Annotated in this window: 178 protein-coding genes and 2 pseudogenes (2 of these 180 running past the window's edge); 79 read left to right on the plus strand and 101 right to left on the minus strand. The window is 60.0% G+C overall.

Annotated elements, in window-relative coordinates:
• Together AC3WP7_RS12135 and AC3WP7_RS12140 are read right to left on the minus strand one after the other, a co-directional pair.
• Nucleotides 1–56, minus strand: the beginning of a protein-coding gene (locus AC3WP7_RS12135) for a hypothetical protein (RefSeq protein WP_071488240.1). Its footprint begins 226 nt before the window's first position; 56 of the gene's 282 nt are visible here — the first part of the coding sequence; the start codon lies at nucleotides 54–56; its stop codon lies beyond the left edge, outside the window.
• A 143-nt stretch (nucleotides 57–199) separates the two neighbouring features.
• On the minus strand, nucleotides 200–385 hold the full coding sequence (locus AC3WP7_RS12140; RefSeq protein WP_012724166.1) for a hypothetical protein: 186 nt from the start codon (nucleotides 383–385) through the stop codon (nucleotides 200–202).
• Between the two features lie 309 nt (nucleotides 386–694).
• Here AC3WP7_RS12140 and galU point away from each other — a divergent pair, with 309 nt between their 5' ends.
• Nucleotides 695–1,534, plus strand: coding sequence for a UTP--glucose-1-phosphate uridylyltransferase GalU (galU, locus tag AC3WP7_RS12145; RefSeq protein WP_003173830.1), 840 nt, complete (start codon nucleotides 695–697; stop codon nucleotides 1,532–1,534).
• A 105-nt stretch (nucleotides 1,535–1,639) separates the two neighbouring features.
• Nucleotides 1,640–2,998 (plus strand): glutathione-disulfide reductase, encoded by a 1,359-nt coding sequence (gene gorA, locus AC3WP7_RS12150; RefSeq protein ID WP_071488241.1) that lies wholly within the window; start codon nucleotides 1,640–1,642, stop codon nucleotides 2,996–2,998.
• A 6-nt stretch (nucleotides 2,999–3,004) separates the two neighbouring features.
• Here gorA and AC3WP7_RS12155 read toward each other — a convergent pair whose 3' ends face one another.
• A complete protein-coding gene (locus AC3WP7_RS12155; RefSeq protein WP_092243709.1) occupies nucleotides 3,005–4,006 on the minus strand; it encodes a DNA-binding protein in 1,002 nt (333 codons plus the stop codon).
• 171 nt (nucleotides 4,007–4,177) lie between these two features.
• Between AC3WP7_RS12155 and AC3WP7_RS12160 the strand changes: the two genes are divergently transcribed.
• The 3 genes from AC3WP7_RS12160 to ahpF all read left to right on the plus strand — a co-directional run bounded on the left by AC3WP7_RS12160 (nucleotide 4,178) and on the right by ahpF (nucleotide 7,511).
• Entirely contained in the window at nucleotides 4,178–5,110 is a 933-nt protein-coding gene (locus AC3WP7_RS12160) for a site-specific integrase (protein ID WP_093121030.1), read from the plus strand.
• Nucleotides 5,111–5,254: 144 nt separating this feature from the next.
• Entirely contained in the window at nucleotides 5,255–5,818 is a 564-nt protein-coding gene (ahpC, locus tag AC3WP7_RS12165; protein ID WP_010210361.1) for an alkyl hydroperoxide reductase subunit C, read from the plus strand.
• A 127-nt stretch (nucleotides 5,819–5,945) separates the two neighbouring features.
• Nucleotides 5,946–7,511, plus strand: coding sequence for an alkyl hydroperoxide reductase subunit F (gene ahpF / locus AC3WP7_RS12170; protein ID WP_102591978.1), 1,566 nt, complete (start codon nucleotides 5,946–5,948; stop codon nucleotides 7,509–7,511).
• A gap of 52 nt (nucleotides 7,512–7,563) precedes the next feature.
• Here ahpF and gloA read toward each other — a convergent pair whose 3' ends face one another.
• Nucleotides 7,564–8,085, minus strand: a complete 522-nt coding sequence (gene gloA / locus AC3WP7_RS12175) for a lactoylglutathione lyase (RefSeq protein ID WP_102591979.1) — start codon at nucleotides 8,083–8,085, stop codon at nucleotides 7,564–7,566.
• Between the two features lie 195 nt (nucleotides 8,086–8,280).
• On the opposite strand from gloA, the gene AC3WP7_RS12180 reads away from it, so the two are divergent.
• On the plus strand, nucleotides 8,281–8,817 hold the full coding sequence (locus AC3WP7_RS12180) for a DUF4946 domain-containing protein (RefSeq protein WP_092244413.1): 537 nt from the start codon (nucleotides 8,281–8,283) through the stop codon (nucleotides 8,815–8,817).
• Nucleotides 8,818–8,930: 113 nt separating this feature from the next.
• Here the strand turns inward: AC3WP7_RS12180 and AC3WP7_RS12185 are convergent, their stop codons facing one another.
• The 3 genes from AC3WP7_RS12185 to AC3WP7_RS12195 all read right to left on the minus strand — a co-directional run bounded on the left by AC3WP7_RS12185 (nucleotide 8,931) and on the right by AC3WP7_RS12195 (nucleotide 12,267).
• On the minus strand, nucleotides 8,931–9,293 hold the full coding sequence (locus tag AC3WP7_RS12185) for a histone-like nucleoid-structuring protein, MvaT/MvaU family (protein ID WP_071488246.1): 363 nt from the start codon (nucleotides 9,291–9,293) through the stop codon (nucleotides 8,931–8,933).
• A 198-nt stretch (nucleotides 9,294–9,491) separates the two neighbouring features.
• On the minus strand, nucleotides 9,492–11,033 hold the full coding sequence (locus tag AC3WP7_RS12190) for an EAL domain-containing protein (RefSeq protein WP_102591980.1): 1,542 nt from the start codon (nucleotides 11,031–11,033) through the stop codon (nucleotides 9,492–9,494).
• Nucleotides 11,034–11,379: 346 nt separating this feature from the next.
• Entirely contained in the window at nucleotides 11,380–12,267 is an 888-nt protein-coding gene (locus tag AC3WP7_RS12195) for a LysR family transcriptional regulator (RefSeq protein ID WP_102591981.1), read from the minus strand.
• Between the two features lie 78 nt (nucleotides 12,268–12,345).
• Here AC3WP7_RS12195 and AC3WP7_RS12200 point away from each other — a divergent pair, with 78 nt between their 5' ends.
• Both AC3WP7_RS12200 and hppD read left to right on the plus strand, forming a co-directional pair.
• Nucleotides 12,346–13,269, plus strand: coding sequence for a DMT family transporter (locus AC3WP7_RS12200; protein WP_102591982.1), 924 nt, complete (start codon nucleotides 12,346–12,348; stop codon nucleotides 13,267–13,269).
• A gap of 246 nt (nucleotides 13,270–13,515) precedes the next feature.
• On the plus strand, nucleotides 13,516–14,592 hold the full coding sequence (hppD, locus tag AC3WP7_RS12205; protein ID WP_058425843.1) for a 4-hydroxyphenylpyruvate dioxygenase: 1,077 nt from the start codon (nucleotides 13,516–13,518) through the stop codon (nucleotides 14,590–14,592).
• 57 nt (nucleotides 14,593–14,649) lie between these two features.
• On the opposite strand, the gene rarD is transcribed toward hppD, so the two are convergent.
• The 3 genes from rarD to AC3WP7_RS12220 form a co-directional block, all read right to left on the minus strand.
• Nucleotides 14,650–15,531 (minus strand): EamA family transporter RarD, encoded by an 882-nt coding sequence (rarD, locus tag AC3WP7_RS12210; protein WP_102592023.1) that lies wholly within the window; start codon nucleotides 15,529–15,531, stop codon nucleotides 14,650–14,652.
• A 275-nt stretch (nucleotides 15,532–15,806) separates the two neighbouring features.
• Complete coding sequence (locus tag AC3WP7_RS12215) at nucleotides 15,807–16,817, minus strand: aldo/keto reductase (protein WP_102591983.1); 1,011 nt, start codon at nucleotides 16,815–16,817, stop codon at nucleotides 15,807–15,809.
• 81 nt (nucleotides 16,818–16,898) lie between these two features.
• Nucleotides 16,899–17,801: a LysR family transcriptional regulator gene (locus AC3WP7_RS12220; RefSeq protein ID WP_092243692.1), complete on the minus strand. Its 903-nt coding sequence runs from the start codon at nucleotides 17,799–17,801 to the stop codon at nucleotides 16,899–16,901.
• A 100-nt stretch (nucleotides 17,802–17,901) separates the two neighbouring features.
• Here AC3WP7_RS12220 and AC3WP7_RS12225 point away from each other — a divergent pair, with 100 nt between their 5' ends.
• Entirely contained in the window at nucleotides 17,902–18,606 is a 705-nt protein-coding gene (locus tag AC3WP7_RS12225; protein WP_093513257.1) for an SDR family oxidoreductase, read from the plus strand.
• 285 nt (nucleotides 18,607–18,891) lie between these two features.
• Here the strand turns inward: AC3WP7_RS12225 and AC3WP7_RS12230 are convergent, their stop codons facing one another.
• Entirely contained in the window at nucleotides 18,892–20,202 is a 1,311-nt protein-coding gene (locus AC3WP7_RS12230; RefSeq protein WP_092243682.1) for an MFS transporter, read from the minus strand.
• Between the two features lie 160 nt (nucleotides 20,203–20,362).
• Here AC3WP7_RS12230 and AC3WP7_RS12235 point away from each other — a divergent pair, with 160 nt between their 5' ends.
• From AC3WP7_RS12235 to AC3WP7_RS12250, 4 genes are all read left to right on the plus strand, one after another.
• On the plus strand, nucleotides 20,363–21,469 hold the full coding sequence (locus AC3WP7_RS12235) for a sugar diacid recognition domain-containing protein (RefSeq protein ID WP_102591984.1): 1,107 nt from the start codon (nucleotides 20,363–20,365) through the stop codon (nucleotides 21,467–21,469).
• 91 nt (nucleotides 21,470–21,560) lie between these two features.
• Nucleotides 21,561–22,700, plus strand: a complete 1,140-nt coding sequence (locus AC3WP7_RS12240; RefSeq protein ID WP_102591985.1) for a glycerate kinase — start codon at nucleotides 21,561–21,563, stop codon at nucleotides 22,698–22,700.
• A gap of 53 nt (nucleotides 22,701–22,753) precedes the next feature.
• Nucleotides 22,754–23,818, plus strand: a complete 1,065-nt coding sequence (locus AC3WP7_RS12245; protein WP_093513255.1) for a DUF1176 domain-containing protein — start codon at nucleotides 22,754–22,756, stop codon at nucleotides 23,816–23,818.
• A 61-nt stretch (nucleotides 23,819–23,879) separates the two neighbouring features.
• On the plus strand, nucleotides 23,880–24,392 hold the full coding sequence (locus AC3WP7_RS12250; RefSeq protein ID WP_092243666.1) for a GNAT family N-acetyltransferase: 513 nt from the start codon (nucleotides 23,880–23,882) through the stop codon (nucleotides 24,390–24,392).
• Here the strand turns inward: AC3WP7_RS12250 and AC3WP7_RS12255 are convergent.
• The 3 genes from AC3WP7_RS12255 to ccoN all read right to left on the minus strand — a co-directional run bounded on the left by AC3WP7_RS12255 (nucleotide 24,389) and on the right by ccoN (nucleotide 26,810).
• The gene (locus AC3WP7_RS12255) at nucleotides 24,389–25,081 is read right to left on the minus strand and encodes an aspartate/glutamate racemase family protein (RefSeq protein WP_092243663.1); all 693 of its coding nucleotides are present in this window, start codon (nucleotides 25,079–25,081) and stop codon (nucleotides 24,389–24,391) included. The two genes, AC3WP7_RS12250 and AC3WP7_RS12255, sit on opposite strands and share 4 nt — an antisense overlap.
• Nucleotides 25,082–25,171: 90 nt before the next feature.
• Nucleotides 25,172–25,381: a cbb3-type cytochrome c oxidase subunit 3 gene (locus AC3WP7_RS12260; RefSeq protein WP_092243660.1), complete on the minus strand. Its 210-nt coding sequence runs from the start codon at nucleotides 25,379–25,381 to the stop codon at nucleotides 25,172–25,174.
• Between the two features lies 1 nt (nucleotide 25,382).
• The gene (ccoN, locus tag AC3WP7_RS12265; protein WP_102591986.1) at nucleotides 25,383–26,810 is read right to left on the minus strand and encodes a cytochrome-c oxidase, cbb3-type subunit I; all 1,428 of its coding nucleotides are present in this window, start codon (nucleotides 26,808–26,810) and stop codon (nucleotides 25,383–25,385) included.
• Between the two features lie 166 nt (nucleotides 26,811–26,976).
• Here ccoN and AC3WP7_RS12270 point away from each other — a divergent pair, with 166 nt between their 5' ends.
• Entirely contained in the window at nucleotides 26,977–27,471 is a 495-nt protein-coding gene (locus AC3WP7_RS12270; protein ID WP_071488281.1) for a hypothetical protein, read from the plus strand.
• Between the two features lie 90 nt (nucleotides 27,472–27,561).
• Complete coding sequence (locus tag AC3WP7_RS12275) at nucleotides 27,562–28,230, plus strand: DUF3313 domain-containing protein (RefSeq protein WP_071488282.1); 669 nt, start codon at nucleotides 27,562–27,564, stop codon at nucleotides 28,228–28,230.
• A gap of 60 nt (nucleotides 28,231–28,290) precedes the next feature.
• Here AC3WP7_RS12275 and AC3WP7_RS12280 read toward each other — a convergent pair whose 3' ends face one another.
• The 3 genes from AC3WP7_RS12280 to AC3WP7_RS12290 form a co-directional block, all read right to left on the minus strand.
• On the minus strand, nucleotides 28,291–29,691 hold the full coding sequence (locus AC3WP7_RS12280; RefSeq protein WP_092243651.1) for a DUF1254 domain-containing protein: 1,401 nt from the start codon (nucleotides 29,689–29,691) through the stop codon (nucleotides 28,291–28,293).
• Nucleotides 29,692–29,850: 159 nt separating this feature from the next.
• A complete protein-coding gene (locus AC3WP7_RS12285; RefSeq protein WP_092243648.1) occupies nucleotides 29,851–30,216 on the minus strand; it encodes a response regulator in 366 nt (121 codons plus the stop codon).
• 231 nt (nucleotides 30,217–30,447) lie between these two features.
• On the minus strand, nucleotides 30,448–34,278 hold the full coding sequence (locus AC3WP7_RS12290; RefSeq protein WP_102591987.1) for an Mcf1 protease effector domain-containing protein: 3,831 nt from the start codon (nucleotides 34,276–34,278) through the stop codon (nucleotides 30,448–30,450).
• Between the two features lie 269 nt (nucleotides 34,279–34,547).
• Here AC3WP7_RS12290 and AC3WP7_RS12295 point away from each other — a divergent pair, with 269 nt between their 5' ends.
• From AC3WP7_RS12295 to AC3WP7_RS12315, 5 genes are all read left to right on the plus strand, one after another.
• Entirely contained in the window at nucleotides 34,548–38,045 is a 3,498-nt protein-coding gene (locus AC3WP7_RS12295) for a response regulator (protein WP_102591988.1), read from the plus strand.
• Nucleotides 38,046–38,876, plus strand: a complete 831-nt coding sequence (locus tag AC3WP7_RS12300; protein ID WP_012724198.1) for a CheR family methyltransferase — start codon at nucleotides 38,046–38,048, stop codon at nucleotides 38,874–38,876. It abuts the gene before it with no gap.
• A complete protein-coding gene (locus AC3WP7_RS12305) occupies nucleotides 38,873–39,478 on the plus strand; it encodes a chemotaxis protein CheB (RefSeq protein ID WP_092243639.1) in 606 nt (201 codons plus the stop codon). Before AC3WP7_RS12300 ends, AC3WP7_RS12305 begins: the two co-directional genes overlap by 4 nt.
• Complete coding sequence (locus tag AC3WP7_RS12310) at nucleotides 39,472–40,665, plus strand: hybrid sensor histidine kinase/response regulator (protein WP_092243636.1); 1,194 nt, start codon at nucleotides 39,472–39,474, stop codon at nucleotides 40,663–40,665. The genes AC3WP7_RS12305 and AC3WP7_RS12310 overlap by 7 nt, the downstream gene beginning before the upstream one ends.
• Before the next feature lie 78 nt (nucleotides 40,666–40,743).
• Nucleotides 40,744–41,121 carry a response regulator gene (locus tag AC3WP7_RS12315; protein ID WP_092243633.1) on the plus strand — a complete coding sequence of 126 codons (378 nt, stop codon included), beginning with the start codon at nucleotides 40,744–40,746 and terminating at the stop codon, nucleotides 41,119–41,121.
• A 51-nt stretch (nucleotides 41,122–41,172) separates the two neighbouring features.
• Here AC3WP7_RS12315 and AC3WP7_RS12320 read toward each other — a convergent pair whose 3' ends face one another.
• From AC3WP7_RS12320 to AC3WP7_RS12340, 5 genes are all read right to left on the minus strand, one after another.
• The gene (locus tag AC3WP7_RS12320; protein WP_102591989.1) at nucleotides 41,173–45,849 is read right to left on the minus strand and encodes an Mcf1 protease effector domain-containing protein; all 4,677 of its coding nucleotides are present in this window, start codon (nucleotides 45,847–45,849) and stop codon (nucleotides 41,173–41,175) included.
• A gap of 163 nt (nucleotides 45,850–46,012) precedes the next feature.
• Complete coding sequence (locus AC3WP7_RS12325; protein WP_102591990.1) at nucleotides 46,013–47,683, minus strand: ATP-binding protein; 1,671 nt, start codon at nucleotides 47,681–47,683, stop codon at nucleotides 46,013–46,015.
• On the minus strand, nucleotides 47,680–49,185 hold the full coding sequence (locus tag AC3WP7_RS12330) for an ATPase domain-containing protein (RefSeq protein WP_092243624.1): 1,506 nt from the start codon (nucleotides 49,183–49,185) through the stop codon (nucleotides 47,680–47,682). Before AC3WP7_RS12330 ends, AC3WP7_RS12325 begins: the two co-directional genes overlap by 4 nt.
• A 106-nt stretch (nucleotides 49,186–49,291) precedes the next feature.
• Entirely contained in the window at nucleotides 49,292–50,350 is a 1,059-nt protein-coding gene (locus tag AC3WP7_RS12335; protein ID WP_092243621.1) for a tetratricopeptide repeat protein, read from the minus strand.
• A gap of 70 nt (nucleotides 50,351–50,420) precedes the next feature.
• Complete coding sequence (locus tag AC3WP7_RS12340; RefSeq protein WP_093513249.1) at nucleotides 50,421–51,314, minus strand: bestrophin family protein; 894 nt, start codon at nucleotides 51,312–51,314, stop codon at nucleotides 50,421–50,423.
• A gap of 201 nt (nucleotides 51,315–51,515) precedes the next feature.
• On the opposite strand from AC3WP7_RS12340, the gene AC3WP7_RS12345 reads away from it, so the two are divergent.
• Genes AC3WP7_RS12345 through AC3WP7_RS12360 form a run of 4 tightly spaced genes read left to right on the plus strand, consistent with a single transcriptional unit; the run spans nucleotide 51,516 to nucleotide 55,402 of the window.
• Complete coding sequence (locus tag AC3WP7_RS12345) at nucleotides 51,516–52,283, plus strand: SDR family NAD(P)-dependent oxidoreductase (RefSeq protein ID WP_071488294.1); 768 nt, start codon at nucleotides 51,516–51,518, stop codon at nucleotides 52,281–52,283.
• Between the two features lie 12 nt (nucleotides 52,284–52,295).
• Nucleotides 52,296–53,480: an acetyl-CoA C-acyltransferase gene (locus AC3WP7_RS12350; RefSeq protein ID WP_102591991.1), complete on the plus strand. Its 1,185-nt coding sequence runs from the start codon at nucleotides 52,296–52,298 to the stop codon at nucleotides 53,478–53,480.
• A gap of 9 nt (nucleotides 53,481–53,489) precedes the next feature.
• Nucleotides 53,490–54,617 (plus strand): acyl-CoA dehydrogenase, encoded by a 1,128-nt coding sequence (locus AC3WP7_RS12355; RefSeq protein WP_092243613.1) that lies wholly within the window; start codon nucleotides 53,490–53,492, stop codon nucleotides 54,615–54,617.
• An 11-nt stretch (nucleotides 54,618–54,628) separates the two neighbouring features.
• On the plus strand, nucleotides 54,629–55,402 hold the full coding sequence (locus AC3WP7_RS12360) for an enoyl-CoA hydratase (protein ID WP_102591992.1): 774 nt from the start codon (nucleotides 54,629–54,631) through the stop codon (nucleotides 55,400–55,402).
• A 138-nt stretch (nucleotides 55,403–55,540) separates the two neighbouring features.
• Here the strand turns inward: AC3WP7_RS12360 and AC3WP7_RS12365 are convergent, their stop codons facing one another.
• The 12 genes from AC3WP7_RS12365 to arnC all read right to left on the minus strand — a co-directional run bounded on the left by AC3WP7_RS12365 (nucleotide 55,541) and on the right by arnC (nucleotide 68,540).
• Nucleotides 55,541–56,692: an acyl-CoA dehydrogenase family protein gene (locus tag AC3WP7_RS12365; RefSeq protein ID WP_092243608.1), complete on the minus strand. Its 1,152-nt coding sequence runs from the start codon at nucleotides 56,690–56,692 to the stop codon at nucleotides 55,541–55,543.
• Between the two features lie 3 nt (nucleotides 56,693–56,695).
• A complete protein-coding gene (locus AC3WP7_RS12370) occupies nucleotides 56,696–57,799 on the minus strand; it encodes an enoyl-CoA hydratase/isomerase family protein (protein ID WP_102591993.1) in 1,104 nt (367 codons plus the stop codon).
• Nucleotides 57,800–57,940: 141 nt separating this feature from the next.
• Entirely contained in the window at nucleotides 57,941–58,651 is a 711-nt protein-coding gene (locus tag AC3WP7_RS12375; RefSeq protein WP_102591994.1) for an HPP family protein, read from the minus strand.
• Nucleotides 58,652–58,826: 175 nt separating this feature from the next.
• Nucleotides 58,827–59,060, minus strand: a complete 234-nt coding sequence (locus AC3WP7_RS12380) for a type VI secretion system contractile sheath small subunit (RefSeq protein WP_139212853.1) — start codon at nucleotides 59,058–59,060, stop codon at nucleotides 58,827–58,829.
• 168 nt (nucleotides 59,061–59,228) lie between these two features.
• Complete coding sequence (locus AC3WP7_RS12385; RefSeq protein ID WP_102591995.1) at nucleotides 59,229–60,851, minus strand: ArnT family glycosyltransferase; 1,623 nt, start codon at nucleotides 60,849–60,851, stop codon at nucleotides 59,229–59,231.
• A 3-nt stretch (nucleotides 60,852–60,854) separates the two neighbouring features.
• The gene (locus AC3WP7_RS12390; RefSeq protein WP_092243595.1) at nucleotides 60,855–62,234 is read right to left on the minus strand and encodes a UDP-glucose dehydrogenase family protein; all 1,380 of its coding nucleotides are present in this window, start codon (nucleotides 62,232–62,234) and stop codon (nucleotides 60,855–60,857) included.
• Nucleotides 62,231–62,644 carry a 4-amino-4-deoxy-L-arabinose-phosphoundecaprenol flippase subunit ArnF gene (gene arnF, locus AC3WP7_RS12395; RefSeq protein ID WP_102591996.1) on the minus strand — a complete coding sequence of 138 codons (414 nt, stop codon included), beginning with the start codon at nucleotides 62,642–62,644 and terminating at the stop codon, nucleotides 62,231–62,233. Before arnF ends, AC3WP7_RS12390 begins: the two co-directional genes overlap by 4 nt.
• The gene (arnE, locus tag AC3WP7_RS12400; protein ID WP_071488305.1) at nucleotides 62,641–62,988 is read right to left on the minus strand and encodes a 4-amino-4-deoxy-L-arabinose-phosphoundecaprenol flippase subunit ArnE; all 348 of its coding nucleotides are present in this window, start codon (nucleotides 62,986–62,988) and stop codon (nucleotides 62,641–62,643) included. The genes arnF and arnE overlap by 4 nt, the downstream gene beginning before the upstream one ends.
• Nucleotides 62,985–64,640 (minus strand): lipid IV(A) 4-amino-4-deoxy-L-arabinosyltransferase, encoded by a 1,656-nt coding sequence (gene arnT / locus AC3WP7_RS12405; protein WP_102591997.1) that lies wholly within the window; start codon nucleotides 64,638–64,640, stop codon nucleotides 62,985–62,987. The genes arnE and arnT overlap by 4 nt, the downstream gene beginning before the upstream one ends.
• Nucleotides 64,637–65,521: a 4-deoxy-4-formamido-L-arabinose-phosphoundecaprenol deformylase gene (arnD, locus tag AC3WP7_RS12410; RefSeq protein WP_102591998.1), complete on the minus strand. Its 885-nt coding sequence runs from the start codon at nucleotides 65,519–65,521 to the stop codon at nucleotides 64,637–64,639. Before arnD ends, arnT begins: the two co-directional genes overlap by 4 nt.
• Nucleotides 65,521–67,512, minus strand: a complete 1,992-nt coding sequence (arnA, locus tag AC3WP7_RS12415; protein ID WP_093530839.1) for a bifunctional UDP-4-amino-4-deoxy-L-arabinose formyltransferase/UDP-glucuronic acid oxidase ArnA — start codon at nucleotides 67,510–67,512, stop codon at nucleotides 65,521–65,523. The genes arnD and arnA overlap by 1 nt, the downstream gene beginning before the upstream one ends.
• Nucleotides 67,513–67,514: 2 nt before the next feature.
• Complete coding sequence (gene arnC / locus AC3WP7_RS12420) at nucleotides 67,515–68,540, minus strand: undecaprenyl-phosphate 4-deoxy-4-formamido-L-arabinose transferase (protein ID WP_092243579.1); 1,026 nt, start codon at nucleotides 68,538–68,540, stop codon at nucleotides 67,515–67,517.
• A 377-nt stretch (nucleotides 68,541–68,917) separates the two neighbouring features.
• Here arnC and AC3WP7_RS12425 point away from each other — a divergent pair, with 377 nt between their 5' ends.
• Entirely contained in the window at nucleotides 68,918–69,715 is a 798-nt protein-coding gene (locus AC3WP7_RS12425) for a M949_RS01915 family surface polysaccharide biosynthesis protein (RefSeq protein WP_071488310.1), read from the plus strand.
• A gap of 25 nt (nucleotides 69,716–69,740) precedes the next feature.
• On the opposite strand, the gene AC3WP7_RS12430 is transcribed toward AC3WP7_RS12425, so the two are convergent.
• The gene (locus AC3WP7_RS12430; protein WP_092243576.1) at nucleotides 69,741–70,238 is read right to left on the minus strand and encodes a hypothetical protein; all 498 of its coding nucleotides are present in this window, start codon (nucleotides 70,236–70,238) and stop codon (nucleotides 69,741–69,743) included.
• A gap of 284 nt (nucleotides 70,239–70,522) precedes the next feature.
• Here AC3WP7_RS12430 and AC3WP7_RS12435 point away from each other — a divergent pair, with 284 nt between their 5' ends.
• A complete protein-coding gene (locus tag AC3WP7_RS12435; protein ID WP_093530324.1) occupies nucleotides 70,523–71,437 on the plus strand; it encodes a site-specific integrase in 915 nt (304 codons plus the stop codon).
• Nucleotides 71,438–71,480: 43 nt separating this feature from the next.
• Here AC3WP7_RS12435 and AC3WP7_RS12440 read toward each other — a convergent pair whose 3' ends face one another.
• The gene (locus tag AC3WP7_RS12440; RefSeq protein ID WP_092243566.1) at nucleotides 71,481–72,338 is read right to left on the minus strand and encodes an SDR family oxidoreductase; all 858 of its coding nucleotides are present in this window, start codon (nucleotides 72,336–72,338) and stop codon (nucleotides 71,481–71,483) included.
• Between the two features lie 139 nt (nucleotides 72,339–72,477).
• Complete coding sequence (locus AC3WP7_RS12445; protein WP_092243563.1) at nucleotides 72,478–73,686, minus strand: multidrug effflux MFS transporter; 1,209 nt, start codon at nucleotides 73,684–73,686, stop codon at nucleotides 72,478–72,480.
• A 155-nt stretch (nucleotides 73,687–73,841) separates the two neighbouring features.
• Between AC3WP7_RS12445 and AC3WP7_RS12450 the strand changes: the two are divergent.
• Nucleotides 73,842–74,597, plus strand: a pseudogene (locus tag AC3WP7_RS12450) (MCP four helix bundle domain-containing protein); the annotation flags it as partial.
• Between the two features lie 132 nt (nucleotides 74,598–74,729).
• On the plus strand, nucleotides 74,730–75,455 hold the full coding sequence (locus AC3WP7_RS12455) for a methyl-accepting chemotaxis protein (protein ID WP_371917394.1): 726 nt from the start codon (nucleotides 74,730–74,732) through the stop codon (nucleotides 75,453–75,455).
• 60 nt (nucleotides 75,456–75,515) lie between these two features.
• Here the strand turns inward: AC3WP7_RS12455 and AC3WP7_RS12460 are convergent, their stop codons facing one another.
• Nucleotides 75,516–75,875: a winged helix-turn-helix transcriptional regulator gene (locus AC3WP7_RS12460; RefSeq protein WP_092243557.1), complete on the minus strand. Its 360-nt coding sequence runs from the start codon at nucleotides 75,873–75,875 to the stop codon at nucleotides 75,516–75,518.
• 101 nt (nucleotides 75,876–75,976) lie between these two features.
• On the opposite strand from AC3WP7_RS12460, the gene AC3WP7_RS12465 reads away from it, so the two are divergent.
• Nucleotides 75,977–76,726: an SDR family NAD(P)-dependent oxidoreductase gene (locus AC3WP7_RS12465; protein WP_093121001.1), complete on the plus strand. Its 750-nt coding sequence runs from the start codon at nucleotides 75,977–75,979 to the stop codon at nucleotides 76,724–76,726.
• Nucleotides 76,727–76,833: 107 nt separating this feature from the next.
• Here AC3WP7_RS12465 and AC3WP7_RS12470 read toward each other — a convergent pair whose 3' ends face one another.
• Nucleotides 76,834–77,448, minus strand: a complete 615-nt coding sequence (locus AC3WP7_RS12470; protein ID WP_093120995.1) for a dTMP kinase — start codon at nucleotides 77,446–77,448, stop codon at nucleotides 76,834–76,836.
• 204 nt (nucleotides 77,449–77,652) lie between these two features.
• Here AC3WP7_RS12470 and AC3WP7_RS12475 point away from each other — a divergent pair, with 204 nt between their 5' ends.
• The 3 genes from AC3WP7_RS12475 (at nucleotide 77,653) to AC3WP7_RS12485 (ending at nucleotide 85,333) form a co-directional block, all read left to right on the plus strand.
• Nucleotides 77,653–78,855 (plus strand): M48 family metalloprotease, encoded by a 1,203-nt coding sequence (locus AC3WP7_RS12475; protein WP_102591999.1) that lies wholly within the window; start codon nucleotides 77,653–77,655, stop codon nucleotides 78,853–78,855.
• Complete coding sequence (locus tag AC3WP7_RS12480) at nucleotides 78,843–84,281, plus strand: WGR domain-containing protein (protein WP_102592000.1); 5,439 nt, start codon at nucleotides 78,843–78,845, stop codon at nucleotides 84,279–84,281. Before AC3WP7_RS12475 ends, AC3WP7_RS12480 begins: the two co-directional genes overlap by 13 nt.
• A gap of 182 nt (nucleotides 84,282–84,463) precedes the next feature.
• On the plus strand, nucleotides 84,464–85,333 hold the full coding sequence (locus tag AC3WP7_RS12485; protein WP_071488322.1) for an isocitrate lyase/PEP mutase family protein: 870 nt from the start codon (nucleotides 84,464–84,466) through the stop codon (nucleotides 85,331–85,333).
• A gap of 43 nt (nucleotides 85,334–85,376) precedes the next feature.
• Here the strand turns inward: AC3WP7_RS12485 and AC3WP7_RS12490 are convergent, their stop codons facing one another.
• On the minus strand, nucleotides 85,377–88,376 hold the full coding sequence (locus AC3WP7_RS12490) for a type III effector HrpK domain-containing protein (RefSeq protein WP_102592001.1): 3,000 nt from the start codon (nucleotides 88,374–88,376) through the stop codon (nucleotides 85,377–85,379).
• Between the two features lie 492 nt (nucleotides 88,377–88,868).
• Here AC3WP7_RS12490 and AC3WP7_RS12495 point away from each other — a divergent pair, with 492 nt between their 5' ends.
• Entirely contained in the window at nucleotides 88,869–90,191 is a 1,323-nt protein-coding gene (locus AC3WP7_RS12495) for an OprD family porin (protein WP_092243535.1), read from the plus strand.
• A gap of 48 nt (nucleotides 90,192–90,239) precedes the next feature.
• Here AC3WP7_RS12495 and AC3WP7_RS12500 read toward each other — a convergent pair whose 3' ends face one another.
• Complete coding sequence (locus AC3WP7_RS12500; protein WP_092243530.1) at nucleotides 90,240–91,595, minus strand: methyl-accepting chemotaxis protein; 1,356 nt, start codon at nucleotides 91,593–91,595, stop codon at nucleotides 90,240–90,242.
• Between the two features lie 114 nt (nucleotides 91,596–91,709).
• A complete protein-coding gene (locus AC3WP7_RS12505) occupies nucleotides 91,710–92,198 on the minus strand; it encodes a winged helix-turn-helix transcriptional regulator (protein ID WP_071488326.1) in 489 nt (162 codons plus the stop codon).
• A 107-nt stretch (nucleotides 92,199–92,305) separates the two neighbouring features.
• Between AC3WP7_RS12505 and fabF the strand changes: the two genes are divergently transcribed.
• From fabF to AC3WP7_RS12520, 3 genes are all read left to right on the plus strand, one after another.
• A complete protein-coding gene (fabF, locus tag AC3WP7_RS12510; RefSeq protein WP_102592002.1) occupies nucleotides 92,306–93,574 on the plus strand; it encodes a beta-ketoacyl-ACP synthase II in 1,269 nt (422 codons plus the stop codon).
• A 64-nt stretch (nucleotides 93,575–93,638) separates the two neighbouring features.
• Nucleotides 93,639–94,019: a RidA family protein gene (locus tag AC3WP7_RS12515; protein WP_028616142.1), complete on the plus strand. Its 381-nt coding sequence runs from the start codon at nucleotides 93,639–93,641 to the stop codon at nucleotides 94,017–94,019.
• A gap of 70 nt (nucleotides 94,020–94,089) precedes the next feature.
• Nucleotides 94,090–96,069 (plus strand): peptidase U32 family protein, encoded by a 1,980-nt coding sequence (locus tag AC3WP7_RS12520; protein ID WP_092243520.1) that lies wholly within the window; start codon nucleotides 94,090–94,092, stop codon nucleotides 96,067–96,069.
• On the opposite strand, the gene AC3WP7_RS12525 is transcribed toward AC3WP7_RS12520, so the two are convergent.
• On the minus strand, nucleotides 96,047–96,949 hold the full coding sequence (locus AC3WP7_RS12525; protein WP_102592003.1) for a DMT family transporter: 903 nt from the start codon (nucleotides 96,947–96,949) through the stop codon (nucleotides 96,047–96,049). The two genes, AC3WP7_RS12520 and AC3WP7_RS12525, sit on opposite strands and share 23 nt — an antisense overlap.
• Nucleotides 96,950–97,058: 109 nt before the next feature.
• On the opposite strand from AC3WP7_RS12525, the gene AC3WP7_RS12530 reads away from it, so the two are divergent.
• Entirely contained in the window at nucleotides 97,059–97,499 is a 441-nt protein-coding gene (locus AC3WP7_RS12530; RefSeq protein ID WP_071488330.1) for an Lrp/AsnC family transcriptional regulator, read from the plus strand.
• Between the two features lie 179 nt (nucleotides 97,500–97,678).
• On the opposite strand, the gene AC3WP7_RS12535 is transcribed toward AC3WP7_RS12530, so the two are convergent.
• The 6 genes from AC3WP7_RS12535 to AC3WP7_RS12560 all read right to left on the minus strand — a co-directional run bounded on the left by AC3WP7_RS12535 (nucleotide 97,679) and on the right by AC3WP7_RS12560 (nucleotide 104,406).
• The gene (locus AC3WP7_RS12535) at nucleotides 97,679–98,137 is read right to left on the minus strand and encodes an REP-associated tyrosine transposase (RefSeq protein ID WP_092493085.1); all 459 of its coding nucleotides are present in this window, start codon (nucleotides 98,135–98,137) and stop codon (nucleotides 97,679–97,681) included.
• Between the two features lie 308 nt (nucleotides 98,138–98,445).
• On the minus strand, nucleotides 98,446–99,906 hold the full coding sequence (xylB, locus tag AC3WP7_RS12540) for a xylulokinase (RefSeq protein WP_092243516.1): 1,461 nt from the start codon (nucleotides 99,904–99,906) through the stop codon (nucleotides 98,446–98,448).
• Nucleotides 99,907–99,913: 7 nt separating this feature from the next.
• Nucleotides 99,914–100,915 (minus strand): LacI family DNA-binding transcriptional regulator, encoded by a 1,002-nt coding sequence (locus tag AC3WP7_RS12545; protein ID WP_093120985.1) that lies wholly within the window; start codon nucleotides 100,913–100,915, stop codon nucleotides 99,914–99,916.
• Between the two features lie 21 nt (nucleotides 100,916–100,936).
• Nucleotides 100,937–101,869 (minus strand): ABC transporter substrate-binding protein, encoded by a 933-nt coding sequence (locus AC3WP7_RS12550; protein WP_071488334.1) that lies wholly within the window; start codon nucleotides 101,867–101,869, stop codon nucleotides 100,937–100,939.
• A gap of 34 nt (nucleotides 101,870–101,903) precedes the next feature.
• A complete protein-coding gene (locus AC3WP7_RS12555; protein WP_025854715.1) occupies nucleotides 101,904–102,881 on the minus strand; it encodes an ABC transporter permease subunit in 978 nt (325 codons plus the stop codon).
• Nucleotides 102,874–104,406, minus strand: a complete 1,533-nt coding sequence (locus tag AC3WP7_RS12560) for a sugar ABC transporter ATP-binding protein (RefSeq protein ID WP_102592004.1) — start codon at nucleotides 104,404–104,406, stop codon at nucleotides 102,874–102,876. Before AC3WP7_RS12560 ends, AC3WP7_RS12555 begins: the two co-directional genes overlap by 8 nt.
• Nucleotides 104,407–104,729: 323 nt before the next feature.
• Here AC3WP7_RS12560 and AC3WP7_RS12565 point away from each other — a divergent pair, with 323 nt between their 5' ends.
• The 3 genes from AC3WP7_RS12565 to AC3WP7_RS12575 are packed head-to-tail and all read left to right on the plus strand — an operon-like array spanning nucleotide 104,730 to nucleotide 107,677.
• Nucleotides 104,730–106,070, plus strand: a complete 1,341-nt coding sequence (locus AC3WP7_RS12565; RefSeq protein ID WP_071488336.1) for a sensor histidine kinase — start codon at nucleotides 104,730–104,732, stop codon at nucleotides 106,068–106,070.
• Complete coding sequence (locus AC3WP7_RS12570) at nucleotides 106,055–106,438, plus strand: response regulator (RefSeq protein WP_071488337.1); 384 nt, start codon at nucleotides 106,055–106,057, stop codon at nucleotides 106,436–106,438. The genes AC3WP7_RS12565 and AC3WP7_RS12570 overlap by 16 nt, the downstream gene beginning before the upstream one ends.
• 9 nt (nucleotides 106,439–106,447) lie before the next feature.
• Nucleotides 106,448–107,677 carry an EAL domain-containing response regulator gene (locus AC3WP7_RS12575; protein WP_092243506.1) on the plus strand — a complete coding sequence of 410 codons (1,230 nt, stop codon included), beginning with the start codon at nucleotides 106,448–106,450 and terminating at the stop codon, nucleotides 107,675–107,677.
• Between the two features lie 232 nt (nucleotides 107,678–107,909).
• Here AC3WP7_RS12575 and AC3WP7_RS12580 read toward each other — a convergent pair whose 3' ends face one another.
• Nucleotides 107,910–108,908, minus strand: coding sequence for a M14 family metallopeptidase (locus AC3WP7_RS12580; RefSeq protein ID WP_102592005.1), 999 nt, complete (start codon nucleotides 108,906–108,908; stop codon nucleotides 107,910–107,912).
• A gap of 91 nt (nucleotides 108,909–108,999) precedes the next feature.
• Between AC3WP7_RS12580 and AC3WP7_RS12585 the strand changes: the two genes are divergently transcribed.
• Nucleotides 109,000–109,635 carry a TetR/AcrR family transcriptional regulator gene (locus AC3WP7_RS12585; protein WP_102592006.1) on the plus strand — a complete coding sequence of 212 codons (636 nt, stop codon included), beginning with the start codon at nucleotides 109,000–109,002 and terminating at the stop codon, nucleotides 109,633–109,635.
• A gap of 7 nt (nucleotides 109,636–109,642) precedes the next feature.
• Here AC3WP7_RS12585 and AC3WP7_RS12590 read toward each other — a convergent pair whose 3' ends face one another.
• Genes AC3WP7_RS12590 through AC3WP7_RS12605 form a run of 4 tightly spaced genes read right to left on the minus strand, consistent with a single transcriptional unit; the run spans nucleotide 109,643 to nucleotide 113,930 of the window.
• Nucleotides 109,643–110,341: an ABC transporter permease gene (locus AC3WP7_RS12590; protein ID WP_093120980.1), complete on the minus strand. Its 699-nt coding sequence runs from the start codon at nucleotides 110,339–110,341 to the stop codon at nucleotides 109,643–109,645.
• Between the two features lie 7 nt (nucleotides 110,342–110,348).
• Nucleotides 110,349–111,053, minus strand: a complete 705-nt coding sequence (locus AC3WP7_RS12595; protein ID WP_102592007.1) for an ABC transporter permease — start codon at nucleotides 111,051–111,053, stop codon at nucleotides 110,349–110,351.
• A gap of 2 nt (nucleotides 111,054–111,055) precedes the next feature.
• A complete protein-coding gene (locus AC3WP7_RS12600; RefSeq protein ID WP_172963333.1) occupies nucleotides 111,056–111,910 on the minus strand; it encodes a transporter substrate-binding domain-containing protein in 855 nt (284 codons plus the stop codon).
• Between the two features lie 25 nt (nucleotides 111,911–111,935).
• Nucleotides 111,936–113,930, minus strand: a complete 1,995-nt coding sequence (locus tag AC3WP7_RS12605; RefSeq protein ID WP_102592008.1) for an aminotransferase class I/II-fold pyridoxal phosphate-dependent enzyme — start codon at nucleotides 113,928–113,930, stop codon at nucleotides 111,936–111,938.
• Nucleotides 113,931–114,236: 306 nt separating this feature from the next.
• Between AC3WP7_RS12605 and AC3WP7_RS12610 the strand changes: the two genes are divergently transcribed.
• Both AC3WP7_RS12610 and AC3WP7_RS12615 read left to right on the plus strand, forming a co-directional pair.
• Nucleotides 114,237–115,163, plus strand: a complete 927-nt coding sequence (locus AC3WP7_RS12610) for a LysR family transcriptional regulator (protein WP_092243486.1) — start codon at nucleotides 114,237–114,239, stop codon at nucleotides 115,161–115,163.
• 58 nt (nucleotides 115,164–115,221) lie between these two features.
• Nucleotides 115,222–116,574: a cation:proton antiporter gene (locus AC3WP7_RS12615; protein WP_102592009.1), complete on the plus strand. Its 1,353-nt coding sequence runs from the start codon at nucleotides 115,222–115,224 to the stop codon at nucleotides 116,572–116,574.
• Here AC3WP7_RS12615 and AC3WP7_RS12620 read toward each other — a convergent pair.
• From AC3WP7_RS12620 to AC3WP7_RS12630, 3 genes are all read right to left on the minus strand, one after another.
• Nucleotides 116,565–116,699: a hypothetical protein gene (locus AC3WP7_RS12620; protein WP_010210499.1), complete on the minus strand. Its 135-nt coding sequence runs from the start codon at nucleotides 116,697–116,699 to the stop codon at nucleotides 116,565–116,567. The genes AC3WP7_RS12615 and AC3WP7_RS12620 overlap by 10 nt on opposite strands.
• Nucleotides 116,700–116,710: 11 nt before the next feature.
• A complete protein-coding gene (locus tag AC3WP7_RS12625; RefSeq protein WP_102592010.1) occupies nucleotides 116,711–116,923 on the minus strand; it encodes a hypothetical protein in 213 nt (70 codons plus the stop codon).
• Nucleotides 116,924–117,008: 85 nt separating this feature from the next.
• Entirely contained in the window at nucleotides 117,009–117,554 is a 546-nt protein-coding gene (locus AC3WP7_RS12630) for a hypothetical protein (protein ID WP_071488345.1), read from the minus strand.
• Between the two features lie 372 nt (nucleotides 117,555–117,926).
• On the opposite strand from AC3WP7_RS12630, the gene AC3WP7_RS12635 reads away from it, so the two are divergent.
• Both AC3WP7_RS12635 and AC3WP7_RS12640 read left to right on the plus strand, forming a co-directional pair.
• Entirely contained in the window at nucleotides 117,927–119,336 is a 1,410-nt protein-coding gene (locus AC3WP7_RS12635; RefSeq protein WP_102592011.1) for a circularly permuted type 2 ATP-grasp protein, read from the plus strand.
• 2 nt (nucleotides 119,337–119,338) lie between these two features.
• Entirely contained in the window at nucleotides 119,339–120,289 is a 951-nt protein-coding gene (locus AC3WP7_RS12640; RefSeq protein ID WP_012724311.1) for an alpha-E domain-containing protein, read from the plus strand.
• Between the two features lie 13 nt (nucleotides 120,290–120,302).
• Here AC3WP7_RS12640 and msrA read toward each other — a convergent pair whose 3' ends face one another.
• On the minus strand, nucleotides 120,303–120,998 hold the full coding sequence (gene msrA / locus AC3WP7_RS12645; protein ID WP_102592012.1) for a peptide-methionine (S)-S-oxide reductase MsrA: 696 nt from the start codon (nucleotides 120,996–120,998) through the stop codon (nucleotides 120,303–120,305).
• Nucleotides 120,999–121,013: 15 nt separating this feature from the next.
• Nucleotides 121,014–122,714 (minus strand): cytochrome c biogenesis protein DipZ, encoded by a 1,701-nt coding sequence (locus AC3WP7_RS12650; RefSeq protein ID WP_102592013.1) that lies wholly within the window; start codon nucleotides 122,712–122,714, stop codon nucleotides 121,014–121,016.
• Nucleotides 122,715–122,959: 245 nt separating this feature from the next.
• Here AC3WP7_RS12650 and AC3WP7_RS12655 point away from each other — a divergent pair, with 245 nt between their 5' ends.
• Both AC3WP7_RS12655 and AC3WP7_RS12660 read left to right on the plus strand, forming a co-directional pair.
• A complete protein-coding gene (locus tag AC3WP7_RS12655; protein WP_058425926.1) occupies nucleotides 122,960–123,670 on the plus strand; it encodes a response regulator transcription factor in 711 nt (236 codons plus the stop codon).
• Nucleotides 123,667–125,133 (plus strand): sensor histidine kinase, encoded by a 1,467-nt coding sequence (locus AC3WP7_RS12660; RefSeq protein WP_102592014.1) that lies wholly within the window; start codon nucleotides 123,667–123,669, stop codon nucleotides 125,131–125,133. The genes AC3WP7_RS12655 and AC3WP7_RS12660 overlap by 4 nt, the downstream gene beginning before the upstream one ends.
• 38 nt (nucleotides 125,134–125,171) lie before the next feature.
• Here the strand turns inward: AC3WP7_RS12660 and AC3WP7_RS12665 are convergent, their stop codons facing one another.
• Together AC3WP7_RS12665 and AC3WP7_RS12670 are read right to left on the minus strand one after the other, a co-directional pair.
• On the minus strand, nucleotides 125,172–127,427 hold the full coding sequence (locus AC3WP7_RS12665) for an ATP-dependent DNA helicase (RefSeq protein WP_093513226.1): 2,256 nt from the start codon (nucleotides 127,425–127,427) through the stop codon (nucleotides 125,172–125,174).
• The gene (locus tag AC3WP7_RS12670; RefSeq protein ID WP_102592015.1) at nucleotides 127,424–129,070 is read right to left on the minus strand and encodes a VRR-NUC domain-containing protein; all 1,647 of its coding nucleotides are present in this window, start codon (nucleotides 129,068–129,070) and stop codon (nucleotides 127,424–127,426) included. Before AC3WP7_RS12670 ends, AC3WP7_RS12665 begins: the two co-directional genes overlap by 4 nt.
• A 186-nt stretch (nucleotides 129,071–129,256) precedes the next feature.
• Here AC3WP7_RS12670 and AC3WP7_RS12675 point away from each other — a divergent pair, with 186 nt between their 5' ends.
• A complete protein-coding gene (locus AC3WP7_RS12675; RefSeq protein ID WP_071488353.1) occupies nucleotides 129,257–129,481 on the plus strand; it encodes a YgdI/YgdR family lipoprotein in 225 nt (74 codons plus the stop codon).
• A gap of 47 nt (nucleotides 129,482–129,528) precedes the next feature.
• On the opposite strand, the gene AC3WP7_RS12680 is transcribed toward AC3WP7_RS12675, so the two are convergent.
• The 11 genes from AC3WP7_RS12680 to AC3WP7_RS12730 all read right to left on the minus strand — a co-directional run bounded on the left by AC3WP7_RS12680 (nucleotide 129,529) and on the right by AC3WP7_RS12730 (nucleotide 146,685).
• A complete protein-coding gene (locus AC3WP7_RS12680) occupies nucleotides 129,529–129,693 on the minus strand; it encodes a hypothetical protein (RefSeq protein ID WP_165447925.1) in 165 nt (54 codons plus the stop codon).
• A 135-nt stretch (nucleotides 129,694–129,828) separates the two neighbouring features.
• Entirely contained in the window at nucleotides 129,829–131,259 is a 1,431-nt protein-coding gene (locus AC3WP7_RS12685; RefSeq protein WP_092243453.1) for a polyurethane esterase, read from the minus strand.
• Nucleotides 131,260–131,346: 87 nt separating this feature from the next.
• Nucleotides 131,347–134,457 (minus strand): autotransporter serine protease, encoded by a 3,111-nt coding sequence (locus AC3WP7_RS12690; protein ID WP_102592016.1) that lies wholly within the window; start codon nucleotides 134,455–134,457, stop codon nucleotides 131,347–131,349.
• Between the two features lie 43 nt (nucleotides 134,458–134,500).
• Nucleotides 134,501–137,458 carry an autotransporter serine peptidase EprS gene (eprS, locus tag AC3WP7_RS12695; protein ID WP_102592017.1) on the minus strand — a complete coding sequence of 986 codons (2,958 nt, stop codon included), beginning with the start codon at nucleotides 137,456–137,458 and terminating at the stop codon, nucleotides 134,501–134,503.
• 30 nt (nucleotides 137,459–137,488) lie between these two features.
• Complete coding sequence (locus AC3WP7_RS12700; protein ID WP_092243444.1) at nucleotides 137,489–138,823, minus strand: TolC family outer membrane protein; 1,335 nt, start codon at nucleotides 138,821–138,823, stop codon at nucleotides 137,489–137,491.
• 2 nt (nucleotides 138,824–138,825) lie between these two features.
• The gene (locus AC3WP7_RS12705) at nucleotides 138,826–140,139 is read right to left on the minus strand and encodes an HlyD family type I secretion periplasmic adaptor subunit (RefSeq protein WP_092243441.1); all 1,314 of its coding nucleotides are present in this window, start codon (nucleotides 140,137–140,139) and stop codon (nucleotides 138,826–138,828) included.
• Nucleotides 140,136–141,887, minus strand: coding sequence for a type I secretion system permease/ATPase (locus tag AC3WP7_RS12710; protein ID WP_102592018.1), 1,752 nt, complete (start codon nucleotides 141,885–141,887; stop codon nucleotides 140,136–140,138). The genes AC3WP7_RS12705 and AC3WP7_RS12710 overlap by 4 nt, the downstream gene beginning before the upstream one ends.
• Nucleotides 141,888–141,990: 103 nt before the next feature.
• Nucleotides 141,991–142,365: a protease inhibitor Inh/omp19 family protein gene (locus AC3WP7_RS12715; RefSeq protein WP_092243428.1), complete on the minus strand. Its 375-nt coding sequence runs from the start codon at nucleotides 142,363–142,365 to the stop codon at nucleotides 141,991–141,993.
• Nucleotides 142,366–142,408: 43 nt separating this feature from the next.
• A complete protein-coding gene (locus AC3WP7_RS12720; protein ID WP_071488361.1) occupies nucleotides 142,409–143,842 on the minus strand; it encodes a serralysin family metalloprotease in 1,434 nt (477 codons plus the stop codon).
• A 362-nt stretch (nucleotides 143,843–144,204) separates the two neighbouring features.
• Entirely contained in the window at nucleotides 144,205–145,311 is a 1,107-nt protein-coding gene (locus AC3WP7_RS12725) for a DmpA family aminopeptidase (protein ID WP_102592338.1), read from the minus strand.
• Between the two features lie 9 nt (nucleotides 145,312–145,320).
• Nucleotides 145,321–146,685, minus strand: coding sequence for an APC family permease (locus tag AC3WP7_RS12730; protein ID WP_102592339.1), 1,365 nt, complete (start codon nucleotides 146,683–146,685; stop codon nucleotides 145,321–145,323).
• A 201-nt stretch (nucleotides 146,686–146,886) separates the two neighbouring features.
• On the opposite strand from AC3WP7_RS12730, the gene AC3WP7_RS12735 reads away from it, so the two are divergent.
• Complete coding sequence (locus tag AC3WP7_RS12735; RefSeq protein ID WP_092243423.1) at nucleotides 146,887–147,672, plus strand: helix-turn-helix transcriptional regulator; 786 nt, start codon at nucleotides 146,887–146,889, stop codon at nucleotides 147,670–147,672.
• Nucleotides 147,673–147,751: 79 nt separating this feature from the next.
• Here AC3WP7_RS12735 and AC3WP7_RS12740 read toward each other — a convergent pair whose 3' ends face one another.
• The 6 genes from AC3WP7_RS12740 to AC3WP7_RS12765 form a co-directional block, all read right to left on the minus strand.
• Complete coding sequence (locus AC3WP7_RS12740; protein WP_102592340.1) at nucleotides 147,752–148,168, minus strand: hypothetical protein; 417 nt, start codon at nucleotides 148,166–148,168, stop codon at nucleotides 147,752–147,754.
• Nucleotides 148,169–148,403: 235 nt separating this feature from the next.
• Nucleotides 148,404–149,483 (minus strand): polyamine ABC transporter substrate-binding protein, encoded by a 1,080-nt coding sequence (locus tag AC3WP7_RS12745; RefSeq protein ID WP_092243420.1) that lies wholly within the window; start codon nucleotides 149,481–149,483, stop codon nucleotides 148,404–148,406.
• Between the two features lie 60 nt (nucleotides 149,484–149,543).
• Entirely contained in the window at nucleotides 149,544–149,885 is a 342-nt protein-coding gene (locus tag AC3WP7_RS12750) for a cupin domain-containing protein (protein WP_092243414.1), read from the minus strand.
• 26 nt (nucleotides 149,886–149,911) lie between these two features.
• Nucleotides 149,912–151,318, minus strand: coding sequence for an NAD(P)/FAD-dependent oxidoreductase (locus AC3WP7_RS12755; protein ID WP_102592341.1), 1,407 nt, complete (start codon nucleotides 151,316–151,318; stop codon nucleotides 149,912–149,914).
• A gap of 122 nt (nucleotides 151,319–151,440) precedes the next feature.
• Nucleotides 151,441–151,893, minus strand: a complete 453-nt coding sequence (locus AC3WP7_RS12760) for a hypothetical protein (RefSeq protein WP_071488368.1) — start codon at nucleotides 151,891–151,893, stop codon at nucleotides 151,441–151,443.
• An 86-nt stretch (nucleotides 151,894–151,979) separates the two neighbouring features.
• Nucleotides 151,980–152,819, minus strand: a complete 840-nt coding sequence (locus tag AC3WP7_RS12765) for a helix-turn-helix transcriptional regulator (RefSeq protein ID WP_256572940.1) — start codon at nucleotides 152,817–152,819, stop codon at nucleotides 151,980–151,982.
• Nucleotides 152,820–153,076: 257 nt separating this feature from the next.
• Between AC3WP7_RS12765 and AC3WP7_RS12770 the strand changes: the two genes are divergently transcribed.
• Entirely contained in the window at nucleotides 153,077–153,349 is a 273-nt protein-coding gene (locus tag AC3WP7_RS12770; RefSeq protein WP_058425948.1) for a DUF1652 domain-containing protein, read from the plus strand.
• Between the two features lie 76 nt (nucleotides 153,350–153,425).
• Here AC3WP7_RS12770 and AC3WP7_RS12775 read toward each other — a convergent pair whose 3' ends face one another.
• The gene (locus tag AC3WP7_RS12775) at nucleotides 153,426–155,873 is read right to left on the minus strand and encodes a UvrD-helicase domain-containing protein (protein ID WP_102592342.1); all 2,448 of its coding nucleotides are present in this window, start codon (nucleotides 155,871–155,873) and stop codon (nucleotides 153,426–153,428) included.
• Nucleotides 155,874–156,091: 218 nt separating this feature from the next.
• Between AC3WP7_RS12775 and AC3WP7_RS12780 the strand changes: the two genes are divergently transcribed.
• Nucleotides 156,092–156,787, plus strand: a complete 696-nt coding sequence (locus AC3WP7_RS12780) for a pirin family protein (RefSeq protein ID WP_102592385.1) — start codon at nucleotides 156,092–156,094, stop codon at nucleotides 156,785–156,787.
• A 114-nt stretch (nucleotides 156,788–156,901) separates the two neighbouring features.
• On the opposite strand, the gene pgm is transcribed toward AC3WP7_RS12780, so the two are convergent.
• From pgm to AC3WP7_RS12800, 4 genes are all read right to left on the minus strand, one after another.
• Entirely contained in the window at nucleotides 156,902–158,545 is a 1,644-nt protein-coding gene (gene pgm, locus AC3WP7_RS12785) for a phosphoglucomutase (alpha-D-glucose-1,6-bisphosphate-dependent) (RefSeq protein ID WP_102592343.1), read from the minus strand.
• Nucleotides 158,546–158,650: 105 nt separating this feature from the next.
• Nucleotides 158,651–160,057: an aminotransferase-like domain-containing protein gene (locus AC3WP7_RS12790; protein WP_092243394.1), complete on the minus strand. Its 1,407-nt coding sequence runs from the start codon at nucleotides 160,055–160,057 to the stop codon at nucleotides 158,651–158,653.
• Nucleotides 160,054–161,478 (minus strand): hypothetical protein, encoded by a 1,425-nt coding sequence (locus tag AC3WP7_RS12795; protein WP_102592344.1) that lies wholly within the window; start codon nucleotides 161,476–161,478, stop codon nucleotides 160,054–160,056. The genes AC3WP7_RS12790 and AC3WP7_RS12795 overlap by 4 nt, the downstream gene beginning before the upstream one ends.
• A gap of 704 nt (nucleotides 161,479–162,182) precedes the next feature.
• On the minus strand, nucleotides 162,183–163,205 hold the full coding sequence (locus AC3WP7_RS12800; RefSeq protein WP_102592345.1) for a zinc-dependent alcohol dehydrogenase family protein: 1,023 nt from the start codon (nucleotides 163,203–163,205) through the stop codon (nucleotides 162,183–162,185).
• Between the two features lie 247 nt (nucleotides 163,206–163,452).
• On the opposite strand from AC3WP7_RS12800, the gene AC3WP7_RS12805 reads away from it, so the two are divergent.
• Nucleotides 163,453–164,367 carry a LysR family transcriptional regulator gene (locus AC3WP7_RS12805; protein ID WP_010210548.1) on the plus strand — a complete coding sequence of 305 codons (915 nt, stop codon included), beginning with the start codon at nucleotides 163,453–163,455 and terminating at the stop codon, nucleotides 164,365–164,367.
• Between the two features lie 133 nt (nucleotides 164,368–164,500).
• Nucleotides 164,501–164,629, plus strand: coding sequence for a hypothetical protein (locus tag AC3WP7_RS12810; protein WP_256579942.1), 129 nt, complete (start codon nucleotides 164,501–164,503; stop codon nucleotides 164,627–164,629).
• Between the two features lie 78 nt (nucleotides 164,630–164,707).
• Here the strand turns inward: AC3WP7_RS12810 and AC3WP7_RS12815 are convergent.
• From AC3WP7_RS12815 to AC3WP7_RS12840, 6 genes and pseudogenes are all read right to left on the minus strand, one after another.
• Nucleotides 164,708–164,827, minus strand: a pseudogene (locus AC3WP7_RS12815) (IS5/IS1182 family transposase); the annotation flags it as partial.
• Nucleotides 164,828–164,913: 86 nt separating this feature from the next.
• Entirely contained in the window at nucleotides 164,914–165,246 is a 333-nt protein-coding gene (locus AC3WP7_RS12820; protein WP_146012699.1) for a hypothetical protein, read from the minus strand.
• Between the two features lie 74 nt (nucleotides 165,247–165,320).
• Entirely contained in the window at nucleotides 165,321–165,536 is a 216-nt protein-coding gene (locus AC3WP7_RS12825; protein WP_102592347.1) for a hypothetical protein, read from the minus strand.
• 114 nt (nucleotides 165,537–165,650) lie between these two features.
• A complete protein-coding gene (locus tag AC3WP7_RS12830; protein WP_102592348.1) occupies nucleotides 165,651–166,091 on the minus strand; it encodes a hypothetical protein in 441 nt (146 codons plus the stop codon).
• A gap of 321 nt (nucleotides 166,092–166,412) precedes the next feature.
• Nucleotides 166,413–168,371 carry a DUF262 domain-containing protein gene (locus tag AC3WP7_RS12835; RefSeq protein WP_102592349.1) on the minus strand — a complete coding sequence of 653 codons (1,959 nt, stop codon included), beginning with the start codon at nucleotides 168,369–168,371 and terminating at the stop codon, nucleotides 166,413–166,415.
• Nucleotides 168,371–169,843 carry a DUF262 domain-containing protein gene (locus tag AC3WP7_RS12840; protein WP_102592350.1) on the minus strand — a complete coding sequence of 491 codons (1,473 nt, stop codon included), beginning with the start codon at nucleotides 169,841–169,843 and terminating at the stop codon, nucleotides 168,371–168,373. Before AC3WP7_RS12840 ends, AC3WP7_RS12835 begins: the two co-directional genes overlap by 1 nt.
• 1,106 nt (nucleotides 169,844–170,949) lie before the next feature.
• Between AC3WP7_RS12840 and AC3WP7_RS12845 the strand changes: the two genes are divergently transcribed.
• The 7 genes from AC3WP7_RS12845 (at nucleotide 170,950) to AC3WP7_RS12875 (ending at nucleotide 180,603) form a co-directional block, all read left to right on the plus strand.
• Nucleotides 170,950–171,957 carry a dynamin family protein gene (locus AC3WP7_RS12845; RefSeq protein WP_102592351.1) on the plus strand — a complete coding sequence of 336 codons (1,008 nt, stop codon included), beginning with the start codon at nucleotides 170,950–170,952 and terminating at the stop codon, nucleotides 171,955–171,957.
• Nucleotides 171,954–174,212, plus strand: coding sequence for a dynamin family protein (locus tag AC3WP7_RS12850; protein ID WP_102592352.1), 2,259 nt, complete (start codon nucleotides 171,954–171,956; stop codon nucleotides 174,210–174,212). Before AC3WP7_RS12845 ends, AC3WP7_RS12850 begins: the two co-directional genes overlap by 4 nt.
• Before the next feature lie 11 nt (nucleotides 174,213–174,223).
• On the plus strand, nucleotides 174,224–175,153 hold the full coding sequence (locus tag AC3WP7_RS12855; protein WP_256579939.1) for a hypothetical protein: 930 nt from the start codon (nucleotides 174,224–174,226) through the stop codon (nucleotides 175,151–175,153).
• 4 nt (nucleotides 175,154–175,157) lie between these two features.
• Complete coding sequence (locus tag AC3WP7_RS12860) at nucleotides 175,158–178,421, plus strand: ATP-binding protein (protein WP_102592353.1); 3,264 nt, start codon at nucleotides 175,158–175,160, stop codon at nucleotides 178,419–178,421.
• Nucleotides 178,418–179,005: an HNH/ENDO VII family nuclease gene (locus tag AC3WP7_RS12865; protein WP_102592354.1), complete on the plus strand. Its 588-nt coding sequence runs from the start codon at nucleotides 178,418–178,420 to the stop codon at nucleotides 179,003–179,005. The genes AC3WP7_RS12860 and AC3WP7_RS12865 overlap by 4 nt, the downstream gene beginning before the upstream one ends.
• A gap of 12 nt (nucleotides 179,006–179,017) precedes the next feature.
• Nucleotides 179,018–179,425, plus strand: a complete 408-nt coding sequence (locus tag AC3WP7_RS12870; protein WP_102592355.1) for an SMI1/KNR4 family protein — start codon at nucleotides 179,018–179,020, stop codon at nucleotides 179,423–179,425.
• A 161-nt stretch (nucleotides 179,426–179,586) separates the two neighbouring features.
• The gene (locus tag AC3WP7_RS12875) at nucleotides 179,587–180,603 is read left to right on the plus strand and encodes a helix-turn-helix transcriptional regulator (RefSeq protein WP_102592387.1); all 1,017 of its coding nucleotides are present in this window, start codon (nucleotides 179,587–179,589) and stop codon (nucleotides 180,601–180,603) included.
• A gap of 180 nt (nucleotides 180,604–180,783) precedes the next feature.
• Here the strand turns inward: AC3WP7_RS12875 and AC3WP7_RS12880 are convergent, their stop codons facing one another.
• On the minus strand, nucleotides 180,784–181,314 hold the full coding sequence (locus AC3WP7_RS12880) for a hypothetical protein (RefSeq protein WP_146012697.1): 531 nt from the start codon (nucleotides 181,312–181,314) through the stop codon (nucleotides 180,784–180,786).
• 741 nt (nucleotides 181,315–182,055) lie between these two features.
• Between AC3WP7_RS12880 and AC3WP7_RS12885 the strand changes: the two genes are divergently transcribed.
• The 6 genes from AC3WP7_RS12885 (at nucleotide 182,056) to AC3WP7_RS12910 (ending at nucleotide 193,659) form a co-directional block, all read left to right on the plus strand.
• Nucleotides 182,056–184,674, plus strand: a complete 2,619-nt coding sequence (locus tag AC3WP7_RS12885) for a PD-(D/E)XK nuclease family protein (RefSeq protein ID WP_102592357.1) — start codon at nucleotides 182,056–182,058, stop codon at nucleotides 184,672–184,674.
• Nucleotides 184,671–187,847 carry a UvrD-helicase domain-containing protein gene (locus tag AC3WP7_RS12890; protein WP_158243788.1) on the plus strand — a complete coding sequence of 1,059 codons (3,177 nt, stop codon included), beginning with the start codon at nucleotides 184,671–184,673 and terminating at the stop codon, nucleotides 187,845–187,847. Before AC3WP7_RS12885 ends, AC3WP7_RS12890 begins: the two co-directional genes overlap by 4 nt.
• 54 nt (nucleotides 187,848–187,901) lie before the next feature.
• Nucleotides 187,902–189,113, plus strand: coding sequence for a phospholipase D family protein (locus tag AC3WP7_RS12895; protein WP_102592359.1), 1,212 nt, complete (start codon nucleotides 187,902–187,904; stop codon nucleotides 189,111–189,113).
• A gap of 359 nt (nucleotides 189,114–189,472) precedes the next feature.
• Complete coding sequence (locus AC3WP7_RS12900) at nucleotides 189,473–190,702, plus strand: ABC-three component system protein (protein WP_102592360.1); 1,230 nt, start codon at nucleotides 189,473–189,475, stop codon at nucleotides 190,700–190,702.
• Nucleotides 190,692–191,357 carry an ABC-three component system middle component 1 gene (locus AC3WP7_RS12905; RefSeq protein ID WP_102592361.1) on the plus strand — a complete coding sequence of 222 codons (666 nt, stop codon included), beginning with the start codon at nucleotides 190,692–190,694 and terminating at the stop codon, nucleotides 191,355–191,357. The genes AC3WP7_RS12900 and AC3WP7_RS12905 overlap by 11 nt, the downstream gene beginning before the upstream one ends.
• On the plus strand, nucleotides 191,332–193,659 hold the full coding sequence (locus AC3WP7_RS12910; RefSeq protein ID WP_102592362.1) for an AAA family ATPase: 2,328 nt from the start codon (nucleotides 191,332–191,334) through the stop codon (nucleotides 193,657–193,659). Before AC3WP7_RS12905 ends, AC3WP7_RS12910 begins: the two co-directional genes overlap by 26 nt.
• A 201-nt stretch (nucleotides 193,660–193,860) precedes the next feature.
• On the opposite strand, the gene AC3WP7_RS12915 is transcribed toward AC3WP7_RS12910, so the two are convergent.
• Genes AC3WP7_RS12915 through AC3WP7_RS12930 form a run of 4 tightly spaced genes read right to left on the minus strand, consistent with a single transcriptional unit; the run spans nucleotide 193,861 to nucleotide 201,426 of the window.
• Nucleotides 193,861–194,907, minus strand: coding sequence for a Wadjet anti-phage system protein JetD domain-containing protein (locus tag AC3WP7_RS12915; RefSeq protein ID WP_146012696.1), 1,047 nt, complete (start codon nucleotides 194,905–194,907; stop codon nucleotides 193,861–193,863).
• Nucleotides 194,907–199,232 carry a coiled-coil domain-containing protein gene (locus AC3WP7_RS12920; protein WP_256579940.1) on the minus strand — a complete coding sequence of 1,442 codons (4,326 nt, stop codon included), beginning with the start codon at nucleotides 199,230–199,232 and terminating at the stop codon, nucleotides 194,907–194,909. Before AC3WP7_RS12920 ends, AC3WP7_RS12915 begins: the two co-directional genes overlap by 1 nt.
• A 7-nt stretch (nucleotides 199,233–199,239) precedes the next feature.
• Nucleotides 199,240–199,950: a DUF6063 family protein gene (locus tag AC3WP7_RS12925; RefSeq protein ID WP_102592363.1), complete on the minus strand. Its 711-nt coding sequence runs from the start codon at nucleotides 199,948–199,950 to the stop codon at nucleotides 199,240–199,242.
• Nucleotides 199,951–199,959: 9 nt separating this feature from the next.
• A complete protein-coding gene (locus AC3WP7_RS12930; protein ID WP_172963332.1) occupies nucleotides 199,960–201,426 on the minus strand; it encodes a hypothetical protein in 1,467 nt (488 codons plus the stop codon).
• A 127-nt stretch (nucleotides 201,427–201,553) separates the two neighbouring features.
• Here AC3WP7_RS12930 and AC3WP7_RS12935 point away from each other — a divergent pair, with 127 nt between their 5' ends.
• Nucleotides 201,554–202,438, plus strand: coding sequence for a BrxR family transcriptional regulator (locus AC3WP7_RS12935; protein WP_492561379.1), 885 nt, complete (start codon nucleotides 201,554–201,556; stop codon nucleotides 202,436–202,438).
• Between the two features lie 1,225 nt (nucleotides 202,439–203,663).
• Here the strand turns inward: AC3WP7_RS12935 and AC3WP7_RS12940 are convergent.
• On the minus strand, nucleotides 203,664–204,422 hold the full coding sequence (locus AC3WP7_RS12940; RefSeq protein ID WP_093120958.1) for an SDR family oxidoreductase: 759 nt from the start codon (nucleotides 204,420–204,422) through the stop codon (nucleotides 203,664–203,666).
• 222 nt (nucleotides 204,423–204,644) lie between these two features.
• Between AC3WP7_RS12940 and AC3WP7_RS12945 the strand changes: the two genes are divergently transcribed.
• Complete coding sequence (locus AC3WP7_RS12945; protein ID WP_102592364.1) at nucleotides 204,645–206,102, plus strand: MFS transporter; 1,458 nt, start codon at nucleotides 204,645–204,647, stop codon at nucleotides 206,100–206,102.
• 1 nt (nucleotide 206,103) lies between these two features.
• Here AC3WP7_RS12945 and AC3WP7_RS12950 read toward each other — a convergent pair whose 3' ends face one another.
• Nucleotides 206,104–206,964 (minus strand): LysR family transcriptional regulator, encoded by an 861-nt coding sequence (locus AC3WP7_RS12950; protein WP_092250113.1) that lies wholly within the window; start codon nucleotides 206,962–206,964, stop codon nucleotides 206,104–206,106.
• A gap of 184 nt (nucleotides 206,965–207,148) precedes the next feature.
• Nucleotides 207,149–207,607 carry a hypothetical protein gene (locus AC3WP7_RS12955; RefSeq protein ID WP_175538839.1) on the minus strand — a complete coding sequence of 153 codons (459 nt, stop codon included), beginning with the start codon at nucleotides 207,605–207,607 and terminating at the stop codon, nucleotides 207,149–207,151.
• Between the two features lie 148 nt (nucleotides 207,608–207,755).
• On the opposite strand from AC3WP7_RS12955, the gene AC3WP7_RS12960 reads away from it, so the two are divergent.
• Nucleotides 207,756–208,172 (plus strand): VOC family protein, encoded by a 417-nt coding sequence (locus AC3WP7_RS12960; protein ID WP_093530252.1) that lies wholly within the window; start codon nucleotides 207,756–207,758, stop codon nucleotides 208,170–208,172.
• 125 nt (nucleotides 208,173–208,297) lie between these two features.
• On the opposite strand, the gene AC3WP7_RS12965 is transcribed toward AC3WP7_RS12960, so the two are convergent.
• Nucleotides 208,298–208,759 (minus strand): anti-virulence regulator CigR family protein, encoded by a 462-nt coding sequence (locus tag AC3WP7_RS12965; protein WP_093120954.1) that lies wholly within the window; start codon nucleotides 208,757–208,759, stop codon nucleotides 208,298–208,300.
• A 238-nt stretch (nucleotides 208,760–208,997) separates the two neighbouring features.
• Here AC3WP7_RS12965 and AC3WP7_RS12970 point away from each other — a divergent pair, with 238 nt between their 5' ends.
• The 8 genes from AC3WP7_RS12970 (at nucleotide 208,998) to AC3WP7_RS13005 (ending at nucleotide 222,675) form a co-directional block, all read left to right on the plus strand.
• Complete coding sequence (locus tag AC3WP7_RS12970; RefSeq protein WP_102592365.1) at nucleotides 208,998–211,418, plus strand: TonB-dependent receptor plug domain-containing protein; 2,421 nt, start codon at nucleotides 208,998–209,000, stop codon at nucleotides 211,416–211,418.
• A 44-nt stretch (nucleotides 211,419–211,462) separates the two neighbouring features.
• The gene (locus AC3WP7_RS12975) at nucleotides 211,463–213,073 is read left to right on the plus strand and encodes an ABC transporter substrate-binding protein (protein ID WP_172963334.1); all 1,611 of its coding nucleotides are present in this window, start codon (nucleotides 211,463–211,465) and stop codon (nucleotides 213,071–213,073) included.
• Complete coding sequence (locus AC3WP7_RS12980) at nucleotides 213,070–214,020, plus strand: ABC transporter permease (protein WP_093120951.1); 951 nt, start codon at nucleotides 213,070–213,072, stop codon at nucleotides 214,018–214,020. Before AC3WP7_RS12975 ends, AC3WP7_RS12980 begins: the two co-directional genes overlap by 4 nt.
• Before the next feature lie 3 nt (nucleotides 214,021–214,023).
• Nucleotides 214,024–214,923, plus strand: coding sequence for an ABC transporter permease (locus tag AC3WP7_RS12985; RefSeq protein ID WP_093513208.1), 900 nt, complete (start codon nucleotides 214,024–214,026; stop codon nucleotides 214,921–214,923).
• Complete coding sequence (locus AC3WP7_RS12990; RefSeq protein ID WP_102592367.1) at nucleotides 214,920–216,533, plus strand: dipeptide ABC transporter ATP-binding protein; 1,614 nt, start codon at nucleotides 214,920–214,922, stop codon at nucleotides 216,531–216,533. Before AC3WP7_RS12985 ends, AC3WP7_RS12990 begins: the two co-directional genes overlap by 4 nt.
• 293 nt (nucleotides 216,534–216,826) lie before the next feature.
• The gene (gene mexE / locus AC3WP7_RS12995) at nucleotides 216,827–218,068 is read left to right on the plus strand and encodes a multidrug efflux RND transporter periplasmic adaptor subunit MexE (RefSeq protein WP_071488457.1); all 1,242 of its coding nucleotides are present in this window, start codon (nucleotides 216,827–216,829) and stop codon (nucleotides 218,066–218,068) included.
• A gap of 15 nt (nucleotides 218,069–218,083) precedes the next feature.
• Nucleotides 218,084–221,263: an efflux RND transporter permease subunit gene (locus AC3WP7_RS13000; protein ID WP_071488416.1), complete on the plus strand. Its 3,180-nt coding sequence runs from the start codon at nucleotides 218,084–218,086 to the stop codon at nucleotides 221,261–221,263.
• The gene (locus AC3WP7_RS13005; RefSeq protein WP_102592368.1) at nucleotides 221,260–222,675 is read left to right on the plus strand and encodes an efflux transporter outer membrane subunit; all 1,416 of its coding nucleotides are present in this window, start codon (nucleotides 221,260–221,262) and stop codon (nucleotides 222,673–222,675) included. The genes AC3WP7_RS13000 and AC3WP7_RS13005 overlap by 4 nt, the downstream gene beginning before the upstream one ends.
• A 102-nt stretch (nucleotides 222,676–222,777) precedes the next feature.
• On the opposite strand, the gene AC3WP7_RS13010 is transcribed toward AC3WP7_RS13005, so the two are convergent.
• The 3 genes from AC3WP7_RS13010 to AC3WP7_RS13020 all read right to left on the minus strand — a co-directional run bounded on the left by AC3WP7_RS13010 (nucleotide 222,778) and on the right by AC3WP7_RS13020 (nucleotide 229,247).
• On the minus strand, nucleotides 222,778–223,458 hold the full coding sequence (locus tag AC3WP7_RS13010) for a Fic family protein (protein ID WP_139216880.1): 681 nt from the start codon (nucleotides 223,456–223,458) through the stop codon (nucleotides 222,778–222,780).
• Nucleotides 223,459–223,493: 35 nt separating this feature from the next.
• Nucleotides 223,494–228,071 carry a hypothetical protein gene (locus AC3WP7_RS13015; RefSeq protein ID WP_158243789.1) on the minus strand — a complete coding sequence of 1,526 codons (4,578 nt, stop codon included), beginning with the start codon at nucleotides 228,069–228,071 and terminating at the stop codon, nucleotides 223,494–223,496.
• A 159-nt stretch (nucleotides 228,072–228,230) separates the two neighbouring features.
• Complete coding sequence (locus tag AC3WP7_RS13020; protein WP_102592370.1) at nucleotides 228,231–229,247, minus strand: AraC family transcriptional regulator; 1,017 nt, start codon at nucleotides 229,245–229,247, stop codon at nucleotides 228,231–228,233.
• 167 nt (nucleotides 229,248–229,414) lie between these two features.
• Between AC3WP7_RS13020 and efeU the strand changes: the two genes are divergently transcribed.
• Nucleotides 229,415–230,260, plus strand: a complete 846-nt coding sequence (efeU, locus tag AC3WP7_RS13025) for an iron uptake transporter permease EfeU (protein WP_092250147.1) — start codon at nucleotides 229,415–229,417, stop codon at nucleotides 230,258–230,260.
• 10 nt (nucleotides 230,261–230,270) lie between these two features.
• A protein-coding gene (gene efeO, locus AC3WP7_RS13030; RefSeq protein WP_102592371.1) for an iron uptake system protein EfeO crosses the window boundary here: on the plus strand, nucleotides 230,271–230,686 show its 5' portion. Its footprint extends 787 nt past the window's final position; the window shows 416 of its 1,203 coding nt (coding positions 1–416); it begins with the start codon at nucleotides 230,271–230,273; its stop codon lies off the right edge, out of view.

Raw genomic sequence — 230,686 nt, forward strand, 5'->3', positions numbered from 1 at the left:
GTGGTGGTGCATCCGGCGAGCGCCAGTCCTGCAGTCAGTGCCAGAATCTTGTTCATGTAGGTTCATCATCGAGGGTGTTGGAGGGCACGCTGACACTGTCGTGGGGCGTTTTGGCGAGATTATAGCGAACTGCCATCTACGTACAGACAAACACAAAAAAGCCCCGTTCACCGGGGCCTTCTGCACAGGGCGTTGACGTTTACTTGCCCTTGGGCCGTTTGCTCGAAGCGTGGCCTGCTTCATCCACAAACACTTCGGCTACGGCAATAGCCTGGCTTTCGCTGGCAAATGCGCCGGCGACGCTGTCGCCGTGGAAGTTGATCAGGTGCCAACCGTCTGCTCGCTTGGTGATCAGGTAGCCGTTCACGCCTTTTGGTTCTGACATCTATCAAGTATCTCGTGGTCTGGTTCAAGGGCCTAATGATAGCGCCAAATGTCGCGGGCACGCGCAAGTTATTCTAGGTCAGTGTTACCGCTGTAAAAGCATGCTAAAAAGGTCACAGCCCTTGGAAATACCCCGTGCAGGCTCATTTGGCCGTGCCGATGCAGATGCGCTTCGTAAGATACGCGGAACTTACGCCGAGATTTTTTCTCTATGATGACATCGCAACGCCAGCAGGACCCATTGTAAGGTGACTGCGGCCTGATTAGACTGCGCCGAATTCCGTACGCACAGCCCTTTGTAAGGACCCATATGATCAAGAAATGCTTGTTCCCAGCAGCCGGTTACGGCACTCGCTTCTTGCCAGCGACCAAGGCCATGCCCAAAGAGATGCTGCCGGTGGTGAACAAGCCACTGATTCAGTACGGCGTCGAAGAGGCACTGGATGCCGGCCTGAACGAAATCTCTATCGTGACCGGCCGTGGTAAGCGCGCGCTGGAAGACCACTTCGACATCAGCTACGAGCTGGAAAACCAGATCAAGGGCACCGACAAGGAAAAATACCTGGTCGGCATCCGCAAACTGCTGGACGAATGCTCGTTCTCCTACACCCGTCAGACTCAGATGAAAGGTCTCGGCCACGCCATCCTGACCGGCCGCCCGTTGATCGGTGACGAACCGTTCGCCGTGGTCCTGGCGGATGACCTGTGTGTGAACCTGGAAGGCGATGGCGTACTGACCCAGATGGTCAAGCTGTATCAAAAGTACCGTTGCACTATCGTTGCAGTGATGGAAGTGAACCCCACCGAAACCAACAAGTACGGCGTTATTGCCGGTGACGACATTGGCGATGGCCTGATCCGCGTGCGTGACATGGTCGAGAAACCAGCGCCGGAAGACGCACCTTCCAACCTGGCGATCATCGGTCGTTACATCCTGACTCCGGACATCTTCAAGCTGATCGAGGAAACCGAGCCAGGCAAGGGTGGCGAGATCCAGATCACCGATGCCCTGCTCAAGCAGGCCAAAGACGGTTGCGTGATTGCCTACAAATTCAAGGGCCAGCGTTTCGACTGCGGTGGCGCCGAGGGCTACATCGAAGCGACCAACTTCTGCTACGAGCATTTCTACAAGACTGGCAAGGCTTACTGATTCACGGTGTAGGCAGCCTGTTCCAAAAAAGCCACCTTCGGGTGGCTTTTTCGTTTTTCAGCCCCATGTAAGTCGGTATGCTGATGTCCTGCCGAGGAGAGTGAAATGGCCTACGATTTTGACCTGTATGTAATTGGCGCCGGTTCCGGCGGTGTGCGTGCGGCACGTTTTGCCGCAGGCTTTGGTGCCAAGGTGGCCGTGGCGGAAAGCCGCTACCTGGGCGGCACCTGTGTCAACGTCGGTTGCGTGCCGAAAAAACTGTTGGTGTACGGCGCTCATTTTGCCGAGGATTTCGAGCAGGCCAGCGGTTTTGGCTGGTCGTTGGGCGAGGCGAATTTTGATTGGGCCACCTTGATCGCCAACAAGGACCGCGAGATCAATCGCCTCAATGGCATCTATCGCAACCTGCTGGTCAACAGCGGCGTAACCCTGCATGAAGGGCATGCGCGCCTGGTGGATCCGCATCAGGTCGAAATCAATGGCCAGCGCTTTACCGCCAGGCACATTCTGATCGCAACGGGTGGTTGGCCGCAGATTCCGGAGATTCCTGGGCGCGAACACGCCATTGGCTCCAATGAAGCGTTTTTCCTCAAGGAATTGCCCAAGCGTGTGCTGGTGGTCGGCGGTGGTTACATCGCTGTCGAGTTTGCCGGTATTTTCCACGGCCTGGGCGCCCAGACCTCGTTGCTGTACCGCGGCGACCTGTTCCTGCGCGGCTTCGACGGTTCGGTACGCACGCACTTGAAGGAAGAGCTGACCAAGCGCGGCCTGGACCTGCAATTCAATGCCGATATCGAGCGCATCGACAAACAGGCCGATGGCAGCCTCAAGGCTACGCTGAAAGACGGCCGGGTGCTGGAAGCTGATTGCGTGTTCTACGCCACGGGGCGGCGCCCGATGCTGGATAACCTGGGCTTGGAGAACACCGGCGTCAAACTCGACAAGCGTGGTTTCGTTGAGGTGGATGACCTGTACCAGACCGCCGAGTCCTCGATCCTGGCCATCGGCGATGTGATCGGTCGTGTGCAATTGACGCCGGTTGCCCTGGCCGAAGGCATGGCCGTGGCGCGTCGCCTGTTCAAGCCTGAGCAGTATCGTGCGGTGGATTACAAGATGATCCCGACGGCGGTATTCAGCCTGCCGAACATTGGCACCGTGGGGCTCTGCGAAGAAGAGGCGAGGGAGAAGGGCCACAAGGTGCAGGTCTTCGAAAGCCGTTTCCGGCCGATGAAGCTGACCCTCACCGAGTGCCAGGAAAAGACCTTGATGAAGCTGGTGGTCGACGCCGACACCGACAAAGTGCTGGGTTGCCACATGGTCGGCCCGGATGCGGGTGAAATCGTGCAGGGCCTGGCGATCGCGCTCAAGGCAGGCGCGACCAAGCAGCACTTCGATGAAACCATCGGCGTGCACCCGACGGCGGCGGAAGAGTTCGTCACCATGCGCACGCCCGTAGCGGGCTGATCAAGCCTAGGGCGTTGCCTCTGGCGCCGCTGCAACGGCGGCGGCCAGGCGCAGCGCCTCGACACTGGCCTGGGCCTTGATCAGCTCCAGTTCCAGGGTTTTATTGGCTTGCTGCTGTTCGCCCAGCGCTTCCTGGCGTGACTGGTTCTCCACCGCTGCTACTCGCAGGCGCTCCTGCAACAGGGTGCGTTCGCTGTCAATCAGGCTCACCTGTTCAGTCAGCTTGAGCAGCCGGGCCTGATCCTTGCGGGATTGCTCTTGCAGTGCAGTCAATTCCCTCGCCGTTACCCGGTGCTCGATCAACAGACGCTCGTTGTCGCGATGCAGTTGGGTGATTTCATCCTGGCGCACCATGGCGCTCTGTTGGGCCTGGCGCAGTTCTGCCTGTACCTGTTGCAACTGGCCTTCATGGCGGCGCTGTTCCTGTTCGCGCTGCTCTTTTATGGCATTGCGGTAATGCTCCAGGGCGTCCCGGGCATGCAGATGCTTTTCTTCCAGCGAGCGAATCTGCTCGTCCTTGTCGCTGATCCTTAGCTCGTAATCACTGCACGCCTGGCTCAGCCCGGCGTTGCGGGTTTGCTCGGTCTGCAGGCTGGTGCTGGCGGTTTGCAGGGCTGCGCTTTCTTCTGCCAGGGCGGCCGCCTGGATATCGAACCGCTGCTGGAGTTGGTCATGGGCCTCCTGAAGGGCTTGCACCTGGGCGAGCAGGGCGGCCTTCTGCTGTTCGAACTGCGCCAGGGCCAGGTCGATTGGCTCTTGGGCTTTCTCTTTCAGGCGCTGGGCCAGTCGCGCCACCAGTTCGCCAAGCTCGTCGTCGATCGGCGCTTGGGTGATGGTGGTGCGCGTTTCGCTTTCATCCAGCTCTTTCAAATAACGATGAATGGTGGTTTTCGAGCCCGTATTGCCCATCTCGATACGTACTGCGTCGATGCTGGGGTTCTCGCCGCGGGCGAGGATTGCCAAGCGGGCTGTTTGAACTACTGCTTTGTTGATGCCGCCGCGAGCCATGGGGTCTCCGTCGATTTCGTAGTGTGGTACGTGGTATGTATATACGTACCATATCATAAACAAAAAAGTTGTTGTGACTCATCGTTTAACAGATGGGATATTGGCGTATTATCCCGTATCATGCGTGTTTGATTCGCGAAAGTCCCCGCCAGTAGTACAAATAGGCTTCCCATGAGCGATCTGGATCGTTACCTCAACGCCGCCACCCGCGATAACACGCGGCGCAGTTATCGCGCGGCCATCGAGCACTTCGAAGTGAGTTGGGGCGGGTTCCTGCCGGCAACCAGCGACAGCGTGGCGCGCTATCTGGTCGCATACGCAGGTGTGCTGGCAGTCAACACGCTGAAGCTGCGGTTGTCGGCACTGGCGCAGTGGCATGCCAGCCAGGGGTTTCCTGACCCGACCAAGGCGCCCGTGGTGCGCAAGGTACTCAAGGGCATTCGTGCTGTGCACCCGGCGCAGGAGAAGCAAGCCGAACCGTTGCAGCTCAAGCATCTGGAACAAGTGGTTGCTTCTCTTGACGCTGAAGCGATAGAGGCGGCGCAGGCACAGGACCAGCCCCGGTTGCTGCGTGCCAAGCGTGATACTGCGTTGATCCTGCTGGGCTTCTGGCGTGGCTTTCGCAGCGATGAGTTGTGTCGCCTTTCCATCGAGCATGTGCAAGCCACGCCTGGAGCGGGGATCAGCCTCTATCTACCCCGCAGCAAAAGCGACCGCGACAACCTCGGCAAGACCTATCACACCCCGGCACTGTTGCGGCTGTGTCCGGTGCAGGCCTATAGCGAGTGGCTCAGTGCCGCGGCTTTGGTACGTGGCCCGGTGTTTCGCGGTATTGATCGCTGGGGCAACCTGGGGGAAGAGGGCTTGCACCCCAACAGTGTGATCCCGCTGCTGCGCCAGGCCCTGGAGCGCGCCGGCATTCCCGCCGAGCACTACACCAGCCACTCGCTGCGCCGGGGTTTTGCCACCTGGGCTCATCGCAGCGGCTGGGATTTGAAGTCGTTGATGAGTTACGTCGGCTGGAGCGACATGAAATCCGCCATGCGCTATGTTGAAGCCACGCCCTTTCTCGGCATGACCCTGGCGACCCGACCGCTGCTTTGAGATTTCTTCTATTAATACAGTCACCTGATAGGGAAAACCAATCGTCAGCATCAGGTTTGCCAATGAGCCATCGGCGTAGAGAGTGGGTAGGATTCACCTCATCAACTTGCTAAGCCCTTCTACAAACCTGACGGAGAGTCAACGATGCCTATCATCAACAGCCAAGTAAAACCGTTCAAAGCTACCGCCTACAAAAACGGCAACTTCGTAGATGTGTCCGACGCTGACCTGAAAGGCAAGTGGTCCGTTGTGTTCTTCTACCCAGCCGACTTCACCTTCGTTTGCCCAACCGAGCTGGAAGACCTGGCTGACAACTATGCCGAGTTCCAGAAACTGGGCGTCGAGATCTACAGCGTTTCCACCGACACCCACTTTGCCCACGCTGCCTGGCACAACACTTCGCCAGCCATTGGCAAGATCCAGTACACCATGATCGGCGACCCGACCCTGACCATCTCTCGCAACTTCGACGTGCTGATCGAAGAAGCAGGCCTGGCAGACCGCGGTACTTTCGTGATCAACCCGGAAGGTCAGATCAAGATCGTTGAACTGAACGACGGTGGCGTTGGCCGTGATGCTTCCGAACTGCTGCGTAAAATCAAGGCCGCTCAGTACGTTGCTGCCCACCCAGGCGAAGTGTGCCCAGCCAAGTGGAAAGAAGGCGAGGCTACCCTGGCTCCGTCCCTGGACCTGGTCGGCAAGATCTAAGTCTGTGAAGTCTCAAGGGCGGGAATCCGCACTTAAGTAAGCTGCATCCGCCCCCAAAACGCCCGGGCGAGATTCGCTCGGGCGTTTTTTTGTCTGCAATAAACCGAATGAACAGGAAATCGCCCGTATGTTGGACGCCAATCTTAAAGCTCAGTTGAAGTCATACCTGGAACGGGTCACCCAGCCGATCGAGATCGTCGCCTCCCTCGACGACGGCGCGAAATCCCAGGAAATGCTTGCCCTTTTGCAGGACGTGGTCAGCCTCACCACGCTGATTACCCTGAAAACCGATGGCAATGATGCGCGTAAGCCGTCGTTCTCCATCAACCGCCCGGGTGCCGAGATCAGCCTGCGTTTTGCCGGCATCCCCATGGGCCATGAATTCACTTCGCTGGTGCTGGCCCTGCTGCAAGTCGGTGGCCACCCGTCGAAGGCCAGTGTCGAAGTGATCGAACAGATCCGCGCCCTCAAAGGCGAGTTCAGCTTCGAGACTTACTTCTCGCTGTCCTGCCAGAACTGCCCGGACGTAGTCCAGGCGTTGAACCTGATGGCCGTGCTCAACCCTAACATCCGCCACGTCGCCATCGACGGCGCACTGTTCCAGGCTGAGGTGGACGAGCGCCAGGTAATGGCAGTGCCCAGTGTGTACCTTAATGGTGTGAACTTCGGCCAGGGTCGCATGGGCCTGGAAGAGATCCTCGCCAAGCTCGACACCAGCGGCATCGAAAAAACCGCCGAGAAAATCAGCGCCAAAGAGGCCTTCGATGTACTCGTCGTCGGCGGCGGTCCTGCCGGTTCATCGGCTGCGATCTACGCCGCACGCAAAGGTATTCGCACCGGCGTCGCCGCCGAGCGTTTCGGCGGGCAAGTGCTGGACACCATGTCCATCGAGAACTTCATTTCGGTACAGGAAACCGAAGGCCCGAAATTGGCCAGCGCCCTGGAAGCCCACGTGCGCCAGTACGACGTGGACATCATGAACCTGCAGCGCGCCAGTGCCTTGATTCCGGCGAAAAACGCCGGTGACCTGCACGAAATTCGCTTCGAAAGCGGTGCTACTCTCAAATCCAAGACCGTGATCCTGGCGACCGGCGCCCGCTGGAGAGAAATGGGTGTCCCGGGCGAGCAGGAATACAAGGCCAAGGGTGTGTGCTTCTGCCCGCACTGTGACGGTCCGTTATTCAAGGGCAAGCGTGTAGCGGTGATCGGCGGCGGCAACTCCGGCGTGGAAGCGGCCATCGATCTGGCCGGTATCGTCAGCCACGTGACCTTGCTCGAGTTCGACAGCAAGTTGCGCGCCGACGCCGTGTTGCAGCGCAAGCTCTACAGCTTGCCGAACGTCGATGTGATCACCAGCGCGCTCACCAGCGAAGTGAAAGGCGATGGCCAGAAAGTTACCGGTCTGGCGTACAAGGACCGTGACAGCGGCGAGTTCAAGACCATCGACCTGGAAGGGATCTTTGTGCAAATCGGCCTGCTGCCCAACACCGACTGGCTCAAGGGCACCGTGGAACTGACGCCGCGTGGCGAGATCATCGTCGATGCGCGTGGCGAGACGTCACTGCCGGGCGTATTCGCTGCCGGTGATGTCACCACAGTGCCGTACAAGCAGATCGTGATTGCGGTGGGCGAGGGCGCCAAGGCTTCCCTCAGTGCGTTCGATCATCTGATCCGGACTTCTGCCCCGGCGTAAGGAAGGCCGCGCAAATGAAAAAACCCCATGAGCGATCATGGGGTTTTTTTCGTTACAGCGGCGCCGGCTGGATAATTTCGACCCAATACCCATCCGGGTCCTTGATGAAGGCCAGGCTCTTCATGCGACCGTCGGTCAGGCGCTTCTGGAAATCGCAGCCCAAAGCTTCGAAGCGCTCGCAGGCAGCGACGATATCCGGCACCGAGATACAGATATGGCCAAAACCACGTGGGTCGGTATTGCCGTTGTGATAGGCGAAGTCAGCGTCGTTTTCGGTGCCGTGGTTGTGGGTCAGTTCCAGGATGCCTGGAATCGACTTCATCCACTGGGTGCGCTCGGCAGCGTCGGCCGGAATCTGTGATTTATCGACCAGAGCGAGGAAGTACAGGCTGAATTCGGCTTCCGGGAAGTCGCGTTTTTCAACCAGGGAAAAGCCCAAGACACGGGTGTAGAAGTCCAGCGACTTGGTGATGTCCTTGACCCGCAGCATGGTGTGGTTGAACACGAAATTGGCGGTGGCGGTGTCAGGTTGGGCAGTGACGCCCGGGCAAGTGTTCAGTTCGTGCAGGCTCATGGGCCCTCCAGAAAAAATGGGGCAAACGCGGCTCTGAAATGTGAGCGGTTCCTTGGCTTGCGGCTGGCATCCGTGCAGCCGGGCCATGATACGCAAGGCTCGGTCCGGTCGCCAGATGAAAAAGCCACGCAGGCCTTGCGGCCTGTGGAGGCTGGGGCTCAAACTTTGGCCATTGAACCTTGGGTGTTTTTGGTAATGACTGAATTTCGTAAACCGCTGTTGGGCATGCTGTGCGTGTGGTTGGGCAGTTCCTGCGTAGTGGCCGCCGAGCCCGAAATTCATTGGCCTGGTGGGTGGCAGGTCGAGGAAGTCGTCGCGGATGAACAGGCACCTGTAAAACCCCAAGCAGTATCACGCCAGCGGGCAATCAAGAATGATGAAAACGGTACGACCCTGATGGTCATGGAGTTGACCGGGACACCGATTGAAGTTGGCCACAAGGTTAATCTTCAAGGCGTACTGCTGGAGATGCGCAAATCCATCCAGAAGGATTTTGCCCAGGGCGGTTATCAAAGCGTGTGCAGCAAGATGCGCCCTTCAACATTGAGCCGTCTTGAAGCGCTGGAAACTACTTGCGTGATAACCGAGAACGGGCGGCACGTGCTCTCGCAAACATTGGTGGGCGCGGTTGATACCGATAAGGCGTATGTTTTTTCATACGCAGGTCGGGCCGATGCGTATGAAGCAAGCAAGGAGGAAGTCAGTTCGGTACGCGATAGCCTGAAACTTTAAGTGCGTGAGGCATGTCGCTTTTGAACAAAGTGAAATGTTATTTAAGTTCGATTTCGAACCTTATAAGATAAAAAAGCCCCGCGTCAGCGGGGCTCTTTATAAATCCGGTACGATCAGCCGCGAAGCCAGGAATCTACAGTGGCAGGGCCGTACTGTTCTTTCCAGGCCTTGAGGCCACGGTGGTTACCGCCTTTGGTTTCGATCAGTTCACCGGTGTGCGGGTTCTGGTAAACCTTGACCACTCGCGCACGGCGCTGTTTGGGTGCGGCAGCAGCGGCGCTGGACTTGCCCGGGTTTGGATCAAGGATGGAAATGATGTCGCGCAGGCCTTTGCCATAGCTCTTCATCAGGGCTTGAAGCTTTTCTTCGAATTCGATTTCTTTCTTCAGGCCAGCATCGTTCTTCAGGGATTCCAGCTGGGCAAGCTGCTCTTGAAGGGCTTTTTCTGCTGCGCGAAATTCGGCGAGTCTGGACAAAATCTGTACTCCAATAGTGTAGTTGGCTGATATCAACTGCAGACAAAGCTATAAGCCAAGCGCTTTAAGGCGACCCAGGAAAGAAGTCGTCTCGCGAGTTCTGCACAGGCAGGAAAAATTGTAGTAGTTAATGCGCCACGAGTAAATCATGTCTTTTCTCCAGACCCAACTATTTCAGTACAGGTAGTGCATGGCTATTCAATGACGCGCCAGCGATTTAATAAATTCATCACAGGGTAAAGGCTTTCCAAACAGGTAGCCTTGCAGGAAGTCCACCCCTTGAGCGGCCAGGTAATCACACTGTTCGCGCGTCTCCACACCTTCTGCAACAATGCCCAAGTCGAGCTTGCCCGACAGCTCTATGATGCTGTCCAGAATATGCCCCGATAGTGCATCTGCACCGATCATGGCGACAAAACTCTGGTCAATCTTCAAGTAGTCCACATTGAAGTTGCGTAAATAGCCCAGGCTGGAATGGCCGGTGCCAAAATCGTCAATGGCAATCATCACCCCCAATTGATGCAAGGCGTCGAACAAGCGGCGGGTAATCTCGGTGGGTTCGATCAACTCGCGTTCGGTCAACTCCAGCACCAGAGTCACCTGGCCTACGGGAAAGGCGGCGAGAAACTCACGGCAGTCCTCCACCAGTGCCAGGTCCTGGCAGTGGCGTGCAGTGATGTTCACACCAATATGGAATCCCGGGCTGAAACGCGTGGCATGGGGCGCCAGTTGCGCGGCGGTCTGGCGCAGGAGAGCACGAGTCATCGGCACGATCAGGCCCGAATGCTCGGCCAGGGGGATAAACAGATCGGGTCGCACCAGCCCTTCCTTAGGGTGTTGCCAGCGCATCAGTACCTCGCAGCCTGCCCATTCACGGGTATCACCGCGCACCACGGGCTGGAAGTACGGAATGAATTCGTTGGCGGCCAATGCCCGATACAGTTCATGGGTGGGGGCCGAAGAGCGTTTTTGCAGCCAATGCGCCAGCGCCCCAGCCAGCAGGCCAAAGAACACCAGCAGGCTGAACAACGCCGGGTATCGAGCCTGCATGTAGCGCCAGACTTCGCCAGCCGGCATGCCTGCGTCGACGCTGTAGTGATAACGCGAGGATGCAAGATGGTGGTGCGCCACGGCAAATACCGGCACCGCGGTGTCATGCACTTTTCCATCGGCCCCCAGCCAATGGGGCCCGACTTGCAGTACCAGGTCGGCGTAACGACTGATCAGGCGCAAGGCGTTGGTCAGGTGGTAGCCGTCGATCGACGCAAATGCGGCCTTGTCACCCTCGACCAGCCGGTACACCAGCAGAGCGGTATCCGGCGTCACCGGGTTGCCATCCATCAACCACAACTTGCCGTCTACATAATCATCCGGATTGACCGGCGACGCGTATTGGTCGCCAAACAACGAGCTGCAGTAGATGTTTCTCTGCCAGGACAAGGTGGTCGCCCGCACGAATGGACGGCGCGTGACCTGCTCGCGCAATGCCAGCTGCGCGCCGTTATCACAGGGTTGACCTGCCAGTGGCAGCAACGCCTGGGCGGCGAGGGCGGTGTTATCGAGCATCAAGTCGAATTGGCGCACAGCTTCCTGCGCGGTCTGGGCGGTGCTTTGTTCAAGGGTGCGTTCGGCCTGCCAATGGAGGATCGCCACGCCCAATGCAACGGGCACCATGGCGCAAAATACGCTGATCAGGTTACGGGTGGCACGGCTGCGCGGGCCTTGGACGGTCAAGGGCATGGGGTAAAAGCCTGGTACGAGGTGAGAGAGGCGTCAGTACGGCGGGTCGGACATGACTCGATGATAGTTGCAGTCGCCGCAATAAGCTCGGGATACCTACCCGTTCGGTCAGTAGGCAGTCTTGCGGGCGTTATCTGGGACTGCTACTGGCAGTGCTGCTGCACGGTGGACCGGCGACGGTAGATGCCGGTGTGATCATCAACGGCACGCGCCATATCTACTGATCGCCCCACGGTCCGCCACCCGCCTGTCCTTCGACGCGATCCTGAAGTTGCCGTCCGGCGCTGCCAGCCTGCGCTTCAGTACCGTGGATGACAACGGCGCGCTGCGCCATCATCGCCAGCCGCTATAGCGGTGTGACATGCCCATAGTCCAGGCCTTGTGCCACGCGAATAAACGCCAGGGTGGCGGGTGACGCCTGGCGGCGGTCCAGCACCGCCAGTCCAATCGAACGGGTAATGGCCGGTGCCAGTGGGCGTGCCACATAACGCGGGTCTGGCGTAACCGGCAGGGAACCCTGGGCCACCACGCTGACGCCATCGCCACGGCTCACCGCTTCCAGCGTGCTGAGCAACTGCGCGCAACGGTAACGCACCTTCGGGGTCAACCGGGCATCGGCGAACAGGCGCGAGACCAGCTCCGACGAGCCGGCCTCGGTCAGGATGAAGGGCGCCTCGCAGAGATCTCCAAGGCGCAGGGCAGGGTGTGCGACCAGGGGGTGGTTGGCCGGCAACAGCGCGACCATCTGATCGGTGAACAGCGCGAAGGTGTCGAATCGCTCTTGCTCCAGCACCACGAAACCCACGTCGATGCGCCGCTCATCCAGCCATTGGATGACCTGGCGGTCCGGGCCTTCATCGACATGCACCTCAATGTCGGGGTAGGCCTGGCGAAACGGCCAAAGGATCTGCGGCAACAGCCGATTGGACGACGTTGGCCCGAAGGAGCCGATGCGCAGCGTGCCGCGCTTCAAGCCCCGGGCATCGGCGGCCTCCTGTTCAAGGGTGCCGGCCAGGCCGAGCATGGCGCGGGCGCGCAGCAGCAATTGTTCGCCAATGTCGGTCAACGCCACATGGGCTTGATGACGACGGAACAGCTCCACCCCCAGTTCCTGCTCCAGGCCCTTGATGGCATGGGACACCGCCGATTGGCTGATACCCAGGCGGTTGGCCGCATGGGTAAAGCCTTGCAGCTCAGCGACCAGGGAGAAAATTTCAAGTTGGGTCAGGGTCATGAGTATTTACTCATTTTACGATGATCAAGTATCAGGCAAACACTAGGCTAACTCGTTCAGCACCAGAGCAATACCACCATGAAACCTTCCACCGATTGTTTGACCTACTTGAAGCTCGCTGCCGTCTCCATGATCTGGGGCGGCACCTTCGTCGCCGGGCGCTACCTGTCCGGTGCCATCGACCCGCTGCTGGCGGCCAGCCTGCGTTTTCTGCTGGCCAGCGTCGCGCTGTTGCTGTTCATGGCGTTTGCGCGCATTCCCCTGGCCCGTCCAAACCTGGCGCAGTTGGGGCGACTGGCATTGCTGGGATTTTTCGGCATCTTTTTCTACAACCTGTGCTTCTTCTACGGCTTGCAGTACATCGGCGCCTCGCGGGCATCGCTGATCGTCGCCTTGAACCCAGCGGTGATTGGCCTGACATCCTGGCTGTTATTCAAGGAACGCCTGGGGCTTGGCAAGGCACTGGGGATCGGGTTGTGCCTGGCGGGCGCGGCGGTTGTCATCATCAACCGCGACCCACTGGGGCTGCAGGGTGCGACCAACGCCTGGCGCGGCGATCTGCTGATCGCCGGCTGCGTGGCGGGGTGGGGCGTCTATTCGCTGGGCGCACGCGCGCTTAACCAGCGCCTGGGGCCCTTGCAGACCGTCACCTGGTCGGTGTTGCTGGGAACGCTGATGCTTACGCTCATCACGCTGTTGAGCGGGCGACTGACTCTGGTTGCGCTCAGTGCTATCCACCTGCCGCAGTTGTACAGCCTGCTCTACCTCGGGGTACTGGGCTCGGCCCTGGCGTATATCGGCTATTACGATGGCATCCGGCGTATTGGCGCGACCCGCAGTGGTGTATTCATCGCGCTCAATCCGCTGACGGCGGTGATCTGTGGCGCCGTGCTGCTGGACGAGCCTTTCACCCTGCCCATGCTGATGGGCGGTGCGATCATCCTGGCGGGCATCTACCTGTGCAATAAACCCCTTGCACGGGTGCGGGTAATGGGGATTTGATAAGAGTACGGACAAACGCAGTTACGCTGTGTAGAATCGATTTACGCATACAAGAATATGGACTTGTGCTCACGCAAGCCTAAGCCGTCAGAGACCGATGACATCATGAAGCTACTCGGCTCCCCCCTCATCTTTGGTGACTTCCTCGCCCGCAGTGTGCGAGGTCTTTCCTGTGCGCCGCCCGTGCTCCCCATCCTTGCTGGCAATTGAAACCTTCAAAACACAAGAATGATGAGGCGCCAAATCATGGCAGATCTATACGAAAACCCAATGGGCCTGATGGGCTTTGAATTCATCGAATTCGCGTCGCCGACGCCAGGCACCCTGGAGCCGATCTTCGAGATCATGGGCTTCACCAAGGTCGCGACCCACCGTTCCAAGAACGTGCACCTGTATCGCCAGGGCGAGATCAACCTGATCCTCAACAACGAACCCAACAGCATCGCTTCCTACTTCGCTGCCGAACACGGCCCGTCGGTGTGCGGCATGGCGTTCCGCGTCAAGGACTCGCAAAAAGCCTACAACCGCGCGCTGGAACTGGGCGCCCAGCCGATCCACATCGAAACCGGCCCGATGGAGCTGAACCTGCCAGCCATCAAGGGTATCGGCGGCGCGCCGCTGTACCTGATCGACCGTTTCGGCGAAGGCAGCTCGATCTACGACATCGACTTCGTCTACCTCGAAGGCGTGGAGCGCAACCCGGTGGGTGCGGGACTGAAGGTCATCGACCATCTGACCCACAACGTGTATCGCGGCCGCATGGTTTACTGGGCGAACTTCTACGAGAAGCTGTTCAACTTCCGTGAAGCGCGTTACTTCGATATCAAGGGCGAGTACACCGGCCTGACGTCCAAGGCCATGAGCGCGCCGGATGGCATGATCCGCATCCCGCTGAACGAAGAGTCGTCCAAGGGCGCCGGCCAGATCGAAGAGTTCCTGATGCAGTTCAACGGCGAGGGCATCCAGCACGTGGCGTTCCTCACCGACGACCTGGTCAAGACCTGGGACGCGTTGAAGAAGATCGGCATGCGCTTTATGACAGCGCCGCCGGACACCTACTACGAAATGCTCGAAGGCCGCTTGCCGAACCATGGCGAGCCGGTGGATCAACTGCAGGCACGCGGCATTCTGCTGGACGGTTCCTCGGTTGAAGGCGACAAGCGCCTGCTGCTGCAGATCTTCTCGGAAACCTTGATGGGGCCGGTGTTCTTCGAGTTCATCCAGCGCAAGGGCGATGATGGGTTTGGCGAGGGTAACTTCAAGGCGCTGTTCGAGTCGATCGAACGCGACCAGGTGCGTCGTGGGGTGTTGACCACCGACTAACGCACACGAAAAAGCCCGGCCATGGGTAACCTGGCCGGGCTTTTTGCTGTCTGCCGATCAGGCTTTACGCTGGCGTACCAAGTGCTTGAACCCTTCAAACACCAGCACCATCACCGCCAGCCAGATCGGGATGTAGGTCAACCATTCGCCGCCCTTGATCCCTTCACCCAGGATCAACGCCACTCCCAGCAGTAGCACTGGCTCAACGTAGCTGAGCAGCCCGAACAGGCTGAACGCCAGCAGGCGGCTGGCGATGATGTAGCTCACCAGTGCTGACGCGCTGATCAGGCCCAGCGTCGGAATCAGCGCGTATAGCTTGGGGTGCGCATCCAGCACCGCAAAGCCTTGCTCGCCGCTTTGCACAAACCACCAGGCCACCGGCAGCATCAACGCCATGTCCAGCCAGAGCCCACCCAAATGGTCGGTCTTGAGGTACTTGCGCACGATGAAATAGACCGGGTAGCCGATGATCACCACCAGCGTGGCCCAGGAAAAACCACCGGCCTGGTACAGCTCGTTGAGCACCCCAAGGCCGGCGAAACAGACGGCGATCTGTTGTAAGTACGACAGCTGTTCGCCCCACACCAGGCGGCCGGTCAGGACCATGGTCAGCGGCAACAGGAAGTACCCCACCGACACATCCAGGCTGCGTCCATTCAGCGGTGCCCACATGAATAACCACAACTGCACGCCCAGCAAAGCCGAAGACACCAGCACGCCCGCGATCAAGGCAGGTCGGGCCGCCAACATCCGCAGCAGCTCCCACACCCGTCGCCATTCGCCGCTGACGATCATGAACACCGTCATGCACGGCACGGTGAGCAACATGCGCCAGCCGAAAATTTCCAGGCCGCTCAAAGGCGTGAGCAGTGACGTGAAGTAATACATCACGCCAAACAACACCGAGGCCAAGACCGATAACACGACACCTTTAGACACGCTGTCCTCGCGAAAAACCATTGATACGAAAAGAGGGGAAATTTCAGGAGGGGATTATGGTGCTTTTAGCAGGAGAGGGGTGCGCTGTTTTGGGGCGTTTTTCAGCAAATTTTCGCGTTAGTCCGCTGCGGGGGCGGGCTAACTGTGGCGAGCGGGCTTGCCCCGCGTTGGGTTGCGTAGCAGCCCCAAAAAAACTGGGAGCGCTGCGCACTCCAACGCGGGGCAAGCCCGCTCGCCACAATACTGTGTTCTGCTCAGTAACAGGGCTACCGGGCTTAAGCTCGCGCCACGCGCCCCGACACAAAATGCCCGACGTCATTGAACCCTGGCGTCGACGAATGCCCCGGCGTCACCAGCGAATCGATGAACGCTTCATCCTCGATCGTGATCTTCACGTCCAACGCCTCGAGGTAGGCATCCCATTGCGCTTCGGTGCGCGGCCCGACAATCGCCGAGCTCACCGCCGAATTGTTCAATACCCAGGCAATCGCAAACTCCACGATCCCCACACCACGCCCTTGGGTGTACTGCTGGATCTGCTGGGCGATGCGCAGCGATTCCACGCGCCATTCGGTTTCCAGGATGCGCTTGTCCTGGCGCGCCGCACGGCTGCCGGCCTCGGGGGTGACGTCCGGCGCGTATTTGCCACTGAGCACGCCACGGGCCAATGGGCTGTAAGGCACCACACCCAGGCCATAGGCGGCTGCGGCAGTGAGCTGCTCGACTTCGGCCTGGCGGTTGACGATGTTGTACAGCGGCTGGCTGATGATCGGCTTGTCGACACCCAGGCGTTCGGCCACGCGAATCACCTCGGCAATGCGCCAGCCGCGATAGTTCGACAGGCCCCAGTAGCGGATCTTGCCCTGGCGGATCAGGTCGCCGATCGCCGATACCGTCACTTCCAGCGGGGTGTTGTGGTCTTCGCGGTGCAGGTAGTAGATGTCCAGGTAATCGGTATCGAGCCGGGTCAGGCTGGCTTCCAGTGCGTTGAAAATACGTTTGCGGCTCAAGCCGCTGCGGTTGGGCAAACCGTCCACCGGGCCGATGCCAACCTTGGACGCCACCACCCAGTCCTGGCGATTGCGCACGATGGCTTCGCCGACGATTTCCTCGGAACGTCCGCCGGTGTAGACGTCCGCCGTGTCGATAAAATTGATGCCCTGGTCCCAGGCCTTGTCGATGATGCGCAGCGAGTCCTCGGTGTTGGTCTGTTCGCCAAACATCATGGTGCCCAGGGTCAAGGCGCTGACCTTCAACCCGGACTGGCCCAATGTGCGGTAAATCATGGAAAACTCCTCAAGGCAGGGAAACGTGCCCAATGCAATACCAGACTCGGCCGCTCTGGGACAAGCCCTGCACGCGTTTCTTCATGGACTCAGCAGCACCTGACAACGCTGCTGCAGGAAACGGTGCAGCACCTTCACCCGTTCCGACACCTGCAGCCGGTGCGGGCACATCAGGTTGAAGGGCGTCGGTTCGCCCTGCCAGTCAGGCAGCAACGGCACCAGCCGACCGGCCTTGATGTCCTGGGCAATATCCAGGTTGGCCTTGTAGGCGATGCCGTGACCGGCCAATGCCCAGCGCCGCACGATTTCGCCGTCATCGCTCAAGTAGTCCCCCGACACTTCGACCTCCTGCAACACCGCGCCCTGGCGGAAATACCAGGTATTGTTGGCACGGCCCCGACGCATGTAGCGCAGCGTGTTGTGTTGTGCCAGGTCGGCCGGAGTCCGGGGCGTGCCGTGACGCGCCAGGTAATCCGGGCTGGCGCAGGGGATGCGGTGGTGGTCGGGCACCACTGGCAGTGCCACTAGGCTGGAGTCCCGGGGGACACCAAAGCGCAGGGCAATGTCCACGGTGTCGCGGAACAGGTCGGCATTGCTGTCGTTGAGCAGCAATTGCAGGCGGATATTCGGGTGTTCGAGCTTGAACGCATCCAGCCAGCCCAGCAGCACATTGCGCCCGAAGTCCGAGGGCGCCGCCAGTTGCAGCAAACCGCTGAGGCTCTGGCCCTGCTGCTTGATCGCCTGTTCGCCCTCGGACAGTGCCTCCAGTGCGACGCGCACGCTCTCCAGGTAGCGCCGACCTTCTTCGGTCAAGCGCATGCTGCGGGTCGAGCGCGCCAGCAGGCGAATGCCCAGGCGGGTTTCCAGGCGCTTGAGGGCGATACTGGCGGCGGCCGGGGTCAAGCCGAGCCCGCGGGCGGCGGCAGACAGGCTGCCGGTGTCGGCGGTGCGCACGAAGACTTCAAGGTCGAGGGTTGAGCTCATTTGTAAAAATCCTTTAAAGATCTTGTCGTTTTACCGGGATTTTTCGTCGATTGCCAAGCTGGGAAGATGAACCCTCACTTTCTCAATCAGGAATTTCCCCATGACTTCTTCCCTCAACGGCAAAACCGTCATCGTGATTGGCGGCAGCAGCGGAATCGGCGCAGCCGTGGCCAAGGCCGCCGCTGCGCGCGGGGCGCAGGTGGTGTTGGCCGGGCGGCGCTTGGTCAGCGGCGTGGTAAACGGCCTGCGCAGCGAACCGGTGGACGTCACCGATGCAGGGTCTTTGCAACAATTGTTCGAACGCGTGGGGCGGTTCGACCACCTGGTCTACACCTCAGGGCCAACCGTGCGTGCCAAGACCTTGATCGAAACCGATCTGACCGAGGCTCAGGACAACTTCAACGTGAAACTCTGGGGCTCGTTACGGGCGATCCAACTGGCGCTGCCATTCCTGGATAAGCACGGCAGCATCAGCCTGACCTCTGGGCAACTGGGACGTAAATTGGCGCCGGGCCAGTTCATCAAGACCGGGATCAACGCCGCCACCGAAGCTCTGGGCAAACAGTTGGCCAAAGAACTGGCCCCGCGTCGGGTCAATGTGATCAGCCCAGGCGTGATTGATACGCCAGCGTATGGGGGGTTGTCTGAAGAACAACGTCTGGCGATGTTCGCCAAGGTGGGAGAGGGGGTGCCGGTAGGGCGAGTGGGACAGGCTGAAGAAGTAGCACAGGTCTATGTGTTGGCGATGGAGAATGGGTTTATGACCGGTGCTGTGATCGATATCGACGGCGGCGGTACGCTGTAGCTTGTTGAGAAAGGTGATTGAACGAAATTGTCCGGCAGACCACATAGCCCATGAGGGCTGCTCGAGCCGAGCAGCCCTTCACGTTCATTTTCTGGAGAGAGCCCATGTCAACAGTGAATCACCCCACACCGTTCCCAGGGGCCAACGCCCTCATCGAGTCGATTATCGGCACGATTCAAGGCCGGCAACCCACCGAACAAAGACCACTGACGGATGACCAGAAGCGAGTGCTGGAGGGGAAACCCGTAGCACCCGATTCGAAAATCACTTATTGACGCAGGCCGCTTAGCCCTTAAGGGTACGCGTCATCCGCAACGCCAACACGCTGCCGGCGACAATCACCGCCGCCAGCAGGTACAGCGCCACATCCGTGGACCCGGTGGCATCCTTCACAAAACCCACGATATACGGGCTGAGGAAGCCGGCCATCTGGCCCATGGAATTGATCAACGCCAGGCCGCCTGCCGCCGCGCCCGCACTGAGCATGGCGGTGGGCACCGGCCAGAACATTGGCAGGCCGGTGAGGGCGCCCATGGTGGCGATGGTCAGGCCAAGGATCGCAATCGCCGGCGTGGTGGCGAAGTTCACCGCGATTACCAGGCCGATTGCGCCCATCAGCATCGGCACCACCAAGTGCCAGCGACGCTCCTTGCGCAAGTCGGCGGAACGGCCCACCAGCAGCATGAATACCGCCGCCAGCAGGTAGGGGATAGCACTGAGCCAGCCGATCACCAGGTTATCGCTGAACCCCAGGTTCTTGATGATCGACGGCAGCCAGAAGTTGATGGCGTACACGCCGCTCTGGATGCAGAAGTAGATCAGGCCGAACGCCCAGATCGCCGGGTTCTTGAACACTTCGGCCAGCGAATCGGTGGTGGTTTTCGGCTTATTGGCCAGGTCAGTCGCCTGGTCGGCTTCCAGCACCGCGCGTTCGTGGGGCTTGAGCCACTTGGCGTTGGCGAAACTGTCGCTGAGCAGGAAGTAGGCAAGGGCGCCCAGAATCACGGTCGGGATGCCTTGCAGCAGGAACATCCACTGCCAGCCTGCAAGGCCACCCTGGCCGGCAGCGAAGTGGTTGAGGATCCAGCCGGAGAACGGGCTGCCGAGCAAACCGGACACCGGAATGGCCGACATGAACAACGCCATGATCCGCCCACGGCGGAACGTCGGGAACCACTGCGAGAGGTACAGCACCACACCGGGGAAGAAGCCCGCTTCAGCGGCACCGGTGAACAGGCGCAGGGTGTAGAAGTGCGTCGGTGTGGTGACGAACAGCAGGCAGGTGGACAGCGTGCCCCAGACGATCATCATCAACGCAATCCAGCGGCGCGGACCGAACCTGGTCAACGCCAGGTTGCTCGGCACCCCGCACAGCACGTAGCCGATAAAGAAGATCCCGGCCCCGAGGCCGTACACGGTTTCGCTGAATTTCAACGCGTCGAGCATCTGCAGCTTGGCAAAGCCGACGTTTACCCGGTCCAGGTAGTTGAACAGATAGCAGATGAAAATGAAGGGGATCAGGCGCAGGGTAATGCGCTTGTAGATGGCGTTTTTATCGTCATCGGTGGCCAGTGTGGCTGCGGCGCTCTGTGACATGGGAGTCTCTCTTTATTATGATTTTTCGCGATGCGAGGGTAACGTTGATCGCCTGAAGAGTCTCGGCCCTCTGGCGGGCCGCTGTCTTTGTGCTTGCGCACAGCGAACCCTGCTTTGCGCTGTGCCGATGAACAATCATCCTTTCAAGGAACTTAGCCGCATGTTCGAGCTGGATCATGACCTGGCGCAGGATATCGTCGATCGGACCATGGCGATCCTGCCTCACAACGTCAATGTCATGGACAGCCAGGGCCTGATTCTCGGCAGCGGCGAACCCGAGCGTATCAATACCCGCCATGAGGGCGCGCAACTGGTGCTCGCCAATGGCCGAGTGGTGGAAATCGACGGCCAGACCGCCAAGCACCTCAAGGGCGTGCAGCCGGGTATCAACCTGCCGCTGCTGCACGACGGCCGCCTGATCGGCGTGCTGGGCATCACCGGCGAACCGGAAGGCCTGCGTACCTACGCCGAACTGGTGCGCATGACCGCCGAAATGCTGGTGAGCCATCGCCACCAGCAGGCCGAACAACAATGGCGGCGCCAGCGTTGCGATGACCTGCTGGCCCTGCTGCTGGCGGAAACCGGCGACTCGCCACGCCTGGTGGACGAAGCCCAGCAACTGGGGCTCAAGCCGCAGATGGCGCGCACCCCTTATCTGTTTGAACTCGGCGCGGGGCAATCGGCAGAGGCGTTGGGTAGCTGGCTGACCTCGCGTTATCCGGACAGCTGGTGTGTCAGCTCGGCGCAGTATTCATTGTTGTGGTGCCGGCCAGCCGCGGTGCCGGTCGACAACCCGCGCCTGCTGGAAAAACTCGACGGCCTCGGCTGGCATGTCCTGCGTGTCGCCGTGGGCGGGCAAGCGGATGGGCTGGCGGGGCTGCGTCGCTGCTATCGGCGTGTCGGTGATTTACTCGCCTACGGTCGCGATGTGTTGCCGCAGTCACGCTTGCTGACGCTCAACCGCTATCGCCTGCCGGTAATGCTCTGGCGCCATCGCAACGACGACGCCCTCGACGAACTGCTCAATCCGCTGCGCAAAGTGCTGGCCAAGGACGGCAATGGCCAACTACTGGCCACGCTGCGCAGCTGGTGCGAACACGACGGGCAAAGCCAGGCCTGCGCCGACGCCCTGGGTATTCACCGCAACAGCCTGCGTTATCGCATGGAGCGGATTGCCGAACTCAGTGGCGTCGACCCGTTGACCCTGGACGGCATGCTCGCCCTTTACCTGGGCGTACAACTGCTGCCCCAGACTTTGTCGGAATGAACAACAAAGCGCCGCCGCACTTGTGCATCGGACCGGCGTCAGCGGCGGTGGCAACTGGCAGCATGGGCGTCATAAAAACCGGAGAAAGCCCATGAAAATCATCATCGCCCCCGACTCGTTCAAGGACAGCCTCAGTGCCGAAGGCGTCGCCCAGGCTATTGCCGAAGGGCTGGCACAGGTGTGGCCCGATGCCGAGTTGGTCCAATGCCCAATGGCGGACGGTGGTGAAGGCACAGTGGATGCGGTGCTCGCGGCGTGCAACGGCCAATTGCGCCACCACGTCGTGCGTGGCCCGCTTGACAGCGCAGTTGAAGCACACTGGGGCTGGTTGGCCGACAGCCACACCGCGATCATCGAAATGGCCGAGGCCAGCGGCCTGCAGTTGGTACCGCCGGGCCAGCGCGACGCATGCACCACCACCACCCATGGCACTGGCGAACTGATCCGTGCGGCACTGGATGCCGGCGCTGAGCGCATCATCCTGGCGATTGGCGGCAGTGCCACCAACGATGGCGGTGCCGGCGCGATGCAGGCGCTCGGTGTGCAGCTGTTCGACGCCGACGACCAACCGCTGCCACCCGGTGGCCTGGCCCTGGCGCGCCTGGCGCGGATCAGCCTGGAACACCTCGACCCACGCCTGGCGCAGGTACGCTTTGAAATCGCCGCGGACGTGAACAATCCGCTGTGCGGCCCCCACGGCGCCTCGGCGATTTTCGGCCCGCAAAAAGGCGCGAATCCCGAGCAAGTCCAACAACTCGACGCCGCCCTTGGCCGCTTCGCCGATCACTGCGCCAACGTGCTATCCAAGGATGTACGCGATGAACCCGGCAGCGGCGCCGCAGGTGGCTTGGGCTTTGCGGCCAAGGCCTTTCTCGGCGCGCAGTTCCGCGCTGGCGTAGAGGTAGTGGCCGAACTGGTCGGCCTGGACGCCGCCGTACGCGGCGCCGACCTGGTGATCACCGGCGAAGGCCGTTTCGACGCCCAGACCCTGCGCGGCAAAACCCCGTTCGGCGTGGCGCGCATCGCCCGGCAGCACAAGGTGCCCGTTATCGTGATCGCCGGCACCTTGGGCGATGGCTACGAGCAGATGTATGCCCATGGCGTGGATGCGGCATTTGCCTTGCCCTCAGGACCGATGACTTTGGAACAGGCCTGCGCTGAGGCGCCGCGCCTGCTCAGTGAGCGGGCAGCCGATGTTGCGCGGCTGTGGCGCACCGCAGGCAAGCACTGACGGACAGGCCCGAACATGGGACAATCCGCGCCTTTTCGACACGGAGAGTCCCCATGCTGCGCCCCGCCTTCCTGGTCCTGTTACTCACTGGCGCCACCCCCCCGGTCTTCGCCCAACCACCCTCCGAAACCGTACCGCTGCTGCGTGAGATCAAGCAGTGGGTGGTCGGTTGCGACAACCTGCGCAATTGTCATGCCCTCAGCGCGCCCAGCGGCGTGGATGAAGAGGACTACAGCTCGTTGACGTTGCACATCTGGCATCAGGCCGGCCCGCAAGGGTATCCGCGTTTGCGCTTCGATCATCGAGGTCAGGACGTTGACCTTTCCACTTTGACGCTGGACGGCCAGCCCCTGGGCCTGGAGCTGACGCGGGAATTGCACGTTGAGCTGGATGACCAGGGCGGTGATCCCGAGGTGCAGTCGTATGGGGTGATTGATGGCGCAGGGACGCGGCGCTGGTTGCAGCGTCTGCGCAATGGCCAGCGCCTGCAGTTGCCAGGCGAGGGCGCCGCGCACGTATCGCTGAGCGGGTTGAGTGCTTCGCTGCTGTTGATGGATGCAGTACAGGGACGCGTGGACAACGTGACGGCCCTGGCTCGACCTGGCAAGGGCGCGCCCAGCGAGGTGCCACCACGGGCGCCAACGCCGATATTGCGCAAGTTTACGCCAGCGCCGCCGTTGACCGCGCAGGAGCAGGCCGGGTTGGTGGCGGCTGCATTGCAGGCCGTCACGCCGGAAGAGGGTGAAGCCGAGGCAAAAGCCGGTGCCCTGACGGCACGCCAGGCAATGACCGTGACACGTTATGACTGTGCGGCCTACAACTGCGAGTTCAATGTCAGCAGCCGTGAGCGGCAGGCGCCCTACACCGAGACGCTGATGGACCTGCAGCCGCTGCCTCTGGAAGACGCCGCGCTGCAAGGCTCGGTCGGCTATGACGAGGCTTCCGGCACACTGAGTTACTTCTACAAGCAGCGTGGCATCGGTGATTGCGGCGGCGGGGCCTCCTGGGTGTTCGACGGCAAGCGCTTCCAGCTCAGCGAGTTCCACCGGATGCCGCGTTGCACCGGGGTCGGTTACGGTGACTGGCCGTCGCTGTGGTCAACCGTGCCAGCCCCCTAGCCACCGGCTCAATGTCGCCCCTACACTGGCCGGCCACGTGTCTTTCAAAGGATGAAACACCATGCACACGCCTGAACCCCCTATCGTGATCCAGCGCTTCACCGAGGCCCACCTTGAAGGCGTCGCTGCGCTCTACAACGAACCGGCCGTGTGCCGTCAGGTGCTGCAAATGCCTTTCCAGTCAGTCGAGATGTGGCGCAAACGCCTGGTGATGGACAACGAGCGGCGGCTGCAACTGGTGGCGTTGCATGGCGGTGAGGTGGTCGGCCAGCTGGGCCTGGAACAGTACCTGCGCGTGCGCCAGGCCCATGTCGGTTCGTTCGGCATGGGCGTGGCAACGGCGTGGCAGGGCAAGGGCGTCGGTTCGCGGCTGCTGACGGCCGCGCTGGACGTGGCCGACAACTGGATGAACCTGCACCGCGTGGAACTCACGGTGTACGCCGACAACGAAGCGGCGCAGCGGCTGTACCGCAAGTTCGGCTTTGCTGTCGAAGGCGTATTGCGTGATTACGCCCTGCGTGACGGCCAGTTTGTCGACACCGTGAGCATGGCGCGCCTGCGCCAGTCGGTTTAATCCTGCAAAGCAAACGCCACCGCAGCCTGCGCATGCAGCTCGGTGGTGTCCAGTAATGGCAGGTCGCTGTGTTCAGGCTTGATCAGCAAACCGATTTCCGTGCAACCGAGGATGATCGCCTGGGCGCCACGTGCAGCCAGCGACTCGATGACACCTTGGTAGACTTTGCGTGACGCCTCGCTGATCACGCCGACGCATAATTCTTCATAGATGATCCGGTGCACGGCCTGACGCTCGTCGGCCTCCGGCACCAGCACGGTCAGCCCCTGGGCGGCCAGGCGCGACTTGAGGAAATCCTGTTCCATGGTAAACGCCGTACCGAGCAGGCCGACCGTCAGTGTGCCGGCCTCAACGGCAGCCGCACCCGCCGCATCGGCGATGTGCAGGAAGGGGATCGACACTGCCGCCTCGATACGTGGCGCCACCAAATGCATGGTGTTGGTACACAGCACCACACAGTCGGCGCCGCCGGCTTGCAGACGGCGCGCGGCGTCTTCGAGGATCAGCGCGGTGTCATCCCAGCGCCCGGCATGTTGCGCCTGCTCCACCGGGCCGAAGTCCACGCTGTACATCAACAGTTGTGCCGAGCGCAGCGGGCCGAGCTGGTCGCGCACGCGTTGGTTGATGATGCGGTAGTACTCGGCGCTGGACTCCCAGCTCATGCCGCCGATAAGGCCGATGGTGCGCATGCGATGCTCCTGGCAAGGAAAGTCGCTTCACCTTACCCATCGGCCATTGATTAGTCATACGCAGTTGCCCGCGAAATGACCGGTGCAGTTTCACATGTCCAGGCTGGTCCAGCCGGGCCTGGCCTCATCCAGTGCCACTGCGTGCACCCGCTTGCCGGTCGCCAACTCCACACGCCGCGCCACTTGCGGGTCATCGGCAAAGGGCATCAGGCTGGCGTCGTCCAGGCTCTTGTCCGATTGACCGCGCAAGCAATACTCCACCGCGCCATACAGGCATACCACCATCAACAGGCCCCACATTTCAGGCGATCCGCGCATCAAGCTGCGCCATTTGCAGATTCGCGACACGCACGGTGCGCCAGGTGTTGTAGGTCATCAGCAGCATGCCGGTGAGAAAGAACACACCACCGACAAAACGCACCACAAACCCCGGGTGGCTGGCCTGCAAGGCCTCGACAAATGAATAGGTGAGGGTGCCGTCATCGTTGACCGCACGCCACATCAAGCCCTGGGTGATGCCGTTGACCCACATCGACGCGATGTAGAGCACGGTGCCGATGGTGGCCAGCCAGAAGTGCAGGTTGATCAACCCCACGCTGTGCATCTGCTCGCGGCCGAACACTTTGGGGATCATGTGGTACAGCGAGCCGAAGGTGATCATCGCCACCCAGCCCAGGGCCCCGGCGTGTACGTGGCCGATGGTCCAGTCGGTGTAGTGGGAGAGGGCGTTGACGGTCTTGATCGCCATCATCGGGCCTTCGAATGTCGACATGCCGTAGAACGCCAGGGACAGCACCAGAAAGCGCAGGATCGGGTCGGTGCGCAACTGATGCCAGGCGCCGGACAAGGTCATCATGCCGTTGATCATGCCGCCCCAGCTAGGCGCCAGCAGGATCAGCGACATGGCCATGCCCAGCGACTGCGCCCAGTCGGGCAGGGCGGTGTAGTGCAAATGGTGCGGACCGGCCCAGATATACAGGGTGATCAACGCCCAGAAGTGCACGATGGACAAGCGATAAGAGTACACCGGGCGCCCGACTTGTTTCGGCACGAAGTAATACATCATCCCCAGGAAACCTGTGGTCAGGAAAAACCCTACGGCGTTATGCCCGTACCACCATTGCACCATGGCATCGGTCGCCCCGGAATACACCGGATAGGACTTGAACCAATCCACCGGGATCGCCAGGTGGTTGACCACATGCAGCATGGCGATCACCAGTATGAACGCGCCGAAGAACCAGTTGCCCACGTAGATGTGCCGGGTTTGGCGTCGCACCACAGTGGTGAAAAACACTATGGCATACGCCACCCAGACCACCGCCATCCACACCGCGCCGGAGAATTCGATCTCGGCGTATTCCTTGGTGGTGGTGTAACCCAGCGGCAGGCTGACCAGCATGATCACGATCACCGACTGCCAACCCCAAAAGGTAAACGCCGCCAGGCGGTCGGAAAACAGCCGTACCTGGCAGGTACGCTGTACCGCGTAATAGCTGGCGGCGAACTGCGCGCTGCCGGCAAAACCGAAAATCACCAGGCTGGTGTGCAGGGGGCGTAGGCGGCCAAAGGTGGTCCATGGCAAATCCAGGTTCATCTGCGGCCAGACCAGTTGCGAGGCGATCCACACGCCCATGGCCATGCCCACCACGCCCCAGGCGATAGTGGCGATAACGAATTGACGGACGACTTTATAGTTATAGGCCTGTCCGATTGTTGCGCTGTTCATGCTCAGTCCTCCCACGGTTCCAAGTGGCGGCACTGTAGGAAGCATGGGTAAAACAAAACAGGCTCAGAAAAACCTCATTGTTGCGGATCAGTTTTTAGCCGTACGTCGAATGGCTGCATCTGCCATGATCAGGCTTCGCAACCAGGCTCACCCAAGGAACGCCGCAATGGATGATGTACAGCAACTGGGCGAGATGCTTCGTCATTACGCCGACAGCGAAGCGCACAAGAAGCAACAGTTCGACGTGCAGTCGGCCCGTTGGGCGCAGAAGCTCGATGAGCTGTTCGGGCAGATCGAGCAGTGGCTTGAGCCGGTGAAGACGGTGGGGTTGCTTGAAGTCCACCGTGAAGCTTACGTAGCCAGCGGCCCGAGCGTGCCAATGGAGACCTCGACATTCAAGACCGAGAAACTGACCGTGCAGATCACCGGCAAACCGGTGGAGTTCGTGCCGGATGTAATGGGCGCGGGCGGCTTGATCTCCGTGTCGGTCATGGGCCTGACCGCGGCACGCCACGGCAGTGTGTCGCTGGTGTTGCCCGCGGATAAGAACGACTGGTTGTGGAAGAAAACCAATGGCCTCAAAGATCCGGACACCTTTGGTTTCGACGCCAACTTCCTGGCCTCGCAGTTGCAAAGCCTGATCCCCCGCGAACGCAGCTGAAACGTCGAATGATGGGAACAGGGTTATTTTGCCAGGATTGGCTATACCTACAGCTCAGTGTTCCAACGTCGACCGCCAGGGAGTTCAGACATGACACTTAGGCATTTGCTCTGCACGTTGTGCATCGCTTCGCTCGGGCTGGCGGGGTGTGCCAGCAAGATCACCGCGCCGGATGAGTATTCCGGCTTTCTCTCGGACTACAGCCGGCTCAAGGAAGCCAAGTCTCCATCGGGGGCCGAGGTGATGCGCTGGGTCGATCCCGAGCTGGATCTGAGCCGCTATCACGCGGTGTACGTCGAACCGACCCAGTTCTACCCTAAGCCCCAGGCCACCGCGAAAATTCCGCTAACCACCCTCAACGGCATCAATACCTACTACAACCAGGCACTCAAGCGTGAGCTGGAAAAATCCCTGCCCCTGGCCAATGCGCCAGGTCCAGGCGTGATCGTGGTGCGCGCAGCAATCACCGCCGTGAGCAGCAAGACCGAAGGCCTCAAACCCTATGAGTACATTCCGGTGGCCTTCGTCGTGGCGGCGGTAAGCACCGGCACCGGGATCCGTGATCAGGAAACCACCCTGGGCACCGAGGCGCAGTTCCTCGATGGTGCCAATGGCAAGGTGCTCGCCCAGGTGGTGCGCAAAGGCACTGGCAAGCCGCTGTCCAACGATTCGCAGGTGATGAAGGCCGATGACGTGAAAAGCGTGATTGACGGCTGGGCGTCGGACCTGCATCAGTCGTACGTGAAACTTACCCGCTAGAACGTGCGAGAAGGTGAGGGCTGCGGTGCCCTCACCCTTGTTGCGACCGGGCGCGTGACGTTACTTGAGCGGCGTCAACGGCGGCAGCTTCCATTGGCCGTTACCCACCTCAGGCTTGGGCAGGTAAATGCGCAATACCGCATAGAACGGACCGGGTGGTGCCGGCAACCAGTTGCTTTGCTCGGCTTTCGGCGGCTCGTGGTGCTGCAGGGCCAGTGTCAGGCCGCCATCGGCGTCACGCTTGAGGGTGGGCAGCATTCGCGAATTGATCAGGTAGCGCTTCTTGTGGTTGGGCACCAAAAGCTTGGTCTTGGCGTCGTACATGGTCAGCGACCAGAACGCATCGGCCGGCGGCAGTTGGTCCTTGGCAAAGTGCACGGTGTAGCTGTGTCGTGCGCCGTTGGCAGGCTTGCCTTCGCTGTCGACGAAGTAGCTCATGTAGACGGCTTCGTCGGCGGAGTTGCCGAAAATGCCCAGGTTGGCGCCAGCATAGCGGTACAGGTAATTGTTGTTCAGGTGGTCGCGGCTGCCGAACAGATCACCGCTGGTGACCTGGTGAGTGTCCACTTTGTCTTTCTTGAACGCGGCAAATTCGGCATGGGCGTCGGCAATGCCTTCATCCAGAGCCTTGCGCTGTTCGACGGTCAACTCCTTGACCTTGAACGGCGCGCCCGGGGCAATTCCGATCTTGGCAAACCGGGCCAGCAGGTCTTTTTCGCTGTCCTGCGGGGCTGCGAAGGCCAGCATGAAGTTCAGGTAGCGAAACAGTTGCGGGCCTTCGGTCATGGTCGCCGTGGGCTTTGGCCATTCGACCTTGGGCGCCTTGGCTGGCGCGGGTTGTTTCACGTAGCTGCTCAGTGGCTGCACTTTGTAGCCGGCCTGGATCTGCTTGACCTTGCCCAGGTCTTTTTCATCAAACAACTGCGTCCGGTACAGGGCGTAGGCGATATTGCTTTCGCTGTAGATCACGCGGTCGACATTCACCGGCTGCTGACCCTTCCAGTCGGGGCCGGCGATCATGTAGTGGCCGCCGTTGTTACCGGTACTGCGGGTGCCCAGGTAAGCGAAGTTCTGCGTATAAAGATCGATCAACTGCACCGAGTAGTAGCGATCGTCTTCGATCTTGGGCAGGGTCAGCACCAGTGGTTCGCGGCGCAGGTCCATCCAGACGAACGAGTAGGGCGTGTCGGCGTTGGGCGTGACGAAGGCCGTGTCCTTGGGCGTGAACACCTGCGCGGTATTGCCGATCTGGTTGAACGGCGCCTTGAAGTTGGCACCGCCCTTGTCAACGGCCTGGGTATAGAGCGTCTTGTACATGTCCACCACCGGAAACCCATACAGATAGGCTTCCTTGGCAATGGCCCGGGCTTCGGCCGGGGTTGCCGTGAAGTCGGCCCAGGCGCCGGTACTCATGAGTATCGAGAGGCTCGCCAACAGCAGGCGCGTCGGTTTTCCAATCATGTTGTTGCGTCCTTCCTGAGTGCAGGTTGCAGGGTCGCGCTGAATGGCGCGCGAATGCGCCGAGTTTCCGATTTTATTCACCGAACGTCACGTTAATCTCTGAGCACCTGACGCGAAGATGCCGCCCATGCAGGCGGCATCGAGGAGTACAGGCTGGAATTAACGTGCGGGCAGCATCGATTTGACTTTGTCGCGTAATTGATCGATCGAGAACGGCTTGGCGATCACGTGCATGCCAGTCGGCACCTCGATGTTTTCCGCATAGCCGCTGGCGAACAGGATCGGCAGGTCCGCACGCAGTTCGCGCACCTTGGTGGCAAGTTGCTTGCCATCCATGTCCGGCAAACCGACGTCGGTCATCATCAGGTCGATCACCTGGTCGGTGTTTCGCACCAGGGTCAGCGCTTCTTCAGCATCGCCGGCCTCCAGTACGTTGAATTCCAACTCCTCCAGGACATCGACGATGAGCATGCGCACGATGGCATCGTCTTCGACGACAAGGATGGTGGAGGCGGTGACGGACATAAAAAATTCCCGAGAGTGAAAAGGATTGGCCGTGAGCGGTGCAAAGACCATCCTCTAATGAGTCGCGGCGATCTCGGCAAGTTCCCTCACCGAAGCCGGTATTGTGCCGGTGTTGGAAAAGAATGTCCCGCATGAGTCTGCGACCGATATTCTACAGGGGCGCAGCGCAATACTAATGAGAGTCCCCGGCATCTGCGGGAAGCGCAGGATGCCGGTTCTTCACCTCGCACCTCAGCCGGCATTTGATACCGATCTGGAGGAGGCGATTGAGATCTTATTGGATACCATATCATGCACGCCGTTGATGCTCTCGACGGTGTTCATCAAGTGCAACTCACTGAATTGCGAAACAGAATAGGTCAAGGAGCCCGGATTGGGTGGAAACCAGTGGCTCGTTGACCCCGAGATCATCGCGCTTTCTATTCCAGCGCGCATGGAGGCCTCGGAGTTGAATGTGGCCAACCCGAAGTTGGGGTCGAAGTAGAACCATTCTTTTTTGCCGCCATTGATGACAACCCCGGCGGTAATTCCGTGTGTTGTATTACCTATCATCAGGCTGGTCGACGTACTGGCATTCGCCAGTTGCTCGATGATTTCTGCAGCCGTCTGCTGCTGCTTATATTGGCCCACATGAAAGTCATGCCTGAGCTTGGCCTGGAAGCGTTGCATGTTTTGTTGAAACACCAGTGTGGCCGGATGCTCGGGATTAGCCATTACCGTGAATAAATTCTCCAGCAGGGTGGCTTGCTTGCCTTCCTGAATGGCATAGGCCATCGAGTTCGCAAACACGGCACATTGCCCCCCCGAGATAGGACTGACTTGGCTGAGGTAAAAGCCCTGTGGCATTGGAATGAAGGTTCCGCCTGCCGTCTTGATGTTTTCACTGAAGTGTTTGGCAAGGGAAAGATTCAACTCGATCGCGCGCTTTTCAACCTGTCGGTACAGACACCCCATTTCTTGAGTCGTCAACCCGGGTTGCAAGGCCAGTTCCTGAAGTTGTGGGATTCTCAGGCCAGGCCTGTACCCCTTTATCGAATCGGGCGTTCCCGCCTTGTAACCCTGCTTGAAACTGTCCGCCTCGAACGCCTTGAGGCTTTCCATTTTGGTGTAGAACGTGTTCGGCAGTTCTTCCAGATCATCTATGCGGCGCTTCAGGCGTCCCAACTCTTGCGCGCTCGGATTGGCTTGCAGTGCAAGTCGCTTGAGCTGCTCAACGTTCAGGGAGGTTGAGTAACCCTCAATCGACGGCGGTGTCCGGCTGTTGAGACCAAGGTGGAAGCCGTCGGGATCCGTTTTCAACGCGTCCGCCTTCAAGTTCGTGAATTTCTCGGCGTAATTGGGGTCGGGCTGGGCGGCAGGAGGCGGGGAGCCCCACCAACTGGCGAACCACTCGGTCGTCGCCGACTCCGTCAACCCTTTGATTTCACCCCCGGAGGCTGCGACAGAGGGCGTGAAGTTTTCCAGAGGTGCCCCGTAGGGTTGAGCCTTGACCGGGTCGTAGCGGTACCATTGCCCATCGTTGAACACGGCAGCCGTATGCATCTTTGTCTCGCCGACCTTGTAGCTGCCTATCGCGGCTACGTCGTACTGGTTGCTGAGGCTTTTCAGCAACCCGTAACTGTCTGATGTACCTCGCAGTATTTGTATGCCTTTAGCCAGTGCCCGAGGGCTTTTGCCCAATAGTCTTACACCGCCAAATACCAAGTCGTCTGCGCCCCCCAGCGGATTGAACGCACTGACGGTCGCCGCTCCAATCACGCGCGCACCCTTGGCCAGCTTTGTAGCCGCAGAGGCGGTGATAGCCCCTACCTTGACCAGCTTGGCAGCGGTCGCTGCGCCAGCGGTCAGGAACCCCATGACATCCATCGTCAGATCAAGAGCGCCCGCCACATAGTTGCCGTTTATGAAGTTGACGATGGCCGATCTCAGCGGGATCAGGTCCAGGAAGAAGTTGGCCGCGCGATCCTGTGCTTCAAACTGTTTGTCCAACTGCGTAGAACCTTTGGCCGCTTTTACAACATCGGCATTGTCGATATCCAGGTGCTCGACGAACGCATCGGCAATGTAGGTGCTCCGGTCACTGCTGAAGCTTTTCGGCGTGACTGACGTGTCGCCGGTGTTTTCCTTTTGATTTTCCTGGCTATAGCGGGTCGGCCGGAACTCGGTTCGGTGAATTTGCCGTGAGCCTGGACCATAGCGTGTTTCATCGTAATGGTTGCCGCTCCCCAGCTTGGTGATCGTGCCTTTCTGGATGTCAACTTCATAAACAGACGACACGCCGTCGCGTTCGGTTTTTATCGAAAAGGTGGAGTATTTGTGGAGAAGTGTTTTATCCGTGAGATTGATTCTGTACTCGGACTCATGAAAGAAGCGCAGCTTTCCATATTCCAGGTCTTTGCGTTGATCCAGGGGAAGTTTGGAAATGAGGTGCCTGACGGTCGCACTCAAACCTTTCTTTCGCGAAGCAATGGCCTCGTCGAAGTGTTGCTTGAAAGCTGCATTCACGCCGAGCACAGGATTATCATTGATTTCGGCGAGGGGGATACGAGGGTCCTCGGTCGTCCAGGTGTAATGACGGTTTTCCATCATCGCAATGTCCAGCATCGAGAAATACCCTTCAGGCCGCAAGTTCGGGTCATAAAGCGGCATCGCCGTGGATTGATGGCCGGATGTCTGGAGTTTCAACAGGGGTTGTTCAAACGGAATACCTTCACCAAAACGTTCTTTCAGTTTGGCAAGGGCGATGTCCTTACGGTTGGGTATTTCAGCATTGGCTAACGCTTGTGCGTCAATCTGCTCGGCAAACTCGCGGTTGTATTGGGTTCTTAACTGATCCAGTTCTTGATTCGTGTACTGTTTGTCATCTTTTCTCTTGATCAGGCCGTTGACGACCCCCCAATCGACCAGTGCGGTTTGCTGGGCGAGCTCGGTCACCGCCGGATCGGCCTGGGCGGCCTTTTCGGCCTTGATCATGATTTCGTCGAAGCCCATGGTCATCGCCGACCCGGGTGACTCAGCTTCCTGGGTCGCCACCGCGATCTCCAATCGGGTCCAGGCCGGGCTGCCATAAGTGACGTTGTCGGGAATGCCTTTGACCAGGAATGCGGGCGCTGCCTGCGCGAGCAATATCATGGCGGCAACCTTGGCCATCTCCGGGCCAGCCAGGCCGCGCTCAATCAGGTGTTTGACCAGCGCCTCGACCACGGCTGACGGGTGCAAGCCCCAATGGGCCGACTGCGCCAGGTCGAACCCGGCTACTTTGTTTCGCTGCGGGTTTGTAAGCGCTTCGGGGTTCAGGATCCGGTTGATCAATACCAGGAGATAGTCATGGATGCTGATGTCTGTGTCGAATCCCTTTATAACTGCTCGCATCGCCCGACCCAGTGCCTGGCCTGTGGGACCGTTCACCATGGATTCAAACGCTTTGACGGGGTCTGTCTTGGCGTCACCAGATAGGGGTTTATTGTCATTGAGGAGTTCAAGGATACCCTGTCCATTGCCCGTCTCGGATGAGTTGGTGTGATCCTTGATGTATTGGAGGGCCGCTGTGTGCAACGTTTGTTGATCGTCCGGACTCAAAGGTGCGGGCCAGGACAGAGCCCCCCCGAAATCGCCAAACGGGTTCGCCAGCGCTCTCTCGCTGACGGCATCCGCCAGCGCGGTCAAGGAAAAATGATTGGTGGGCAGGCCAAGACCAATGCCGCGGATGAAACTCTCCAATGTGACGAGTGTGTCGGGCTGCGTTGGAAAGGATGAATGCGGGTGGATTTCCATCGCGGTGGTTTTGAGTGCGTTCGAGACGGCCGGGGGAGAAGCATTGTGCCCCAGTGTCTTGGCAATTTTGTGCAGCGCTTGCGACAGGGTATGCAGGTTACGCGCATTGCCAATCAGGGTTTTGCTGGAGAGGTTGGCTGTTGTGAGAGAAGTCGGTTGTGGCGCCGGGTTTGCCTGTTGTTGCGCAATGCTCCCAGGCGAAGTGGGTTGGGACAGCTGATGGGTTTGACTGAACGCACGCATGGATGGGTTGGGGGCTGAGAAAGACACCGCGTAGAGACTGGTCATGGCTGGGTACCCTTTAGAGATGGACTTGATTCAGTCTTTGCCTGTGGACGTTCCGTATCGCCACGGCGCTTTACTGAGTGCCGGCCTCTGCCACCTGCGTTCCTGCGTCCGCTCGTTCGCTCGGTAAAAGCGACGTATATGGCCTGGTTTGACGTGCGGTTCTCACAATCGACTGTCATTCATCTCACGGTCCTTTGGCATAAAAATAGCGTTCAACCCCAACTTTGGGGCAAACTCCTGGGTTTTCTGCACTTGGCCAAGGCATGCCCATGACTCCCGCTTCGTCCGTCGATGAAAAGAGCTTTCGTAATCTGCTGAGCCGAAACGTTGCATTGCCCCTGGGCGTGGGCGTGCTCAGCGCGGTGTTTTTCGTGTGCCTGATCACCTACCTGTTGTCGGTGATCCAGTGGGTTGAACACACCGACCGGGTTATCAATAACCTCAATGAATCGTCCAAGCTGACCGTGGACCTGGAAACCGGCATGCGTGGTTTCCTGATCACCGGCGACGAGCATTTCCTCGACCCGTATGAAGTGGCCAAGCCGCGCATCATCGCCGACCTGCGTAACCTGCAGGAGCTGGTAGCGGACAACCCGCAGCAGGTGGATCGCCTCAAGCGCCTGGAAGCCCTGCAGGCCGAGTGGAACAACTACGCCCAGTCGATGATAGATATGCAGCGCACCAGCGGTGACTACCGCAGCGCGGTCAAGGCCGGCCGCGGCAAGCGCCTGACCGATGAAATCCGCAAGGAATACGAAGACGCGGTGGCGATGGAGCAGCAGTTCCGCATCACCCGCAACGAACAAGTCACCCGCACCACGGTGATCAGCGTCACCCTGTATTTGGTATTTGTGCTGGGCTTGAGTGGCTTCCTGGCGTATATCGGCCGTAAAAATCTTGTTTCTCTATCAGAGAGTTATAGCGCAAACCTCATGTCACAACAGAAGATTGCGCGACGCCTCGAACAACAAGCCTGGCTGCGTAATGGCCAGACCGAACTGGCCGAGCAGGTGCTCGGCCAGCTGACCCTGAATATGCTCGGGCGCAACATCCTTCAATTTTTTGCCCAGTACATGGGCTCGGCTGTTGCCGCGCTGTATGTGCGCGAAGAACACGGCGGTCTCAAGCGCGTGGCAACCTATGGCTTCTCCCGCGAGCAGGAGCAACGGGAACAGGCGATCTACAGCGACGAAGGCATTGTTGGCCAGGCTGCCCAGCTCGATCGCCTGATTCGCCTGGATGATGTGCCGGTGGATTACTTCAAGGTCAGCTCCGGTCTGGGTGAAGGGCCGACGCGCAGCGTGCTGGTCATGCCCACCAGTGATGATGACCGCGTCAACGGCGTGGTCGAACTGGGCTTCCTGCGCCCGCTGGAAGAGCGTGACGAAGAGCTGCTGGAGCTGATCGCCGGCAATATCGGCACCTCCATCGAAGCGGCGCGGTACCGCCAGCGCCTGCAGGAAGTGCTGGCCGAAACCCAGCAGCTCAACGAAGAGCTGCAAGTGCAGCAGGAAGAACTCAAGACCGCCAACGAAGAGCTGGAAGAACAGTCGCGCATCCTCAAGGAGTCCCAGGCCCACCTGGAAACCCAGCAGGCCGAGCTGGAACAGACCAACGAGCAACTCGCCGAACAGACCGAGACCCTGGCCGAACAACGCGACGCCATGGACCGCAAGAACATCGAGCTCAACCAGGCCCAGCTCGAACTGGAAGAACGCGCCGAAGAATTGCAGCGCTCCAGCAAGTACAAGTCCGAATTCCTCGCCAATATGTCCCACGAGCTGCGCACGCCGCTGAACAGCTCGTTGATCCTGGCCAAGTTGCTGGCCGAGAACCCCCAGGAAAACCTCAGCGCCGAACAGGTCAAGTTTGCCGAGTCGATCTATTCCGCCGGCAATGACCTGCTCAACCTGATCAATGACATCCTGGATATTTCCAAGGTGGAGGCCGGCAAGCTGGAGATGCGCCCGGAAAACTCCAGCGTGGCACGGCTTGTCGACGGCCTGCGCGGCATGTTCGAGCCGCTGGCGGCTGATCGCAAGCTGGGCTTCCAGGTAGAGGTGCAGGAAGGCACGCCGACCATGCTGTTCACCGACCGCCAGCGATTGGAGCAGATCCTGAAGAATCTGCTGTCCAACGCGATCAAGTTCACCGAACAGGGCGAGGTCAGCCTGTCGGTGTCGCGAGCATCGGAGGAGGGCATTGCCTTTACGGTACGCGACTCCGGCATCGGCATTGCGCCAGACCAGCAGGAAAGCATCTTCGAAGCCTTCCGCCAGGCCGACGGCACCACCAACCGCCGTTACGGCGGCACCGGCCTGGGCCTGTCGATTTCCCGCGACCTGGCGGCCCTGTTGGGTGGCTATATCAGCGTGACCAGTGCCCCGGGCAAAGGCAGCACCTTTACCCTGGTGCTGCCGGAACATTATGCAGAGCCAGGGGAGGACGCAGCACCGATCGAGCCGCCGCGCCAAGTGGTGGTGGTGCCCGCACCGGCTCCAGCCAAGGTGTCGCCGCTGCCGGTGGCCGATGCCAGCCAGATCCCGCGTTTCGCCGATGACCGCGACAAGGCCCCGTTCACCACACGCTGTATCCTGGTGGTGGAAGACGAACCTAACTTCGCCCGCATCCTGTTCGACCTGGCCCATGAGCTGGGCTACCACTGCCTGGTGGCCCACGGTGCGGACGAAGGCTACAGCCTGGCCGAGGAATATGTGCCCGACGCCATCCTGCTGGACATGCGCCTGCCGGACCATTCCGGGTTGACCGTGCTGCAGCGCCTCAAGGAACACGCCAATACCCGGCACATCCCGGTGCATGTGATTTCTGTGGAAGACCGCGTGGAAGCCGCCATGCACATGGGCGCCATCGGTTATGCGGTCAAACCCACCACCCGCGAAGAGCTCAAGGACGTGTTCGCGCGCCTCGAAGCCAAGCTGACCCAGAAGGTCAAGCGCGTGCTGCTGGTAGAGGATGATGACCTGCAACGCGACAGCATTGCCCGCCTGATCGGTGACGATGACATCGAGATCACCGACGTCGGCTACGCACAGGCCGCCCTGGACCTGCTGCGCACTAACGTCTATGACTGCATGATCATCGACCTCAAGCTGCCGGACATGCTCGGCAACGAACTGCTCAAGCGCATGGCCACGGAGGATATCTGCTCGTTCCCGCCGGTGATCGTCTATACCGGGCGCAACCTGACCCGCGATGAAGAAGCCGAACTGCGCAAGTATTCGCGCTCGATCATCATCAAGGGCGCCCGCTCGCCGGAGCGCCTGCTGGATGAGGTCACACTCTTTCTGCACAAAGTCGAATCCCAGCTGTCCCATGATCGCCAGAAGATGCTCAAGACCGCCCGCAGCCGCGACAAGGTCTTCGAGGGGCGCAAGATCCTGCTGGTGGACGACGATGTGCGCAACATCTTCGCCCTCACCAGCGCACTGGAGCACAAAGGCGCGGTGGTGGTCATCGGGCGTAACGGCCGTGAGGCCATCGACAAACTCAATGAAGTCGAAGATATAGACCTGGTGCTGATGGACGTGATGATGCCGGAAATGGATGGTTACGAGGCCACTGCCTTGATCCGCCAGGACCCGCGCTGGAAAAAGCTGCCGATCATCGCGGTGACGGCCAAGGCCATGAAAGACGATCAGGAGCGCTGCCTCGCGGCCGGTTCCAACGATTACCTGGCCAAGCCGATCGACCTGGATCGCCTGTTCTCACTGATTCGCGTGTGGCTACCGAAGATGGAACGCATTTAAGTGGAGCGAAGTTTCTTGGAAAAAAGCAGCGATATTGAGCTGCGCCTGTTGATCGAGGCGATTTACCTCAAGTACAGCTACGACTTCCGGGATTACTCCGGGGCGTCGGTCAAGCGCCGCGTGGCTCATGCCTTGCGCCAGTTTGATTGCGCGACCATTTCCGCCTTGCAGGAGCGCGTGTTGCACGACCCGGCGGCGTTCATGCAGTTGCTGCAGTTCCTGACGATCCCGGTAAGCGAGATGTTTCGCGACCCGTCGCACTTTCTCGCGATCCGCCAGGAAGTGGTGCCGCTGCTCAAGACCTACCCGTCGATCAAGATCTGGATCGCCGGCTGCAGCACCGGCGAGGAGGTGTACTCCATGGCCATCCTGCTGCGCGAGGAGGGGTTGCTGGAGCGTACGATCATCTACGCCACCGATATCAACCCGGCGTCGCTGGACAAGGCCAAGCAGGGCATCTTTTCCCTGGAGAACGTACGCGCCTATACCGCCAACTATCAGCAGGCCGGTGGGCAACGTTCATTTGCCGACTACTACACCGCGGCTTACGATTACGCGATCTTCGATAAAACGCTGCGTGAGAATGTGACCTTTGCCGATCACAGCCTGGCGACCGATAGTGTATTCTCGGAAACTCAATTAATTTCGTGTCGTAACGTACTGATTTATTTCAATAAAAAATTGCAGGATCGAGCGTTTGGATTGTTCCATGAGTCGCTGTGTCATCGCGGCTTCCTGGTGCTGGGCAGCAAGGAGACCCTGGATTTCTCCGCGTACGGCAAGCAATTCGAACCGTTGGTCAAACAGGAACGGATCTACCGAAAGCTATGAATCAAGCGGCTGCCAACCCGGCACAGGTCCGGGGCATAGAGGCTATTGTGATCGGCGCCTCCGCCGGTGGCGTAGAGGCGTTGCTGACGGTATTTGCCCAATTGCCTGCGGACTTCGGCCTGCCGATCATCACCGTGCTGCACCTGCCCGACGAGCGCCGCAGCCAGTTGGCCGAAGTGTTTGATCGCCGCGTCGCCATGTCGGTGGTGGAGGCGCGCGACAAGGAAGTGCTCAAGCCCGGCACGCTGTACTTTGCCGGACCTGGTTATCACCTGTCGGTGGAGCATGATCGCAGCCTGTCCCTGAGTCAGGAAGACCGCGTGCACCATTCGCGGCCCGCAATCGACTTCCTGTTTGAGTCCGCCGCCGATGCCTACGGCACGGGCTTGCTCGCCATCCTGTTGACCGGCGCCAACCAGGACGGCGCCCGTGGCCTGGCCCACGTCAAGCAGCAGGGCGGAACCACCGTGGTGCAGGAGCCCACTGAAGCACGTGTCGCCGTCATGCCCCGAGCAGCCCTGGCGCTGCACACACCCGACCACATTCTGACGTTGAGCCGCATTGGCTCATTGCTGGCTTCGCTGGAATATTCCCCATGTTAAGTACTGTCCAGGCCAAACTGCTGATCGTCGACGATCTGCCGGAAAACCTGCTCGCCCTCGAAGCGCTGATCAAGCGCGAGGACCGCCAGGTATTCAAGGCATTGAGCGCCGACGAGGCCTTGTCCCTGTTGCTGGAGCACGAGTTCGCCATGGCGATTCTCGACGTGCAGATGCCCGGCATGAACGGGTTCGAGCTGGCCGAACTGATGCGCGGCACCGAGAAAACCAAGAACATCCCGATTGTGTTCGTCAGCGCCGCCGGCCGCGAACTCAATTACGCCTTCAAGGGCTACGAAAGCGGTGCCGTGGACTTCCTGCACAAGCCGCTGGATATCCATGCGGTGAAGAGCAAGGTCAACGTGTTCGTCGACCTGTACCGCCAGAGCAAGGCCATGAAGCTACAGGTCGAAGCCCTGGAGCGCAGCCGTCGCGAGCAGGAACTGCTGCTGACGCGTCTGCAGGCCACCCAGGCCGAGCTGGAGCAGGCGGTGCGCATGCGTGATGACTTCATGTCGATCGTCGCCCACGAAGTGCGTACGCCCCTCAACGGGCTGATCCTCGAAACCCAGTTGCGCAAGATGCACCTGGCCCGCGACAACGCCGCCGCGTTCACCCTGGACAAGATGCACGCCATGGTCGACCGTGACGAACGGCAGATCCAGAGCCTGATCCGCCTGATTGAAGACATGCTCGACGTGTCGCGCATCCGCACCGGCAAACTGTCGATACGCCCGGCGCGGTTTGACCTCACACAGCTTGTCAGCAGCCTGGTGGAGAACTTCGCGCCCCAGGTCGCGGCGGCGGATTCATCCATGACCCTGACTGCCGAAGGCCCCGTGGAGGGTCACTGGGATGAGTTCCGCATTGAGCAGGTGGTCACCAACCTGTTGACCAACGCCTTGCGCTACGGGGCCAAGAGCCCGATAGAAGTGCGCGTGTACAGCGAGCATGACGAAGCCCGCGTAGAAGTGCGCGATCACGGCATTGGTATCAGTGAAGACAACCAGAAGCGTATCTTCCAGCAGTTCGAACGGGTATCGGCCAGTCAGGTTGCGGCTGGCCTGGGCCTGGGGCTGTTTATTTCCGAGCAGATCGTTGCAGCCCATGGCGGCACCATCGAAGTCGAGAGCCGGATAGGCGAGGGCGCCTTGTTCAGGGTGTGCCTGCCGTTGCAGGCGACGGCTTGAATTCAATCGTCACCTCGACGCAACCTCTGCGTGACCCCATGGTCGTAATTGCAGCTATTGACCGGACAAAGGCTTCCCATGAGTGAAGATGCACAAGATGTCGTTCTGATCGTCGAGGACGACGAATCCATTATGTTTGTGTTGGGTGAATACCTGGCCGGCCTGGGCTATCGGGTGTTGAAGGCAATCGACGGGGAGCAGGCTTTTGAAATTCTCGCGACCAAGCCGCACCTGGACCTGATGGTCACGGATTACCGTTTGCCGGGGGGGATCTCCGGGGTGCAGATTGCCGAGCCTGCGCTGTTATTGCGACCGGAATTGAAAGTGATCTTTATCAGTGGCTATCCGCAGGAGATCCTCGACTGTAAAAGCCCGATCACGCGCAATGCGCCGATCCTGGCCAAGCCGTTTGATCTCGATACATTGCAAGAGCATATCCAGCGGTTGTTGGCGTGATGACCTTTGCCATGGCGGGGATCCGCCAGCCATGGCAATCAACGACGCTCCTCAGTCTCTGGCTAAGTCCAGTATCTCCTTGACCTTATTGGCATCGAAGATGCCGTCCCCCCCGTCGTCACGCAGCTTGAACGTTCCATCAGGCGCCACTTCAACCCCGACGGAACTGGCGTAGGTAACGGACACATCCTTGCGTTGCAGCAGCGCTAACAAGGGTTTGTTGTTATAGACGTCCTGTTGCCGAATCGCGCTGGCAACTCCGACGACACTCCGGGTACGAGTGCCTGCGACGAAGATGACTTTTCCACCGTTCGCCAAGTCTTTTTCAACACCGTTCAACCACGTAAACCCATTACTTCCATTGTTGACGGGCTGCGCCAGGTTGCTCTCGTTCAAGTGCACCAGTGTGCGTTTCTGGTAGATGCCGTCCTTCATGTCTGAGAGCACTACCACGGCCGAACAGTCACTCAGGCCATTGGTGCTGAGCACGGTAGTCCGGTCATTGACGGTATGCGACTGGCCCGTGAATACCTCAAATTTTTCAGCCTTCCCTGTTGTTATGGGGGCGTGTGGCGGCACCGGTTTTGATGGCATTGGCACGGACGTCGCTGTTTGCGATTTAATGACGATTGGCATTTCACTCAACTCCTTCACGGTTTTGTCCGAGACGGCGGTAGTCTTTTTCCATGAGTCGTCATACACGCTGACTTCAAACTCCAACTTGTCCGGGTTTTTGCTGTGAGTTGTGTATTGAACCGGCAGGTCTTTATCGGTGAACACCTTGTGCAGGCCTCGCTTCATAGCCTCCGGGGTACTGAACGTTGCTATCCCAAAATTGGGGTCATAAAAAAACCACTTTTTATTCACGCCTTCGCCCATGACCCCTGCCATCATTGCGTGCCCAGGGATGCCAATCATCAGCGTTTTTGGTGTATCGGACGTCGCCAACTCATCAAGCATTTCGTGGTAACCCATTTCTCGGCGCATCTTGCCAGCATGAAATAACGTCGGACCGGTCAGTTGTTTTTGTACGGTCGTCAACTGGTCAATGAACGCCCGCGAAGCAGGGTCGGTCGGGTTTGCGGCGGCCGTGTACAAGTTGCCAATAAACTTAGCCTCGGTGCCTTGCTGCATGGCGCTCGCCATCAGTCTGGACATGGCTGAGCATTGGCCTTGGGAGAGTGGATTGGTCTGACTGAGATAGAACACCTGAGGGGCTGCTACAAAGCGGCCACCGGCTTCGCTGATACTTTCATAGAATCGGTTGACCCCTTTAAAACCGTGCTGTACCGCCAGCCGTTCTACGTGTCGAACCAACGTGCCGATCTGCTCCGGCGTCAGTTGTCCTTGGGTTGCCAGCTTCATGATGTCTTCAGATTTCATAGCCGCGCGATAACCCGGTACTGATTTCGGATCACCATTGTCATATCCCTTTTGGAATTGCGTCTTGTCTGCCGCGTTTTGATGGCGTTCAACCATCTCAGACCAGCGTTGACGCGTGCGTGCTGACGCCGGAGTCATTACTCGCTCTGTTGTTTCCCATTTGCCCAACGCCTGTTCCCCTGACAGAACTGAGGGTTGAAAGTCGTCCAGCGCCTTGCCAAATGGGAGACCCTTCACGCTGTCGAAGGCGTACCATTTGCCTCCGCTCAGGACGGCCGGCCCTTCCATGATCGTGTCTTGCAGCTTGAATGTTCCGAGAGCACTGGCGTCGAACCGTTTGCTGGCGTTGATCAGGTCATAACTGTTGGTTCCACGCAGCAGCCGATAGGCGTGAGTGGAGCCTTTCTTTCCGGCATTTGCCAGGGAGATGGCCAGGTCGCCTACGCCATCAAGCGGGTTGAGCGCACCGATCGCCGTTCGCCCCAGTATTTTCCCGCCATAAGCCGCTTTGGTCAGTATTGAAGCCCCCCCCTGGAGGGCCTTGATACCTTTTGCCGCCCCCGCTGCCCCTAGAAGGAAGCCGAAGGCATCAAGTGTCAGGTCCACGATACCGTCGCCATAGCGTCCCTCTTTGAAGTTATTGATTGCAGACCTCAAAGGAATCAGGTTCAGCATGAACTCCATGGCGTTCTTGTAAAAGGGCACCTCGACATCGAATGTGGTCTGGCCCGCGGCAAGTTGTCTGGACGATTCAGTATCCACCTCTTTTACCATGGCGTTCGCTATGTAAGATGTACGCTCGCTGCTGAAGCTGAGGGGGATACCCGCTGCACCCTTTGTTTCATCGGTTATTGTGTCAGCATAATTTCCCGATGGGATGACGGCCTGGTACTCCGTATAGCGCGAGACGCCTCTGGGACGGGCCTCGCCCACGACGAAATCCCCGAGGTCGTCACGGGTGCGGATCTTGTTTTGCTTGATATCGATTTCATAAATATTGACCTTGCCGGCGCGCTCGGTCCTGACCAGAAAACTATGACCTTCGGAGACCGTCGTGCTGCTCTTTGGGGCCTGACTGTAAGGCCAGTACTCATGAATGACGGGCTTGGCCAGCGTGATTTTTCCGAATTCGAAGTTTTGCCGATCTGACAGGCTTAGCCCTGCGATCAAATGCTTGACCTGGGTCGCCACGCTTCTATTTATTTTGTCTGAATAGTTCGGGAAGGCGACCCGAAAGTACTCTCGCAAGTTCGGAAGGCTTTTGAGCGTGTCTTGCATCGCGTCGAAGTCGACATCACGAGAGGTCGATACCCATTTGTTTGCTGAATCGGCCTGGTCGCGTGTGATTCCATCATAAAACCCAGGGGTTCCCCGTGCAGCGTCATGGATGTAAAGGTCCAGGACTGAATAGGGGCCTGGAAAGTCCAGATGTTGACGTTTCAACTGGATGCACTTCTTCTCGAAAAGTGCGGGGTCCATATCCGGGAAGGCTTTTTTCAGCTCTTCCAGGCCCTTCCTTTTGACGTCAGGTACTTCCATTGAGTGCGCTGCTGAAGCCGCCCTCAATTCGTTCAACTGTTGATCGAAGGCGACCTGCACCGCGCGCATCGCCTCAACAGTCTGTGGACAGTCCATGCCATTGACGACGGCCCAGTCCTTGAGTGCTTCTTGCTGGGCCAGGTACTCTGTCAGGCGTTCCTCTTGTGTAATGGGGGCGATGTCCGCAATACGCATGACATGCTCGTAGGTCATTGTTGCCGTTACACCAGGCGCAGCCTTTTCAAGGCGTCTGACGGCCGTGACCAAACTGACCCACATATGAGTGCCGAACTTCACCTCATTGGGAATCTCCTTGACCAGCATTTCCGGGGCTTTGACTGATAAATAAATATATGCTTGAAGTCGCGCTTTTTCGTAGGACGATGACTGGCCGGTATCGAGCAAGTGATTGGTGATATCCAGGATGAGATCCGACGCTGAGCAGCCACCGTTTCTCGCATCAGTCAACAGAAACCCTGCTACCTGATGTTTACCGTGCTCGGCGCGCGAGGAGTCCACATGCATAAGCGTGAACAGCCATTCAGTGACCGTGCCCTTGACTGACCGGGCAGCGAACTTGGCTTGAACGGCTTGCCCCAGCGCCTGGCCTTTTGGCGATTTAATCCGTGTGTCAATCAAATCACGCGGTTTGTTGAAGGCTGAAGGCTCGATAAATTGCCCGTCCATCAAATACTCAAGTACGTTCTTGAAGCGCGTGAGGTCAATGTCGCCAAATTTGCCGTGTCGCAGGTCGGCTTCCAATTGAGTTACAGAGGTTTCATCCAGTGCAACAGGCCAGGCCAGCGCCCCCCCATAGTTACCATTGGGGGGACTTTGAAGCGGTGGGGTGCGTAGTTTTTTTATGAGGTTCTGCACTTGCGCCAGATCGGTTGGCACCTCCCACCCCTCGCTTTCGAAAAACTGCTTGAGAGTAGGGGTGGTGCCAGCGTGTACATTATGAGTGTCGCGATGAACCGAGAGATGATATTCCGCCATATATTCCGGTATGTCAGCGGGGCCAGACTCAAGCATTTTAGCCAATGACGTCATCAGCTCGACCACATTCAGACGGGTTTGGTTGCTCCCCAGCATAGCTTTATGAGCGGCCAATTCGTGTTCGCTGCGCGCCTCCTGCAACGCCGAAAACACTGGGTCATTCACCAGTTGGAAACCTGCTCCTGCCTCGAGTTGGGCTGCCCGCTCCTGATTGGAGGGGGCTGGATTAATGTGCAGTTCCTTGTAGAAATCCCTGATCAGCCCTAAGGGCGCGATATTGCTGGTTTTCGCTTGGGGAGGCTTGAATGTGAGGAAATACGCACCTGACGCAATAACACGCGCCGCGATCATCAACGGCTTACCAATCGCAGCCCATTCCGCGTCATCCTTTCCCAATGAGCGCTTGATCTGACGCGGATCCGAATGACGCTTGAGTTTGTAAAAAATCTTCCCCGTCCCCGGGTTGAGTTCTACCGAGTCGGGGTCGATGTCTTTGCTATTCATCCACTGGGCGAAGTCGGGCGCCTGGAAGGCGTGCCTCAACTGCGCCCACCATTGACCGAAGGTTGAATGGGGAGCAATAGGGGAGACAGGCATGTCAGAGTTGTAGCCGCTGGGTGCGCTGGCCAATGCCCGTCCATACTGCCTGGACAGCTCCAGATCACCTTCGGTCCGGCTGCTTTCGGCAACGGCTTGCGACGCTGCGCTTTCAAGGCGGGGAGCATGCTGCACTGTGATCGGGGGTGGAGGTTGAGTCAGCGAGATTGGCTTCGGGTTTTGCGTGGTCTGAACATGGGTTGCAGTCGTCATAGGCTCTCTCAACGGACGGGCTATTGAATACGGGTGAGCACGTGCGCTGCCCAGCCTGTTGAGCATTTGTATCCAAATAACTACTATCGATTCCGATTGAGCCACACTCAATGATTGCCGGAAATGTCGGCCAAGAGCCCGCACCACCATTTGACGCGGGCAGCTATTGCTTGATCATTTCTCGGACTTTTGCCGTCAACAGATCAAACGTGAACGGCTTGGTGATCAGTTGCATGCCCGGGTCGAGGAACCCACCCCGCACGGCTGCATGCTCGGCATACCCCGTAATGAACAGAACCTTGAGTTGCGGGCGTATCTGCCGGCCGATTTCCGCCAATTGACGACCATTCATACCGGGCAGGCCAACGTCGCTGATCATCAAATCTATACGCTGTTCCGACTCGATAATGGGCACGGCGGAGTTGGCGTCGACAGCTTCCACATACCCGTAGCCCAGCTCCTTCAGAACCGCGCTGACCAGCACCCGCACGGCCGGGTCGTCTTCGACAATCAGCACGGTTTCACCGGCATTGGCGAACGGCAGCAACGCCGGATCCACCACGGCATCGGCGACAACTTCACCGATAAACCGTGGCAGGAACAGGCTCACCGTGGTGCCTTTTCCCACTTCACTATGGATGGTCACATGGCCATGGGACTGGCGGGCGAAGCCATAGATCATCGAGAGCCCAAGGCCGGTGCCCTGGCCGATGGGCTTGGTGGTGAAAAACGGGTCGAACACTCGGCCCATCACACTTTCCGGAATGCCACAGCCGGTGTCGCTGACGCTCAACTCAACGTAGTCACCGGGCTTCAAGGTGCCATAGGCGGCGGTGAACACGCTGTCGAGATGCCGGTTGGTGGTCTCCACGGACAGGCTGCCGCCACCGGGCATGGCGTCGCGGGCATTGATGACCAGGTTGAGCAGGGCGCTTTCCAATTGGTTGGGATCGGCCTCGGCCGTCCATAGATCAGTCGCCAGACGCATATCCAAGCGAATACTTTCGTTGATGCTGCGTTGCAGCAGCTCCCCCATGGAGGTGACCAGTCGGTTGATCTGCACCGGTTTGGAGTCAAGGGATTGACGGCGCGAGAACGCCAGCAGGCGGTGGGTGAGGCCGGCGGCACGGTTGGCCGAGGTCACCCCCAGGTCGATCAGGCTGTCGAGGTCGTCCAACTTGCCTCGCGACACACGCCTGCGCAGCAGTTCCAGGCTGCCGATGATACCGGTGAGCATATTGTTGAAGTCATGGGCGATACCACCGGTCAATTGGCCGACGGCTTCCATTTTTTGTGATTGGCGCAGTGCCTCTTCATTGCTGCGCAGTTGGGCGGTACGTTCCTCGACTTGCTGTTCAAGGGTCTCCAGCGTGCGTTGCAGGCGCAGCTCACTTTCGCTGAGGTCGATCAGGCGGTCGCGGGCTTCGTATTGCCGACGGCGACCGCGCAAGGCAGTGCTCACCAGGCTGATCAGCGTTACCGGGTGGAAGGGGCGCTCCAGGAAGGTCACATTGCCCAGCAGGCCGCTCAGGTGGGAAAAGCCATTCTGTTCGGTCCCGCCGTGGTGGGTCATCAACACAATGGGCAAGTCCGACCATGCCGGCTGCTGGTGCAGGTAGGTCAACAGCGGGTCAAGATCCACCCCACGCAGGGCTTCGGCGGCGATGATCAGCAGCCCGGCGCCCTCATGCAGGGCCTCGCACAATGCCCCAAGGTTGCTGGCGACGATGCCGGCGTACCCGGCTTCATTGAGCATCATCAGCGCCAGCGAGCCATCGCGTCCCATTGGCGCCAATACGATTGCACGCTCGGAGACCGGAATGAGGCCCGTCACACCCCCTCATCCTTGAGCAGCGGGGAGCCGGCGCCCATGTAGGTCGGAATACCGCGCAGGACCCCCTGGAAATTATCCAGCGGTTCGCCAACCGTCATCCCCTGGGCGCCAATCCGGTATTCACGAATAGTGGCTTCATGGCTGCCGGTGCGCTTCTTGATGATCGAGATGGCGCGGCGCACCTTGCCCAATGCTTCGAAGTAGCGCAGCAGAATGACCGTATCGGCCAGATAGGTGATGTCCACAGGCGCCTGCATGTCGCCGACCAGCCCGTGTTGGGCGACGGTCATGAACGTCGCCGCGCCGCGGCGGTTGAGGTAGAGCAGCAACTCGTGCATATGCAGGATCAGCGCATTTTCTTCGGGCATGGCCGCCTGGTAGCCGTTGATGCTGTCGATCACCACCGTCTTGATGCCGCGCTCATCGACACAGCGGCGCACCCGGTGGGAAAACTCGCCCGGGGACAATTCGGCCGCATCCACCTGTTCGATCAGCAGGTTACCGGTCGCCTGCAGGGCGGCTAGATCGATCCCCATGTTTCTCATGCGCTCGAACAGCAGCCCCAGTTCTTCATCGAAGATAAACAACGCGGCTTTCTCGCCCCGCGCCACGGCCGCTGCGGCAAAGATCATCGAGATCAACGACTTGCCGGTACCGGCCGGGCCGAGGATCAGGCTGCTGGACCCGGTCTCGACACCGCCGCCCATCAACGCATCCAGCGCAGCGATGCCGCTGCTCAAGGTCTCGCGCTTGTAGCCGCCACGATGTTCGGCCGCCACCAGGCGCGGGAATACATGGACGCCGTCGCCCATGATGGTGAAGTCGTGAAAGCCGCCCCGGTATTTCTGGCCCCGGTACTTGACCACCCGCACGCGACGGCGCTCGGCACCGTAGTTGGGGGTCAGCTCTTCCAGGCGGATCACGCCATGCGCCACGCTGTGCACGGTTTTATCGAGGGATTCGGTAGTCAGGTCGTCCAGCAGCAGCACTGTGGTGTCGTAACGCACGAAATAGTGCTTGATCGCGAGGATCTGCCGACGGTAGCGCAGGGAGCTTTGTGCGAGCAGGCGGATCTCCGAAAGACTGTCGATGACCACACGCTTTGGCTTGACCTTTTCCACCACTTCAAAGATCTGGCGCGTGGCCTCGCCCAGTTCCAGGTCGGAGGAGTACAGCAGGCTCTGCTGGTGGTCGGCGTTGAGCAGGCTTTCCGGCGGCGTCAGTTCGAAGATATGGATATTGTCATCCAGGTCCCAGCCATGGGACTTGGCGCCTTGGCGCAACTCACGCTCGGTTTCCGACAGGGTGATGTACAGCGATCGCTCGCCGGCTCTGGCCCCGGCCTGCAGGAAGTGCAGGGCGACCGTGGTTTTACCGGTGCCGGGTTCACCTTCCAGCAGGAACAGGTGACTGCGCGAGAGCCCTCCGGCAAGAATGTCATCAAGACCGTCAATGCCAGTGGCCGCTTTCTCTTCGGGTAATTGCGCTTGGGATGTAGACAAGAAGTGCCCTCAGGTCACATACGAGTAGAGGATGCGCGCCCAAATGGACGCGCCATGTTCTCTTGACCGTAGCAATTTGTGGCGGTTCAACAAATTCCAGTCCGGCCTACAGGCCTTGCTGCAATGCAGGATCGTCCGGATTCTGTTGCTCGAGCTGGGCGAGCAGGACCTGGACGTTCTGCAACTGGCCGCTTTCTTTCCAATAATTGACCAGCAATACCCGGGCTTTGCGATTGGCCGGGTGGCGTTGGATGATCTCTTCGAGTTGGCGTTGCGCAGCCTCCAATTCCTCTTGCGCATGCAACGTCGTCGCGAGGTCGTAGCGGTAATCCTGATTATCCGGCTCCAGCTCCACCGCCTTGGACAGGCCGAGCAGGGCGTAGGGGCGTTCACCATGGTGCAGCAGCCACATGCCCAGCGCATGTTGCAGGTAGGCCGACTCCGGATGCGCGGCCAGCTGGCGTGCCAACAATTGGCGGGACTCCTCGGTCTTGCCTTGCTTGTCCAGCAGCTCGATCTGCGCGACCACGGCTTGCAGGTTATCCGGTTGCAGGCGCATGGCCTGCTCAAGCGCGTTTTGCGCGTCCGGCAGCAGGGCGCTGTGAATGTACAGGCGCGCCAGTTGAATCCAGCCTTCAGCGGTTTCGGGCTGGGCCTTGAGCTTTTTCACAAACTCATCCAGCACCTGCTGCAACGGCCCGAAGTACAGGCCCAGAGTATCGGGAGACAGACCAAGCAAAGCATTGGCGGCGGCAAACCGTACCTCTTGCTCGGGATCATCCAACACCGGGCCGAGCAGCAGCGTGCGCTGGCCGGTGGGCACCAGGCCGACAATGCTGTGGATGGCAGCCTCGCGTACCAGCGGTGAGTCACTGGCCAGGTCTTTGTCCGCCAGTTTCAGCGCCTGGGGGCTGGGGTAGTTGGGCAGTTCGGCGTGCAACGCAGCGCGGCGCTCGGGCGACAGATCCGGTCGACCCAGTTGCTGGTACAACACACGCGCCGCACCGGGCTCACCGTTGCGCGCCTGTTTCAAGGCTTTTGAATAACCGTGGGCAATCGCGGGAGGCACGGCTACCGGGGTGGCGCGAGAGAAATACCAGGTGATCAGCACAATCAACAGCAGGGCGCACAGGCCGACGATGGAATAACGGCGTGACTTTGACATGCAGGCGTCCGAAAGCGAGGGCAGCAAAGCCGTCAGCTTCGGTCAGACCACGACGGGTGTCAAACCCGCGTCAGGTGAGCACGTAGTCCTCCGGCTCCAGGGGTGGCGGCAGGTCGGTTTCACCGAGGGCGGCCAACACTTCGCGTTCCAGGGTGCGCAGGAGGGCATTGCAGGGCAGGTCATTCTCGTCAAAACCGAACGGGTCCTCCAGGTCATCGCCGATTTCATCGAGGCCGAAGAAGGTGTAGCTGACAATCGCGGTGAACACTGGCGTCAACCATCCCAGCGGCTCGGCCATGGCAAACGGCAGCAAAATGCAGAACAGGTAAATGGTGCGATGCAGCAGCAGGGTGTAGGGGAAGGGCAGCGGCGTGCTCTTGATGCGCTCGCAGGACGCCTGCACCTGGCTGAGGCTCACCAGTCGGGTTTCCCATTGTGTGTAGCGCCACTCGCTGATCACACCTTGCTCGGCCAGCACTGAAAACCGGGCGCCCAGCTGTTGCAGCAGGCTGTCGGGGAGGTTGGGGTGACTGGCCTGGACCGTACCCCACGGCTTGATGGCCCGGGCTTCATCCTCATGGCGCAACCGTGCAACCAGGCCGTGGGCGAAGCCGCACAGGCTGCGCAGCAGGCCAGCACGCTCAGCCGGATCTGTGAGCACCTGGGTTTCGCGGATCAGCGAACGCACATCGATGATCATCTGCCCCAATTGCTTGCGGCCTTCCCACCAGCGGTCATAGCAGGCGTTGTTGCGAAAACTCATGAAAATCGACAACGACAGCCCGAGCAGGGTGAACGGCGTGGCATTGACCTTGGAGAAGTAGGCCGGGTGCAGGGTTTCCACCAGCACGATCACCGAGGCCAGCAGCGTGACCAGCAGGCTGCGCAGGGCGATGCGCTTGGCAATCGAACCCTTGAGCGAGAACAGGATGCCGAGGAGGTTGGGTTTGGGACGGACTATCATGCAGAGATGGGCTTCTTCAGGTGGCGCAAGCCATCAGGTTAGAAGCAAGCGTCGCAAGCGTCCAATCGCTTGGGCCGACCGGATGATCGGTGGGGTCGATGACTGGCCAAAACAGTCAGGCAGGTTGAAGGCTTTGACCATTGTCGGCGGGCGGCTCTGGCGCGACTATCTCGACGATTCGGACCGTTCAAGGAAACAACAATGCAGATTGAAAACAAGAGCTTCCTGGTCAGCGGGGGCGCATCGGGCTTGGGCGCGGCGACTGCCGAGATGCTGATTGGCGCTGGCGCCAAGGTCATGCTGGTGGACCTGAATGCCGACGCCGTGGCAGCCAAGGCCAGGCAGCTTGGCGACAACGCACGCAGCTGCGTGGCGGATATCAGCCAGGAAGCGGCTGCCGAAGCGGCGGTGCGGGCGACGCTTGCGGCGTTTGGCGGTTTGCATGGGCTGGTGAACTGCGCCGGTGTGGTGCGTGGCGAGAAAATCCTCGGCAAGAACGGCCCCCATGGGCTGGCGAGCTTTGCCCAGGTGATCAACGTCAACCTGATCGGTAGCTTCAACCTGCTGCGCCTGGCCGCCGCCGCCATCGCCGAAACCGAGGCAAATGCCGATGGCGAACGCGGCGTGATCATCAATACCGCTTCGGTAGCGGCGTTTGACGGGCAGATCGGCCAGGCGGCGTATGCCGCATCCAAGGGCGCCATTGCCAGCCTTACGCTGCCTGCAGCACGTGAGCTGGCGCGCTTTGGTATTCGCGTGATGACCATCGCCCCCGGCATCTTTGAGACCCCGATGATGGCCGGCATGACGCCGGAAGTGCGCGACTCCCTGGCCGCTGGCGTGCCATTCCCGCCGCGTCTGGGCAAACCCGCCGAATACGCCGCGCTGGTGCGGCACATCATTGAAAACAGCATGCTCAATGGCGAGGTGATCCGTCTCGACGGTGCCTTGCGCATGGCGGCCAAATAAGGAGCAATTCCCATGACCGATCCTATCGTTATCGTCAGCGCTGTGCGCACGCCCATGGGTGGGTTCCAGGGCGACCTCAAGGGCCTGACCGCGCCGCAGTTGGGTTCCGCTGCGATTCGCGCCGCCGTCGAGCGTGCCGGTGTCGCCCCCGACGCCGTGGATGAAGTACTGTTCGGCTGCGTACTGCCCGCAGGCCTCGGCCAGGCACCGGCACGTCAGGCTGCGCTGGGCGCCGGGCTGGACAAGGGCACGCGCTGCACCACCCTCAACAAGATGTGCGGTTCGGGCATGGAGGCCGCGATCCTGGCCCATGATTCACTGCTGGCCGGCAGCGTCGACGTGGTGATTGCCGGTGGCATGGAAAGCATGTCCAACGCGCCGTACCTGCTGGACCGTGCGCGCAGCGGCTACCGCATGGGCCACGGCAAGGTGCTCGATCACATGTTCCTCGACGGCCTGGAAGACGCCTACGACAAGGGCCGCCTGATGGGCACCTTTGCCGAAGACTGCGCCCTGCACAACGGTTTTACCCGCGAGGCCCAGGATGCGTTCGCCATCGCTTCGCTGACCCGGGCGCAAGAAGCTATTACCCATGGCAGCTTTGCCGCAGAAATCGTCCCGGTGCAGGTCACCTTGGGCAAAGAACAGAAAACCATCCTGCATGACGAACAGCCGCCCAAGGCCAAGCTGGACAAGATCACCAGCCTGAAACCGGTCTTCCGTGAAGGCGGCACCGTGACGGCGGCCAACTCCAGCTCGATTTCCGACGGTGCGGCGGCCTTGTTGCTGATGCGCCAGTCCGATGCACAGAAACGTGGCCTCAAGCCTTTGGCGGTGATCCATGGGCATGCGGCGTTCGCCGACGAGCCGGGGTTGTTCCCGGTGGCACCGGTGGGAGCGATCCGCAAACTGATGAGCAAGACCGGCTGGAGCCTGGGTGACGTCGATCTGTTCGAAATCAACGAAGCCTTTGCCGTGGTCAGCCTGGTGACCATGAGCAAGCTGGAGATCCCCCATGCCAAGGTCAATGTGCATGGCGGTGCCTGCGCCCTGGGCCATCCGATCGGTGCCTCCGGTGCACGGATCCTGGTGACCTTGCTTTCGGCCCTGCGCCAGAAAGGCCTCAAGCGTGGCGTCGCCGCCATCTGCATCGGCGGCGGTGAAGCCACGGCGATGGCCGTCGAATGCCTGTACTAAGGAACCACCATGCTGCCCAATGAAGAACAACTGCAAATCAGCGACGCCGCCCGGCAATTTGCCCAGGAACGCCTGAAACCCTTTGCCGCCGAGTGGGACCGCGAGCACCGGTTCCCCAGGGAAGCCATTGGTGAAATGGCCGAGCTGGGCTTTTTCGGCATGCTGGTGCCGGAACAGTGGGGCGGTTGCGACACCGGTTACCTGGCCTACGCCATGGCGCTGGAAGAAATTGCCGCCGGTGACGGGGCCTGCTCGACCATCATGAGCGTGCACAACTCTGTGGGTTGCGTGCCGATTCTCAAGTTCGGTAACGACCAGCAGAAAGAGCAATTCCTCAAGCCCCTGGCCAGTGGTGCCATGCTCGGTGCGTTCGCATTGACCGAGCCCCAGGCCGGCTCTGATGCCAGTAGCCTGAAGACCCGCGCACGCCTTGAAGGTGACCATTACGTACTCAATGGCTGCAAACAGTTCATCACCTCCGGACAGAACGCCGGCGTGGTGATTGTGTTTGCCGTGACCGACCCGGCGGCGGGCAAGCGCGGGATCAGCGCGTTTATCGTGCCGACCGACTCGCCGGGCTACAGCGTGGCGCGGGTTGAGGACAAACTGGGCCAGCATGCCTCCGATACCTGCCAGATCCTGTTTGAGGACGTGAAGGTTCCTGTCGCCAACCGTCTGGGGGAGGAGGGCGAAGGCTACAGGATTGCTCTGGCCAACCTGGAAGGTGGGCGCGTAGGCATTGCCTCGCAATCGGTGGGCATGGCCCGCGCCGCCTTTGAAGCAGCCCGCGACTACGCCCGCGAGCGCGAAAGCTTCGGCAAACCTATCATCGAGCACCAGGCCGTCGCTTTCCGTCTGGCGGACATGGCCACGCAAATCGCGGTTGCCCGGCAGATGGTGCATTACGCCGCTGCACTGCGCGACAGCGGCAAGCCGGCACTGGTGGAAGCCTCGATGGCCAAGCTGTTTGCTTCGGAAATGGCCGAGAAAGTCTGTTCGGCCGCCTTGCAAACCCTGGGCGGTTACGGTTACCTGAGCGACTTCCCTCTGGAGCGGATCTACCGCGACGTGCGGGTATGCCAGATTTACGAAGGCACCAGCGATATCCAGCGCATGGTCATCTCACGCAATCTCTAAGGAGCCGATACATGAGTTACGAAACCATTTTGCTTGAAGTCCAGGGCCGCGTCGGGCTGATTACCCTCAATCGCCCGCAAGCCCTGAACGCCCTGAACGCGCAACTGGTCAGCGAGTTGAACCAGGCGCTGGACGGCCTTGAAGCCAACCCGGAGATCGGCTGCATCGTGTTGACCGGCTCGAAAAAAGCCTTCGCCGCCGGTGCCGACATCAAGGAAATGGCCGAGCTGACCTATCCGCAGATCTACCTCGACGATCTGTTCAGTGACAGCGACCGCGTGGCCAACCGCCGCAAGCCGATCATCGCCGCCGTCAACGGCTTCGCCCTGGGCGGCGGTTGCGAACTGGCGTTGATGTGCGACTTCATCCTGGCCGGTGACAGCGCCAAGTTCGGCCAGCCGGAAATCAACCTCGGCGTACTGCCCGGCATGGGCGGCACCCAGCGCCTGACCCGTGCGGTGGGCAAGGCCAAGGCCATGGAAATGTGCCTGACCGGGCGCCTTATCGATGCGGTGGAAGCGGAGCGCTGCGGGATTGTTGCGCGTATCGTACCCGCCGATGAACTGCTGGACGAAGCGCTGAAAGTCGCGACGCTGATTGCCGGCAAGTCGGTGCCGATCAGCATGATGGTCAAGGAAAGCGTGAACCGAGCGTTCGAAGTGAGCTTGTCGGAAGGCGTGCGCTTTGAGCGCCGGGTGTTCCATGCGGCGTTCGCCACGCAGGATCAGAAGGAAGGCATGGCGGCATTCGTGGCCAAGCGCGCGCCGGAGTTCAAGGACAAATAACCCGGTGTCAAAGACACTGAGTATCAAAGCTGGGAGGGGGCTTGCCCCCGATAGCAGTGGTTCAGTCTTCACATCTGTTGACTGACCCACCGTCATCGGGGGCAAGCCCCCTCCCACATTATTTATGTGCTGTGGCAGTCAAAGTTGGTAGTTCTTCAACTCCCTGGCGATCACCATCCGCTGAATCTCACTGGTCCCTTCGTAAATCTGCGTGATCCGCGCATCCCGGTAGTAACGCTCCACCGGATAATCTTCCAGGTATCCGTACCCACCGTGAATCTGCATCGCCGATGAGCAAACCTTCTCGGCCATTTCCGAGGCAAACAGTTTGGCCTGGGACGCTTCCGACAAGCAGGGTTTTCCGGCACTGCGCAGCCGTGCGGCGTGCAGGATCAGCAAGCGTGCGGCGTTAAGCTGGGTTTGCATGTCGGCCAGCAAATTGGCCACGCTCTGGTGCTCGATGATTGCCTTGTTGAACTGCACCCGATCACGGGCATAGGCCAGCGCTGCTTCAAATGCCGCGCGGGCGATGCCCAATGCCTGGGCGGCAATGCCGATGCGGCCACCCTCCAGGTTGGACAGCGCGATGGCCAGGCCTTTGCCACGCTCACCCAGCAGGTTGGCCTCGGGCACGCTGCACTGGTTCAGGGTCACGGCGCAGGTATCGGACGCACGGATGCCCATCTTGTGTTCGGTACGATCCACCACGAATCCCGGGGTTGCGGTGGGCACCAGGAATGCCGAGATGCCTTTCTTGCCCAGGTCGGGATCAGTCACCGCAAATACAATCGCCAGTTTGGCGCGTTTACCATTACTGACGAACTGCTTGGCCCCGTTGATTACCCACTGGCCGTCGCGCAGTTCGGCACGGGTACGCAGGTTGTGCGCTTCGGAACCGGCCTGGGGTTCGGTCAGGCAGAAGCAGCCAATCGCCTGGCCGCTGGCGAGGTCGCCCAGCCAGGTCTGTTTTTGTTCATCTGTGCCGTAGTTGAGAATCGGCCCGCAACCCACTGAATTATGGATACTCATCAGTGCGCCAGTGGCACCGTCACCCGCGGAAATCTCCTCGACGGCGAGGGCATAGGCGACGTAATCGACATAGGTGCCGCCCCATTCTTCCGGCACCACCATGCCCAGCAGGCCCAGTTCGCCCATCTTTGCCACCAGGGCGTCGTCGATCCAGCCGGCTTTCTCCCAGGCTTGGGCGTGCGGTGCGATTTCACCCCGGGCGAAGTCACGGGCCATGTCGCGGATCATTACTTGTTCTTCAGTGTATTCAATGTCTTGCATGGCTTATTTCGCAACCTTCTCGAAGTGATGAAAAAAGCTCTCAACGTGGCTGAGGGCCAGCCCGTGCAAGGTGGGCGGGTTCCAGCGCGGGCTTTTGTCTTTGTCGATGATCAGGGCGCGCACGCCTTCGATCAGGTCGCCGCGCTCGAACCATTGGCGGTCCAGGTGCAGCTCCAAGGCAAAACAGTCTTCCAGGGGCAGGCGCCGGCCGCGGCGCAACATCTCCAACGTAACGGCCATGGCAAGGGGGGAGCGGGTCAGCATGAGGTTAGCGGTGGTCAACGCCCATTCATGGCTGTCGGCCACGGTGACTTGCTGCAATTGTTCAACGATGCTCGGCACATCCGGCAGCGCGAAAAAGTGGTCGATGGCGGGGCGCAGAGCGGCCAACGGTGGATCGGGCAATTGCTGCACGGCCAGTTTGGCGAGCACGCCCTGCAGGTCTTTGAGCGGCGAGTCGTGCCATTGCAGGCGGTCGAGCTTCTGGTCAAGGTCGGCGAGCTTGTGGCTTTCCAGGTACCAATCAGCCAACCCGCAATACAGCGCGTCGGCCGCGCGGATCTGTACCCCGGTCACGCCCAGGTAGATCCCCAGTTCGCCGGGGATGCGCGGCAGAAAGTGGCTGCCACCCACGTCAGGGAAATAACCGATGGCCACTTCCGGCATCGCCAGGCGGCTGCGCTCGGTGACTACGCGCAAATCAGCGCCCTGCACCAGGCCCATGCCGCCGCCGAGGACAAACCCGTCCATCAGTGCCACGACTGGCTTGCGGTAGTGGTGGATGGCCAGATCCAGAGCATATTCCTCGACGAAGAAGTCCTGGTGCAGGGTGTCGCCGTTCTTGAAGCTGTCGTACAGAGAACGGATATCGCCACCTGCACAGAAGGCTTTTTCACCGGCACCGCGCAGGACCACGGCATACACCTGCGGATCGTCAGCCCATGCCTGCAAATGGGACGTGAGGCTGCGCACCATGTCCAGGGTAATGGCATTCAAGCCGGCGGGGCGATTGAGGGTGAGGTGGCCGATGTGGTTGCGGACCTCGGCGAGGACTTCGTCCTGAAGTACTTGGGCGTGGCTTGCTTCGGATGAAACCTGAGCAGTCATCGATAACTCCCTGCTTTTATTGTTCTTTATCAAGATGTTCACGGATGAACCTTCTCGCGATCGTACCAGTGCAAATTTGCCTAGTACAACCTTCAATCCTGCAGGTCGTTTTTGCATTTATGCAGCAAGCGCACGACCGGCTCAGGGTAACCGGCTGGCCAGTGTTTCGCCGATGCTACGGCGCCTGGCGTGGGTTTGCGCCGCGTGGATGAGTTGTTCCAGTTCGCTGGGCTCCACATCGTAGAACCGCTCCATTTGCGCCAGCGCCAGTGTCAAATCAGCGGCGGTAATACCAGGGTCTCGGTCGGCCCTGGGGCTGAACGGTAGCGGTGCCGGTGCTTCCACCGCGCCTTTGGGATAACGCGTGCGCGTGGCGTTGTTATACGCCAGTGCGCAGGCCAGCAGCGCACCGGCGCCGAGCAATACCGCACCCAGCTCATACCAGCCCAGGGCGGCGGACGCCGGGTCTGCCAGGACCAGTGTCATGGCCAGGCCACCGGCGGGCGGGTGCAGGCAGCGCAACCAGCACATCAGTATTACGGTCATGCCGGCCGCCAGGCAGGCGCCGCCCAGCGACGGGCCGAGGACACGGGTGACCAGCAAGGCAATCACGCCTGCGCACAGGTAGCTGCCGATAATCGACCAGGGTTGCGCCAAGGCACCCGATGACACGGCGAACAACAGGACGGCCGACGCACCCAGCGGGCCAAGCAGGTGCAACGCGACATCTATGCCAAACACCTGGGAGCACAACCAGACGCTGAACAAGGTGCCAAGGGCCATGCCGATCGCGGCACGGCTCCATTCGGTGGGGCGGGTATTGATAGCAGCGGGGAACCAGCGAGCGAGCATTGGGAGGCAGTCCATAAACGGCGGGCAAAAAAAAGGCTTGTCTGGTTGCCCGGAAAAGCCCTTTGAAAGTTCCAACATTTGGGGGAAGGAACCCATGCAGTGTGCCGCGCGTGGAACAGAGGCGCCAATGCATATTAATGAGGGTTGAATGCAAAAATAATGAATTGGAATACGGTCAGACTACTATCGAGCAGCAGACTTTACCCAGCACCCGATTACTGAACTCTTCATCGAAAAAACGCTTGCGCAGGTTCTCCTGCAAACCGGGTTCACTGGCCAGCGGGCCTTTCAACGCCACCAACGCGTCGCGCAACCCCATCAGCCGGTCCAGCGGTGGCAGGGGAATATAGCCGACATGCACTTCGGTGCTGGTCAAGGCTGGGTTATCAAGCGAAGCATCATCTGGCACGGCGTTGTCCTCTCGTCCTTGTGGTCACCCATGACCTGTGGCGGTACATGAATACCGCACCAGGCAAGCGAGTTTACCGTTGGGTTTTGGACGCAGGAAAGAGAAACGGCACCAGTTATTACGTAAAGCTGCGTGGGAATTTTCCGCGCCGGCAGCGCTGGCGCAGACTCAAGGTTGCACAGGTTTGGCCAGGTGCAGCAGCACGTAAGGGTTGCGGTCGAATTCGCCGGTCAGGGTCGGCGTGATGGAACGAAAGCGCGGGTCTTGCAAGCCTTCGTAATCCACTTGGCTCATCACCAGCCAGGCGGGTCCCTGGAGTGGCTTGAGGTCGGCGGCTTGCTGAGTGAACAACGGCACTTGGTCGCAATCGAGGTTGACCATGTACTTGATGGCCTTGGCGTCTTTGCCCAAGCCATGCAGCACCACCGGCGCGCGTTGCTGCATCACCTGCTCATGAACCTGCAAGGTAAAGGTGCGGGTGTCGTAGATACTGCGCTCCAGCGGCTCGACCACCAGGATATAGGAGGCCCACACTGCCAGCACTGCGGCAAAAGCCGGCCCGACCGGACGCAGGCGGCTTTTGAAGAGTGTCACCAAGGCCAGCACCTGCAGGCCGCCCAGCACGCCCAACACCCAGCCGAGATGGCTCAACTGCTCAGGGTAGCGCGGTCGTGCCAACAGCAGGCCGACGATCAACAGCGTCGGCAACAACGTCCAGATCCCCAGCATCAGCCCACGCAGCCCGGCGAAGAGCCGTCCGTGTGCGACCTGGAACGGGTATGCCGCAATGATCGCCGCCATGGGCAACATCGGCAGCACGTAACGTGCTTTTTTCGCCTGGGGAATCGACAGGCCGACCATCACCAGCAAGCCTGCGGCGGCGCAATACCACACCAACTGCAATGCCGGTCCCGGCGCGCGGCGCCCGCTGAGCACCATGGCCAGCAGTACCAGCAGCGCCATCGGATACGCCAAGGCGTAGTTGCCCAGCGAACTGGTGAAGTAGTACAGCAGGCCGCTCGAGCCTTCGCTGCCATCCATGCGGCCGAGGAACTGCATGCGGATCACGTCCTGCATGAAGCTTTCGCCACCGCTCAACTTGGCCATCAGCAGCAACAGGCCCACGCATGCCACCAGCAGCGCCAGCGCCAGCAAGCCGAAACTGAACAGCTGGCGCCATTGCCGGTTGATCAGGTAGTAGCTGCAGAGCACGCCCGTAGGAATCACCAGGCCAATCGGCCCACGCACGGTAAAGCCCAGGATCAGCAGCAGGTACAGCCAATGCAGGCGTTTAGCGGACCGGAAGTGATCATGGGCATAACCCAGGTAGAACACCGCCAGGGCGATGGCGGCCAGCATCTGGTCGAGGGACACCGCACGGGTTTCGGTGATGAAGTTGCTGCTCAACAACAGGAGCGCAATGCTCAGCAGCCCCCAGCGCTGGGAGTAGGGCGCTGTCAGGCGATACACCAGGGTGACGATAAACGCCGAGGCGATCGCCGTGGGCAACCAGGCCGTGAGGCTGGTGACCTGGCCCAGGGGCAGTGAAACCAGCCAGGTCAACAGTGTCGAGGTGGCCAGGTAATCCGCATAAGGCTGCCCATAGGTGGTGGGGAAGACGCTGGGGCCATGACGCAGCATTTCCTGGGCAAACAACACAAAGCGCGAGTCGAAGCCGATGATTGCCTGGTGCCAGTTGCCGGCGATAAACAGCAACAACGCCAGCAATCCCAGACCAAGGGATTGGCGGCGGATCGTTGCATTCAGCGGGGACGGTTGAGCTTTGTTCACGTCTCAGGCTTCCACAACCTGTGGCAGCCACTGTTGCTGGGGAATCGGCAACTGGCAGGAATCACCGCGGCCGATCGGGTAGTACTGGAAGCCTTTGCGTGCCAAGCGCTCGCCGTCGTAGAGGTTGCGGCCGTCGAAGATCACCGGGGTTTTCAGGCGCTGGTGGATCAGGTCGAAGTCCGGCGCCTTGAATTGCTGCCATTCGGTGCAGACGATCAGCGCATCGGCACCGCCCAGTGTGGATTCGGGGGTGCCCATGAGCATCAGCCGTGGGTCATCGCCATAGATACGTTGGGTTTCCTGCATGGCTTCCGGGTCGAATGCGCGCACGTTGGCGCCGGCGGCCCACAACGCTTCCATCAGCACGCGGCTGGGAGCATCGCGCATGTCGTCGGTGTTGGGCTTGAACGCCAGGCCCCACAGGGCAAAGGTCTTGCCGCGCAGGTCGCCCTTGAAGAACGCCTTGATCCGCTCGAACAACTTGCTCTTCTGGCGCTGGTTGATGGCTTCTACCGCTTCCAGCAGGTCGCTGGAGCAGTTGGCTTGCCGGGCGCTGTGGATCAGGGCGCGCATGTCCTTGGGGAAGCACGAACCGCCGTAGCCGCAGCCAGGGTAGATAAAGTGGTAGCCGATGCGCGAGTCGGCGCCAATGCCCAGGCGCACGGCTTCGATGTCCGCCCCCAGGTGTTCGGCCAGCTCGGCGATCTGGTTGATAAAGCTGATCTTGGTCGCCAGCATGCAGTTGGCGGCGTACTTGGTCAGCTCGGCGCTGCGCAGGTCCATGAAGATGATGCGGTCGTGGTTGCGGTTGAACGGTGCGTACAGGTCGCGCATCACGTCGCGCACTTCTTCGCGCTCACAACCGATGATGATGCGGTCCGGGCGGCGGCAGTCGGCAACAGCCGAGCCCTCCTTGAGGAATTCCGGGTTGGAGACGATATCGAACTCCAGGTGCCGGCCGGCCAGGTGCAGGGCTTTTTCGATGTGGGCGCGCAGGGTGTCGCCGGTGCCGACCGGCACGGTGGATTTTTCCACCAGGATCACCGGCTCTTTGCGGTGGCGGGCGACGGCGTCGCCTACCGACAGCACGTATTTCAGGTCGGCCGAGCCGTCTTCGTCCGAAGGCGTGCCCACGGCAATGAACAGGACTTCGCCGTGTTCCACCGCCAACTTTTCATCATGGGTGAAGTGCAGCCGCCCACTCTCCAGGTTTTCCTTGACCATCGCAGCCAGCCCCGGCTCGAAGATGGTCACATGGCCTTTTTGCAGTGACTCGACCTTGTTCTTGTCAACGTCCATGCAAATGACATCGTGGCCGACTTCAGCCAACACGGTGGCCTGCACCAGACCGACGTAACCGCTACCAAATACACTGATTTTCATGGGGTATTCCTGGGACTAGTGGCGCTAGCACGACGAGAGTTGATAACCAGAACACCGAGGATGACCAAGGCCACCCCCAGGGTTTTTGAAACGGAAAAATGTTCGTTGAACACCGGCAGGCTGGCCGCCAGCAGGTACACCAAGGCATAGCTGATGCTCAGTAGCGAATAGGCGCGGCCCAGCGGCAAATGCTTGAGCGCACCGAGCCAGCAGAGCATCGACAGTGCGTATGCCAGGATCGCCAGGGTCACGACGCCGAGGGCGCCCAGGTCGATGCTGTTCTGGCTCAAGGCATCCAGCCATGCGCTGGGCAGCGGCAGGCGCGTCATGCTCCAGCGCATGCCCAGTTGGGCCGCGCTGACCAGGCCGACGCTGCCCAGCGCCAGGGCAAACCCCTGGATCCGGCTCATACCTGGCGACCCAGCAGCACGACGCCGCCGATCACCAGCGCGACACCCAGCCAATGGCGGGTATCGATGTGCTCTTTGAACACAAAACGCGCGACCAGCGTGACCAGCACGAAGTTGAGGCTGAGCATCGGGTAGGCAATACCGACTTCCAGGCGTTGCAACACCAGCAGCCACACCAGCAGGCCCAGGCCCAGGCACACCAGCGCCGACCACAACCAGGGCGAGCGCAGTTTCAGCGCCCAGCCATCCGGCAGGTCGCGCCAGCGTTCCACGGCGAACTTCTGGGAGACCTGTCCCATGCAGGTGAGCAGGCAGGCGGCCAGTAACAGCAGCAAGGTGATCATTGCGCGGCCTGCGGGAAGATCAGGATCACGATGTTGCCTTGTTCGTAGCGCTTGCCGTCCTTGGGCAGCAAGTCGACTTCGGCGATTTCGTCGTCGCCCTTGACCCGCATGACCACGCCGACCGGCCCCTTTTGGCGCGCATCGCTCATCCATTGCTGGACTTGGCTGGTATCCACCTTGTGGTGCGTGGCGTCCGCGTAGGCCAGGCCGTATTTGACTTCGCCGACGGTGTTGTAGAGCGTCACGTCCGGGCGCGCCAGGCGCCATGACAGCGCCGACGCTGCGCCCAGGTCATTGCTCAGCAGGGCCGTGGCCGGTTGCAGTTCTTGCAGGTGATCAATGATGAATTGGTCAGGCGTCTTGTTGTACACCACTGAATGCGGCAGGGCAGCTGGCAACAAGGCCACCATCAGCCAACTGCCGAGTACCGGTGCGGCCCACAGGTGCAAAGGCCGGGCCGCCTGCAGCAGGTTGACCAGGATCCAGGCAAACAGAAAAGTGAACACCAACACCAGGCTGAGGGTTTCCTGGCCGTGTTCGTACACCGGCTTCTTCATTTGCAGCCAGGTCAGCGCGAGCAATGCCACTACACCGATGATCAGGTTCAGCCAGCCGTTGATGCGCAGCGCACGGCTGCGACCCTGGGCCAGTTTGTCCGCCAGGGTATTGCCGATCAACAAGGCCAGGGGCAGCAGGCACGGCATGATGTAGGACGGCAGCTTGCCCTTGGCCAGGCTGAAGAAGGCCAGGGGCATCAGCAGCCACAGCACTACAAAACCGATTTTTGCGCTGCGTTTGTCCCGCCACGCCTGTTTGAGGGTCGACGGCAACAACGCCACCCACGGCAGGCAGAACGCAACCAACAGCGGCAGGTAATACCAGAACGGCTGGGCGTGCTGGGCATCGTCACCGGCGAAGCGCTGGATATGCTCGTGCCAGAAGAAGAAATTCCAGTAGTCCGGCTCTTGCCGGTGCACCGCCAGCGCCCATGGCAAGCTGACGACAATCGCCACCACCACGGCGACCACGCCGTAGCCCAGCAGCTCACGCAAACGCTTCTGCCAGATCGCATAGGGCAGGGCGATCAACACCGGCAGCAACCACGCCAGAAAGCCCTTGGTCATAAAGCCCATGCCGCAGGCAAAACCGAGCAACGCCCAGGACCCCAGGCGCCCGTTGCGGGTGGTGCTGTCGAAGCAGAACCACAGGGCGGCTCCGGTCAGGTTGACCCAGAAGGTGAACTGCGGATCCAGATTGGCGTAGCCACCGAGCAAGGCCACGCTGACAAAACTCATGTACAGCACGGTGCTGACCAGGGTTTTGCGCGGGTCATTCCACAGCCGACGCGACACCCCGTACACCAGCAGGATGCTCAAGCCGGTGCTCAGGGCCGAGGCAAACCGCACGCCGAACAGGTTCTGCCCGAAGATCGCCTGGCCCAGCGCAATCATCCAGTAACCCGCCGCCGGTTTTTCGAAGTAGCGGATGCCCATGAAGTGCGGCGAAGCCCACTTGCCGGTCAGCAGCATTTCCTGGCTGATCTGTGCGTAGCGGGTTTCATCCGGGATCCACAGGCCATGGGTGGCCAGCGGCAGCAGGTAGAACACGCCAAACGCCAACAGAAGCAGGGGCAAGGCCCAACGGCGGATCATGCCTGCTGCACTCCGAGCCAACCCTCGCGGCCGGGCAAGGCGCCACGTACCAGTTGTTGCTGGGGGAGGGTGGTCACGTCTGCCGGCAACAGGTCGCCCAGTGGTTTGAAGTCGATGCCGCGCTGCCCGGCCTGGGCGAGCAACTGGCGAAAATCGTTGGCCATCAGAATCCCTTCCACTTCGGCGTGGATCGTATAGACATTGAGTTTCGACTCGGCAAAACGGTCGAGGATGAACCCATTGAAGTCTTTGGCAGCCACCACCGGCCCGACAACTTCGTCGAAGGTCGGCAGGTCTACCGGAATTTGTGGGGTGCCCGCACTGCCATCGGCCAGGGTTGGACAAAACAGGCTGGTGCCCCGGCAATCGCTGTTGTAGCGAAAGTTGAAACCTTGCTTGGCTTGCACCACGCGCTCATCCGCGCGCCAACCGGCGGCGGCGGAACAGTCGATGCGCTCACCGAGGATGTCGCTGAGGGTGTCGACGCCACGGCGGATCTGCTCGATCAACTGCGCCTCGCTCCAGCGCCCGGTATTGGCCTGCCAGCCGTGATGATCCCAGGCGTGCAGGCCCACTTCGTGCCCGGCGGCCTTGGCCTGGCGCATCAAATGCCCCAGGTCACGGCCGATCGGCTTGCCCGGCCAGGCGGTGCCGGCGAGCAGGATGTCCAGGCCATACAGGCCGACCGCATTGGAACGCAGCATCTTCCACAGGAATTGCGGGCGGATGAGACGCCACAAGTGGCGCCCCATGTTGTCAGGCCCGACACTGAAGAAGAACGTTGCCTTCACCGAGGCTTCATCCAGGGACTCGAGCAACCGTGGCACACCTTCACGGGTGCCGCGGTAGGTGTCGACGTCGATGCGAAGACCTGCATCCATTACTTTTTGTCCGCGATTTCGAGCATGGCTTCACGCAGGAAGAAGTCCAGGGTGTTGCCGATGGTTTCGCTCATTTCCACGGTCGGCTCCCAGTCCAGCAGGCGCTTGGCGTTTTCGATGCTTGGCTTGCGGTGCGCCACGTCCTGGTAACCGGTGCCGTAGAACGCCTTGCTTTCTACGTCGCGGAAACCGGCGAACGGTGGGAAGTTGCCACGCAACGGGTGCGCTTCGAACTGACGCAGCAGTTCTTCGCCCAACTGACGGATGCTGGCTTCGTTTTCCGGGTTGCCGATATTGATGATCTGGCCGTCGCACACGCCGTTTTCGTTATCAATGATGCGAGCCAGGGCTTCGATGCCGTCAGCGATGTCGGTAAAGCAACGCTTCTGCTCGCCGCCGTCGAACAGGCGGATCGGCGTACCTTCCACCAGGTTCAGGATCAATTGGGTGATTGCGCGGGAGCTGCCGATACGCGCCGAATCCAGGCGGTCCAGGCGTGGGCCCATCCAGTTGAACGGACGGAACAGGGTGAATTTCAGGCCCTTGTCACCGTACGCCCAGATCACACGGTCCAGCAGCTGCTTGGAAACCGAGTAGATCCAGCGCTGTTTGTTGACCGGACCCACCACCAGGTTGGAGGTGTCTTCGTCGAAGTACTGGTCCTGGCACATGCCATAGACTTCGGAGGTCGACGGGAAGATCACGCGCTTGTTGTACTTGACGCAGTAGCGCACCAGCTTGAGGTTTTCTTCGAAGTCCAGTTCGAACACGCGCAGCGGGTTGCGGGTGTATTCGATTGGCGTGGCGATGGCCACCAGCGGCAGGACCACGTCGCACTTCTTGATGTGGTACTCGATCCACTCGGTGTGGATGCTGATATCGCCTTCGACGTAATGGAAGTTCGGGTGGCTGCGCAGGCGCTCGATGGCGTCCGAACCGATGTCCAGGCCGTAGATTTCATAACGGTCGTCGCGCAGCAGGCGCTCGGACAGGTGGTTGCCGATAAAGCCGTTCACACCCAGGATCAGCACCCGGGTACGCCGTGGCTTGCGGCCGGACTCGGCGCCGCGCAGCACGGAGCCGTCGACCAGGCCTAGTGCGTCCGCCAGGGCTGGGCCGGCGAGGAACAGGCCGTCGGCGTTGCGCTGGCCGAACTTGACCACCAGGGAGTCTTCACCGCAGGCGATGCGCAGCGGGTTGACGCTGATCACACGGCCCGGCGCCAGGCCTTCGTTGCCCTTGACCACTTCGGCCTGCCAGACGATCAACTTGTGTTCGCCCACGGCGCAGAAGGCGCCTGGGTACGGTTGGGTCACGGCGCGCACCAGGTTGAACAGTTCTTCAGCCGGTTTTTTCCACTCCAGCTTGCCATCGGCGGCAGTGCGGCGGCCGAAGTAAGTGGCCTGGCTTTCGTCCTGGGCGGTTTCCGTCAGCTTGTCCTGGGCCAGTTGCGGCAGGGCGTCGCGCAGCAGGGTGCTGGCGGCGTCGCGCAGTTTGGCGTGCAGGGTCAGGCCGGTGTCGTTGCGTTCGATGATGACTTTCTGCTGGGCCAGGATCGCGCCGGCATCGGCACGCTTGACCATGCGGTGCAGGGTGACGCCGGTTTCGGTCTCGCCGTTGACCAGTACCCAGTTGGCCGGGGCGCGGCCACGGTATTTCGGCAGCAACGAGCCGTGCAGGTTGAACGCGCCTTTGCTGGCGGTGGCCAGCAGGGCCTCGCTGAGCAGGTTGCGGTAGTAGAACGAGAAAATGTAGTCCGGGTTCAGCTTGGCGATGCGCTCGATCCACAGCGGGTGGTTGGCGTCTTCCGGGGCGTGCACCGGGATGCCATTGCGCGCGCACAGTTGTGCGACGGAACCGTAGAAGTTGTTTTCCTTGGGGTCATCGGCATGGGTGAACACGGCAGCAATTTCGTAACCGGTGTTGAGCAGCGCTTCAATGCCTGCACAACCAATATCGTGGTACGCGAATACAACAGCTTTTGAACTCATGATTAGACCTGATCAGCAGAAGTAGAAGTATGGGAGGACACCAGGCCGTCCACGACGACCACGGGAGCCGGTGCTGCCGGTTGGTTGCGCAGCACCTTTTCGATAAAGAAGCGTGGACGGGCGCGCACGTCGCTGTACATGCGGCCCAGGTATTCACCCAAGAGGCCCATGCCGATGAACTGGCCGCCGGTGAACACGAACAACACCGCGAACAGCACGAACAAACCGTCGCCAGCCCAGTCGGCGCCAAAGGCCAGGCGCAGGATGATCAATGCGAAGGCAAACAGCACACCCAGCGCCGCCAGGCTGAAGCCGACGATGGACAGCAGTCGCAGTGGGGTAGTGGTCATGCAGGTCAGCAAGTCGAACATCAGGCTGATCAGGCGCATGGCGCTGTATTTGGATTCGCCGTGTTCCCGCTCGGCGTGGTGCACCAGGATTTCCGTGGTGTGCCGGGCAAAGCCGTTGGCCAGGATCGGGATGAAGGTGCTGCGCTCACGGCAGGCGAGCATCGCGTCGACAATGGTGCGGCGGTAGGCGCGCAGCATGCAGCCGTAGTCGCTCATGGCAACGCCGGTGGAGCGCTGCACGGCCAGGTTGATCAGGCGCGATGGCCAGCGGCGGAAGGCCGAGTCCTGGCGATTGTTGCGCACGGTGGCAACCACGTCGTAGCCCAGGGCCGCTTGCTCGACCAGGCGCGGGATTTCTTCGGGCGGGTTTTGCAGGTCGGCGTCGAGGGTGATCACCACTTCGCCTCGGCATTGCTCGAAACCGGCCATGATCGCCGCATGCTGGCCGTAGTTACGGTTGAGAATTACCGCGACCACGTTGCTGCCGTCTTCCGAGGCGGCGTCTTCCAGCAGTTGGGCCGAATTGTCGCGGCTACCGTCATCCACCAGGATGATTTCGTATTCGTAGGCCAGTTGCTTGCAGGCTGCGGTGGTACGGCGCAGCAATTCAGGCAGGCTCTCTTGTTCGTTGTAGACCGGGATAACGATCGACACGCAATGAATAGGGTAGGGTTTCAAAGATTCATGACCTCGGGGTTAGAGCAACTTGGAGCGTGGAAACAGCAGTAATCATTAGGCAAACGTCCAGAATGCAGGTTGGAAAGCGGCACTGAAGATAGAACGTAATCAAGAGGTTAGACGATATAGCGCGGTTTGCTATGAAGTGCTGTATCCAAGATTAAGCGTAAAAATGTGGAACAGATATGAAAGGCAGATGAAAAACTCGTTTATTTGACAGGTAGACAGCTAGGGTTCAGCTAAGTGGACGAGGTGCCAGGCAAGGCGTCCGGGCGAGCGCGACGCGATGTTATTCAATCCGGTGATCAGTAAAGAATATTCTCTGCAATGCCCGCCAAGTGCCGGTAAAGTAAGCCGTCTCTTGCCAGGGTGAACGGATGAATAGCGTGCAGCTTTTACGCGGCCAATTGCGGCCAGTGTTGATGGGGTTGTTGATGAGCGTCGCGTGCATCACCACCGTATGCGCCGATGATGGGGTGGCGCTGACCAGCATCGACCAGGTGCCGGACGGCGTGGAAGTGCGCGGCAAGCAGATCGCCGCGTATACCTGGGACGATAAACAAGGCAAGAACCTGCTGGTGCTCGCCGAACAAGTCAGCGAGCGCGATGACGACGGCACCCAGTCGGCATTCGTGTATGCGGCCCAGTACCTGATCGACGGCAACCGCCCCAAGCGCGTGTGGATGCTCTACGACGATGTGCAGCACTGCGAATTCGATGCGTCCCTGCGCTTTGACCGGGCTGCAACCAAAGTCACCGACCTCACTGGCGACGGCATCACCCAGGCCACCGTGGGCTATTCGCGCACCTGCACCAGTGATGTCAGCCCCAACGAATTCAAGTTGATCATGCACGTCGGCAAGTCGCAGAAGTACCGCCTGCGTGGGGTCGACCGCGTCGGTGCGGCCTGGTGGGACGAAGAGGCCGGCGCCCTGCGCGGCATGCCGCTGCCCAAGGACTGCAGCGTGGCCGCTCAGCAGGCGCTGGTCAGCCAGTACAAGGAGCAGGGCACCGAGTTGCCGTTGCCGGGGTGTTATGGCGATGAGAAGGACTTTGCCAAGGCGCCCGCTCCGTACTTGGATTTCATGCGCACCCAATGGTTTGCGTTGATGCAGAAACAGGATGAGACTTGGAGCCAACCGCAAACCGAGGACGGCCCGGTTGAGCCCGACTAGCTGCCAAGGCCTCAAGGTAAAACCATCAGTATTTTTTTTGCTGCATATTTTCGACATCTGAAAGCAATTGCAGATTCTGAGCGAAAGCCGGCGTGCCATGTTCATTCTTCTGCACGCCCTGTAACGCTTTCAGTGCAATGGCTGTCGTTTGATTGTTGACCGTTTGGGCCAATGCCTGCATTTCATTGCTTTTGCCGTTCCCAGTCGCTACATGATTGCGCAGGTTGAGCATTGTCTGGCGCAATGTTTGAGTGTCTTTGCCTGTTATAGCGGCTGGATATCGGGTTGAAAATCGCTCTATCTTTTCGATTTTTCTATCGAGAGCATTGACCTGCTTATTGATCTGGTTGAAGTCATCCCGGGAGATATCAACCTTGGCTTTGTTTTCCACCGTCGCAAAATACGAGGGGGCATACAGTGTTGTGTTGTACGCAGGGGGCTGGCTGTCTGGAGCAATGGATGAGTGCTTGACAGCCCAGGGATTAGGGTTCGCATAACGCGAGGTAGGAGTGTCAATAGGCATAAAGTAACCTTTGTCTGAGTGAATGAGCAGGGATGAAAAGCTGAAAATAAAGCAAGGCGCCTACAAAGCAGCATAGGAAAATGCTTCGACCGGTAGTGATTAGGCTTATCGCTCCATAGGACAATACGGCGCGTACCTGACGCGTTGACGCACCGCCTCGCGGTACGTTTCAGTACTTTGTACCAGCGGCACTCATGGGCTAGACTTCTTTGCTCTGTTCAATCGTAAATATGTCGATTTAACAATCAGTTAAATGGTGTATTTAAACCAAAGGCTGATCTAGCTTGACTGAGTCTATCCGCAACCCACTGACCCTCTACCTCACCCGCTTGGCCCCCTCCAGCCAATTGACCATGCGCTACGTGCTGCAAGATGCGGCCGATCGCCTGGGCTTCGAGGACATCAACCTCGAAGACATCGACTGGCACTTGCTGCAGCCCGAACACGTCATTGCCCTGGTCGCCGCCTTGCGCGAAGACGGTTATGCGCCGAATACCTCCTCGTTGTATGTGAACGCGGTGCGCGGGGTGATGAATGAGGCGTGGCGCCTGAACCTGATCAGCCAGGAGCACCTGTTGCGCATGCGCACGGTCAAGGCTGCACCCGGCACGCGCCTGGGCCAGGGCCGCAACCTGCGGCGCAGCCTGATCCGCGAAATGATGGAAGTCTGCGCCGCCGACCCACGGCCCCAGGGCCTGCGAGACGCCGCAGTGATCGGTATTCTCTACGGCTCCGGCATGCGCAAGTCGGAATCGGTCAACCTCGACCTGGCCCAGATCAACTTCGAAGAGCGCAGCCTGCGGGTGATCGGCAAGGGCAACAAGGAGTTGATCAAGTACGCGCCGGACTGGGCGTTCGCCAAATTGCAGGCGTGGCTGGCGTTTCGGCGCGAACAGCTCAAGGAGGGCGAGCAGGATGACAGTTTCCTGTTCAACCGTATCCGCCGTGGCAGCCACATCACCCGCGAGCGCATCACCAAACATGCCATTTACTACATCGCCCGCCAGCGCGGCGACCAGGTGGGCGTGAAGATCATGCCCCATGACTTCCGTCGCTCGTTCATTACCCGGGTGATCGAGGAGCATGACCTGTCGATCGCGCAAAAGCTCGCACACCATACCAATATCCAGACCACCGCCAGCTATGACGTGCGTGACGACAATGAGCGACGGCGGGCGGTGGACCGGTTTGACCTGTAGGGTTGACGATTGCAGCCCCCCCCTCAGGGGGGGCGATGCAGTTTTAGAGAATAGGTTTGCCGCCAGTGACCGCGTAGCGCGATCCGGAGATGTAGCTGGCTTCGTCCGAGGCCAACAACACATAGATCGGCGCGACTTCCACCGGTTGGCCAGGGCGGCCCAGCGGGGTTTCGCTGCCGAAGCTCTGCACGTCTTCATCGGTCATGGTCGCCACGATCAACGGCGTCCAGATCGGGCCCGGGGCTACGCTGTTGACGCGTATACCCTTGCTGCCGAGCAACTGCGCCAAGCCACCGGTGAAATTGGCAATCGCACCCTTGGTGGCCGCATACGGCATCAACGTCGGCTTGGGCATGTCTGAGTTGACGGACGTGGTGTTGATGATCGAACTGCCAGCCTTCATATGCGGCACCGCTGCCTTGCACAGGCGAAACATTGCAGTGATGTTGATATCGAAGGTCTTGACCCATTCCTCGTCCGAGATTTCTTCAAGAGTCTCGTGGCTCATCTGGAACGCTGCGTTATTGACCAGCACGTCGATACGACCGAATTGCTCGACCGTTTTATCGACCAGTTCGTGGCACACGCTTTTCTGAGCGATATCGCCGGGCAGCAGCAGGCATTGGCGACCGGCTTCCTCGACCCAACGCGCAGTTTCCCTGGCGTCCTCGTGCTCATCCAGATAAGCGATGGCCACATCGGCGCCTTCACGGGCAAACGCGATGGCGACGGCGCGCCCAATGCCGCTGTCGGCCCCCGTGATCAGAGCGATCTTGTTGGCCAACCGTCCGGAGCCCTTGTAGCTCTGTTCACCGCAATCCGGGTACGGGTCCATTTTCTTCTGCGAACCAGGTACTGTCTGCGCTTGGGGGGCGAAGGGAGGGCGAGGGTAATCAGTCATGTCAATCTCCATAGTTTCCAACGTGGCTATGGGATTAGTAGTTGCCGGCCGGTTGATAGTTGTAACGGATGCCGCCGAGGGCCGACGAGTGGTTGGCGTTGGCCCCAGGCAACGCCAACCTCAAGTGCATGGGCCGCCCTCAGGACGAGGGTGGGGCGCTCGCCAGGTGAGCCGGCAGGCGCCGCAGTGTCCACACCGTGGTGAACATCGCCGCTATGGCGCACAGCGCAATCCCGATCAGCATCGGCGCCGGCGTGTGATCGGCGAACACCCCGATCAGGGTCATGGACAGGGCCCCGATGATCATCTGGATCGCACCGAGCAAGGCCGAGGCAGAACCGGCCACGGCACCATGATCCTCCAGGGACAATACCCCGGCGGCCGGCAGCAGCAGGCCGAGAAAGCCGAAGCCGATAAACAGCGAGGCCATGGTCAGGGCCAGGCTGTCGACCCACAGCGTAGTGACGGCCAGGACAGCCATCACTGCAGCCACAGCCGCTACCGACCAAAGAATCAACGGCGCCAGGCCAAAGCGCGCACTGAGGCGCGCAGTGAGTTGGCTCATGGCGAAAAACGACGCGGCATTCAACGCAAAGGCCAGGCTGAACTGCGTGGGTGTGAGGCCGTAATGCTCGATGTACACGAACGGCGCGCTGCCGATAAACACGAAGAAGGTCGCCAGGCCAAAGCCGCACACCACCGACAGGCCGATGAATACCGGGTCACGCAACAACGCGCCATAACTGCTGAAGGCACTGCCCAGGGTCTTGCCCAACCGGCGTTCGGCAGGGTGGGTTTCGGGCAGTTGCACGATGGTCATTACCAGACACGCCAGCGCGAGCACCGCCAGCACGGCGAATACTTCGCGCCAGCTCCACAGCGAAATCACCAGGCTGCCGGCCAATGGCGCGAGAATCGGCGAGACGCTCATCACCAGCATCAGCAAGGACATCAACTTCGCGGCCTCATGCCCCGTGTACAGGTCACGCACGATGGCCCGGGGAATCACCATGCCGGCGCATGCGCCGAAAGCCTGCAGGGCGCGAAAGGCAATCAGGGTTTCGATCGTCGGCGCCAAGGCGCATCCGACACTGGCCACGGCAAAAATCACCAGGCCGGCATAGATCGGCGGTTTGCGCCCGAATACATCGCTGACCGGCCCGTAGAACAACTGGCATACGCCGACGATCACGAAGAACACCGTCAGGCTCATCTGCACCCGCGCCGGCGAGGCATGCAGGCTCGCGCCGAGGGTCGGCAGTGCGGGCAGGTAGATGTCGATGGCGAAAGGGCCGACGGCGGTGATCAACCCCAGTAGCAGGGCGAGGTGGGCGATACGTCGAGACATGAGCGGTTCCGCACGGAAAAGGGCGGTCAGCTTAAGGGATCCACGCAGATCCGCAAACTTAGGCTTCAATAACCAGGGACGGTGGCCGATAACATCAGAAGCGGGGCGTCTGCGGTTGGGCTCCCAACCGGATGACCAGGCAAGGGGATTTTTGCATGACGATCAAACTACGCTTGATGTTGTTGATAGCGACTGGCTTGCTCACTGCTTTGATCATGAGCCTTACCGGTTACCTGGGCAATTCACGGATGGGCGATGCCGTACAGGACAGCGAGGTCAGCATGACGGTGCTGCGCAACCACATGGAAGCCGACATGATGCACGACGCCCTGCGCGCCGATGTGCTGTCGGCGATGCTGGTGGGCCTGGGCAAAAGCACCAGCACACCGGCCGAGGTCAACGCTTCGCTCAAGGAACACGCCGAACACTTTCGCCAGGTACTGTCGGATAACCTCGCGCTTCCGCTGGACGCTGCGCTCAAGGCCAACCTGGAAAAAATCAAACCGAGCCTGGACAACTACATCGCCACCGGTGAGCGCATCGTCGCCCTGGCGCTGGACAGTCCCGAAGCCGCTCGCGCGGAACTGGGCACGTTCAATGCCGCTTTCACCCAGCTTGAAGATCAAATGGCCGCGCTGAGCGAACTGATCGAGACCAACACCCAGCAGACAAGTGTCGGCACACGGCAGACCATCAGCAACGCCAATTTCACCCTGGGCGCAGTGTTGATCGCCAGCCTTTTACTGCTGTTGGCCCAGGGGCGCTGGGTGATGCTCAGCATCATGGCGCCATTGCAAGCCGCCAGCCGCATTGCCGCCAGCATTGCGCGGGGCAACTTGAGCGAAGCGATTGTCGAACCCCGGCGCAAAGATGAAGCCAGCGCCTTGATTCGCAGCCTCGCCACCATGCAACGGGACTTGCGCGGCATGATCGAAGTGGTGCGCAGCAACGCCCACGGCGTCAGTGGCATGAGCGAGCAACTGAGCCACGGCTGCCATGAAGTGGCCGGCAGCAGCCAGCAACAGAGTGCGGCGGCCAGCACCATGGCCGCGGCGGCGAGTGAAATGACCGCCAGTATCGAGGAAATCACTCGGCATGCCGGGCGCGCATTGGACATGGCCAACCAGGCCGAGACCTTGGCCAAGGACGGTGGGCGAGTGATTCATCAGGTGGTCAACGACATGGGCGGCATTGCCCGCTCCGCGCAGCAGTCGGCCCAGGTGATTCGTACGCTGGACAAGGAGTCCGAGGCAATTTTCAGCATTATCCAAGTGATCAAGGGGATCGCCGACCAGACCAACCTGCTGGCCCTGAATGCCGCGATCGAGGCCGCCCGCGCCGGTGAACAGGGGCGGGGGTTCGCAGTGGTCGCCGATGAAGTTCGCAGTCTGGCCGGCCGCACCAGTGCTTCCACCCTGGAAATCGCCAGCATGGTCCAGCGTATCCAGCAGAGCACGCGCGAAGCGGTGACCAGCATGGAGGAGGGCGTGGCTCAGGTGGATAAGGGCATGGCGGTGACCGCCGAGGTGGAGCGGGCGATTCGCGAGATTCTGCAAGCCACCTTGAACACCACGGAAATGGTCAACGATATCTCCCGCACCATTGGTGAACAGAGCCTGGCCAGCAACGAAATTGCGCACCAGGTGGAGATGATTGCGGGCATGTCGGAAAACAACAGTCGCGTCATTGGCCAAACGGCGTCGACAACGGATGAGTTGTCCGGCCTGGCCGGTAAGCTTTCGCAGTCAGTTGATCGGTTTCATTTGTAACCTATTGATTTAACTCAACTAAATAGTCATTTAGTTGAGTTGGCAATCAGGGCAGGGGGCTCAGGAATGGGAGAGGGCAGACGTCCGCCGTGCTGCGATGCGCTCTACCGTTTGCATATGCTGCGTACCCCATTGGCACAATCCACCCAACGCCGACGCCAGGGACTCCCCGAACGGTGTCAGGGAATACTCGACTTTGGGCGGTATTTCCTGGAAATCCACGCGAAAAATGATCTCATCGCGCTCCAATTCCTTGAGTTGCTGGATCAGCACCTTATCGGTCACACCGCCAATCGCGCGTCTTAATTCTCCATATCGATGAACATTCTGCGCCAGGTTGAACAGCACCAGCGGCTTCCATTTGCCGCCAATCACCGCCAGGGCAGCCTCAAGTCCGCAGTTGAATGACTTATTTGCCATTATTGAGGTGTCTCCCAAGGGTACTTACTAAAAGGTGCATACTATTCAAAAGAATAGAGCGGATCTAGAGTTGCGCCTCAACATTCTTTCTTGGAGTCATCATGAGCAAGCTCAACGGGAAAATCGCAGTGGTTACCGGCGGCAACAGCGGCATCGGCCTGGCAACCGCGATTCGCTTTGCAGCTGAAGGCGCACAGGTGGTGATTGTAGGTCGTCGACAGTCAGAACTGGACAAGGCGCTGACGCTGATCGGGCCTGAAGCCATCGCCATCCAGGCCGACATTGCCAAGCTGGACGACCTGGACCGTGTGTTCACCCAGGTCAAAGCTGCCAAGGGCCGGGTTGACATACTGTTTGCCAATGCAGGCCTGGGGGATTTCCAACCGATCGGCTCGATCACCGAGGAATCATTCGACCGCACGTTCGGCATCAACGTCAAAGGCACGCTGTTCACCGTGCAAAAAGCCTTGCCACTCATGAAGGCCGGCGGTTCCGTGATCCTGACCGGATCGACCACCGGAACGATGGGCACCGCGGCGTTCAGCGTGTACAGCGCCACCAAAGCGGCGCTGCGCAATTTCGCCAGGAGCTGGGCGCTGGATCTCAAAGGCACCGGCATTCGTGTGAACGTACTGTCGCCAGGCCCGATCTCGACACCAGGTCTGGACTCGGCGTTGTCAGGCACGGGCCAGAAGGAAGCGATTATCGACGACATGACGGCACAGGTTCCACTGGGCCGCATTGGTCAACCTGAAGAAGTGGCAGCCGCCGCGTTGTTCCTGGCATCGGATGAGAGCAGCTTCATGACGGGCAGTGAAATGTTTGTCGATGGAGGCTTTGCTCAGGTTTAAGCATGACAGGGGTTTTGCCCGTTGAAATCTGACGGGCACTGCCTCTGATTGCGCAATACGATATTACGCATAATGTATATTATGTTAAATCATGTATTACTCTAGGCTTATCGCTCAGCTACTTTATGGATCTCAGCAACCACCTGCTTCACTGCCTCTTCAATCGCACCTTCATTACGACACAACACCCAGCCCTGACCCACAACCGCCCGTTCGAACATCTCTGTGCATGCAACATGCTCTGCATACTTCTGAATCACAGTGCCGCCCAATCCTCGTGATCGTGCCGTTGCTCTCGCCCATGAAATACCCGGCGCGGTGATAACACCGACATGCAGATCCGGCACTCGCACGCTTCGCTCCAGGTTCAACCGCAGAATCTCTGCAAACGGAATCGTGTGTCGAAACGCAGCCTCAGACGGATACCAGCGATCAATCAATATGATGCTGCCCAACGGCTGCCGAGTCAGGACATTCCGGGATATCCAACTGCGACTGTCGGCAAAGCGCTCGCACACAGCCCATTCCAGATCCCGTGAAGGATTTCTGGCAAGTTCGTTCACCAGGGCCATGGTTTCCCCTCTATAGGGATCGCTTTTTCGCTCGCAAAGCCGGATGACTTTCTTGTTGTCCGCCCTAAGAGCTGCCGTTACGGCCTCCAGCAGCGTGGTTTTGCCGGTGCCTTTGGGGCCGTCCAGAGAAACAAAAAGCGGAGCATTCATTTTTCACACAGCGATCAAGATAATGATCACCACTCTAACTGCATTTGCAGCTGGCCAGGCATCCAAGCACTTTCACAAGTAATTTTCCTACCCCCTAGGTATGCTCCGCGTCTATTGCCGATTACTGATACCGGGATGCCCGCCCAAGTCTCTGCTGCACAGTCGCAGTCTATGGAGCCGTATCCTCTCAAGGACGTTTGAAAGATGAGTACCCCTGCGCTGGATATCAGCAGCCTGACACCCTTGCCTTACCACCAGCGTGTGGTCGATTACCTGAAGACCCACGAACCCGTCGTGTGGGAGTGGGCTTCGTCTCTAGGGGTTCAGCAGGAGCACGCCCAGGATGTGCGCGCGCAGTTGCTGCGGGACACCTATCGCCTGAGCCCCGAGACCCACCCGCAGGCCTATCAGGCCTGTGAGACGGCGCTGCAATGCTTGCAGATCCAGGCGCCTGCGACCCTTTACCAGGCTGGCGACGGCGCGATGAATGCCAGCCTGTATTACCTGGCCGGTGAAGTGCATGTGGTGTTCTACGGACCGATTCTTGAACGGCTCGACGCTCAGGAGTTACTGGCGCTGTTGGGACATGAGCTGGCCCACTACCGCTTATGGTCTGAGCACGGTGGCGACTATCTCACCGCCGAGCGGATTCTCAAGCACGCCATGGCTGATATGAATACGCCTCCGAGCCTGGAACAGACCGCGCGTTTATATAGCCTGCACACCGAAATCTATGCCGACCGAGGCGCAGCCCTGGTGGCCGGCGGGCCGGAAGCGTCGATTACTTCGCTGGTCAAGATTCACACCGGGATCGTCAGCGTCGATGCCGCCAGTTACCTGAAGCAGGCCCAGGAGCTGGATGGCAAGGATGCACCGTTGTCCCAAGGCGTTTCTCACCCGGAGACGTTTCTGCGCTCCCAGGCGGTGGACAGCTGGTGGCGGCAGGTGCCGGAGACCGACAACTGGCTGCACGGCCGGTTGCGCGGGCCGTTGTCGCTCTATCGCTTGGATGTGACCGGCCAAGTCGAGCTGACCGCCCTCACCCGCAGCTTTATCGCCAGCTTCATCGACACCTCCGTGCTGCAATCGGAGGTGGTGCTCAATCAGGTACGTGGATTCTTTCCCGACTGGAAAGACAACGAAACCACGCTGGACCTGGGCACGCTGAATGCCGAGCGCGTCGACGCAAGCATCCACGAATACCTGCACTTCATCATGCTCGACCTGAGCCTGGTGGACCGCGACCTGCGGGATGAGGCCTTGTTGCACGCGGCGCGCACAGCCAAGAAGCTCGGCAGTACCGACGACTTCATCAACGTGCTCAAGCGCGATATCAAATTCCCCAAACGTGAGCTCGACCCGATCGTTCGCGCGCTCAAAGCGGAGGTCGACACATGGAACCGATAACCCAACCCATCAATTTCACGCAATTGCTGCAGACCCACGATGGCGTCGCCGTCCCCATCGACGATGTGCTGTTCCTGGCGCTGCCGTTACTGCGCCAGGTTGCGCAATTGCATGAACTGGGACGTGTCGCCCAACTCAGTTATCTCGATGTGCTGCAAGGGCCGGAACGCACGCTGCAATTGCGCAATCCGGAGGGCGTCCCGCCACTGCTGGCGCTGGAAGCGATCAAGCAGGTGCAGCCTAATCCAGAGTCGGCACTGAATATCGTCGGCAAGGTCCGCCTGACCCGGGATTCGGAAAGTGGCGTGGCCGTGACCGACTTGCAAGTCCAGGAAGATCCGCATCAGGCCATTGACCACCCGGTGTTCCTCACCGACCTGCACAGTTGGGAGCATCGCCTCGGGCACCACGACGAGATCACCGATATTTTCCAGCTCGGCCAGTTGCTGGCCTGCCTGGCGTGCGGGTTGGATTTCGCCGATATCAACGACCTCAAGGCTTTTGCCCGGCACCGCCGTAACCTGTTCCAGCTCAACGGCCGGCTCAACCCGGTACTGGCCAATCTGATCGTTGAAATGACCGAGCTGAACCGCCATGAGCGCGCCACCGATGTCGGCTCACTGGTGCGACGCCTGGAATCCTGGCGCGAACAGCCGGCCAGCCTGGATGTCGAGCGTATATTGGCCCAGGCCGAAGGCCCGGCTTCACGGCGCACCGTAGTACTGGAGCATCTGCGTAATCGCTTGTTTGATCTTTCGCGGCGCAATCGCCTGCTGTACTTCCGGCCGACGCAAGCCAACGTCAACTTGACCGTGGCCAGCGTGCCCTTGGTGATGCGTGTCGAAAGTATCCGCCCCGAAGCCTTGTGCACCTGGCAGCCTACCTTCGGTGGCTTCTCCGAGCAGGTGTTGAGCGGCAAACCGGTTGGCCTGCAGCAATGGTTGCGGTTTGAAGACCAGACCTGGTTGCAGGCGTCGCTGGAACGCATCATCCAGGAAACCCGCCGCGACCGCGCCGAGTTCGGCTTCAGCAACCTGCGCCTGGTCGTGGCCTTCATGCGCTGGCACAACCTCAAGGACACGCCGGAAGAACGCATCGTCACTCCCCTGCTCTGGCTGCCGGTGGAACTGAGTCGCAAAAAGGGCGTGCGCGACCAGTTCATGTTGCAGTGCGATGAGACCGAGGCTGAGTTCAATCCGGTACTGCGGCATCAATTGCGCCAGCTCTACGACATCCAGTTGCCGGAAACCGTCGACCTGCAAAAGACGTCCCTGGAGGAAATCCACGCCGACATTGCGCGCCAGATCAAACTGACCGAGCCTGGCGTCGAGTTGCGCCTGCAAAGCAAACCGCAAATCGAACTGATCCACCAGAAGGCCGTGCAGCATCTGCACCACTTCCAACGCCGTCGCGCCCGCCAGCGCTCGACGATGCCCTTGGCCAGGCCGGATTTCAGCTACGACCGCGAAGACTACCGCCCGCTGGGCCTGCAATTGTTCCAGCAAAAGGTGCTGCCCAGCGAGTTACCGTTGCGCCTGGCCGTCGGCGCCAAACCCTTGCTGCGCAACCAGCATCCGCAGATGGTCGCCAGCAGCACCGAAAACAGCACCTTCGCCATGCCCGAGAATCAGGGGCACCGCTACGCCTGGGACATCGACCTGACCCAGGTGACCCTGGCCAACTTCAACTATCGAAAGATGTCGCTGGTGCGTGACTACGCACAGCTGATCGATGAGCCCGCGCAAAACGAAGCGTTTGACCGGATGTTCTCGATTGAGCCGCGAGACGTCGAAGTCCAGACTCCAGACCCGATCCCGCTGCCCGACCAGTGGAACGTGGTGGCCGGTGACGCGACGCAGAACGCTGCGGTCAGCCTGGCCCGGACCGGGCGTCACTTCATCATTCAGGGGCCACCGGGCACCGGCAAATCCCAGACCATCACCAACCTGATCGCGGACTATGCCGCACGCGGCCTGCGCGTATTGTTTGTGTGCGAAAAGCGCGCAGCGCTGGACGTGGTGTTCCATCGCCTGCAACAGAGTGAACTGGGCGAATTGTGCTGCCTGATTCACGACTCCCAGACGGACAAAAAAGCGTTCGTGGGCAACCTGCGCGAGTGTTATGAGCGCTGGATCGCCGGCGACGCCCAATCGGTGCAGTTGCAAGCGCGTCGCGACGCCACACTGGCCTCCTTGAGCCAACAACTGGGCCTGATAGAGCGCTTTGAACAGGCGATGGCCGGGGTGCCTGAGTCCTTGGCCTGCTCGGCGCGTGAGTTGGTCCGTCATTTGATCGAGCTGCCACCCGTTGCTGCACAGCTGCCGCCCGAAGCGCTGGAGCGCTTGCCCGAATGGCGGCACTGGCAGGCACAACACGAGCTGACCGGCCGGTTGTATCAGACCATCAAGGAACGCTTCGGCCTCGACAGTTTTGCGCGTCACCCCTTCAGCCACCTGGCCTCAAGCCTGGTCACCCACGAGCATGCCTACGGCCAGCTCAAGGCGTTTCTGGAGCAAGCCAGTGGGCTGATGGACAGCGTCGAGTCGTTCCTGGAGTCATCCTCCAGCCTGCTGTCCGGTGACAAGCGCCTGACGGATGCGTGCGTGCTGACTCAAGCTGCCGAGCAACTGACCGGCGCCAACCTGGCGGCGCACCTCGACCTGCTGGAACCTGGCTCAACGAGTTCCCAAACGCTGCACGCCGAACAGGCCGCCTTGCAGGCACTGGCCGTGCAGCAACACAACGCCCGTGAAACCACCCGCCACTGGCGCGTGAAACTTGAGCCCCAGGATACCCAGGCGGCCCTGGAGCAGGTACAGCGCCAGGAAGGCTCACTGCTGCGCTGGTTGCAACCCGGTTGGTGGCGCCTGCGTAGCGAACTTCAACGCCGCTACGACTTCAGTCAGCACGCGATTCGCCCCAGCCTGCGCGGCGTGCTCGACAACCTGGCCGGTGAACACCGCGCCACCGCCGAGCTGCACGCCGAGCAGCAACGCCTGCAAGGTCGCTACGGCATCCAGGATATCGACCTGTTCGTGCACAATCTGCACGCCCTGCTGCAGCAACTGAGCGCATCACCGTTGTTGCGCAAGTGGGTCGAAGGCCTGCAGGGCAATCCGAGCAGCTTGCCCGGTGTGCGCCAGGAAGCCAGCCTGCGCCAACCCATCGCGCGCCTGGCCGAGCTGGTTGCCCAGCATTGCGTATTCGACCAGGAGCCAAGCCTGGCCGAGCTGGCCGAGTACCTGCGCGACCTGCGTGAAGAGCTCGACGAACTGCCCGACACCCTGCCCCTGCTCAACGAGCTACACCAGGCCGATCCCGTCTGCCTGGCGGTCGTGCAACAGTATGCTTTGCCACAACCCGTGCTGGACGGGTTGATTGCCCAGGAAAACCTGACCCGCCTGTACCGTGCCAATCCGCAGATGGCCCGCTTCGATGGCCCGGCCTTGAGCCTGGCTGCGCGCCAGGTCAGCCAGGCCGAAAGCAGCCTGCTCAAGAACAACGCTCATGTGCTCAGCGCTACCCTGCACCAGCGTTTTCTGGAGCATGTGAAGCAATCGGCGATGTCGGTGACACAGCTGGACGCACCGGCCCGTGAGTTCAAGAAAGCCTATGCCAAAGGGCGCCGCGAACTGGAACATGAGCTGGGCAAGACTATGCGTTATCGTTCCATCCGCGAAATGGCCAGTGGTGACAGTGGTCGAGTGATCAACGATCTCAAGCCCATCTGGCTGATGAGCCCGCTGTCGGTGTCCGATACCCTGCCGTTGACCCCGGACCTGTTTGACGTGGTGATTTTCGACGAGGCCAGCCAGATCCCCAGCGAAGAAGCCGTGCCCGCCCTGAGCCGTGCGCAGCAGGTGATTGTGGTAGGCGACGAGATGCAGTTGCCACCCACCAACTTCTTCTCCAGTGCCGGTGACCAGGACGATAATGACCTGATTGCCATGGAGGACGGGGAACAGATCTCAATCAACCTCGATGCGGACAGCCTGCTGAGCCAGGCCGCACGCAACTTGCCAGCCACCCTGCTGGCCTGGCACTACCGCAGTCGCCACGAAGCGCTGATCAGTTTCTCCAACGCAGCGTTCTACGAAGGGCGCCTGATCACCATTCCCGACCGGCGTATCGAGCGCCCTGCCCCGGCCCACGCCGCTGTGGACTCCAGCGACGCCCAGGCCGTGATCCAGGGCGCCGACACGCTGCTCGACAGCCCGATCAGCTTCTTGAAGATGAGCGATGGCGTCTACCTCAGCCGTAGCAACCTGGCCGAAGCCCGCTACATCGCCAATCTGGTGCGTGAACTGCTGCAACGCGAGACTGGCCTGAGCCTGGGCATCGTGGCCTTTTCCGAGGCCCAGCAAGGCGCCATCGAGCAGGCCCTGGAAGACCTGGCCAGCAATGATTCGGCCTTTGCCACACGCCTTGAGCGCGAGTACGTGCGTGAAGATGCCGGGCAGTTCAATGGCCTGTTCGTCAAGAACCTGGAGAACGTACAAGGTGATGAACGCGATGTGATCATCCTGAGCATATGTTACGCGCCGGGACCGAACGGCAAGATGCTGATGAACTTCGGCCCGATCAACCAGCGCGGCGGGGAAAAACGCCTTAACGTGATCTTCAGTCGTGCGCGCAAGCGCATGGCGATTGTCTCCAGCATTGAGTCCGAGGCCATCACCAATACCCACAACGATGGCGCTGCCGCATTGCGCGCGTTCCTGCAATTCGCCCAGGCCAGTGCCAGCGGCGATGCGCCACGCTCCCAGGGCATCCTGGCCAACCTCAACCCAGGCGCCAAGCAGTCCTTTGCCGTCAGCCTGCCCAGGGACACGCTGCGCAGCGCCCTCGCCGTCGCGTTGCGCCAACGCGGGCATTCGGTGCAGGAGTATGTCGGGCGTTCACAGTTCCGCTGTGACCTGGCGATCAGCGACGCCAGCGGTGAATACTTCAGTCTGGGGGTGCTGCTTGACAGCGACACGGCAGCCGCGACTGACGTGCGTGAGCGTTATATCTTCCGCCCGACGGTATTGCGCAGCTTCGGCTGGAAGATCATCGACGTGCTCAGCCATGACTGGCTGCGCGACCCGGAGGACGTACTCAAGCGCATCGAAGCGCTGCTTCGGGGTGAAGAAGCGCCTGCACTGCCAGCGCCGGAACTGACCGTGGAAACCGGCGAGATTGAAACCGAGCCACCGGCAACCCCTGAAGCGGCGCTGTCGATGCGCGAGTTCATCTATGGCGAAGGTAACTCCAATAAGTTCTGGCGTATTGGTGTCACCGACGCCGAGGTGGTGGTGAGTTTCGGCCGCATCGGCACCAAGGGCCAGACCCTGATCAAATCCCTGGAGAGTCCCGAACGCGCGTTGCGTGAAGCAGAGAAACTGATCGCGGAGAAACTGCGTAAAGGCTATCAAGAACAGGCATGAATGAAAGGACGGCGCCCACCCCGGGCGCCTGTCCACCCCCAAACCGTAAACCCACGCTCCATGCACCAGCCCCTGCCCTAATGCTGAAACGTCATCATCTCCCCCTCGCCCGCATGTTAATCTCGCCCCACCACGAATAGACATTGATCGTCACAAGACGATGACCAGAACCAGGAAAGCCCATGCCCAAGATTTCTCACTCAGCCCTGCGCCGCAACTTCCGTGAATTGCTCGCCAACCCAACCTGCGTTGAAACCGCTTCCGTCTTTGACCCGATGTCGGCGCGTATCGCCGCCGACCTGGGTTTCGAAGTCGGCATCCTCGGTGGCTCCGTTGCTTCGTTGCAGGTATTGGCCGCACCCGATTTTGCGTTGATCACCCTGAGTGAGTTCGTTGAGCAAGCCACCCGCATCGGCCGCGTTGCCCAGTTGCCGTTCATTGCCGACGCCGACCACGGCTACGGTAACGCCCTGAATGTGATGCGTACCGTCGAAGAACTCGAGCGGGCCGGTGTGGCGGCGTTGACCATTGAAGATACGTTGCTGCCGGCACAGTTCGGGCGCAAGTCCACCGATCTGATCTCCATTGAAGAAGGCATCGGCAAGGTCCGCGCGGCGCTGGAAGCACGTGTCGATCCCGAATTGTCGATCATTGCCCGGACCAACGCCGGTGTGTTGCCGACCGAAGCCGTTATCGAGCGCACCCAGGCCTACCAGAAAGCCGGGGCCGACGGGATTTGCATGGTGGGTGTGGCCGATTTCGAACACCTGGAGAAGATCGCGGAAAACCTGACGGTGCCGCTGATGCTGGTGACCTACGGCAACCCTAAGCTGAATGACGCCCAGCGTCTGGCCAGCCTCGGCGTGCGGGTGGTGGTGGCCGGCCACGGGGCTTACTTTGCCGCGATCAAGGCGACGTATGACAGCCTGCGTGCCCAGCGCCAGTTGACGCATAGCACCGATAACCTCAGTGCCACCGAGCTGACGCATACCTACACGTTGCCGGAAAGTTACGTGGCCTGGGCGGAAGAGTTCATGGACGTCAAAGAGTAAAGACAACCTCGGAGCGAGGGGGGCTCCCCCCCTCCTCCCGTTCTCACGATGTCCACTGCTCCCCGCCTGGCCAATCCTTGGTGGGAATATCCGCAATGGTCCCGCCCTTGACCCCATCGATGCCATAACGCTCGATTGAATCCCCCAATATCTCGCCGAACTTGTCCGACTTGGCCTGTGCCTGTCCTTCCTTGACCAGCCCGGGCACGATGGCCGCCAGTACCGCCACGCCAGCCGCCAGGAAGCCCAGCACGCCCGCCGTGGCCGCCAGGCCCGGGAGAAAGCGCGGCAGGTTCGCCCCGAGCAAGCCAAGGCCGCCCTCCGCGGCCGAGGCGCTGCCGGCCAGTACACCCAGCGAGCCTGCGGTAATACCGAAGCCACCGCTCAGCTTGTCACCACGACGCAGCGCGTTGACGCCATCAAAAATGCCATAAGCCCCGGCGACGATACCGGCCAGGCCGCCGATACCTTTGGCGGCTTCCTCGAAGTTCTTCGCCACGACCTTGGCGTGCTTGCCGTCCTTGACGTTGTCCTTGACCTCATCAAGCAGGTCGAGCATGACCTTGCCGTCCTTCATATCCTTGAGGGTCTGCTCACCGTTCTTGATCGACTTGGCGAGGTGTTCCTGGTAGCCCTTGGTGCCGCCCTCGATCAGCACGGTGGTGGTCTGCACGGAACCGGTGGTGATGTCGACGATGTTGCGCGTGGTCAACTTTCCACCGCTCTGCGCCCCGCGCGCAATGGTCACACCCGCCAGGAACAGCCCGCTCACCCCGTGCAGCACACCGCTGCCGTAGGCGCCCTTGGCGCCGCCGTTGGGGTCGAAGTCCGACAGCTTGCCCAATTTGTCCAGGGCCTTGGTGCCCTGGCGGAGCATGTCCCAGTTACCACGAAAGCCCGCCAGGACCTGGTCGGTGGTGGCCACGGTCCCGTCCTGGTTCAGCAGCAGTTCGGGGCTTTCCTGGCGCATCTGGTCGACCAGCTTGCGGACCTTGTCTTCGTCCAGCTCCGCGCCGCCGTCCTTGCCGAATGCGGCCTTGATGTCGTCGAAGCCAGCCCCCTTGAACAGGTTCTGCTGGGCGATGCTGGAGAAATTGTCATTGAGCTGTTGGTCATACTGGGCCGTGAAGGTCGGATCAAGCGCGGCGTTATAGAGCGCCACTTCCAGGCTGAACTCCGAAGCGGCCTGCTCCGGCGTGTTGTCCTTTAGCAACTCGCGCAGGCGGTCGCCACTGGCCAACTGGTCCTTGTAGAAGGTCTTGAATGCTTCGTTATGCGAGGATTTGGCGACCGCGCCCTGGATCGCCTTGGCATCGTCAATGCCAAGCATCGACTGCAGGCTGGTGGCGGTGGCGTAGAAACCGGCCAGCGCTGTGTGCTGGTCGGTCTTGCCGTCCTTGGTGTTGGCGTCCCACGCGATGTCCAGTGCCTTGCCCGACTTCACCTGATCCTCGTAGGTCTTGGTGACCGCATCCTTCAGGCCGGGATTGTCTTCAAACAATGTCTTCACCGCCTGGTCGCCTGCGTTCCTGATGTACTCGGCGGTGGGTTTGTCGCCCTGCAAGATGGCCATGTGGTCGTTGATGTCCTGCAGCAGCTTTTGCGGCTCCCAGATCGCGCCGGAGCGGTTGGCGATGGAGACCTTGCCATAATCGCTGTTCCAGACCCCGGCGTTGGCGCCGTCGACCACCAGTTTCTGCGCTTCCTGCAGTTCCAGCAGCACCGCAGCCTTTTGTTCGGCCGTGTAGTTTTCCGGATGTTCGAAGATGTCCTTGTCGAGCTTGCGGGTGTCGACCTGGCCGGTGACAGTGCCGGTGGCCACGTCGCTGATCAGGCTGGCCAGGCTCTGGGCATCGGTGGGGGCGGCGGTCTTCAGCCAGGCTTGCACGTCGCTGCGGCTGACCCTGCCGTCGGGCTTGTCGCCGATACTGTTGCCGGCCGTATCGAGCTTGCGGAAGGCGCCGGGCTGGGCAAAGAAGTTGAGGGCCTCTTTCTCTTCCTTGCTCAACTGCGGATTTTGCTTGAGGTAGTCCTGGATGTTCTGTTCGGTGACGGCACTCTCGCCGCCGGTCTTGCCACGGATCGAATCGTACTTGGCATCCAGGATTGCGCCGTATTGAGCGATCTGCCTGGAGCCCGCGTCGGCATCCGGATGGGTGTCGAGAAAATCCTTATAGCTACCGATCTGGTCATTGGCCGAGGGCTTGGCCAATCCCTCGAAACCGTACTTGCCGAAGTCCTGCAGGCGCCCCGCTTCGGTGCCATGGCGCGCTTCGCCGCTCTTGGTAAAACCGTCGATACTGCCGTTGGCCACGTCCTTGCCCGTCAGCGCGTTACCTTTCTCGTCAAAACCCACCACCCGGTCGAGCACCTGGCTGGCACGGAAGGCCGCGTTCGGGTCCTTGTCGAAATCGCCGACCTGCTCCTTCAATGCATCTTTCACCCCACTCTGGTTGCCAAGGTTTTTCAGCAATGGGTTGTCATTGATGATGTCCTGGGCCGAGCGCGTGTCACCCTCGGGCAGTTCCCAGACGATGCCGACCTTTTCTGCGGCCTCACGGCGCTGGCCGTCCTGGCCCACAGCGTCCACCTGTTGCCGTTCACCCTTGAGGTTCTCCCAACCATATTTGCCGAAGTCTTGCAGGCGTCCGGCCTCGGTGCCGTGCCTGGCGTCACCGCCTTTGGTGAAACCATCGACGCGGCCGTTGTCGATGGCATTGCCGGCCAGGCGTGAGCCGTTTTCGTCGAAGCGCTCGACATGCTCCAGCACCTGATTGGCGCGGTAGGCCGCGTCCGCATCGTGCTCGAAATCGCCGACCCGTTCGCGCAACTTGTCCTTCACCCCGCTCTGGTTGCCAAGGTTTTTCAGCAGTGGGCTGCCATCGATGATGTCCTGGGCCGAGCGAGAGTCATCCTTGGGCCGCTGCCACTCGATGCCGGCATCCCTGGCCTTGGCCCGATCAACCGCGTTGCCCCATTCGGCGCTGGTGTCTTTGCCCGTGACGCTCCTGATCGTGGGGGCCTTACTGACCGGTGCTGACATGCGTGTGCTCCTTTAGGACGGGAGGCCGAGGCACGATCGTCAAGGGCGATCATGTCGGGCCAGTCAGGAGAGCAAAGACCTTGAGGGTTACTGAAAGATGACAGGCTGACTCACCGGGCCGGTGCTGCATGCCTTTCTGGTCGCTGAGGTGCCCATGCTGAAGGGCCGAAACCCGGCTGTGAAATGTTGTGAAAAAACCGCCGCAGAGTCTGCGGCGGCAACCAAAGGATGTTGTCGAAGCAGAGCGGCTAAGACAGGTTCAACGTACACCCGCACGTGGTTAAACAGCGTGAAGTTTAATTAATCGAGTTTCATCCGCCCGCCCGCTGCAGGCCGTGCCGACTGTGCTTAGAATCAACCTCGGCAACCACGCCGGACACAATAAAAAACCGTAACAGCTCACCTGCAAACCTCTGCCCAAACAACGTTATGCACCATCCAGTCAGTGCGGTGTTTCTGCGCGCGCCTTCATTATTCCGGGGAAGTCACAACATGATTAAACAGTCGAGCCTGTTGGCACTGGCGGTGTGTGCCGGTATCAGCCAGATGGCCTTTGCCGAGTCGGTCACCGACCAGGCGGATGCCAAGGGATTTGTCGAGGGCAGCAGCGTCACCGGCCTGTTGCGCAACTACTACATGAACCGCAACCGTGAAGGCGGCCGGGCCGATAATATCGACTGGACCCAGGGCGCGATGCTCAACTACGCCTCGGGTTTTACCCAGGGCACCCTCGGTTTCGGCGTCGACGCCTATGCCTACGGCGGGCTGAAACTCGACGCCACCCACGCGGACGCCGGCACCGGCAACCTGCCCACCGACCGCCATGGCGATCCCGAAGACGCCTACGGCTCAGTCGGTGCGGCGGTAAAGATCAAAGTCTCCAAGACCCAACTCAAATTTGGCGACATGCAACCCACCGCCCCGGTCTTCGCCACCGGCGGCACGCGCCTGTTGCCCCAGACCGCCACCGGGTTTGACCTGACCAGCAGCGAAATCGCCGGCCTGGACCTGGAGGCCGGGCATTTCACCAGCACCAACAGTGGCATGACCAGCAACCATGACCACGATATCTACGCCACCTACGCCAACATCGCCGCCAACAGCGCCAGCTTCGTCGGCGGCAAATACACCTTCAGCCCGTCCCTGAGCGCGACGCTGTATGCCGGCGAGCTGGAAGATATCTGGCGCCAGTACTACACCAATCTCAATTACGTGATCCCGTTGGCGCATGACCAGTCCCTGGCGCTGGACGGCAACCTGTACCGCACCCTCGACACCGGCAGTGCCAAGGCGGGGGCAATCAACAACACCACCTACTCGGTGGCGGCGGCGTATTCGTTCCTGCAAGCGCACACCCTCACGCTGTCGTACCAGAAGGTGCATGGTGATACGCCGTTCGACTACATCGGCACCGGCAACAACGGCGCAGGCGAAGGCGGCGATTCGGTGTACCTGGCGAACTCGGTGCAATGGAACGACTTCAACGGCCCGGGCGAGCAGTCCTGGGGGATCCGCTATGACCTGAACATGGCCAGTTATGGCGTGCCGGGATTGAGCTTCATGGGCCGCTACATCAACGGCTCGGATATCGATGGCACCCATACGCCGGCCCATAGCGCTTATGTCGGCGACTACGGTGCAGATGGTGCGCACCACGAGACCGATCTGGAAGCCAAGTACGTGATCCAGAGCGGTCCGGCGAAGAATCTGTCGTTGCGCGTGCGTGATGCGATCGTGGCGTCGAATGCCGACCAGCGCGATGGTGACCTGAACGAGCTGCGGCTGATCGTCGACTATCCGTTTACCCTGCTCTAAACACGCCCCTGGAGGAGCGAGCTGGCTCGCTCCTCCCGCTGGAAAGCGTTAGCCCACCCAGCCGACCGCAGTCTTGGGAATGACTTCCGACTCATCCAGTTTCGACGCAAACATGCTCACCGCCTGCACCGCATCGCTGGTGCTGGTGCGAATCTGCAGGATCACCGACCCCGCCTGGTCGGCCAGGTTGACGCCGCGCTGTGCGCCTTCCTGGGTCGCGTTCATGCTGGTGACTGCGTCGCGGGTTTCCGAGAGGATCATGCCGATCATCTCGGCGATTTCCGCCGTGGAGCGGCTGGTGCGTCCGGCCAGTTGCCGGACCTCATCGGCCACCACCGCAAAGCCACGCCCCTGGTCCCCGGCGCGCGCCGCCTCGATGGCTGCGTTGAGCGCCAACAGGTTGGTCTGGTCGGCGATACCGCGAATGGTGTTGACGATGGCGGTGATCTGTTCGGAACGGTCGCCCAGTTGCCCCACCAGCCGCGCAGACGCGCCGATATTCTCGGCGATACGGCGCATTTCCGTGGCGGTCTCCTGGATCACCTGGGTGCCGTGCTCGGCAAAACGCTCGGTCTCGGAGGAAATATGGTAGGCCCGCGAGGCGCCACGGGAGTCTTCCTCGAACTTCTCTACGCGCTCGGTGATGTCGCTGGCAAACTTGGCGATCTTGATCAGTTTGCCGTCGCCGTCGTACACCGGGTTGTAGCTGGCCTCCAGCCACACCACACGCCCATGCTTGCCAAGGCGCTTGAATTGCCCGGTAAAGAACTCACCGTTATTCAAGCGGCGCCAGAAATCGGCGTACTCATGGCTGGTAACCAGCGCGGGCTCGCAAAACAACCGGTGGTGCTTGCCTTTGATTTCCGCCAGGGAGTAGCCCATGACATTGAGGAAATTCGCGTTGGCGTCCAGCACCTGGCCACTCAAATCGAACTCGATAACGGCCATCGCACGGTCCACGGCCGTCAATTTGCTGCGGGTGGCCGCGTCCTGCTCCACTTGGGCGGTGACGTCCAGTGCGTACTTGACCACCTTCAACACCTGGCCACGCTCATCCAGCACCGGGTTGTAGCTGGCTTCCAGCCAGATGGTCCGGCCGTTGGCATCCACGCGCTTGAACGTACCGGAGACAAACTTGCCGGCTTTCAAATCACTCCAGAACTGGCTGTAGGCCGGGCTGCTGGTCAGCGCCGGCAGGCAAAAATCGCGATGGGACTTGCCGGCCAGTTGATTGGCGCTGTAGCCCAGGGCCTTGAGGAAGTTGTCGTTGGCCCGCAACACGTTGCCGTTGAGGTCGAATTCGACCACGGCCATGGAGCGTTCCAGTGCGCTGATCAGTCCTTTGTACTCGGTGGCCTCGGCCGTCCTGGCCGCCAGTTCTGTTTTGAGTGTTGTGTTGAACATGACGTACCCTCAGCCGTGCGAAAAAACCCGTGTCTTGATAGGGCTATCGGCTGTGGAATACGCGACTTTACCGGCCTTGCGTGGATTATTTTCTGGCGTCAAATACTTGCGCAATCAGGGTTTTGCGCCTAGCAAAGCGAGGCGCTCGCGCATGCCGGCACTGGCCGCCGGACCGGCTTGCAACACGCACTGGTCAAACGCCACCAACTGCCCATCCGCGCGGGCGAGCGTCGGCTGCACCGGCCTGCCTGTTTTACGCTCCACCAACTCGACACTGGCGCCCTCCTCGGCGTAATGCCGGTTGCCCCAGGCAACCAGTGATATCAGCACCATGCCGAAATCCTCACCCTTGGCCGTCGGCACATATTCATGGCGCGGCGGTCGTTCGCTGTAGGCACGGCGCTCCAGCATGCCCGCCTCCACCAGCGCGTTCAGGCGGCGCGTGAGCATATTCGGCGCAATGCCCAGGCTGCGCGAGAACTCATCGAAGCGGCGCAGGCCGTGCAACGCATCGCGCATGATCAAAATGCTCCACCACTCCCCTACCCGCTCAAGGCTGCGGGCGATGGGGCATTCGTCGCTGATGAGGGACTTGCGTTGCATGGGGATTCCTGTGGGTCAGTGCCAATGTGCGTGATGCCATGTTACTTTCATGATGATAGTGACGTCCATAAGGTCTGTTCCTTCACCGCAACTGGAGTCGATTGATCATGAGTAAACGCATCGTTGTAACAGGTATGGGCGCACTGACGCCGTTGGGCGCTGACGTGGAATCTACCTGGCGACGCCTGTTGGCCGGGCAATCGGGTATTCGTCGCCTGCCGCAAGCGTTGATCGGTGATTTGGCCGTCAGCATCGGTGGCCAGGTGCAGACCGTACTCGAGGACCCTGAAGCCGGATTTGATCCCGACCGCCTGCTGGCAGCCAAGGAACAGCGCAAGATGGACCGCTTCATCCTGCTCGCCCTGGCGGCGGCGGACGAAGCCTTGAAGCAGGCCGGCTGGGCGCCGAACACGCCTGAAGCGCAGGAGCGCACCGCGACCATCATCGCCTCAGGTGTCGGCGGCTTCCCGGCGATTGCCGACGCGGTACGCACCACCGACAGCAAAGGCCCACGGCGGTTGTCGCCGTTCACCATCCCGTCGTTCCTGAGCAACATGGCCGCCGGACACGTGTCGATCAACTACGGCTTGAAAGGCCCGCTGGGTGCGCCGGTGACGGCCTGTGCAGCGGGTGTACAGGCCATCGGCGATGCGGCGCGCATGATTCGCGCTGGTGAAGTGGATGTGGCGGTATGCGGCGGTGCCGAAGCGGCGATCCATCGGGTCAGCCTTGCCGGGTTCGCGGCGGCGCGGGCGCTGTCCAGTGACTTCAATGACAGCCCGGAGCAGGCTTCGCGGCCTTTCGACCAGGCGCGGGACGGTTTTGTCATGGGCGAAGGCGCCGGCATCCTGGTCATCGAGGAACTGGAGCACGCCCTGGCCCGAGGTGCGCAGCCGATTGCCGAATTGGTCGGCTACGGCACCAGTGCCGATGCCTATCACATGACCGCCGGCCCGGAAGACGGCGACGGTGCACGCCGGGCGATGCTGCAAGCCCTGCGCCAGGCCGGGATCGACGCGGACCAGGTGCAGTACTTGAATGCCCACGCCACCTCGACGCCGGTGGGTGACAAAGGCGAATTGGCCGCGATCAGGACGGTATTCGGTGCGAACGGCAGCCCTGCGATCAGCTCGACCAAATCCGCCACCGGCCATCTGCTGGGGGCTGCGGGCGGTATCGAGGCCATCTTCACCGTGCTTGCCCTGCGCGACCAGATCGCCCCGGTCACCCTCAACCTGCAACACCCCGACGCCCTCGCCGAGGGCCTCGACCTGCTGCGCGGTGCTGCCCGGCCGATGCCGATTGACTATGCACTGTCCAATGGCTTCGGGTTTGGCGGCGTGAATGCCAGCGTGCTGTTCCGCCGCTGGGCGTAGTTTGCCCCTGCCGTCATTTTCGGGGACCATGGCGCCTTTCTGAACCTGCCAACGAGAGGCGCCCATGGCCAACCACGACCTGCACTACACCCCGGACCCCGATGCCGATTCGATTTCCTCCGACGTGATCGGCTTCAACGGCATCCTGGTGTCCACCCAGATCCCGACCCGTGCCGATGGCAGCCTGGAACTGGGCGACATCACCCTGCAAAGCGAATGCACCCTGCAAGCCCTGAAAGTTGCCCTGGAAAAGGCCGGCAGCTCCATGGACCGGGTGATGCACCTGACCATTTATCTGACAGACATGGCCGATCGCGCCGCCTTCAACGAAGTCTACAAACGCTTCTTCGCCAAGCCCTGGCCCGTGCGCGCAGCGGTTGGCGTGGCCGCGCTGGCGGTAGACGGCATGCGCGTGGAAGTCACGGCGATGGCCGCTCAAGCCTGAGTGCGTGCCGGTCAGGCATTTCACAGCTACAATGCGCGCCTCAACCGTGACAAGCCTGACTAAAAAAACTATGTCCTTGCCCAAGCATCACCTGGAATTGCTCAGCCCTGCCCGCGATGTCGCCATCGCTCGCGAGGCCATCCTGCATGGCGCCGACGCCGTGTACATCGGCGGCCCGAGCTTCGGCGCGCGCCATAATGCCTGTAACGACGTGAGCGACATCGCGCAGCTGGTGGAATTCGCCCGCCGTTACCATGCCCGCGTGTTCACCACGATCAACACCATCCTGCACGACAACGAACTGGAACCCGCACGCAAGCTGATCCATCAGCTCTACGATGCCGGCGTCGATGCGTTGATCGTGCAAGACCTGGGCGTGATGGAGCTGGATATTCCGCCCATCGAGCTGCACGCCAGCACCCAGACCGATATCCGTACCCTGGGCCGCGCCAAGTTCCTCGACCAGGCCGGTTTTTCGCAGTTGGTATTGGCCCGTGAGCTGAACCTGCAAGAGATCCGCGCCATTGCCGACGAAACCGATGCCGCCATCGAGTTCTTTATCCACGGCGCGCTGTGCGTGGCGTTCTCCGGGCAGTGCAACATCTCCCACGCGCAGAACGGCCGCAGCGCCAACCGTGGCGATTGCTCCCAGGCTTGCCGCCTGCCGTATACCCTGAAGGACGATCAAGGCCGCGTCGTGGCCTTTGAAAAACACCTGCTGTCGATGAAAGACAACAACCAGAGCGCCAACATCCGTGCGTTGGTCGAAGCCGGCGTGCGTTCGTTCAAGATCGAAGGCCGCTACAAGGACATGGGCTATGTGAAGAACATCACCGCCTATTACCGCCAGCGCCTGGATGACGTGCTTGAAGACCGCCCGGACCTGGCCCGCGCCTCCAGCGGCCGTACCGCGCACTTCTTCCTGCCCGACCCGGAAAAGACCTTCCACCGGGGCAGCACCGACTATTTCGTCAATGACCGCAAGGTTGATATCGGCGCCTTCGACACCCCGACGTTCACCGGCCTGCCGGTGGGTGTGGTGGAAAAAGCCGGTAAGCGCGACCTGCAAGTGGTTACCCACGAGCCATTGTCGAATGGCGATGGCCTGAACGTGCTGATCAAGCGCGAAGTGGTGGGTTTCCGTGCCAACATCGCCGAGCCTAAAGGCGAGTTCGAGGAAGACGGCGAGAAGCGCTACCGCTACCGCGTGGAGCCGAACGAGATGCCGGCAGGCCTGCATCAATTGCGCCCGAACCACCCGCTGAACCGCAACCTGGACCACAACTGGCAACAGGCGCTGCTCAAGACCTCATCCGAGCGTCGTATAGGCCTGACCTGGGCCGTTCGCTTGCGCGAAGCGCAGCTGGAAGTCACCGCCACCAGCGAAGAAGGCATCAGCGCCAGCGTCACCCTGCCCGGCCCGTTCGGCGTGGCCAACAAGCCGGAACAGGCGCTGGACACCCTGCGCGACCTGCTGGGCCAACTGGGCACCACCGAATACCACGCGACCGACATCCAACTGGATGCGCCGCAGGCGTTCTTCATCCCCAACTCACAGCTCAAGGCCCTGCGCCGTGAAGTGATCGAGGCGCTGACCGCCGCACGCGTGGCTGCGCACCCACGGGGTGGCCGCAAGGCGGAAACAACGCCACCGCCGGTGTACCCGGACGCGCACCTGTCGTTCCTCGCCAACGTCTACAACCAGAAAGCCCGCGACTTCTACCACCGCCACGGGGTGAAGCTGATCGACGCCGCCTTCGAAGCGCACGAAGAAACCGGCGAAGTACCGGTGATGATCACCAAGCACTGCCTGCGTTTCTCGTTCAACCTGTGCCCTAAACAGGCCAAGGGGGTCACGGGCGTGAAGACCAAGGTAGCGCCGATGCAATTGATCCATGGCGATGAAGTGCTGACCCTGAAGTTCGACTGCAAACCCTGCGAGATGCACGTGGTGGGCAAGATCAAGGGGCATATCCTGGGCTTGCCACAACCGGGCAGCGCGGTAGAGCACTTCAACCCGGAAAACATTATTTTCCAGGGCACGCACTGACCCTTTGCACGCGGGGCCACCACCAGCCCCGCTGCAACCCGGCAGCCGCCAGTAGAATTGCCGCCACCCCGAACCATTGCAGCCAGCCCAGACGATGCCCGAAGGCGAACCAATCGACGAAGATCGCCGCAATCGGGTAGATAAACGACAGCGCACCGGTCAGGGCTGTCGGCAGTTTCTGGATCGCGCCATACAACAACACATACATCACGCCGGTGTGCACCACGCCGAGTGTCACCAGTGCGCCCCACGCGCTGGTGGTGGCCGGCAAGCTATTCCATGGCACCAGCGGCGCCAGTAACAACGCGCCGGTGGTTACCTGGATCAACGCCATCAAATGTGGCGGCACTGCCTTCAGACGTTTGATGATCAGCGCGGCAATCGCGTACAGCAACGCCGCGCCCAGTGCCAAGACGATGCCGGCCAGGTAATCGTCGCCGGTCGGTTGATCGCCATGGGCAGTGACAATCGCCAACATGCCCAGGAACGCCACGCTCAGCCAGGCGAGTTTCTGCACGGTGATCTTTTCACCTAGAAACACGGCAGCCAGCATCACCAGCATGAACGGCTGCACGTTATACACCGCCGTGCTGATGGCAATCGACGCGCGGGAATAGGATTCGAACAGCAGTAACCAGTTGCCGACAATTGCCACGCCACTGAGCATCGCCAGGCCGAGCCTGGTCCAACTGAGCATGTCCAGGCGCAAATACCCCAGCAGTGCACACACCAACAACAACGTCAGCCCGCCGATCACACAGCGCCAGAACACCACTTCGATCACCGATACGCCGGAGACCAGGACAAACCAGCCAATGGTGCCCGAGATCAGCATGGCGGCAACCATTTCCCACGACCCGCGACGGATGGATGTATCCATGATTGAAGCTCCTCAAGTGAGGCTCAATTATGGCAATCTGGTCGAGACCGGCTCCAGCGACTAAAAAAGGCAAAAGCCTTGAGTTGCCTTTACTTATTAGGTGGACACCATGATTGACACCATCGACCAGCAACTGATCGCCGCTTTGATGGACGACTCGCGTCTGTCCCTCAAGGCCCTGGCCGGGATTACCGGGCTGTCTTCGCCGAGCGTCGGCGAACGCCTGCGGCGTCTCGAAGAGCGCGGCGTGCTGACCCACTACACCGTCGACATCGACCCCAGGCACTTCGGCTACCTGCTGCAGGCCATCGTGCGCATCCGCCCCTTGCCCGGCAAATTGCATGAGGTGGAGCGACAGATCCAGGCGATCCCCGAGTTTACCGAGTGTGACAAGGTGACTGGGGAGGATTGCTTCATCGCACGCCTGCATGTGCGCACCATGGATCACCTGGATAGCCTGCTTGACCGGCTCAACGCCTACGCTGAAACCAACACGGCCATTGTCAAGAAAACCCCGGTGAAACGGCGTCTGCCGCCCTTGGGCGACTAGCGGCAGTAGCTTGTTGTGGGTCCTGATGTGGAGAGCGGGCTTGTTGTGGCGAGCGGGCTTGCCCCGCGTTGGGGCGCGAAGCGGCCCCTTTTAGCATCACCGCGTTTCTACAGGAAAACCATGGCGCCTGGGTTTGGGGCTGCTTCGCAGCCCAACGCGGGGCAAGCCCGCTCGCCACGTCATAACCAGGCAGCATCCCACAGTGGATAGTCTCCAATGTGCTCGACCAACCCGCCTCGCAAGGGGTTGGCGATGATATAGCGCGCCATTTTCCGAATATCGTCCTCAGCCCGCACCGCCCGGTCGTGATAACCACGCTGCCAAAATCTTTCCCGACTGCAACGGGCTCTATTAATGCTCAAGGTGCTGCGCGACTTGGTTTGTCGCATCACATCGGGAAGCGTCGAACGGTTAAGGTCAAACAACCAGTGGAAGTGGTCTGGCATGACGACCCAGGCTAGGGAGTTCACTAAGCCGGCATCATGAAGTCGCTTGAACTTGGCGACCAGTAACCGCCCCAACCGGAACTCCCTGAACAAGGGCTGGCGTTGATGGACCACAGCGGTCACCAGGTAAGCACGGCCGGTTTCCGAATAGCGACCACGGCGTAACAAATGAGAGTTGGGCTGACGGGGCAATCCGTTGCTCCTTTGAGTGGGTTTGGCCTTTTCACGCTAGCAATGGGTGCGGCTTAGCTATGTTGATTTCAGTGTCCTGGTGTTACCCCGATTACACCAAGCGTTGATAAGGGTACTTGTTGTGGCGAGCGGGCTTGCCCCGCGTTGGGGCGCGAAGCGGCCCCTTTTAGCATCACCGCGTTTCTACAGGAAAACCATGGCGCCTGGGTTTGGGGCTGCTTCGCAGCCCAACGCGGGGCAGGCCCGCTCGCCACAACAGGCCGTTCACCAAAACAGGCCACCCAGATAAGCCAGCTCACTACAGAAGGCTACTCGTGAAGGGCCTTGGCCGCGCTCAGCAAACCTTGAAACTTGCGATATCGCGCCTCCAATACGGGCTGCGGCGTAAGGTCTGGCCTGTACCGGGCCTTGACCCGCATCCCCGCCGCGAGCAATTGCGCGCCTTGCCCTATCGCCACAAACCCCAGCTTCGCCGCACCGATACACGCGCTCAATTCGCTGCCGTGCAGGGTGAAGATGTCCCGTTGCAGGATGTTGGCCAGCAACTGCGCCCAGTACTCACTGCGCGCACCACCACCCACCAACGCGCAGGCGCCCACGTCAGCCCCCGCTGATTGCACCGCGCGCAACGCATCCAGCAGCCCGAACCCCACGCCTTCCATCACCGCATAACCGAGCATCGCCGGCGTGCAGTCATGGCCCAGGCCCATGAAGCCACCGCGCAGCAGCGGGTCGTTATGCGGGGTGCGTTCACCGGCCAGGTACGGCAGGAACAACGGCGTACCGAGCGGTACTGCCTGTTCGATCGGCAGTTGCGCCTGCACCTGGTCCAGCAAGGTTTGCTCATCCGCGGTTCCCGTGAGACGCGTGACCCAACGCAGGCAACTGGCGCCGGCCAGCATGGCGCCCATGGTGTACCAGCGATCAGGCAGCGCATGGCAGAAGCTGTGCACGGCACTCGCGGGATTACCGGCTGCGTGATCGGTAATCGCGACAATGGCAGCGCTGGTGCCGAGGGTGATGAAGCCATCACCGGCACTGATCGCCCCGATCCCCACGGCCGCTACCGGGTTGTCACCACCTCCGCCGGCAATCACCACTGAGGAAGACAAGCCCAGCTCCTGCGCCGTCAACACAGCACTTGCGGCACCGCCCTCGACCAGTCTTGGCATCTGCTCCGGCGACAGGCCCGTCGCCCGCAGCATCGGCGCGAACCACTCACGCCGCGCCACATCCAGCCACAACGTCCCCGCTGCATCGGACATCTCGCTGATGCGCTCGCCACTCAGACGCAAGCGCAGGTAATCCTTGGGCGACAGCACACAATCAATGGCCTTGAACACCTCGGGCTCATGGCGTTGCAGCCACAGCAGTTTCGGCGCCGTCAGCCCGGCCATGGGCAGGCTGCCGGTGATGTCGGCAAACACCGGGCCCAACTCATCGGCCTCGGCGACGGCACGGGAGTCGTCCCACAGGATCGCCGGGTACAACACGCGGTTGTCCTTGCCCAGCAGCACCGCGCCATGCATCTGCCCCGACAGGCCGATACAGGCCACGCGGGCAAATCCGGGATGCTCGCGCAATTCGGCAAGCGCCTGCAAACACGCCTGCCACCAATCTTCCGGCGCCTGCTCGGACCAGCCGCTATGGCGCCGCGACACACTCAAGCGCACGCCAGCATGGGCCAGCACCGTACCGTCGAGGTCCATGAGGATGGCCTTGAGTTCCGAGGTGCCGAGGTCGATGCCGAGGGAAACGGGACTGCTCATAAGGGGGTCATTCCAATCCATTACAGCCACATGAATTACGCCGTTGCAGGGTCGGCGCCAGGCGCACGCTGTGAGTGGGGGCGTCGGGCGACGCCATGCGCTGCAACAACAGGTTCACTGCCTGCGTGCCCAGTGCCTGGACCGGCTGCGCGATCAGGGTCAGGCGCGGCACGAAGAAATCCGCCCAATCGAAATCATCAAAACCCACCAGGGCCATCTGCGCCGGTACGTCGATCTGCGCATCACGCAGGGCCTGCATGGCGCCCAGGGTCATCAGGTTGTTGCCGGCCATGATCGCCGTGGGTGGCTGCGCCAGGCCCAGCAACTGCACCGTCGCCTGACGCGCTGGCTCGGTGTTGGAGCCGCCATTGACCAACAAGTGCGGATCGAACGCCAGCCCCGCGCCTTGCAGTGCCGCGCGGTACCCGGCAACCCGCTCATCGGTGGTGCTGAACCCCTCACGCCCGGCGATAAAGCCGATGCGCCGGTGCCCGTGTTTGATCAAGTGGGTAACCAAGGCCTGGGTGGACTGCGTGTTCTCCACCCCGACCTGGTCGAATTGTTCGCTCATCATGCGGTCCACCAATACCGCCGGGATTTCGTTGGCCCGCAGATACTCCAGGGCCTTGGAGCCGTTCGAGGGCGCCAGCACAATGCCGTCCACCCGCCGATGGTGCAATGCCGTGACGACCCGCAGCTCGTGTTCCGGGTCGTCGTGGGTATCGACAAACAGCATCATGTAGCCGTGCCTGGCGCACTCGGTTTCAATCGCGTGCACGGTTTCGCTGAAATAATGGTTGGACAGCGCAGAGATCGCCACGCCAATCGTGCTGGTGCTCGACCGTGCCAGCGAACGCGCCAGGGTGTTGGGGATGTAACCCAGCGCCTGGATCGCTTGCTGTACCGCGTGCACCGTTGCCGGACTGACCTTGCGGGTACCGTTCAACACATGGGACACCGTCGACGTCGACACCCCCGCCCTGCTTGCCACGTCATCCATGGTGACCACGACGCTGTTCCTCTCAAGGGATCAATGTTTGCTCGACCAACCGCTGTACGTAGCGACGTTGTCGCGGGTGATCAGTTTTGGCGTGAGCAGGGTAACCGCTTCGGCCGGGGCTTTGTCATTGAGAATATCGTTGCCCACGTTGACGGCGGTCTGCGCCATGGCCCAAGGGTCCTGGCTGGCCGACGCCTGAATCTGTGTGTCGGTTTTCAGCGCGTTCTCGATATCCGGCGCACCGTCCACCGAGGTAATAATGATGCCGCTGCGCTTGAGCTGTTTGGCCGCCAGGTCGCTGCCGATGGCTTGCGGGTCGTTGATCGCGAACAGACCGTCGATTTTCGGGAAGCGCGTGAGATAACCCTGCATCACGTTCAGGCCGCCTTCGCGGGAGCCTTTGCCGTCCTGGTCATCGGAAAGCACCTTGATCTGCGGCGCGGCGGCCAGTGCGGCCTTGCAACCCTTGACGCGATCGGTCACGGCGGTGACCTGCGGACCGTTCTGGATGATCACATTGCCCTTGCCGGAGAGCTTGTCCACCAGGTACTGGCAGGCCAGCTTGCCGGCTTCGACGTTGTCGGTCTGCACCGTGGCGTTCACCCCTTTCGCGTCCACATCCACGGCCACCACAACGATGCCGGCATCGCGGGCTTTCTTGATCGCCGAGGCCATGGCGGACGGGTCGACGGCGTTGATCAGGATCAGATCGACCTTGGACGAGATGAAGTTGTCGATCTGCGAAAACTGCTTGCTCAGGTCATAGTCGGCCGACACCGAGGTGACCTTGACGTTGGGGTTCAGCTCCTTGGCCCGGGCGGTTGCGCCATCGGCCAGGGTCACGAAATACGGGTTGCCCAGCGAGCCCATGCTGATGCCGAGGGCCTTCAACTCGCGGGCTTCGACGGCTTGGGACATCAGGGCAGCCAAGGCAATGACCGGAAAGATACGTTTGAGGTTCATAGGGGTCTCTCTTGTGATTGTTGTTGGAGTGAGTTCAGGTCCGTGCGCCGGACTGGCGATAACGATCCAGCGCCACCGCGCCGATGATCACGATGCCCTTGATGATGTATTGCCAGATGTCCGAGACGCCCAGCAGCACCAGGCCGTTGGTGAGTACCGCGATGATCAGCGCGCCGATCAGCGTGCCGCCGATGGTGCCGACACCGCCGGTAAAGCTGGTGCCGCCGAGGATCACTGCGGCAATCGCATCCAGCTCGTAGGATTGCCCCAGTTGCAGGCCATTGGCAGCGAACAGGCGCGACGCGCTCATCACCGCGCCCAGCCCGGCCAACGCGCCGGACATGGCGTAGACGAACAGCAGCACCTTCCACACCTTGATCCCCGACAGCCGCGCCGCTTCCGGGTTGCCGCCCACCGAGTAGATCTGCACGCCCATCACGGTGCGGCGCAGGATGAACCACGACAACGCCACCACTGCCACGGCGATTACCACCAGCCACGGCACCCCGAGGATCGAGTCGTTGCCGATAAAGGCAAACGGCAGGTCCGGGTTGAACACGGTCTTGTCGTCCGCCAATAGCCGGGCCAGGCCGCGCATGGCCGTGAGTGCACCGAGGGTGACGATAAACGGCGGCAGGCGCATAAAGGCGATCAAGCCGCCATTGACCAGGCCCAGCAACAACCCGAAGCCGATACCGGCGGCAATCCCGAACATGCCGAACTGCGGCGACATCGACGCCTGCAGCGCCACCACCGCCGATGCGGCGAGGATCGCGCCCACCGAGAGGTCGATGCCCGCCGTGAGGATCACAAAGGTCATGCCCGCCGCCAGCACCACGTTCACCGACGCCTGCTGGGTGATGATCGACAGGTTCTGTACCGTCAGGAAGTTCTCGCTGGCCAGGGCAAAGCCCACCAGCAGCAAGATCAGTACCGGCAACATGCCGACCGTGCGCATCAGCTCGCGGGCGCGCTCTGCCTTGCCGGTTGTTGCAATATTCAATTCAGCCATGGGCCACCACCTGATCGCCACCGGTGGCGAGGTCAATAATACGTTCCTGGGAAATAGCGTCGCCGGAGGCGCCGCCGACTTCTGCGACCAACCGGCCTTCGCGCATGATCAGCACGCGGTCGCAGGTGCCGATGATTTCCGGCAGCTCGCTGGAGATCACCACGATGCCGACGCCGGCCTGGGCCAATTGGTTGATGATGCGGTAGATCTCGGACTTGGAGCCGATGTCGACGCCACGGGTGGGCTCATCGAGGATCAGCACGTGCGGCTTGACCTCCAGCAGCCGCGCCAGCAGCACCTTCTGTTGGTTGCCACCGGACAACGCACCGACGTTGACCTTGCCCGACGCCACCCGAATCGACAGCGACTTGATCGCCTCGGTGGCGCGCCGCGCGGCATGCCCGAGATCCAGCACACCGCCGGCATAAGCATCCGGCACGCAGGCGCAGACATTGATGTTGTCCGCCACGCTCATGTCCAGGAACAGGCCCTGGGCCTTGCGGTCTTCGGTGAGGTAGACGACACCGGCACGGATCGCATCCGCCGGGGTGCGCAACTGGGTGACGGTCTTGCCGACCACTTCCAGGGTGCCCGAGGTGCGTGGGTCGGCGCCGAAGATCAGGCGCGCCAGTTCGGTGCGCCCTGCCCCGACCAGCCCGGCGATGCCCAGCACTTCACCGGCGTGCAGGTCGAAACTGCACTGACGCACGCGCTTGCCATCGGCCATGTCGCGCACGCGCATCACCACGTTGCCGGGGTTATAGGCGGCGTGCTCCTTCTTGTAGAACCCTGACAAGTCGCGACCCACCATCATCTTCACCAGCACTTCGGCCGACAGCGCCTCGCGGGTCAGTTCGCCGATGTACTGGCCGTCGCGCAGCACCGAGACGCGGTCCGACAGCTCGTAGATCTCCGCCATGCGGTGGCTGATATAGATGATCGCCAGGCCCTGGTTGCGCAGCTGTTTGATCAGCGCGAACAGGCGGTCGGTCTCCCGGGATGACAGCGGCGTAGTCGGTTCGTCCATCACCAGGATCTTGGCGTGGGCGTGCAAGGCGCGGGCGATTTCCACCAATTGGCGCTCGGCAATCGACAGGCTGCTGACCTGCGTGGCTGGAGTGAACTCCGCGCCCAGACGTTGCAGCACTTCGATGCAACCGGCCTGCATGCCTTTGCGGTCGATGGTCCAGCCGCGTCGCAGTTCACGGCCCAGGTAGATGTTCTCGGCCACGCTCAGGTTGGGGCAAAGGCTCAGTTCCTGGTAGATCACGGCGATGCCAAGGGCTTTGGCGGTGGCGGGGTCGAACGTGGGGATGGGCTGGCCGGCGATGCGGATTTCACCGCCGGGGTCGGCTTGGTAGGCGCCGGAAAGGATCTTCATCAGCGTCGATTTGCCGGCGCCGTTCTCCCCCATCAAGGCGTGGATTTCGCCGGGGTAGACCTTCAGGCCGACATTCTTGAGCACGCGCAAACCGTTGAAGGTTTTGCTGATGCCCTGCATCTCGAGCAAGGGTTCAAGGCTCATGGATGAGCTCCTGGTTTTATTATTTTTGTCGTCAGTGGGCCGACTCTAATGTAGAAACATTTCCTTACGCAAGCGCTTGCGTCGATCATTTATCGACAGATGAAACGTTTCATCAGCCATTAATCCGAAAAGTACCCAATTTCACCCGAGGGTATCCATTTGAAGCGAGATAGCCCGTAGCCCGCCATCAAAACGCCATAATCTCTGCTATTGTCCAAGGACCTCATCTCCTCCTCGTCGCCCCCCAGCGATCTTCTGTGAGCATGCTCTGCGCCATCGCCGCTTGACGATGGCGGGCCTGAACGTCACGGAACGCCAAAGCGATGGACACACCGTTACCCGAACAACCGCAATCGCGGGCTGAAAAGATCGTCGAGTTCAAGCGGCAGAAAACCCTGCTCAAGACCGGCGCCCTGCAAGACGCAATCTTCAACAGCGCGTACTTTTCCAGCATCGCCACCGACGAGAAAGGCGTGATCCAGATCTTCAACGTCGGCGCCGAACGCATGCTCGGTTATGCCGCCGCCGATGTGGTCAACCGCATCACGCCGGCCGATATTTCCGACCCGATCGAGCTGATCACCCGCGCCGCCGCCCTCAGCCTGGAACTGGATACGCCGATCACGCCGGGCTTCGAAGCGCTGGTATTCAAGGCCTCGCGGGGTATCGAAGACATCTACGAGCTGACCTACATCCGCAAGGACGGCAGTCGTCTGTCGGCCATGGTCTCGGTCACCGCCCTGCGCAACCGACATGACACCATCATCGGCTACTTGCTGATCGGCACCGACAACACCGCGCGCAAGCAGGAAGAAGCCGAGCGCAAAGGCTTCGAGCGGGCGCTGGAAGAAAAGAACCTGGAGCTGGAACACGCCAGTCACATGAAGTCCGAATTCCTCGCCACCATGTCCCATGAACTGCGCACGCCACTGAACGCGGTCATCGGCTTTTCCGAGGCGCTCAAGGATGGCCTGGTCGGCGACATGAGCGAGACCCAGCGCGAATACATCGGCGACATTTTCACCAGCGGCCAGCACTTGTTGTCGTTGATCAACGACATTCTCGACCTGTCCAAGGTCGAGGCCGGGATGATGGAGCTGGAACTGGAAAACGCAGAACTGGCGGGGCTGTTGGCCAACAGCCTGCTCATCGTGCGGGAAAAGGCGGCGCTGCAACGCATCCAATTGAAGCTGGAGTGTCCCGAAGACCTTGGCCTTTTGCAGCTGGACCTGCGCAAGACCAAACAGATCGTCTACAACCTGCTGGCCAACGCCGTAAAGTTCAGCGCACACGGCAGCTCAGTGACCTTGACAGTGCGCCAGGTGCCCCGCGCACAGGTCGGGCACATTCCCGGCGACTGGCCGGTGTACCGCTTTGCCTTGCCCGACGGCGCTCATCAGCCGTTCCTCGAACTCAGCGTCAGCGACACTGGCATCGGGATCGCCGAGGCGGACATGGACAAGTTGTTCAAGGCGTTCAGCCAGATCGACAGCAGCCTGGCACGCAAATTCGAAGGCACTGGCCTGGGGCTGGCGATGGTCAAGCGGTTGACCGACCTGCATGGCGGCAGTGTCGCCGTGGCCAGCCGTGAAGGCTGCGGGGCGCGGTTCGTCGCCTGGCTGCCGCTGCACCGCGCCCCGGAGGCTGCATGCCCCACATCCTGATTGTTGAAGACAACGAAGCCAACATGCGCCTGGCGCGTCTGTTACTCGTCAATGCCGGTCACACGGTGCTGTGGGCCGCGGATGCCGAAACCGGCCTGACCCTGGCCCGCGAACAGCAACCGGCGCTGATCCTGATGGACATCCAGTTGCCCGGCATGGACGGGCTGGCCGCCACCGCCCTGCTCAAGCGCGACCCGCTCACCGCTCACATCCCGGTGATCGCCCTGACGGCAATGGCGATGAAAGAAGACCGCGAAAAGACCCGACTCGCGGGGTGCGATGCCTACATCATCAAGCCGCTGCGTTACAAAGAGCTGTACCAGGTGATCGACACCTTGCTGCAACAGCACATCCGCCCTCTCACATGAGTCCTCTCCATGGCCAGCCAACCCGCAACGTTGTTGATCGTTGATGATGAACCCCAGGTGCGCAAACTCCTGGAAACCCTGCTGCAACATGAGGGCTACCAGACCCTGAGCGCGAGCAGCGGCGAAGAAGCCTTGCAGTTGGTGGCCCGGCAGCCGCCGGACCTGATCCTGCTGGACATCATGATGCCGGGCATGGACGGCTATGAAGTCGCCAGCCAATTGAAGGGCGATGAAACCACGGCGGGTATTCCGATCATCATGCTGTCGGCCCTCAGTGAACCGAGCGCCCGTGTCAGCGGGCTTGAAACCGGCGCCGAGGAATTCATCAGCAAGCCGGTGGAACGTGTCGAGCTATGGTTGCGGGTGCGCAACCTGCTGCGGCTCAAGGAACGCGGCGACCTGGCCAGCCACTCCCGTGAGCTGACGCAACGCCAGATCGGCATGAGCGTGCATGACCTGGCGCACCAGTCCCTGGAAAACGACTTGCGCCAAGCGGTAGCGCGTAATGACTTCACGGTGCATTACCAACCCAAGGTCGAGGTGCCGAGCGGTCGCATCTGCGCCCTCGAAGCGCTGCTGCGTTGGGAAAGGCCGGAATACGGCGCGGTGTCGCCAGCGGTATTTATACCGATCCTGGAAAGCCTGGGCTTGATCGTCCCCGTGGGGCGCTGGGTGATCGAGCAGGTCTGCCAGCAGATCGCAAAGTGGCAACGCGGCGCGATTGGCCCGGTGGAGGTGTCGGTGAACGTCTCCGGCCATCAATTGATCGAAGGCGACCTGATCGCCGATATCGCACGCACCCTGGCCCGCACCGGAGTCGAACCCCATTGGCTGGAAGTGGAACTGACCGAAGGTTCGTTGATGGAAAACACCCAGCACACCATCGCCAGCCTGCAGCGGCTGCACGCCATGGGGGTGAAGATTTCCATCGACGACTTCGGCACCGGCTATTCGAGCCTGGCGTACCTGCGGCGGTTTCCCATCGACACGCTGAAGATCGACATCGCGTTCATCCGCGAGGTAACCAGCAACCCGCAGGACGCGGCGATCACCCGTACCATCATCGAACTGGCCCACAGCCTCAGCCTGCGGGTAGTAGCCGAGGGCGTGGAAACCCAGGCGCAACTGGCGTTCTTGAAGGAGGCCGGCTGTGATCAGATCCAGGGCTATCTGTTCAGCCGACCGCTGCCGGTGGAGACCCTGGAGCGGCTGTTGCTGGAGCGCTTAGAGAGTCCGTGAGATTTCCTCACGCAGGCACTCGATCAAGCCCCGGTAGATGGTGCATATCTGTGCCAGCCCGCACCTGGACAGTGCGATGTGGCGGTTGAAGCGGTTGGGATCACACTTCGAGCAATGACACACTGCGCTAAAAATGTGGGAGGGGGCTTGCCCCCGATAGCACCAGGCCAGTCAACTCATCTACAGCTGATCCACCGCAATCGGGGGCAAGCCCCCTCCCACACAGACGCCGCTACGGGTCCAGCACGCCGCCGCTGTAGCTGGCGGATAGACGCGTCCCGGTGAACTTGGCGACTACCGCCCCCTGTGCCACCAGGCGTTCGCGGTGGCCGGTGACCATGCGGCCGGCCTGGGCGGCGTGCAGGATCACTTCGGAAGACGGGTCACCGGGGCGGCCGATGATGCGTGCAAAAGGCTGGCCTTCCTCCACGTAATCCCCCAGGGCTTTCTCGAACACCAGCACGCCGGCGCAAGGTGCCAGGATGGTTTCCATGCAGCCCATGTCGACCACGTCGCCCGGCCACTCGTTAATGGCGGCTACTTCGTCGATCACACCATTGATGCACAACCACGCCCACAGGCCGTCGGCATCCTGTTGCGCCAGCGCATCGCTGACGTCCGCCTGCCCGCGCAGCTCAACGGTCGCGGCCAGTTGCGGCGATGCATGGTTGATGATGGTCTCTTCAAAGGAGCCATCACCGCCCTCATCCCAGACGATCACCAGGTCCACGCGCAAGGCCGCCGCCAACGCCAGGCCCTGGCCGGGCCAGAAGCTGCGGTGGATGTAGAGGTACGGCAGCGCCTCGTCATCGGTGTGCAGGTCCAGCACCAGGTCGGCCTCGGCGGCCAGTTGCACCAGGCGCTTTTGCCACTGCGCCAGGTTGCTCGCCGGGCGCGCCATGGCCAGGGAATGATCGAAGGCACGGTTGAAGTTCTGCCCGGTCGCTTCATGAAAGCGCCCCAGCAAACGCCCCTGGCGGAACTGGCCGATGCCGAACGGGTTGGCCTGGGGCACCACGGTGACGCAGCCCTTGAGGCGGCCTTGGTCCTGACACGCCTGTAAGCGCGGCAACAGCTGATGCAGCACCAGCATGCCGGCGATTTCATCCGCGTGCACCCCCGCCTGCAGGTGCACCCTTGGCCCGCTGCCGTCGCCTTCGAAGCGCCAGGCGCCGATGTGCAACGGGTTGCCGGCGTCGCCGGTGACCTGCCACGAAAGGTCGTTTGCCATGCCTTGCCCTCTTCTCATCAATTAATCGCTAGAGAGTGAACAGACGTTCAACTAACCTGAGCGCTGTGGTGTTTCCATCAAAGGCCTGCCCATGACCGTCAACCCTCCCAAACTGCGCCGTGCCGACCCCGACGAGCGCCGCGACCTGCTGATCGCCGCCGCCCTCACCTGCCTGGCCCGCGACGGGCACGCGGGGATTTCCGTGCGCCGTATCGCCTCCGAAGCCGGTGTATCGGTGGGCTTGCTCAACCACCATTTCGGCAGCATCGACGCGTTGATCGCCGAGACCTACCACAAGCTCGCCAACGAACTGACCACTGCGCTGTGGGAACAGGTCGAGTTGGCTGACGGCGCCGCCGCACGGCTGGACGCGTTTCTCAGCGCCTCGTTCTCGCCACGGGTCATGGACCCCGACCTGCTCGGCGTGTGGGTGGTGTTCTGGAGCCTGATCCGCCACTCACCCCACGTTAACCAGTCCCACGAAAACAGTTACCACACCTACCTGGGGTTGATCCGACGCCTGCTGGACGACCTGGCCCGCAGCGAAAACCTGCTGATCCACGACAGCCACCTGGCCGCCATCGGCCTGTCGGCGATGCTCGACGGGCTCTGGCTCGAGGGCTGCCTCAACCCCGGCACCTTCAGCCCTGCCAACGGGCTGCATATCTGCCGCTGCTGGGTACAAGGCTTGCGTCAGGGCGCATTCGGCGCCGACCACAGCCTTTGACAACGGTTTATCCGGCCGACCTGCGCAGCGGCGTACCGCGCCGTTCGGCGATGGCGTAGACGCCTTCGATGAGGAAGGTCAGGCACAGGTAGACGCCCGCCACCAGCAGCAGCGGCTGGTAGATCTGCAAGGTCTGCGCGCGCACCACGTTGGCGGCGCCGAGCAGGTCGACCACGGCAATGGTCGACGCCAGCGCGGTGGATTTGAGCAGCATCACCGTCTCCCCGGCCAGGGTCGGCAGCAACAGGCGCATCGCCCGTGGCAAGCGCACGCGCAGCAAGGCCTGACGCGGTGTCATGCCGAATGCCGAGGCCGCTTCCATCTCGCCTTTGGGCACCGCCAGCAGGCCACCGCGAATCACCTCGCCGACATAGGCGCCTACCGACAACACCAGGGCGAACACGATGTACCAGTAGCCATCGCGCAGATACGGCCAGAGTAAGCTGCCACGGATCATCGGGAACTGGGCGAACAGGCTGCCCAGGCCATAGTAGAAAATGTAGATCTGGATCAGCAGCGGCGTACCGCGCAGCACGCTGGTGTAGGCCAGTGCACTGCGCGCCAGCCACTTGCGCCGCGACAACCGTGCCAGCGCCACCAGGACCGCCAGGGCAAAACCGAGTACCGCCGAAATCACCAGCAGCGACAAGGTGGTCTGCAATCCCTTGGCGATGAGCGCGGCGTAGTAGCTTATCCACTCAGGCATGTGTGCCTCACTCGACAACCGGCATCCAGCGACGGATACGGCGCTCCAGGCGCCCGGACAGATAGTTGGAAGCCAGTGTCACCAGGTAATACAAGGCGGCGGCCGTGAGGTAGAACAGCAGGTATTGGCGGGTCGACCCCGCCGCCTGCTTGGCGGTGTACAGCAGCTCGTTGGTGCCAACCACGCTGATCAAGGCGCTGTCCTTGATCAGGTTGATCCACAGGTTGGACATGCCGGCCAGGGCGAACGGTGCCATGATCGGCAGCGTCACCCGCCGGAACAGCCCCAGCCCGCTCAGGCCAAAAGCCCGCGCCGCTTCGATCTGCCCGTGAGGGATCGCCAAAATCGCCGCGCGAAAAATCTCCGAGGCGTAGGCGCCCTGCACCAGGCCCAGCACCAGGATCGCCACCAGCGGGCCGCTGATATTCACTTGGGCGAAGCCCAGCCACAGCATCAGCGCGTTGAGGCCCATGGAGCCGGCGTAATACAGCAGCAGAATCAGCAGCAGTTCCGGCACCGCGCGGAACACCGTGGTGTAGCCGCGCATCAGCAGCGCGATCGGGCGCGGCGCGCTGAGCTTGGCGCAGGCCACCACCAGGCCGATCAGCAAGCCCACCGCAAACGACCCGGCGGAGATCTGCAGGGTCATCCATAACCCCTTGAGCAACGCATGGCCCCACCCTTGTTCGTCGAAGCCGAGAAGATCGAACATGGTTATTCGGTCTTCTGGGCGATTTGCGGGTACGGGCTGTCACAAGTCTTGCTCACGAACGCCGGGGTATCGGTGCGCTTGCACGGGCTGACCGACAGGCCGAAATAGTGCTGCGACAGGTCGTCGTAGTCCTTGCTCACCAACAATTCGCCAATAGCCTTGTCCAGCCGGGCCTTGAGCGCGGTGTCTTCCTTGCGCAGGCCAGCGCCGACGCCACGGCCGATGATCGGGTCGTAGGGCACGCTGGCGATGTGCGCCAGGCCGCTGGCTTCCGGGGTCTTGACCATCATGGCGATGGCGGTGTCGTCGGCCATCATGTAGTCGATACGCCCGGCAATCAGGTCGGCGTTGGCCGATTCCTGGGTGTCGTAGTACTTGAGGTCGGCGATGTTTTCGTAATACTTCTTCAGGTAATTGGCGCTGACCGTGGAGATCTGCACGCCGATCAACTTGCCCTTGAGGCCCGCCGGGGAGATCTCGACTTCGCTGCCTTTCGGCCCCGCAACGCCCAGCAGGGAATCGTAGTAGGCGCGGCTGAACGCGATCTGTTTTTCGCGCTCGTCGGTCACCGACATCGACGAGAAAATCACGTCGATCTTCTTCGCCAGCAGCGAGGGAATAATGCCGTCCCACGCCACTTCCTTGATCTGGCATTCGGCTTTCATGCCTTCACAGAGCTTGTGGATCAGGTCCACCTCGAACCCGGACCACTGGCCGTTACCGCCCTTCACGGTAAACGGAGGGTAGGGTTCGGCCGCCACCGCAAACACGATGGGTTTGTCGGCCGCCCAGGAGAAACCTGCGGCCAGCATCAGCACTGCACTGCCCAACCATGTTGCCATACGCTTGGATTTCATGATTTTGCCCCGTCTTTTTCTGGAGTTAGCGAGTTTGATGCGCGTTGACGAACTGTCGGCAACGTTCACTGCGTGGGTCGATAAACACCGCGTCCGGCGAGCCGGTTTCTTCGATCATGCCTTGGTGCAGGAACGCCACTTTCGACGACACATCCCGGGCGAATGCCATTTCATGGGTGACCAGGATCATGGTGCGCCCCTCTTCAGCCAGGGAACGGATCACCCGCAGCACTTCGCCCACCAACTCCGGGTCGAGGGCCGAAGTGGGTTCGTCGAACAGCATGACTTTGGGCCGCATGGCCAGCGCCCGGGCAATCGCTACGCGCTGTTGCTGGCCACCGGAAAGGAAGGCCGGGTATTCGTTGCGCTTGGCGGCCAGGCCGACGCGGTCGAGCAGGCTTTCTGCGCGTTCGATGGCCTCGGCGCGGCTTTCGCGCAACACCTGGGTGGGGGCTTCGATGAGGTTTTCGAGCACCGTGCGATGGGGCCACAGGTTGAAGTTCTGGAACACCATGCCCAGGGTCGAGCGAATCCGTACCAACTGCCTGGCATCCGCGACCAGGGGCGCGCCGGGGCGGCCGTAGTTGAGCTTGATGCTCTCGCCGTCCACATGAATGCTGCCCTGGTCCGGCACTTCGAGCATGTTGATACAGCGCAGCAAGGTGCTTTTGCCCGAGCCGCTGGCGCCGATCAGCGAGATCACCTCGCCTTCGTGGGCCGTGAGGGAAATGCCCTTGAGCACTTCGATATTGCCGAAGCGCTTGTGCAGGTCGATGACCTCGATCATCTTCTTGGCTGCGACGGGTTGCGCCACTTCAACCCTGGACGTGGCGGCGATACGTGGCTCACCGGCCAGCTTGGCGACAAACTGCGCGATACGTTGGCAGGCCTGTGCCAGGCGCTCTTCACTGAGGGTGAACGACAACCGCACAAAACCTTGTGCGGGCTCGCCGAAGGCCGCCGCGTCCAGCACCGATACCCCGGCTTCGCGAAATAGACGCCAGGCAAAATCCAGGGAGCCCAAGCCGGTGCCGCGCACGTCCACCAGCACGAACATCCCCGCTTGCGGCACCTGTACCTGGATTCCGGGGCAGGCACTCAGCCCGGCCACCACCAGGTCGCGGCGGCGCCGGTAGATCTCGCGCATGCCCCGGGTCACTTCATCATGGGCCAGCACGGCGGCGGTGGCGGCTTCCATCACAAAGCCGGGCAAGCCGTACAGCATGCTGAGCACCAGGGTTTCGGCATGGGCGATCAGTTCGGGCGTGGCGATGAGCCAGCCGATGCGCCAACCGGTCATCGCGTGGGACTTGGACAGGCTGCCAATCACCACGCAGCGCTCGGCCATGCCCGGCAGCGCGGCGAGGCTGTGGTACTCGCCGTCGAACACCAGGCTTTCGTAGACCTCATCCACCACGACCCACAGGTCATGGGCGATGGCCAGTTCAGCGATGGCCTGCAACTCCTGTGCGTCAAGGACCACGCCGGTGGGGTTGTTCGGGTTGGAGAAGAAAATCGCCCGTGTCCGCGGGGTGATCGCGGCGGCGAGCAGCGCCGGATCGACGCGAAAGCCCGACTCAGGGGAACACGGCACGCGTACCAGTATGGCGCCGCTGGCCTTGAGCGTGGCTTCGTAGGTGACGTACATCGGGTCGAGCACCAGCACCTCGTCACCGGCCTGCAACAGGCACAGCGACGTGACGAACAAGGCGTTCTGCGCACCGGCCACCGTGATCACATTTGCGCCGTTCAGCGGGCGTGCCAGCGTCTGGCTGTAGCGTGCTGCAATCGCTTCGCGCAGTGCCGGGCGGCCAGGAATTTCGGTGTAGTGGGTGTCGCCTTCGCGCAAGGCGCTGACGGCAGCGTCGGTAATAAAGGACGGCGTGGCGAAATCCGGGTCGCCGACGCTGAGAATGATGATGTCTTCGCCCTGGCTGGCGGCGTGAAACGCCGCGTGGTGGATGTCCCAGGCGGCTACGCCCTGCCCTGCAATTCGTTCGACGAAGGGGGAAAACCGCATGCCAGAGCCTCTCGTTCAAGAAGAAACAGCGCTAACCCGTTCTGTTGCAAACGGGCGGATGCGGTCAACATAGTTCAAGCTGAACACTCGTTCAATGGGCATGTCTGACCCGGTGTCGTTTATCGTCCAAAGAGGTCGCTATGGCGATTCCGCAGGAGGCGCGAGGCTAATTCGGATGGTCTCGACGCGCATGAAAAAATCCAGTGGCTTGCAATAATGCCTGGAAAAACAATTACCCTAAGTCATCCACGGTTGAATCGGGCTCAACGCCGCACCCAGCCGAACTCCTGCATAAGAGACTTGCAAATGGCTGCTTTCAACCGTTCCGAACTGGCCGATCTCAACGTGTTCATGGCGATCATCCGCCGTCGCAGCTTTCGCCATGCTGCCCACGAATTGGGTGTGACCACCTCGGCCCTGAGCCACACCATGCGCAACCTGGAAACCCGCCTGGGGGTCAAACTGCTGTACCGCACCAGCCGTGCCGTCGAACCCACCGATGCCGGCTCGCTGCTGGCAGAAAAACTCAACCAGGGCTTCGCCACCATCAAGGACGGCCTCGACACCCTGGAGTTGTACCGCGAAGCACCAATTGGCCGGCTGCGCTTGAACGTGCCGCGGGATGCGGCGGTATTGCTGCTGGCGCCGATCCTCGGGGACTTCTGCGCCACCTACCCGCAACTGCGCGTGGACCTGATCGTGCAGGACCAGATGATCGACATCATCGCCGAGGGCTACGACGCCGGTATCCGCTACGGTGCCACCGTGCCCCAGGACATGGTCGCCGTGCCCTTGACCGGTGAGTTGCGCTGGATCGTGGTCGCGTCGCCCGCCTACCTGGCCCGCCGGGGCACGCCGCAGGAGCCCAAAGACCTGCTCCAACACGCCTGCATCCGCATGTACCTGGGCGACAACACTACCTATAAGTGGGAACTGGGCAACGGCAGTCGCCAGCAACGCATCGACGTGCCCGGCCACTTCAGCGCAGCCGACACCGAGACCATCGTCAATGCGGCGCTGCAAGGGGTGGGCATCGCCTACTGCCTGTCCAACCGCGTGCAGCAGGAGCTCAAGGACGGTCGCCTGGTGGAGGTCATGCCCGACTGGGCCTGCATGGGCGAGCCGTTGTGCATGTATTACCCGAGCCGGCGCCAGCCGCAGCCGGGATTGCGCCAGCTGATGGACATGATCCGCGTGAAAACCATTGGCTCGCAGTTGATCCAATCACATTGAACCCGTCACCGGCCGCGGTCCTCCAACCTGAACAGACCACGGCCTCGGTGCACGCTCGATGACTTTTATTCTATGGATGGCCGTACTGGGCACTGTCTTGCTCACCCTTGCCCTCACCTCCTCCTACCTGCGCTGGATGCCGGTCACCACCTCGGCGGTGTGCCTGTTGCTGGGGGTAGGCATCGGCCCGCTGGGCGTCGACCTGTTGCACCTGGACATCAAAAACTCTGCGCGCTGGATGGAGCACCTCACTGAAGTCGCGGTGCTGTTTTCGCTGTTCGTCAGCGGCTTGAAGCTGCGTCTGCCACTCAAGCACCGAACCTGGCGCATCGCGTTCGGCATGGCCGGGCCGGTGATGCTGTTGACCATCCTCGGCATCTGCCTGGCGCTGCATTACCTGTTTGCATTGTCGTGGGGTCTGTCACTGCTGGTCGGGGCGATTCTGGCCCCGACTGACCCGGTGCTGGCAGGCCTGGTGCAGGTCAATAATGCCCAGGACTATGACGCGCTGCGCTTCGGGCTGTCCGGCGAAGCGGGCCTGAACGACGGCACGGCCTTCCCGTTTGTGATTTTCGCCCTGCTGTTCATGCAGCACGGCGGGTTCGACGGTGACTGGCTGGGCGGTTGGGTGCTGAAGAATCTGCTCTGGGCGGTGCCGGCCGGGTTGTTGATCGGCTACTGGATGGGCCGTGGCATAGGCCGCGTGACCCTATGGTTGCGCATCAGCAACAGTGACAGCACGCTCTCGCCCAATGACTACCTGACGCTCGCACTGATCGCACTGGCCTATGTGGTCGCCGAGGCGGTGGGCGGCTATGGCTTCCTGTCAGTGTTCGCGGCGGGGCTTGGCTTGCGCCAGGCGGAGTTCCGCTCGACCGGGAACTCGCAGACCCCGTCGGAGCATTTGGCGCTGCCGGTGGTGGGTCACCTGGAAGTAGAGCCAGAACACGCATTGCAAGGTGATGTCAGCGAACTGAAAGACACCCAGATCGCCGCCGGCGTGATGATGGGCGACATGCTCTCGTTCGGCAGCCTGGTGGAGCGTTCGATGGAGGTGTTCCTGGTCACGGTGCTGGGCATCGTGCTGGTCAGCCACTGGGATTGGCGCGCACTGGCGGTGGCGGCACTGCTGTTCTGCGTGATCCGCCCGCTGGGCGTGCTGGCAATGCCTTGGGGCCGCCTGATTGATCTGCGCCAGCGCGGGCTGATGGGGTGGTTTGGTATTCGCGGGATCGGCAGTATTTACTACCTGTTCTACGCGCTGAACCACGGCTTGATTGGCACCAGCAGCGCGGTGGCGGTAAACCTGACCTTGTCAGTCATTGCCCTGAGCATCGTCGTTCATGGCCTGAGTACCCAGCCGATGCTGGTGTGGTATGAACGACGAGCCAAGGCGGACGCTCAGTCCTGACGCTCTGTATTGCCTACGTCTGCCGCGTCATCCAGGTCGTTGAGCGGCACTTCTGCATCATCCATCAAGGAACCGGGGTCTTCATTGCCCGGGTCGTTGAGTTCGTCGTCGAGTTCTTTGGACATGACCGTCTCCTCTAACCGCCCTGGGTATCGATATCGGCATCGGTTTCAGGCTTGGGCTCGCGCTCGGGCTTGAAGTCTGGACTGTAGTCGTTTTCCGTGGCTTTGGGGTCTTTGGCCGGGACCGGGTCTTTCGGTGCGTCGGCAGCGGTACCGGGAGCCGGTTCGCCGCCGTCGATGGCCGGGTCGTTGCGGTTATCGAGTTGCGGGGCTTTGCTTGTGCTCATGGGTCACCTCGTTACAGGCCGCAGGGAAATCAGCAGGGCCTACAGGTAAGGTGCTGCGCCACCCGGCGAAGTTCCGTCCGATTGCTCAGCGGATCGGGTTGTCGACCTGGATATAGAACGCGTATATCCCCAGCACCAGCCAGAACACCATGAACAGCCAGGGCGCACGCATGGAGAACAGCAGCGACTTGCGATAGCCCTTGTGGGACGACTCCATTTCGGAAAACAGCGGCGACTCATCATAGGCCATGCCCATCACCGGCTCGCTGCGCAGCAGTTCGCTCTGCTTGTAGTGCCAGTGATCGATGATTTCGTACGCCGCCCGAATGCCTGGCCAGGCATTCAGGGAGCTGAGAATGCCCAGCGAGACCAGGAACACCGGCACCACGAGGGTAAACAGCTTGCCCCACTCCGGGTTGAGGTTGCCCATGCCGGAAACAAAGGCGATCACCAGGAACGATTGCGCCGTGAGATAAGCGTCGGTGCGGTTGGCCAGGATGGTGGTTTCGTACTGGATCTCGCGCCGGTAGAAGTCCAGACGGTCCTTGGGCGAACCGAAGATCTTGGCGTTGTGTTCGCTGTGGTCGGTCAGGGCCGCTTCCGGTGTATGGGGAGAGATGATTCTGGGCATGACGGTGCTCCCTGCGGGTTCAAGTCCTGTTAGAAGAATCAGCGGCGAGTGAAGTTCAAGTTTGTTCATGCACCAAGTCGGGGCGCCTGCCAGGCACTGCCCCCTTCTGGTGAGCGGGCGTGTTGTTGTGAGCGGGCTTGCTCGCCACAACACGCCCCTCACTACAAGCAATTCAGGGTTTCGGCACAGGCATTGCTTTATCCATTCATCTGCCCGGATACAGGAGCATTCGTTACCCCCCGACCCAGAGCCGACTCCACAAGAAAGTAAGGACCAGGCCCAGTGGCACCCTTAGCCACGGGCTCATAAAAAATGCGTTTTTTGAAACGGCAGTGCCACCCAAGCGTCCCTCGGCACTGACAAGGTACTGGAATGGCTCGATCTTTCTTCGATGAAATGAATGACGCAAACGGCGCCTGCCGTGCGCACTATCAGGACTTCTCCCGCTGGCTGGCGAATACGCCGCCGGAACTGCTGGCCCAGCGTCGCCGCGAAGCCGATTTGCTGTTTCACCGCGCCGGGATCACCTTCACCCTCTACGGCGACGAACAAGACACCGAGCGCCTGATCCCCTTCGACATCATCCCGCGCAGCATCCCTGCCAGTGAATGGAGCGTTATCGAACGCGGCTGTATCCAGCGCGTCAATGCGCTGAACATGTTCCTCGCCGACATCTACCATGACCAGCGCATCATCAAGGCCGGGATCATTCCGGCGGACCAGGTGCTGGGCAACGAGGGCTATCAGAAGGCCATGGTCGGCCTGGACCTGCACCGCGACATCTACTCGCATATCTCGGGTGTCGACCTGGTGCGTGACGCTGACGGCACCTATTACGTGCTCGAGGACAACCTGCGCACCCCCAGCGGCGTGAGCTACATGCTCGAAGACCGCAAGATGATGATGCGCCTGTTCCCCGAAGTATTCGCCAAACAACGCATCGCGCCGGTGGACCACTACCCCAACCTGCTGCTCAAGACGTTGAAGAGCTCCAGCCGCCTGGACAACCCCAACGTGGTGGTACTGACCCCGGGCCGCTTCAACAGCGCGTTCTTCGAACATGCGTTCCTGGCCCGGGAAATGGGTGTGGAACTGGTGGAAGGCGCCGACCTGTTCGTGCACGACCTCAAGGTGTTCATGCGCACCACCGACGGCCCCAAGCCGGTCGACGTGATTTACCGGCGCATCGATGACGCCTTCCTCGACCCCAAGGCCTTCAACCCCGAGTCGATGCTCGGCGTCCCCGGCCTGGTCGCGGCCTATTGCGCCGGCAACGTAGTGCTGGCCAATGCCATCGGCACCGGCGTGGCGGACGACAAGTCGATCTACCCCTATGTGCCGGAAATGATCCGTTTCTACCTGGACGAAGAACCGGTGCTACAAAACGTACCGACCTTCCAGTGCCGCAAGCCCGATGAACTGTCCCACGTACTGGCTCACCTGCCGGAACTGGTGGTCAAGGAAACCCAGGGTTCCGGTGGCTACGGCATGCTGGTCGGGCCGGCTTCCAGCGCCGCCGAGATCGAGGACTTCCGCCAGCGCATCAAGGCGCGTCCCCACGCCTACATCGCCCAACCGACGTTAAGCCTGTCCACCTGCCCCACCTTCGTTGAAAACGGCATCGCCCCACGGCATATCGACCTGCGGCCCTTTGTGCTGTCGGGCAAGGAAACCCGCCTGGTGCCCGGTGGGCTTACCCGCGTGGCATTGAAGGAAGGCTCGTTGATCGTCAACTCGTCGCAAGGCGGCGGAACCAAGGACACCTGGATGGTGGAGGGCTGAGTATGTTGAGTAGAACCGCCGCAGATCTGTACTGGATGTCCCGTTACCTGGAGCGTGCCGAAAACCTGGCGCGCATGCTCGAAGTCAGTTACTCGCTGTCGTTGATGCCACAAGCCGGGCGCAGCGACGGTCTGGACGAACTGGCCATGTCGTTGCTCAGCAGCGGCACCCTGGACAGCTACCTTGAACGCCATAAACAGCTGGATGCCGAGCGCATGCTGCACTTCTTCGCCCTCGACGAAGAAAACCCCGCCAGCATCTACAACTGCCTGCGCGCCGCCCGTGGCAATGCTCACGCCGTACGCGGGCGCATCACCGCCGACATGTGGGAAAACCTCAACGCCACCTGGCTGGAAATGCGCAGCATCGCCGCCGGCGGCCTGGCGCGACACGGCATCAGCCACTTCTGTGATTGGGTCAAGCAGCGCTCGCACCTGTTTCGTGGGGCAACCTCGGGGACGATCATGCGCAATGACGCCTATCGGTTCATTCGCCTCGGCACCTTTGTCGAGCGTGCCGACAACACCCTGCGTTTGTTGGATGCGCGCTACGAGATGTTCGGCGAGGAATCGGAAGAAGTCAGTGACTTGTCGGCACGCGGTTATTACCAGTGGAGCGCCCTGCTCCGCGCGCTGTCGTCCTTCGAGGCGTATACGGAGCTGTACCCGAACGCGTTGAACGCCCGTTCCGTGTCCGAATTACTGCTGTTGCGCAGCGATGTGCCGCGCTCGTTGCATGCGTGCATCGAGGAGTTGAGCCATATCCTGGCGGACCTGCCTGGCAGTTATGGGCGCACGGCGCAGCGCCTGGCGGCGGAGTTCGAGGCGCGGCTGCGGTATACGGGGATTGATGAAATCCTTGAAGACGGCTTGCACAGCCGTCTCACCGAGTTTATCGACACCGTGCGCGAGTTGGCGCGAGCAATTCACAGCTCGTACCTGGAGGTTGTGTAATCCACAACCGGGGTTACTGGTGTTTTACCAGCACCGGCTCGGCGCGGTATTGGTCGGGAAAGAGTTTCTTGAGCTGCGCCACCTTCGGAAGATCATTGATCACGATGTAGGGGTAGGACGGGTTCTCGGTGAGGAAGTCCTGATGATAGGACTCCGCCGGGTAGAACACCTTGCCCATCTCGATTTTAGTGACGATGGGTTTGTCGAAAGGCTTGGCAGCGTCCAACTGGGCGATGTAGGCCTGGGCGACGTTTTGCTGTTCGGCGTTCTGCGCAAAGATCGCCGAACGGTACTGGGTGCCGGTGTCGGGCCCCTGGCGGTTGAGTTCGGTGGGGTTGTGGGCCACTGAGAAATAGATCTGCAGCAGTTTGCCGAAGCTGATTTTGCTCGGGTCGTAGGTGACGGAAACCGCTTCGGCGTGGCCGGTGTTGCCGTCGCTGACGGACTCATATTGCGCCGTGCTTGCAGCGCCGCCATCGTAGCCGGACACGGCGTTCTTCACGCCTTGCACATGCTGGAACACCCCTTGAACGCCCCAGAAACAGCCGCCGGCGAACACAGCGGTTTGCAGGTTGCCAGCTTCGGCGGGCAGGTCCAGGGCGGGCGGCGCGATCACCACGGCGTCGTCGGCGGCGCCAAAGGAAAAGGCCGGGCTTTGACCGACGAACGCTGCGAAGGCCAGGACTGGCAGGTATTTGAATACATTCATGGCAGGCACTCCGGGTTAACCAAAGGTGAAGGCATACGCCGACACGTTGGGGTCAAGGAATTCAATGGTGAAGGTGCGGTCCTGCACGGCGCCCGGCTGACGCACCAGTTGGTACAAACGCTGTTCGGTGACGGTGCCGCTGCCATCCGGTGCGACGTCGGTGCCATGGGCACCGCCCGGGGCCTGGCCGTCGATCGTGACCTTGAAACGCACCGGCTTGCCGTCGGCGCCCGGGCCGAGCACCAGGTGCAGGTCGCGGGCGTGGAAGCGGTAGACGATGCGCCCACCGGCCTGGTCGAGGGTGGCTTGCTGGCCGCCGACGTTCCATTGGCCTTGCAGGGTCCACTGGTTGAGTGCCAGGCGGCCGGACTTGACGAAGTTTTCGACGCGCTGCGAACCCAGGTAGGTTTCCGGCGACTGCACCTCGTTCATGTCCGGCGCTTGTTGCACGCCCTTGGCATCGGCTTCGATCAAGCCGCCCGCGACGTTCTTCGCGCCGGCTTCACGCAACAACTGCTGGATCACCCGCTCCGACTCGGCGTAGTCGCCTTCACCGAAGTGGTGGTAGCGAATCTGGCCCTTGGCATCGGCGAAATAATGGGCCGGCCAATACTGGTTGTTGAACGCGCGCCAGATCTTGTAGTTGTTGTCGATGGCCACAGGGTAAGTGATGCCCAGGTCCTTCATGGCCTGGGTGACGTTGTTCACGTCGCGCTCAAAGGCGAACTCCGGCGCATGCACGCCGATCACCACCAGGCCCTGGTCGCGATATTTCTCGGCCCAGGCCTTTACATACGGCAAGGTGCGCAGGCAGTTGATGCAGGAGTAGGTCCAGAAGTCCACCAACACCACCTTGCCCTTGAGTGCTTCGGTGCTCAGTGGCGGGCTGTTGAGCCATTGCACGGCACCGTCGAGGGGCGGCAGCGCGCCTTCGATCGGCAAGGTGTCGCTGTGATTGGCGGCCATCATCATCGCCCCGCCCGGCTTCACCGGCTTGGCGCTCAGGCGATCCACCAGGCTTTGTTCCAGGCCACCGGTGGACGCGGTCGACAGCCGCGACAGCACGCCCGTGTCGAGGCCCAGCGCAATCGCGACCACACCGGCCAGCATCAACCCACCCAGGCCCCGGCGCAGCCATTCGCCGGCACCGAGGGACTTCTTCATGAAACCAAAGACCTTACCGCCGACCAGCAACGCCAGCGCGAGGGAGGTGGCAGCACCGGCGGCGTAAGCCAGCAAGAGCAAGGTAGTACCGGTGCTGGCGCCCTGCAGCGCCGCGCCGGTGAGCACCAGCCCCAGGATCGGCCCGGCGCACGGTGCCCAGAGCAGCCCGGTGGCCACGCCGATCAGGAACGACGCGCCCGGCCGCGGCCGGGCATCGACCCCGGCGGCTTGCGACAAACGACTGCCGGCGGCCACCAGCGGGCGCGTCAGGCGTTCCGACAGTTGCGGCAACAACAACGTGAGTCCGAACAGGGCAACGCACAGCAACGCGAGCCAGCGCCCGTATTGATTGACCTGCACCACCCAACCGCCGCCCACTGCCGCCAGCGAGGCCACCAGGGCGAATGTCACCGCCATCCCCGCTAACAGCGGCATGCCACTGCGCAAAAACGGCTGCCCGGTGCGAGCGAAGACAAAAGGCAGAACAGGCAGGATGCACGGACTGACGATTGTCAGCACGCCGCCCAGGTACGCGAGAACCAGAAGCCACATGGGATGGACCCTTATAAGAAAAAGACATTGGCTTACGCCGTCGCGAACGTCATGGCGACATCCAGGTCGCCACTGGCCAGGAGTATTTGTCGGCGTGAGTACATGGTGTTTTCCCTCTTTGAAGTAACGGGAATGTTGGGCTGTTTACCGTCGCGGAATCCTCACGCAGAGTTAAACAATTCGTGATAACTACACTGTTGCAAAAGCCGCACAATGCGCGAACTACAAGCGAAGGTTTCTCTTACATGGATCAGCCCAAACGTGTCCTGGTGGTCGAGGACGATGCCCATATCGCCGACCTGATCTGCCTGCACCTGCGTGATGAACAGTTCGAAGTGGTGCACAGCGCCGATGGCAATGAAGGCCTGCGCCTGCTGGAGCAAGGCGGCTGGGATGCGCTGATCCTCGACCTGATGCTGCCTGGCGTGGATGGCCTGGAGATCTGCCGGCGCGCCCGTGCCATGACGCGCTACACCCCGATCATCATCACCAGTGCACGCTCCAGCGAACTGCACCGCATCCTCGGCCTGGAGCTGGGCGCGGATGATTACCTGGCCAAGCCGTTTTCCATGCCGGAACTGGTGGCCCGGGTGAAAGCGTTGCTGCGCCGGGTCGACGCCATGGCGCGCAACCTGAAGATGGACGCCGGCAGCCTCGACCTCGGCCAGTTGTTCATCAACCCGCTGACCCGTGACGCCACCCTGCAAGGCCAGCGCCTGGACCTTACCCCACGGGAATTCGACCTGCTGTACTTCTTCGCGCGCCAACCGGGCAAAGTGTTCTCGCGCATGGACTTGCTCAACGCGGTGTGGGGCTACAGCCACGAAGGCTATGAACACACGGTCAACACCCACATCAACCGCCTGCGGGCCAAGGTCGAAGCCGACCCGGCCAACCCGGCGCGCATCCTCACGGTGTGGGGCCGTGGCTACAAGTTTGCCGAGAGCCCGCCATGAAGCTCACCCTTACCCAGCGCCTGTCGCTGGTGTTCGCGGTACTGCTGTTGATCTGCAGCGGCACCTCGGCGTGGCTGCAGGTGCGTTCCAACCACATGCACGAGCTGGAGGTGGTGCAAGGCCTGTCCCGCGATCTCGCGGCGCACATCGCCCGCGACACCCAATTGATGGACGCCGACGGCCTCAAGCCCGACGCCGTGCGCAACCTGTTCAGCCAGTTGATGCTGGTCAACCCCAGCGTCGAGGTGTACCTGCTCGACATCGACGGCCGCGTGGTCGGCAACGCCGCACCCAGCGGCCACCTGTTGCGCGACAAGGTCGACCTGGCGCCCATCCGGCGCTTCCTCGCGGGCTTCATGCTGCCGATCCTCGGGGACGACCCGCGCAGTGTCGATGGGCGCAAGGTATTCAGCGCCGCGCCACTCACCGCCGGCGGGCAGCAGATCGGGTTCCTGTATGTGGTCCTGCTCGGTGAAGCCCACGATGCGTACGACGCCAAGGACGCCACCGGCATGGCCTTGAAGATCGCCCTGTGGTCCATCGGCCTGGTTGCCCTGCTCTGCCTGACGGCCGGCCTGATCGCGTTTGCCTGGATCACCCGACCGCTGCGTCAACTCACTGACAAGGTTGGCCAGTTCGACATCAATGGCGCGCCCAAACCGGCAGAATCCGTTGCAGTGCCACTCGCCAGCGGCGATGAAATCGCCGTGCTGGATCACGCCTTCGCGCAAATGGAGAACCGCCTGGGCGAACAGTGGCGCGCCATCACCCACCAGGACCAGGAACGCCGGGAAATGGTCGCGAATATCTCCCATGACCTGCGCACACCGCTGGCCTCGTTGCACGGTTACCTGGAAACCCTGTCGCTCAAGGATGCCAGCCTCAGCCCTGAAGAGCGCCGCCGCTACCTCGGGATTGCTTTAGACCAGAGCCGCAAAGTCGGCGGCCTGGCCCAATCGCTGCTGGAACTGGTGCGCCTGGAGCATGGCTTTGTGCAGCCGGTGATCGAAGGTTTTTCATTGCCGGACCTGGTGCAGGACATCTTCCAGAAATTCGAACTGACTGCCGAGGCACGCGGCATCACGCTGACGGCCAGCCTGCCGCCGCAGGTGCCGACGGTGCAGGCAGACCTGGGGTTGATAGAACGGGTGCTGACCAACCTGCTGGACAATGCCCTGCGGCATACCCCGGTCAACGGCGAAATCGAGGTCATCCTGACGCCTCAAACCCACGCGGTAGCCGTCACCGTCAGCGACAGCGGCCCGGGCATCGACGCCGAATTACGCGAAGGCCTGTTCCTGCGCGCATTCACCATTGGCGGCGCCCGGCGCGACGGGGGGTTGGGCCTGCGAATCGTGCACCGCATCCTGCAACTGCACGGGCGCAGCATCAGCCTGGTGGACCGCCCTGGCCGAGGCGCAACCTTTACGTTTTCCCTGGAAACCCGAGCATCAGCGCGATGACCGGCCCCGGCACCAGCCTCATTGATGGCAGGAAAAACTCAAGCCAGCGCCCACCAGCGCGGCAACAATTGGCGTACCTGGCCTTCGCCGAAACGGTCATCGATCAGCATCACCACGCCACGGTCCTGCTGGCTACGGATCACCCGCCCCGCCGCCTGCACCACTTTCTGCAGGCCGGGATACAGGTAGGTGTAGTCGTAGCCAGCGCCGAAGATCGCGCCCATGCGCAGTTTCATCTGTTCATTGACCGGGTTCAGTTGCGGCAACCCGAGGGTGGCAATGAACGCACCGATCAAGCGTGCCCCCGGCAAGTCGATGCCCTCGCCAAATGCGCCGCCCAGCACGGCAAAGCCGATGCCCTGGCTGTGTTCGGTTAACTGGTCGAGGAACGCCTGGCGCTCGGCCTCGGCCATGCCGCGTGACTGCTGCCATAGCACGATCTGCGGATGTCGCTCGGCGAGCAACTGCGCAACCTGTTGCAGGTAATCAAAGCTTGAGAAAAACGCCAGGTAGTTGCCAGGTTGTTGCGTGTACTGGCGGGCAATCAGCTCGACGATTGGCTCCAGCGAGGCCTGGCGGTGCACAAAGCGCGTGGAGATTTCAGCGACGATGCGCACCTGCAACTGCTCGGCCTTGAACGGTGACTCCACATCGACCCAGGCCGTATCCGCCGGCAAACCCAGCAAGTCGGCGTAGTAATGTCGGGGGCTCAGGGTCGCGGAAAACAGCACGCTGCTGCGGGCAGCCGTCAATCGCGGGCGGATGAATTCGGCGGGCACCACATTACGCAGGCACAGGGTGGAACTGCTGCGTTTGCCGCTGAGCTGGCGCTTGCTGATGTCGAAAATGAAGTGCTCGTTGAACAGCTCCGCCACCTTGGCAAATTGCAGCACATCGAAATAGAAGGCTTGCAGGTCGCCGCTGAGGGACTCGGGGTGCTCGTTGAAGTATTCGCCCATGGCGCTGGCGCACAGGCTCAGGGCCTGCAACAGTTTGTCCGGGCGGGCGGCGTAGGCCTGGTACGGCGCAAGCTGGTCCTTGTGCAGCGCGTTCCACTCACGGTTGAGGCGCTGCAAGGGTTTCTTCAACGGTTCCGGGGCGCTGTCGCGCAGGGTCTTGAGGTGGTACTGGTCGAGGCTGGCGCTGTACATCGAACGCGCCCGTTCGACCAGGTTGTGAGCCTCGTCCACCAGCACCGCTACACGCCATTGGTTGAGCTGGGCCAGGCCGAACAGCATGGCGCCAAAGTCGAAGTAGTAGTTGTAGTCAGCGACCACCAGGTCAGCCCAGCGCGCCATTTCCTGGCTCAGGTAATACGGGCAGACCTGATGCGCCAGGGCCACGTCACGCAGGTTGCGCTGGTCGAGCAGGCGCACCTTGGACGCGGCGATGCGCGCGGCGGGCAAGCGGTCGTAGAAGCCCTTGGCCAATGGGCAGGAGTCGCCATGACAGGCTTTGTCCAGGTGCTCGCAGGCTTTGTCCCGCGCCACCAGTTCCAGCACACGCAACGGCAAGCCGGGGCTGCTGGCATACAGCACTTGGGCGGCGTCCAGGGCGAGTTTGCGGCCGGGAGTCTTGGCGGTGAGGAAGAACAACGTGTCCAATTGCTGGGGCGCCAGGGCCTTGAGCAACGGGAAAATCGTGCCGATGGTCTTGCCGATGCCGGTCGGTGCCTGGGCCATCAGGCAGCGGCCGGTGCTGACAGCCTTGTACACCGACTCGGCCAGTGAGCGCTGGCCAGGGCGAAAATCCGCATGGGGGAACGCCAGGGTCTGCGCGGCGCCGTTGCGCGCTGCGCGGTGTTGCATTTCCTGCTCGGCCCAGCCGAGGAACAGCGCGCATTGCTGGTTGAAGAACGGCTCCAGTTCACTGGCTTGAAAGCGCTGGTTGAGCAAGGTCTCGCCCTCACCGACGATATCGAAGTACACCAGCGCCAGGTCGATTTGCGCGAGCCCGAGTTTGCGGCACATCAACCAGCCATACACCTTGACCTGGGCCCAGTGCAATTGCCGATGGTTGGCGGGCTGGGCATCGAGGTCACCGCGATAGGTCTTCACTTCTTCAAGGCGGTTGGCATCCGGGTCATAGCCATCCGCCCTGCCCCGCACCGTGAGTTGCTGGTATTGCCCCTCCAGCGCCACTTCATTCTGGTAGTGCTGGCTGCGCCGCGACGCTACGGTACGGTGGCCGGCGATGCCTTCCTGGGCGCTCGGCGACGGTGTGAAGCGCAGGTCGAGGTCACCGACCTTGGCCGTGAACTCGCACAGCGCCCGCACCGCGACGGTGTAGCTCAAGCGGATTGTGCCCAGCGCACATAGCAGACCGTCACCGGCATCTGGTACTCGCCGCAGAACTCCAGCCAGCGCAGCTGGTTGTCTTGCAGGCGATCGCCGGGGCCTTTCACCTCGATCATGCGGTAGGTCTTTTGCGCGGGCCAGAACTGGATCAGGTCGGGCATGCCGGCGCGATTGGCGCGGATGTCCAGCAGCAGCCGCTCGAACCAGTAGCGCAGGTGCTCGGCGGGCAAACAGGCCAGGGCCTGCTCCAGCAGCTCTTCGCTGAGCAGGTTCCAGAACACGAAGGGCGACTGGATGCCCCATTTGTCGCGGTAGCGTTGGCGGATAGTGGTTTTGTAGCGCTCGTCCTGCAGTTGCTCGAAACACGCGGCGAACAGCGGCGCACGGCGCTGGTGAAAATCCGCGCTGTGCAGGTCGGCGGGGCCGCGCTGGAACGGGTGGAAAAACGAACCCGGCAACGGCGCAAAAATCACGTCCCAGCACAGCAGGCCGAACAACGAATTGATCAGGCCGTTTTCCACATAATGTACCGGCCCATCCGGCTCGCTGAGGTGCGCCTGCACGCAGTACTCCACCGACATCAAGGGTTCCGGCGGAGTGAGGGCCAGATCCAGGCGCGTGACCGGCCGTGGCTTGACCTTGGGCAACGCCGGCTCGCCCAGTTTGCGGCGCAGGCGTGGGATGACACGCAGCAAGTGCTGCTGTTCGGCGGCGCTTTCCGGGGCCTGTTGGGCCGTGTTCGCCAGGGCCATGGCCTGGGCGTAGTCCTCCTGGCGCTCCAGCACGCGGATCAACCGTGAGCGGGCACCGGGGTAGGTGCAGCTCCGGTAAATCCGCTCCGCCACGGCCAGCTCGGCAGTGCGTTCGCAATATTGACCAATCTGGAACAACAGCTTGGCGCGGCGTTTTTCCAGCCAGGGGTTATCGGTGTCCAGCGTGGCGATCCCGGCCAGTACATCTTCCAGCGGCTCACCGGCCTCGAAGGCCTGCTGGCAGTGGTGCAGGAACAGATACCCCTGCACATCGTCACGATGGCGCAAACCACGGGATTCGGCGCAGAACTCGACCTTTTCATAGGTGTAGATGCCCAGGTCAGCCAATACAAACTCGGACCAGTCCTGATGCAGGTTGCCGAAGAACATCAGGCGCAGACGGTCGCACAGCTCCATCACCGTGAGGCTGAACAACCTGTCGGCCAGCTCGGGGCACCAGGTGGCAAAGCTGCGGCTGTCCATGAATTGCGCCGACAGCCCTTCCAGCCAATCGGTTTTCTTGCCTTTGGGCTGGTCTATCCAGGGCTTGAACGCGGCCAGGATTTCAGCTTTTTGCAGCACGGCGAACAGCTCTTCAAAGGCCAGTAGGTACTGATCGTCCACCCAACCCAGTTCCATCAGCGGCCCGGCAGCCGCATGGGGGCAACCAATCTCCAGGTAATTGAGCTTGCCGGCCCGAAAATGCACGCCCTTGCGCATCACCATACGCACCAAAAGCGCCTGGGACGCCTGCGGCAACCTGTCAAATTGCTGAATAAAAAGCTGTTCGTCCGGGTCCAGCAAATCGGCATAGCGCTGTGCCAGCCAGAGCAGCACTCGGCGGAAGTTATGCAGGTAATACATGGGATCGTCGAGGGGGTTGGCCATTTCACGCGCTGATCGAATACTGGTTATGCATACAGAGTGCCGTCCCAAATGCCCTGTTGCAATCGGTAATAGATAAATGGCACCTGCAACTTTTCTCATAAAAGTGATCAGATGGGAGAATCGATGGCGTAACATTTGTCGCCCGCCGCCTCTGGCGCGGGACTTTTCAAGGTCAAGGTAAGGGTTATGAACATGAAGAATCTGGGGCTGCCGCTGGTTGCACTCACTTTTCTGGTACTGGCCGGTTGCGCAACGCAAACCGTAGTGACGCTGCAAAATGGCACGCAGTATTTGACCAAGGACACCCCCAACGCCAAGACCGCCGACGGTTTCTACGAATTTACCGATATCGCCGGCAAGCGCATCCGAGTCAAAGCCGCCGATGTCGCGACGGTTATCAAAGAAAAATAACAATGAAAAGCCCCGCAGTGCGGGGCTTTTTTTGCATTATCGCTCGGTTAATAGCGGTAATACGGGTGGTAGTACGGGTGATAGTAGGGATGGTAATAGTACGAGTGGTAGTACGGGTGATAGCAGCACGGGCCAGGATACGCCGGGTACACCGCACACCCAGCCAACCCCAGCAGTACCAGGGCGCACAGCAACAATCGCAATCGGGACATGCTCGGTTCCTCCCACGTCATCACGCGAAACGGCTCGCTTGATCGTTAAACGCAGGCACACCGAGCGATCCGTCGCGACAACCAGGTAGATATTTATTTACCGAAGGATTTCCACGCCGCTGCGTTTAGCCTTATTCAACCGATACTCACACCGTCCGCCCAGAGGCCGCCTTGCCCGATGCCGACCAAGGTCACTGAGTCGGCGCCAAAGGTGAGCACCGTATCCGCGCCGACCACTTTTGCATGGTCACGCAAGTCGGTGCTGCCTTCCACATCCTTGAACACCAACTTGTCCGTGGGTTGATAGCCGATCACCCGATCGTTACCGAAGTGGCCGCTGAACAGGAAGGTGTTGTGCCCACTGTTGTCGCGAATGGTGTCATTACCCTTGCCCCCCTCGATAAAGTCCACGCCCTTGCCGCCCTGGATCAGGTCATTGCCGTCGCTGCCGATGATGAAGGTATCGCCTTTGTGCGGCTCGGCATTGCGGTTGAGGTCCTGCACCCAGGTGTTAGCCCGTGCCGGGTCGGACAGGTTGGCCACAATCACCGTGGAATCGCGGGTCATCTGCTCGTAGAAGCCCGACTCCAGGATGCGCGTCATGCCATCGCCATAGCCGGTGGGCAGGTGCGAGATCCAGGTCGGCAGGTTGACGATGGAAAACGGCATCACATTCCACAGCGTCGACGCATAGTGGTCGTTGAAGCTGACGATGTTGTCGGTAGTCGACGCATGGGGGGTGTCGTGCACGCCCAGGGACGACAGGTTGAAGGACGAACCATCCAGGGCCCGGAACACCGGGTCGTTTTCGTAGCCGATATTGAGCACCTTGTCGCCGGCACTCTGGGTCGGCGAGGCATAGGCCACGTAGTTGGCGTCCTTGTAGAAGCCGGACCATTTGCTGTTGCTCAGGTCGGCCATGCTGTTGACCGCCAACCCACCCAGGCTATGCCCACTGACCACCACGTCCTTGCCGCTCAGGCCATGGGCGCTGGCGTAGTCGGCGACATTTTTGAGCAAACCGCCAAAGGCTTCGCCGGCGTAGTTCTTCGCGTAGTCCTTGGGCCCCAGGGCCGCGAGCAAGTCGCTGACCAGATCGCCGATAGAATCGCTGACCAGGGTTTCCCGTGGTCCGGAGGTGCCGCGAAAGCCAATGCCGATTTCCAGCAGCTTGCCGGCATCATCGTACTTGCCCAGCACCTCGACCTGGGCCGTGGTGTAGCCGGCCTTTTCGCCGAAGAAGGTACCTCGTGCATCGACGTTGCCGCCGTAGCCCAGGGCACTGGCGCTGATCGGCGTCCATCCGGCCTTGTGCACCGCGTCCAGGGCGGCTTTTTCCGAATCCGGGTTCCACGGGATGCCGGGGATCACGCCCTGGGAATCGGTGCTGCCGAGCAATGCGCCGACCAGCGTGGCGGGCAGGCCAAGCCCCAGGCCATTGTGCTGGTACCCCACGGCAAAGCCGTTATCCAGGTTGTGATAGGTGTACAACGTGATCGCCATTGCATCGGCGAACAACGCCTTGGAGCCCTCGGCACCGAGGTTTTTATAGTCAAAGATCCCCATGGGGTGTGCCTCTCTTTTGTTGGAGTTGTCGAGAAAGCCAAACCTGCGGGTGCCGGTGTGCCGGCTCCCGCAAAGGTCGCTGAACCCTCAGAACGCCCAGTCCAGGCTCAAGCCCACGCCATGGACTTTTTCCTTGCTGGCCAGCAGGCCGTTGTAGTCAAAGTTCACTCGCGCCTGCTTGTTTAACGTCAGGCTCACCCGCGCCCCGACCAGCGCCGCATCACGCACCATCGGCGCACTTTCCACCGCAAACGACGGGCCGCCCGAGGCAAACGCCAGGTGCTGTTCAGAGTCATTGCTGCTGAGGTTGTGCTGCCAGCCCAGGGTGCCGGACACCTCCAGTTGCTGGTGGTCATTCACGGTGAAGGTTTTCAAGGCACGCATACCCAGGGTGCTCAGCACCAGGTCGCGGCTGTCGTCGCGACTTTTGAGTGCAGCAGCGTCGCCTTTTTCGGTCACGCCATCGCTGTCCAGGTGCACGTAGGCCAGGTTGGCGAACGGTTCCAGGGCCAGCGGTTGCAGATTGACCCGGTAGGCCGCTTCGGTGAACACCTGGGTGCTGCGTGCATCAACCTTGGCTTTCTGTTTGCCTGAAACATCGCCGTATTGCAGGTCACGTTTCACGTCTGCGCGGTGCCAGCTGTAGGTGGCGCCGCCGCTCAGGCGCCAGGCGCCGATCTCATGCCCGGCGTACGCACCGAAGTGATAGCTGTCGACCGAAGCACGGGAATGGGTACCGCTGCCCATGTTGAGTGACGTGTCGCTGTAACCGGCGACCAGACCGATGCGCGTGGCCTCGTCGAGCGCACCGTCCACCCCCGCGAGCATGCCGCCGACGGACGTGGTGTAGCCGGCCGTATCGCTGCGACTGTCGGTCTTGCCCCAGGCGCCCAGGGCCTTCACCCACACGTTGCCACGGCTGTCGAGCGTCTCGCTGGGTGCGCCCATCTCGCCATTGCGCAGGCGCTCGCCCACGGCTTCACGCACGTAGCGGCTGTCGTTGACCAAGGCCGTTTCCAATGCCGGGTAGATTTCCCCAGACAGCTGCTGGAAAGCCCCTTGCGCCGATGCCGCGTTCGGCGCCGACAGCAGGCTTTCATACACGGCGTTGCCCGCGCCCAGTTGCTCAGCGGCGCTGGCCACGGCGCGCTGGTTGTCCGTGGCGCCCACGCTGGCAAAACTGTTGGCGTTACGCGCCACGTCCAGTTGCACGCCGTTGGCCGCGTAATTCAGGTTGCCGCCAAGGAACAGGTAGTTGGGCAGCACCGCGCCAAAGCTGCCGGTAATGCCGCCGGCGGCTTGCAGGATGTTGTACTGGCGCCCGATCAGGCTTTGCGCCTGGGCACCGCTGAGCAGTGTCGGGCTGTTTTCCAGCGCGAGGGTCACCGTGCCGCCGTTCAAGGTGGCAGTGCCTCCCGCCACAATGCGATCGCTGTTGGTGGGCGACAGCTCCACGGCATAGGTCGACCCGGGCTCAAAGGTGACGTCCCCGGCCACGTTCAGCGTGCCGATGGAATTGCCCGGCGCTACGGTGCCGCCGTTTTTCGCCAACAACGAACCGATGCGCCCGCTCCCCCCAACCACCCCACTCTGGCTGACGGTGACGTTCGAAATGACTGAGCCGTTGATGGCCAGCAGGCCCTGGTTGACCAGCGTCGGGCCGCTGTAAGTGCTGGAGCCGGTGAGCACCAAGGTGCCGATACCTTGTTTGGTCAAGCCGCCGTGTCCGGCGATGTCATTGCTCCACACGTCCAGCCCGCAATGCACATCGTTGCACAGCCGCTGTGTCGGTTTGCCGGCATCGACCACCGCGCCCACGCCCGGCAGATCCGCGACAAACTGACCGCTGCCATAGGCGCCGTCGATGCGGAACTCGGCGGGGATGTCCTCGGCCGTGACAAACATGCCTGGGCCATTGATCGCCTTGCCCAGATTGATCATGCCCCAGCCATACAGCGAGTCGATGCCCGGTGCGCCGAGGTCGGTGGCGGTGGTCTTGAGCAGCGTCGAGATCTGGTCGCCGCTCATGTACGCAAAACGCTGCATCAGCACGGCCGCGCTGCCGGCCACGTGAGGCGCGGCCATGGAGGTGCCGTTGAAGTTGGCATAGTCGGTGGTGAGGTTGTCCAGGTTGGTGCCATTGATGACGGAGCTGTAGATCCTGGTACCGGGGGCCGACACACAGAAGCTCGCCGCGTAGCCGCAACGCGAGGAGAACGTACTGATCACATACGGGTCGGCGCTCGCCGTGTCCGGGTTCTGCTGCAAGGCCGCGACGGACAACCAGTTGGGCGCAATCTCGGGCACAAAGTACGCCAGCCCGGAAATCGCATCCGGGTTGTTGCGGTTGTAGTCGTTGCCGGCGGCGAAGATCGTCAGTACGCCGCTGCGGGCCGCGTCGATGGCGCCCTGGTAGGCGCCCCCGGCGATCGTACCGAGGATCGGCCGGATGTTATTGAACTGCGCCTGCGCTTCATTGACCGTGAAATTCGGGAACGCCGGGTCGCGTCCGCCCTGGGCGTATTGGTCGCCGATGCCGATGCCCCAACTGTTGTTGATGATCCGTGCGCCACTGGCGACCAATGCGTCCCAGCCGGCCTTGTACACCGCGCCATCGTTGCCAAGGATGATGCCGTCTTCCGGGCCTGGGTCGCCGTTCTCGGCGCTGATGATTTGCGCATCGAAGGCCACGCCATGCATCGGCCCGCCATCGCGATTGCCCGCGGCGATACCGCCGACATGGGTGCCGTGGTTGCCCAGCTTGCCGTTGGAGCCCAGCGACGGCGTGCCGTCATAACGAAACGCATCGCCGGCCTTTACCGGGATATACGGGTCGGTGTACTGGCGGATGCCCTCAGTGACAATCGTCACGACTTTGCCGGGGCTGGCGAACTCCGGATGCTGGGCGTACACCGGCTGGTCGAAGATCCCCAGCTTGACCCCCTTGCCGGTATAGCCCGCGGCATACGCGGCGTCGGCATGCACGGCGCCCAGGCCCCAGTCGGCCTTGAATTCAGTGCTGCGCCAGCTGGCGGCGTCACCCAGCTTGCCGGTTTCCACATAGGGTGCGGCCTGGGCGGTTCCCAGGCTTGCCAGGCAGCACAGCAAGGCACCGTAAGGCGCGCTGCGGGTCGCGCTGAGCGGGTAGCCCAAAGCGGTGTGGATGGCGGTTGTTAACCCTGACTTGCTTTTGTTCACGCTGACCTTCCTTAGTTTTCTTATTGAACGTGTGTAAGTCGCTTCAGAACTGCCAGTTGAGGCTCAGCCCCACCCCCTGGGTTTTCTCCCGTCCACCCAATTGGCCGTTGTAATCAAGGTTGACCCGCATGGCCGGGCTCAACGCCAGGCTGGCCTGCACGCCGACCAGCGCGGCGTCCCGCAGCAACGGCGAACTGCCCACGGCAAATGACGGTCCACCGGCGACAAACGCCAGGTGCTCTGCGGATTCGACGGCGGTGAGGCTGTGTTGCCAGCCCAGCGAAGCGGAAAGCTGCAGTGGCTGGTGATCGTTCAGGGCAATGGTTTTCAACGCACGCACGCCAAGGGTGCCGAGCACGGCGTCCCGGCGATCACTGCCACGCTCAAGCGCGGCGGCGTCGCCTTTTTCGTGGAAGCGGTCACTGTCCAGGTGCACATAGGCCAGGTTGGCGAACGGCTCCAGCGCCAAGGGTTGCAGGTTGATCCGGTAGGCGGCTTCGGAGAACAGTTGCGCCGTGCGCGCCTCCAGTTTGGTTTTCTGCTTGCCGCTGACGGCGCCGTAGTGCAGGTCGCGCTTCACGTCACCGCGATGCCAGCTGTAGGCGCCACCGGCACTGATGCGCCAATCACCCAGCTCGCGCCCGACATACGCGCCGAGGTGATAGCTGTCGATGGACGCCGAGGCATGCGTGCCGCTGCCCATATTCAAGGAGCTGTCGCTGTAACCGGCGACCAGGCCCACGCGCGTCTGCTCGTCCAGCGCACCATCGACCCCGCCCAGCAGGCCACCGAGGGACGTGGTGGAACCCGCCGTTTCGCTGCGGCTGTCGCGCTTGCCCCAGGCACCGAGTGCCTTGAGCCACAGGTTGCTTTCAGCAGTGACCGGCACGTGGCGCAAGCGCTCGCCCACGGCGTCGCGCACTTGCAGGCTGTCGTTGATCAGCATGGCGCCGATGGCCGGGTAGATTTCACCGGACAGTTGCTGCAAGCCTTGTTGCGCCACCTCGACGGAATCGGACTGCAGAATGCTTTCATACACCGGGTTGCCCGCGCCCAGTTGCTCGGCGGCGATCGCCACATTGCGTTGGTTGCGGGTCGCCGCGACGCTGGCAAACGTGGCGGCGCTGCGGACCACGTCCAATTGCACGCCATTGGCGGCGTAACCCAGGGTGCCACCGAGGAACAGGTAGCCGGGCAACACCTGGCCAAATCGGCCCTGGATGCCACCCGCCGCCTGCAGGATGCTGTACTGGCGGCCGATCAGGCTTTGCGCCTGTGCGCCGCTGAGCAAGGTCGGGCTGTTTTCCAACGCCAGGCTGACGTTGCCGCCGCCCAGGATCGCCTTGCCCCCGGCGACGATACGGTCGCTACTGGTGGGCGTGAGCTCCACCGCATAGGTGGAACCCGCGCCCAGATTCACGTCACCCGCCACCTGCAAGGTGCCCACCGAATTGCCCGGCGCCACCCGTCCACCCGTGTTGACCGACAGCGCGCCGATCCGTCCGGAACCGCCCAATGTGCCGCGGTCATTGACGGTCACCGCAGACGTCAGTGAACCGTTGACCGCCAGCAGCCCGCCGTTGACGGTGGTCGCACCGCGATAGGTGCTGTCGCCGTCGAGTACCAGCGTGCCTGCGCCGGACTTGATAAGGCTGCCTGCATAAATCCGTGTCGCGGCCGCCTGGTCGCGTGCTGTGCCGACCGCGTAATCGGTCTGGTCCTGCTGGCTGGCAGCGGCGCCCACACCGTTTTGCCAGCCCTTGTCGATCAGGGTCTGCTGCCAGGCGCTGTGCTCGGCGGCGTCTTGCGCCTGGCGCTGGAGCAGGGCCTGGTCGGAAATGCCATTGCTCCAGACATCGCTCTGCCCGGCCGCCAGGCTGACGTTCATCGGCCCGAGTAACTGCCCCGGACCGTGCATCGCCCGTCCCAGGTCCGGTACGCCCCAACCCACCGTGGTGTTGGGCGCCTGGGTAATCGAACCATCGAGCTGCGTGGCGGTGGTCAGCAGCACTTGCAATGCCTGTTCGTTGGTCATGTAGGGATAACGCTCCATCACCAATGCCAACGCACCCGTGGCATGCGGTGCCGACATCGAGGTGCCGGACTTCACGCCGTAGCCACCGCCGGGAACGGTACTGTTGATCAGCGCGCCAGGCGTAGAAATGCACCAGTACTGGGCGATGCCGCATTTGTTGTATTTCTGGCTATTGGCTTTATCCAGCCCCGATACCGCCAGCCAGTGCCCCTCCAGTTCCGGCTGGAAATACGGCAACGCCGAGCGCACGCTGGCATTCGCGTAACCACTGTTGCCGGCACTGAACACGTTGATGACACCGGCCTTGGCCACATCCGCCGCCGCATCCAGCCAGGTGCCCTGGTTGTAATGCTGGGCGTAGGCGGCGTGCAGATTACCCAGGGTCTGGTAGCTGACATCCTTGGGTTGGCTGCCCCAACTGTTGTTGATGGCGCGCACGCCGGAATCCACCAGGGCGCTGTACACCGCCTTGAAGTACTTGGGGTCCGGGGTCGGACCAAACAGAAAGCTATCGTTGGCGTTGGTGTTGCCCACGAAGATGTGCGCGTTATAGGCCACGCCGTGCATGCCGACGCCATCACGGGCCGCGCCCATGGTGCCGGTGACATGAGTGCCGTGGGAGTCATTGTTGGGGTTGAGCGCGCCGCTGGTGCTGAAGGGGCTGCCATCGACGTAACTGCCATTGGCGGTGACGGCGTGATAGCGATCCTTGGCGGCTTCCGGGTGGTCGGGATCGAAACCTGAGTCCAGCGCACCGATCTTCACCCCGTTACCCGTGATACCAGCGGCGTAAGCTTCATCCGCCTTCATGCGGCCCAGCCCCCAGTCGCTCTGGAATTCGGCGGAACGCCAACTGGCAGCGTTCCCCGGTTGACCGGCCTCGGTATAGGCCGCCTGCGCCGCAACGGACACCAGCAGCAAGGAACCGGCGGCAAGCGGTTTGAAACGGTGTGAGTCGCAGAGCATTGAAACCCTCCTTTTTGTTGTTATGGCGGCTTATTTCATCGGGCCGAACGCTTCATCCACTTTGGCCAGATCGGTATCGCGCAGGTTGCCCGCGTAGTAGTGCAACTTGGTCCAGGCCATCAGGTAGTCATACCGCGCCTGGGCCAGATCGCGCCGGGTGCTGTAGAGCTGCTGTTCGGCATTCAAAGCGTCGAGGTTGACCCGCTCGCCGCCGAGGATGCTTTGCCTGGTCGACACCACCAGTGCTTCGGCCGACGCCAGGGCTTTCTGATACGCGCGCAATTTGCTCACCCCCGACAGGCAGGCGCTGAACTGCCGGCGCAGTTCGATCAGGGTTTCCCGGGTCTTGCCCTCAAGCTCGTACTCGGCCTGCTCCATGGCGCGGCTGGCCTGGCGGGTGGAGGCCGAGATGCCGCCACCGGCATACAGCGGCAGGCTGACCTCGACGCCAATGGTGTTGGTGTCGTAGCGCTGGTTGTAAGTGTTACCGCTGTCGGATTCCTGCTGGCGCGAACTGGCATACGCCGTGACCTTGGGCAGATGCCCGGCACGGTTGCGCTCCACTTCATAACGCGCCACTTCCAGGGCCTGGCGCTGGGAGGCCAGCGTGGGGTTGTTGCTGAGAGCCAGCTCATGCCAGGTGTCGTAGTTGGCCGGGGTCAGGGTGAACGCGGCAAAACCCTGGTTCAGTGGCGCCAGGTCGTGGATGTCGACGCTCTGTACACCGATCAAGGCGCCCAGCTCGCGCAAGGATGCGTCCTGTTCATCCAGCGCCTGGATCTCTTCGGCGGTGGCCAGCTCGTAGCGCGATTCGGCTTCCAGAATGTCCGTGCGAGTGCCCTCGCCCTGTTGGAACAAGTGCCGGTTCTGCTGGAACTGTTGCTCGAAGGCCTTCTTCTTGGCGCGAGCGATGTCGATCTGGTCCTGGGCGAACAAGGCCTGGGTGTAGTAGGTCAGCACCCGCACCAGCAACGCCTGGCTCTTGTCACGAAAGCTTTCATCGGCAAACAGCGCCTGGGCCACGCCCTTGCGGTAGTTGGCGTAGGCCTCGTAGTCGAACAGCGGCTGTTGCAGGCTGAAGGTGGAGCCGTAGCTGTTGTAGTTACGGTCGTCGTGATAATTGCCACCGCGCCCGTCCGGCAAGGTGGCCTGGGAGTTGTTACGGCCCTTGTTGTAGTTGTACGACAGCCTGGGCAGTAGCCCGGCGCGGCCGATGGTGCGGTTTTCCAGGCCGGCGTCGCGCTCCTTGATCGCGCCGAGAAACACCGGATCGTTACGCAGGGCCTGCTCGTACACATCGAACGGTCCCATGGCCGCCTGGGCACTCGCGCAGGTCAACAGCAAGGCAATAAACACCGGTTTCATGTTCATTCCTCGGTCAGCGCCGAGCCGGCGCGGTCGAGCAGCGGCTTGAACAGGTAATTGAGCAACGAGCGCTCGCCGGTGCGCACGAACATCTCGGCGGGCATACCCGGCTTGATCACCAGCCCATGGAGTTTTTCCAAGGCCGCTTCGCTGACCGTGGTGCGCAGCACGTAGTAAGGCGCACCGGTCTTTTCATCGAGCATCTGGTCCGCGGAAATCAGGCTGACCTCCCCCGGCACCCGGGGCGTGCGGCTCTGGTTGAAGGCGGTGAACAGGATGTCCACCGGCAGGTGCGTGCCAACCTTGTCCACCAGGTGTACCGGCAGGTGCCCTTCCACTTCCAGGCGCGTGCCCTGGGGCACGATCTCGAGCAGGGTTTCGCCGGCGCGAACCACGGCGCCCTCGGTGTGCACGCTGAGATTGACCGCAATGCCGTCCGCCGGGGCGTTGATTTCGCTGTGCTGCAGGTCGAAACCGGCCGAGGTGAGTTGCTGCTCCAGGGTCAGGCTGCGCAATTGCGCATCGGCCAACTGGCTGCGTACCTCTTTTTGATATTCCTCACTGTGTTGTTGCAGCTTGAGGCGCGACTCGAGAATGCCCTGCTCCACACGGCCACTTTCGCCGGTGTTTTGCGCCAGGTCCTGTTGCACCTGGGACAACTGCCGCTGGTACTCCATCAAGCGGTTGCGCGGGATGTAGCCGTTGTCGGCCAGGGGTTGCAGGTTGCTCAGTTGATCGCGCAGGGACTGGGCCTGGGCGGTCAGGTCAGTGCGCGCACGGCGCATACCGCCCAGCTGTGCGGTGGCGCCCTCGATATTGGCGCGGATGCCGGCCTGCTCGCGGGCGAAAGCTTCGCGGCGACTGCTGAACAACTGGCGCTGGCCTTCCAGCACCAACGCCAGGGCGGGGTCGGGATCGGCACTGAGTTCGACGGGAAAGCGGATGCTGGCGAGGTTGTCGCGCTCGCTCTGCCAGCGCGCCACGCTGGCCCAGGCCATGCGGTACTGGGCTTGCAGGGATTGCACGTCGGCCAGGTGCTGGGTCTGGTCAAGGCGGAACAGCGGCTGGCCTTGTTTTACAAGCTCGCCCTCCTTCACCAGGATCCGGCTGACGACGCCCGGGCTGAGGGTTTGCACGGCCTTGCGCTTGCCCGACACCACCACCGTGCCCTGTACCGGGATGCCCTGGTCCAGTGGTGCCAGGCTGGCCCACAGGAAAAACCCGCCGGCGCCGACCACGGTCAGCAACCATCCCATGCGCGTGAAAAACCTGGCGTCGTGCTCTTTGAAGCGTGGTTCAACTGTGATGCTACTCATGCGCCTGGATTCCTTGCGGCCTGGTACTGACGACTGAAACTCACGCCCGGTTTCTCCTTGGGCGTTTCCTGCTGGCCGGACAATGCGCGCAACACTTCCTGGCTCGGCCCGAACGCTTGCAAATGACCGTCGCTGAGCACCAGCAACTTGTCGGCCTGGGCCAGCGCCGACGAACGATGGGTCACCAGCACCACGCTGCTGCCCTGGGCTTTCATCTGCACGATGGCGCTGGCCAGGGCGGCTTCGCCCACGGTGTCGAGGTTGGAGTTGGGCTCATCCAGCACGATCAGGCGCGGCCCGCCGTACAGGGCGCGGGCCAGGGCCACCCGTTGCTTCTGGCCGCCGGACAGGCCGCCGCCGTTGTCGCCCAGCACGGTGTCGTAGCCCTGGGGCAAACGCAGGATCAGTTCATGTACACCGGCCTGCTGTGCGGCCCGCACCACCTGCTCGGGGTCGGCCTCGCGAAAGCGTGCGATGTTGTCGGCGATGCTGCCGCTGAACAACTCGATGTCCTGGGGCAGGTAGCCGATGTGCGGGCCCAGGTCGTCGCGGTCCCAGCGAAGGATGTCGGCGCCATCCAGGCGCACGGTGCCAGCCAGTGTCGGCCATACGCCCACCAGCACACGGGCCAGGGTGGATTTGCCGGAGCCCGACGCCCCGAGCACACCGAGCACTTCGCCAGCGCCCAGATTGAAGCTGACCTGGTGCAAGGTCGCCATACGCCGCCCGGGCGGGCCGGCGCTGACCTGTTCGAAGCTGACCTGGCCCTTGGGCGCCGGCAGCTTCATCTGCTCGACCTCCGGGGGGAACTCGCGCAGCAAGTCATCCAGGCGCTGATAGGCCAGCTTGGCCGAGCTCCATTGCTTCCACACCGCAATCAACTGGTCGATGGGGCTGAGCACCCGGCCCATCAGGATGGAGCCGGCGATCATCATCCCGGCGGTCATATCGCCCTTGATCACCAGCAACGCCCCCAGGCCGAGCACCAGCGATTGCAGGCACAGGCGCAGGGATTTGCTCAGGGAGGTGATCACCGAGCCGGTATCACTGGCCTTGTTCTGCAAGCCAAGAAACTGCGAATGCAACGCGAACCAACGGCTGCGCAGTGCGCCGAGCATGCCCATGGCCTGGATGGTCTCGGCATTGTGCAGGTGGCTGGTGGCCAGTTGCGTGGATTGCTGGGAGTAACCACTGGCTTCGCCCAAGGGCTTTTTGGTCAGGTATTCATTCAGGCACGCCAGGCCGATCAGCAGCACGGCGCCGGCCGTGGCCAACACGCCAAGCCACACGTTGAACAGGAAAATCACAAACAGGTAGATGGGAAACCACGGCGCATCAAAAAACGCGAACAGCGCCGGCCCGGTGATGAATAGGCGAATATGGGTCAAATCCCCCAGGGACTGCCCGGCATGCCCCTGGCCGCGTTGCAGGTTGCGTTCGAATGCAGCCTTGTACACGCGCAAGTTGAAACGCCGCTCCAGTTGGCTGCCGATGCGGATCACGATAAAACTGCGGATCACCTCCAGCAGGCCAATAAACGCAAAGAAGCCCACGACCATCAGCGTCAGCATCACCAGGGTGGTTTCATTCTGGGAGGACAGCACGCGGTCATACACTTGCAGCATATAAATCGACGGCACCAGCATCAGCAGGTTGATCAACGCCGTGAAACAGCCAATGCTGATCAAAATACTCTTGTACTCACCCAGCGCCTTGAACAACGGCGCGGCGGCATGGGACTTTGCCATGGTGTCTGATCTTCCTTGAACCAAATTACGCGCAATAGTTGCCCCAGCCCCGGCGAACGAAGCGGTCAACTAATGAAATCAAGTTATTTACTTATAACGGCAACTAAGGTGCGCGTTGCAGTACAACTTCAAGGCCCGTCGGCGTGCGGCCTTTATATTCACCTTCCTTCTGTCGGTTGAGGTGAGTAATACCACTGCCTTCGGCGTTCATCAGCCAGATACCGTCGGGTGTTGGCGTCCAGGTCAGGGGCTTGTCGCCCAACCAGTTTGCGACACACGCCACATCGCCGCCCAAGGCATTGGCCTGTTCCAGCAGGTCCAGCGCGCAGACCTGGTCCTGCTGGTGCAACTGCCAATGCCCGGCCAACTGGGCGGAGGTAGGTAATACGAGACTGCTCGCCATTGCGTGGGCTCCTGCCGACACGAACATCACCTGCAACACGCAGGCGATCACATTAAACATACGCCGCATCTTCATGCTCCATCCGTAAGGCGCGGCGCCGAAGCGCCGCGCCCGTGCATCACGCTACGATGTCGCTGACCGCAGCCTGGCCGACGGTGGTGACGAGGAAGTCCGCCACGCCGTGCCCGGAGAAGTCCACAGCCAGGGTGCCCAGGTTGGTACCTGCGGCGTAGGTGAGGACTGCATCGCCTGCATGCCCGGTAAAGGCATTGACGAAGGTCAGGCCTGCGCCCTTGGTGATGCCGGACAGGTCGATCTTGTCGGAACCGGAGGTAAAGTCAAAGATCTTGTCCGCCGCGCCCGGCCTGGAATCGGAGCTGGCACCGAACACAAAGGTGTCGTTGCCCGCACCGCCCCACAATTGGTCCGCCCCGCCGCCACCGTAGATGAGGTCGTTGCCGGCACCGCCCTTGATCACGTTGGCCGCGTTATTGCCGATGATCAAATCGTTGCCGGCACCGCCGAAAGCATTCTCGACGGTCACGCCCTTGGCGATGGACACGTTGCCCACCAGGCCGCCCACGTCGGAGAACGACGCTTCATTGAGGTTGATCTTCTGGTTCTGGGTGAAGCCGGAGAAGTCCAGGGTGTCGTTGCCACCGCCATCCCACACCGAGAACACCAGCTTGTCGGCATTGGAGGTGGCGCTGTAGAAGTCACGCCCGGTGTTGGAGTTGAAGCCGTACGTGGTGTCGCCGGCACGGGTGTTGTAGTTGGCGCCGTAGAGCTTCTGGATCGCCGCGATGTCGTCGATCAGCGGAGCGGACGCGTAAGCCTCGACCCCACCCTTGCTGAAGTTCTGGTTGGTGTTGCTCTCGCTCCAGTAGCTCATCAGGCTGTAGCCGCGCGTGTCCTGTCCATAGGTCGCGTCGTTGTAGGTCGGGTTGCCGTTCCCGGCGTTGTAGTCGCCAGGGTGGGCCAGGCCCAGGGTATGGCCGATTTCGTGAGTGAGGGTCTGCCGGCCGTAGTTGTTCAGGTCCGGGGTCTTGTTCGGGGTGTAGCTGTTGTTGGTCAGGTACCACGAGGTGCCGTCGTAGCCTGCGCCGGTGCCGGGCAGGTAGGCGAAGGCTGCCGCGCCGTCCTGGCCGCTGCTGTAGTTGCCGAAGGTCATGTGGCCGTCACCGCCGGTGGCTTTCTCGGTGAAGGTGACGTTGGCCACGTCCGCCCAGGATTGCATGGCCAGTACGGCCTGTGCTTTCTGCTGGGCATTGAACTGGCTGAAGCCCGCGATGCCATGTTTGTTCATGGTGCTCGAGGAGGCCGAGGTCAGGAAGGTGTAGGTCAGGTCGATCTTGCCGTTGCCGTCAAAGTCCCGGTACGCGGCGCCGTCGCGCAGCAGCTGGGTGGCCGCCTGGTCAACGGAATAGGAGGGTTTGCCATTGATCGTGAGGTTGCCGCCACGGTCGTACAAATGGCTGAAGCTATCGATTTGCGAGTAAGCGGTGCTGGCTTGCGCCGCCGACACGATAGCCTTGTCTTTTACTTTTGACATAAACGTACTTCCTTGTTTGCAAGTGCATCAGTCTTTGATCGATAGGAACCCCGCGGGCGAGATCGTCCTATCACTCGCCTCTTTTGAAGGCGTAAGAAAACTGACACAACTTCAAATCTTTCGTCTACATCTTTTCCTGCACTAAAAATCGGCAGGCAAACACCCCGGATAAGTTCCGCTCCATGTTTATTGGGCAGTACCGATGTTGTCCGACAAAAACACCGCGCCGGTATTTAAATATTAAATAGCACTAATGCCGCTCAAGTTGAGCGGCATTCGCTATTAATGGATCCAATATATTGCCACGGTGCCATTGGCAACATTAAACAGCCACTACTTACAGTCACCATTAAGTGTGCCCCCTATTTCCGGGACACACTCCAGCCGGTGTTGTGCAATGCCGCCAACAGCGTGTCGGCGTCCAGGCCCGGCACGCGCACGCCTTGATCGGTGAGCATGTTCTCCCCGGCCAGCATCGCATTGATGATTGCCTCCTCCACGGCCTCCGCCGCCGCGCTGAACAGCGGCGAAATATGGTCATTGTTGACCATCTGCAATGCACTGCTGAACGGCAGGCCCCTGCGCCCGTAATCGGCTGGCGGCAAGTCCTGGTTACCCGTGGCAAACGCCAGGAACAGATCGCCGCTGGAGTCCTCGGTGCCGCCGCCGGTGCGGGCGATGCCGATGGATGCACGTTGTGCCAGGCGCTGGCATTGGTGCGGCAGCAACGGCGCGTCTGTGGCGATGATCACCACAATCGAACCCATGCCCGGCGTGCCTTGCTCGGCGAACGGCGACGCAATGTCCATCAGGCTGCGCCCCACCGGGTAGCCATCCACCCGCAGTTCCTGGCGCTTGCCATGGTTGGCCTGCACCAGCACGCCGACGGTCCAGCCGCCCTGCTCCGCCGGCAGGCACCGCGAGGATGTGCCGATGCCACCCTTGAACTCGTGGCAGATCATCCCGGTGCCTCCGCCGACCGCGCCCTCCTGTACCGGGCCGGTTTCGGCGTTGTCCACCGCTTCACGCACATGCTCGGGCCCCACGTGCTGACCCCAGATGTCGTTGAGCAGGCCGTCATAGGTTTCCATCACCACCGGCATGCACCAATACACTGCCGGATCGGCCAGGCGCTCGCGCTCCAGGGCAATCAGGCTGTCGCGCACGATGCCGATGCTGTGGGTGTTGGTGATCGCCAGCGGCGTGGTCAACAGCCCCGCTTCGCTGACCCACTCGAGACCGGTGGCGTCACCATTGCCATTGAGCACGTGGTACCCGGCAAAGCAGGGTTGCAGGCGTGCTTCTCCCGCGCGCGGCTGGATCACACTGACGCCGGTGCGCACCTGCTTGCCATCGATGCGGGTCTTGAGCGTGCTGTGCCCGACCCGCACCCCCGGCACATCGGTGATGGCGTTCCACTCACCGGGCGTGCCCAGCCCTAACGTGATGCCCAATTGACGTGCGCGCATAACCACTCCTTACAATTTCTGGAAGACCGGACTCAACCGGCCACTGATGCAATACAGGATCACCGACAGGGCCAGCAGGCCGAGGATGATCATGATGTCGCGGACCGAGGCCGCCACGATCAAGGTCATTAACAGATAGCCCGCGCCCAGCACCGCCGCCAACGCCGGCAGCGGCCACAGCGGCATGCGGTAGGGATGCTCGCGGTCACGCAGCAGCACGCGGCTCATCAACGCGCTCAACGCCACCACCAGGTACACCAGCATGATCAGCAATACGCTGAACGAGGTCAGGTCGGCCAGGTTGGAGCTGAAACTCAGCAGCGCCGAAGGAATCGCCAGGAACAGCGTCGCCAACCACGGCGAATCCCAGCGCGGGTGAATGCGTGTGAACAGTTTGTTGATGCCCGGCGTCCACAGCGCATCGCGCCCGCTGCTGAACACCACGCGGCCGATCTGGATCACGATGGCGACGATCGCATTGAACACCGACAGGAAGATCCCGGCACTGACCAGGCGTGACAGGGTTTCATTGCCGTGGCTGGTCAGCAGGTAGCCGATGGGGTCAGGGCTGCTGATCATCGCGCTCAGGGACGGCGCGCCGATCAACAGTGCGGTGATTGGCACCAGTTCGATGACCACCACCAGGCCAAGGGACCACAGCACCGCCTTGTGCACGCCTTTGCCGCCGCATTTCATGTCTTCGGCGAGCAACACCGCCGGGCCGTAGCCGTTGTAGGAAAACAGGCCGATACCCACCGCGCCGATCACCAGGGCCCAGGGCGCCAGGTGCAACACGCCGTTTTCGACGATCTGCGGCTGGAACAGCACGCTGGCCGGTTGTACCGGGTTGCCAAAGCCGATCACCACGATCACCAGCAGCGCTGCGACTTCCAGCAACAGGCAGGTGCCAGTGATCCAGGCATTGAGCTTGATATTGAGGATGCCCAGGGCGTAGCTGCACACCACGATCACCAGGGCCACAGTCTGCGAATCAAACTTCGTGCCCAGGGCGTTATTCAGGTAAGTTGCCGCGCCCGTAGCCAGTACCGGTGGAATAAACAGCAACATCACCAGCACGGTCAGGAACGTCGCATAACCCGCCATGCCGCCGAACACACGCTTGGCGTACACATACTCGCCACCGGCGCTGTTGTGGGCACGGCCCAGTTCGGCGTAGCAAAAGGCAAACATCAGCGCGAGCAGACCGGCCATCACAAACGCCAGGAACACCCCGCTGCCGGCCTGCTGGATGGCAAACGGTGCGATCACAAACACGGAACTGGCCGGCGTCACCGCTGATACGGTAATGGCGACCACATCGAACACACTCAAGGTGGGTTTCAGCACGCCTTCGGGCGTGGGGGAAGTGCTCATATCGTTATCCTCTGTCGTTGTTCTTGGTATGAGGCAGAAACGAAAAATCTGATAAGTCACGGGATATGTTTCCCGCTGAATGATGCCGACGTTAAAGCCTGAGGGCAGGTCAGCCAATTCCCCTATTGGCGTACTCCCCTTGACGCCACCCGGCAAAAGCCGAACCCTTGGCCGATCTTTTTGCCGGCGGGAGCCTGTCACATGAGCCTGTTTCGCGAGGTGGGGATGCACGCCGGCCTGGGCCGCACCGTTGCGCACATCGGCACCGAGCGTTTCTGGAAGCAGTTGGTGCTGTTGCTGCACCAATGCCTGCCCTTCGATAACGCCCTGGCGATCTTCTACCCCTTGGAGGGCCCGCCACTGGCCCTGGAAGAATACGACGCCCAGCCCAGCAGCAAACCGGCGTCGATGCTGGCGTACCTCAATGGCTTGTATTTGCTCGACCCGTTCTTCCAGGCCTGTCGCGAGGGGTATGCCAGCGGGGTGTACCGCCTGGAGGAAGTGGCGCCGGATCATTTTCGCCAGAGTGAGTACTTCCTCAATTACTTCCACGACAACGTGCTGGAAGACGAGGTGCAGTTCATCCTGCAACTGCCGGGCGCCGGCACGTTATCGCTGTCGTTGGGCATGCAGCGGCGCTTCAGCTTTGAGGAGACCGGGTTGATGACCACCGTAGCGGCCTGGGTGTTGCCGCTGATGCAACAGCATTGGCAGCAAAGCACCCAGCGCGCCCCGGCGATGGACAGCCAGATCCGGGATGCGCTGAGTCAGTTCGGCTGCGGGGTGCTCTCGGACCGCGAACTGGAAATCGCCCGCCTGGTGCTGCGCGGGTTCTCGTCCAAGGCCATGGCCGAGCGCCTGAACATCTCGCCGGACACGGTGAAGGTGCACCGTCGGCATTTGTACGCCAAGCTGGATATCTCGTCACAACCGGAGCTGTTTTCGTTGTTTATCCAGTCGTTGGGGCATGATCTGGAGAACCCCTGAATGCCGGATGGCACTGCCCCGGTGCAGAGCGGCTATCTGAAGTCGATTTCAGAAAATGGCCCGGTCGGTTTCAAGCCTGTCAACCCATTCCGAAGATAGAGTACACAACGTCTATCACATCACCCTGCGGGGTTTCAGCCTCCACACGTCCTCGAATCCAGTCAATCGGACCGGAGCGAATAAACAGCACCTCGGCACTGACTGCAAGGCGGCCCGCAGTTGAGCCATGCGGGACGTAAATAACCCTCAAGACTTTGTCCGCTAATGTGTAAGTGCCGCTTGGCGTGTCACGATCCTTAATCTCGATTTGGATGATTGCTGGCGCTAGCGGATCTGAACCTTCCATTCGGCCAAAAAATCGAATATTTCCACCTTGTTCGTCGCGATAGACCGATGTCGCTATGAAAATACTCGGCACACCGGCAGTGGTTACCGCACCCACCATGCTGCCGAACGGTGGGATTTTCGGCAGGACTATATTAGAAGCGTTTGGCATAAAAACTCCTTTTTCCATTTGATGACGAGTTGGCATCAGGAGCTTAAGGCATTTGTCCAAGCATAAAACCTGTCAGAAATGACAGTCTAAGAATTTAGTTTTAATCGCTAGAAGCTCTATGGACCGCGTCTGCCGTGATGGCCGGGTCCATAGGCGGTCTGCCGCACCTACCGAGGTAGTGGATTTAGGGCCTCTTTTCAGCCCACCGCGGGACAAGCCCGCTCACTGCGGAACTTCAGCGGCCGGTACGGACGGTGTTCCACACCCGCGTGCGCACCCGGTCGATATTCAGCGGCATCGCTTCCAGCGCAAACAACTTGCCCATCATTGCCGGGCTTGGATACACCTTGGTATCCGCCTTGATCGCCGGGTCCACCAGGCTGTCGGCGGCCTGGTTGCCATTGGCGTAATGCACGTAGTTGGTGATGCCGGCCATTACTTCCGGGCGCAGCAGGTAGTTCATGAACGCATAACCAGCTTTTTCATCCGGCGCGTCAGCGGGCATCGCGACCATGTCGAACCAGATGGCGGCGCCTTCCTTGGGGATGTTGTAGCCGATGTTCACGCCGTTCTTGGCCTCTTTGGCGCGGCTTTCGGCTTGCAGGATGTCGCCGGAGAAGCCGACGGCCACGCAGATATCGCCATTGGCCAGGTCGGCGGTGTATTTCGAGGAGTGGAAGTACGCCACGTAAGGCCGCACTTTCATCAGCAGGTCTTCAGCCTTCTTGTAGTCCTCGGGTTTCTTGCTGTGGTGCGGCAAGCCCAGGTAGTTGAGCGCGGCCGGCAGCAGTTCCGGGCCGTTGTCGAGGATCGCCACCCCGCACTTCTGCAGCTTGGCCATGTTTTCCGGCTTGAAGATCAAATCCCAGGAATCCACCGGCGCATTGTCGCCCAGTACCGCCTTGACCTTGTCGATGTTGTAGCCGATGCCGGTGCTGCCCCACAGGTACGGGAAACCATGGGCATTGCCCGGGTCGTTGTTTTCCAGGGCCTTGAGCAGCACCGGGTTGAGGTTTTTCCAGTTGGGCAACTGGCTCTTGTCGAGCTTTTTCAGCGCCCCGCCCTGGATCTGCCGGGCCATGAAATGGTTGGACGGGAACACCACGTCGTAGCCGGATTTACCGGTCATCAACTTGCCGTCGAGGGTTTCATTGCTGTCGTACACGTCATAGGTGAAACCGATACCGGTTTCTTTCTGGAAGTTCTTGGTGGTGTCCGGCGCAATGTAGTCCGACCAGTTGTAGATTTTCACCGTCTCGGCGGCCTGGCTGATAGAGGCCACCAACATCAAGGGCAACAGGGCAATGGCTTTCATGGTTCGATTTCCTGGCGGTTTTAGGGCTGTTTTTATGGCAGGCGATCAAGGATCAAAGCGTTACAGGATCAATACATAGGTCTTGCGCACGGTCTCCTGGATATCCCAGATACCGGTGCTGTTGGCCGGCAACATCAGTGCATCACCGGCTTGTATATGAACGACTTCACCGTTGTCCGGGGTGAAGGTGCAGCGGCCCTGGACAAAGTGGCAGAACTCCTGGGATGTGATCTGTCGACGCCAGCGCCCGGGGGTGCACTCCCAGATGCCGGTCTCGACGCCGTCGTCGCGCTCCACGCTCAGTGTCGACGCAACGGCGATGGGTTCGCCCAAGGGCACGGCGACGGGCGACGAGTCCGGCAGGGAGGCGTTCAGCGTGTCTTTGAATTGAGTGATGCTCATGGGCTTTCCCGTATTGATGAAACGACTTAGTGCATGAAACCTTCCATGAACCCGGCCACGCCGGTCGCCAGCTTGCGACGCCAAGGCGCGGTATTGGGGTTGGCCAGTACCTGGTCTTCATGAACAAAACTGCGAATGATCGCGTTGTAGCCCAGCCAGCGGCAGGGCTCGGGCTCCCAGGGCTTGAGTGCCTCGAGGCCGCGTTCGCGGATGACCCAGGGTTGATGGGTCAACGGGGTGCCGCGCCCCAGGATCAGGTCGGCCAGGGTGCGGCCGCCCAGGTTGGTCGCGCCAACACCCTCCCCGCCGTAACCGCCGGACAGCGCGATGCCGGTCTTGTGATCGCAGAGCATGTGCGGCCGGAAATTGCGCGACATGCCCAGGTTGCCGCCCCAGGAATGGCTGATCCTCACGCTCTTGAGCTGTGGGAACAACTCACCAAACAGGTAGCGACGCAGCTCGACTTCGCTGTCGGTCAAATCGAAGTCATGGCGCAGCTTCCCGGCAAACTGATAACCGCCGCGCGCACCGAACACCAGGCGGTTGTCCGCTGTACGCTGGCCGTAGGTGACCTGACGACTGCTTTCGCTAAAAGCCTGGCCATGGCTCAGGCCGATCTCATCCCAGGTACTGGCCGGCAATGGCTCGGTGGCGACAATCAGGCTTTGCACCGGCAGTTGGTAGCGGCCCAGCGGCGGCAAGGTGGTGGCATAGCCTTCCACCGCCGGCACCACCCAGGCGGCACGCACGTTGGCCTTTGCGGTGCGCAGGCTGCCGGACTGCCAGTGGGTGACCGGGCTGTTTTCGTAGATTGTCACGCCCATGCTCTCGACCACCCGCGCCAGGCCGCGCACCAGCTTGGCAGGGTTGACGGTCGCGACGTGGGGGGCGTAAATACCGCCGTAGGGTTTGGCGATGCGGATCTGTTCGGCCAGCTGCTGCGGGCCGAGCCAGCGGTAGTCGGCCTCGGTCAGGCCCTGGGCGTAGAGTTTTTCCAGGTAGCGGCGCAGGCTGCCTTCCTGCTCGGGGTAACGGGCGGCGCAGTACAGCACGCCGCCCTTTCGGTAGTCGCAGTCGATGCCTTCACGTGCCAGCACTTGGGCCACTTCGTCGGGAATGGCGTGCAACAGGTCAAACGATGCACGGCGTTGCTCGGGATTCAGGCCGGCGAGCAAGCGATCTTCGCCCAGCAGATTGCCCATCAGCCAGCCGCCATTGCGACCGGAGGCGCCGAAACCGGCGGTTTGCGCTTCGATGATGGCAATTTTCAGCTCAGGGGCCTGGCGTTTCAGGTAGTACGCAGTCCACAGCCCGGTGTAACCGGCGCCAATAATGGCCACATTGACGTCCAGGTCATGCTCCAGCGCCGGCCGCGCTTGCAGCGGGTCGTCCAACTGGTCCATCCATAAACTGATAGTGCGCCATGCCGGCATGCCCAACTCCCCCACCTTGTTTCGACAGAGGGAATGCTAGGGCGCGGTGTTGGAAATTGTCTTGTGCGCGTGCACGCAGGGAAATCTCAGAGATAGGTATTACCCAACCCACCCTGCATTGGCTATTTGACGTGCCACCCGCGGATGTCGTACTGGGCGCGGATAAGAGCCAATTCGCCATTGATACTACCTTGGATATCTATCACTCCAAAGAGCCTCTCCAGCGTATTGGACCTGTTGAGGGCTACCTCTCCTTGATCTGTGATGAGTACCACTCCGGTCTTCGTATCCCAGTAAGAGATGTCCACAACGTGGGGGCCTCCTACCTTGTAAGTACCAGACGTTATTGTCCTGGGCTGGAGTTGCACTAGCAAAACCGAAAACGCCTCGGGATCATTAGCATCTGTTTGGCGACCGAAAAAACGTAGCGTATCGAGCTGTTCGTGTGCGTACACGTGATCGGCTGTAAACTGACTGACCTGACCGTCGATAGTGACGGTTCCGAACATATGACCTTGGGGACGGACCTCAGGTTTTTGTTCGAGTTCATCTAATATTTTTCTGAGTTCGGACATGATAGTTCTCCGGTAGAAGTGAAGAATGCACAAGCATTACACAACTAATTTCCAGAAAAAAAACCTGTCAAGCTTGACAGTGACAGCTAGTTTTCGCTGGTCGGTCGAACACCTCCCTTCTGATCACCCTCGTCAAGCTTTCTCTCACAAAGCGCGTTCAAGTAGGCCCTGGGTGTCTGGCCCGTATGCTGGCGGAACGCGCTATAGAATGCCGATAGCGAATTGAAACCGGCGGCAAACGCCAGGTCATCGACCTTTATCGGCGGCAGGGCCTGATCCAGCGCGGCCAGTAAATGCTGGAGCCTTGCCTGGTTGACGTAGCGATAGAAGCTTTGTCCCAACACCTGGTTCAGCAGGTAGGAAATCTGATTGCGGCTGTATCCGCACTCCTTGGCCACCCGTTGCAGGTCCAGCTCGGGGTCCAGGTAAGGTTGTTTGCGTTCGAAATACTGCTGCAGGTCATTGGCCATGTGCCCCAATTGCTGGGGCGACAGGCCCAGGCGGCTGACAGAGGGCCGTGCGGCCTGGGCCGGCTGCTCATGCACCAGCGACGCATATTCGTTGACCCGCCAGATCAGCCCGTCGCGCACCGTAATCGCTTCGCTGGTGCGGAACGACACCAGGCCCTGGCCGCCCCGCAAGGTGATGCGGTACTGGATGAACGCGGTATCGCCGTCGGCGCGGATACGGTCGCTGTGCTCGATCGCTTCGTCAGCCTCACGGGGCATGCTGGCTTGCAGGTAATCGCGCAAGCCGGCGAAACCGATGACACGGTTCTGGAAAAAGTCGTGGTATTGGATTTCCGGGTGGTAGTAGGACATCACGCCTTCCAGGTCCCGGTGGCGCCAGCAAAGGTGGTGGCGCAGCACCAGCTCGCGTGTGGCGTGGGATTGCTGGCAATCATCGTCTGCAGCGATGTCGGGCATGGAAGGCTCTGCGGCGGGTAAACCCTGGAGATTGCCGAATTTCTGCGGGTGCTTCAATGGCCAATTGGCACTTCTGACTAATGGCCTATTGCCCAATCACAAGCAGGACATGACCCAAATCAACCTTATGGAAAACAACTGCCGAACGGGGCCGAAAAAGTCACCTTGTGGTGACGAACGAATGCTATTTTTAAGCTCTACAACGCCACGACCAGTGAAGGTCATGGCCCCCTGCCGCGAGCTAAAGGAAGCGCTCAATGAACAAGGTGGGCAACATGAACAAAGTGACGTTCCCCAACGCCTGCCAGCTGATGCGCTGGCATTTCCATCCGATGGGCTTCGAGGGCAGCATGGACGCGCCCGGCAGCATGATCGCCCGCCTGTTCGACCGGGCCAGCGGCGAGACGTTGATCGCCATCGCCGGCATCCCCTGCGCCACGGTGATGAATGCCGCCGATGTGGAGCGGATCATCGAGGCGGTGGAGGATGAGTTGGAGTCGTTTGTGCCGCCGCAGTCCCTGCGGGCCTGAACTCGATCCTACAGACAGCCCATATCTTCTGTGGGAGCGGACGAGCCCCCTCCCACATTTGAACGGCATCGATCCGTTAATTGCGTTGGTCGTCGAAGAAGGCTTTCTTGCCATCTACCCGCTCCGAGGCCTTGGGCACATTCACGGCCTGGCCTTCGGGTTTTTCCACATACCAGTAGCAATGACTCACCGCCCGGGTGATGCCCACATACGCCAGGCGCAACACCTCGTCTTTCTGGGCGTTGTCATACGGCTCGCTGTCCCCGTCCTTGCCCAGGCCCGCCATGCGGTACACCTGGTTTTTATACGGGGAATGGGTGACATGCTGGCAATCCCCAAGCAGGAATACCGCATCGGCCTGCAGCCCCTTGGCGCTGTGGTAGGTCAATTGTTTCAGCCTGCGCGCTGAAGGCGGCAAGCTAGAATCCACATTAACTGCAGGATGAATATGCTCTTGAATCAGTAACTTATCGCTACTTTTTCGATAAAGCATTAACACTGATTCACCGCGTTGGTAATGCTCCAGCAACTGCCGCCCCAATGCTGCGTCGTCGCGCTCCAGCACCTTGACCGGCACCAGATCCTTGGGCGCCCCGCTGGCCTTGGCTTTCTTGCCGGGGATAGCCGGTGCGGCACGCACGATGTGCTCGGCCGCGTCGATGATGTGCTGGTGACTGCGGTAGTTCTCGCCCAGCATCACTCGGGTGGTGGCCGGCGACGGGAACTCCTTGTTGAACTCCATGAAGTACTTGGGCGAACTTCCACGCCAGCCGTAGATCGACTGCCAGTCATCCCCCACACACAACAGTGATGAATGCTGGGCGCCGCGCCCGACGTGCATGGCCGGGCCACGGCTGCGGATCTCGCGCAGGCTTGCGCGGATCCACGAGACGATCTGTGGCGAAACATCCTGGAACTCGTCGATCATCAGGTGCGACAGCGGCCGTAACAACGGATCGCTGAGCAGCTTGAGGTTTTCCGGGGTGTTCTCGCCGAACAGCGAAAACATGCGGTTGTAGGTCATGATCGGCGGCGACTGGTCCAGCAGGTGATCTTCCAGGGCCTTCCAGAAAATGCTCAGGGCCTCGAAGAAGAAGCGGTCTGGATCATCCTTGGCAAAATTCATCTGTCCAACCGCAGTAGGCACATCCAGCCCGAGGTTCTCGATAAATCCGGCCGCCATCACGAAACTGTCCAGTAACGGCGCCGACGCCAGTTCGCCTTTGACTTTGTAATCGAAGCCTGGCCCCGCAGCGGCATCACCCGCCAGGCTACTCAAAAGGCGCTTGGACGACTCATAGCTATCGAGCCATATCAATGGCTTACGACAGAAAGCTTGAAACAGTGTGCGCTTTACCGCCCACTCGGCGCGCACTGACAGTTTCGCGTTGGGCCGGCTGAGCTGGGCATTTTCCCGAGCATCGAAACCCAGCACCACCCAGGCGTCCAGCTCGGGGATATAGCCATGGCAATGAAAGCGTGCGCCATTGATCTCCACGGTCTGGCGATTGGGTTCGATGCCTTTGATCGGCCAGGCACCGACGCGGAACCACAGGTCCTCGATCACATCACAGAGTTCTTCATCACGCTTGGCTGCCAGTTCGGTTACCGCTAAGCGTTTTTGTACGTCAGGGTGATCACGCTCCAACTCCTTGAGCTGCAGGCCGTGGCGCGCCAGCGGTGCAATCAGCTCGCGAAAGCGTGCGTGCCGCCCATGCAGGTGGTGATAACAGGCATTCATCTGCTGGCGTTGGGCGTCGTTGATACGCAGGTCAAAGGGGTTGCTGTCGGCGTCGTCAAAGCCCGAGCTGAGGTTTTCGAACGCTTGCAGGCGTTCAAAGCCCGGCAGGCTGCGCACCATCGGCAGAATGCGCGAGTGAAAGGTGCGCACCACGGCCTGCGCTTCTTTCATACCCAGGGGTTGGCCCCACAGGCTGAGAATTTCCATGAGCTTGTTGATGAAGTCTTTGCGCGACTCCCGGGTAAAGGTCACCACCGTCATAGAGTTCAGCTCAAAGCCCAGATAATGGGTCAACAACAGGATACGCAGCACCAGCGAGGTGGATTTACCCGCGCCGGCCCCGGCAATCACCGACGTTGAGGGCGTATCGCTGAAAATCATCTTCCACTGCGCCGCGCTGGGCTGGGCATGGGCCGGCAGCAATCGCGCGACATCCGCCTTGATACGCTTCTTCAACTCGGCGGTGAGTGGCAGGCGCCAATCATCGAACAGGCTATCGTCCACGCCCGGCGCACGGTGCTCATCCGGGCGGAAATCACGAATCAACAGGACCTGCCGGCCTTCCTCGATGCCATCGGCCTTGCCTTCGCGGTAACCGTACTCCACGCCCGCCTCGTGCCCACTGCGAAAACCGTCGGCCTGCCCGTGCAACCAGGAAAACCGGTGCTGGGCGCGCAAGCGGGTCAGGCCGTGGCCAAACAGGCGCGCGGCCAGGCGTTTCAATAGCGGCATTTCGGCCAAGGGGCGCAGTTCGGGAGGAAGATCAGGCTTTTGTTGCGACACGCGGACTCCTGCGATGAGCTGGGTTCTGACAAGTGCGCCATGGTCGCCGGAATCGACGTTCAGTGCCAGCCAATTGCTTTGCGGTCATGCAGTTAGGCGATGAACTGAAAGTCAAAACGCCGCTAACCAATCCATTAAATCGATAGGAATCAGGCATTTTTTACGCTTTTTATCGATCATGGGCTGCAGGATCATAGGGCCATCCATAGGAGATGATCATGCTTGAACTTCGACCTTTCAAATCCCTGGGCGGTGCCCACCATGGCTGGCTTGACGCCCATCACCACTTTTCGTTCGCCGAGTACCACGACCCCAGCCGCATGCACTGGGGCAACCTGCGGGTGTGGAACGACGACATCATTGCGCCCGGCACCGGCTTCCCGCAGCACCCGCACCGCGACATGGAGATCATCACCTATGTGCGTGAAGGTGCGATCAGCCATGCCGACAACCTTGGCAATAAAGGCCGTACCGAGGCCGGCGATGTACAGGTGATGAGCGCGGGCACCGGCATCGCCCACAGCGAGTACAACCTGGAAGATGCGCCGACCAAGATTTTCCAGATCTGGATTATTCCGAATGAAGCCGGTTTGCCGCCTTCGTGGGGCGCCAAGCCGTTTCCGAAAGGGGATCGCGAGGGGTTTGTGACACTGGCCAGCGGCAAGGCCGGGGACAACGAGAGCCTGCACATTCGTGCGGATGCGCGGCTGGTGGCAGCGAACCTGAAAGCTGGGGAAAGTGCTGAATACCGGTTGGACAGCGGACGCCGTGCTTACCTGGTGCCGGCGACGGGCGTGATTGAAGTCAATGGCTTGCGCGCACAAGCTCGAGACGGTGTGGCTGTAGAGAATGAACAGGTATTGCGGGTAACCGCGATCGAGGACAGCGAAATCGTCCTGGTAGACCTGGCCTGACCTCGATCAACTGTGGGAGGGGGCTTGCCCCCGATGGCTGTGTTTCAGAAAAAGAGATGCAAACTGACACACCGCTATCGGGGGCAAGCCCCCTCCCACATTGTTATTACGGCGTTATCCGGAGATGGCGCCGTCGACCAGCACTTGCGCCTCTTCCACCAACTGCTTGAGGTGATCCTCACCGATAAAGCTCTCGGCGTAGATCTTGTAGATATCCTCGGTGCCCGATGGCCGCGCGGCAAACCAGCCGTTTTCGGTCATCACCTTCAAGCCGCCGATCGCCTGGTTGTTGCCCGGTGCGTGACTGAGGATCTGCTGAATGCGTTCCCCGGCCAGTTCAGTCGATGTCACCTGATCCGGCGACAGCTTGCCCAGCAAGGCTTTCTGCGCCGGGGTGGCCTTGGCGTCTACACGAATCGCGAACGGCTCGCCGAGGGCATCGGTCAGGCCGCGGTAGATCTGGCTCGGGTCCTGGCCTTTGCGCGAGGTCATTTCCGCTGCCAGAAGTGCGGGGATCAGGCCATCCTTGTCGGTGCTCCAGACCGTGCCGTCCTTGCGCAGGAACGAGGCGCCGGCGCTTTCTTCGCCGCCAAAGCCCAGCGAGCCTTCGAACAGGCCATCGGCAAACCACTTGAAGCCGACCGGCACTTCGTACAGGCGACGGCCGATGCGGGACGCCACGCGGTCGATCAAGCCGCTGCTGACCACGGTCTTGCCCACCGCCGCGTCTACGCGCCAGTCCGGACGGTTCTGGAACAGGTAGTCGATGGACACCGCCAGGTAGTTGTTCGGCGCCAGCAGGCCGCCGGACGGCGTGACGATACCGTGACGGTCATGGTCCGGGTCGCAGGCGAAGGCCACGTCGAACCGTTCCTTGAGGCCGATCAGGCCCTGCATGGCGTAGCTGGAGGATGGGTCCATGCGGATCTGGCCGTCCCAGTCGACGCTCATGAAGCGGAAAGTCGCGTCGACTTCGGTGTTCACTACGTCCAGGTTCAAGCGATAGTGCTCGGCAATCGCCGACCAGTAGCGCACCCCTGCTCCACCCAGCGGATCCACGCCCAGGCGCAGGTCGGCGCTGCGGATGGCGTCCATGTCGATCACGTTGACCAGGTCGGCCACATAGCTGTTGAGGTAATCGTGGCGATGGGTGGTGTCGGCCTTGAGCGCCTGCGCGTGAGTGATGCGCTTGACCCCGGCCAGTTTGTTCGCCAGCAGTTCATTGGCCTTGGCTTCGATCCACTTGGTCACGTGGGTATCGGCCGGGCCGCCATTGGGTGGGTTGTACTTGTAGCCGCCACTCTGCGGCGGGTTATGCGACGGCGTGATGACGATACCGTCAGCCAAACCGCTGGTTCGACCACGGTTGTAGCAGATGATCGCGTGGGAAATCGCTGGGGTCGGTGTGTATTCATCGCCTTCGGCGAGCATCACGTGCACGCCGTTGGCGGCCAGCACTTCCAGGGCGCTGGCACCGGCAGGCGTCGACAACGCATGGGTGTCCAGGCCGACAAACAGCGGGCCGTTGATGCCCTGGGCTTCGCGATACAGGCAGATCGCCTGGCTGATGGCGAGCACATGCCACTCGTTGAAGCTCAGTTCGAACGAGCTGCCACGGTGCCCGGACGTACCGAACGCCACGCGCTGGGTAGAGATTGCTGCATCAGGCTGGCCGGTATAGTAGGCCGTGACCAGTCGCGGGATATCCACCAGCAACTGGGCTGGCGCCGGCTTGCCCGCAAAAGGACTGATTGTCATGCATAAACCTCGGAAAGAAGGATTCGGAATAGATGGCAGTTTACTGAGAGTTGGACTACTGCGCGACGGTATCGATCCCACAGCAGTAAGAGAAACTTCACGCAATCATCCCATTTGAGCCTGACGCAGGGCCTCGCTTATGGCAGCCAAGGCGATCTCCAGGTTGGGCTGCCCATGAAAGGTATGGCTCACGCGCAAGTGCTGATGATGCAGCCCACTGACACTGAACAGCTCACCGGGTGCAATCACGACCTGCTGGGCAAGCAGGCGCTTGAAGACCTGACGCATGTCGACGGCCTGGGTGGAGCCCAGCCAGAACGCCGCCCCGGCAGTCGGCATCCGATAACTCACCTGCTGCCCCAGATGCTGGTCAAGGCGCCCGCTCATTTCAGCCGCTTGTGCCTGCAGTAGTTGGCGTAATGCCCGCAAGTGCGGGTCTATTCGCCCGCTCTGATAAAGGCGGGCGATGGCGCGCTGGCGGATCGACGATAAGCGGAATGAGCGCAGCAGAAACTGGCGCTGCAACTCACTGCTCATGCGCCGGGATAACAGATAACCGTAGGGCGCTTCCGCCCCCAGTATTTTCTCGAACGAGGAAAACACCATCAGGCGCTCCGGGTTCACCCACTCGCGCAGGGCCGCCTGGGGTTCCTTGAAACCCAGCTCGCCAAAGGTGTCGTTTTCCAGCAGCCAGCAACCGTACCGGTCCAGCATCTGTGCCAGGCTGAGACGGTCATGGGCAGGCAGGGCATTGCCTGATGGCAGGCTGACCTTTGACGACAGCAATACCAGGTGCACCGGCTCATCGCGCAACAGTTGGTCAAGGGTCGTCAGGTCCAGGCGCCCTTCCGGGGTCCAGGGCAACTCGATGATGCGCACCGCGCAATCCTGGAACAGGCGCAAAATCAGCCAGTCGCAGGGGGATTCAACGATCACCGTGGTCCCCCTGAGGCCCAGCACCTCAATCAGGATATCCAGCACCCCGCGCAGGTCGGCCCCGATGTAGATGTCGTCGGCGTGCCAGCAACGCGTGGGCGACGAGGTGTACCGCGCCGCCAGTGCCGCACGCAGTTCCCACACGCCACACGGCTGTGACCAGGGTTGCAGATGACGCGGGTACTGGCGCACCAGCTCCCGTTCGAGGCGCAACAGCGCCCCATCCAGCGAAGCCAGCAGCGCCGGTTCATCGCCGCTGAACACCGCCATGCAGGGGTTACGTGCCGCCGCGTAGAGCCGGTCAAGCAAATCGCCGCCGCCCCCAGCCATGGTGCTTGATGAAAGCGGCCAGGCGTAATAACCCGACTTGGCCACCGAGTAGACCCTGCCCTCCTTCTCAAGCAGCGAGTAGGCGTATTGGATCGTCGAGATCGATACGTTCAGGCGCCTCGCCAATTGCCGCAGCGATGGCAGCTTTACACGGGTATCGGTGCTGACTTCGTTGATCAGGTTGATCATGTAGCGGTAGACCGCCTGATACGCGAAGTCGGCTTGTCGCTCGCCGCGCAGTGTCATCGCCCGGACAATTGGCAAGCAGGCGTGTTGCCATGGTCCATGACGCTTGCATTGCGCGATTTCCCACTCGCGCCCGGCACCGGACGCTTGCGATAGAGGTGCTGCAACAAGGGCATCGGCAGGCCACTGGTGTCGCTGACCCACTGTTGCAACATGTCAGCCGATTGCTTGCCCTGCAGAACCTTGTGCAGCTCAGGCAAGGCCACCAGCATGCCAGGGTGGCATTGACGCAAATAACCTTCCAGCCGCTCCCCATGGTGGATAAACGGCGAGAACAGCAGGCACACCAACTGTGTTTCATCCAGCCCAAAGAACTGCTGCGCGGCGGTACTCGGCAGGGCAGCGTCTTCATCGATGCCAACCTGCGCCAGCCACTCCTCGGGCAGGTGCTGGCGACGCAGGAATTGCGAGGCCTGGCGGATAAAGCCTTGCACCCCCTCTTCGTAGTCAAGGTCTCGCAGGCAGCGGGCCTGCAAGCCACGCAGATGAGCCATCATCAGAGGATTGGAGTAGCCAGGATGGCTGAAATGAAATCCAAGCGGGTCGGGAGCAAACGCCATGAATTCAGTCAATATCGGCGACATTTGCGTATCCACGTCCTCCAGCAGGTCGGCAATGCTGATGTAAGCCAGGTGACGGTGACCCGCCTTGCTGGGGTTGGCACTGGCGACATAATGTTCACCGTACACCTCGCGGTAGTAGCTGGTGCTCCACTCATCCATGCGCGCAAACAACCCGGTAAGCGACAACGGCCAGGTACTGGCGATCGGAACGCCGACGCTCTGGGCTGTTTTCTTCAGCCAGGCCAGAAACTGCCCTTGCTTGCGCGGGGAATCACCACTGACTAGGGCATGCACCCCGCCATTCCAGGTGGTCACGCGCTGGTAGAAATCCCCGAGTGCCAGATACGTGTCGCTGCACAAAGTGGCACGGCAATCACCTGAACTCAGGTGCCCGATCATCAGCATGTTGCGCTGGCTGGTTTCTCGCCCCATGGCAGAGACCGGCCGTTGATGGTTGAAGGGCAGTACTTCCTGGTTCTCCACCATCAGCAGTTCAACCCTCGGATCATCGTGCAGGAACAAGCGCCCGTAACCCTGATTGAGGCTGTCGAGCCTGCTTTCGGTCATGCCCGAATGGCGCAACGTTGCCACCCGCAGCTTGAAGGTTCGTGGCGCTCGCCCGGCGATGGTCAGCTGTGCAGCACGCAGCAATGCCAAGGTACAGCTGCTGACTTCGCCTCCGCCATGGGCCATCAACACCTTGTATTCCCCCACCTGCTCCATGCCACCCGCGGCCACGACAATTCGCTGGACCAACAACTGAAGCGCTGTTCGCTCCGCACGATTAAAGTGCCCGATCAAACGCTGCAGAACTTGCTGGTAAACATAATTCATAGCCTGTTCGTGAATAGTGCTCATCGTTCTACTACCTGAATTGAAATGTCAGTTTCGGGCAACTACTGAGCGTGTTTGCCCGATCTATTACACGCATAGAAAGTTCCACATCACATTGTGAAGCGCTAAATAAACAGTAGCACCGAGCAACAAAATGACACGGAGATTCCCGGGTATCAGCCCAGCCTTGAAATCCTCCACCCCTCTATTTATCTAGGCCCAAACGAGGCCGAGCTGGAAACCTAGGAAAATTCCGACAACTTCCTACACGTCTTTAGCCAGTCAATCAAAGACGTGTCTGACAAATAAAACTGCGAACTTTCCAACTTATTGGATTGAGGTTCGTCCTGGATATATCTACTTCCCTGATTCCACACAAGCGCAGCAGCCTCTGCTTCGAGCACTCGCGATTGCAGTGTCGGATATTCAATCATTGCTCAGTCCTTGAGATGAAAGTTAAGGCGCAATTATCAGTGCTGGAATAATGATTAATAGATACAGAACCTGGCCGAAAACCAGTGCAGATAAAGCACCGGCGCCTGTATTAATCACACGCACACAAAGACGCCGCGCTGGATTTCAGGGCGGCGTCAGAGAGGAAGGCCGGATTCAGGGGCTAAAGCGCCAGCTGGGCGCCTGGCGGGCGATGCAGGTTCCATCCTGTCAAATGGCGCATTTGCCTCACGCGGCGGATGGCAGGAACGCTTGTTTACGAATATTCCTACGCCCTAAACAGCTTCAACCTGCAACGCAACGCGTTCGCGGCACGGGCATTCGTCCATGTAGCGGTGCGCTTCCACAAATTGGCTGAAGGGAAACACCGTGGTTTTCAGCGGCACCAGCACGCGATCGGCGGTCAGTTGGTTGATATCCCGCAGGGCGCGCTGCAAAGCGACCTGATCCTGGATGATGCCCAGTTCGGGTTTGCCGGTGAAGTTACCAATGCAGTGCACAAAGAACTGAATGTTCTTCTGGAACGCCGCACACGCCGGGAATGGCGTCTGGTTACCGCCCTGCAAGCCATACAGCACCAGGCTGCCGCGCGGTGCCAGCACATCGCCGAGCAACGACATCTGCGGGCCGCCCAATCCATCGAAGACCACGTCGACACCGCGGTTGTCGGTGAACTTGTTGATTTGCATGAGCAGGTCCTGCTCTTCGGTGACGATGACCTTCTCCGCACCGAGGGACAGCAGGTACTCGCGCTCCGCACTGTCCTTGGTCGCGGCAATCACCCGTACACCCAGGGCCTTGCCCAGTTGCACAAAGGAAGGGCCGGCACAGTGACTGGCATCGGTGACCAGGGCAAACTGCCCAGGCTTGACCCGAGCCAGATCCACATAGGCAAAGTAGGCAATCAGCAGCGGCGTGTAGTGCACGCTGGCTTCAATCGGGCTCAAGACATCCGGATAGCGGGTCAGGGCCGAACGGGGCAGGACGATCTGCTCGCCATACACCGGGTAATCATTGGGGCTTTCAGCCGGAAAACTGGCGACTTTGTCACCCACGGCCAAATCATCCACGCCATCGCCGACGGCGACCACAACCCCTGCCATCTCATGGCCAAGGCCGGACGGCAAGCGTGCATGGGAAGACGCCAGGTTCTGGCGCCACAGAATGTCATACCAGCTGATGCCAATCGCTTCGACACGCACCTGCACTTCGCCCGGTGCGGGCTGCACAGCTGCATGCTCTTCGCATTTGAGCACCTCGGCCGGACCAAACTTGTGAAAACGGATCGTGCGGGACATCGCAAACCTCGTCAAAGTAACCTCTAATGCCATGAACTCTATCTGGGCTTTCCGGGTAAGACCACCGGTCGCCATTAATAGTCGACATGCCTGTCATTGATTCCGCAACTGAGTAATAGACCCCAGAGCTTGTAAGAAAACTCAATTTTCCAGTGCAGAGTAACAGCCTTTACCCGTAAGATTCATGCCGGTCATTCTTCTTATATGGCTGCTCTCGTCAAGTTTGCTGACTCTTCCAGGACACAAGATGAACCGTAACGACCTGCGTCGTGTCGACCTTAACCTCTTGATCGTATTCGAAACCTTGATGCATGAGCGCAGCGTGACCCGCGCCGCCGAGAAACTGTTCCTCGGCCAGCCGGCCATCAGCGCGGCGTTGTCGCGCTTGCGCGGGCTGTTTGATGACCCGCTGTTCGTGCGCACCGGTCGCAGCATGGAGCCGTCGGCCCGGGCGGTGGAAATCTTCGCCCTGCTCTCCCCGGCCCTGGACTCGATCTCCACCGCCGTCAGCCGTGCTGCCGAGTTCGACCCGGCCACCAGCACGGCGGTGTTCCGCATCGGCCTGTCCGACGACGTCGAATTCGCCCTGCTACCACAACTGCTCAAACGCCTGCGCGCCGAGGCGCCCGGCATAGTGCTGGTGGTGCGTCGCGTCAATTACATCCTGATGCCTGGCTTGCTGGCCTCCGGCGAAATCTCCATCGGCGTCAGCTACACCGCCGACCTGCCAGCCAACGCCAAGCGCAAAGTGCTGCGCCGCAGCCTGCCGAAACTGCTGCGTGCCGACAGCGTGCCGGGCTCCCTGAGCCTGGATGACTTCTGCGCACGGCCCCACGCACTGGTGTCCTTTGCCGGGGACCTGAGCGGCTTTATCGATGAAGAGTTGGAAAAGCTCGACCGCAAACGTCACGTGGTGTTGGCGGTGCCGCAGTTCAACGGGCTGGGGACGTTGTTGGCGGGTACTGACATCCTGGCGACCGTGCCGGATTATGCGGCAGAGGCATTGACGTCTGCGGGTGGGTTGCGGGCGGAGGATCCGCCGTTGCCGGTGCGCAGCTTCGAACTGCATATGGCGTGGCGTGGGTCGCAGGATAATGATCCGGGGGAGCGGTGGTTGCGGTCGCGGATTCAGATGTTCTTCGGCGACCCTGAGAGTCTTTGAATTACACGTTGAAGTGGATCAACTGATGCCGTACACCATGTTAAGTTTTGTGTCGGACGCGGTTAGCGACATCCTGCCGTTGAACTGATGTGGCCTGATCCGGCTGTAGTGGTGCATCAGACAATAGCTGACGTTGCGACGACCGATTGAATCCGCCGAGCAGAACGACGAATGGTGCCTGTGCCGGTACTCTATGCAACTGGAGAACTTCGAGGCGGTCAGCGATAATCCGCAGGCCAAGCTGTTGGCCGTGATCAACTAAACGGCAAACTTAGTGGCCAAGGCCATGATGAGTTACACCACGTCTTGGGACACGATCAGCGCCTGAGCATAGGATCTACAAGATCCCATGCAGTACCTGGCGATCATCAGTGCGTGGGCGACCCATTTTCTGCTCCGGAGAAACCAGATCCTTGATCAATTCCCACGATCCGTCGGAGAGTTCGTAACGCTTTGCCATGCGGGCCTCAAGCCAATCATGACGGCAATTCTACTCGCACCGACTTTTCGTACAAAACCTAAGCTAGGCGCCAGCCAAACCATAACTTACCGTTTTGCCAGTTGCAGTAAGCGACGCTGATCTACCGCTAGAATTCTCTGCACACTTTCCAGGCTTCTTTGATCCGCTCGCTTATTAAAGGCTTCCTCTTGCAAATTTTCAGAAAAAGCCACCATCCGCTTGTGCCCAATCAACCCCGCCAGCCAGCCTGTCAACTCATTATTAAAGAAGGGGTATGCACGATTTGAACCGAGATGAACCGCCACTGCGCGCAGCTCAGTCAAACAAATGACATCCGCGAGATCCTGATCAAAGGTTATCAATCGATCCAGGCAAAAATCTACGCCCTTCAAATTTTTAGGATTCGACAGCGACTCCATGATTCTGAGTATGTACAAATCCCAGGCGCAGTTATTAATGATCCGAAGAGGTTCTTCCTTGTCAAGGACCGAGTTCAGCTTCTTCGAAAGCGTCGTTTTTTTGTGTGGAAGAGGATATCAGCGCAAACAATCAGTTCGCGTAGCATGAAGATTTGCAACTCATCGTGCATGAAGTTGAGCAACGCCTCCATCTTCGCTTCCGGTGATGCCTTGACGCTGCTTTCTATAATCTTGGCCCGCAAAATCATGCACTCCGCAGCCGCGGCTTGCTGAGCTAAAGCGACGCCCAAACTGCCCTCCAAGGTACTTGAAAAACCTTCAATCCAATCCTCGGCGAACGCCTCGGCTTGTTCTTGGTAAAAGCGGCGATACCGCCCCCCCCCCCCTCACTCAGAGGGGCATTATCAATGCGACAGTGCGTGCACTGCGGCAATCGTTTCTTTGCAGAACTGGCGGGTTTCAGGCGACCACTTTTTCTGCGACTCACACAGATAGATGTAACAATTCAATCGTGCGAGATCATCTACGGAAAACGTCCGATGCAGATCAGCACGCACGGCATCGAGTTCAGGAGAAATACGCTCCGCATATGACAGCTTTCGAATGTAGCTGGCCGCATTCGAATCCAAAAAAAGCGAGCCGCCCAATGTGTATTTCACTTGCGTCTTGGACAAGACAAAGGCTTTGTCCAGAATCCAGACGGACTTGCCGCGCAACATGGTCGAAACAACCCGTTTCTTGGAGAACTGCTCACGCACCAAGCTAAACGGCCCACCCGACTCAGCTGCCGCATACATGATCCGCCAGTCGCCGAGCAGCTCGATTTCCTCCTGAAAGCGCTCCAACGCATCCTTTGGGTTATTTGCAGAACACACGTATGCAATGCCCGTTGGACTTCATACTCAGTGTATTCCTTCACCATCAACCCACTCCTCTCTGGAAATCCCATTCGGACCATCGCCGCAAAGGCGCATTAAACTCACGCCCCCTCCATGGAAAATCGCCTGCACAGATTTCCATTATGGAATAGCCGCTTGGTGTGCCTGGTCAGAATGTCTTTTGGCGACCCTGAGCATCTGTGACTGTGTTCCACTCATAGGCCGTTACGGTGCATCCGTTTGCAACCCTCAAGAACATCATCGTTACCCGCATCCGCTACTTCGGGCTCAGCCGCGGTAGTGCGCTTCTATAAGCGCCAGCATCGCGTCACCATGGTCATTGATCTGAGTGTGACCCCAGTCGTCCCCATTGCCCAGCACATGGAACATGTGCGCCAGTTTCAAGGAGTCGTACTTCGGCTTGGCGCGGAAGGCCGCCTGCTTCTTGATCACCGCCAGGTTGCTGTACGACGAGTTCTCTCCCGGGCTGAGCAGTACCAGATTGCCAAACCCGTGCAGCAGGTGATCGCTGAGTGTACTACCGAACTCTTCGTTCTGAGGGTGCACATGCTCGACCGAGTTCTTCGATGTAATCCGGTAGGCCTGCAGTCTTGCCCAGTCCAACCACTTGAACGAATGCCGCTCCCGCCAGAGAATGTATTCCAGCTTCTGGAACCAGTAGTGCTCGAAGCTCGTGCCGTGGTGCTCCCTCAGATAAGCGATCTTGTCCTTGATCGGCAAGCATTCGGTGGTGTCGCTGGAGAGCAGTCGATAACTCGCCTCCTTCTGGGTCATTTCGGTCAGGGAAAGCTGATTGTCGATACTTTCCAGCAGCTTCAATACCTGCTGCTCGCCCATGTTGGGCGTTTCGATCAGCTTGCCCAGGAAAGGCGTCAGCCAGTACTGAGAGCTGCGCTCGCCGGTTAGGTAGCGCACGCTCTGTAACTGGCTCAGGTCGGACGTCTCGAGATGCGTGCGCCATTCCGAGAGGGTGCGCTTGCGTGGATTGAGCGAACTCAGGCGCAAGATCCGCTCATCGTCCTCGCCCAGGCGTACCCACTTGACTACCCAGCGGTCGAATTGGAAGCGCACACTCCAAAGGCATTCCATGAATGCCTTGGCTTGCGCTGCGCTGGCATTTTCAACGAAGCGTGAGAAGCAGGCGTTGAGGTTACCGTCGTTCAAACGGAAACCGATGTCTTTAGCCCCCTGCGCATGGCGGTAGATGCGGTAGGCGTGCATCAGCAACAGGCCAAAACTGACGATCGATTGATAGCGAGCCTCATCCTTGTTCTCGGTTTCGTCCACCTGCTCGGCCTGGATTCTCAGCAACGAGATTTCGTCGATAGACCGGCCTTTGGTGTGACCGGCAGCAGGACGATCCAGGGAGAAGAGATCGAAGGAGTGGCTCAGGAGGTCATTGATACCCACCATATTCCAGCGGACATCGGCGAAGACATCACGCAGGTTCCTTTCGAAGTAGTTGCCCATGTCCTCGCAGGCCTGCCAGATCCCTTCATACGTGGTGCGGTGATGCTTGATCCGCGACATCAGGCGGGCCTTGAGGATATCCGTCTGCTCAAGCTGAACGCCGCTGGTGTTTAGCGTGGCGAACAACTTGTTCAGGTCCATGCCCGCCGGCATGACATTGTTGACCCACGTGACCTGGTTGAACAGGTAGTCACCCACCCGTTCCAGGGCCTGCTCACCTCCTGTGGCGCGCAAGCGTTGCAAACGATCGCCGGCGACCTTGCGGGCGGCGTTGAGATGAACCAGATAAGGATTGGCAGCATCCTCCTTATCCAGCGGCTTCTCCTCGGTCAGGCCCGCCCACGCACTCAACTGGGCCTGGACTTCGTCGCGGATATTGAAGGTTAGGCGCGGAACGTTGCCCAGCACCACCAGTGAGCATAGCGGCGAGCCAGTTTTCAACGCGCGGAAGGCAAGCGCCAGGATCATCAAGGTGGTCATTCGCTGCTGACCATCGATCAGTTCGTAGGTCATGGTCGCATCAGGATTGGCGTTGGGTGGTACCACGCTGCTCAGCACCGTTCCGATGAAGTAATGCGCCTGCAACGGTCGGCCGTCGGTGTCCGGTTCGCTGGCCTGAATGATCTGCTCGAGCAGTTCCTCCACGGCGTCGGCGGGCCAGACGTAGGGGCGCTGGTAGCAAGGAATGGTTAACGATATGCCCTGAGCGCACAGCGTGGCGGCAGACTGCACGTGGGATTGGACCAGGGCGCTCATTATTTGCCTCCTTGGCAGGCGAGGTCGTCGCGGCTGATACGTTCGATGGCGCTGCGCAACTGCGCGTCATATTCAACGGCCACCCGCTGCGGATCGGGCCAGGGCAGTTGCAGGCTTAGAGTAAAGCCGACCGACTCCGCGAAGCGCTTCTTGATACTGTTTTTATCCAGGTGTTCAGCAGTGGCCGTATAGGTGTAGTCGCGCAGGTAACTCAACAGCTCGTGATGGGTGTGGGCACTGGCGATCCAGTCCAGCAATGGGTTGTGCCTGAGGTGCGCCTGCACGCCATCCTCCCGGACGCTGACCTCCTTGATCAGGCGATAGGAGAAGATCATCCGGAACATCCACAGGCTGGCTTCAAGCAGACGGGAAGTGCCGAACTGGCTGGCGTACATCAGCAACGCGCAATCAAAAGCACGGCTGAGAAACACGCTGCCGCAGGCGTCATGGGCCAAGCGCTTGTAGTAGTAGGCGAACGTGGGTTCCTTGGCCGTCTTGTCGACTTCAAGCAAGGTTTTTCGCAAGCCCTGGAAGTAGGTTACGACACGCATGGTATTGACCCCGGTGCCCAGCGGCTGGCGCATGGCATAACCCGGCTGGACGGTCTGTGTTTCCTTACCCCAGGCATCGCGGAGCACTTGCAAAGACCGATAGGCGATGTCGCCGTTGTCGGGAAGCGTAAGTTCGGCAAGCTCCGTGACGATCTGCTTGCGTTCCAGCAGCGGATCCCGATCGCTGGCGACGTCGCGCCAGCGCAAACTTTGCCAGTGCCGAGACTTCATGAAGGCCGCGACCAACGGTTTGAGGTCGCCGAGCGACTCCCAGGTCCGTGCGAAATCGTCCTGGACTGCGGCCGCAACGCTGCGCAAGTGATAAGCCTTGACGATGTCGGCACCGCCCAGACGCACACCCGAGGTGTTCTGGGTTTCGAAGAAACGATAGGCGTCGTCTTCGCGTCGAGTGACGACCAGGGTCACGTTGATACGGGTGAAGTCGATTCGCGGCAGGCGTTGCTGCTCCAGCCAGCGAAGATTCAGCTGGATGCGTCGATGGCTCTCCGGCGCGTTGAACTTCAGCTCCGGCGCCCCCCTCTGGCCGTACTGGAGGTAATGCAACAAGGCCAGGCTGGTGATTCGCTGCTGTCCATCAATGATGTTGAGCAGACCACGCTGGCGTCCGTCGCCTCCCTCCTGGTGCAAGATGATGCTGCCCAGGTAGAAATCATGGTCCGGCGCATCGCTGCTGAAGAAGCAGCGCAAGTCGTCGAGCAGCCTCCCCAACTGCTCCTCGTTCCACCGATAGGGCCTCTGATACTCCGGCAGATGCAGCCGGCCGAAGATGACCCCACCGTCGCTGGAGGGAATCCGCTTGCCGCTGAATACATTATTGAGACTCGTGGAGGCGACAGCGATGCCTTCCACGTCCAATGACAATCGTGTGACAAACGGCCACTCACTCACGGCTTGGTTCATAGAACAGTCCTTGTACTGGTTCCGGCGTCCAGCGCTCGGGAAGGAACGATTAAATCCGAAATAATGGCACAAGGCCATTTTATTCAAAAGCGCTACCAGAAGTTTGATTTACATCGATATCCAAATTGTTGCGGCTGACACCGAATTGACCCAACTGCCGATGCCACACTGACCCAGCACCAATTAGTAAATATCTGACGCTGATGATGGTTTACCCCGTAGGAGCCTGGGTCAGTGAGATTTCAGTAGCTGGGTCAGTTCTATGCTAGCGGCAACACTGTAGAGGCTGCCCGGAAACTGACAAGCCTCTGAGCAATATCCTGACCATCACATTGTCGCGATGACAGTCTGCATTAATCGCAGTAACGGAGAAAAAGCACGCCAAGCAGTTGATGGCCACGTACTGCAAGCAACACACCAACCGCTACCCCAAAGAAATACGTGACATGCGCGATATCATCATTGAAAACATCATGAATGAAATGGATGCTGAGGACGCATTCCTTGCAGAAGCATAATTGCTGCAGTAAGCCAGAGGCCCGGGGACACTCTCGGGCATCAATTCATGCCCTACCCGATCCAGCAAAATCTCATCAACGGCGTCACCTCTCGCGCCCTATTCAATTGGGTCGTCCTTGCCTGCGCAGCCGCACGGCTCTTACCCCTTTTGCGTAACCACAACAGGTTCCAACCTCAGTTTCTCGATGCAGTTGCGCCCGATGCCGCACTCTCAGACCTTGGTGGTATTCAAGTTTCTCTGCTTGACGTCGATAGCTCGTAAGATGCGATACTGCCATCAGTAGCAATGTGCCACCAACTGATACAAGGACGTTACTTTGCGCCTGCTCACAGTCTTTTTCTCATTCAGCCTGATCGGAATCATCAGCCGCTGGATGCAGCCCCAAGCTCGTCTTGTACATCGCGTAACGGGTACGCCGCCTCGATGATCTGACTAGTTGCATGGAGCTTGCGACTCAACCTGTCGCTACTTCGTGCAAGCCTGTCTCCAGCGGACAGGGCGAATACCCTCGCCTCCCGCCATATTTTTTAACAACACTCTCCATATCGCCGTGAATGCCATCAGATCAACAGGACCGAGAAAAAACATGAAGCATGCAACAAGGTCAGTGGCTCGCTCTGGAAAAACGAGGCCTCGTCAGACAAGTAGCGCCCCCTTCGATGTGTTGGTATTGGCGACCATGAGTGCAGGCAAGACATCGTTCATCAATGCCCTGATCGGGCAAGAACTGCTGCACACCGCCAACGAAGCCACTACCGCTTGCATGACGCGTGTCGAACATCGCCAAGGCGCGCAGGCCTTTGACGGTGCTTGTTACTCGCATAATGATCAAGAGCTTGCGCGGCTCAAGGACACTTCAGCCGCGATGCTTCGTGACTGGAATGCCAACAGCGAAGTGAAGCGAATCTGCTTGAAAGGCAACTTCAAGATCGTGCCCAGCCCTGCATCTGGCCTGGTATTGCATGACACCCCTGGCCCCAACAACAGCCAGGACCACAAGCATGCAGAACTGATGCTCGAAGCGGTACGCACTGTTTCTTTCAAAGCCCTGTGCTATGTGCTTAATGCCAGCCAACTGGGCACGCAGGATGATCGCGCTCTGCTGGCGCAAATTCGAGATGAACTCGCGACCCGACCTGACCACACGATCTACTTCATCCTAAACAAAGTCGACCTGCTGGACCCTGAGACGGGTGAGACCATTGATGCCTATGTCGGCAAGGCTCACCGCTACCTCACAGCTATCGGCTTTGACCAACCGATCATCATCCCGACCATGGCCAACGTCGCGCTCTATGCCCGCAAGGCCCTCAAGGCCCAGACCTTGACTCGCTCGCAGCGGCTTAGGCTTCACCAGGCGCTTGCCTACCTGCAGGAAAACAAGCGCTCGCTGCTTCACGCCACGGTGGTGCCAGACGCTATCAAGAAAGACGTATTCAAGGCACTCAACAGCCTGGAACGGCAACGTCAGCTCAAAGCGCTCGACGCGCAAGCCTGCGAAAAAAACGATTTGCAGCAATTGGTGGCCATCAGCGGTATGAAGACCGTAGAAGCCCTGATCAAACATCAACGTCAATCGATCAAGAATCCATGAACCGCATCCATATCACGCACAACCCTTTCACTGTCGAAACGATTTTCTCGATCAACGACCAGGCCCCGGCAGACGGCTGCAAATTGTCGAGCTACAAGGAGTCGCGCCTGCAGTTGTGGGTCGAAAAACTGTTCGATGAATTGAGCGAACTGTTCAATGGCGACAATCGCTTCCATGTCGCTTTTACAGGTGTTGAGTCTGACTTCCTGGATATCCAAGAAGCCGCTAATGTGGCCATTGCCGATGGCATGCAGGTGGAACTGGAGTGGCACCAGACCGTACCTACCGAGCAACGCCTGGAGCAGATCCGCGCCCTGATGGCCGAGGCGCGCGAGCACCCTCAGTTCGACCAGTTCATCGCTGACAACGAGCAGGTTCGCAAGTCCATCGAAGAAGCGTTCAACCGTGACTTCGATGTTTATGTCGTCGCGACCATGTCATCGGGTAAATCGACATTGATCAACGCGATGCTGGGGCGCGACCTGCTGCCTGCGGCGAACGAAGCGACGACTGCGACAATTGCCCGGATCACGGACAATGATCGGATGACCGATCGATTCTCGGCCAAACGCTTCAACCGCAAAGGTGAAGAAGTGGGTGCGGCTGACAATGTCGACCTGGAATGCCTCAAAGAGTGGAACCAACTCGAGGACACCCAGCTGATCGATATCGAAGGCAACATCGTAGCGATTCGCGAGCGCGAGGACGTGCGCCTGGTCCTGACTGACACCCCTGGCCCCAACAATAGCCAGGATGAAGAGCATCAGCTCAAGACCATGAGTTTCATTCAGGATTCCCGGCGCAACCCGCTTATCCTGTATGTGCTGAATGCCAGCCAGCTGGGCACCAACGATGACAGCAATCTGCTCGGCCTGGTCGCCGAGACCATGCGCAAGGGTGGTAAGCAAAGCAAGGATCGCTTCATCTTCGTGATCAACAAAATGGACGTGTTTGATCCTGAGCAGGGAGAAGATATCCCTTCTGTACTCAAGCGTGTGAACCAGTACCTCACCAGTAATGGTATTCAGAACCCCCTGATTTATCCGATCTCTGCCAACCTCACTCGCTTGATCCGCAAACCGAGCGACCTGCACACGCGCAAGGAGCGCAACGAGCATAAGTCGATGGCAGACATGTTCAGCGAAGAGCCAAGCATGAACATGCTGCAGTACATGCCGATCACCTCTCGCGTGCATCGCTCGCTGCAGGAAAAACGCCACTCCCCGTTGCTGCTCAGCAGCGGCTTGCCGGCAGTCGAAGCGATGATCGATGAGTACATCGACAAGTACAACCTGCCGCACCGCCTCAAACGCGCCTATGAAGCGCTGGGTCACGCTATTCGAGTGGGTTTGAATGAAACTGACCTGATCGAACAACTGCAACAAGATGAAAGGACCCTGGCTCATCTGAACGAGGAGATCCAGGGCCTGCAGCAGCGGCAGGAAAAAGGCTTCGACACCGCAGCTTACAAAGACAAGCTGGAGCGCGAGGGCAAGGCGCTCCCGCGAGACACAGAGCTTGAGCTGGCCAAGCTGGAAGCCGTTATTGGGCCCATCATCAAGCAGCTGGGCGCAAACTTCATGCAAAACGACGTTCGGGTAAGTATTGCCGAAGCGCGCGTGCAAGAAGCGGAAGAGCTGCTGCAGTTCAACCATCGGAAGCTGGTGAACCAGTACGAGTCGGTGTTCGTCTCCAGTCAAGAGCTTATCCGCCAGGACCTGCATACCGAGTATCAGCGTTACGTCACAGAAATCTTCCAAGGCACCGAGAGCTTGAACCTGCCAATTTTCGAGGGGCTTAAACAGGCGGCCTCGAACATCTCGTTCAATCTGTCCGTATGCCAGGATGATATTCAAGTTAAACGCGTTGTCATCGGGACACGCGAGGTAAGCGACAGCTCTTGGTGGAACCCCTTCTCCTGGGGCTCGACCCGAACGGTACGGGATTACGGCAACGAGAATTACGTCGATCTCGAGAAGTTCTGGCAGGAGCGTTCCACTCGAATCCAGGCCGAATTCACACGCCTGGTCGAAAATGCTCGTAAGGAAATTGAGGTTGGCAAGGACCGTTTGATCGAACAATACGTTGCATTCATGACCCGCGAATTTGACCTCAAATTTGCCGAACTGCTGACGTCCTTGAGTTCCAAAACCACAGACCGAAACGCCCGCGAGGTTGCGGTTTCCGAAGCCAAGGCACTGCGTGCCTGGATCGACAATTTCAAAACCAAGCTCGACAGCACATTGGCTATTTAAGGAGCCCCACCATGACCACCGATATGCTTGCCGAAGCCAGGAAGAGTTATCTGCTGTCAATCAAGGACCCTAATGCCAGCACCGCCCTGCTCAATGACCTTCTGGATCGCGCCGAGAAACAGTCTCCGGAGCTGCTGGTGGCCTTCGAGCCAGGGGTTGGGAAAAATGCCCTTGACCCCGACCCCGTGAGCTGGAGTGCAGACTACCTGACTCGTCAAATGTGGCTCACTCAGCAGAACTTCGCCCGGGAGCGCATTGAGCACTTGCTTGCCGTTCGCGAGCACCTGCGCAAAACCGGGGTGAAAGGTTTTGTGCCTACGCAAACGCCTCCAAAACCGCAAGCCGAGAGTGACGTCAACGTGCAGTCGAACTATGAGCCCTCCTCCAACCTCAGGAAGTTCGTACAGGAAGGCGAGCTGCTCACCATCCGGACCGCGCTGCGCATGGAACTGGATGACAATCGCCTGACCTCTGCCGACCTTCGTGCTGCATTGGCCTGGGCGGCCAAGCAGGTTCCAGCGCTTCTGGAAGCTTATTCTGAGAAGTCCTTCGCGCGCGCGATGGAGTCTGACCAGAAGCTGTGGACGAGCGAGTACTATGAGCTGCAGGTTGTGTACCTCAAGACCAACTACGCCCAGGAACGCTTCCTGCACCTGATCGAAGTACGTGATTTGTTGCGCCATCAAGGCGTAGAGGGCTTCGCGCCCGTGCAACCGAAACCACGTGCCAGCGCCAGAGCCAACGCAGACCAAGCCGCACCCGCTTCGCACCGCCCCCAACCGCAGAACTCCCGGTCACAACAGTCGCACCAGGCTCACCAAAGCCACCAATCGCAACCCCGTGCCGCAGACAACGACCGCAACCCAGTCTTCAAAGCCGCTTTGCTTGTCGGCGGCGCCCTGGCTGCGCTGGTGGTCTTCCTGGTTGCGCTGGTGAAATAACGCCATGGCAACCTCGACCCTGACCCCGCTGGCAATCCGCGAGATCCAGCAGAACGCCACGCTCACCCTGGCCGCTGGGCGTGCGCTGATCAACCGTAGCTACCTGAGCGAACTGGAGCAGTACCCGGTCATCGCTTCAAACCAGCGCATCAGCCTGAACCGCGCCAGCGACCTGCGGATATTCCGCGTCGAGCGCATCGTCCAGGACAACAAGCAGTCGGTGCTGGAAAGCACCACTGCGGCCTACACAGCACTGGGCGCCGCTGGCTATACGGTGTTCCTGTTCCTGCGCTCCAATGGCATCGAGACTGAACTGTTCATTGGCACCCGTGGCGAACCCGGCAAGATGCTCGGCCACAACTCCGGCGAGTTGCTGCGCGAGACCTTCAAAGGCCACTTCCCGGGTAGTGCGCTGCAACCGCTGAGCGTCCAGGACGCCAATGCGCTGCTCGACAAGCTCGAAAACGAGAAAAGCAACCCATCTGCCAGCATTACCGCTGTCACGGGCGTACCTGCATTGTCGACTGAAAACCGCGACCACTTCATGCAGGGGCTGGAGCGCTTCATCGACGCAGCAGAGCGGCGCGAATACCAGGCACTGATCCTGGCCGAACCCGTTTCTTCGCAGAAACTGGATACCATCCGTATCGGCTACGAACAGGTGGCGACCCAACTTTCGCCGCTGGCAAAACAGCAGCTTTCCTATGGCGAGCAAGACAGCGACAGCATTGGCCTGAGTATCAGCCAAGGCCTGAGCACCTCCCTTGGCCACAGCCTTGGCCTTACCGAAACTCGCGGCACCAGCCATACGACCGGTACCTCCACCAGCGAGACCAACGGCACCACTGAAAGCTTCAGTTCGCAAACCGAAGCCTCGAAGGCAGCCGCCATTGCCGGTAGCGCCATCGGCGCGCTTGCCGGGTCGTTCCTGGGCCCGGTGGGCGCGGTGGTCGGTGCTCAGGTTGGGTCAGGCATCGCCGCTGCATTCAATGAAACACGCAGCACAGGTACTAGCCATTCGGCTACCAGAGGCACCAGCGAAAGCAATGGCACGTCCTGGAGTGAGTCTTCTGCCCGTACACAGTCGACAACCCACACCAGCAGCACGACCGACAGCCAATCGGTCAACCGCACCAGCGGTAGCAACCGGCAGTTGTCGATCGAATCGGTAGACAAGACCATCGAGCAGCTGCTGGGCAGGATTGATCACCATCTGCAACGTATCGACGAAGCCAAGACCTACGGCGGCTGGAATTCTGCTGCCTACTTCATCGGCGACAGCAGCGCCTCGTCCGAATCGCTGGCAAGTATCTTCCTGGGCCTGGTACGCGGCAGCAAATCCAGCCACGAAGACTTTGCGCTCACCACCTGGACGTCGAGCAACAAGTCTGCGGTGCTGGAATGGCTCACGCGCCTCAGCCATCCCGAACTCAAACCTGCGTTCGCCAGCCGCGTGCCGGTGCCGTTCGTGACCCCTGCTACGCTGATTTCCGGCAAGGAAATGGCAATCCAGCTGAGCCTGCCACGGCGCTCCACTTCAACCGTGTCGGTCGTCGAAACCCAGGCATTCGGGCGCAAGGTGCAGCGCCTGGACGGCCAGACCACGCGGCGCCCAGGCGCCAGACAGCTGTCCTTGGGCAACATCCGTCACCTGTGGGAAAACCTGCCGCAGACCATCGAGCTGGACATGGACCAGCTGTCCAGCCACGTGTTCATCAGCGGTTCCACAGGTGCAGGCAAGAGCAACACGCTCTACGAAATGCTCGACCAGGTCAGCGCCGCTGGCGTGCCATTCCTTGTCATCGAACCCGCCAAGGGCGAATACAAACATGTGTTCGGCCATCGCAGCGACGTGACTGTGCTCGGCACCCACCCGGCGCACAGCGCCTTGTTGCGAATCAACCCGTTCCGCTTTCCGGCAGCGATCCACGTGCTCGAGCATGTCGACCGCCTGGTGGAGATCTTCAACGTCTGCTGGCCGATGTACGCAGCCATGCCCGCAGTGCTCAAGGACGCAATCCTGCAAGCCTACCTGCGCTGCGGCTGGGACCTGGAAAGCTCGAGCAACCGCTACAACGAGGAAATATTCCCCACCTTCGTCGACCTGCTGGAAACGCTACAGGAAGTGATCGAGGCGTCGGCCTATTCCCAGGAGCTCAAAGGCAACTACATCGGCTCACTGTCGACCCGGATTCGGTCACTAACCAACGGCCTCAATGGCCAACTGTTCGTGGCCGACGAAATCGACAACGACGTACTGTTCGACAGCAATGTGATCGTCGACCTCAGCCGCATCGGTTCTTCGGAAACCAAGGCGCTGATCATGGGTATCCTGGTGATGCGCCTGAGCGAGCACCGCATGGCCCACGGCGGCATGAACCAGCCCCTGCGCCACGTCACGGTGCTCGAAGAAGCCCACAACATCCTCAAACGCAGCCCGGAAGGCGGCGCCGAAGGTGCGGGGCTGATGGCCAAGTCTGTAGAAATGCTGACCAATGCCATTGCCGAAATGCGCACCTATGGTGAAGGTTTCATCATCGCAGACCAATCACCCCATGCCGTGGACATTGCCGCGATTCGCAACACCAACACCAAGATCATCATGCGCCTGCCCGATGAAACCGATCGCCGCCTGATCGGTAAGTCCGTGGCGCTGGATGACGAGCAACTGGACGAGATCGCCCGGCTCCCTAAGGGTGTAGCCATCGTCTATCAGAATGACTGGCTCGAACCCGTAATGTGCCAGGTGCGCAAGTTCAAAGGCGAGGAAGCGCCCTACCAATACCAGCCGCAAGCTACGGCGGGCATCGCACGCAGTGACTTCAACGGCCAACTGCTGAAACTGCTGCTCAGCCAGCGCGTGGTTACGCCTGCCCAGATTGACTGCGACCTTCTGCAGCAGGGCCTGTGCGCACTGCCATTGCCTGCTCGCACCCGCATCAACCTTTTGCAGATCGTCACACAGTACCGTAACCAGCAGGCACCAGGCATCTGGCGAACGGAAGCCTTCGAGCGCCTGGCGCGCTTGGTGGTGGATACGCTGAATTGCCGCCGCCAGGTCAACCAGATCATCCAGGAGGCCAATGACTACACGCACCTGGACCAATTGCTCGACGGGCTGCTCGAACAGAGTGCCAACGGCCTTTCAGCCGAGCTGGCCCTCGCCGCTCAGCAATGCCTGATGAAAGACTACAGCCTGCAGCACGAAAGCCACCTCGACATTTACGCGATGTGGCACGCGCACCATGAAAAAGGAAGCGTCCGGTGAACTTCGAGAACTTTGCCATCGAGAAGGCTGACGGCCCCTCCCGCCTCGCCCTGCTCGCCAGGGAAACACCCGACAAATGCCTGATCATCGCACAGCTGGATCGGCCGATCGTGCTGACCCAGGAAAACCGCCTCGAGCTGCCTGGCATGGGTGACGAAACCCGTGAACGGCTGGAGAAGCTCGGTTTCCCCAAGGAATTGCTGGACGTCATCAACAGCGAGGCCGAAGCGCGTATCTACGAAGAAGCCAACCTAGAGCCGGCTCAGGTAAACGGCAAGGATGCATTGATCCGCACCGATATCGATTACGATCAGAAAGATGCATTCGGCCGCACCAACCTAGAGCGCATGAAGCTGGGCCTCGCCCCGCTCGATGCGCAGGGCAGGCCGATCGAGTTGCACCATATTGGGCAAAAGCAGGACTCTCCCCTGGCCGAGCTCACGCGCGATGAACACAGGGGCAATGGCAATGACAATGTGCTGCACAATAAGCTGAAAGAGTCGGAAATCGCACGGGACGATTTCGACAAGGAACGCAAGGAATACTGGAAGGCGCGAGCCGAACAGATCGAGAGCCAACGGTAAGCGAGTGCCTACATGAAAACACTGGAAAAACTGGTTGCAGAACAACAGGCAGCTACCCGGCCTGCTACCAAGGCAAACATCGATACGCTCGAATCGAACCTGGGGTTTGAACTCGCCAACGAGTACCGGGAGTACCTGGAGCGCTTCGGCGTGATTGCCCATGACGCCTACGAAACCTATGGCCTCGGCGTGCCGGAAGACTACTTCCTGCACGCACTCAATGCCTACAAGGACCTGGCATCGGACGCCAGCTACCCAACTACTGCGGTACCGCTGCTGGAGCTGGGAGACGGCCAATATTACCTGTACGACAACCGCAGTCAGCGGGTCGTGCTGTGGGCCACCCCCAACGGTGGTGTCGTCCGTACCCTGGACGACAACCTGGAAGCATTCCTGATCAAGCATGTTTTCCAAGGCTGACGCCCCTCGATAGCCCCACCCTGCGGCGGGGCATCTTGTGCCTGGCGCTGCAGGCGCATTACTTGTTTGCCTACCTGAAAGATCTGCTGCCCGGAGGCGGCCAAGGCCTACCCATCCGGGTAGCATGCCGCCGCCCAGGCTTTGACAAGGAAGCTTCGCAATTGCCACAAATCAGCTCCCGCGACACCATCAGCCGGCAATGGGAACTGCTACACAAGCTACCCACCAAGGGCCCCGGCATCACCAGCGGTGAATTGCTCGAAAAAATGCGGGATACGGGCTATCGCATTACCAAACGTACCGTCGAACGCGACCTGATCGAACTGTCGCGCGTGTTCCCGCTGACGTGCAATGACCGAGGCAAACCGTTCGGCTGGCACTGGGCCCCAGGGGCAAGCATCGACCTGCCCGGTATGAGCGTCAGTGAAGCGTTGAGCCTGACACTCATCGAAGACACCATTCGCCCGCTGCTACCCAACGGAATGCTCAAGGCACTGCAAGGCCGCTTCCAGCATGCGCGCATGAAGCTCGAGAACATGGCCGATGAAAACCTGGCGGCGCGCTGGATGAGCAAGGTTGCCAGTGTTCGCCCAGAGCTCAACCTGCAGGCACCGAGCATCTCGGCGGAGATTCTCGAGACGATTCAACTGGCCCTTCTCGAAGAGCGTCAGATTGCTTGCCGCTACTACTCCGCCCATGGCAACAAGACCAGTGAACTGACGCTGAACCCTCTGGCTCTGGTGCAACGTGGGGTAGCCACCTATCTGATCGGTACCGCCGATCATTATTCGGACCTGCGCCAGTACGCAGTGCATCGGTTTCTCAACGTCGAGATCTTGCCGGCTGCCTGCGAAGGCGCGGCTCAGTTCGACCTTCCCCAGTACCTTGCCAGCGATGCCTTGCAATTCGGTGGCCCGCAGAAGATCAGTTTTCAGGCATGGGTCAGCGAAAGCCTCGCCCGCCTGCTGCGGGAAACACCCTTGGCAGAAGACATGGCGCTAGAGGCCTGCGAAGGTGGGTACCGCCTGACTGCGACAGTCAGTGACAGCTGGCAGCTGAACTGGTGGATGCTATCGCAGGGCGATGGACTGGTGGTCGAGCAACCTGTGGAACTACGCCATAAGTTGCTCGAGACGCTGCGAGGAACATTACAGCGTTATGAGCGGGCGACTGCATAGCGGGTCGCCCTGCCCAACTTATTTATCAACCCACCTCACAAAACAGGTGTTTCTGCGCGGTCGGGGTTGTTTCACTGTTACGGCTGGCGCCGAATTGACCCAGCTGCCGATCCCACACTGTCCAAGCATCAATCAGTAAATATCTAAAGCTGATAATGGTTTACCCGGTAGGAGCCTGGGTCAGTAAGATTTTGGTAACTGGATCAGTTCTATGCTAGCGGCAACACACCAAGTCTCGTATTCACTACCAAGAAGGACTGGCAGCGAAGCGTACCGTTGCTTGAAGTACATCGCGTGGAATTTGACCCTGGGCGGCTTAACCAGGATGTCCGAGAAAGCTCCTGCGAATCGCTCATGCAGATGTGCTTCGAGAGCACACTCGATCGCAAGCACAGGGGTCATGCCGGGCGCAGAGAGGTCTCGTGCAATTGATTCAACCAAGCTCATTCCATCGAGCGACACTTCCACAGCGATCTCACAATTTGAGCAGAATTTATCTATAGCATGATCCTGGTACACATCCGAAACAAGAAACAAAGCGATTGCACGCAGATGGAAGGCTGCTGCCGACGCATTGCATTGCAGCAAAAAAATACTGCAACGCAACGCCGAGGCAGGCTGAGGACTGTCACAAGAAAGATTAAATACTGACTTCAGGGAGTACACTGAAAGCCAGGCAAAGCCACACTGGTGTTTATCAGGAATCGCCATTCACGATCGCTAGCACAGCCGTTGCAAGTGGGGGCAAAAATAGGGGCACAACTCTTTTTTTCGACCTGAAATAACCGTCCTAGAGCCATGTCAAAATGTTCTTTGGCTTGCCTGAGAGCCTTTAGGCCTCGTAGGACAGACAGCTCTTCTGATCATTTTTGCCATTTCACGGACCACGGAGCTTCATTCACTTGCACTGGATTGCCACATTGGGGGCACATCTGAGGGCATGCTTTGGATGGTTTGAAAAGGATGCCCCCAGCCTGAAGTCCAACAGTTCCCTTCTAGAAAAGTCACCCGTTGTTGTTCCCACACACCGCGGTGTGAAGGTAGGCCGATGAGATGCTCTCCTCTGCCCAAGTGCGTGAGCAACCGAGTGATACCTCCTGTGCAATTAATATCTCAAGTGTAAGTCGCCAAGCTGAATTCAGGTATTACCCCGACGCTTTTCAAAACGCTGCCAAAAGTCGGCTGCTCACTCCAGGGGGCCAGCAGGCTTTACCAGACCTCTAGTTGGACAAAGGCTGCTAACGGTAAAGAGCAAAAATTCAGTAGGCGCAGTTCCTTGTTTGCCTTGCTGCGATATCTGACAGACAGGCAGTCCAGGTCTGGCAGCCGCTCTCAGCAATTTTCCGTCGTACGTGAATGGTTGCTTTCGGTTAGTCTTGTCGACTAGGAGCAGGGGAACAAGATGCAATAGGACGCCTGCATTGGATTGTCGTCAAGGAAGTCAACCTTAGCATGCACATCACTTTTGGCCTTTTCTTGGATACCCGTCAGGGTCCGTCCCCGACGAACTTCTTCAACACCCCGATAGTGGGCCGCCTCGGATTCCTGTCCCTGCTGGAGACCTACCTTGGTCTAAGCGCGCCAGAAGCGTCCAAGGCCAGACGCGTGACCATCTACTCTGGCCTGCTGCGCGCCCATGACAACAACTCGCGCTTTTACAGTGAGTCCCTGAAGGCCGACAGTATTGGTACGGCTGCGCGCCTCCTGGCCTGGCGTGATGAGTGGCGGCTTGGCGGTTGGGACGGCAGCGCTAATCCAGAGCATGCTTCGCGAATCCAGGAGCTTGCCGCCATTGAAAAGGCAGCTCTCGAAACGCTGCCGCCCGGAGAGGCCGAGCGCTTGCACCTGGTGATACAGGCTCTGAGTGCGTCCGGCCCCGGCCCCATCAAGTCAGTTCACCTGGTTGACCCGCCCGAGGACTTCCCGCTTCTCTGGCGGCAGGTGCTCGAGCGCCTGCCAGCGGTCGAAGTCCGACTTCCCGAGCCACAGGGGGAAGGCCAACTCCGTGCGTTGCAAGAGCAAGCCCTAGCCGTTGTGGCTGGAGGCTCCGCGGGCAATCTGACCGTGCAAACCGACGGGAGTGTCTTGCTGGTGCACGCTCTCGCGGCCACGACCGCCGAACACTGGTTGAGCGCACAACACTCGCACCAGCCCGGCGACCGGCTGATCCTGGCTGAGGAGGCCGGCGACTCGCTAGATGTGTCGCTGTCCGCGACCGGCGGGGTCAACTGCGGGTTCGAACGCCCTAGTCAGCTCCGCCCAGCCCTACAGGCACTAATCCTTGCCTTGGAAATGTGCTGGGAACCAATAGACATGAACCGACTGCTGGATTTCCTGACGCACCCAGTTGGCCCATTCAGTCGTCCTGCGAGAGGCAGGCTCGCTCGTGCTGTCGCCAAGCAGCCTGGAATTGGGAGCGAAGCCTGGACGGCGGCTAAGGCCAAGATCGCAGCGGGTAACGATGCCCAGAAAGTAGCAGATGAAATTACCTTCTGGCTGGAGTCAGAGCGCTGGTCACGCACCGATGGAGTGCCGGTCGATGCACTGATTGCTCGCGTCGCCCGGATGAAGGAGGCTATGCGGCTTCGCCTCTCAGGTGAATCCGCTGATGCGGCGAGCTTTACGGCGGCGCATAGCCAATGTGCGGCCGTCCATGAAGCATTGATCGAGCTGGCTCGGCAAGGGTTGGCCACGGTGCTGCCTCGGCAAGTCGAGCAGTTGGTCGCCCACGCCACGCCCGCAGGGGCAACCAACCCCGCAGCGGTTTCCCATGTCGGTTGCATGCGCTCGACCAGCACCGCAGCCGCGTGCATCGAAGCAGCTGATGAGGTGATCTGGTGGATGCCATCTACGCCTGCCCTGCCCTCGCCTCTGCCTTGGTCTCCTGCCGAGGTGAACGCTCTTACTCAATTAGGTGTGCAGTTGCGAGACCCGGCGCGTGAGCTTGTATCGTTAGCACTGAAGTGGCTGCGGCCACTACTTGCTGCGAGAAAAAGATTCATCATTGTCTACCCTCCCCCCGGTACAGAAGTACATCCGATTCGCCAGCTTCTTAAGAAGCTCGTACCGGATATCGAGTCCGCTTCGCTTGACCTGGACATTGCACTCGACTCCACACTTCTCGGGGTAACCGCTGAGGTGCTTGCACCTAAGTCGCTGCCAGCTACTCCACGACACATCCAACTCCCTCATCCCGTGCAGCTCGGCGACGCTTTACAGTCGTTCACTACGCTCAACGAACTCTTCAATGACGCAGCCCTATTCGTTCTGAAACGAGTGGCGAAGCTGGATCCGACCTCCGTCCTGGCGGTGGATGAGGACAACCGCTTGCTGGGTATCCTCGCTCATCGTGTACTCGAGAAACTCTTCGCGCACAACGATGCCTTGAGTTTGTCAAACTCCGATGCCCTTGCGTGGTTCCGCGCCGAAGCAGACTCGCTCTTGCTGACTGAAGGCGCTGTACTACTCATGCAGGGCGCAGGAGTAACGCAGCAGCACTTCCGGAAGGTTTGCGAACTAGCCATCTGCAGTCTCCTCGATCACCTCAGGCTCGCTGGTGCCGTTCAGGTTCAGACGGAGGTGGAGCTCAGAGGAACCTTGGGAGCAGTCCCGCTGATCGGCAAAATTGACCTCTTGGTCACGCTTGGTGACAAGCGAACTGTCGCCGTGGACATAAAATGGAGAGGCGATACCTACTACGCCGGGCTGCTTCGCTCTGGTGAACACCTACAGTTGGCCCTCTACTCCAGCCTTATAGAGCAAACAAGCGGTGTCGCACCCGCTGCGCTTGGCTACTTCATCCTAGAAAGCGGCGGACTGTACATCAGCGCTGCCGACATTTTCCCAAAAGCGCAGGTTAGAAGACCGCCGGACGGCGCAACCGTCTCCAGCATACTAGACCGCGCGCGCGCTACGTGGAAATGGCGCAAGGAACAACTGGATGAAGGGACCATCGAAGTCGTTCCGGAAGATCCGAGCGACGAGTTCCAGGGCCCTGAGGGAACCCTTCCGGTCAAAGGTCCAAGCAAATGGGACCGAGACCACCTTATCTTGCTGGGAGGCTGGAAATGATGAACAACATCGAATTCATCAGTGCGGGCGCCGGCAGTGGCAAGACCTACAAGCTGACTGAAACACTCGCCCAAGCCCTAGAGTCGGGCACAGCCCGCCCTCACGCCATCTTGGCCACGACCTTCACCGTGAAGGCCGCTACCGAGCTGCGTGAACGCGCTCGCTCCTGGCTGCTTGAAAAGGGACGTATCGACCTGGCCACAGCTATTGGCCAGGCCCGCTTGGGCACCGTCAATAGCGTTTGCGGCCAGATGCTCAAGCGGTTCTGCTTTGAGCTGGGGCTTTCTCCCGATCAGACTGTATTGGGCGAAGGTCAATCCAAGAGACTGCTCAAAGCTACACTTGCAGAGTCGATGGAAGCCGACGCTCAAACGGAACTGGTTCGGCTCACAGAGCGGTTCGGTATCGAGCAGGCGGACTGGTCCAAGACTGTTGAGGCTGTCGTTAAGGCCGCGCTCGACAACGATATCGGGCCGGATGAACTTCGAGTGATGGGTTCCCAGAATGCAGACGCGATGCTCACGAATTGGCCTACTCCGGCTACGGGGGTGGATCCGACCGAAGCATTGGCGACTGCGCTGGCCGAAGCGTACAGGGGAGTGGCGGCATACGTAGAACAGCAGCAAGCTGCCGATGTCAAAGTTGCAGACAACCTATTAAAAGGCCTAGAGGGACTCCAGAAGCTGGATCGACTCTTCCGTGAAGGCCGCTGGAGCTGGCCAGACTGGATCGGTGCAGCCGGGTTCGACGCCGGCGCCAAAGTCAGAGATATCGTAGCACCAGTCAAATCCGCAGCGCAGGCCCATGAGTCTCACCCGGCTTTTCATGCCGAGGTCCGCCAGTACCTTGACCACGTCTTCAACCTAGCCGCCGACGTTCTCAATGCATATGAGCAGGCTAAGAAGGCGCTGGGTGCCGTCGACTTCAGCGACCAAGAGGTGTTGCTGCTACGTGCGTTGAGGACAAAGCCAGCTGTCCGTGAAGTCTTGGCTGCAGAACTGGATCTGATCATGATTGATGAGTTCCAGGACACCAGCCCGCTCCAACTGGCGCTTTTCATCGAGCTGGCCAAGCTAGCTAAGAAGTCGGTGTGGGTCGGCGACCCCAAACAGGCTATCTACGGCTTCCGCGGTACTGACGCAAGCCTCATTTCCGGCGTTCTCAATGCCATCAAGGACTGGGGCGGAATCGTAGGGAAGGCCCTGGACACTTCCAGACGCTCCAACGAAAGCCTGGTCTCGCTCACCAACGGTCTATTCAACTCTGCATTTGAGCCCGAGCTGACGCCCGAGCAGGTTCGGTTGCAGTCACTGCGCAAGGACATTCCGGACCAGCCTGCGCTATTGAACTGGAACTTCGAGAGCAGTCGAAACGACTCGGATTACCTATGTCTTGGTCAGGCCATCCGCGAGCTGTTGGAATCCGGGACCAAGGTCGAAGACAAGGACACCAAGGGGCTCCGCCCGATTCAGGCCGGCGATATTGGAGTGTTGTGTCGCTACAACGACCAGGTCGAATTTGCCGTCACGTCACTCACCCGCTGGGGCATCCCGTCAGCCAGCCCACGCTCCGGCTTGTTGGGGACTGCCGAAGCCATCTATGTCATGGCCTGTCTGAGGCGTATGAACGACCCAACCGACACTGTCGCCACGGCGCTGGTTATAACACTGGCCGACAGCACTCCGATCGAAACCTGGCTTGCAGACAGGCTGCAGCACCTCGCCACGGATGAGGCCAAGCCATACGAGTGGCTGACGACGGGCGATAGCGCTCATGAACTGATCGCCCGATTGGAAAAACTGCGCCCGACGCTAACGGCTTTGACGCCACTGGAGGTGCTACGACTTGCCGCTGCTGAGTCCCAAGTAGCAAGACTGGCCGGCCAATGGTCCACCTCCCCCCATGAGAGCCGCAACCGGATGTCAAACGTCGAGGCACTGGTTGAGCTCGGAAAGACTTTCGAGGACGAGTGCGTCGCCGCGAAGCGGCCAGCGACGGTAAGTGGCATGCTTCGTTGGCTGGATGAACTCGCTAGTCAAGAGGATGATAATCGGGCTACTTCTGCAGGCAACGCAGTCTCGGTTCTCACTTATCACGGGGCAAAGGGACTGGAGTGGCCAGTTGTCGTGCTGACAAGCCTCGATGCGATAGCACGTACTTCGCTTTGGGGCGTGCGCGCGAGGACAGTTGGAGGCTTCGACCCGCAGCAGCCACTCGCCAACCGCTTCGTCCACTGCTGGTTAAAGAGCTGGGGCAAGCGGTCCCAGCCCCAGGCCGCACTCAATGCCGAAGCCAGCGTAACTGGCCAAGCCATGCAGGCAGAGGCATTGGCGGAGAACAAGCGTCTTCTATACGTGGGCCTGACCCGCGCACGTGACATAAACGTAGCACTATCTTTCGTGCGTAAATCAGGATCGGGCCGCGCCTGGGTTGGCGAGATTCAAGGCGCAGCCGAGCTGTTGTTCGGTGACTCAGAAATCGTAACGACACCCGAAGGCAAGCAGCTCTCCAGACTATCGAAGTCCTGGAGCAAGGATGAGTGCTCAGCGGAGCCACCTTCCACAGCCCCCGAGGCCTGCCACTGGTTTACAGCTCGTCCGCGCGTGCAGGCCGAACCTTTGTGGCACCGACCGAGTTCTGCTTCGGGCGGTACATTCACAGTTGTCGAGACCGACGCCGTCGGAGTTCGGCTAAGTCTGGCAGGCAAGCCCGACATGGCATCGCTGGGCACTGCGCTCCACCTGTGCATCGCACGCGCCGGCGTGCTTGGCGGTATTTCTCCCCCTGACGTCGAGCGCATCCTGAAGATCTGGGCCGTGGCTGATTCTGTAGATAAGGATGCCGTGTGCACCCAGACCTCAGCGTTCCAAGCTTGGGTAGCCAAGCGCTGGCCTGACTGTCCCGTTTACGTCGAAGTGCCCATCGAAGCCAATGGCCCTAACGGCACTCGTATCCGGGGCCGCATCGACTTGCTGGTTGAACTGCCAGATAGTTGGATTCTCATGGACCACAAGTCGAACCCCGGTGGCTCAGCCAGAGACCAGGACCTGGTGGCGGAGCACGGCCCGCAGCTCGAGTCCTATGGTCATGCCCTTCTCAACGCGACCGGCAAGCCCGTGAGCGAGCGATGGCTCTACATGCCGGTCGCTGCACGAGCAGTCCGCCTCTCCTGACGCTCCCAGAAGCGTACCGGACTTAGTTAAGTAGAAACACGAGGGAAAGCAGAGATGGATGTGAAGTTCCTGTCGGCTTCGCAGACGCAGTCGACACTCATAGCACTGGTTGAGAACTGCGACTCGATGCAATGGGCAGTAGCCTGGGCGACCGAGAACGCGGTCTTCGAGGCAGCGATGAAAGACAGCTCGAAGTTCGAGCACTTCGTTGTCGGCACTCATATGTTCCAGACGCAGCCCGAGGTGCTTGAGCGGGCAGCAGCACTAGCGGCCGCAGCCGTCGTTCCTCCTACGGGCGACCTGTTCCACCCGAAGGTCTACCTGTTTCGTAACGGGCAACGCATACGCTGCGTGGTCGGGAGCCCAAATCTCACGAAGGCGGCGATGAGCCGAAACGTCGAGGCGAGCGTGCTGCTTGATGGCTCGCTCGACGATGCAGTGCTGGTAGAGCTCAGTCGCTTCATCGCAGAAGCGTGGAAGGGGGCGGAGGACATCTCTCACGAGTTCCTCTTTCGGTACCGTCACCAGTACGCAGCTAAGACGGCTGCGCGACAGGAACTGATCAAATTCGCTGACGTTCGGCCACCTTCTAAGCCGAATACCAAGCGCGCGCCACATGACATGAGCTGGGCGGACTACCTCGTGCAGGTCCGAAGCTCATCACACCCGTCTGCGCACCTGTTTAAGGAGCGCTTGGGCGTTCTGACAAAGGCTCGCGCCCTTTTTGCGACTGGCATACCCTACGCGAAGTGGAACGAGGACGACCGCAAGCTGGTCGCCGGCACTCTCGGGCGCAAGAAGTCTCAGCAGCCAGGCGTGGACTACGGGCTTTTCGGGAGCATGGGCGCAAGTGGGACGTTCGCGAACCTGGTCATCGAAGCGCCCACAGATCTCTCCCACGCCCTCGATTTCATCCCGTTGATGGGCGCGGTCACGCAGGGCGACTACGACCGCTACTGCAAAGCGTTCAGAGCAGCCTTCGATCAGGACGGGCGAGTCGGCGGACTACCGACCGCGACTAGGCTCTTGGCGATGAAGCGGCCTGACGCATTCGTGTGCATCGATTCGGCCAACCGGAAGGACTTGTGCGAAAACTTCGGTGTCAGCCCGAGCACAACGAACCTGGAGAACTACTGGCAGCGCATCATTGAGCCGATGCACGGTGATCCGTGGTGGAGACATCCGCAGCCGAGCAATGCGGCTGACGCAGAAATCTGGTTGGGACGCGCAGCGCTTCTGGACGCGATCTACTACACGCCCCGTTGAGCGTGCAGCTCTTCGACTTCCTGCGGACGCAGGACACGTCCATCCCCCCTTGAAACCGCCGAGGTTCACAGATGGTGAAGAAGTCGCTGACTTGGTCATCGTCAAAAAATCTACATCCTGGCAAAGCCTATATAAATTAATAGCTTAAATTTAAATCCAGCCCATCAAACCGCCCTTTTCGCGTATCGCAGTATCACTAGACCACCGCGCTTAAACGTTAAAGCGAAACAATAGAACAACTTTCCGGCGTCAGAAAGCCAACAAAAATCTCTCCAATCTGCGGTTTACAAGACGACATTTACATGGTGATATCTTTGTGCCATTTATGAGTGTCATATCTATCCGTGAAGGGAGTCAACGTGAGCGTCAAGAGCAAAGGCTATCCAGCCACCGCTGTGTCTACGTGGAGCGGCTACGTCTACCAAGGGAAAATTGCACTATATCACTCCCTCAAGTTAATCCATCAGGGCGACTTAGATTTTGAGCTTCAACTAGATAGCAGCGACGATTTCGCCATTTACAAAAGCGGCGCACTTGTAAGCGCTCATCAAGTAAAAGCCAAGATTGGAACGTACAAAAGCGAGTACATCGAGGCACTGGAAAAATCATCTGCTGTCGAGTACGATCGAGTTAAAGGCGTATCACGATACTTCCATGTATCGGTCCAACTCAACGATACCGATGATTACACCGGAAACAACAACGAGCTGGTTAAATTCTACTCGTACGGGAACAACAAATATTGCGGTCTAGGCGAGATCGAAGGCCTCACAAAAGCTGTCATCAAAGAAATATGCAGCAGCAACTCCATCCTGCTAACCGACGAGCTCTTGCACTACAACTACTGCCTTCTGTCTGAAAAGATAAGCACACAAGCAGTCGCGATTCACCGAATGGTACAGGTCGACCGAGAAAAGGCCAACAAGGCAGCGTATGAAAGCCGTATTACAGCTCAGAGCCTAATAGACGATATTGTTAACAAGAACCCATACAACAACACTGAGTATTATGCGATCGATCTGAAGGCAAAGCTGCACAGCCATCTGGAAGACAGACTCGATCAAGCCTTACCTGGTATGAGCGACGCCTCGTACGGGCGAGCGCGTCGGCTCTTCGAACATATTCGGGATTCGGAAGCCAGCGACATGCAGACGCTTTGTCAATTGATAAAGCCATCAGAGCGTTTCTCCAGCATACAAAAAGCAGATATCCGGCGTTATTCCGGCCTTATCGAGGACATGTCGATTGAGCCGATTTTTAAACAATTCCCGCACTATCTGGACAGTGACAAGCGATTCTATCTTCCGACGGCCCTCGACCTTCCCTTCGTTGATGACCACGAGGGTTGCACTGTAGACCTGCTGGGAGAGATGGATACCAACGGAGATTTACTCAAGCTGCTGTTTGAGTACAACAACCTGATCCCCAGCAGATCTTCCGAGTCTTTCATCATCAACACCAAGTTCACGCACCCCAACGACCTTGACGATCAGCAGGTCAGAGACCGCATTGACAGCAACATTCTCAAATCATTTTGTTTAAGCATCGTGACTAAAGAAGACGCAGAGGCTCGTTTGAATGATAAATAAAATTATTGATGAGGCGCTCATTTATCATGGATTCACCAAAGACTTTGAAACCGACCTTACGAGCTTCTACGTTCGGGAATCCGGCTCCGCCATCCGCTTTGCGATTTTGCACAAGCTGGATCACTTACCCAGTCCCACCGAACTAAATGCTCTTATTAATCAATCGGCCCCCGACTCCTTCCTGAACCATCCAACATTCAAGAAAAACTGTGACCTCATCTGCATTCATCACCTGAACCACCTAGCTGAATTCAAAGACCAGGAAGAACAGATTTTTGCGATTGAAGAGGACCCTCACTTCTTCAAGAAATATGTACTTTACTACAGCGATACTGAGCAGCATGCCATCCAGGACTATACCTTCAACGAACTAGTGGCCACTGTCTCGGACAAGAGCCAGTTCAGCAACTACAAGGAAGACCCTCTGGCCGCTACGCACTACAGTGTTGCAGCAAAGATTTTCATCAAGCTTCCTTTTCTTGAGCTCCCGTTCACCCGAGGTGAGCTTATTTCCTTGCGCCTGCAAGCAGCCGACGCCGTAGCCGAAGCAGGCCTTGATGAAACCTACACAATCATCCAGAAACTCACGTCGAATAACGCTGAAGAATTGATCACGGAGCTGATGAGCAATGAAATGGAAAATAGCGCGGATTGAAGTTTCTCGATTCAAGGCTTTTAAACACGTCAATTTGGATCTTGGCACCTCATCGCTGCTAACGCTCGACGGGCCGAACGGGTACGGAAAAACCAGTGTCTTCGATGCTGTCGAGCTGTTGCTCACGGGTCAGATCAAGCGGATCGACAATCTTTTTTCGACATTGATGACGAAGCTCAAAACAAACTATGACGACAACCTCTTCTGGAACCAGCGCACCGATCAAAAAGACCTGAGCATCAAAATCGAATTCCATGATGGGGACAAACGCTTGGTTCTGGCCCGGCATGCGCCCGTAAAAGCGTTCGACAAGAAATCGAACAACCGAGCCGACAAGTTCAAGCACTTCAAGCTGTATGAACTCCCCGATTTCGAATCGAAAGCCTTCACGCCGGCCAACCTGCGTGAGAACGAGTTTCTAGACGAAGTCTTCGGCAGAAACTTCCGGGAAAATTTCACCTTCCTCAACTACCTTGAGCAAGGGCAGAACAAACTGCTTCACACGCGGGTAGACGAGCGTAAAGACCAGCTTGGCAACCTGTTCAACATCAACGATGTTGCAGCTGAGATTGAAAATTGCCGCTCACTCTCGACAAGGTTCACAAAATTCCTAGGGGACGAAAAACGCAAAGCTGATGAAGAAGCGCTTAACAATGAGTGCACAGCCCTGCGCGCGATGGTGCAAGCCGATCTGGGAAATATTGATTACAAAAAGCTGTCCACGGTTGAGGTTGGGCCGGGTTGGGATAAGGAAGATCCCTTCCCCACCTACGACTCAGAGATTCACACCCAGTTCTCGAACGCCATTCGCAAGCTAAATGGCCTGCTCCCTCAGAAAGCAGCCATTCGGGTCAGAGCGCAGAATGATGCCATCAATGCGGACATCGAGTCGCACGCGGAGTCGCTGAGCAGCTTGGCACTGCTGGGCACCGACTTGAACAAACTAGATGACCTGGAACAGATCAAAAAGGAGCTCGACGGGCTCGATAAAGCAGCCAAAATCGTCAAGAAAGGTGCTTCCGCCATCACTGCTGAGCAGGCACGAACACTGCCAAGTTGGGCTGCTGGTCGACTTGAATGGTTTGAAGAGCAAATCAAAGCGCGTAATGACCTGAACATCAAGAACACAGCCAATGACAGCGCCGCTGCCGAACTGGCCCGACTGAAGCAGCAGTTGCTTGATGAGCACGCCAAGCTCTATCCGGACGACAAGTTTTGCCCGTTGTGCGGGAATGACTGGAAAACTCACGTTGCAATGCTCGAAGCGATTGAGGTCAGAGCCCAAAAAATCTCTGACACCTTAGGAAAGGATGGGAAGGCACTCGTCGCGCTGACCACTGCGATGACCACTGAGTTGGGCACCATTGATACATTCATTCAGGGGCGCGAAGCGATCCTGAAACCTGGGTACAACGAGGCACTGCATCAGGCACTGGCCAAAGTTGAAACCCGCCTCCCTGCAATCCAGCAGCTCCTGGAACGGCTCAGGGGCGAAGGCATTCTGATCACCTTCACATTCAACAACGACGAAGTGGTGACAGAGGCTCGCCTGGAAGAACTGCGAAAATCGATGCACGCCAAGAAAACGGACGAGACAGTGGTGCTCCCTGACGATTGGCGGCAAACCATCGAAGCAGTCTTCAAGGACTTGCAGGATTTTTACATTTTCGACGCTCAGGATCTGGCAAAAAAAGAGCTCTACATCACGATCAAAGCCAACGAAGCGCAGAGCAGCCGACTTCAAAAATGCCTTGAAGAACTGCAGAAAATGCAACGCGAGACGGAGGCCGCCACCAGAGCAAAGGGCAAGGTCATCCAGCTGCGCGCTACCTTGGAGAAAGCGGAGCAGAAGTATGCAGATCAGACCATCTCGGAGATCGAGCTCATCTTCCACATCTACAGTGGGCGACTGATCCAGAACTACCAACGCGGCCTGGGGTTGTTCATCGAGAGCCGAGATGGCAAGCAGCTCAGGTTCCTGACGGCAGAAAAATCTGAGCATGACGCGGTCATGTCCATGAGCACGGGCCAGGTGTCGGCGCTGAGCCTGGCCTTCTTCCTTTCGCTCAACAAGGTCTACGCAGAAGTCCCGCTTATCCTCATCGACGATCCATCCCAATCTCTAGACGAGGTGAACATCGCATCTCTGACCGACCTGCTCCGCTGTGAGCTCAAACATAGCCAGTTGATCGTGTCGTCGCACGAGGACGATATCTCGGCGTACATGCGCTACCGCTTCAACCGGGCCGGTCTGACGACGAGCTCGCTCAACATGCAACGCTTGGCCAAGCAAGCGTCCTAATGGTCACCGCGTAGCAATTCAGCGACAGGAGTAACCGGAGCGAGTCATCGATACTGACGCCTTCGATGTCGGGGTGCATGGAGCGCCCCGGGTACATCAATGCTGCGACATTACTAAGCAAGATCAATGATGACTGCGCGAAGCCTTCGATATCCAATGCTTATTGTCCGCAGCCCGCACAACGATCATTTTGTCGCTAGCCTACGACTGAGCGGCTGCAGATAAATTATCGATAGAGGCTTTGTTTAAGCCTAGTTCATAAGGCTGGGATAAGAGTTGCTCAAGCCCTATGCCCTCTTGTGGCAGACAGTCGCCCTCCTTCCACACATCGTGGACTTCCTGAGCGAGTTCAGGTATCCACGAAGTAACCGCTTGGTTGTCACCTGCGTAAAGGATGGGCAGTGGCCTGTGGCGACCGATAGTCAGCAGCTTTCGGTAGAGCCAGATCGCCGGGTACAGCTGGGTCTTATGCTTAGAGTTGTATCGCAGCGGTATTGAAACACCCTCGGGGTCCAGATCTCCGAAGTATTCCGCTCCGTCACCGTCAACCTCCCTGATGACTTCATCCAGCGCTGTACCCGTCGACGTAATGGCGCTACCCGCGCCATATACGACGGCCGCGTAGCGATGTGCGGTGTCGTTCCATTCGCCAAGGCTGAAGAACGTGTGATGGTTCTCCACGACCAGCACCGGCCGCCCTGGTTTGCCAGGCTGCTGTCGGTAAGGCAAGGGAAGGTCCACCTTTCTGGCACCAATCGCCGACAGAGCAAGCCTGCCGCCAAAAAGTGCATTGGATCGCACCCTGGCATCGAGGTATTTCTCATCGCCGAACATCTCAAGCGATCGCTCGCGCAACGGCACCGTCATAAAGCGCCCCTTGCGGCGGATGAGCCATTCGTTGACGACCTTGGCAGTCACCTTTTCGCTTTCCGTCAATTGCATCCAAAACCCCAATTCCGGCATCCAGGAAACGGTTGTCCAGTCTGGTTTCAACACCGAGATCGTTTCAACGATGACGGTGATAAACATGGGCATGGCCGGATTGCCAATCCGCTCGAAACTGCGGGGAGAAGGAAGTCTCAGGATGTCTTGCTCATCTCCAGCCCTAAGGGCTTCCATGAGTAACCTATCCCGATTGGGATACTGTTGGAGCTCTGGATGGTGTTCTATCCAGAGGCTCCTTAACTTCAGCAGCTCTATGCGCTTTTTACGGCTGCCGCGCAACGCTTCAAAAAAAGCAATGTTCATCAATTTGTACCTGCTCTTTGCACCACAGTATTGAAGGTTGCAGTCGCCATCTGAATGTGAGATCGCCCACTTTTCACGCCCTCCTTGCGCAGACGGATCACCCGCTGAAAGCCGGCAAGGATGTTCACATCCTTCATGGCTGTGAAGAAAATCAACTGCACACCAATGGCCTCGGCCAGCATGATCTGTACATCAATCAACGCCCGGGTCTGTACCTTGGCAAACGGATTATCAAGAATAAGGGGACACCCGCCTCCACGCTTAGTGACGGCCTGATGGGTACGCCGCAATTGGCTCATCATCAGGTACATGAACATGGCGATGACCACCCCTTGGCCACCAGACTTTTTCAGCCTCCCGGCATCCTGGTACTGGTGATCAGCATTCTGCTCCATTTGCAATAATTGCAAACCGAACGCGCGTTGTGGGGAAAGGTTAATCATGCCGGCTGCGACCAGGTCCGCGCCGTGTTCAGGAATGACCTTAGTCTCTATCAACGCGTTCAAGTAATGCCGAATAGAAGCCTTTCCGGTTTCCGTCGAAACACCTGTAATCGGATGACGCATCTTCATGATGACTTTGCCACCGACATAGGGGGCGCCTTTTGGCACCATGACCTCGCAAGCTTTCTTCAGGACACTCATGCCCTCTTCTACCAACTGATGCACTTCGCCCACGCAATTCTCAAAGTCGGGCAGCATGCCGTCGAGCTCAGACTGAGAGGCATCCGTACGCTCAACGATCAGCATCATCAGTCGCTCAAAATCACTGCAGGTGGTTTCAAATGAGTTGCTCGACAGCTCGTGCGCGAGGGCCGGATCGACTTCCTGCACGGCCTTTGATTTCACCACATCAGTAAACCCTACGAAGTGCGCCTGAGCCAATTTCCGGGCTTCGTCCAAGCCGCCACTGAGCTGCTTGTGGCGGTCGAGCACCTCGTTCAGTTGTGCATCACCGTCACCTTCAAGCTCAATAAACTCGGGAGCGGCAGCCTCATGAGGAACCGCAGAACTGAGCATTTTCTTATGTTTGTTCAGCACATCGACATTCTTCTTGCTTTGAGCACGCCCCTGCAATGCTTTCTCGGCTGCTTCTTGATCACAGACCAGACTGGTCTCAAGCTGCTCCGTATTTTCCTGGACCACCACGATGTGTTGCGCCAGTTCATCATCGCTGAGTGACAAGACGTCATCGGAGGGTTGAGGGGGATTGACCTTGGCAAAGAAAGCACGCTTGTCATTGCTGGCCACCGCGTGCGCGTTCGATGACGATAAAAATGCCTGCTCGTACAAACTGACCTGCGCTGCCTGGGTCGAGCGTTCATGTGCCAGATCGAGGTCGAGCAGGTCGATCACGGCCTCTTCGCGCAGATCGGAATAATCAGCCCTGTATTCGCTACGCAGTGTCGCTTCCGTTTCACGCCGTTGTTGAAGGGCTATTCGGCGAGCACCCAATCGGTCGGATTCCGCGGTATCAAAAAAAAGCTTTTCGGTGTCATAGGTTTCGATCAGTGCCTGCAGATTGAAATCATGTTTGAGGATTGCGTTGCAATCGAAACCGGGATCGAAGATCACGGTAACATCCTTACGACTCAAGAGTTGCCTTGCATCGACTGCAAGGTCGAACTGCAATTGCTTCGAGTGGGTGATAATTCCTTCCTTCTGTTCGATCGCTCTCCCAAAGCGGTCACTTTCTGATTCTGCCTCTTCCAGAGAGGCTTGTACCGTTGCCAGCTGCTGCTTCCACTGCGCAAGCGGCTGCTCATACTGATGCGAGTAACGCTCCAGACGCTGGATCATGCTCGCCTGATTGGCGATTTCATTTGGAATCGATTCAATCTCTCCCTCAAGCCCCTTTGCACGCTCCGACACTTCACTGACTTCTTCCAGACACGCTGCCCGCAGGGTCGCGAATGCCTGTTCTTCCTCGTAGTGAGTTTGAATGTTTCGCTCAAGCTCAGCGATTCGCACAGCGCCGAAGCGTTCCTGATAATCCATGAGTTTGTTGGAAGCATCACGAGCATCGCTGCGGCGTTGAATGTGCGCGTCGCGCGTCTCTGAGATTTCAGCGATTCGTCGTTCAAAATCGATCAGCGCTGCGGCCGCGGCCTCTAGGTTATAGGCAGAGTTGTCTTCTGCCGGTATCACGACTCGATCGAATGCAGCAACGGCCACATCAAGGGTGGCGAGGGCGATTGTCACCGGAGTGCTCAGGGGTAAGTCAGCCCCCGCAACAATTTTTCGTGATTTCCCCCACTCTTCAGAGGCCACACAGACGCCGAGAAACCGGGCTGGGTCGGAGGCGACCAGTCGACGGGCCTCATCAGCATCGGGGACCAGGTTTGCAATGTAGGAGTTAGTTGCTCGCGCAGAATGAATGCCAGCGGATCGAAGTAGCCGGACAACTTGATCGACGTCATCACTCTGGCCCGCAAGTTCGGATTCTTCAATGGACTGCCTGGCGCGCTGGAGGTTGGCCAGGCGAATATCCCGCTCCAACACTTCACGATCCATGGATTGGATAAATTCGTTAACGGTGCCCAGCAGAGTCAGGGAGTCAGGATCACATCGCTCGGCTTCGACCACCGAACACAGCAACCGATTTTGTTGAAGGTCTTCTTGAAGGGTTCTGGCATCGCCGACTTCTCTGTTCAGGTTTTGTTGGATGTGCGCTTGCGCTTGGGCCTGTAACTTATGCTGCTCTGCTTGTTCACGAAGACGGCCGATGTATTGTTCATGACCCGCTCGTTCAGCACGCAAAGCCTCAAGGCGGGTTTGCGCTTGGGCAATGGCCGCTGTAATTCTTTCGATCGCAGCAGCTGCGTCATGATCGAACGCGTCAAGTACTCCATCGTCCAGCAAGCCTGTGCGTTGAATCTCGGCATTATTGATGTCGGTCCCGACTTTCGCTTCCTCCAGCTGGAGCGCCCTAATGGATAAGCTCAACGTTTTAATTTGGGCCTTGGCTTGAGCCACTGCCTCAGCAGCCTCCAGCTCAATATTTTTCTGCGCTATGTGTTTGTCGTCGTTCTGCTTGAGCAGAATATCGATAGCGCCACGAAGCAGCGCTCCCTGCGTTTCGAGCTTTTCCTTGATCGGGCGCAAGCCCTCAACTTCTTCTGCTAGTGATTGTTCTTCAATGAGAACGCGTTCATGGGCGCTGATGATTTTCTTGTACGAAATGGCGCCGTTGAGATGCCTCAAACGCAATTGAGCTGCATCCCTACTTGCCTCGGCCTCTTTGCATGCCACTGCAGTGCGATCCACACTGCGCGTGTGCTGTAAAGCATGCATGGAAAGCGTGGATGCTCGCTGATTGACCAGAAGCTCCTGCTTTTCCAACATACGTGGGTTGAGGCTATCGATCACGTCGCTAAAATAAGTGACCTGTTTTTCCTCACTTAAACGAGCCAGCTCCATGGCCGCAGCCAGGCCCGACGCGTGGCGCAACAATCCGGTTCGCGCTTCAAGTGCACGCTCAAAAGCTTTAGACGATTCACCCAGTGGCTTCATGGCTCCCAGGATTCTGGCCAACTGAATAAGCCGCGCTTCAAGACGAGGCTTATTCTGATATTTGTCAGCCACATTCACCACGGTATTGCGTACCGTTTGAGCGCGCTCAGGGTCCATCGTCAGTGCCATGAGCTTACGAACCAGATCCTCTTCATCCTTGAAGGTCAGGAAGCCGCTTTCCAGGCCGCCTTCCTGCCCGTTGAATTGTCGCTGCATGACCAGAAGATCGAGATCCAGTAGCCGCGTAGTAGCAAGGTGCGTGATCCAATCGTGCTGACTGCGGGTCGAGTAAAAGTCTTCAGGGGACTTCCTGTTCATCTGGGTGAGCCATTGATTGAGCTCTCCCATCGTGTTGACTCCAAGCATGCTGACGCCAGGGGCCGGAATATCTTCAAAGGCTATGCCGTGCTGGGATTCAAACGCGAAAAACACCCGATCAACGTCGTTACCGCGTTCAATGACATCTCGCGTCGCAACGGCTTGGGCAATGACCAACTTGTAGTCCTTGCCCCCAGGCAGCCTTGAAGGCATCGACCATTCGATGATGATGAAAGATGGCTTTCCGTCTTTAGCGAAATAGTCATTGAACTGGTGGTTGGGGTTCTGCATGTGCTGAATGAACAGATCCCGGCGCGGCTCGAAGATGCTGAACACATACGACAGCAACGAGGTTTTGCCACCGGTGTTCTCAAGGTTGACAATTGCGTTGACCGCCTCGTGCGTATCCGGCGCAGTGAAGTCGAGCAAGGTCTGGTCGTACCAGGCAGTGGCAGTACCGTAGCGACAAACATGCATTCGGGTAATTTTTTGCATAAAATCCTCAGGCCGTTGCGCCGGAACGCACATAGTCAAATAGTCGCGGTAGCGTCCGTTCACGCAGCTGAATGCGCAGTCGATGGGTGGCGGTGTATTCAACCGCTTCGCCCTCATCCTGGGGCCCCACGTTATTCACCAGCCCGTACTCAATCAGGTAGTTCAGTGCCATGCGCACCAACCCTTCAATCGAGTTTGGCGACGCGCGATCGGCTTGGGGGATCGAAGTAGGCAGGCTGTGAATGTAGCTCCAGCCTGGTCGCAGCTCCTCTCGGGAATAATCATCGGAATCTTCGAGTGCATTCATGCGCCCGGACAAGCCAGTCAAGGTGTCCCTGAACATGGCCAACGTCGCCGGCATTGGAAACCGGCTGTCATCTTCAATCAAAGCGGTCGTTGGATAAAACACCGCGCAGATGGCCAGGAAGCTCAGCGCCAGCGCGACACGCTGGTCTTCAGACAAGTTTTTGCGTAGATCACCAAGTCGAATCGAGAAGCGACTTTCCTTGCGTGCCGGGGCGATGATCAAGCCACGCTCGCTGACATCGAGCACCATCAGTTCCATCCCTTCAGCAATTTGCGCAAGGACCTGCTGCAGTTCTGGGCTAGCACGGTACCGAGCCAATAGCTCGCGATACTCCACGTCATTGGCCGGGGTCGCACTTAGATTAAGTGCCCGATAAATCAGACGTGCTGCGGCGCTGTTCTGGTTATCCAAATGAACCTCCTAAACCTTTGTCTTGACGTCGAATCTGAGGTTGTCGCCTCGGACCACCCAGGTTTCGTATTCACCATCGAGCACCGCATGGTGGTTTTCAAATTCTGATTCGCTGTCGGGGAAGCTGCGGTAAAGGCAGAACGCAATGCACTGCTGCTCAATCGCACTGAAGCCTTCGTTCGCTCCCGCATCTATCAGTTCATCAATCCGCCAAGAACGGTTTTCTTCAAATTTTGCGGATAGCCATTGAGAAATTTTGACAACCAATTGATCTGGAAAAGGATCCGGCCAGACCTGGAACGGCTCGATCTCGTCGTCATCCTCGTCGTCATCTGCGTCCTTGGTTAACTGACGTCGCTCCAGCAGGATGCTAAGCAGGTTCGATAAATCAGGTGTTTTGGGAAACACTGCCGGGAACAAACTGACAATTAGCTCCTCGGCCGCCACAGCCAACTGCGCGCCTGGGCGGATCATTGCTTGCGGGAGAAGATGTGTCTCAAGATCAGGAATGCCGGAAGATTTGCGGGCACGAAACGCGGCTGTCTGAGCTTCGATGAAACGCCCTTCGGCGCTGCTGACCTCCAGCTGCAGCCGGGCTCTTACGTTGCCTGCCTTCGACAACAAGTCATGCAGGCTTGAAAGCTCTAGCTTGCTCTTGATGTTTTCTACTTCACCAATCTTGTTGCGAATCGCCATGAGCAATCGCCCCTCTTCCTCCTGGCGAGCTTTGACATGCTGGCGGGAGTCGTCTAATCGAGGCTTGATGTCCGTAGTCCATCTCACCGTTCCCGGTGCGCGAATCGCCTGAGTAATTTGCCCATGAATGTGTTGCCGATGCTCAATGGAAAGCACCATGGCGCGTTTGGCGAACTCCGCTGCCTGCTCAAAACGCCCCCTCTCGATCAGGATCTGCAGCATCTTTTCCATGAGAATCTGCTGATCTTCAACGTCCACATTCAGCATGCCGATCAGAAGCAAATAACCCTCCGGTGAGGGGCGATACCGATAGACGTCATCAAGATCCGGCTCAAGAGTGACCAGGCGAAAGCGGTACACGAGGGTTTGCAGAGTGGGGGCGTGAAAGTAGGTGAATTCGAATTCTTTATAGTTCTCGGCTTTATTACTCAGGCAGCCAATCACGACATCGGCTGCCTTTGCACACGCTGAGCTGGTTTTTTCTGGCCGGATCCGACTGATCAGTGAACTCACATAGGAGTGCACATCCGCCATGCTGTACCCCGCGCCAACTGCGGATCCCTCCATCATGAAATTGAGGGTGGCCATGCACAGGTAGTGGGTGTCCAGCCCATCAAATAGCGGCTCTCCAGCCTCGTCTTGATGGAAGTTACGAGTCGCATGGAGCTGGTTCATTGGTTCCAGCAACCGCTGATTTCGCAACTGAGGCGATAAGTCGATCAACTCGCTCTTGGGCTCGCCCAGCGAATCGGATGCATCGGGCAACTGTTCGTTTGGCATGGGGCTTTCATCTGCTCAGTAGAGAGGTCAACGCCACTCTTAAATGGTCATCAATTTGATAAGCTTGCAGGAAGTCTATTGATGATGGTGTAGTATGGCAATCCCCTTCACTACAAAAAGTTCGACCATGCTTGAGAACCTCAGTCAGCCACAACGAGACCGTCTCGCCTTCATAGATCTCAGATTGCGCATGCTGGGTGAACTCAAGCGTCAGCACTTGATCGAGCGCTTTGACATTCAGGAAGCGGCGGCCAGTCGCGACATCGCGCTGTACAAAACGCTCAGTAAACACAACCTGGTGTATGACGCGAGTTCGCGCCTCTACAAAGCCAGTGAATCCTTCAAGAGCCTATTTGACCCCACCGCGGAACACGCGCTGATCTGGATCACCAAGGGGCTCGGTGACGGGGAACCCAGAAACACCACGCCTGGGATTACGGTCGATTTTCCCGATCAGCTGACGTGGCCGAAGCTCGATATCCTAGGCCACGTCACCCAGGCGATTCACCAGAAATGCCCCCTGCAGATTGATTACGAGTCGCTGAACGGATCCAGCCAGCGCGTCATCGTGCCTTTTTCTCTGGTCGACAATGGACTTCGCTGGCACGTCCGTGGGTTTGACAGGAAGTCGGGCGAGTTCCGAGATTTCGTCATCACCCGGATCCGCAAGGCAAGCCCTCTTCCCGATGATGCCGTTGCTGTTCACGAGACGAGCGATCAAGACATTCAGTGGACAAGGATCGTTGAGCTGACACTTATCCCTCACCCTGATCAACCGCGACCGGAAGTCACGCTCATGGATTACGCAATGGTTGATGGAATGCTGTCGCTGAAACTTCGGGCGGCTACGGCGGGCTACACCCTACGTAAGTGGAGCGTGGACTGTTCACCAGATCACAGTCTAAGGGGGCCAGAATATAGGTTGTGGTTGTCCGATCCCTTGGCACTGTACGGTGTCAAGAACGCGATCCTTGCTCCTGGTTATGTCGCACCTGACGCGCGCGAATTTTGAATTGGATGGTAGGTGGCTCTGGCGACGGTCTTCTCGTTTGGGTGCTCAATCGGTCCATTTGACTTCAAACTAATAACCTTATCGCTCTGCAGGTAAAAGCCATTGACGATGATCATTCAGCTACCCGTGTTCTAATCACGGCTATTCCGTTAGCTACCGTTGATATGTTCGATCAAAACAAAGGCAAGCTCCTATTCCACCGCATCGACACTAAGGCACTAGACGCCCCTGATGTAATCGCAGAGCCAAGGCCGGCGTCGGCATAAGCGGTACCTGGGCACGCGGGCGCTCGCATTCGACCGCCCGCGTGCTGCGCCTCGCTACCCGACACGTGTCGAAACCGAACCGGTCACTTTGCATTAGCAGGGCCGAACAAGAATTGGGCTGCGCATAACCTGCTTTGGTTTCCAGTTCACCGAGGGAGAACCTCTGAACGTGTCACTTCCCTCCCCCCCCAGCCAACCCCAGTTTGGGCGTACACTCAAAGCCACCCAGAGCCATACTGGATTTCGTCAGGAATCGCCATTCGTGATCGCTCATGTACGGCGTCTGAGTGGGGGCAAAATTGGGGGCATATTAAGATTTTTTCAAACTGAAACTACCGAGCTAGAGCCAAGTCAAAATGTTTTTTGGGGACCCCGATAGTTTGTAATCGAAGTCCCCATCAAGCTTCAAAAAAAACCTTTAATAACATTGCATGACCGACTAACCCAGTGCGCCGCAGCTTGTCTGGCTCCCCTGAGTTCAAAACCGAATCAGCGGCAAATTTTGGCTCGTTAAGTTGATTGTCACATCCTGAACATTCCGCAAATCAACCTTCTCTGAGTTTACTCATGTTCTGATCTTCGCTTGGTGCAAACCTCTCCTCACCCGCTACGGGTACCCAGCCGTTCAACGGTGTCAGGAAATGCAGTTCAAAACGACGTGACAGGAACGCCCATTTTCCGTTCCGACGTTCAAACCTGTCGTGATACAACCCGCTGACTTGGACCGGGCCTTTTTCAGTGTCGACTCTTCGTGCCAGATTCCGCTCAGGAGCGACACGTCGATGCGATCGAAGGCATTGGCGTAGGCGCTGATCAGCGACTCGATGGCGGCGCGACCTCCAGGGCGTCCAGTCGGGTGTTCAATTCTTCACTGTTCATGTTGAGGTGTCCTGCGGGGGGCTTCGCAAAAGCGACAAAAGCAACCCTCTGCAAGGGTTGCACCAGGTTCGATCGGGAGGTCAGATCTGCGACAGCCCGCCGTCGACCATCAGTTCCACCCCGTTGACATATTTCGCATCGGCGGATGCGAGGAACAGCGCTGACGAGGCGATTTCTTCAGGTTGGGCCATGTATCCCAGCGGAGTGATCTGCTCGACATGGTGGCGCAGCGCGGCAATGTCGCTTTCGCTCATCTTCAAGCCGTTGTCCATCAAAGGAGTGCGGGTGAAGCCAGGGCTCAGGACATTCGTTCGGATCTTGCGGCCTTTGAGTTCGTTGGCCCAGGTCCTGGCGAAGGACCGCACGGCAGCCTTGGATGCGTTGTAGAGACTCAGTCCTTCCATGCCATTGCTGGAGCAGATAGACGCCGTCAGCACAATCGAAGCGCCGTTTTTCAACAAAGGCATCAACGTCTGAACAGTAAAAAACACGCCCTTCACGTTAATGTCGAAGAGGTTGAAGTACGCCGCCTCGGTGGTCTCGCCCAGCGGGTTCTTTTCGCAAATACCCGCGTTGGCAAACACTGCGTCCAACTGATCGTTGCGCCCCTCAATCGTCGCCTTGAGCTGATCGAGATCGGCCTGGCGCGCGACATCGGAAATAACCGCGATCGCTCTATCGCCAAGCCTGGCCACCGCAGCCTCCAGCGTGGCTGCAGAACGCCCAGTGATGTAAACACGCCTGGCGCCCTCTGCAATCAAACCCTGCGCAATCGCAAACCCGATCCCGGTGGATGCGCCGGTGACCACTGCCACCTGACCAGCGAATTTACCTGACATATCTGACTCCTCAGTCTCGTTTGTGTGGACCGACTGGAACCACAGTGCGGCCATTTTGAGAGGAATCAGGCACTCGACGGCACTGCCATAAATGAACGCTGGGCGTTCAATTTTGTGAGGCGTCAGCCCAAGTTTGATCGTTTAGATTGGGCCCCATTGATTCGGGGCATGACCCGCCATCGTGAATATTCTGGAACCGAAGGGTTCCAGGCAGGAGACCTTATGCCACAGACAAAAATCGCCCCACCGGAACCGCGGCGCTGGTTGATGTTCGCCATCTTATTGGTCGGTGCGTTTTTACCGCCGCTGGATTTTTTCATCGTGAACGTGGCGCTGCCCTCGATCCAGCAATCGCTCGGCACGGCCTCCTCCGCCGAACAGTTGATCATTTCCTCGTACGCGGCGCTTTATGCCGTGACACTGATTACCGGCGGACGGCTGGGTGATATCTACGGTCGCATGAGAATGTTTTTCCTTGGCCTGGTTGGTTTCGCAGTTGCCTCACTGATCTGCGGCGTCGCCGAGTCACCTTGGGTGTTGATCGCCGGACGTTCGCTGCAAGGCGTGACGGCAGCCGTCATGGCGCCCCAGGCACTCGCTTCTGCGCAGGCTATGTTTCCCGAGTCCGAAAAGCCCTTGGCGCTGAGTCTCTATGGCGCGGTCTTTGGGCTGGCGTCAGTAGCCGGCCAGGCACTTGGCGGGATATTGATAGCGCTCGACTTGATGGGCTTGGGGTGGCGGGCGATATTTCTGGTTAATCTACCGATTGCGTTGCTGGTCATTCTGATCGCCATTCCCGTGGTCAGGGAAACCCGCGCGCAACAGACAAGCAAGCTGGATCTGGGTGGAACCGTCCTGTCCATGGCGACCCTTGGGGCGCTGATCGTTCCATTGATCGAAGGGCGTGAAGCCGGCTGGCCCTTGTGGGCCTGGCTGTCGCTTGCGGCCGTACCGCTGCTGGGCTGGCTGTTCTGGCGCTACGAAGCCCGTTTGCACCAGGCGCAAGGCGCACCGTTGCTTGATCCTGTCGCATTGCGCACGCCTGGGTTGGGCCGGGCACTGCTCGTCGCCCTGACCTTCTACGCGATCGGCGTGTTTTTCCTGCTGTTTTCCATGTATTTACAGGGAGCGCTGCATACGAGCCCACTCAATGCAGGCCTGATCTTCCTTCCTTTTGGCGCGGGATTTTTGCTGGGCCCGCTTTCCACCCCTCAATTCAGGCGTTTCCTGGGGGCTTACGTGAACCCCGTCGGAATGGGGCTTGAGGTGCTGGGGTTCATGCTCCTGGCCTGGCTCGTGGCGCACACACCGATGGCCGTCACGCCCCCTGCGCTGCCCCTCGCCGTCATTCTGTTTCTGATCGGTTTCGGACAAGGACTGGCCCTGCCGACATTGATGCGAATGATCACAGGACGCGTGGCGCCCGCGTATTCCGGCATGATTGCGGGCATTGCCAGTTCTACCCTGCAAATCAGCACATCACTGAGCGTGGCGATAATAGGCGGCATTTTCTACACCCTTCTGGGCACGGATACGGACGCGGCCGCCATCACTCACGCCTTCACCGTTTCCGTACTCTGCATCGCGGCATGCCTGGCCTTGGGCGCGGGACTCAGCCTAAGCCTGGCGCGCCAACCAGTTGCCCAATTGCAAACGGCAGCCCTGCGCCCAGTAAAGTGAATCATCGGCCCTGCTGCGAGCCGATCATGCTCGAGGCAAGGTCGGCAAGGGCACGAAGACTGTCCATCTGCCGCATGTCCTGGTGGTAACCCATCCAGATGTCGCGACCCGGTGGCGGTTCATGCGGATCAATCAGCCGCAGCGCCGTCAACTGGTCGCCCAGGACGCGAGGCAATACGGCGACACCCTGCCCTTGCGCGCACATGTGCGCCTGGGCTGTGCGGCTGCTACTGGTGAACACCTTACGGGCCAGAGGGTAACGTTGCTGCAGCCATTGCACATCGGGATAGTGAGACTGGGCAACACTCATGGTGATCAAACCCACCCCGTCGCCCTGCGGCTCGGGGTCAGCGGATCCGACGGCCGCGTATAACCCGTAGCTCAAGGTAGTCAGTTTGCGGTGGACAATATCGGGTTCGGTGAAAGGAACGATCCGAAAGGCAATGTCGGCATCGCGACGAGCCAGGTCAAACAATCGATGTCCTGCGATGACCTCGGGCACGATCAGCGGATAACGTCGTCCCAGTTCATTCAGGACCGGGGCCAGCACATAACAGGCGAACCAGTCGGCGCAAGAAATGCGCAACACACCTTCTGGCTGTGCGCTGTCCCCCGCAAGGCGCCTTTCGATTGCCAAGGCACTTTGCTCCATTTCCTGCGCCAGACTGAGCAGCTTTTCTCCGCTGTCGGTCAGAACCAGACCCTGGGTGGTACGCAGGAAAATGGGTTGGCCACTGGACTGCTCAAGCACCTGCAAGCGTCGCCCCACGGTCGGATGGCTGACACCCAACTGCTTGGCGGCAGCGCCCAGCGACCCGCTGCGGGCAATCGCGAGAAAGACCCGCACATCACTCCAGTCCATGCGTTACCCCGTACAAAAAAGAACAGTGAGAGTGCAGCGATGGCACTGCCGTAGCAATCTCAGGCCCGACATACTGCTCTGCATACACCTTCGTTGAAACACCAACCGGGGACTGCAAATGTCGACTTTCGGGAGTCGCGTACGACCCCTTCAACCTGACCGCAGGACCCTGACGTTCATTAAATCAAACACTGAAAAGCTTCCACAGTATCGCGTAAGGCATCTCATCATCAGCAATGTCATGCGACCGAAAATAATAAACAGCCGATGCGCTTTCCAAGCCTTTATGAACAAATGCACCGTCAGACATAACACGATAAGAGGCGTACTCCATTAACCTGTCAGAACCAAGAGCGCCAAGCGCCTCTTTTATCTGACGGTAGGTCGCACCCGCCTTCGATCTGCACAGCGACGACCACTCTTTCACGTTATCTGCCTCTAGCCTATTGCGGCCATTGATTATCCAGCCTTCGACCCTGCCAGCCTTGAGTGCACTCTCCGCGGCTGCTTTGGCCGATCCCTCAGGCATATTCTTTACGGAGTTTATGATCTCTGATTGCCAGGCCTGTAACTTTGAATCGGGCAAGGAATTCGGATAGCCCCCGCTGGCGTTGGCGTATCCGAGGTCCGAGGCGATGCGCATCACAGACTCGTTGCCGCTCAGTGTGCCTGACCCGGCAGGTGTATTTGGCAATGCGAGGCAGAAACATAAGACAAACTGCGGCTACCCTGAACACGGCTACCCTGAACACTGTCCCATTCGACAACGGCAAGAATCAGGAGTGATGGAAATGCGCAGTTTTACCCTTCAACGTATCGATCACGTTGTTTTGCGGGTCAAGGACATTGAGCGCAGCCTGGCGTTCTACACATCCGTGCTGGGGTGTGATGTCAAAAAACGCCGTGACGACCTCGGCATGATTCACCTGAGCGCTGGCACATCCATGATTGACCTGGTTGATGTGAACGGGCCGATCGGGCGTCAGGGTGGACAGCCGGCAGGCAAGCAAAGACACAATGTCGATCACGTTTGCCTGCGGGTCGAGCCGTTCGATGAACACGCCATTCTCCAGCACCTGGCGGCGGCCGGGGTATCCGCTGAAGCGGCCGTGATGCGGTATGGCGCGGAGGGAACCGGGTTATCGATGTATCTCAATGATCCTGATGATAATCAGATCGAGTTGAAAGGCCCAGCGGTGCAGGCTTGATGGCTGGAAAGCGTCGAGCCTGAGTCATCATCCGACTGTGCCAGTGAACTTGTGCACGCACCCTTCCCGGTAAATTCAATCTGTTCGACCGCGTTACGGCGCCCCCACCGTCAGGCTCCAGCGCCCTAATCGAAAGCCCCTTCGAGCACCTCATAAATAAGGCCGGAAGCAATAGCCACGAGGATCAGATCGGTGCCCGCCTGCTGCCATTCGTAGCCGTCATAATGCGGCAGCCTGCCCAGCAGGCGCCCATCGAGCTTCTTGGCAATGCCTGGAGGCAGCGGTTTGCCTCGCGCTAACTTCTTCTGTATGCCAGGCGGCAGTGATGGGCCTGGGCTCCAGTAGTCACGATAGCCACCAAGCACCCCCAGGATGCCGCCACGGTCGATACTGGGGCCGTGCCCCCTATCATCGGCGTCTGCGCCTTTGCCCTTATGGCCCTGGTTGCCATGACCCTGGCCGCCCTGTGCGTTGCCCTTTGCGGATCCCTGGCCCTTGCCGTTGCCAGGGTCGGCCACCGCCGCCACCGGGCCCAGGGCCAAAGCGAGGCACGTAACAGCAACCGCCAGCGTGCGGGGTTTGAACATGATCGTCTTCTCCGTAAGGGAACCTCCCTTGGAATGTAGTCGACATTGGCGATAAGCAGCGCGCCTGTTTTTCACATAATAAAAATAGGTAATTTTATTTCAGATATAAATAATATTAACTGATAATTAGCTTATTCCAAAAAAGACTTTCCACAAGGTTTTTTATAGATATATCTTCATTTCACAGACCGACCCCATACCTGGCGGAGGACGCATCCACACCCTCCAGGTTACCTCCATGCCCGACATCGCCTTCCCCACGCCCCTCAAGAAATTACCTCTTTCACTCCTGACCGGCTCCCTGCTCCTGACTGCAGCACCCTCTTTTGCCGAAGACGCCAAGCTCGACACCGTCACTGTGATTTCCACCGGTCTGCGTGGCCAGCAACGCACGGTGGCCGACAGCCCGGCGCCGATCGATGTGATCAACAGCGACCAGTTGCTCAAGACCGGCCGCGCCGAGTTGTCCGAAGCCATCGCCAAACTGCTGCCGTCGTTCAACTTCGGCACCAACATCGCCGGCTATAACTCGGTGACCCGCCCGCTGAGCAACCGCAGCCTGGGGCCGGCCTACACCCTGGTGCTGGTCAACGGTAAACGCCGGCATAACGGCGCCACCGGCCAGCGCGGTTCCATCGATAACAGCGGTGCGAATGCGGTGGACATCGACCTGATCCCGGTCAGCGCGGTGGACCATATCGAGGTGCTCAAGGACAGCGCTGCCGCGCAGTACGGTTCCGATGCAGTCGCTGGCGTGATCAATATCATCCTCAAGTCCGGGAAGAGCGGCGGCCACCTGGAGACCAGCTACGGTCAGTTGTATTCCGGCCAGGGCGAGACCATCAAGGTCGCGGGCGACCAGGGCTTCGAACTGGGCCAGGGCGGCTTCTTTCACTTCTCCGCCGATGCGCGCAAACGTGGCAGCGCATCGTGGAACGACAAGGCCGACAGCAGCGTGCGAGCGTTCGCTGACCCAGCCAAGGAAGCGGCCTGGGACCGGGTGGCGATCAAGAACGGCGACCCGGACCTCAAGGCCTTCAACCTGGCCTACAACGCCGAACTGCCGCTGGAAGACCTGACACTGTATTCGTTCTCCACCTACGGCGAACGCGATGCCGAGGCCGCCAACTACTTTCGCCTGCCCACGGGCACGGCGGCAGTGCCCGAGGTGTTTCCCGACGGTTACTTCCCGCTCAACAACATCAAGGACCGCGACTACCAGTTGCTGTTCGGCGGCAAGGGCCTGGTGGCCGACTGGAACTGGGACCTGAGCACCACCTACGGGCGCAACAACGTGCACCACTCCAGCGACCTGAATATCAACCCGTCGCTGGGCACGGCGTCGCCGACCAAATTCGACAACCTGGCGACCTTCCGCTTCGAGCAGTGGGTCAACAACCTAGACTTCACCCGCCGCTACGACAGCCTGTTCAACCTGACGCCGCCGGTGCAGGTCTCCGCCGGCCTGGAACACCGCTGGGAACATTTCAGCACGTTTGCCGGCGAGCGCGAGGCCTATATCACCGGCACCTACCCCGCCGCATCGGGCGCACAGGCGGCGGTGACGATTCGCCAGGAAGATGAAGTCAGCCTGATCCGCAATAACTACGCCGGCTACCTGGACCTGGGTTTCGACCTGACGGACCGCTGGTTTCTTGACGTCGCCGGGCGGGTCGAGCACTACGACGATGACTCGGGCAACACCTTCGGCCTGAAAGTGAACTCACGCTACGAACTCACCGACAGCGTGGCTGTACGCGGCACAGTGGGCACCGGTTTCCGCGCCCCCTCCCTGACCCAGATCGGCTACACCGTGGCCGACAACCGCGTGGCGACCGATGTGAACGGCAACGTGGTGCCGGCCGTGACGCGCCTGACGCCGTCCGGCAGCAACCTGGCCAAGGCGCTGGGCGGCGATGACCTCAAGCCGGAGAAATCGCGCAACCTGGGGCTGGGCCTGACCTGGCAGCCGGCGCCACGCACCAGCGTCACCGCCGACGCCTACCTGATCGACATCGATGACCGCATCGCCCTGACCAGCAATATCTACGACCGTGGCAACGGAGCGATCAACGCCATTCTCGCCGCCCAGGGCGTACCCACCGGTACCTGGGTCAACTACTACACCAACGCCTTCGACACCCGCACCAGGGGCCTGGACGTGGTGGCCGACCACACCACGCCGCTGGAGGCCTGGGGCGATGTGCGCTGGAGCCTGGGCTTCAACTGGAACAAGACCACGATTGAAGGCACTCGCGATACGCCGGCGGCACTGGCTGGCTCAGGCGTGACCCTGGTCGGCCGCGACCGCGAAGGCGACCTGACCGACGCCTCTCCCAAGACCAAGTGGATCCTGGGTGCCAACTGGAAGGTGCGGGACCTGGCCGTCAACCTGCAAACCGCGCGCTACGGCGCGGTCAAGACCCTGGCCGTCAACCCGACGGGCGACCGCAGCTTCGGCGCCAAATGGATCACCGACCTGGACGTCAGCTACACCTTCGTCGACAGCCTCACCGTGAGCATCGGCGGCACCAATATCTTCGACGTGCGCCCCGACAAACACGCGGTGTACAGCAACCTCGGCCTCGCGGCCTACGGCAACCCGCCGTTCTACCCCGGCGGCGGCTACTGGTACACCAAGCTCGCCTACGACTTCTGATCCACACGCCACATGAGGGCACACCATTGAATACCGCCAACTTGATGAGCCGTCTGCTGGCCCCCTGCGCCCTGGCGCTGAGCCTTGCCGCCTGCTCGCCCGGGCATGACACCCAGGCGGGCAAGACCCTGAACATCGCGTTTTTCGGCGATAACACCACCCTGGTCAGCGTCGATCCGTTCCAGGTGTATTGGCTGGAGCACCGCGTGCTGCTGCGCAACGTGGCCGAGTCCCTGACCGACCAGGACCCGCAGACCGGCCAGATCATTCCGTGGCTGGCCAAACGCTGGGAAGTGAGTGACGACGCCCTGACCTATACCTTCCACCTGCGTGAGGACGTGACCTTCAGCAACGGCGAGCGCTTCGACGCCAAGGCGGTTAAAACCGCCTTCGACAGCGACAAGGCACTGGCCACCGAATTGCCGGCCACCTTCGGCGCCACCTACCTGGCAGGCTTCGACCACGCCGAGGTGGTGGACGACTTCACCGTCAAGCTGGTGCTGTCCAAGCCCAATGCGGGTTTCCTGCAAGCTACCTCCACCACCAACCTGGCGATCCTCGCGCCGGCTTCCTACGCGCTGAGCGTGAAGGAACGCTCCCTGGGTAAGATCATCGGCACCGGGCCGTTCGTACTGGCCAGCTACACGCCGGAAGTCGGTGCGCACCTGACCAAGCGCAAGGGCTACGCCTGGGCCTCGGCCAATATGAAAAACCCGGGTGAAGCGCACCTGGACGCGGTGGACATCAGCTACATCCCCGAAGAAAGCGTGCGCAACGGCCTGTTCCTGCAAGGCAAGGCCGACATCCTGTGGCCGCGCAACCCGTTCTCGGAGGTCGACCTGAAGCTGTTCCAGTCCAAGGGCGCGACCATTCAGAGCCGTTCGCTGCCGGGGCCGGCGCTGAACCTGTACCCCAATACCCGTGGCGAGCGGATCCTGGCCGACCGGCACGTGCGCCTGGCGCTGCAAAAGGCCCTCGACCGCAAGAGCTACGCCAGCACCGTCTACAACGCTGAGTTCCCGGTGGTGGACGGCATCTTCGATGTGACCACGCCGTACTTCAAAAGCCAGGGCGCCAAGCTGGCCTATGACCCGGCAGGCGCCGAGCAACTGCTGGAGCAAGCCGGCTGGATCAAGGGTGCGGATGGTTACCGGCAAAAGAACGGCAAGCGCCTGAGCCTGAGCTACAACATCACCCCGGCCGAGACCGCGGGCGACGTGCTGATCCAGGACCAACTGCGCAAGGTCGGCATCGAGTTGAAACTCAGCGTGGTCACTCGCGCCGAGTGGGTCGCCAACAACTCGGCGGGCAACTATGACCTGACCATCAACTACATGACCCGTGCCGACCCGATCATCCTGCAGACCATCCTCGATCCACGCAGCGCCAACAGTTCCACGCTGGCCACCAACACCTATGAACCGGCGGTGCTGGAAAAGGCCAAGGGCTTGTTCGACGCCGGCATCACGGCCACCCAAGCCCCGCAACGCGCTGCCGCCTACGGCAGCCTGCAGGATTTACTCATCGATGAAAGCTCCGCGTTCCCGGTGTATGAGCGCGTGTGGCAGGCGGCGACCTCGCCCAAGGTAAAAAACTTCCGCTGGACCGCCGAAGGCTTCGCGCTGCTGGGTGATATCGAGATCGGCACGCCATGAGCCGCTACCTGATCGGCCGCATCGGCCAGGCGCTGCTGGTGCTGTGGGGGGCCTACAGCATCACCTATTTCATTCTGTATCTGCTGCCGGGCGACACCTTGTCGATCATGCTGAGCGCGTCGGGCATGGAGGCCGACGCGCTGTCGGTCGAGGACCTGGCCAAGGCGCGGGCCTACTACGGCCTGGATAAAGGCCTGTTCGAGCAGTATGTCGATCTGCTGTCGGGGGCGTTGCGGGGGGATTTCGGGCAGTCGCTTTCACTGAATCGCCCGGTGGCCGAGTTGCTTGCCGAACGCCTGCCGCAGACCCTGTCCCTGGCGGGCCTGGCCATCGTGTTGTCGTTGCTCGGCGGAATCGGCCTGGCCTACCTGACCGCCTACATCCGTTGGCAACCGCTGAAGAAAGCGCTGGCACGCCTGCCGTCCCTGGGCTTTTCGGTGCCGGTGTTCTGGATGGGGCTGTTGCTGATCCAGGTGTTTGCCTTCGGCCTCGGCTGGTTCCCTGCCACCGGCAGCCGGGGCCTGGAAAGCCTGGTACTGCCGGCGATTACCCTGGCGATTCCGAGTGCGGCGGTATACGCCCAGGTGCTGCAACGCAGTTTCCAGGGGGTCTGGAAAGAGTCCTATATCACCACCGCCTACGCCAAGGGCCTGAGCCGTGGCCAGGTGCAGGCGCGGCATGGGTTCAAGAATGCGGCGCTGCCGATTCTCACCCTGATCGGCTTGCAGGTGGGCAATACCGTGTCGGGCGCGGTGTTGGTGGAGACCATCTTCGCGCGCTCCGGCATTGGCCGCCTGGCCCAGGAAGCGGTGCTGCGCCAGGACATTCCGGTAGTGCTCGCGATCGTTTCGGTATCGGCGGCGGCTTTTGTCCTTGTAAACCTGTTGGTCGACCTGTTGTACCCGTGGTTCGACCCGCGCATCTCCCACATCCCAAAGGTGTCCTAGACCATGACTGTCCTTGAGCAGAACCTGGGCCGCAATCCCCTCCCGGCCAGCCCTGCGCCGTGGCGCCGCCGCAGCCGCCTGCAACGCGTGGCGGCGACGGTGTTGCCCCTGTTGCGACGACCTGGGTTCAGCCTGGCGCTGCTGGTGGTGGTGTTTGCATGGGTGGCGGCTGTGGCGCCGCACGTATTGAGCAGCTTCGATCCTTACGCCACCTCGCCCGTCGACAAACTGCGCGCGCCCAACCTGATCCACTGGTTTGGCACCGATGAGCTGGGACGCGACCTCTATACGCGGGTGGTGCATGGCGCCGGCCTATCGGTCCTGGCGGCGTTCCTTGCGGTGGGCATCGCCCTCTTGGGCGGGCTGGGCCTGGGCATCCTGTCGGGTTTTGCCGGGGGGCGCATCGACGCGGTGATCATGCGCTTTGTCGATGTACTGCTGGCCCTGCCCGGCCTGCTGCTGGCCCTGGCGATTGTCACGGCCATCGGCTTCGGCACGGTGCCGGTGGCGATTGCCGTGGGCATCGGCATTATTCCGGGGTTTGCCCGCACCACCCGCGCCGAGGTGCTGCGGGTCAAGACCCTGCCCTACGTCGAGGCCGCGCGCCTGGGCGGTGCCAGTTGGGGGCGCACCTTGCTGCGGCACATCCTGCCTAACGCATGGGGGCCGGTGGCCGTGCTGGCGACCCTGGACTTCGGCGCCGCGATCCTGGCCACCGCAGGCCTGAGCTTTCTCGGTTTCGGCGCCGCGCCACCAGCGGCGGAATGGGGCACCCTGATCGCCAACGGTCGACACTTCCTGATCACCGCTCCCTGGGTTTCCCTGCTGCCCGGCCTGTTCCTGGTGGCCGTGGTGTTCAGCCTCAACCATATTGCCCGCACCTTCGAGGAGATCCAGCGATGAGCGCTCTAGTAGATGTTCGTCAACTCAGCGTCAGCTATCGGCACGACCACACGGCGGTCAATCGCCTGTCACTGAACATCGCCCAGGGCGAAACCGTGGCGATTGTCGGCGAGTCCGGCTCCGGTAAATCGACCCTGGCCAACGCTATCCTCGGTCTATTGCCGGACAGTGCGCAGATCACCGCCGGCCAGCTGTGGGTAGATGGCCACGACCTGACCCACGCCAGTGAACGCCAAAAGCGCGCATTGCGCGGCCGCACCATCGGCCTGGTGCCCCAGGACCCGATGGTCAGCCTCAACCCGACCCTGCGCGTGGGCCAGCAGATCGCCGAGGCGCTGATCCTGGCCAGGGGCAAACGCTACCCTGGCGTCGATGCGGACATTGTCGAGCTGTTACAACAGGTGGGCATCGAAAAGCCCGTACAGCGTGCGCGCCAGTACCCTCATGAACTCTCCGGCGGCATGCGCCAACGCGTGCTGATCGCCATTGCCCTGGCGGGCAATCCGCGCTTGATCATCGCCGACGAACCCACCAGTGCCCTCGACGTGACGGTGCAGCGCAAGATCCTCGACCACTTGCAACGCCTGGTGAGTGAACGGGGGATTTCGCTGTTGATCATCACCCATGACCTCGGTGTGGCCGCCGACCGCGCCGACCGGATCCTGGTGATGCAACACGGTGAAGTGGTCGAACAGGGCACGCCAGGCCGGATCCTTGGCGCGCCACAACACGATTACACCCGGGCACTGATTGCCGCCGCTCCGGCGTTTGCCAAACGGCGCGAGCCCTTGCCGCACATCGACTCGACCCAGGCACCGATCCTGAGCCTGAAAAACATCGGCAAGACATTTGCGCTGCCCCAGGTCAAGGGCGAAGAATCAACGTTCGTGGCTCTTGAGGACCTCAACCTGCAGGTGTATCCCGGCCAGACCCTGGCCATCGTCGGTGAGTCCGGCTCGGGCAAGAGCACCGCGCTGCGCATCGCACTCGGCCTGGAAAAACCGACCCAGGGCCAGGTCTGGTTCGAGCAACAGGACGTCACCCACCTGAACTGGCGCGACTTCCGCCCACTGCGCCAACGCCTGCAACTGGTGCAACAGAACCCGTTCGCCGCCCTGGACCCACGCTTCACCGTGTTCGACAGCATCGTCGAACCCCTGGCGTCCTTCGGGCGGCTCAAGGGCGCCGCGCTGGAACAGGCGGCCCGGGAGTTGATCAACCGCGTGCATTTACCGGTCAGCTACCTGGATCGGCTGCCGCGAGAGCTGTCCGGCGGCCAGTGCCAACGCGTCGCCATCGCCAGGGCCCTGGCATTGAAACCTGACCTGTTGTTGCTCGACGAGCCAGTGAGCGCGCTGGATGTGTCGGTGCAGGCGCATATCCTTGAGCTGCTGGAAGAGCTGCAGCGGGAGATGGGTATCGCGTATGTGCTGGTGTCCCACGACCTGTCGGTGGTGGCCAACTTTGCCCATGAGGTGCTGGTGTTGCGCAATGGCCAGGTGATCGAGCAGGGTTCGGTGGAGCAGATCTTCCATCGGCCGGCCAGCGAGTACACGCGGGAATTGATTGCGGCCATCCCTGGCCGGCAGGTCATTGCGAGCGCCGCGTGAGACCTGTATCGCAGTGCCACGCGAAACAGTTGTCGGCAACGGCGCGATCCCCGAGCATCGCGCCCCCGACCGTCGGGCTCTCCAGGGATATTCCGCGCCTGTCTTTACAGCCCAGGCAAAAGACCTTTGTCATCACGCCTATTGATAGCCCCCTAACGAAACCCCCATGCTAGAGGGCTAATCTCGCGCTTATATCATTCCGAATGATAGTTACCTTTGCTTCATTCGATTCGTGACATAGCACAGCGCCGCGCATGATCCGCCCATCTCAAATACATTGGCGGATGCACCTCATGGAACAGTCACTCAAACATTTGCGCTTCCCCTTGGCCATTTTGGCGGTAGTGGTGATGAGCGCGTGCGGCAAAACCCCGGAACAAGCGGCCGCCATGCCAGCTGCCAAAGTCAGCGTGGCCAAGGTGCTGGAGCAACCGGTCAACGAGTGGGATGAATTCACCGGTCGCCTGGAAGCCCCGGAAACCGTGCAGATCCGTCCGCGCGTGTCCGGCCAGATCGACCAGGTGGCCTTCACCGAAGGCGCGCTGGTGAAGAAAGGCGACCTGCTGTTCCAGATCGACCCGCGTCCGTTCCAGGCCGAAGTGCGTCGCCTTGAAGCCCAGCTTGCCCAAACCAAAGCTGCCGCGACCCGCAGCGATAACGAAGCGCAACGTGGCGAACGCCTGCGCCAGAGCAATGCGATCTCCGCTGAACTGGCCGACTCGCGCACCACCGCCGCCCAGGAAGCCCGCGCCGCCGTCGCAGGGATCCAGGCGCAGCTGGACCTGGCCAAGCTGAACCTGAGCTTCACCCGCGTGACTTCGCCGATCAGCGGCCGCGTCAGCCGTGCCGAAATCACCGCCGGCAACCTGGTGACCGCCGACGTCACCGCGCTGACCAGCGTGGTTTCCACCGACAAGGTCTACGCCTACTTCGACGCCGATGAGCGGGTGTTCCTCAAATACACCGAGCTGGCTCGCCAAGGCCGCCGTGGCGCCACCACTCCGGTGTACCTGGGCCTGTCCAACGAGACCGGCAACCCGCACCTGGGCCAGATGAACTTCGTCGACAACCAGGTCAACCCGGCCACCGGCACCATCCGCGGTCGCGCCGTGTTCGACAACAGCAAGGGCGAATACACCCCTGGCCTGTACGCCCGCCTGAAGCTGGTCGGCAGCGGCACCTACTCTGCCGTGCTGATCAACGATGAAGCCGTGGGCACCGACCTGGGCAAGAAGTTCGTGCTGGTGATGGAAGGCGACAAGCCGGCCTACCGCGCAGTGGAACTGGGGCCGAAGATCGAAGGTTTGCGCATCGTGCGCAGCGGCCTGAACAAGGACGACACCATTATCGTCAAGGGTCTGCAGCGTGTGCGCCCAGGGTCGCCGGTCGCCCCGGAAACCATTCCGATGGCCAGCAAGGAAACCCTCGCCGCCTTGGCCCAACAACGACAAGCACTTGAAGCCAGCAACCTGGAGCAAGTGGCGCCGGAAAAAACCGCGCCCAAGCTCGCAGCCGTTGCAGCTCCACGCGGTTAAGGGAAACGACTCAAGATGAATTTTTCCAAGTTCTTCATTTCGCGGCCGATCTTCGCAGCAGTGCTCTCACTGTTGATCCTGATCGCCGGTGCGATCTCGCTGTTCCAATTGCCGATCAGCGAATACCCGGAAGTGGTGCCGCCGACCGTGGTGGTGCGCGCCAACTTCCCGGGCGCCAACCCCAAGGTCATCGGTGAGACCGTGGCAGCACCTCTCGAGCAGGCGATCACCGGCGTCGAGAACATGCTGTACATGTCCTCGCAGTCGACCGCCGACGGCAAGCTGACCCTGACCATCACCTTCGCCCTGGGCACCGACCTGGACAACGCGCAGGTGCAAGTGCAAAACCGTGTGACCCGGACTCAGCCGAAACTGCCTGAGGAAGTGACGCGCATCGGTATCACCGTGGACAAGGCCTCCCCCGACCTGACCATGGTGGTGCACTTGACCTCTCCGGATCAGCGCTACGACATGCTCTACCTGTCCAACTACGCCTTGCTCAACGTGAAGGATGAGTTGGCGCGCCTCGGCGGTGTGGGTGACGTGCAGCTGTTCGGCATGGGCGACTACTCCCTGCGCGTATGGCTGGACCCGAACAAGACCGCTTCGCGCAACCTGACTGCGACCGATGTAGTGACCGCGATCCGCGAGCAGAACCGTCAAGTGGCCGCCGGTGCCCTGGGTGCGCAACCCGCGCCGACCGCCACCGCGTTCCAGTTGTCGGTGAACACCCAGGGTCGCCTGGTGACCGAGGAAGAGTTCGAGAACATCATCATTCGCTCCGGCGCCAACGGTGAAATCACGCGGTTGAAAGACATCGCTCGGGTGGAGCTGGGTTCCAGCCAATACGCCCTGCGCTCGTTGCTCAACAATCAGCCGGCCGTGGCCATCCCGATCTTCCAGCGCCCTGGCTCCAACGCCATCGAGATCTCCAATGAAGTGCGCGGCAAGATGGAAGAGCTGAAAAAGAGCTTCCCGCAAGGCATGGACTACAGCATCGTCTATGACCCGACCATCTTTGTGCGTGGCTCCATCGAAGCGGTGGTGCATACCCTGTTCGAAGCGCTGATCCTGGTTGTGCTGGTGGTGATCCTGTTCCTGCAGACCTGGCGCGCCTCGATCATTCCGCTGGTGGCGGTGCCGGTATCGTTGATCGGTACGTTTGCGGTAATGCACCTGTTCGGTTTCTCGCTCAACGCGCTGTCGCTGTTCGGCCTGGTACTGGCCATCGGTATCGTGGTGGACGACGCCATCGTGGTGGTGGAGAACGTCGAGCGGAACATCGAGCTGGGCCTGGACCCCTTCCCGGCCACTGAAAAAGCCATGAGCGAAGTGACCGGCCCGATCATCGCCACTGCGTTGGTGCTGTGTGCGGTGTTCGTGCCCGCGGCATTCATCAGCGGCTTGACCGGGCAGTTCTACAAGCAGTTCGCCTTGACCATTGCGATCTCGACGGTGATCTCGGCGTTCAACTCGCTGACCTTGTCCCCTGCCCTGGCGGCGGTGTTGCTCAAGAGCCATAACGCGCCGAAGGATGGGTTCTCCAAGTTCCTCGACAAGTTGCTGGGTGGCTGGTTGTTCAAACCGTTCAACCGCTTCTTCGACAAGGCCAGCCATGGCTACGTCGGTACCGTACGCCGGGTGATCCGTGGCAGTGGTATCGCGCTGTTCCTGTATGCCGGCCTGATGGTCCTGACCTGGCTGGGCTTTGCCCACACGCCAACCGGTTTCGTACCGGCCCAGGACAAGCAATACCTGGTGGCCTTCGCCCAACTGCCGGACGCCGCGAGCCTGGACCGTACCGAGGACGTGATCAAGCGCATGTCCGACATCGCCCTGAAACAACCGGGCGTGGAAGCCGCCGTGGCCTTCCCGGGCCTGTCGATCAACGGTTTCACCAACAGCCCGAACAGCGGCATCGTGTTCGTGACCTTGAAGCCGTTCGACGAGCGTAAAGACCCGAGCATGTCCGCCGGCGCGATTGCCGGTGCCTTGAACGGCAAGTACAGCAGCATCCAGGAAGCCTACATGGCGATCTTCCCACCGCCGCCGGTACAGGGCCTGGGTACGATCGGCGGCTTCCGCCTGCAGATCGAAGACCGGGGCAACCTGGGTTACGACGAGCTGTACAAAGAAGTGCAGAACATCATCACCAAGAGCCGTACCACACCGGAACTGTTCGGCCTGTTCACTAGCTACACGGTCAACGTGCCCCAGGTCGATGCCGCCATCGACCGTGAAAAGGCCAAGACCCACGGCGTGGCGATCAGCGACATCTTCGACACCCTGCAGATCTACCTGGGTTCGTTGTATGCCAACGACTTCAACCGCTTCGGCCGGACCTACCAGGTCAACGTGCAGGCTGAGCAACAGTTCCGCCTCGATGAAGACCAGATCGGCCAACTGAAAGTGCGCAACAACAAAGGCGAAATGATCCCGCTGGCGACCTTCATCAAGGTCAGCGACACCTCGGGCCCGGACCGCGTGATGCACTACAACGGCTTTATCACCGCCGAAATCAACGGCAACGCTGCACCGGGCTACAGTTCGGGCCAGGCACAGGCGGCCATCGAGAAACTGCTGAAAGACGAACTGCCCAACGGCATGACCTACGAGTGGACCGACCTGACCTATCAGCAAATCCTCTCGGGCAACACCGCGCTGTTCGTGTTCCCGCTCTGCGTACTGCTGGCGTTCCTGGTACTGGCCGCCCAATACGAAAGCTGGAGCCTGCCATTGGCGGTGATCCTGATCGTACCGATGACCCTGTTGTCGGCGATTACCGGGGTGATCATCTCGGGCGGTGACAACAACATCTTTACCCAGATCGGCTTGATCGTACTGGTGGGCCTGGCGTGCAAGAACGCGATTCTGATCGTCGAGTTCGCCAAGGATAAACAGGCAGAAGGCCTCGACCCGCTCGCTGCGGTACTGGAAGCCTGCCGTCTGCGTCTGCGGCCGATCCTGATGACCTCGTTCGCTTTCATCATGGGTGTGGTACCCCTGGTGTTGTCCAGCGGTGCCGGTGCCGAGATGCGTCATGCCATGGGCGTGGCGGTGTTCTCCGGGATGATCGGTGTGACCTTCTTCGGTCTGTTGCTGACGCCAGTGTTCTACGTACTGATCCGTCGCTCTGTGGAGCGCAGCGAAGCGCGCAAAGCGGCCAAGGCCTTGAAGCTGGAGACACAGCAATGAGTGTGAAAGTATTCCTGCCGAGCTTGCTGGTCCTGGCGCTGAGCGCCTGTGCCGTGGGCCCGGACTACAAAGCCCAGACTCCGGAGGCGGCCAATATCACGGCCGCTGCCGACGCCAAAAAGTATGACCACGCCAAGTTCGAAGGCATTTGGTGGCAGCAGTTCGAAGACCCGACCCTCAACCAGTTGGTGACCCAATCGCTGCAAGGCAACCGTGATTTGCGCGTCGCTTTTGCCCGTCTGCGGGCGGCCCGAGCGATCCGCGATGACGCCAGCAATGACGCGATGCCGACCATCACCAGCCGCGCCAGCAGTGACCTGGCCAAGGGTCAAATCCCGGGCCAGACCACCAAGCGTGTCAACAGTGAGCGTTACGACCTCGGTCTGGACATGGCCTGGGAACTGGACCTGTTCGGTCGCATCCAGCGCAACCTGGAAGCCACCGACGCCGACCAGCAAGCCGCCGAGGCTGACTTGTACCAGTTGCAAGTCACCATGATTGCCGAACTGGTGGATGCCTACGGTCAGCTGCGTGGTGCGCAACTGCGTGAACGCATTGCTTTGGACAACCTGAAGAACCAGCAGGAATCGCGCGCCATCACGGTCAGCCTGCGCGATGCCGGTGTGGGCGACCAACTTGACGTGGAGCGTGCCGACGCACGCCTCGCCGCGGTCGAAGCCAGCGTGCCGCAACTGCAGGCCGAGCAAGTGCGCGAGCGTAACCGCATCGCTACCCTTCTCGGCCAGCGTCCCGACAAATTGACAGTCGACCTGAGCCCGAAAGACCTGCCGGCGATTGCCAAGGCCTTGCCGATTGGCGATCCGGGGCAACTGCTGCAACGTCGCCCGGACATCCTCAGCGCCGAACGCAAACTGGCCGCCGCCACTGCGCGTATCGGCGTGGCCAAGGCCGACCTCTTCCCACGGGTCAGCCTCAGCGGCTTCCTCGGCTTTACCGCCGGGCGCGGTTCCCAGATCGGCTCGTCCGCCGCGAATGCCTGGGCCCTCGGCCCGAGCATCACCTGGGCCGCCTTCGACCTGGGCAGCGTGCGCGCCCGTTTGCGCGGCGCCGATGCCGAAGCGGATGGCGCCCTGGCGACCTACGAGCAGCAAGTGCTGCTGGCCCTGGAAGAGTCCGAGAACGCCTTCAGCGACTACGGCAAGCGTCAGCAACGCCTGGTTTCGCTGATCCGCCAAAGCGAATCCAGCCGCGCCGCCGCCGACCTGGCCGCGATCCGCTACCGCGAAGGCACCGTGGACTTCCTGGTGCTGCTGGACGCGCAACGTGAGCGCCTGGCCGCCGAGGATTCCCAGGCCCAGGCCGAAGTGGACCTGTATCGCGGCATCGTCGCGATCTACAAGGCCCTGGGGGGTGGCTGGCAGCCGGACACGGTGGTCGCCACCGCCAAGTGAGGTAAAGAGCTCCTTTGGTTGGTCGCATCCAGCCAATTTTTTGCCCCGTGGTCCATTCGGTCACGGGGCTTTTTTTGGCCTGGGCAGCAGTGAAGGGCTGTATCAGATTCTCGGGTTCAGAATGCTTTCCCCCTCAGGTGTCAATGCCTTGAAGAACGGTCCGTCCGCTTTGATTTGTGCCAATGCATACAACGCGCGCGCGAGCCTGCCATTGCCGTCGCCATAGGGGTGAAATCGGACCGCTGCCGCGAACAGGCCGTCCGCCAGAAGCCACTTGCCTTCCTGTGCGCTTTGAGCAAGTTCAGGCAATAGCTTCTCGAACCCCGCGTGCCCGATCTCCGACGCCATATAAACAGGGTCGCTGCTGGAGCGGAAGTCACGATAAGGTTCACCCGGCCCGGGTTTGTAGACCTGCGCATGAATCTCATCAATCGTGTGAATGTCAGTCAGGTCGGCGTCTCGGTTACGCCACAACACGCCCCGAACCTCGTCCGCCGTTAAACCATCGGAGCGACTCGTATCGACAATCCACTCCGCCGCCTTTTCGTAGGGATTACCCAGTTTGAGCTCGCGAGGGACCAACGGGGTGCTGTCCAGCAGGGATCTCATTGCGGTGTTGGTTGCCTCCAAACGGGCACGGTCCTTTGCCAGGCGACGCAAACCATGGCCTACCTCGCCCTGTAACGTGCCCCAGGCAAAGCGCTGACGCGGGACGCCAAGACCGTCCAGCTTCAAGTTGTCACGAATGGATTGAACAACGGTGGCTTTATCGGTGGAACCCATCAGCGCCCGGGCGTCATCACTTAGCAACAGTCGGTTTACCAGTTTTTCGGACCCAACAATTGAAATCCTGGATTATCAATAGCAAGGGGGGGCGGTGCAGCGCTGGATATGGGTACTTGAAGGCCGGGTTTACGGTTCGCAGTATCCTGGGCGCGCACGCGAGCAATCCCACGTACGGAAGTGCTCACTTTGTCCAGCGGCGTAGGGCCGGACGCTGCATTCGGTTGCGCGAGGGTTGGCTTGCTCCAGCCGTAACTGAGCAGGTGGCCGCCCTCGATAAACTGCTTAGGCCCGGGTGCGGAAAAACCTGAAAAAGCTGCCTCTGCCGACCGCAGGTTGGAAAAGTCCTTGTACTTGATCAGTGCCTTGTTCGTAGCAGCCTGATAGGCCTGCATTAATGCCGGCTCCGGCAGAATCATCGGGTCTGTAAACGAGGGCATGCCTTTATTGGCAAACTGTGGCGCCGTCAGATCAAACGCGTAGGTTTTGCCCTTGAAGTCGCCTATAGGTAAAAAATGGTTGAATACACCGTCCGGGTTGCGCGAACTCCAGATCAGCATCGCTCGAAACTTGATGTTTTCAAACCCATTTGTACGCATGAATTCGGCGACCGTTTCCGCGGCGCTTGCGCACTGTCCTGCGGGAGCCATGAAAGCATTGTGCAGCTTGGGATTGGTGCGCAATGTGTCCATGAACCCATGCATCTCAACGGGTAGTGCTCGTGAAGGGCTGCCTTCAATCTGTCGAAAGGGCTCGATTCGGGTATCAACGTCAGGCGCGCTTGAGGGCGCCGCAAGTACGCGGGTCGGTGGCTTTTTGAATGATATTGAAGGCGGTGATAAGCGTAATTCTGAGGTTTTGACGAGGGCACTGAATCCTTTGTTGGTATCCTGAAGATGTGCCAACGCATAGAGTGTCCTTGCCAATGGATCGTTATTAGTCGCATAGGGTTTAAAACTCTGGGTCAACCCGAACAACCATTCAGCTCGGGACAATCCCGTTGGAACACCCGAGTTCTTCAGTTGGTGTGCAAATGCACCACGAGCGATATCAGACCCCATCTGACCAGCTTCTCCACTGAGGCGAACCGCTTCTTCGGAAGTCCCGCTGATTGCCCGATGAATATCATCAATCACACTGATTTTGCTCAAATCGGCCTGCTGAAACTGCGCAATAACCCGCTGCAAACGCCCTTCCGGTATCCAGGGGCTGCTGGACGCCGCAATCCAGCCCGCCGCCCTCTGCACAGGTGGCCCACTGACGGCGCGTGTCTCAATGGTCGGCGGCTGCTTATGCAGTTGTTTTATAAACTGGTCCACGGTATCGAGGCGTTTTGAATCAGATTCAAGCAATGCTTTTGCAGGATTGATTTCACTACGTTCACTCTTCCAATTCGTCGCTGTCGTGAGATCACGTCGCAAATTATTGGCAATCGACTGTCTGACAGACTGCTCACTGGTCCGCGCGATCAACTTCTTGCCGATACGGGAGGCCATTAACTTAGTCGACAAGTAACTGACCTTTTGTGCATCGGTCATTTGGTTCCAGATCGTTGGTGTTCCTGCTACCCCTTGGATGCCTGGCGCCGCTCCTGATGCCACAACATGGCCCGTTGCAGATGAAGAGCCTGCACTTTTAGGGAGCAATGCAGCCGCACTTGCCGGCGAGTGGGAAGCAGAAGCGGCAGGGCGAAAGTTGATCCCGTACTTGCGTGCCAGCACGTTGTTTATTATGCGAAACGTATCAGGCCGAATAATGTATTCCTTGGAAAAACGGTAATAATTCACCGCCGAGGCCAATGTATTTGCCCCTTTTGCTCCGCCAATCGCCAAAGGAATGCCGAGTGAAATAGCCGTTGAAATAAGAGATACCCAAGCGGACGTTTTGGCGGTATCTCGCTCCGTCGGATCGTCGCTGATTTCAGCTTTCAACGCGTGGGCGCCTGCGCTGGCCAACCCCAGGCCAGTGGCGTAGATCATCCCTTTCAATGCGGCGCCGCTGCCGGGAGCGCCGAACATAAATATTAAGCCTTGGACCTTCAGAAACTCGGTGAGGACATCCAGTGCTTTGAGCGAATAGTACTCCCAATCAGCAAAAATCAACGTGTCAATATCTGATTCGACACGTTCCATATTTGACTTGAACAAAGAGGCGCTCAGTTGCTGTATGCTTTCCTGGGCCGTAAAGGTCAAGGGTTTGATATTGACCTGGCCACCGTTACGGCCCATCCCTATTTGAACGTTTGTCGACATCTTTGTTCGAGTGACCTCAAACGCCTGTGGATTCCTGGCGGCCTTAATTTGCTCAATGAGCGGCAGTTTTATACGGATCCAGCTTTTGAATTTTTCATCTTTTGGGTAAACAGGCATCCCCTCAGTATAAGACGCCCCGAACTTCCAGTAGCTATTACGTTTTTCACTGATATAAAAACAGTTGTCGTCATCCACACTACACAGGACCGCCGCCTGCCCTTGAGTGACAGCAAACACACCATTGACCTTCGCGCCATGAAATTCAACCTCAGATGCCTTTAATTCTCCATTCAGAAAACGACTCATCAACACATGACCAGGATGCTCAATGGAAGTGTTAGAGAGATAGTTAAATGCAGCATTCTTGATCCTGCCATCATAGAAGTCTACCCATTTCTGCTCTATGTCTGGCCGAGATTTATAAGCAGAAAGCTCAGCCTCCAATGCCGGCCCCAATGAATGTTTAATAAATTTGACTAGCTGCGGATGGGAAACGCGGGAAACCTTATAGCCCATATCGAGATATCCGCGCATCGATCTTATCTCCTTCAAGTAAGTACCGGTGACGACTTCCTTGAGCGTGAAATATTTTTTACGTTCTACTGTAGCCACGATATTGTAGTTAAGGTTGCGTGACTGGTCTTCCTCGTACCAAACGGTTATCGTGCTGTTAAGTCGCAGACTCACGGTCTCTCCCGTCTTCCTTTCAAATGCCTTGATACGCTGAATGATCATTTCGTCCAATGCAGCAGACGGTTCCAGAATGGGTGCATAAAGGTTGGTCATCCATTCGAGGGAGTCTTTAATGTGCGCTTCCAGACTACTGGTCAATTTTTTCTCATACGTCGCTTGGAGTTCGGTACGCTGAATTTCGAAGCGCTGCAATCCCGTGGTAATCGCCCCTGCCAGCATCTTGTCATCCACCTCGGCACCGATGCCTCCAGCGTTTCGCACAAGCTCACCATTGGTCTGGTTTTCGCCATGGGCACGATGCTTCAGCATTGCGTCGACTGAGCCTGTCCGTGCAACCGAAAGGTTGCCATCATCCACACTGCGAGGGGCGCGAGACTTCACTGTGTACAACTGATCCAGAAACACTTGCCCGATCGATACATCCGGGTGATCAGGCGGTGCCTGTTCGAGTGCGATATCCACCTCTGCGTCCAGCATCGGCAAGCGATCGCTTGAATACGTCCTTCGTTCGTTATCTTCCAGTCCTGGGGAAGCTGGCAGGAACCAGTTGCTATAAAACGTACTGATGCCGCCATAGGCGGCAAGCACCCCCAACGCAAGCACAGGGTGTTCTCCGACAGCATCGCCGACGCGTTGCGTCAGTAGAACCCCCTTGCCGAGCAACCAACTGCCCAAGGCAATGCCCAAGCGTTGCATCTCTGGCGTGTAACCTTGCTCCTCAACAGGCCCTGTGGTTTCACGGTAGACACCATTGGCGCCCGTGGCGTAACGACCCGACATCGGCGGACTGGCTTGGCTGAGCACGTCTTTGAGCAGGACTCTGACTTCCTCCAACTCGACACCTTCGGCACCCGGCAGGCTCAACGCGGCATCGATGCGGCTCAGCACCTGCCGGGTTTGAGAAGTGAACGACGCCAACCATTGTTTATCCGCAGGGGCGGCCTCTGCGTGTTTTTCCCGAAGATCATCGACAACATTAGGACCATGGTCGACTGCGGCCATCCGCAGCTCGTCCTCGTGGTACATCTGGGCCTGGTTGACCTGCAGCAGGTCGGGCCGCACACACTGTTTGTTGTACATGCCCTTGATTCCATCAGCAGCATCCAGAATCCCCTGCCCGGCCTGCTGTAACCCCAAATAGGTCTGCACGTTAAACAGTGGCAGTAGCGGCGCCGTGTCCTTCGCCAAGGTTTCGCCGACATCGATGGCGAAGGCAAACTTGGCGGCCTCGAAACGCTCTCTCAGTCGATTGACATGGACGCTGACCACGGCGGCCTTATCGCCAGTGAGCCCACGCAGGCTGTCCTCGGCGTCCATCAGTTGCTCGCCCATTTGCGCAAGCGCTTCAGCCTTGGCGAGGGGAATATAGCGGTTGTTCAACCTGGCCAGCCGCTCTCTGGCCTTCCACGCCTGTTGCAGGGACCGATTGGGTGTATGCCCCGGCTGATGCCCTGACCCCGCCATTTGCACACTCACCCACAGGTCCTTGATTTTCTGGCGGGTGCTGAGCGGCCGTGGACGAACATCTTCATATGCCGCCCGTAACATATGGTGTTGATAGGCGTCGGACTCACGTTTTATCTGAGTGCGTAACTGGTTCAGCTCGTTGCCGAGCGCTTCGCTTTCCTTGCGAGGTATTGCATTCGTAGCCACTGGCAACTGCGCCACGGCAGCGTTACCCGGCCCTGATTCACCGGCAGTGAGAGATTGAGAGGTTATCGACAGCGGCATCTGACAGACTCTTCAGCGAGGAAAGATGCCTGAGAGTTGCGGATTGAGCGCTTGGCTCCTATCGGATAAGTCGCAGTGCGTTGTGGTACTCAGCCCTCAGCCAGCACCGTCCAAAATCAGACTACGATAGTGCCCCGGGTTGGAACCGGCCCACTTGCGAAAGGCTTTGTAGAATGAGCTGGTATCAGCAAATCCGAGCCGTGCGGCAATCTCGGCAAAACTGATCTGCGGCTCCGCCAACCACACAATCGCCAACTCCTTGCGCACACTGTCCTTGAGCCCCTGGTAGGTCTGCCCTTCTTCCGCCAGGCGCCGGCGCAGGGTCGAGGCGGAAATGCACAGGCTGGCGGCGAGGCCTTCGGTTTCCGGCCAGGTGTCGGGGGGCATCTGGCGCAAATCGTGCTTGATACGGGTGGCGAGGCTGGCGGGGTCGCGGTATTTGACCAGGATGTTGGCGGGCGCGTGGGCGAGGAAACGCTTGAGTTCCTCTGAGCTGCGCTTGATCGGCAGGTCCAGGCAGTCGGCGGAGAAGATCATGCGCGTGCGGGGTCGGTCGAAACGCAGGTTGTCGGAGAACATCACCTGGTAGTCATCACAGAAATCCGGTTTTGAGCAACGCAGCTCAATCGCCAGGATCGGGATCCGCCGCCCGGCCAGCCAACAGGCCACACCGTGCACGATCATCCAATAGGTAAAGTAAGTGAAGGCCCGATTGGGTTCGGACTCGGGCTCCAGTAATACGATCTCCGCCAGGCTTTGTTGACGCACCAAATCAGCAGGCAGGCGCTCCAGCATCAGCGACAGAAACCCCAGGCCGGTTTCCAACCCGGTGCCAAGGGTAGGTTGCGCCATCGCGGCGCGGCAGAGGAACGCCAGGCTGCCGGACTTGAGCTTGCGCGGGTCCATGCCGAAGAACTCATCATCCATGCGTCGCGCCAGCAGGCGCCACAGACGTGCGTAGGTGGTGGCCGAGACCCGCGCGTTGGGCTCGGCCAGCAGTGCCGGGTCAATCCCGGCTTTATGCAGCACTTCTGCACTGGCCGCGCCGGGCGCGCAGCTTTGCAGCAAGGCCTCACGCACCAGGTGGAGGGAGATGGTGTCTTTTTCCGACATGGGGAAACGGGCATCCGGCGGCGCAAATAATGACGTGCATCATAAGGTGGGTTGCGATTCGCCACCACCGTTCAGCCCATGTTCAGCAAACGTCAAGAATTGTTGTTTAGCAATGAGTATCATTATGTTACAACTTAGCCTCCTATCTAGTTGTGGCGCGGTGCCGAATGCTCGTTCCTTTTCTCATCATGCTGCGCGAAGGCATTGAAGCCGCACTGATCGTCGGCATTATCGCCAGTTACCTGCAACAGACCGGCCGTGGTCAGTGGATGCCTGCGGTGTGGATCGGCGTGTTTCTCGCCGCTGCGCTGGCCCTGCTGGTCGGCGGCGGCCTGGAATTGGTCAGCGCCGAGTTTCCGCAAAAGCAACAGGAACTGTTCGAAGGCATCGTCGGCCTGGTCGCCGTGGGCATCCTCAGTTCCATGGTGTTCTGGATGCGTAAAGTGGCGCGTTCCATCAAGCACTCCCTGCACGAATCCCTCGATCACGCGTTGGCCGGCTCCAAACACCAGGTCACTGCGCTGATCGTGATGGTGTTTTTCGCCGTGGCCCGTGAGGGTCTGGAAACCGTGTTCTTCCTGCTGGCGGTGTTCCAGCAGAGTGAAGGCCCTGGCGCACCGATTGGCGCCCTGCTCGGCCTGATCCTGGCGATCATCGTCGGTTTCCTGATCTACACCGGCAGCATGCGCCTGAACCTCGGTGCATTTTTCCGCTGGACCGGCTTGTTCATCCTGGTGGTGGCGGCCGGCATCCTCGCCAATTCGGTACAGGCCCTGCACGAAGCAGGCGTGTGGAACCACCTGCAAACCGTGCTCTTCGACTTCAGCACCGCCCTGCCCATGGACAGCCCGCTGGGCTCGGTCCTGGCCGGCATGTTCGGCTATCAGGAAGCCCCCACCGTCAGCACCCTCGGCGCCTACCTGATTTACCTGGTGGTGGCCCTGGTGATGTTCTTCCTACCCGCCGCGCCCCCCAAGCCGGCCGTCACACCCTCCTCCGTTTCCAGCCAGTAAGGACCGTCTCTTGTCCAACCCAACCCCTCAACCGGCTTCGCCACCTCGCGCCCTGCGCTGGGCGGTGGCGGGCTCGGTGGTCGTGATGATCGCCGCCGCAGGCCTGTTCTATTACGCCTCGCAACTGGCAGCCAGCAAACGACAGACCAACCACAATGAAATCGCCGTGACCATTCACGGCCACGCTTGCGAGCCGAATGAATTGACGGTCCCCGCCGGCCACGCCAGCTTCCGCATCATCAACCGCTCCGATCGTGCGGTGGAATGGGAGATCCTGGACGGCGTGCTGGTGGTCGAAGAACGGGAAAACATCGCTCCCGGCCTGAGCCAGGTGATCAACGCCAACCTGTTGCCCGGTGACTACGCGATCACCTGCGGCCTGCTGAGCAATCCGCGTGGCACCTTGCACGTAACACCGACCGCCGA

Source organism: Pseudomonas sp. FW305-3-2-15-C-LB1 (assembly GCF_058787615.1).

Excerpts from the sequence above, each read along its gene's own strand:
- AC3WP7_RS12140 (WP_012724166.1), bottom strand. The coding sequence starts at position 385 with ATGTCAGAACCAAAAGGCGTGAACGGCTACCTGATCACCAAGCGAGCA.
- galU (WP_003173830.1), top strand. The coding sequence starts at position 695 with ATGATCAAGAAATGCTTGTTCCCAGCAGCCGGTTACGGCACTCGCTTC.
- gorA (WP_071488241.1), top strand. The coding sequence starts at position 1,640 with ATGGCCTACGATTTTGACCTGTATGTAATTGGCGCCGGTTCCGGCGGT.
- AC3WP7_RS12155 (WP_092243709.1), bottom strand. The coding sequence starts at position 4,006 with ATGGCTCGCGGCGGCATCAACAAAGCAGTAGTTCAAACAGCCCGCTTG.
- AC3WP7_RS12160 (WP_093121030.1), top strand. The coding sequence starts at position 4,178 with ATGAGCGATCTGGATCGTTACCTCAACGCCGCCACCCGCGATAACACG.
- ahpC (WP_010210361.1), top strand. The coding sequence starts at position 5,255 with ATGCCTATCATCAACAGCCAAGTAAAACCGTTCAAAGCTACCGCCTAC.
- ahpF (WP_102591978.1), top strand. The coding sequence starts at position 5,946 with ATGTTGGACGCCAATCTTAAAGCTCAGTTGAAGTCATACCTGGAACGG.
- gloA (WP_102591979.1), bottom strand. The coding sequence starts at position 8,085 with ATGAGCCTGCACGAACTGAACACTTGCCCGGGCGTCACTGCCCAACCT.
- AC3WP7_RS12180 (WP_092244413.1), top strand. The coding sequence starts at position 8,281 with ATGACTGAATTTCGTAAACCGCTGTTGGGCATGCTGTGCGTGTGGTTG.
- AC3WP7_RS12190 (WP_102591980.1), bottom strand. The coding sequence starts at position 11,033 with ATGCCCTTGACCGTCCAAGGCCCGCGCAGCCGTGCCACCCGTAACCTG.
- AC3WP7_RS12195 (WP_102591981.1), bottom strand. The coding sequence starts at position 12,267 with ATGACCCTGACCCAACTTGAAATTTTCTCCCTGGTCGCTGAGCTGCAA.
- AC3WP7_RS12200 (WP_102591982.1), top strand. The coding sequence starts at position 12,346 with ATGAAACCTTCCACCGATTGTTTGACCTACTTGAAGCTCGCTGCCGTC.
- hppD (WP_058425843.1), top strand. The coding sequence starts at position 13,516 with ATGGCAGATCTATACGAAAACCCAATGGGCCTGATGGGCTTTGAATTC.
- AC3WP7_RS12215 (WP_102591983.1), bottom strand. The coding sequence starts at position 16,817 with ATGATTTACCGCACATTGGGCCAGTCCGGGTTGAAGGTCAGCGCCTTG.
- AC3WP7_RS12220 (WP_092243692.1), bottom strand. The coding sequence starts at position 17,801 with ATGAGCTCAACCCTCGACCTTGAAGTCTTCGTGCGCACCGCCGACACC.
- AC3WP7_RS12225 (WP_093513257.1), top strand. The coding sequence starts at position 17,902 with ATGACTTCTTCCCTCAACGGCAAAACCGTCATCGTGATTGGCGGCAGC.
- AC3WP7_RS12230 (WP_092243682.1), bottom strand. The coding sequence starts at position 20,202 with ATGTCACAGAGCGCCGCAGCCACACTGGCCACCGATGACGATAAAAAC.
- AC3WP7_RS12235 (WP_102591984.1), top strand. The coding sequence starts at position 20,363 with ATGTTCGAGCTGGATCATGACCTGGCGCAGGATATCGTCGATCGGACC.
- AC3WP7_RS12240 (WP_102591985.1), top strand. The coding sequence starts at position 21,561 with ATGAAAATCATCATCGCCCCCGACTCGTTCAAGGACAGCCTCAGTGCC.
- AC3WP7_RS12245 (WP_093513255.1), top strand. The coding sequence starts at position 22,754 with ATGCTGCGCCCCGCCTTCCTGGTCCTGTTACTCACTGGCGCCACCCCC.
- AC3WP7_RS12250 (WP_092243666.1), top strand. The coding sequence starts at position 23,880 with ATGCACACGCCTGAACCCCCTATCGTGATCCAGCGCTTCACCGAGGCC.
- AC3WP7_RS12255 (WP_092243663.1), bottom strand. The coding sequence starts at position 25,081 with ATGCGCACCATCGGCCTTATCGGCGGCATGAGCTGGGAGTCCAGCGCC.
- AC3WP7_RS12260 (WP_092243660.1), bottom strand. The coding sequence starts at position 25,381 with ATGTGGGGCCTGTTGATGGTGGTATGCCTGTATGGCGCGGTGGAGTAT.
- ccoN (WP_102591986.1), bottom strand. The coding sequence starts at position 26,810 with ATGAACAGCGCAACAATCGGACAGGCCTATAACTATAAAGTCGTCCGT.
- AC3WP7_RS12270 (WP_071488281.1), top strand. The coding sequence starts at position 26,977 with ATGGATGATGTACAGCAACTGGGCGAGATGCTTCGTCATTACGCCGAC.
- AC3WP7_RS12275 (WP_071488282.1), top strand. The coding sequence starts at position 27,562 with ATGACACTTAGGCATTTGCTCTGCACGTTGTGCATCGCTTCGCTCGGG.
- AC3WP7_RS12280 (WP_092243651.1), bottom strand. The coding sequence starts at position 29,691 with ATGATTGGAAAACCGACGCGCCTGCTGTTGGCGAGCCTCTCGATACTC.
- AC3WP7_RS12285 (WP_092243648.1), bottom strand. The coding sequence starts at position 30,216 with ATGTCCGTCACCGCCTCCACCATCCTTGTCGTCGAAGACGATGCCATC.
- AC3WP7_RS12290 (WP_102591987.1), bottom strand. The coding sequence starts at position 34,278 with ATGACCAGTCTCTACGCGGTGTCTTTCTCAGCCCCCAACCCATCCATG.
- AC3WP7_RS12295 (WP_102591988.1), top strand. The coding sequence starts at position 34,548 with ATGACTCCCGCTTCGTCCGTCGATGAAAAGAGCTTTCGTAATCTGCTG.
- AC3WP7_RS12305 (WP_092243639.1), top strand. The coding sequence starts at position 38,873 with ATGAATCAAGCGGCTGCCAACCCGGCACAGGTCCGGGGCATAGAGGCT.
- AC3WP7_RS12310 (WP_092243636.1), top strand. The coding sequence starts at position 39,472 with ATGTTAAGTACTGTCCAGGCCAAACTGCTGATCGTCGACGATCTGCCG.
- AC3WP7_RS12315 (WP_092243633.1), top strand. The coding sequence starts at position 40,744 with ATGAGTGAAGATGCACAAGATGTCGTTCTGATCGTCGAGGACGACGAA.
- AC3WP7_RS12320 (WP_102591989.1), bottom strand. The coding sequence starts at position 45,849 with ATGACGACTGCAACCCATGTTCAGACCACGCAAAACCCGAAGCCAATC.
- AC3WP7_RS12335 (WP_092243621.1), bottom strand. The coding sequence starts at position 50,350 with ATGTCAAAGTCACGCCGTTATTCCATCGTCGGCCTGTGCGCCCTGCTG.
- AC3WP7_RS12340 (WP_093513249.1), bottom strand. The coding sequence starts at position 51,314 with ATGATAGTCCGTCCCAAACCCAACCTCCTCGGCATCCTGTTCTCGCTC.
- AC3WP7_RS12345 (WP_071488294.1), top strand. The coding sequence starts at position 51,516 with ATGCAGATTGAAAACAAGAGCTTCCTGGTCAGCGGGGGCGCATCGGGC.
- AC3WP7_RS12350 (WP_102591991.1), top strand. The coding sequence starts at position 52,296 with ATGACCGATCCTATCGTTATCGTCAGCGCTGTGCGCACGCCCATGGGT.
- AC3WP7_RS12355 (WP_092243613.1), top strand. The coding sequence starts at position 53,490 with ATGCTGCCCAATGAAGAACAACTGCAAATCAGCGACGCCGCCCGGCAA.
- AC3WP7_RS12360 (WP_102591992.1), top strand. The coding sequence starts at position 54,629 with ATGAGTTACGAAACCATTTTGCTTGAAGTCCAGGGCCGCGTCGGGCTG.
- AC3WP7_RS12365 (WP_092243608.1), bottom strand. The coding sequence starts at position 56,692 with ATGCAAGACATTGAATACACTGAAGAACAAGTAATGATCCGCGACATG.
- AC3WP7_RS12370 (WP_102591993.1), bottom strand. The coding sequence starts at position 57,799 with ATGACTGCTCAGGTTTCATCCGAAGCAAGCCACGCCCAAGTACTTCAG.
- AC3WP7_RS12375 (WP_102591994.1), bottom strand. The coding sequence starts at position 58,651 with ATGCTCGCTCGCTGGTTCCCCGCTGCTATCAATACCCGCCCCACCGAA.
- AC3WP7_RS12390 (WP_092243595.1), bottom strand. The coding sequence starts at position 62,234 with ATGAAAATCAGTGTATTTGGTAGCGGTTACGTCGGTCTGGTGCAGGCC.
- arnF (WP_102591996.1), bottom strand. The coding sequence starts at position 62,644 with ATGAGCCGGATCCAGGGGTTTGCCCTGGCGCTGGGCAGCGTCGGCCTG.
- arnE (WP_071488305.1), bottom strand. The coding sequence starts at position 62,988 with ATGATCACCTTGCTGCTGTTACTGGCCGCCTGCCTGCTCACCTGCATG.
- arnT (WP_102591997.1), bottom strand. The coding sequence starts at position 64,640 with ATGATCCGCCGTTGGGCCTTGCCCCTGCTTCTGTTGGCGTTTGGCGTG.
- arnD (WP_102591998.1), bottom strand. The coding sequence starts at position 65,521 with ATGGATGCAGGTCTTCGCATCGACGTCGACACCTACCGCGGCACCCGT.
- arnA (WP_093530839.1), bottom strand. The coding sequence starts at position 67,512 with ATGAGTTCAAAAGCTGTTGTATTCGCGTACCACGATATTGGTTGTGCA.
- AC3WP7_RS12425 (WP_071488310.1), top strand. The coding sequence starts at position 68,918 with ATGAATAGCGTGCAGCTTTTACGCGGCCAATTGCGGCCAGTGTTGATG.
- AC3WP7_RS12430 (WP_092243576.1), bottom strand. The coding sequence starts at position 70,238 with ATGCCTATTGACACTCCTACCTCGCGTTATGCGAACCCTAATCCCTGG.
- AC3WP7_RS12440 (WP_092243566.1), bottom strand. The coding sequence starts at position 72,338 with ATGACTGATTACCCTCGCCCTCCCTTCGCCCCCCAAGCGCAGACAGTA.
- AC3WP7_RS12445 (WP_092243563.1), bottom strand. The coding sequence starts at position 73,686 with ATGTCTCGACGTATCGCCCACCTCGCCCTGCTACTGGGGTTGATCACC.
- AC3WP7_RS12455 (WP_371917394.1), top strand. The coding sequence starts at position 74,730 with ATGGCCGCGGCGGCGAGTGAAATGACCGCCAGTATCGAGGAAATCACT.
- AC3WP7_RS12460 (WP_092243557.1), bottom strand. The coding sequence starts at position 75,875 with ATGGCAAATAAGTCATTCAACTGCGGACTTGAGGCTGCCCTGGCGGTG.
- AC3WP7_RS12465 (WP_093121001.1), top strand. The coding sequence starts at position 75,977 with ATGAGCAAGCTCAACGGGAAAATCGCAGTGGTTACCGGCGGCAACAGC.
- AC3WP7_RS12470 (WP_093120995.1), bottom strand. The coding sequence starts at position 77,448 with ATGAATGCTCCGCTTTTTGTTTCTCTGGACGGCCCCAAAGGCACCGGC.
- AC3WP7_RS12475 (WP_102591999.1), top strand. The coding sequence starts at position 77,653 with ATGAGTACCCCTGCGCTGGATATCAGCAGCCTGACACCCTTGCCTTAC.
- AC3WP7_RS12480 (WP_102592000.1), top strand. The coding sequence starts at position 78,843 with ATGGAACCGATAACCCAACCCATCAATTTCACGCAATTGCTGCAGACC.
- AC3WP7_RS12485 (WP_071488322.1), top strand. The coding sequence starts at position 84,464 with ATGCCCAAGATTTCTCACTCAGCCCTGCGCCGCAACTTCCGTGAATTG.
- AC3WP7_RS12490 (WP_102592001.1), bottom strand. The coding sequence starts at position 88,376 with ATGTCAGCACCGGTCAGTAAGGCCCCCACGATCAGGAGCGTCACGGGC.
- AC3WP7_RS12495 (WP_092243535.1), top strand. The coding sequence starts at position 88,869 with ATGATTAAACAGTCGAGCCTGTTGGCACTGGCGGTGTGTGCCGGTATC.
- AC3WP7_RS12500 (WP_092243530.1), bottom strand. The coding sequence starts at position 91,595 with ATGTTCAACACAACACTCAAAACAGAACTGGCGGCCAGGACGGCCGAG.
- AC3WP7_RS12505 (WP_071488326.1), bottom strand. The coding sequence starts at position 92,198 with ATGCAACGCAAGTCCCTCATCAGCGACGAATGCCCCATCGCCCGCAGC.
- fabF (WP_102592002.1), top strand. The coding sequence starts at position 92,306 with ATGAGTAAACGCATCGTTGTAACAGGTATGGGCGCACTGACGCCGTTG.
- AC3WP7_RS12515 (WP_028616142.1), top strand. The coding sequence starts at position 93,639 with ATGGCCAACCACGACCTGCACTACACCCCGGACCCCGATGCCGATTCG.
- AC3WP7_RS12520 (WP_092243520.1), top strand. The coding sequence starts at position 94,090 with ATGTCCTTGCCCAAGCATCACCTGGAATTGCTCAGCCCTGCCCGCGAT.
- AC3WP7_RS12525 (WP_102592003.1), bottom strand. The coding sequence starts at position 96,949 with ATGGATACATCCATCCGTCGCGGGTCGTGGGAAATGGTTGCCGCCATG.
- AC3WP7_RS12530 (WP_071488330.1), top strand. The coding sequence starts at position 97,059 with ATGATTGACACCATCGACCAGCAACTGATCGCCGCTTTGATGGACGAC.
- xylB (WP_092243516.1), bottom strand. The coding sequence starts at position 99,906 with ATGAGCAGTCCCGTTTCCCTCGGCATCGACCTCGGCACCTCGGAACTC.
- AC3WP7_RS12550 (WP_071488334.1), bottom strand. The coding sequence starts at position 101,869 with ATGAACCTCAAACGTATCTTTCCGGTCATTGCCTTGGCTGCCCTGATG.
- AC3WP7_RS12555 (WP_025854715.1), bottom strand. The coding sequence starts at position 102,881 with ATGGCTGAATTGAATATTGCAACAACCGGCAAGGCAGAGCGCGCCCGC.
- AC3WP7_RS12560 (WP_102592004.1), bottom strand. The coding sequence starts at position 104,406 with ATGAGCCTTGAACCCTTGCTCGAGATGCAGGGCATCAGCAAAACCTTC.
- AC3WP7_RS12565 (WP_071488336.1), top strand. The coding sequence starts at position 104,730 with ATGGACACACCGTTACCCGAACAACCGCAATCGCGGGCTGAAAAGATC.
- AC3WP7_RS12570 (WP_071488337.1), top strand. The coding sequence starts at position 106,055 with ATGCCCCACATCCTGATTGTTGAAGACAACGAAGCCAACATGCGCCTG.
- AC3WP7_RS12575 (WP_092243506.1), top strand. The coding sequence starts at position 106,448 with ATGGCCAGCCAACCCGCAACGTTGTTGATCGTTGATGATGAACCCCAG.
- AC3WP7_RS12580 (WP_102592005.1), bottom strand. The coding sequence starts at position 108,908 with ATGGCAAACGACCTTTCGTGGCAGGTCACCGGCGACGCCGGCAACCCG.
- AC3WP7_RS12585 (WP_102592006.1), top strand. The coding sequence starts at position 109,000 with ATGACCGTCAACCCTCCCAAACTGCGCCGTGCCGACCCCGACGAGCGC.
- AC3WP7_RS12590 (WP_093120980.1), bottom strand. The coding sequence starts at position 110,341 with ATGCCTGAGTGGATAAGCTACTACGCCGCGCTCATCGCCAAGGGATTG.
- AC3WP7_RS12595 (WP_102592007.1), bottom strand. The coding sequence starts at position 111,053 with ATGTTCGATCTTCTCGGCTTCGACGAACAAGGGTGGGGCCATGCGTTG.
- AC3WP7_RS12600 (WP_172963333.1), bottom strand. The coding sequence starts at position 111,910 with ATGAAATCCAAGCGTATGGCAACATGGTTGGGCAGTGCAGTGCTGATG.
- AC3WP7_RS12605 (WP_102592008.1), bottom strand. The coding sequence starts at position 113,930 with ATGCGGTTTTCCCCCTTCGTCGAACGAATTGCAGGGCAGGGCGTAGCC.
- AC3WP7_RS12610 (WP_092243486.1), top strand. The coding sequence starts at position 114,237 with ATGGCTGCTTTCAACCGTTCCGAACTGGCCGATCTCAACGTGTTCATG.
- AC3WP7_RS12615 (WP_102592009.1), top strand. The coding sequence starts at position 115,222 with ATGACTTTTATTCTATGGATGGCCGTACTGGGCACTGTCTTGCTCACC.
- AC3WP7_RS12620 (WP_010210499.1), bottom strand. The coding sequence starts at position 116,699 with ATGTCCAAAGAACTCGACGACGAACTCAACGACCCGGGCAATGAAGAC.
- AC3WP7_RS12625 (WP_102592010.1), bottom strand. The coding sequence starts at position 116,923 with ATGAGCACAAGCAAAGCCCCGCAACTCGATAACCGCAACGACCCGGCC.
- AC3WP7_RS12630 (WP_071488345.1), bottom strand. The coding sequence starts at position 117,554 with ATGCCCAGAATCATCTCTCCCCATACACCGGAAGCGGCCCTGACCGAC.
- AC3WP7_RS12635 (WP_102592011.1), top strand. The coding sequence starts at position 117,927 with ATGGCTCGATCTTTCTTCGATGAAATGAATGACGCAAACGGCGCCTGC.
- AC3WP7_RS12640 (WP_012724311.1), top strand. The coding sequence starts at position 119,339 with ATGTTGAGTAGAACCGCCGCAGATCTGTACTGGATGTCCCGTTACCTG.
- msrA (WP_102592012.1), bottom strand. The coding sequence starts at position 120,998 with ATGAATGTATTCAAATACCTGCCAGTCCTGGCCTTCGCAGCGTTCGTC.
- AC3WP7_RS12650 (WP_102592013.1), bottom strand. The coding sequence starts at position 122,714 with ATGTGGCTTCTGGTTCTCGCGTACCTGGGCGGCGTGCTGACAATCGTC.
- AC3WP7_RS12655 (WP_058425926.1), top strand. The coding sequence starts at position 122,960 with ATGGATCAGCCCAAACGTGTCCTGGTGGTCGAGGACGATGCCCATATC.
- AC3WP7_RS12660 (WP_102592014.1), top strand. The coding sequence starts at position 123,667 with ATGAAGCTCACCCTTACCCAGCGCCTGTCGCTGGTGTTCGCGGTACTG.
- AC3WP7_RS12670 (WP_102592015.1), bottom strand. The coding sequence starts at position 129,070 with ATGGCCAACCCCCTCGACGATCCCATGTATTACCTGCATAACTTCCGC.
- AC3WP7_RS12675 (WP_071488353.1), top strand. The coding sequence starts at position 129,257 with ATGAACATGAAGAATCTGGGGCTGCCGCTGGTTGCACTCACTTTTCTG.
- AC3WP7_RS12680 (WP_165447925.1), bottom strand. The coding sequence starts at position 129,693 with ATGTCCCGATTGCGATTGTTGCTGTGCGCCCTGGTACTGCTGGGGTTG.
- AC3WP7_RS12685 (WP_092243453.1), bottom strand. The coding sequence starts at position 131,259 with ATGGGGATCTTTGACTATAAAAACCTCGGTGCCGAGGGCTCCAAGGCG.
- eprS (WP_102592017.1), bottom strand. The coding sequence starts at position 137,458 with ATGCTCTGCGACTCACACCGTTTCAAACCGCTTGCCGCCGGTTCCTTG.
- AC3WP7_RS12700 (WP_092243444.1), bottom strand. The coding sequence starts at position 138,823 with ATGAAACCGGTGTTTATTGCCTTGCTGTTGACCTGCGCGAGTGCCCAG.
- AC3WP7_RS12705 (WP_092243441.1), bottom strand. The coding sequence starts at position 140,139 with ATGAGTAGCATCACAGTTGAACCACGCTTCAAAGAGCACGACGCCAGG.
- AC3WP7_RS12710 (WP_102592018.1), bottom strand. The coding sequence starts at position 141,887 with ATGGCAAAGTCCCATGCCGCCGCGCCGTTGTTCAAGGCGCTGGGTGAG.
- AC3WP7_RS12715 (WP_092243428.1), bottom strand. The coding sequence starts at position 142,365 with ATGAAGATGCGGCGTATGTTTAATGTGATCGCCTGCGTGTTGCAGGTG.
- AC3WP7_RS12720 (WP_071488361.1), bottom strand. The coding sequence starts at position 143,842 with ATGTCAAAAGTAAAAGACAAGGCTATCGTGTCGGCGGCGCAAGCCAGC.
- AC3WP7_RS12725 (WP_102592338.1), bottom strand. The coding sequence starts at position 145,311 with ATGCGCGCACGTCAATTGGGCATCACGTTAGGGCTGGGCACGCCCGGT.
- AC3WP7_RS12730 (WP_102592339.1), bottom strand. The coding sequence starts at position 146,685 with ATGAGCACTTCCCCCACGCCCGAAGGCGTGCTGAAACCCACCTTGAGT.
- AC3WP7_RS12735 (WP_092243423.1), top strand. The coding sequence starts at position 146,887 with ATGAGCCTGTTTCGCGAGGTGGGGATGCACGCCGGCCTGGGCCGCACC.
- AC3WP7_RS12740 (WP_102592340.1), bottom strand. The coding sequence starts at position 148,168 with ATGCCAAACGCTTCTAATATAGTCCTGCCGAAAATCCCACCGTTCGGC.
- AC3WP7_RS12745 (WP_092243420.1), bottom strand. The coding sequence starts at position 149,483 with ATGAAAGCCATTGCCCTGTTGCCCTTGATGTTGGTGGCCTCTATCAGC.
- AC3WP7_RS12750 (WP_092243414.1), bottom strand. The coding sequence starts at position 149,885 with ATGAGCATCACTCAATTCAAAGACACGCTGAACGCCTCCCTGCCGGAC.
- AC3WP7_RS12755 (WP_102592341.1), bottom strand. The coding sequence starts at position 151,318 with ATGCCGGCATGGCGCACTATCAGTTTATGGATGGACCAGTTGGACGAC.
- AC3WP7_RS12760 (WP_071488368.1), bottom strand. The coding sequence starts at position 151,893 with ATGTCCGAACTCAGAAAAATATTAGATGAACTCGAACAAAAACCTGAG.
- AC3WP7_RS12765 (WP_256572940.1), bottom strand. The coding sequence starts at position 152,819 with ATGCCCGACATCGCTGCAGACGATGATTGCCAGCAATCCCACGCCACA.
- AC3WP7_RS12770 (WP_058425948.1), top strand. The coding sequence starts at position 153,077 with ATGAACAAGGTGGGCAACATGAACAAAGTGACGTTCCCCAACGCCTGC.
- AC3WP7_RS12780 (WP_102592385.1), top strand. The coding sequence starts at position 156,092 with ATGCTTGAACTTCGACCTTTCAAATCCCTGGGCGGTGCCCACCATGGC.
- pgm (WP_102592343.1), bottom strand. The coding sequence starts at position 158,545 with ATGACAATCAGTCCTTTTGCGGGCAAGCCGGCGCCAGCCCAGTTGCTG.
- AC3WP7_RS12790 (WP_092243394.1), bottom strand. The coding sequence starts at position 160,057 with ATGACACTGCGCGGCGAGCGACAAGCCGACTTCGCGTATCAGGCGGTC.
- AC3WP7_RS12795 (WP_102592344.1), bottom strand. The coding sequence starts at position 161,478 with ATGAGCACTATTCACGAACAGGCTATGAATTATGTTTACCAGCAAGTT.
- AC3WP7_RS12800 (WP_102592345.1), bottom strand. The coding sequence starts at position 163,205 with ATGTCCCGCACGATCCGTTTTCACAAGTTTGGTCCGGCCGAGGTGCTC.
- AC3WP7_RS12805 (WP_010210548.1), top strand. The coding sequence starts at position 163,453 with ATGAACCGTAACGACCTGCGTCGTGTCGACCTTAACCTCTTGATCGTA.
- AC3WP7_RS12820 (WP_146012699.1), bottom strand. The coding sequence starts at position 165,246 with ATGGAGTCGCTGTCGAATCCTAAAAATTTGAAGGGCGTAGATTTTTGC.
- AC3WP7_RS12835 (WP_102592349.1), bottom strand. The coding sequence starts at position 168,371 with ATGAGCGCCCTGGTCCAATCCCACGTGCAGTCTGCCGCCACGCTGTGC.
- AC3WP7_RS12840 (WP_102592350.1), bottom strand. The coding sequence starts at position 169,843 with ATGAACCAAGCCGTGAGTGAGTGGCCGTTTGTCACACGATTGTCATTG.
- AC3WP7_RS12845 (WP_102592351.1), top strand. The coding sequence starts at position 170,950 with ATGAAGCATGCAACAAGGTCAGTGGCTCGCTCTGGAAAAACGAGGCCT.
- AC3WP7_RS12850 (WP_102592352.1), top strand. The coding sequence starts at position 171,954 with ATGAACCGCATCCATATCACGCACAACCCTTTCACTGTCGAAACGATT.
- AC3WP7_RS12855 (WP_256579939.1), top strand. The coding sequence starts at position 174,224 with ATGACCACCGATATGCTTGCCGAAGCCAGGAAGAGTTATCTGCTGTCA.
- AC3WP7_RS12860 (WP_102592353.1), top strand. The coding sequence starts at position 175,158 with ATGGCAACCTCGACCCTGACCCCGCTGGCAATCCGCGAGATCCAGCAG.
- AC3WP7_RS12870 (WP_102592355.1), top strand. The coding sequence starts at position 179,018 with ATGAAAACACTGGAAAAACTGGTTGCAGAACAACAGGCAGCTACCCGG.
- AC3WP7_RS12880 (WP_146012697.1), bottom strand. The coding sequence starts at position 181,314 with ATGGCGATTCCTGATAAACACCAGTGTGGCTTTGCCTGGCTTTCAGTG.
- AC3WP7_RS12885 (WP_102592357.1), top strand. The coding sequence starts at position 182,056 with ATGCACATCACTTTTGGCCTTTTCTTGGATACCCGTCAGGGTCCGTCC.
- AC3WP7_RS12890 (WP_158243788.1), top strand. The coding sequence starts at position 184,671 with ATGATGAACAACATCGAATTCATCAGTGCGGGCGCCGGCAGTGGCAAG.
- AC3WP7_RS12895 (WP_102592359.1), top strand. The coding sequence starts at position 187,902 with ATGGATGTGAAGTTCCTGTCGGCTTCGCAGACGCAGTCGACACTCATA.
- AC3WP7_RS12905 (WP_102592361.1), top strand. The coding sequence starts at position 190,692 with ATGATAAATAAAATTATTGATGAGGCGCTCATTTATCATGGATTCACC.
- AC3WP7_RS12910 (WP_102592362.1), top strand. The coding sequence starts at position 191,332 with ATGAAATGGAAAATAGCGCGGATTGAAGTTTCTCGATTCAAGGCTTTT.
- AC3WP7_RS12915 (WP_146012696.1), bottom strand. The coding sequence starts at position 194,907 with ATGAACATTGCTTTTTTTGAAGCGTTGCGCGGCAGCCGTAAAAAGCGC.
- AC3WP7_RS12920 (WP_256579940.1), bottom strand. The coding sequence starts at position 199,232 with ATGCAAAAAATTACCCGAATGCATGTTTGTCGCTACGGTACTGCCACT.
- AC3WP7_RS12930 (WP_172963332.1), bottom strand. The coding sequence starts at position 201,426 with ATGCCAAACGAACAGTTGCCCGATGCATCCGATTCGCTGGGCGAGCCC.
- AC3WP7_RS12935 (WP_492561379.1), top strand. The coding sequence starts at position 201,554 with ATGCTTGAGAACCTCAGTCAGCCACAACGAGACCGTCTCGCCTTCATA.
- AC3WP7_RS12940 (WP_093120958.1), bottom strand. The coding sequence starts at position 204,422 with ATGTCAGGTAAATTCGCTGGTCAGGTGGCAGTGGTCACCGGCGCATCC.
- AC3WP7_RS12945 (WP_102592364.1), top strand. The coding sequence starts at position 204,645 with ATGCCACAGACAAAAATCGCCCCACCGGAACCGCGGCGCTGGTTGATG.
- AC3WP7_RS12950 (WP_092250113.1), bottom strand. The coding sequence starts at position 206,964 with ATGGACTGGAGTGATGTGCGGGTCTTTCTCGCGATTGCCCGCAGCGGG.
- AC3WP7_RS12955 (WP_175538839.1), bottom strand. The coding sequence starts at position 207,607 with ATGCGCATCGCCTCGGACCTCGGATACGCCAACGCCAGCGGGGGCTAT.
- AC3WP7_RS12960 (WP_093530252.1), top strand. The coding sequence starts at position 207,756 with ATGCGCAGTTTTACCCTTCAACGTATCGATCACGTTGTTTTGCGGGTC.
- AC3WP7_RS12965 (WP_093120954.1), bottom strand. The coding sequence starts at position 208,759 with ATGTTCAAACCCCGCACGCTGGCGGTTGCTGTTACGTGCCTCGCTTTG.
- AC3WP7_RS12970 (WP_102592365.1), top strand. The coding sequence starts at position 208,998 with ATGCCCGACATCGCCTTCCCCACGCCCCTCAAGAAATTACCTCTTTCA.
- AC3WP7_RS12975 (WP_172963334.1), top strand. The coding sequence starts at position 211,463 with ATGAGCCGTCTGCTGGCCCCCTGCGCCCTGGCGCTGAGCCTTGCCGCC.
- AC3WP7_RS12980 (WP_093120951.1), top strand. The coding sequence starts at position 213,070 with ATGAGCCGCTACCTGATCGGCCGCATCGGCCAGGCGCTGCTGGTGCTG.
- AC3WP7_RS12985 (WP_093513208.1), top strand. The coding sequence starts at position 214,024 with ATGACTGTCCTTGAGCAGAACCTGGGCCGCAATCCCCTCCCGGCCAGC.
- AC3WP7_RS12990 (WP_102592367.1), top strand. The coding sequence starts at position 214,920 with ATGAGCGCTCTAGTAGATGTTCGTCAACTCAGCGTCAGCTATCGGCAC.
- mexE (WP_071488457.1), top strand. The coding sequence starts at position 216,827 with ATGGAACAGTCACTCAAACATTTGCGCTTCCCCTTGGCCATTTTGGCG.
- AC3WP7_RS13000 (WP_071488416.1), top strand. The coding sequence starts at position 218,084 with ATGAATTTTTCCAAGTTCTTCATTTCGCGGCCGATCTTCGCAGCAGTG.
- AC3WP7_RS13005 (WP_102592368.1), top strand. The coding sequence starts at position 221,260 with ATGAGTGTGAAAGTATTCCTGCCGAGCTTGCTGGTCCTGGCGCTGAGC.
- AC3WP7_RS13010 (WP_139216880.1), bottom strand. The coding sequence starts at position 223,458 with ATGGGTTCCACCGATAAAGCCACCGTTGTTCAATCCATTCGTGACAAC.
- AC3WP7_RS13020 (WP_102592370.1), bottom strand. The coding sequence starts at position 229,247 with ATGTCGGAAAAAGACACCATCTCCCTCCACCTGGTGCGTGAGGCCTTG.
- efeU (WP_092250147.1), top strand. The coding sequence starts at position 229,415 with ATGCTCGTTCCTTTTCTCATCATGCTGCGCGAAGGCATTGAAGCCGCA.